Origin of the sequence: Candidatus Poriferisodalis sp., assembly GCF_965198245.1 — a bacterium.
Taxonomy (GTDB): domain Bacteria; phylum Actinomycetota; class Acidimicrobiia; order Acidimicrobiales; family Poriferisodalaceae; genus Poriferisodalis.
The window spans coordinates 3559045-3789730 of record NZ_OZ240249.1 but is presented as its reverse complement, the minus strand read 5'-3'; the positions used below and the strand labels follow the sequence as shown (position 1 = coordinate 3789730).

Genomic DNA, 230686 nt, shown 5'->3' with positions numbered 1-230686 from the left:
CAGCAGTATTCGCATCGGCTCACGTGCGTGGTCAGCGGCGACTTCAACTTGTCGCGAGTGCCAGATGAATCCGGCGGTCGGTTGCCCGCCGATCGATGCCTGAGCTCGTTGCTGCGCCCATCTGCGTGTGCACGCATAGTGCTCTGGGGGACTGGCAATGAGCTGCTCACGCCCGATCCCGTAGTGGTCGAGTTGGTCGTCGCGTAGGTCTATGACGCGAAGGTCTGTCAGGCATGTGACGCGGCGCAGGCATCGTCCACGCAGATCTGTGCGCTGAATGGTTGCAGTTGCACCCCAGACGTCGTGCAAGGCGCTCTCCAGCAGCGCACCTACGTGGTTCTGTGCCAGATAGACGTGGGGGATCGGCGGGCCGTCGGTGGCGGGAAGTGGGCTGAATCGGCTGTCGCCGACTCCTGTGCTGTTGAAGACCTCGGCGTGGCGCGACACGTTGTACCACGATGTCCCAGCTTTGATGACGTGAGAGCGGAGATGCTTGGGTACGTCAGGGCGCGCTACCGGACAGTTGCCCAGATCGGGGCAGTTCACGCGGCGATTTGGATGACCCGTCGCCGGGCCGCTGCGTAGACCCGCTCAGGACTCGACTCGATCAGCTCGGCGGCGATCTCGCCGGACAATCCTGCGTTGGGTTCCGCGATCCATCGCCAGATGCCCCAGCCGGTCATCCCAGCGTCTTGCAGGACAGAGATCACCCGCTGCCAATGTGCACGGAACTCAAGTGCCTCATCGAGTAGGACGGCCGGAATGTGAGTCTCGCCGTTCACTGTGACGGCCAGCACTTCGCCTCGCTTGCCGGCCCGCTGGATCTGTTTGTGCACGGTGTTCACAGGCCGCCCATGCGCTGCTGCGAGTTGCTTGACAGTGAATGCCCCGCTGTCGAGCAAGGTCTGTCGAGCGGCATGCACACGGTGGGCGTTGAGGATGCTGACTTCCATGTCGGGTCGCAGATAGTGATCCTCTACGACCCCAAGGACATCTTCGGCGCTCGGCTCGCCTTTTTCGGGACCAACGGCGATGCTCCGCGGCGGGTTCGCGAGCACGAGATCAGACGTCGTTAGGCCCCACTCGGTGAGCCATGCGCTGGCCGCGGCCATCCGCCCAGCCATCCGTCGACCTGCCTGCGTCGCCTCATCTTGACCGAGCGTCTGTGCCATGTCGCCTCTCTTGTCCAGATTATACACGACAGCACTATTGGTGACATATAGGACACACGAAGCGGTGCCCGTCCATGGGCTGGCTCGCCCGAAGGCCCATGCCCTCGAAGGCTCCTCCAAATCCTTGATTCAGACCCCTCCAAATCCCCAGTTCGATCAACCTGCGATGCGTGACGCAGTGTCCGCCGACCCAGCGACGGCGCGGTCACGGCATTCGAGGTGAAGGCCGCAGCCCGTGTCGATCACAGCGATACACGCGGCCTGCGTGCGCTACGCGACACCCTCGGCGACGCATTCAATGCGGGCTTCGTGCTGAACACCGGCGAGTTGACGTACCGGCTCGACGACCGCATCATCGTCGCTCCGGCCGATCGCCTGCGGAGCACGTGACCGCGTCAAGAGCCGATCCGGCCAGCCGCTGTGCGCAGGCATCACGTGGAGCACGGTGGTGCTCTGTCGGCCGTACCTCCGCCGGAGTATCGTGGGGCGCAATCTTCCCCGCCTTTCAGGACGCCTCGCGCTTGACCTGGAATGGCGGGGCTTTTCTTTGTTGCCTCGACGACCTCGCTGGATGCTGCTCGGAACGCCGACAGGTTCTGGGCCTACTGGCAAGATTCGGTTGCAGACGCCTGCAGTTCCAAGGTGCGGTCTGGCGGCCTCTGCGGCGTTTCGCTGCCCGTTGTCGGGGAGCGATCTCCGGCCTTCCTTGCCTAGGTGCTTGGAATTTGTTGCTGTGCACACTTCGCAGTGTTGATGCATCCGCGCGCTTGTCACACCGTGCGTACATGATCTTCACAACGCGATTGGCGGTTCAGTGCCGCCGGCAAGGACACACAGATGACTGAGTTGACCTACGAGATGCTGCGGGACGCGGTGGCGGGTGGAGCGGTTGCGCTGCGCTCTGTGTTGAGCCTGCAGCCGGCTGACGGTGACGGCGGGAAGGTATTCCCGCCCACCTATTCCGTCGACAACAGGGCTGCATATGCGGAGGAGGAGCGGCGTGTAGGGGATCGGGTTGCCAAGACGGTGCTACTTGACTCTGTGGCTTCGCAGGCGAACCGCGCGGAGATGTCGCTGCTCGAAGGTTGGGAGGGCGGTGAGCTCAGCTTTCCCGTTGCCTATGTCGATTTCGCCGGTGAGGAAGGCGTGAGAGATATCGGCCGAATTACAGTGCTGGAGGCTCCGCATCGCATCGCGGATGCAATATTTCGTGACAGTCTCCTGGACGGCACACTGTTTCGCCTGTCAGATATAGGTCGCGCGATCACTGAGGCACATCCTCGCAATGCGACTGAAATGTTCCGTTATGCACCGACAGCGCTCTTGTTCGGTCAATGGGACTCGACGGGGCCTAAGAGAGGCCTCGGCGCAAAGTTCCAGCGGGCGTTTGTGTCGGAGATCGTCGGCCTCGATGCGGAGATCGGTACGAAGGTTGGCAGCCGCATCGACCCACTGCAGATCGGGAGGCTCGCTGGAGACAAGATTGCGTATAACCACGCCAACCCCGAGCAAGTCTGGACCTTCGATCCAAACGAGGCTGTCCAACTCAAGGGCGGAAAACCGGAACCAGCGTCTCGGGGAAGCAAGTCCGGGGAGGCTGGTCAGCCGTCCAAGATCAACCATGGCAACATCCCGCCTTCGATCGATCCGTTGACAGGGGGCGTGACGATCTCTGCGGCGCGCCAGACCACGGTGCTGTCACTGGCAGCGCTGCGCCGACTCAAGTTCGAGGACGAAAGTCGGGGTGCCGCTGTGGCCGCCCGAACTGCTGTTGCTGCATTGGGAGTTGCAGCGATCGCGTATGGCTACGAGATGGACTTCGATCTGCGTTCGCGGTGCTTGTTGATTCCCGAACATTCGCCGTCCGTTGAACTCGTCGGGCGGGATGGGTCCACACCGGAGATTGTCGCCATCGGTCGCGATTCGAGTGCGCAACTTGTAGAGAAGGCGGCCAATGCGGCAGCGGATGCGGGCCTCGGCTGGGCGACTGAGGAGATCCGGCTTGTCCCCGCACCCAAGCTGGTCGAGTTGCTTCGGCGCAGTCGCGAGGTCTCGGCACGCGAGGGTGCCGCGGAGTCGGTGTGATTGCCGTCGAAGTCACGCTGCTGACCGGTCGGTATGTGGCCACGGCACATCACGACCGCCGAGAACACGAGTGGCCGCCGCACCCGGCGCGCTTGTTTTCGGCGCTCGTGGCGACATGGGCCGACGCTGACGTTCCAGATGCGGATGAGAGGCACGCACTCGAATGGCTCGAAGGCCAGGCTGCGCCGGCGATTACAGCCTCTCCGTCCGCGGATGTTGCCGTTCGCCGCTCCGTGAGCCACTTCGTACCTGTGAACGACGCATCGGTCGTCGCAGGCGCGCAGTATCGGCGTCGCGACGAGCAGTTGGATGACCACCTCGACGAGTTCTACCGAGAACTCGAATCAGCTGGCGGCGAGGTAACGCGAGCGGTCGAGCGTTTGCGCGACAAGATCGACAAGGAACGCGATGTGGCGTCGATGGTCGATCCAGTTGGCGCTACCAATCCAAAGGCTGCAGTCGCGCTCCTCCCAGACGGCCGTGGCAAGCAGGAACGTCAGTTTCCATCCGTCACTCCTGAACGCTCCCAAGTGACGTTTTGCTGGGAGGCAGCCCCTCCATCGGACGTCACCGCTGCGCTTGACGCGCTGCTTGGCAGAGTGACCCGAATTGGGCACTCGTCATCGTTGGTGTCGTGCCGGTTGCTCCCGACTGCACCGGAGCCAACGATGCGGCCGGGAACAGGAACGACAATTTTGCGCTGTACTCAGCGCGGCCAACTTGCTGCTCTTGAGCAGATGTATGCGGCCCACGAGGGCACCCGGCCGCGGGCGATGCCGTTCGTCGGCGTCCGATACACCAATGTGGATACCAAAGGGGGTGCGGCGTCTGCCGTCGTGCGCCCAGATGTTGCTGGTGAGCTCGTTGTCTTCGAATTGCCGGGTGACAAACGCCACTTGCCGTTGACGCGCACCGTCGAATGTGCGGAGGCACTGCGCGGCGCCATCTTTTATCACGCAGATGACCCATTGCCAGAAGGTCTCAGTGGCCATCTGCCGGACGGCAGGCCGAGCCGTGATCCCCACATCGCGTTCTTGGCGCTGCCCAACGTCGGTCACAACCACGCAGATGGCCGACTCATGGGCATGGCCGTGATGCTGCCCGACGGGCTCGATGAAGCCGCGGCGCGCGCCGCCTTGCGCGCTATCGGCCTGTGGGAACGAGCCGAGCCGAATGGCCAGTGCCGACTGACACTTCTAGGCGGTGCCGTGCTTGATCTCCAGCGCAAACAACCTCCGTTCGAATTCAAGAGCCTCGAACCTCAATCATGGTCACGGCAGTCGCATGATTGGGCGAGTGCAACTCCGATTGCCTTGCCCAAGAATCCGGGGCGGCTGACGCAGGGCTCGCCAGCCGCCCGAGCGAAGGCTTGGGCCGCCGCCGAGGATCAGGTGCGGCAGTCGTGCGCTCACGTCGGTCTGCCTGAGCCCGCAACGGTCGCAGTTTCGCTTGATCCGCTCATGATCGGGGCCCGGCCAGCTGCTGCCTTTCCGGTCTTCGTGCAGGGCTCTCGACGAGGTGACGTGGTCCGTCGGCGGCTTGTGCATGCAACCCTGCGATTCGACGCAGAGGTCGAGGGCCCGGTCGTGCTGGGTTCCGGCAGGTTCCTTGGACTTGGCCTCATGCGACCGCTTCCGGCACGACGGACGTCGCCTGAGACCAGAGACGGGCGAGGCCAAGATGAGCGTTGAACCGCTGTCTGCCGATGACTTTGCTTCCTTCTTTGAGGCTGTCCACGATCAGCCGCCGTATCCGTGGCAGGTGCGCCTCACCGAGCAAGTGCTCACAGAGGAACGTTGGCCCGAGGTGATCGACCTCCCGACGGGTACTGGCAAGACTGCGGTGCTCGACACGGCGGTGTTTGCGCTCGCGGTCAAGCCCAAGGTTTTCCCGCGACGCGTTGTCTTCGTCATCGATCGCCGCATCGTCGTCGATCAGGTCTACGAGCGAGCCCAGCGCATCAGCCATTTGATCCGCATTGCGGACGGCGGCGTGCTTGACCGAATGCGCTCCGCCCTCGATGAGGTCGCCGCTGATGTAGACCAGCCCATTGGCGTCTCAGCGTTGCGCGGTGGCATCCCGCTCGACAACGAATGGGCCACTCGGCCCGATCAGCCGTGGGTGATGGTCTCCACCGTCGACCAGTTCGGTTCGAAGCTCTTGTTCCGTGGCTACGGCATTAGTTCAGTAATGCGGCCTGTCCATGCAGGACTGGCCGGTAACGATTGCTTGGTGATCCTCGACGAGGTTCACCTGAGCCGGCCGTTCTTGGCCACATTGCGCGATATCAAGTTGGAAGCGTCCAGCAACTCCTTTGACGCAACACTGCTGCCCAAAAGAGGCGGCGTCGTTGAGATGTCGGCAACTCCCCCTGGCGACGAGCGTCGTCGCTTCGTGCTTGATCCCGCCACGGACCTCGATGGCCCGGATGCAACGAGAAAGCGGCTCCGTCTCATCGCTCGTGCACCGAAGAGGGCCCGTCTGGTTCCGTTGCCGGGCAGCGCTCCGCACGCAGCCTTGCCGAAGGAGATCCTGCGCATCGTCCGGAAGGAACTCAAAGATCACGAACGAAGTGTCGGTGTCGTCGTGAATCGGGTGCGCACAGCACGAGAGGTGCAGAGCTCCTTGAGCGAGGCAGGTTTCATTGCGCATCTCATCACGGGTCGCATGCGCCCGCTGGACCGGGAGCGTCGACTCCGCGAGATCGCTGAGTTAGTCGATCCTGATGGCCGGAATCCTGAGGCAGATCGGACGGTCGTGGTAGCCACGCAGTCGATTGAAGTTGGCGCTGACTTCAGCTTCGATGCGCTTATCACTGAGGCGTGCCCACTCGACAGCCTCCGCCAACGGGTAGGTCGCCTAGACCGGCGCGGAACACTGGCACACGTCACGGGCCAACCGGCGCGCTGTTGGGTTCTCGGCTTGAAGTCCGATGTTGAGGGCGTGCGCCCCGACCCGATTTACGGTCAATCCGTCCGAGTCACTTGGCGTGAGCTATGCGAGCGCGTCGTCGAATCAGAGATTGATGTCGGCCCGGCGAGCGACAGGCTGAAGGATTTCCCCGTCGAAGCGAGGGCGCCAGCCGCGCAAGCACCGTTGTTGCTGCCCACGCACATTGAAGCGTGGGCGCAAACGTTTCCTGAACCACTTGTGCAGCCCGACATCAGCGACTTCCTGCACGGGTTCGTCGAGAGTCCTCCTGAGCCTGAGGTCTCAATCGTCTGGCGCTGGGACCGAAGCAGTGACGCATTGCGGTTGGTGCCACCGCGCCCAGCGGAGCACTTGTCGGTGCCGATGTCGGCGGCACGAGCATGGCTACGCGGTGCCGACGAGACGCCGACGGCGGATGTCGGCACACCCGCCCCGCAAAGCAGACCGACTCGTGCGGGTGATGAGACTGCAAGTACAGCAAGCAATCTCGTTTGCCGATATTGCGGCGGGGACGAAATCTTCGAGGAAGTTGAAATCAACGAAGTGCGGGCCGGTGACGTTCTGCTCGTCGATCCAGCGCAAGGTGGCCTGACCGCTGGCACTTGGGATCCTCAGCCTGCGAAAGTCGCCAGGACCGAATCCGGTGCCGACATTCACCATGGCGCAACCGACGCGGCGGTCCATGACCTGGGCGATGAGGCTCAATGGGCGTACGGTCGGCGACGCACGTTACGACTCAGCGACGGTCTGCGTTTGCAGCTCCAACGCCGGCATGGTGACGACGTTGCGGAAATGCCGGGGCCTATCAGCGAGGCGGCGGCAGAAGAGGCCCAACACGCGGCACTATCGAAGAAGCAGCAGGTGCAGGCGTGGGCTCGCAACGTCCTGCAAGTCGCGGACTCGCAGCCAGCCGATAGCGGCTCATTGCCTGCGTGGTTGGCTGGCGGACACCCTCGGCCGCTCGACGACGCGGAGGTCGCGAACGGTCGCCGTAACGGCGTGCTGCAAGAACAACTCGGAATGCTGCGGTGGCTTGCAGAGGCAGACGAGCGTGAATTCAGCGTCGAGTTGGTGACGCCAAGATCTTCGAGAGTCGCCACTCCGTCGGGACAAGCTCGGCTCGAGGACTACTTCGTGGTCGTCGAGCGTTCCGTGGATGTCGCGACGCTCGGAACCGGTGGTAACGATGCGTCGCTGACAGGTACCGGCGTCCTTCTGGAGAACCACCTCTCGGGAGTCGGCGAGCGTGCGGCGGCATTCGGGCATCGCCTCGGACTTTCAGATTCGTTGATTGCAGATTTGCGGCGTGCCGGCGAGTTGCACGACCTCGGCAAGGTAGACAGCCGATTCCAGGCGCAGATGGTCGGCCATGATCGCGTCCGTCTAGCGATGCAGGACAAGCCGCTCGCGAAGTCACTGCCTTCCGCGCGACCTCGTCCTCACCTCTGGCCACCCGTGCGCCACGAAGTCGCGAGTGTGGCAATGGCTCAGTCAGCCCAGGAGTTCATGGCAAGTTGCCACGATCCCGACCTCGTGCTGCATCTCGTGGCAACTCATCACGGGCAGGGTCGTCCCCTGCCCCGAATCGTCTCGGACGATTGCCCGCAGGACTTGGCCTATGAGGTTGACGGCACGAGACTGTTCGCGCACACGAACTTCAGCGAGACGCCGTTGGCAACCGAGATGGCCGATCGTTTCTGGCGCCTGAGCGCAAAGTACGGGCACCACGGCCTCGCGTGGCTCGAAGCAATTCTCCGTCTCGCTGATCACCGGCAGAGTGCCCAAGAAGCTCAGGATGCGGTTGGAGCAGACCGGGGGTTCGTCGATGCCTGAGTTGCAACTATTGGGACTGGCTGGCAACAATCCTCTCGGCTTTCTGGCGGCGCTCGGAGCCCAAGCCGCCGCTGAGCATGTAGGGCAATCGGCGTCGCTTCGTTGGACCGATGATCCGGTTCCGCATGCGGTGTTGGTTGTTGACGTCAGTGTCGAGGCGATTGCCGCGACGGCACTTGCGTCAGCACAGCGTTGGCTGGAAGGCCCGGTGCTGGCTGCAACGGTCGACCAGAAGCTCAAGCTCAGCCCAGCAGCGATCACCCAATACCTTTGCGACGCACGTTCCAGTCCGGCGGTGGGCGTACTCGCGATGTGCCTGGTAGCGGAGAACAGTCTCGACAACAGCGGCAAGGCGAAACCGTCGGACTTCTATTTCACGGCAGGCCAAATGAAGTTCGTCTCGATGGCCCGCGAGATTCTCGGAGGCGTCACCAGCGAGGAACTTGTCGCGGACATGACGCTTCCTTGGTCGTATGCGAGCACTCGCCCCTCGCTGATGTGGGACGTGGTCGACGATCGTGTCTACGCGCTTAGTTCGGCGAATCCGTCGTCCGACAAGAAGCTCACCAATCCAGGAGCAGAGGCGCTCGCGTTGTTGGGCCTGAGCCGGTACCCCTGCTTTCGTTCTGCCAGCGGCACTGCTACACAGGGATGCTTCGGGAGCTGGAAGCGCGGCAGCTTCACGTGGCCGCTATGGGGTCGGCCCGCGACTATCGGCGTAGTGAGGTCGTTGCTGGCTCACGCATCGGCGCCCGAGCCGAGCAATAGCGAATCGGAACGACAGTTTCGACACCGCGCTGACCAGTACCGCGGCTGGGGCATCACAAGGGTCATGCAGTCCCAGATTCGCCGCAGTGATCAGGGCGGCTACGGCACTTTCGGCCCACCGAGGGTGATCTGGCAACGTGACTGAAGTACCCGATCTCGTTCCGGCCCGGATGGTCAATGAATTCGTGTACTGCCCGCGATTGTTCTACTTGGAGTGGGTCCAGAGTCGTTTTGAGGACAGCGCCGATACGGTTCATGGCCGATACGTGCATCGCAGCGTGGACCAGGGCGGCGGCCGCATGGGCGGATCCACGGAGGACGATCCGGTAAACAATGCGCGCTCGGTACTCGTCAGTTCTGAGCGGCTCGGGCTCATCGCCAAGACCGACATCGTCGAGGGCTTCGACGGAAGGGTCGTTCCTGTCGAGGTCAAACGCGGCCGGCCTCCCAAGCACGGACCCGCATGGGAGCCGGAGCTTCTGCAGCTGGCTGCTATCGGTCTGATCTTGCGCGACGAGGGCTACGACTGCGGCGAGGGCCAGTTCTACTTCGCATCGTCCCGTGAGCGCACGACCGTCGAGTTCGACGACCGGCTCATGCAGCGCACGCTCGATGTCGTGGAGCGACTGCGCGGCGTAGCGGCTTCAGATGATCCGCCACCGCCTTTGGTGAACAGCCCCAAGTGTCCGCGCTGCTCGCTGGTCGGAATCTGCCTGCCCGATGAAACCAACTTCCATACCGGCCGCGTCGAGGGCACTCCGCGGCGACTCACTCCACGCGATTCGGCGACCCGCCCGCTGTATGTGACCGAGCAGGGTGCCCGGCTCGGTATCAGCCAACGTCGGGTACAAGTCAAGGTCAACCGTGAAGTGGTTCGCAGCGACCGCCTCATCGACGTCTCGCAGATCAACCTCAGCGGGAACGTGCAAATATCCACGCAGTTGCTGCACGCGGCGTTCCGCGAGGACATTCCGGTGTGCTGGTTCAGCTACGGAGGATGGTTCCAAGGGATGGCGCATGGCATGCCGTCCAAGCACGTGGAACTGCGGCGGCGCCAGGTTGCGGTGGCAGCCCAGGCCGGCTTGCCGCTCGCCCGGCAGATGGTCGTCGGCAAGATCCGCAACTCCCGAACGCTGCTCATGCGCAATTCCCGCGAACCGGTGGAAGCGGCCGTCCAGCAGTTGAAGGAGCTTGCCGCGAAGGCTGACGTAACCGATTCGATCGAGTCGCTGCTCGGCATCGAGGGCGCAGCGGCTCGTTCGTATTTCGGCAGCTTCGCATCCATGCTGAAGGATGACCATCTCGGGACGTTCGACTTCGATGGGCGCAACCGACGGCCGCCGCGAGACCCGGTCAACTGTCTGTTGTCCTTCCTGTACGCCTTGTTGGTCAAGGACCTCACCGCGGTCGTCTTGTCCATCGGCTTCGACCCGTACTTGGGCGTCTACCACCGTCCCAGGTTCGGGCGGCCCGCACTCGCACTTGATCTGGCCGAGGAGTTCCGTCCCATCATCGCCGAGTCGGTTGTCATCAACGCCGTGAACAACGGCGAGGTGACCAAGAATGGCTTCGTCATACGAGCTGGGGGAGTCGCACTCGAGCAAGCGGCACGTCGAGCCGTGATCGCTTCGTATGAACGGAGGCTCGACCACCAGGTCACTCATCCCACTTATGGATACAAGATCACCTACCGACGTGTGCTCGAAGTTCAGGCCCGGATGCTCGGGGCCTGCATGCTCGGTGAGATTCCTGAGTACGTCCCGTTCACTACGAGGTAGGTTCATGAGCGGTCGTCGCCGATACTTGGTTTCCTACGACATCAGCGATCCGAAGCGTCTCAGACGGGTGCACAAGGCGATGAAGGCATATGGTTGGCCGATGCATTACAGCGTGTTCATCAGTGATCTCGACGACATCGAGTTGATCGATCTCAAAATGGAGCTTGGAGAAGCCATCCATCATGGCGAGGACACAATTGCATTCATCGACCTCGGGAAGCCAACAGAGCGAGGTCAAGAGTGCTTCGACTTCCTCGGTAACGCGCCACCACTACCCCAATCTGGACCAGTCATCGTCTGATGCGAGCGGTCCGGTCAGGCCTCGATGCCCGGGGAGCGCTCGCACCCCGTAAGTACGGGCCATTTCTGCACCTTGACAATCGAATACCACGCTTCTCGCGAGCGCCCCGAACCGGAGCGCTCGCAACTGCTCGCGAAACCGCTGGTCAGCCCCGGTAGATATCGAGAGCTGTCTGGCGGATCAATTGATCCGCCCTTCATTGAAGCGACCGGCTCGCCGTTCACTTCGAACGTGATGACTTGTCTGGCGGATCAATTGATCCGCCCTTCATTGAAGCCTGTCCCTGTCAGCCGTTTTCGAGCGCTGGACTCAGTCTGGCGGATCAATTGATCCGCCCTTCATTGAAGCGCTGATCGTTGTCTCGATCCGATCCATCCGCTCGGTGTCTGGCGGATCAATTGATCCGCCCTTCATTGAAGCCGCCTCAGCATCGCCGCGTAGGTGCGCCGGTCGTCGGTCTGGCGGATCAATTGATCCGCCCTTCATTGAAGCTAAGTAGCAACGCCTTTAGCAATGTGGCACCTAGCAGTCTGGCGGATCAATTGATCCGCCCTTCATTGAAGCTTGAAGTAGTAGCTGCGATAGGAATTGCGAAGCGCCGGTCTGGCGGATCAATTGATCCGCCCTTCATTGAAGCGCGCGTGCGCGTGCGGGCGCAGTTTTGCCCCTAGCGTCTGGCGGATCAATTGATCCGCCCTTCATTGAAGCGTGAGGACGCTGCCGTAGTCGCACCGTGCGCGGTAGTCTGGCGGATCAATTGATCCGCCCTTCATTGAAGCTCGCCATGACGGTCGTCGCCGTTCGCCATCTCACCGCAGTCTGGCGGATCAATTGATCCGCCCTTCATTGAAGCACCCATCTGATGATCGGGTCCAGCTCTGCGCTGGAGTCTGGCGGATCAATTGATCCGCCCTTCATTGAAGCCTCAACGAACACCGCGTGACGGCACGTCGGGTCCATGGTCTGGCGGATCAATTGATCCGCCCTTCATTGAAGCTGGTTCAGCAGGCCGTTCGGCTCCTCGCTCATCGAGTGTCTGGCGGATCAATTGATCCGCCCTTCATTGAAGCGTGTACGCCTGGCACGGCGGCGAGGCGTGCACGGCGTCTGGCGGATCAATTGATCCGCCCTTCATTGAAGTTGTTTTGGCGTAGTTGCGGACGTGGCCGTGGCGTTGTCTGGCGGATCAACTGATCCGCCCTTCATTGAAGTTACAGCGCCGCGGACGACGGTCTCGCTCAGCCGTGGGTCTGGCGGATCAATTGATCCGCCCTTCATTGAAGTAGCGTGAACGTCGCTGCGATGATCTGGCCGGGCTTGTCTGGCGGATCAATTGATCCGCCCTTCATTGAAGTGGGCTGCCCGCCGGCGAGTCGCTGTTCCGCGCTCCGTCTGGCGGATCAATTGATCCGCCCTGCATTGAAGGGAGGACCTGGGCGTCGAGTTCCTCTTCGTGGACGAGTTTGGCGGATCAGTTAAGCCGCCCTTCCTTGAAGCTCGTAGTAGGTGCCGGCGTCCTTGTCGGTGTCGTCGTTTGGCGGGACAGTTGGCCTGCCCTTCATTGAAGCACCTGCGTGAACACCGGTTGGCTGGCTCCTCGAGAGCGTTTGGCGGGTCGATTGGCCCGTCCTTCATTGAGCACTGGTGAGCTGCGCGCCGCTTCCTGCTCTTGGATGTTGCTCGAGGCGGGGGATCCCTCTTGGGTCGAGAGCAGGCGTGACGACGGGTTGGCCTCCGTCGCGAGCTATGGACCATCGGCTACGCGTTCGCCGGTGAGGTTCGCCTCACTCACACAACCCAAACCGAGTGTCACTGTTGGGTTTGCCGGCGCCTTCTGCCAGGGGGTTACGGTCCGGTTCCATGCTCGACGGTGACTCCACCAGACTTGTGGCCTTGTGCCTGTTGTCAGACGTGTCGCGTCGAGTGTGGGGCCGGCAGGAGCGCTCCTGTCTTGAAGGGAGCCTGACTGTCTCGACTCGGTTGTGACGAAGCGCCCCTGCCGTTCCCGGACCCACCGGAGTTTCACTTCCAGCAGGAGCACAGCATGACACCGCCAGTCGGGGGAATCGACCCCCACCAGGACACCTTCACCGCAGGGATCGTCGACCATCGCGGCGTCGAGATCACCCACGAGACGTTCGACAACACCGCCGCCGGGTACGGCGAAGCGATCGATCTGCTCGACGCTCACGCCGTCTGCCGGGTCGGCGTGGAGGGATCAGCCAAGTGGGGAGCGCACGTCGCGATCGCGCTCACAGCAGCCGGGTTCGACGCCCGCGAGGTGCCGGCGTCGCGCTCAGCGGCCCAGCGCCGCTCGCGTCAGCTGGGCAAGACCGACGCTGTCGACGCGGTCGCCTCGGCCCGGGCGCTGTTGGCCGAGCCGACGCTGGGACCCGTCCAGACGCTGGAGGTCTATGACCCTGCCGTGGCCGAGATCGAGGCTGTGCTCGAGCACCGTCGGGCCCTGGTGGCCGCACGCACGCTGGGTTTGCACCATGTCGCGGACCAGATCTCCAAGCTGCCGACCGAGATACGCGACCAGCTCACCACGAACGGCAAGATCGAAGCCCGGCTGCGCCGCCTCGAACACATCGACCCCGACACCTGCTCGACCCCCGCCGGCAAATATCGGCTCGAATGGCTCCAGGCGTTCATCGGCCAGGACCGCACAGCTCGCCGCGAGATCCGCCGCCTCGAGCGCCTCATCGACGAGCTGCTCGACCGCCACGGCACCACCCTGCGCGACGAACCAGGCATCGGCCCGATCTCAGCTGCCACGCTGCTGTGCGAGGTCGGCGACCCGACCCGGTTCGACCGCGAGTCCAAGTTCGCCCGCTGGTGCGGCACCGGCGCCGTCGCCCTGTCATCAGGCGAAGGCGCCGCCAGCCCCGTCAAGCACCGGCTCGACTTCAGAGGCAACCGGCGCATCAACAGCGTGCTGCACGTCGCGTCGGTCACCCAGCAGCGCAGCCAGCCCCAAGCGATTGCCTACCTCGCCAAAAAAGCCACCGAAGGCAAGACCCGACGCGAAGCCAGACGAGCCCACAAACGCCAACTCGCCAACCGCGTCATCCGACGAATGTGGCGCGACGAACAGACCCAAAAACAGTCGCACGCACTCGCCGCTTGACAAGGGAGCGTCTGACAGACCCGGCAGCGCTCTCGAACGTGAAACCGTTCGGGGGCGCTGCTGTTTCCTAAGCGCTGGTCGGGCGCTGATTCCGGCTTGCCGAGGTCTGCAGCCTCGACCGTGCCTTATCCGGGCGGTTCAAGAAGCAAGCGCACGCGCAACGGCGTTGACGATGCGTTCGGCTACATCGGCTGCTGCGCGGACATGAGTCGCGTTGAGCTTCCTGGAAGCAAAGTCCCCGTACTCTGCAAGCGCCCGATCCTGGCGGATCTCGTTCGCATCGACGAGGTCGCTCACGGAAATGGACCCTGCCAATTCGCGCCTGGCGTAGTCAATTGTCAATCGGTGGGCGCCTTCGCCACCGCGTACTCGGAGCCCGTTTGCCGACATGTGCCCAACCACGGCCTTGCGGATGGCGTCGTGACATGCGGAAATGGCGAGGGTTGTGTCGCTCTCAGCGAGTTTGCGCGCCGATACGACGTGTCGTCTGGCGTCGTTGATGTGTTCGCCAGCCGCTCCCATGTTGGCCTTGACTCGTTCAATCCGACGGGTCGCGATCGCTTCAGCGAGCCAGTCAGACGCCACGCTCGACTTCTAGCATGATCGGCGCTAGGGGCTGCTCTCGAATATGAGCGACGAACGGTTCCGGCGAAGGGGAGTCCCAGCTCTCACGGTCGATCACGATGGGGTTGACCTCTACCCGCAGATCTTCTTCGACGTCACGGCATGCCGCGCGAACTGCCCGCAGCGGCGCCTTGCCAATCACAGCGACATCGATGTCGTTCGGAAAGGTGCCCGGCTCGCCGACATAGCGGCTTGCCCACGAGCCGTAGACAAACGCATCGTCCACACCCTTCACACAACCCAGAGCGCCGCCGAGGCGCCCCAACACGCCGACAGTCTGGAGCAGTATGGAGCGGAGTTCCGGGGCCCACGGCAGTTCCCAATTGGGGCGGACGAGCCTGTTGCGGCCCAACAGTCGGGTGACCAGGAGCCCGTGCTCTTCGAGTCGTGCCACTTCCCTGCTCACCGTGGCTTGCGCGACGCGTGCCCGTTCGGCGATTGCCCCGATAGTGAGTTCGTTTCCAGTGCCGGCGAAGAGAACCCCGAGTATCCAGAGCTGCTGATCTGACCTGAAGAGCGGTGCCAGAGCCGGCGCTGATCTACTCATAATCTCGATTATATCATTGAGAGTGTGGATATAAGAGGATCGGCTGAATTCGACACACCCGGCGGGGCCAGGCGAGGCGGTGCGGCCACCGGCGACGGCCGGCTATTCCAGCGGGAACGGCAGTTGGAGCCACCAAGGGCGGTCGACGGGGTCGATGCTGCTCACCCACTTGACCCACCAGAAGCCCCGCCTTCCAGGCACCACCAGCCGCACTGGGGAGCCGTGTCCGCGGCGCAGCGGCTCACCGCCGTAGCCGACGGCCAGGTACAGGTTGGCAGCGTCGCGAGCGGGGAAAAGGCGGCTGTAGCCGGTCAGCGACGTGACCTCCAACGTGGGCGCGTCCACCGACGGCAACAGCTCTGACAGCGGCACCGCGTCCCACGACTGGCGGCTCCACCACCCACCGGTGCAGTCGAGGTCGGCCGTCACCGGCGCAGCCCGGGCCCCCAAGGTGTCGAGCGCCACCGGCTCGCCTGCGACGGTCAGTTCCCAGTCCGATGCGACTACTCGGGGCGACTGGTCGTTGAGCCACATGGTCGTTGGCATCTGCGACGGGTTGAACGAAGCGATCTCGTGTGAGCCGGTGAATCGCCGGTTGTCGCCCACCGCCAGCTGCTGAATCCAATACACCGCTCCAGCGGCTGCCAGTGCGATGCCCCCGCCGATCAGTGCCCTGCGGTCGAGGTCGACCACTTTCGGGCGACCCGGTCGGCTGACGATATGCCACACCAGCAGGGGGGCCAGCAGAGCGGCCAGCAGAACATGGGTCCACAGCGCCGACCAGTAGCCCACCCCGTGCCACAGCCCGGTGGCGTGGAGGACGCCGAGCACGACCGTGGCAGTGACCAATGCTCCCAGCAGCATCGACAGCCACCGGGTAGCGCGGCGCCGCTTCAGCCCGGAGCGCACCGAGCCTCGGAGCTTGGCCGGGGCCAGCGCCAGCAGGCTCAGGCCGGCGAGGGCGTGCATGACCGTCAACCAGCGAGCCCAGCCGGTGCCCACCGCCCAGGACGCCAGCCCGGACCCGGCCGCCACTGTCGCCGCGACAGCCAGCAGCAGGTCCACCCGCCGCGCAGTGAGCCAATTGCCAAGTCTCATGTCATGCCGATCGAGGTCCGCCACTGTTTGGGCGCTGGCGCCGCCGAACGGTTGCCAGCGCCACGCAGCTCGCACTCAGTCTCGGCGCCTGAGATAGCCGACAGGGGCGACGGCGGTTGAACCGCCGCCACCCCGTTTCGGTCTGGTGAGTGCGCGAGTGGTTACTCGCCGCCGGGAAGCAGTTCGACGGTGACTCGCTGCCAGCCGTCACCCACGACGTCGATGCCGGCCTCCCGCAGATTCGCCACTGCCTCTTCGGCAATGTCGGTGCGGTAGGCGCCGTCGGTGGGAGTCGAGGCCAGGATGCCTTCGCTGGTCGCCACCTCGACGGTCTGCGCCCACAGGTCAGGATCCATGATGCCTGCGCCCAGTGGCGATGGCCAGATCAATGCGCTGATCTCGTTCATCTGCCATGTCTGGTGCGATTCGCCCAGCGTCGGGACATTGTCGAGCACGATCTGCACGCACTCGGCGGGGTTGTCCCGGCAGTGGATCCAGCCTCTCAGCGACGCCTCAACGAACCGGACAGCCGCATCGCGGTAGGCCGGATCATCGTCGAGGCGGTCGGCGTCTGCCCACAGAGCGTCCTGCAGCATCGCTGTTCCCACGTCATTCCAGTTGATGACGTTGAGGTCCTCGGGCTGGAAGAGCTCGCCGGTGGCGGGGTTCTCTGTCTCGAGCACTTGGGCGTACTCGTTGTAGATCATGGCCTGCGCCGCGTCGATCTGTCCATCGATCAGAGCCAGCATGTCGAAGTTCTGCTGCACCAGCTGAACGTCGGAGTCCGGGTCGAGCCCGTTCTTGCGAAGTCCCGCCAGCAGCTCGAACTCGTTGCCGAATCCCCAGTTGCCGACCGTGCGGCCCTCGAGGTCGCCGACCTCGCTGATGCCGGAGTCGGCGAAGGACACCTGCAAGGTGGCGCTTCGCTGGAACACCTGGGCAATGTTGGTGATGTTGGCACCCTCTTCCCGGGGCACCAAACCTCTCGGCACCCATGAGACCGCGAATTCGGCGGCGCCTGAGTCCAGAACCGAGGCCGGCACGATGTCAACACCGCCCTCGAGGATCTCCACGTCGAGCCCGACATCTTCATAGAAGCCGAGCGCTTGGGCCGCGTAGTAGCCGGCGAACTGTGCCTGCGTGAACCACTGCAGCTGCAGCGACACTTCGGAAATGGGCTCGAATTCGGGCTCATCGGTTGCGTCATCGCTGCCGGTGCAGGCCGCGGTTAGTAGGCCGAGTGCCAGCAGCGGTGCCAGCGCCCGTATCAACGTTTTCTTAACCTTCATAATTCCCCCCTGTTAGGTTCCCCAATGGGATCTCACGCTGAACGATCACCTCATGCCGCCTTCCGCGCTGCGAAGTACCACGGCATGATCAGCCGTTCGAGCACCGCAGCAATCGCGTACAGGCCGATGCCCACCAGCGATCCGGCCAGCACCGCCGCCCAGGCGTCGTCGTAGCGGGTCAGTCCGGCCGAGTTGGTGATGACGTTGCCAAGCGCGTCCTGGCGGCCGCCGAAATACTCGGCCACGATGGCCGCGATCACCGCCAGCGACGTGGCGAGCTTGAGCGCAGTGAAGAAGTACGGCATCGCGTTCGGGATGCGCACTTCGCGCATGATCCTCCACTTGCCGGCGCCGTAGGACTCCATGAGCTCGACCTGGCTGGGCTCGGGCTGCCCGAGCCCCCGGGTCGTGTTGATGAACACCGGGAAGAAGACCAGTACGACCACGACGGCCTGATTGGAGCGGGGCGACAGAATCCCGAACCAGGCGTTGAAGATGGGTGCCAGCGCGATGATCGGCACCGCGTTGACGGCAACAGCCAGCGGTGTGATCGTCTCGTGGGCCGAACGAAAGGCTGTGACGAGCACGGCGGCCGTCGCTCCCGCCAGGACCCCAGCGAGGAGTCCGGTGACGATGATGAAACCGATGATGCCGGTCGCTGTCGCAATCGTGCCGAAGTTCTCGGCCACCGCACTGCCGATGCGCGAGGGCGGCGGGAGCACGAAGCCGTCAGGGCTGATCACTGCCAGGAGTGCCTCCCAGCCGCCGAACATGATCAGCGCGGCCACCATCGGAGGCAGCCATGAGCGAAGCAGCGCCTTTGCCGCGGTCACGAGGTGTGACCTGCGCGCAGTGCGTTTCGCACTGCCGTCACGTTGGCGAAATAAGCCGGGTTGTCGCGGGTTGCCTCGCTGCGCTCCCCAAGGTCGGTGTCGATGACAGCGGAGATCTTCCCCGGACGGGGCGACATGACCACCACCCTCGTGGACAGGAAAACCGCCTCGCTGATGGAGTGGGTCACGAAGATCACAGTGGTCTGTGTCTCGGTCCAGATCCGCAGCAGCTCGTTCTGCATGTGCTCGCGGGTCATCTCGTCGAGGGCGCCGAACGGTTCGTCCATCAACAGCAGCTTCGGATCGAACGACATCGCCCGAGCGATGGCGACGCGCTGCTGCATGCCGCCAGACAGCTCCGCCGGGTGGTACCTCGCGAACTCGCCCAGCTTCACCAATTCGAGCATTTCGGCTGAGCGCTGCCGACGGTCGGCCGCTTTCCAGCCCATCAGCTCGAGCGGCAGCTCAATGTTGCGCGACACGTTGCGCCAGTCGAACAGACCTGCCCTCTGGAACACCATCGAGTAGTCGCGGTCGAGACGGGCACGGTCGGCTGGCTTGCCGTTGACCTTGACCGACCCGTCGCTCACGTCGATCAGTGCAGCGATCAGCCTCAGCAGGGTGCTCTTGCCGCAGCCGGACGGGCCGATCAGCGTGACGAAGTCGCCGGAGCCGATCCGGAGATCGATGTCGGTGAGTGCGACGACCTCGTTGGGGCGCCCCGGGTTGAACACCTTGGAGACGCCCTCCACCTCGACGGCTGCCGCACCGTCGAGGTTGTCCATGTCGCCCGCACCGCTCATGTGCCCACAACTCATGTGACAGACTCCCGGCCCTTGCGTCCCACGAGCGCGTACTCGACGGACGAGATCACCGAGAAAACGACGACCCCGAGAACCGCCGCCCCCAGCACGGCCACATAGAGGCGCTCGGGCCCTGTCGTGTAGCGCTGGGCCTCCAGCAGCACCCGGCGGCCCAGACCGCCCTTCACCCCGGCAGAGATCTCGCCCACGATGGCGCCCACGACGCTGGCTGTCGCCGCAATCTTGAACGCAGCGAACAGGTAGGGCAGCGACGCCGGCAAGCGCAGCCGCCACAGCGTCTGGCCCCATCGCGCCGCGTAGGAGTCCATCAGCTCGAGGTTCTCGGGCCGGGGGGACAGCAGGCCTCGCAGGCCGTTGATCGTCACCGGGAAGAAGGTCAGGTAGGTGGCGATGACCGAAACCGACATCCAGTCCTGCCACTCGAAGGGCAGGAAGTCCAAGCTCTTGCGGCCCCAGATCACGATGATGGGCGCGATGGCGATCAGCGGGATGGTCTGGCTGGCGATGACGTGGGGCACCAGCGCGCGCTCCAAGCGCCCCGACGTGGTGAGCACGATGGCGATGCCCAAGCCGACCAATACCCCGATGGCGAACCCCACCGCTGCCTCTCGCAGAGTAAAGGCGGCTTCGGTGGCGATGATCGTCCAGAAGGCTTGGCCCGTGCCCCTGGGCTCAGCGAAGATCCCCGAGACGATGTCGGTCACCGGCGGCATCTTGAGGTCGTTGGTCTCGGGCAGGAACGACCCGATCACAGGCCAGCTGGACTGACCGTCGTCAATGGCTGTTCCCACCTTCTTGTAGGCGGTATAGGCAAGGCCCAGCAGGCACACGAAGAGGGCCAGCACAACCACCTGCCGCAAGGTTTGGCGGACGCGGGCGCGGCGGCGCTCGCGGGCCGCCTGCTGTCGAAGAAACTGGTCTCGGACGATCGGGTCGATCGTCGCCGGGGCAGTGGTGTCCGCTTGCACGACGCGCCGGTCAGGTTCCCAGCGCCGGAATGATCTGCTGGCCGTAGGCGCTCAGTGTCTCATCTTTGGCGTCGTGCATCAGGTAGATGGCGAACTGGTCAACGCCCAGTTCGCGCAGCTCGGCGAGCCGGGCGATGTGGCTGCTGGCGTCGCCGAGAATGCAGAAACGGTCGATCACGTCGTCGGGGACGAAGTCAGTGTGGACGTTGCCGGCCTTGCCGTGCTCGGCGTAGTCGTAGCCCTCGCGCCCGGAGATGTAGTCGGTGAGTGCTTGAGGCACCCCGCCACCGGTGTCGCCGTAACGCTCCACGAGGTCGGCCACATGATTGCCGACCATGCCCCCGAACCACCGGCACTGATCGCGCTGATGGGCGAGGTCGTCGCCGACGTAGGCAGGCGCGGCGACGCAAATGTAGAGGTCGTCGGGATTGCGACCAGCCTGCGCCGCGGCCCGCCGGACGGCGGCAACGGTCCACTCGGTGATCTGAGGGTCAGCCAGCTGCAGGATGAAGCCATCGGCCTGCTCGCCGCAGAGCTGCAGCGCCCGCGGCCCGTATGCGGCCATCCAGATGTCGAGCCGACTGCCCGCCGACCACGGGAATTGCTGCCGCGTGCCGTTGTATTCGACCTCGCGGCCCTCGGCCAAGCCCTTGATGACCTTCATCGACTCGGCCAGCGTGGCGAGGCTGGTGGGGGCGTGCCCGAGCACTCGCATGGCCGAGTCGCCCCGGCCGATGCCGCATACCGTGCGGTTGCCGAACATGTCGTTGAGCGTGGCGAACATCGAAGCGGACACCGTCGGGTTCCGGGTGCCCGGGTTGGTGACCATCGGGCCGACGACCATGCGATTCGTGGCCGACAGCATCTGGCTGTAGATCACGTACGGCTCCTGCCACAGCACGTGGCTGTCGAACGTCCACCCGTAGGAAAAGCCCAAGGTCTCAGCCCGCCGGGCCAGGTCGATCACTCGCCACGCGGGAGGATCCGTTTGCAGAACAACGCCAAAATCCATGTTCTCAGTCCTCCGATCTGATCAGCGGGAATTGCGTGTGGTCGAGCTGGGTCCTGGCGTCGCCTCCTATTGCAGGTATTGGCAGAGGCCCCGGGGCAGGTAGTGCCCATCGCCGGCGCGGCCCAGGTACTGGCCGTCGTCGATGATCCTGCGGCCCCGCGAGAACACGGTGTCGACGTGGCCGGTCACCTCGACACCCTCATACGCCGAGTGGTCGATGTTCATGTGATGGTTGTCGACGCTGACGGTCCACCGCTTGTCGGGGTCGTAGATCACGACGTCGGCGTCGGAACCCGCCGCGATGATCCCCTTGCGGGGGTACAAGCCCATCATGCGGGCCGGAGTGGTGGCGCACAGCTCGACCCAGCGAGCCAGGCCGATCTCGCCGGTGACCACGCCCTGGTAGATCATGTCCATGCGGTGCTCGACGCCGCCGATGCCGTTGGGAATCGCCCGGAAGTCGCCGAGCCCCAGCTCCTTCTGCTCCTTCATGCAGAACGGGCAGTGGTCGGTGGACACGACGGCCAGGTCGTTGGTTCGCAAGCCCTTCCACAGTGCGTCCTGGTGGCCTTCGGCCCGTGAGCGAATGGGTGTCGAGCACACGTAGGCAGCGCCCTCGAAGCCCGGTCGGTTGAGGTGCTCCTCCAGGCTGAAGTGCAGGTACTGCGGGCAGGTCTCGGCGAAGACATTCATGCCGGCGTCGCGTGCGAGCGCCACCTGCTCCAACGCCTCGGCCGCCGACAGGTGCACGATATACAGCGGCGATGCCCCCACCTTGGCCAGCTGGATTGCCCGGTGGGTCGCCTCGGACTCCAGCTCGGGGCGCCGCACGTAGCCGTGGGTGACCGGAGCGGTCTCGCCCCGCTCGAAGGCCTGCGCGGCCAGCACGTCGATGGCCAAGCCGTTCTCGGCGTGCATCATGATCAGCCCGCCATTGCCGGCTGCCTGCTGCATGGCCCGCAGGATCTGTCCGTCGTCAGCGAGGAACACTCCCGGGTAGGCCATGAACAGCTTGAAGCTGGTGATGCCCTCGTTGACCAGCAGGTCCATTTCCTTGAGCGAGTCATTGTCGACGCCGCCGATGATCATGTGGAAGCCGAAGTCCACAGCGCAGTTGCCTTCGGCCTTGGCCATCCAGGCGTCGAGGCACTCACGCACGTTCTCGCCGGTCTTCTGCACCGCGAAGTCGACGATGGTGGTGGTGCCACCCCAGGCCGCGGCCCGCGATCCGGTCTCGAATGTGTCGGAGGCATAGGTGCCGCCGAACGGCAGCTCCATGTGGGTGTGCACGTCCACCCCGCCGGGCACCACCAGCCGTCCGGTGGCGTCGATGACTTCGGCGCCGTGGGTGGCCGCAACTGCGATGTCGCTGCCTGGTTGCAGAACGGCCACGATCTTCTCGCCGTCTATGAGCACCTCGGCCGGATCTGCACCGGTCGAGCTGACAACGGTGCCTCCCTTGATCAGCGTCGCCATCGTCGTGTCCCCCTGTGCGGCTAGCTCAGCGTTGTGGCGGTGTAGTCGGTGATCCGCGTCAGGATCGCCCGGTTCAGGGCGCCGTCAGCGACCCGTAGGAGTCGGGGCGGCGGTCCCGGTAGAAGGCCCACTGGTTGCGGACCTCGTCGATCATCTCGAGGTCGAGCTCGCGCACCAAGAGCTCTTCGTCCCGGTCCGATGCGGCCGTCTCCACGATCTGGCCCCGCGGGTTGGCGAAGTACGACGTCCCGTAGAAATCGTTGTCGCCCAGCGGCTCGACGCCGACCCGGTTGATGGCCCCGACGTAGTACATGTTGGCCGCCGCGGCGGAGGTCTGTTCGAGCTGCCACAGGTAGGCGGACAGTCCCCGGCTGGTGGCGGAGGGGTTGAAGACGATCTCCGCTCCGGCGAGCCCGAGTGCCCGCCAGCCTTCGGGGAAGTGGCGGTCATAGCAGATGTAAACCCCGACCGTGCCGACTGCTGTCTCGAATACCGGGTAGCCGAGGTTGCCAGGCCGGAAATAGAACTTCTCCCAGAACCCCTTGACCTGCGGGATGTGGTTCTTGCGGTACTTGCCGAGATAGGTCCCGTCGGCGTCGATCACGGCTGCGGTGTTGTACAGGAACCCGGCCTTCTCACGCTCGTACATGGGCACGACCAGCACCATCTCGTGCTGCGCGGCGAGCTCACAGAAGCGCTTGGTGGTCGGGCCATCGGGGATGGCTTCCGCGTAGGAGTAGTACTCGGTGTCCTGCACCTGGCAGAAGTAGGGACCGTAGAACAGCTCCTGGAAGCACATCACCCTGGCACCGGCGGCGGCGGCCTCGGCGACGTGCTTGGTGTGCAGCTCGATCATGGAGTCCTTGTCGCCGGTCCAGGCCACCTGGACGATCGCGGCGGTCACCTTTCGGGCCATGTGGTGCCTCCCTCGCTCGATCGCTGGACGAGTTTCCGTGGTGAATAGAAAGAAAGGGGTCTAGATCAGGGTGCAGAGGGGCTTTTGCCCCCGACGCGCACCGGACCGGATCGGGCAGGATGTACCGATGTCGGGACGCACCACCACCTTCCGCGGATGGAAGGTGGTGCGTGCAGGGGCAGTGATCCAAGGGCTGCAGAGTGCGTTCGTCATGCACTCGCTGGGTGCCTACTTGGTGGAGATCGAGAGGGAATACGGCTGGAGCAAGACGGCCCTGTCGGGCGCGTTTGCCGTGAACCGAGCCGAGACGGCACTGCTCGGGCCAGCGCAGGGCTGGCTGATCGATCGCTTCGGACCCCGTGTCATCACCCGGGCGGGTGCGGTGGGCATGGCGGTCGGTTTCGTGTGGTTCAGCCAGCTGCACTCGCTGTGGCAGTTCTACGGCGCGTTCTTGGTCATGGCGGTCGGCAGCGCGTTCTGCGGGTTCCTGACGGTCACCGTCTCGATCGTGCGCTGGTTCGAGCGGCTGCGGGCCCGGGCGCTCGCGTTCGGGGGCATGGGCCTTGCGGCGGGCGGCATGTGCGTTCCCCTCGTGGTCCTGTCGTTCTCGTGGTTCGGCTGGCGCACGACCGCCGCCGTGACCGGCGTCGCGGGAGCTGCCGTTGCATGGTGGCTTGCCAAGTATCTCGACGGCCGCCCCGCTGATTTCGGCGAGGAGGTCGACGGCGGGAAAGAGGTCGTCGCGAACGGCAGGACGGTGCGCGCGGAAGGCGTGAGCGACGTCCATTTCACGGCCAAGGAGGCGATGCGCACGAAAGCGTTCTGGACGATCTCGTTCGGGCACCTGAGCGCACTGTTCGTCGTCGGCGCAGTGATGGCGCACCTACAGCTCTACCTGACTTCTGAGCGGGGCTACACCTTGCAGCAGGCCAGCTTCGTGGCCGCCGCGCTGCCCCTGATGCAGCTCGGCGGCATGGCCGTGGGCGGCTGGCTGGGAGATCGCGTCAACAAGCGGCTGATTGCATCGATCGCCATGTTCGGGCACGCCGGCGGCGTGCTGCTGCTGGCCTGGGCCGTCAATGTGTTCATCGTGGTGTTGTTTGTGATCCTGCATGGCCTCGCGTGGGGAGTGCGCGGTCCGCTCATGCAGGCGCTGCGCGCTGACTACTTCGGGTCGTCGGCCTTCGCGGCGATCATGGGGGTCAGCTCGCTCATCGTGATGATCGGACCGATTGTGGGTCCGCTCGCCGCGGGCTGGCTGGCTGACACAACCGGCAGCTACGCGACTGGTTTCGTTGCGCTCGCCGTGCTGACGGCTCTGGGAATGCTCTTCTTCGTCATCACCAAGCCACCGGCACCGCCACTGCGAAGCACTGTCGACAACACGGCCGCGACCACCCCGCAGATGCAGCCCAAGATGGCACGCTGAGCGCTATGCCCGGCTCCGGTACTGAGTTCCGATCCGACCTCGACCCGACGCCGCTGTTCGATCCGCGCACCTACCTCGACGGTGTGCCTCACGACCTGATTGCCGAGCTGCGGGCACGCGCCCCGGTCCATTGGGTGCCCGAGCCCGAGCTCATGGGGTGGGAGGCCGGACCCGGCTTCTGGGCGGTGCTCACCCACGAGCTGATGAACCGGGTGCTCCGTGATCCGGGAACATTCTCGTCGCACCTGGGCGCTACGCAGATCCGCGACCCGCAGACCGCTGAAATGCTCGAGTTCGTCCAGCGGATGATGCTCAACCAGGACCCGCCGCAGCACACACGGCTGCGCCGCCTGCTGATGCGCTCATTCACGCCGAGCGCAGTGTTGGAGTTGGAGGCCACCATCTCGGCTCGTGCTGAACGGCTCGTCAGCGCCGTGGAGGACCGGGGACGCGCCGATTTCGCCAAGGACGTCTCGGCCGAGCTGCCACTGCTGACGCTCGCCGACATCATGGGCGTGCCGACGCAGGACCGGATGCTGCTGTTCGACTGGTCGAACCGGGTCATCGGCTATCAGGACGCAGAGTACGCGGCCTCGGACGTTTTCGATCCGGCGACCGGCACCGAGATGGCACGGCGTTCCCGGGAGGTGCGCGCCGATATCCGCCCGGGACCCGACGGTCGCATGCCCGACCCTCGCTCCCGCGAAGGCCTCGCAGACATGTACGCCTACGCGCAGGACCTCGCCACCTACAAGCGGGCGAACCCGGGCTCCGACGTGGTGTCGATCCTGCTGGCTGCGCCCGACGACGAGGGCGGCATCACCAACGAAGAGTTCGAGACCATGTTCTTCCTGTTCGCGGTGGCGGGCAACGAGACGCTGCGCAACGGCATGCCGGGCGGCATGTGGGCGCTGCTGCGCCATCCCGACCAACTTGGGAAGCTGCTCGCGGACCCCGCTCTGCTGCCGGGCGCCATCGAGGAGATGCTGCGTTTCATTCCGCCGGTGGTGCACTTCCGGCGCACCGCTACCCGCGACGTCGAACTCGGCGGCTGCCGGGTCGGGGCCGGCGACAAGGTGGTGGTCTTTCACGTGGCGGCGAACCGGGATCCAGCCGTGTTCGCCGAGCCCGACCGTTTCGACATCGAGCGCAGTCCGAACGACCACCTGACCTTCGGCGCTGGACCGCACTTCTGCCTGGGTGCGCACCTAGCGCGCCGCCAGATGACCGCCATGTTCACTGAGTCGTTATCGCGGCTACCGAATCTGCGGCTCGATCCCGCCCGCCCGCCGCAGCGCCTGCTGTCGAACTTCCAGCACGGCTTCAAGCACCTGCCGGTGATCTGGGATGTGACGCGCGCCGAGCGGGTCGCAGCATGAGAGCGGCTGAGCGCGCCGCCGTGCCGCCCATCCGGGTCGGTGTCACGCCCGATGTCAAGCTCTGGTCGCGACCGTGGGCTGAGCGCCGCCGCATGGTGGAGCTCGTCGCCGATGCCGGCATCGACTGCATGTTCTTCGCCGACCACGTCAGCTTCCGGATCGGGCACGGCAATGACGGCATGGTGACCGCAGCAGCGCTGGCCAATCTCCACCCCGAACTCGGTGTGTACCTCGGCGTGTACCTCCTGCCGCTGCGTCACCCGGTTCCCGTCGCCCGCCAGCTGGCGAACCTGGCCGAGATGGCCCCCGGGCGAATCAGTTTCGGCGTCGGCATCGGCGGCGACGACCGGCACGAGGTCGAAGTGTGCGGCGTCGATCCCCGCACGCGCGGGCGACGGTCCGACGAGTCGCTCGACATCGTGTTGCGGCTGCTGGGCGGCGAGACCGTCAATCACCAGGGTGAGTTCTTCTCGCTGTCACAAGCCCGCATCATCCCGGTGCCCGACCCGCCTATCCCGACTTACGTCGGCGGTCGATCCGACGCGGCGATCCGCCGCGCCGGTCGCTTCGCCGATGGGTGGCTGGGCATCTGGTGCACCATCGAGCATTACGAGACGGCGCTGCGCCTCTACGCCGAGACTGCTGAGACCGAGCGGGCGGTTCCGGGTGCGGCCCCGGACGTTCCCGACCATGGCATCCAATTGTGGGTCGGCATTGGCGACAGCCGGGAACAGGCGGCGGGCTGTGTCGGCCCCGAGCTCGAACGCTTCTACCGCGTGCCCTTCAAGGCCTTCGAGAAGTACACGCCCTATGGCACCGTCGATGACATCGTGGATTTCTTCTTGCCGTACCTCGAGGCGGGCTGCCGGCACGTGAACATGACCCCGTGCGGTCCCGACCCCAACGAGGCGATACTTGCGGCGGGGGAAGTGGCACGGCGCCTGCGTCAGGCAGATCCGCTGGCGAAGGCCACGGCGGAGACCGTGCCCCGCGGGGCGCAGCACGGGAGCGAGGACCAATGAGCACGACAGCGGCACCGGGGTCGACGGCCGTTTCAGAACAGCCCATATCAAGACAGCCCAAATCAGAACAGCCCGGCGCAGGACTGCTCGACGTCCGGCCGCTCGCGGGCGCGCTCGGCGCCGAGCTGTGGGCGGCTGGGGGCGGCGCACTCAATGTGAACGCACTCGATGACGAACACATTGCATCGATCCGCGAAGCGCTGTGTGCCTGCCACGTGGTGGTCATCCGCGACCAGCACATGGAAGCCAGTGACGTGGCCCGCTTCGGACGTCGCTTCGGCGAGTTGGAGCGTCACCCATACCTCGGCGGCACATCGGACGAGCCCGAGGTGGTCCCCGTCATCAAAGAGCCCCATGAGACGGTCAACTTCGGCGGTGGCTGGCATTCGGAGATGTCGTTCTTGGAGTGCCCCCCGATGGCGACAGCCTTGTATGCGGTCGAGGTGCCGAGCTTCGGCGGGGACACGCTGTTCGCCAATCAGCAGGCGGCCTACATCGGCATGTCCGACACGATGAAGGGCTTCGCCGAGAGTCTCAGCGCGGTGCACTCAGCGGCCCGCCAGTACGGGCGGGGCGGCGAGGGGGACCGGTACTCCGGGCGGCGCAGTGCGATGACGGTCAACGTGTCCGACGACGCCCATGAGCAGCTGACCCATCCGGTCGTGCGGACCCATCCCGAGACCGGTGCGAAGGCGCTGTACGTGAATCGGGCGTTCACCGAGGCCATCTCGGGCATGCGCCGGCACGAATCGAAAGCGCTGCTCGAGATGCTGTGGAGCCATGCAGTGGACGAGCAGTTCACGTGCCGGGTCCGCTGGGAGCCGGGAACGCTGACCATGTGGGACAACCGCAGCGTCCAGCACTATGCGCTGAACGACTACCACGGGCAGCGTCGGCACATGCTCCGGGTGACGATCGCCGGTGATCGTCCTCGTTGAGGGCCATCGAGTTGAGGACCGGCCCGACACTGCAGGCCGACGGGGGATACGAACGCTGATGAAACCGCTGGCTGGCGTCCGAGTGGTCGACATGAGCCGCGTGCTGGCGGGTCCGTTCGCCGGACGGATCCTCAGCGACCTCGGCGCGGACGTCGTCAAGGTCGAGCCGCCCGAAGGCGACATCTCCCGACTGTGGGGAGTGACCCGCGCTGGGCTCGCGGGCTTCTACACGCAGCAGAACGTGGGCAAGCGCAACGTCTGCATCGACCTGCGCGCCGAGGGCGGGTCCGAGATGGTGAAGCGCCTTGCCTCGAAGGCGCATGTGCTCATCGAGAACTTCCGCCCCGGCGTCATGGCACGTCATGGCCTGTCGTTCGCCGAGTTGTCCGAGGCGAACCCGGCACTGGTGATGCTCTCGATCAGCGGTTTCGGCCAGGAGGGTCCCGAATCGCATCGGGCGGCTTACGCGCCGGTGCTGCACGGTGAATCGGGCTGGTTGACTCGGGCGGCCGAGATACACCAGCAGCCGGTACAGGAGCCGTACCTGGCGGTGGCTGACACCTACGCATCGCTGCATGGGTCGGTCGGCGTCCTGGCGGCGCTGCGTGTCGCGGAGCTGACTGGTCACGGCCAGCACATCGACATCGCGATGCTCGAGTCGTTTCTGGCCACCGACGAGGGCAGCCAGGCAGGACTCGACGGTGTGTCCTACCAGTCTCAAGGCGGGTTGGTGTGGGACGGCGTCGACGGACCGATCTTGACCGCAGGCGACTTCCGGTGGATCTGGAAGCAGCTGAGCGAGACCCATCAGATAGCCGATCCCTCGCCTGCTGATGCCGACATCGGGACCAAGCGGTCGCACCGCTCCGACGCGATCAACGCTTTCCTGAGCTCGTTCGAGACTCGAGCAGAGATGCTGGCAGCCCTCGATGAGGCGAACCTGGCGTGGGGCGATATTCGCACGACCGCGGAGGCGCATGAGTCGCCCACGGCGATTCATCGTGGCTCGTCGGTGGAGATCGACGCTCGGGACGGGGGTACCCGGCGGGTGACCCAGACGCCCTACCGATTCACCGGCACCTCCGCGGAAACCTCGGTGACCTCCGGCATCACATCGGGAGCGCTGGCGTCTCACTTGGGCGAGCACAACGACGAAGTGCTGGCCGAATGGCTTGGCTCCGGTCGCGCAGAGATCGAGGCGCTGCGACAATCGGGTGTGCTCACCGAGGACATATTCGCGGCGGAGGCGCGCTCCGACGAGCATTCATGAACGACACGGAACCGAATCGGTCTGGCGGGAGTCTGAGGGGGCAGGCAGTCTTCGTGGGGACGTGGAATGACTGGCGCGCTCGTTGCATTCGTAGATCTGCATTCGCCGATCGGTCACGGTCTGGTGGGCGCAGGCACGATCCGTACTGGATTGACAGTGAGCGCTGCTGAGGGTGCGGCCTCAACCGGATCCGCCCGGGTGCATGCCGTGGCGCTCCGATTCGAGGACTTCTATGCGGCCCACCGCGACGAGATGGCGCGAGCGCTCGGGTTGGCGATGCGCGATGCCGCGCTGGGCGCCGAGGCTGCCGACGAGGCATTCGCCCGCGCCTGCCAGCGCTGGGGACAGGTCAGCGCCTATGCGAATCCGCAGGGCTGGGTGTACCGGGTCGGGCTGAATTGGGCTCGATCGTGGCTGCGACGGGTCCGGCGGGAGCGCGAACGCCAGCCCTTGCTGGCACAACCGCACTCCACCGAGGACCGGGCGCGCGATCTGGACCTTGAACGTGCGCTCGCGACGCTCAACGAGGCACACCGCGCCGTGATCGTGGCGCGCTTCTACCTGGACTGGTCGGTCGCCGAGACAGCGGAGGCCCTGGGCATCGCGACCGGCACGGTCAAGAGCCGGCTCAGCCGGGGTCTCGAACAGCTGCGGGAAGTGCTGGAGTCGGGTCCCGACGAAGGAGCGGCGTCATGACGGCTGAGGATCGCCTCCGCAGCCAGCTGCGTGACGTTGGGGCGTCAATGCCGGTCGGCTCGGGCTCGCTCGCGGGCGTCCAAGCACGAGCGGCTCAGTTGCAGCGCCGGCGCAACGCGGTGCGCGGCGGGGTGGGCGCGTTCGCGCTCGTAGCCGTGGTGGCCGTCGGTCTCGTGTCGCTGCGAGACGGCGGCATCGAGGATTTTGCAGCATCCGTCGAGACAGGGACGCTGAGCGAACTCGAAGGCATACCCGCAGCTACACAAGCGAGCAGCGCCGAGAGCGTGGACCTCGACGAGATGACGGAAGACGAAGTCTTCGAAACTGCCCCTTCGGAATCGATGAGCGCCGACGAGTCTTTCGAGGAACAGATTGAGGTCGCGGCAGCCTCGGAAGACAGCGCCGAGGATCCCCCAGCAGTGTCCGACGGCGCCGAGACGTCCGACGGCGTGCCCAGCAGTGCTTCCGAAGGCGCCGTGTTCGCCACAGCGGTGTCGGCGGTGTCGCCTCCGGCCCAAGCCGAAGGCGTCGCGATGCGCTATTCGTTCAGCGGCGCGCACGCGATCGCTCAAGCTGCCGACGACTGGTACGCCTACGACGGCTCGCAGTGGCAGTCAGTGGGCTTGCCCGAGAACATCGAGGTAGTGGCGGTCGACCTGTCGGGGTCCGAGCGGATCGCGATTCTGGGAGTCGTGCGGCCGCTCGAATGCGCCATCGAGTACGTCATCGGCGTACAAACGGCAGATGGCTGGAGCTTCGCACGCATTGATGACGACACCCCCCCGATGGTGAACTCCGAGATGCTCGGGGCGCGCATACGTGTTACCGACTCTGCCGTCGAAGTGGAGAGGACCGAGCTGCTGACGCTGTTCGATGAGTGTGCCGATCCCGAGGAGTACGCCGACCCGTTCGGCGACGCTGCGAAGCTGGTGGCCGACTTGGAGCAGCTCGGCGAGATTCAGCGGCAAAGTTGGCTGGTCGCGGAGCTCGAACCGGACTTCGCTCAGCACTGGCCGCGGGTGGCAAGCGATGACGCGCCGGCGGCGGCGCTGCAGGGTTCTGAGTTGCGGTGGACGGCGACGGAAGCACCCCTGTACACCGTCAAGGCGCGAGAACTCACTGCTGCGCGCACCATCACGGACGATGCGATCGCAGTTGCACTGCACGAGACCACGATGCTGGAGGTCGCGACGAGCGTCGAGGTGTCCGACGGCATGGCAGTGCTGCGACACGGCGACCAGTCCTGGGACGTCTGCCCGATCCCGGACCCCGACGAGGCGCACGGGGAGATCGGCTGGGCTGGCGAGCATCTCGCCGTCGTGGTCGGCAAGCCCGAGCAGACGCTGTTCGTCGTCCAGCGCACCGAGTAGCGCTTCGGGCGACAACGCCAGTCCACGGCGCCACTTCAGAGCGTCAAGCAGGAGTCTCAGGCGACGACATCCGTGGTGTCGCTGCGGCGCAGGACATGATGGGCCTCAAGCCCGTCACCACAGCCGAGATGGGTGCCGGTTCTCGCTGAGATCGGTGCTGAGGCGTTGACCGCCGCTTGCGGGAGGCTGTTCGCGACGATGGCCGGCCACCACGCGACCTACGTCCACGACATGGATGCAGCCGAACTGCTGGAATGAGCTCATGGCAGATGATCTGGCACTGTGGAGCGCGACCGATCAGGCAGCGGCGATTGCATCGGGGCAGCTGTCGAGCCGTGAGCTGACGACTCATGTCGTTGATCGCATCGAGCGGCTCGACGGCGACATCAACGCTGTGGTGACCCGCGACTTCGAGGCTGCGCTGGGGCGTGCCGAGACTGCGGATGCCGCACAGGCCCGCGGCGACACGCTCGGGCCGTTGCACGGTGTCCCGTTCACCGCCAAAGACGCTCTGATGACTGCGGGAATCCGCTCCACTGGCGGGGCGCGGGAGCTGACCGACAACGTTCCCCAGATGGACGCCGCCGTCGTCGCCGCCGCCCGTGCCGCTGGTGCGATCGTGATCGGCAAGACCAACCTGCCGCGCTGGTCGGCCGACAACCAGTCCTACAACGACCTGTTCGGCACCACCAGCAATCCGTGGGATCTGTCGAAGGTCCCCGGCGGCTCCTCGGGCGGAGCCGCTGCTGCGACCGCAATGGGTTTCACCGGATTCGAGATCGGCACCGACATCGGCGGCTCGATCCGCTTCCCGGCCTCGTACAACGGCATCTGGGGACACAAGCCGAGCTTCGGGCTGATCCCGACCACCGGCTACTTGGATCACATCCGCGGCGGAACCACCGAGCCGGACATCAACGTCTTCGGCCCGCTGACCCGCAGCTGCGACGACCTGGAACTGCTGTTCGACGTGCTGTTGCGCCGCGAGACGCCGTGGGTGCCGCAGCTGCCGCCCGCACCCGACGACGCGGGGTCGCTCCGGGTGGCTGCGTGGCTCGACGACGAGTACTGCCCGGTCGACGGCGATGTCCTGGGCGTGATGCATGCGGCAGTCGAGGCGCTCGAGAGCAGTGGCGTGAGCGTCGACCACGAAGCGCGGCCCGACATCGATCCGCTGCCGGCGTGGGAGAACGGCCTGTGGCTGGTGCGAGCGGCGATGACGTTGGCCGGCCGGGGCGAGGGGCCGAAGCATCGTGAGTGGCTGGAGCGCCACATCACCCGCGAGGAATGCCGCCGCAAGTGGGCGGAGTTCTTCACCCGCTACGACGCGATCCTCATGCCGGTGAGCTTCCACCCGCCCTTCGACCACATGCCCGACGGCACCTTCGCCGAGCGCCGCATTCCAGCCAACGGCGTCGAGCGGCCGTACATCGAGATGACCCGCTGGACCATCCTGACCGGAATGTCCTACCTGCCCGGCACCGTGCCGCCGCTGGGCCTCACGGCCCACGGCCTGCCCATCGGCTTCCAGGTCGTTGGCCCATACGGCGGCGATCGCATCACGATGGCGCTGGCTCGCCGCATCGGCGAGCTGACTGGCGGCTACCAGCCCCCTCCCCGAGCGCTCTGAGCAATCGGTATCGCCTGGCTCCGCTCCCAGAACCGTGCTGTACAGAGCCCACCGCTGGCGGCTGCCGACGCCCTCCCCAAGCACTGTCGGGACCTTCAGGCTGTTGATGCCGACAGTTCGGCTGCGACGCCGGCCACGGCATCGACAGCGGCACGAAGGGCATCGCCGACGAGCGAGTCAGCGGTGGCAGGCGAACCGTCTCTCCGCAGGTACAGGAGCACCACCCGGCTGACCGGTTTGCCTGTGGCCTGGGCGAGGCACCAGGCATAGGCGGCGCACTGCTGGCGGTACTGCTGGGCACGTTCGCTGTCTGCGTCGGGCATCGCTCCGAGCGCATCTGTCTTGTAGTCGACGACGACGAGCCCGCCTGTTGTCGGGTCCTTGTACATCAGGTCGACGAAGCCCTCGACGACGGTCGGGGACGATCCCGGCGCGTCGGTTTCTTTGATCGGCGCGGCGACGTACACCTCTTTCCAGTGGCGGACGCGCGCGGCGTCTCGCACCTCGTCGCTCGCGAGTGCCGACCGCACAAAGGCCGCGATGACGTCTTGGCGACCGGCGATGCCCTCGGCAACTGCCTGCGCCGCTGCGAGCGACTGAAGTCCGGTGCCGCTGAGAAGGTCGATCGACTGCAACACACCGTGTACGGCCTTACCGGTCGCGGTTGCGCCGCGACCGCGCCGGACCGGGGCGCGGCCACCGCCGAGGTGGTCGTCGGGTGCGTCCTTGCCGGGCACTTCAGGCTCTGAGGCGAACGATCCGTCTGCGGCACCCCCGGCCGCTGCGTGCGCCATGCCGGTTGCGCTCAGGGCGGACCGCTGTTTCGACGACTCCGCGGCCCTGTCGCGTCGATGCAGCCATTCGGTTCGATCGGGACGTTCGATGTTGCGGAGCGGGGCGCTCGCCGTTCGCAGCTTGACGGTCTCGGCATCGGGGTCGCGGCTGTGCCGAAAGTCCCATTGGTCCACCACAGCCGCGTCGTCGCCGGTGCCGTCACGTCCTGCCATGGCGTCGGCGATGACTTGTGCGTGACTTCGATTGGACGGCTTTCCCGTCTTCGACGGCGTCTCGCGGTGCAACGAGACCACCAGGTGGTCACGGGCCCGTGTGCAGGCCACATACAGCAGCCGGATTCGCTCGTGGTGCTCCGCGAGCCGCTCGGCATCGGACCGGGCCGCATACGTCGACGTCTCTGCGCCCTTGCGCAGGCGCACTGCTGCTGCTCCGCCGTACCGGTTTGTGGAGGCGTCGCCTGAGCGATCATCGACGAACATCGCCCGCGTGGTGGCGGGGCTTGCACCATTGCCTTGCAGGCCAGCGACGATCACGATGGGGAACTGCAAGCCCTTCGACGCGTGCACCGTCATCACCCGCACCGAGTCGTCGTCGGACTCGGGCAGGATCGCCTCGGTGACCTTGGCGCGCTCGGCGCCCTGCATCTCGACCCAGCGCAGAAACTTGCGGAGACCGCCGTGCTGGCTCTCCGACCAAGCGCGCGCCTGGTCGATCACATAGCGCACATGGCGCCAGACGTCACGCGTCCGGGGCCCCGCAGCGGCCTGCTCGAAGACGCGGCGCTCGCGCACGAGGCGCTCGAGCAGCACCGAGGGCGCGACCAGGGTGTGATCGTCATACAGCGCTCGGAGGTGCTCCAGAGCCGACGCGACCCGATGGTGCTCGCCATGCTGGCACGACTCGACTTCGGGGGCGAAGTAGCTCCACGACCCGACGGCTCGGTAGTAGGCGTACAGGTCGTCGTCGCCGCAGCCGTACATCGGAGTCCGCAGCGCGCTGACCACCGCCAGGGCGTCGTCGGGATCTGCAGCGGCCCGAAGGCACATCATCAGGTCCCGCACAGTGCGGCTGCGCCACACGAACTCGGATGCTTCGAGCCGGTAGGGCACCGATGCTGCCGACAGGCCCGCTTCGAGTTGTGGGAGGCACGTGCGGGTCGGCACCAAGATTGCGATGTCACTGAGGCGAGCCGGCCTGGTGTCGTCGAGATGGCGGTCATGCACCTCCCAGCCGTCGTGAATGACCTCGGTGATGACATGGGCGACATCTGCGGCCTCGACGGCTCGGATTCCCTCGGCATTGAGGCCAGATTGCTTCTTGTCGTGCGCGTCAAGCCCGAGCGCGGTGACCGCCGACCCCTTGCCGATGTCGGCTCGATCTGCCGTCAAGGCCGAGTAGGGGGCCTGCAAGCGGCCCGTAGCGTCGTCGTCGCTGTCGGATTCGTCGGTCATGAGGGAACCGAACACCGCGTTGACCCACGCCATGATCGACGCCGTCGACCGGAAGTTGACTCGCAGACTGGCCAGTTCGCCCATCTCGTGTCCGAATCGCTGTTGCGCGTCGCCGTACAGCTCGATGTCGGCTCGCCGAAAGCGATAAATGGACTGCTTCGGATCGCCGACGAAGAACAATTGACCGGGCGCGGTGTCGAGCTGGTCCCAGTCCGGCACGGGCACCCGTTCCGCGGGGGTGCCAGAGCCGTCGACGCTCGCATCGCCGCCCACCGCGCCTGCTGCAAGGTCCTGCCCGCCGGCGGCAATGAGCACGGCGATCTCGATCTGGATCGGGTCGGTGTCCTGGAATTCGTCGAGCAGCAAGTGGCGATACCTGCGGTGAAGCGATGAACGGGCCTCAGGTGAGGCGCGCAGCAGGTCACGCGCCCGGACGAGCAGGTCGTGGAACTCGAGGCGGCCCGCAGCCCGTCGCTGCTCGGCTGCGTCGAGGGTGAAGCGCGCGATCCGGTCGCACAACGCCGCGATCGCGTTGTCGATGGCCTCGGTCGCTGCGGCAGCGCACTGCTCTCGCAGCTCGGCGAGCCCCTCGCGCATCGGCGCCCAGTCGTCGCCGCGGAAGACCCCGCCGCCTTTGGGCACGCCGCTGCCGTCGAGATTGCACTCGTTGAGCACAGCGAATCGCTCGACGTCGGTCGTCGCTGCACGAAGCCGTGCCAGGTAGTCGTCGAGGCGGACCAGCAGATCCGTGGCCGCAGCAGTGAAGCTCCTGGACGGATGACGCCACTCCAGCAGCGACATTCCCTGTCGGATGATGCGGTTCGCATCAACGGGTGTCGCTCGCGCCGCTGCGTCGGCCACGAGCACTCGGTCCCAGTTCGCATTGAATGCCGTACCGACGTCACGAAGCGTGCTGGGTTCGACTCCTGCGGCATCGACGAGCTCGACCGCCCAGAGCATGTCGGGGTCTGACAGCAGTTCGTCGATGAATAGATGCCATCGTTCGTCGAATTCGACATCGCTCGCGATCTGGTCGAGTGCTTCGAACCGCGGCGGCAGCCCGGCTTCGATGGGGTGCTCGGAGAGAATCCGTCGAGCGAATCCGTGCAGGGTGGAGATGGCGGCGCTGTCGAGTCCGTCGAGCGCGCCTTTGAGTGTCGCTTCGGCCTGCTTGCCCGACGGTGACGCGAGCAGTTCGTTGAACTTGGCTCGGATGCGGTTGCGCAGTTCGGCGGCTGCCTTGTCGGTGAACGTGATGGCGGCAATGGAGCCGATTGGCGCGGCACTCAGCCCGGCCACGAGTTCGAGCACCCGGTTGACGAGCGCAGTGGTCTTGCCGGTGCCGGCGCCGGCTTCGACAAACATGGTGGTGCCGGTCTGCTGATAGACCCGGTCCCGGTCCCGGTCCCGATCCGCCTGGTCGCCCCGCAGCGACGCCGCGACTGCCTGCGGCGCGCTCACGGCCGCACCTCGGCAGGCTCGACGAGTTCCGCGAACGCCGCCAGCGCTGGATCGTCTCGCTTGAGACCCCACGAGTGCTGGACGTCCGAGGTGCCGAGCCCGTCAGGATCGCAATAGGGGCACACGAGGTAATGGCGCCGGTCGTCGGGTGGTCTGGCGAAGCCAACGAACACGCCGCTACGGATCCCGGCCACGATGGTGCCGACCACATCGGCGAAGCGAGCCATGACTGCGTCGTCGACGGACAGCGTCAGCCATTTCCAGCCCCCCCGTTCCGACGAGATGAACCAGTACGCGCTCAGCACCGCTTCGGCACTCGTTGCGTCTCGTCCGAAGTGTGTTGCAGAGGCCAGTGCGTACACCGGCAATTGCAACTTGGTGCCCCCGACGGTCGGATCGGCCCCCTCACCCTTGACGATGCCCTTGTAGCTGTCGGTCGCGCCGGTCTTGTAGTCGATGACGACAAGGCCGTCGTCGCCGGTGCGCTCGACCCGATCGATGATGCCCCGGAATCGGATCACGCTGCCGTCGTCGAGGCGATATGCGACAGCCGGCGCGGAGTCGTCGAAGCCGAAGCGGAACTCGGAACTCTCAATGTCGCCGCGCGAGTGCGCCTCGCGCTGGTCGTCGCGGTCGAGCAGTTCTCCGAGATCGGCTAGCAGGGTCTCGCGATCTCGCTGCCACAGCAGCGGCAGGCCCGTCAGCCCGCGCTGTTCGGCATCGTCGGCAAGCTCGCGGCCCAGTCGGATGAGCTCGCTGCGATCCTCGTCGGTCGGGGAGCGGCTCGGGCCCGGCGGTGCCCGCCCCGGTCCGCGGCCTGGCATCGGCTCGCCCGGCGCCCACGCTTCGCGGTTGGCAATGAGCGGTCGGTAGAAACGATCGATCGCCTTGTGCACCAGGTGGCCCCGGTCGCGAGCGCTCAGCCGGAGGATCTGTTCGGGCTCGGCGACGACGCTCACCTCGAGGAGTTGCTCGAACAGGTACTTGCGTGGACACGTCGCCCACGTTTCGAGGCGCGTTGCCGACACGATGTCGGCCACGGCGCTGTCGCTGTCGATGACCTCTGAGAGATTCCCGTCGAAGCGCGTGAACGCCGCGCTGCGCCGGGCCGCTGAGAGTTCGACGCCGTCGCGGAATGCAGGATCGGCGAACATCGGATGCTGTCGCCGACCCAACGCTGCGGGGCTCGATGCGAGCAGGCTCGCCGCGTCGTACTCCCACGGCGCGGCGGGGAAGCTGCGTGAGCGAATTGCACTCAGGAACGATGGCTGTTCGACAATGCCGGACACCCCGTCGTCGAGCGCGGCGTCTCTCAGGTTCTCCGCGTCGAGGTAGCCGTCGGCGAAGTAGCGACCGGTGGTGTCGAGCCGGCGCGCTGTGTCGAGCAACCAGCGGGAGGGCACGTAGTCCGCGTTCTGACGCAGGTTGCCGCGCGGCACCAGCAGCGTGCAGCGCTCCTGAGTACCGGCGATCGCGGCGAGCAGGGTCAGGTGGCTCTCGGCTGCGACGTCGGCATGCAGCCTCAGAGCGCCGCCCAATGACCGCCGCTCGTCGTCGTTGACGAGGCTGTCGGGCTGGGGTCGTGCGGGAACGATGCCTTCGGCCAGCCCGACGATGTAGCTCCGATCGGGCGTGACATCGAGCGCGCCGGCGAGCGGGCCGACATAGACGCCCATGCCCTCGGTACCGCTGCGGCCGTGCGGCTGTGCGAGTTCGGCTTCCAGCGCTTGGTACACGGTGTCGAAACTGACGCGCGGCTCTATCGCGCCGAGGTCGGAAAGCCGCTCGAGCACGCCCTCGACGCGTTCTGCGGCGGTGATCTCCCACTCGGGCCAGTCCTGAATCCAGCGCGCCCGGCCCACCGCACCTAGGTATCGATGCACCGAGGACTGCATCCAGTCGCAGAGACCCCGCCAGGTGTGCCGCCTGCGTCCGTCGATGAGACGCTCGCGCATCTTTGTCATGAACGCCGACGCTGCATCGCACTCGTCCGCCTCGTGTTCGAGCCATCGGCACCGGGCGAGGCTGGGATCGTCGTCGGACCGTTCGTGAGCGGCGTGCTCGCGCTTCTCCGCGGCATAGCGCCCCAGCCGTGACGACCAGTCGCCGCCGCCGACCACGTGCGCAGCCCGAGCGAGGCGCTCCCATGCTGAGTCAGGCACAAAGAAATGCTCGTCGCCCATCCGATCGGTGTTGGGTTCGCCGTGACGGTGGCGGGGCACCTGCGCACCGGCGAGCAAATCGAACACGTCCCGGCGCTCAAGGCGAGGCTCTTCGAGATGGGCGTCGGCCAGTGCGGCGAGGCCCAGCGCGAATCGCCCGTAGATCGACTCGGCGAGCGTTCGGGCGGTGTTGCCGTACGTGGCAACGCCGGCGGCAGCGAATTGATCCTCGAGTGTTCGGCCGTACGGCTCGGCCGCACCGAAGTACACAGCGATCCTGCCCGGCGAAACGCCTTCGTCGAGGTCAGCGAGCACGTCGCGCACCACGGTGCGGGCTTCGGTGTCGGCATCGGTGACGCTCACGATCCGGTCGGCGCAGGACACGACGCGCAGCTCGTCGGTGCGCCGATCGTCGAGAGCCGGTGATTCGACGCCGAGACGCTTGGAGACGCCCTTCGCCACCGCATTTGCGCTGTCGCTGCCCGTCAGACCGACGAGCACCTCGACAGGCGCGGTAGCCGGGGCACTGCCGAGCGCATGCAGCAGGCGAGTCTCGTGCTGACTGAGTCTGCGAGGCAGGTACACGCAGATGCTGCCCAGCTCGGGCGGGAGCGCATCGAGCAAGCCGAGTTGGTCCGCAGCAGCGGACATGAGGTCGAATTCGTCGTACCAGTCGGGCCGCAGTGACGCCCGAACTCGCCGGCAGATGTTCACCACGCCGGCGGCTCTCGGCGACTTGCTGGCAACGTCCGCGAGCTGGGACGCCGACAGATCGCGCAGCTCCAAGTAGGTACGGCCCAGCGCGCGGGCGGTCTGGTGATGGCCGGCGACAGAACCGAACGGACCGGGATCTTCACCGAGCGCTATGCGCACGGCCGCTGCGATTGCCATGTCACTCAAGGGACGTCGCCCCGAATGTTGCAGCGACGAGCCGCCGAGGCGGTCGGCCAGCGCGGCCATCGTGAGCGTCTCGAGCACGGCGACACCGCCGCCGCGGCCGCCGAGTTCGCGCCGCAGCGACAGTCCCGTGTAGTTGGACGGCACCACCACCGTGACCGCCGCAAGCGGATCGTCGGCCTTGGCCCGGGCCACGAAATCGGCAAGCGCCTCGCGAGCTTCCGCCCCAAATCCGACTGTCGCCAGTCGGAAGCCATGGCCCTGCCGCACGCTGTCACCGGAGGGCTGCGCGTTCGCCGTCTCGGAGGTGACCACGAGATGCAAGCTAGGTCAGGGGTGTCACAGCAAAACGGTCTGCTCTTTTGTAACTCTCAAGGGCAATATATTTCAATAAGTCTCAATAATTTTCAATGCTCATGACAACGGACACGTTAGGGTGCCGTGCTAAATTCGGAGACGTGGGGAGCTTCAGCGGCATGGACATCGTGCAACTCGTCACATTGGCTGTGGGCATCCTGGGATTGGTTTGGTACCAGCAGCGTTCCATCGCATCGCTGCGGGCTGAGCTGAAGCAGGAATTCGCGGAGCTGCGAACCAAGCAGGAGAATGACACTCAATCGCTGCGAGCCAAGCAGGAGAATGACATTCAATCGCTGCGGGCTGAGCTGAAGCAGGAATTCGCGGAGCTGCGAGCTGAGATTGCTGCCTTGCGCGCCGTTGTGGCCGACAACAGCCAGCGGCTATCGCGCATCGAGGGCTTCTTGGGCATCGGCATGCCGCCGGAGGCCGCAGCGAACGCACCGGGTGCCGGATTGGCTGCTGCCTCAGCCGGCGTTGCGTCCGGCCCGCCGGCAGCGGCATCGTCGAGCTGAACCCAAGTCCCGGCGGGTCCCTGCGCCAGCCGAATATCGCCTACCGCTCAGGTGCCCGCCAGCCGAGCTACCACGGGTGCCATGGCATCGACCTCCGGATCGTGGATGACGATGTAGCTGGCGCCGTAGGCCTCACGGTGATGGTGCAGCTGCTCGCAGATGTCATCCACCGTGCCCGCCAGCACCAGGGGTACTTCACGCGCCTCGGCCAGCGTCAGACCAAAGCCGGGCGCGAACTGCTCGAGAATGCTGTCGGCGTCTTCGGTCACGAGCGCCATGAACGTGTTGAGCTGGATCTCGATATCGGCGAATCGCTCGCCCGCGGCGTCGGCAATCCATTGACGCCGCTCAGCGAACTTGTTGGCCACCGAACTGCGTGCTGCATCGGCTCCCACGGTGCCTTCCCGCAGGTTCGGGTTCAAGCTGATGATGTCGGCCAGCCGGGCTGCCTCTGTCAGCACTCGCTTGCCACCGCCGCCGATGATGATCGGCGGCCCGCCCGGCGTGTGCGGCAGCGGCCGACCGACCATTCCCGAGATCTGGTAGTGCTCGCCGTCGTACTCGAACGGCTCACCGAGCCACAGTCCCTTGATGACCTCGAGGGCCTCAACCATCCGGTCGATACGCACGCCGGGCCGGTCCAGCCGGATGCCCGACTGCTCGTAGTCCTCGCTCAGCCAGCCGGCACCGATCCCGAACTCAGTTCGGCCCTCGGCAAGCAGGTCAAGCGTGGCGAAGTCCTTCGCCAGTACTGCGGGGTGGCGGTAGTCCGCAGCGAACACCAGGGTCCCGACCCGCAGCGTCGTAGTGATCTCCGCCGCGATCGCAGGATGCACGATCGGCGACCAGCTGTCCCAGAAGTGGTCGTGGCAGAACAGGGTCGAATAACCCAAGTCCTCGACCTTGCGCGCCATCTCCCGAAACGCCGCCGGACTCTCCGGTTTGCCGTACTGGACTGCGAATCTGAACGGATGCACAGCGGCACCCTACGCGCCGCCGAGCGGTGCTCGATCATGGCCGCCGCAAGCCGGCCAATGGGGTGCAAACGCGCCCACACAGCGGCACGCATGGACATCGTCGCCGTAGCGGTGTCTGTCACGGTGCCCCCTCCCCAACCAGGCGAGCCAGCATCGCAGACCAGCGATTTGTCATCCTGCCACCTAGCTTGTCGCCGTGGCGAGCATGCCCTCAGAACGCCCTGGGGCGACCGCGGATTCCCGGGCCGCAGCACCGCAGGGGGTCATGCCGCCTGGGCTGTACGTGCAGGAGCCGGGCGGGGTGCGCGCCACGGAGTTGACGCGCGGTCCTTGGGCACTTCAGGTGATGCACGGCGGTGCCATCTGCGGGCTGCTGGGCTGGGCAGTCGAGCGCGAGCAACGGAACCTGGGCATTGCTCAGGTGTGCAGCCGGTTGACCGTCGAGATCCTCTCGGGCATGCCGATGACTTCCTACGAGGTCACGGCAACCACCGTCAAAGCCGGTCAACGGACCGCGCTGATCGATGCCGAAGTGCGGGCCGTGCCGCCTGAGGCCAGTGCGCCCGGAGACGGTCGCCTTGTGGCGCGCGCCACCTCGCAGTGGCTGACGCCCGCATTTCCGAGCGGTGAGCTTGTGAGCGACGGGCAGGCGCTGCCGCCGATCCCGGCGGAGCGTGCCGACCCAGGCGCCAATCCCGACATCGACTACCCACGGCCCGGCTTCAATGCCGACGCTGTCGACCTCCGATTCGTCGGCGGATCAACCGAGGAGCCGGGCCCTGGCCGCACGTGGGCACGGCTGGATCATCCGCTCGTGGCCGGCGAGGAGACATCGCCGCTGGCCCGGATTGCGACGCTGGCCGACCTCGGGGCAGCTGTCGGCTGGGACTATTCGCCGACGGGCGGCGCCTACATCAACACCGACGTGACGCTGCAGCTGCTGCGGCCGCCAGCAGGGGAGTGGATCTTCTTCGACGCAGAGACTCTCGGCACGTCACAGGGTCTGGCCGGTACGCACTCCGTGATCTTTGACCAGCACGGGCTGCTCGGCTGGGTGCTGCAGAGCCAGGTCACCGCACCCGCCGAGATCGGCTTCCCCGGCGGCATGGCTGCCGCCCGTAGGGCCGCAGCCGGCTGATTAGCCGGCCTGTGCTTGCTTGTCGCCGGTTACCCGGCGACCTCGGCGAGGAGGTCGTCGATGACGTGGGCCATCTGGCTGTAGTCAGGCCGCTTCATCACGAAGGCGTCGGCGCCGAGGTCGTAAGCCCGGGCACGGTCGTCGGCGGCTTCCTCGGTGGTGAGCGCAACCATCATCACCTTGTCGAACTCGTCAGCGGCGCGCACCTCGGCCAGCAGGTCGAACCCGCTCACGACCGGCAGCTTCAGGTCGAACAGCACCAGATCGATCTCGGACGGGCCCACGGCGCGCATGAACGACAACGCGTTGGCGCCGTCGTGGGCGACACGCAGCTGGTTGCGGGTTCCCGCCTCGGCGAGCGCCAGGGTGATGACGTCGACGTCGTGCTGGTTCTCTTCTGCCAGCAGCACGTGGACGGTGTCGTCGGGAGTGTGCAGCACGGGCGGCTCGAAAGTGCCCGCACGGTCGACGGTCTGGGTTTCGGCCGAGATGTGCTCCACCGGCACACCGAAGCGTCGCTGGAGGCGATGCGGCAGGTCCAGGTGCAGCCACCGGCTGGCACCGGCGGGCAGCGTGCTCAGGATGATGAGGTCGGGGTTCAGCCGGTCGATCGCCAAGTTGACCGCTACGACAGGGTGTGCGGGACCCACTTCGCCGGTGACGCGGGCGCCGATGTCGTCGAGGGATTCGAAGGCCTGGCTGAGCCGACGGCGAGCGCCCGCCAGCGCCCGCGCGGGGTCGGGGCCGTTGGCGCCCGTCGCGGGCACGACGATGTGGAACCGGGTTTCGGGGTCGATGGCCAAGACATGCTCGACCCGCTCATGCAGGTGGCTGCCGACGAGGGTCTGGTTGGCCACGATCAAGACATGTCGCATCCCCGTGCCTCCTTGCGGAGAGAACTGTGCGGGCGAACTTAGCCTGAGGTGTTGGTCTGTACCGGGTCTAGTGGAGGCGGGTTGTTGGATTCTGTTGCCTTGGTCATCGAGGAGGGCTAGTGGCACGGAGGGGTTATCCGCCGGTTCCACGGACCCCTTCAGCGGCGCAGGACCTTGGGGACGGTCGTGCCGAAGTCCGACGGCAGCTTCACTATCGTCACGCCGCACTCCCGCATGAGCTGCACCTTCTCGGCGGCCGACTCCCCGACGGTGGACACGATGGCGCCGGCGTGGCCCATCGTTCGGCCCTTGGGCGCGGTGAGTCCGGCGATGTAGCCCACCACGGGCTTGTACATGTGGTCGCGGGCGTAGTGGGCGGCCTGGGCCTCCTGAAGCCCGCCGATCTCGCCGATCATCACGATCGCCTCCGTCTCGCCGTCGGCCTCGAACCGTTTGAGGTGGTCGAGGAACGAGCTCCCGTTGATGGGGTCGCCGCCGATCCCGACGCTGGTGCTGACCCCGATCCCCACCGCCTTGAGCTGCGACGCCGCCTCGTATCCCAGCGTCCCCGACCGGCTGATGACTCCCACCGGGCCGCGCTCGTAGATGTGCGGGGGCATGATGCCCATCATGGCCCGGCCCGGGCTGATCACCCCCGCGCAGTTGGGGCCGATCAGGCACATTCGCTTGGCGTGCTGGTAGCGGCGCAGGTAGCGCTTCACCCGCATCATGTCCTGCACCGGGATGCCGTCGGTGACGCACACGCAGTGCTCGATGCCGGCGTCGGCCGCCTCCATGATGGCGTCCGCCGCGAACGGCGGCGGCACGAACACGATGCTGGCGGTGGCGCCGGTGGCGGCCACGGCCTGCTTCATGGTGTCGAACACGTCGACGCCGCAGTGGGTCATCCCGCCCCGGCCCGGCGTGACGCCTCCGACGACGTTGGTGCCGTACTCGCGCATTTCGGAGGTGTGGAAGGTGGCGATGCGCCCGGTGATGCCCTGCACGACCACGGGTGTGGACTCGTCGAGGATGATGCTCATCAGGCCGCCCTCCCCGCGATGGATTCCACCGCTCTCACGCCCGCCTCAGCCAGCGAGTCGGCCGTGATCACGGCCACGTCGGCCTCGGCGAGGATGCGCCGCCCCTCCTCCACGTTGGTGCCCGACAGGCGCACCACCACCGGCACCGGCACCTCGAGCTGCTGCAGGGCCTGCACCACGCCTTCGGCCACCCAGTCGCAGCGGTTGATGCCGGCGAAGATGTTCACCAGCACGGCCTTGACCTTCTCGTCGGAGAGCACCAGCCGGAACGCCTTCAGCACCCGCTCAGGGGATGCTCCCCCTCCGATGTCGAGGAAGTTGGCGGGCTCGCCCCCGGCCTGCTTGATCATGTCCATCGTGGCCATGGCCAGGCCCGCCCCGTTGATGATGCAGCCGATGTCGCCCTCGAGCCCTACGTAGCTGAGGCCCCGGTCGTTGGCCGTCCGCTCCCGGGGATCCTCCTGCGACTTGTCCCGCAGCTCCGACACGTCTTGGTGGCGGAACAGGGCGTTGTCGTCGAAGGTCATCTTTGCGTCCAGCGCCAGCAGGCGGCCGTCAGCGGTGACGGCCAGCGGGTTGATCTCCAGCATGGTGGCGTCGAGGTCGAGGAATGCCCGGTAGCAGGCCGTCATCAGATGCACGGCCTGGGGGACGAGGCTGGCGTCGAGACCGACGGCGAAGGCGATCTCCCGGGCCTCGAAGGACTGGATCCCCACTGCCGGCTCCACATTGACCCGCACGATCGAGTCAGGGTCGTTGGCCGCGATCTCCTCGATGTCGGTTCCCCCGGCGGCCGACGCCACCACCATCACCCGCTCAGCGGAACGGTCGAGCACGAACCCGAGATAGACCTCGCGCTCGCTCGCGACGGCCGCCTCCACATAGAGCCGGTACACGCCCTTGCCCCGCCCGTCCGTCTGGTGGGTGACGAGCCGCTTGCCCAGCAGCTCGTCGGCGGCCTCCCAGATCTCACGCTCATGGCTGCAGATCCGTATGCCACCCGCCTGCCCGCGGGACCCGGCGTGGACCTGGGCCTTCACCACCCACCGCTCGCCCCCGATCTCGGAGGCCCGGTAGGTGGCCTGCTCCGGGCTGTAGGCCAGCCCGCCCTCCGGGATGGCCACCCCGTAATCGGCCAGTATCGCCTTGGCCTGGTACTCGTGTATTTCCATGAACGCCCCTCCGTTCATCGTTGGATGCGGGGTCCGCGGCTGCGGCCCGCTCTGCGACGTCTCCCGACGCCCCCTCGGCTGCCCCTGTGTCCGACCCTTCGACGCCCTGGTGCGTGCCGTCAGCCGGTGACGGCGGCGATGGCGTCGGTCGTCTCCACCACGTTGCGGGCCATCCGGGCCGACGCCGCGTCGATCATCCGCCCGTCGAGCTGGGCCGCGCCCCGGCCCGCGGCAGCCGCCTCATCCAGCGCCCCGAGCACCCGCCGGGCCTGCTCCACCTCGGCTGCCGGTGGCGTGAAGACCTCGTTGGCCAGATCGACTTGGGACGGGTGGATGGCCCACTTGCCGTCGTATCCGAGGGCGGCGGCCCGTCGGGCTCCGGCCATGAACCCCTCAGGATCGGAGAAGTCGCCGAACGGTCCGTCGATGGCGCGCAGACCGTTGGCACGGCAGGCCACGAGCAGGCGGGACAGGGCCGAGTGCCACTGGTCGCCGGGGTAGTCGGGATTGAGCCCGCCGATGGTCATGGTCCGAGCCCGGCACGAGGCCGCGTAGTCGGCCACTCCGAAGTGCAGCGCCTCCAAGCGGGGGCTGGCCGCAGCAACCGCCTCCACGTTGGCCATGCCCAGCGCCGTCTCGATCAGAGCCTCCACGCCTATGCGGTGGCGGAGGCCAAGGGCCTGCTCCATCTGGGAGAGGAGCGCGTCCACCGTGTACACGTCTCCGGGAACCCCGACCTTGGGGATCATGACGGTGTCGAGGTGCGCCCCTGCCTGCTCCACTACATCGATCAGGTCACGGTACATGTAGTGGGTGTCGAGCCCGTTAATCCGCACTGAGATCGTCTTGGCGGCCGCTCGCCAGTCGATGCCAGCCAGAGCCTCGATCACGTTGTGTCGAGCCGATTCCTTGTCGTCGGGCGCCACCGCATCCTCAAGGTCCAAGAAGACGTAGTCGGCGGAGCTCGCGGCCGCCTTCTCGAACAGCGAGGGAAGCGATCCGGGCACGGCCAGCTCGCTGCGATGCAGCCTGCGCCTCCGCTCGGTGATTTGGTGATGGCTCATGGGGTGCATCCGATCTGCCAGCCGGCCCAGGGGGGGTCAGCCTCGAAAATGTGATGGATTCCGTTCCACACCGCGGCTTCTCCGTCGGCGGATCGCGCGACCTTACCACTAATGTGGTGGGTGATATCACTAATCTGATGGAGGATGTCTCAATGACGCAGCACAGCGAACGGATTCTCATGGGCCCCGGCCCCTCCAATCCGTACCCGGCGGCGATCGCGGCCTTCACCCGCCCGGTGCTCGAGGCCCGGGGCTTCGAACTGGTGGCGTTCGCGGGCAAATGCTGGCGCATCGGCTGCATGGGCCACACAGCCCGGCCCCGCAACGTGACCCTCGTGCTGGCCGCTCTCGACGAACTGCTGGAATAGCGGCTGCCTTTGTCCCGTGCGTCCTATAGGTCCTTGCTGTCGCTACATGCGCACCTCATCACAGGGGCGATCCAGCCATGGCACAGGTAGCCATCATCGGCGCCGGGCCATGCGGGCACAGCGCTGGCGCCCGATCCTGTGGAAGCACGACAGCCGCTGCGGGCGCTGCGCATCACGCTGCGCGCAGTGCACCGCTCACCAGCACCCCGCGGTGACATCGGCATGGGTTCGCTCATGGACGGTCTGCTCGCGGGCGTGCTCTACAGTATTTTTGCATCTCATATTTATGTGACGGTGCCTCACAACTGGCCACGCGCTGAGCACAAGCGCTGCACAACGAAAAATCCGAAGGCGGTAGCAGCCGTGTCGCAGACCCCCCCCCCCCCGTAGATCGCGCCGTTCGGGCAACTCCGGCGAACCCGGGCCGATGAGCCCGCCCGGCGCGGTGAGACGCGCCGTTGTGGTGGGCGCTGCGGTGGCGCTGGCGGCCACCGTGGTCGTGGCTGTCCCCGCCTGGGCCCAGAACCACGAGGTGGCCCCGACTCCCGCAGCGGTCGGCGACAGCCCCCCGGCGAGGCCCCACAGCCTCGGGGCCTCCGCCGCCCACGATGAGGTCACCCTCACCTGGACGGCGTCAACGGACCCCGCCGTCACCCACTACGCCATCCTTCGCCGCGACCGCGACGCGGACGCAGTGGGCGTCTTCCGCGTGATCGAGGCCGACGCCGGCCCCGACACCAGCTACACCGACACCTCGGTATCGGCGTCGGGCAGCTATGTCTACCGGGCCAAGGCGGTCAGCCCGACCGGGGTCAGCCAGTGGTCCGGCTACGTCAGAGCCGACACCCCGCCGGCCCCGCCGCAGCCCGAACCGCCGCCGCCGGTACCCGACACGACGACACCCGATGAGGAATCGTCTCCCGACCTGGCTCCCAATGGACCAGACGACCAAGAGCAGGCAGCGGTGCAGCACCAAAAGGACGGAAACTTGGAGTCCGTGGAGGTGGCGCCCAGGGTCGCTGTGTTCACCGACGCCGACTCCGAAGTCCCCCGCAACTGGGCCCTCGCGCCCGCCGGACTGGCCGGCGGCGACCGGTTCCGGCTGCTGTTCGTCACCTACGCAGGCCACGCCCCGACCTCGTCCGACATCGACGACTACAACACCTACGTCCAGTCCCAGGCCAACGCCTCCAACGCCCACTCCGCCATCAAGCCCTACAGCTCGGGGTTCCGGGTCGTGGGCAGCACCGCCGACGACGACGCCCGCGACAACGCCTCGACCGCCTGGACCAATGCCGACAAGGGCGTCCCGATCTACTGGCTCAACGGCTCCAAGGTCGCCGACGACTACGAGGACTTCCACGACGGGGGCTGGGACGACGAGGCCAACCCCCGGGGCCGCAACGGCAACAGAGCCGGCTCCAGCAACGCCTGGATCTGGACCGGAAGCAACAGCAACGGCACCGAAGCGATAGCTAACAACAACTCGCAGGCCTTAGGCGAAGGCACCGTCGCTCTCGGATGCCTCACCGCTGCGGGCGGTCCCATCGATTGCGTAGCCAACACTGCAGGCACTTACACGTTTTTCACACCGCGTTCGAGTCTTCGCTATTACGCCCTGTCTGAGGTGTTCACGGTGGGCGGCAGCACGCCGGTGTTCTCCGATTCGGACCCCGCGGCGCGCAGTGTGCCGGAGAACTCCAGTGCGTTCACCAACGTGGGCGACCTGGTGGCGGCCACCGACGCGGACCTCGGCGACTCGCTGATGTATTCGCTGGGGGGCGCGGATGCGGCGTCGTTCGACATCGGTTCGACCAGCGGGCGGATCCTGACCAAGGCGGGGGTGACCTATGACCACGAGACCAGGTCCCGCTATTCGGTGGTGGTGACCGTCACCGACGGCACCTACAGCGCCTCTATCACGGTGATCATCACGGTGACCGACGTGGAAGAGCCGCCTACCGCCGCGCCGGGCGCGCCTGCGGTGAGCGCGGTGACTTCGCTGGACCGCCTGTACGTCACCTGGACGGCGCCGTCCAACACGAGCCACCCGATCAGCGACTACGACGTGCGGTACCGCACCGACGGCACCGGAGCCTGGAGCAACTGGCCCCACAACGGCACTCGCCTCGCCGCCACGATCATCGGCCTGACCTCCGGCACGGCCTACGAGGTGCAGGTGCGCGCCGGGAACACCGAGGGCGTCACGGCGTGGTCGGCCTCGGGTCGGGGCACGACCGCCACGGCGACCATCGTGGCGCTGAACTGGGAGCTCAAACCCAGCGGCCTGGTCGCCGGCGACATGTTCCGGATCCTGTTCCTCACCTCCGGAGGCTTACCCCCGAGGTCCAGCAACATCGATGACTACAACCGTCGCGCCCAAGCTGACGTCAGGGTCGGCCACGCTCATCGGGCCATCAGGCCCTACGCCTCTGGCTTCCGCGTCGTCGCCAGCACCGATGACGACGACGCCAACGAGAACAGCGGGACCGCCTACACAGCCACCGCTAAGGGCCTCCCCATCTACTGGTTGAACGGTTCCAAGGTCGCCGACGACTACGAGGACTTCTACGACGGGGACTGGGACGACGAGGCAAACCCCAGGAACGCCGCCGGCGACGTCGACGTTCCCCTGAACGGTGAGGTCTGGACCGGCAGCGACAGCGACGGGACGGCGGCATCGTCGGCGCTCGGCGACACCAACGTCAATGTCGGAAGGCTCGACGGCACCGGTGATCCTGTCGATGGGAATACGACTTATGCCAGCGCTAACCTGCGGAACCTTCCCTACTACGCCCTCTCGGAGGTGCTCGGGGTCGGCACCGCCAGCAACAACGTGCCGGTGTTCTCCGACACCGCGCCCGTGACCCTCAGCATCGCCGAGAACCCGGGCGCCGGCGTCGACGTGGGCGCCCCCGTGGCGGCCAGCGACGCCGACACCGCCACCACCGGCGAGTTGGTGACCTACAGTCTGGGCGGCACCGACGCGGCGTCATTCACCATCGACTCGACCACCGGGCAGATCCGCACCAGATCCGGGGTCTCCTACAACTTCGAGGCTAAGTCCAACTACTCGGTGACGGTAAGCGCTACTGACGGTACCCACACCGACAACAACACCGCCTCCATCGCGGTGACCATCACCCTGACCGACGTGGCCGAGCCGCCGGGGGCGCCCGTAGCGCCCAGGGTGCGCACGGTCGGGACGATGACCGACAGGCTGACCGTGAGCTGGAATGCCCCGGCCAATACCGGCCCGCCGATCACCAGCTATGACGTGCGATATCGAGAGGGCGACAGCGATTCGCGGAACATCTTGCCGGGCGCTTCCTCCCCCCGCGTTATCACCGGCCTGACCGCCGCCACCCTCTTCCACGTGCAGGTACAGGTGCGGGCCACGAACGCCGAGGGCACCGGCGCCTGGTCACCCTCAGGCCGCGCACCGAACGACATCTGCGGCCGCACGGCTGCCGTGGTCGAGGCGATCCTGGCGGCCACATCCGCCGCCGACACCTGCAGCAGCGCGTTGGGGGCGGACATCGCAGCCATCACCGACCTGCGCATCCGGGTGACCGGCACCCAGCCGCTGAGACCGGCCGACCTCGACGGGCTGGTCGGTCTCGAACGCCTCGACCTCAGCGGCAGCTACCTGGGCACCCTGCCCGCCGGTATGTTCGACGACCTGGGGAGCCTGACCGAGCTGGACCTCAGCGACACCGGCCTGGACACGTTGCCCCCGGGCGTCTTCGACTCCCTGGACAGCCTGATCGAGCTCGACCTCAGCCACAACCGCCACCTGAGCACGCCGAGGATCCCCGCAGACATCTTCGGCGGCTTGGACAGCCTCGAGACCCTGCGCCTCAACGCCATGTCCTACAGAGGACGAGGCATCAAATTCGTCAACAACAACTACTTCAACAACCTCTTCGACGGCCTCGCCAACCTGACCGAGCTCGACGTGCGGCCCAGCACCCCGCACCTGGGCGCCCCCCTCGCGTTCGTGCCCCTGACCAGCCTGCTGACCTACAACGGCGCCCCCTATGTCCGACCCGCCGACGCACCGCAGAGCCTGACCGCCGCCATGACCGACATCGCCGGATCCGTCACGGTCCGCGACAGAGACAACAGAGGCCGCCTCACCGGCCAAACAGCCAGATTCTGCAAGACGGTCACCCTGACCTGGCAGGCACCCGCCGGGACGAGCGGCATCACCGGCTACAAAATCATGCGCACCCACTACGGCCACCCCGTCATCAGCCAGCGCAAACCCAACACCGACCACCGCCGCTACGGCTACGACATCGCCACCACCGACGCCGACACCACCACCTATGTCCACGAACCCCTGCGGCCCGGCGCCGCAGGCCACAAGTTCACCTACTACGTCGCCGCCGTCACCAACAACGGCACCGGCTTCCCCGCCGTCGTCAAAGTCCAAGCCCCCGTCCTGATCGAATGGCACTCAACAGGCACCACGCTGACAGGACCCGACGCACTCCCCTGCCCCATGCTCCAATAACACACCCACCCCCAACCGACCCGCCCCCGACAACCCCGCGTCGAGGGCGGGGCGGGCCATGGGGACCGTTCCGTCGGGCCCTTCACGCATTGCGTCGTAGATGCCCGAGCGACCGAAGAACGCGGTCACGTCGTAGCCCGGCCGCGCTCCCGGCCAGCGGGACCCGCTGGCGAGAGCGCGGCTTCGACTCGCGAGCGGAGTGCTACGAGCATCACCGTCAAATGGGCGGCGATGACATGACGGCTAGCAGTCTGCGGTGGTGGTGCGGCGAATAACTGTGGATCTCGGCTGCGGCCAAGCGACATGTCAAATCTATGCGACACTGGTTCCGGCGGTGTTATCGTGCCGCCGTGCTCACAGGATGAGGGAGGTGGGTCATGTCAGAAGCGCGAACGAATTACAAGGCCTATCAAGAGAAATACCAAGATGATCTGGAACAGACAGACTTGGGTCGCATCGCGCTCATGTACAACGGAGAAGTCGTCGGACTGTTCAACGACGATGAGGATGCGTATTCGGTCGGGCTAGACCGCTACGGCTCCGGCAAGTTCTCGATGCAACGGATCGGCGCACAGCCGATCTCAATGGGACTCCTGACAGCACTGACTTGATGCCGACATTTAGCAGGGTGCTGAAAAAGTCCCGATTCGAGGGCAGCGGGATCCCAAACCCCCAGGTCAGACGCTTGTAGATCTTGCGAAACCTGCGTTCTTCAGCATCCTGTTAGACAAGACATTCAGGACGGCAGAATCCTGATGGTGGTGCTCGTCGCCGCATCTGAGACAGCCGATGATCGACACGCATTCAAGGCGCTAGTCGACACCGGCGCTACCGGCACCGCTGTTTCGCAAGCGGTAATCGACGCTCTCAGGGTTGCTAGCTGTGGCGTTCGCCAGACCAGTACAGCCGACGGGTCCGTGGTCGATGCTGACGAGTACATGCTGTGTGTTCACATCCCTGTGCGAACCACCAGCATGAGCGCCGACGGCAATGCAGTTGTTGAGGACTATCGCAGCACCGCCACCGTCAAAGCCATCCAGTTGGGCTTCGACACGAGTGCTTGCGATGTGATAGTCGGGATGGACATGTTGTCTAGGTACCACATCACCATGTTCAACAATCAGTTTGTGATGAGCATCTAACACGGAGTGAGGGTTGCCCAGTCGAGCCGTTTGCCGTCACAGCCAGCCGCCAACGCTTTCAGCCGGGCCACCGGCGCCACATGACGAGCGTTGTGTCGAGTCGTGAACTCGACCAGATTGCGGCCCAGATGCTTGCGGGACCAGTAGTGGTAGGTGCCCACGTAGCCGCGCTTGAGCAGCGACCAGAACGACTCGATGCTGTTCGTCGACGCCCCGTCGCTGGCGACGTACACACCGCGGGAATGGGTCACCGTCGAGTGCCGATACCCCAGCCCGCCTAGACCCGCATGCGACTTGTGCTCATCAGTGCGCACCATCGCCCCCGGCGTGGTGCGTTCCTTGACGAACCCCACCAGGGTCGCCGCGTTCGTCCGCTCGATAGGCACCGCCACCGACTTTCCTGAGTCGTGGTCGACCGTGCCGATCACCGGGGTATGCACGTCAAGGGTCGGGTCCTTCTGCCGCGTCGCGTGACGGGACGTCGCTCGATCCCCGATCCACGTCTCGTCCACCTCGACCGGACCCTCGAACCGGTCCGTCGTGTACGTGTCGGCCCACGCCGCCCGGATGCGATGCGCCAAGAACCACGCCGACTTCTGCGTCACCCCCAGATCACGCGCCAGTTGATGCGACGACGTTCCCTTGCACCGATCCGACAGCAACCACATCGCCAGCACCCACACCCGCACCCCCACCCCCCAGCTTCGACGCGTGCATCACGCTCCCCGTCTTGACGCTGAAATCCTTGCGGCAAGCGCGGCAGCGGAACGGCTGCGGCTTGCGCGTCGCCCGTACCTGCACATTCGACGACAGACACTCGATGCAACGCACCCCGTCAGGCCAGCGCTGCGCCACGAACCACGCCTCCGCGGTCGCCTCGTCGGGGAACATCTCGAACACCTGGAACACGCTCAACCCGTTTGCCATACCCCCAACGTAGATAGGGGGTGCAACATCATTGGGTAACTACGTAAGTCAATCCCAGCATTCGAGTTGAGTTTGTGAGGCTTTCATGTCCTCTCGCTTCTCCCCATTCTTGCTTGTGGCGCTGGGGTTTCGTGGCGCGTCCGGCTGTGGCGGGCTGTGCTGAGGAGGGCGGGTGTTCGGGGTGCTCGGCGGCCGGGCAGGGTCCGGGTCGGCGCTGTTGTCACGAGCGTTGTTGGCGCTGGTCGGCCAAGGCGGCGTCGGGCAGCCTGGTGGAGGGCGACAGCGCCTTCGGCGACCCGCAGTCGGAGATCGCGCTCATCATGTACGTCGATCCCGGCCACAGCTTCAGTCTCAGCCTCAGGACGTCGGCATGGGCGCGGACCGGTCCATCAGCGTGGGGACCCTCTCGCCGGCATTCACCCCCGGCAACCGCTACTACACCGCCACCGTGGCCAACGCCTAAACCTCTCTGATCGTCACGCCCACCATCAGCAACGCCAGCGCCGGATATGTCGTCAAGCTGCGCCGGGCCACCCTGGCCACCGACGCGGCGGCCACGGCCAACCTCAGGGTCGGACTCAACACCTTCCAGGTGTGGGTAACCGCCGCCGACGGCTTCGGCACCAGAGTGCTGCCTGACTGCAGCCGGGACTTCCAGCCGCTGGGCAACCTGTGGACCGACACCCGGCCCGTCTGGCCCTTCGTGGGCTATCACCAGTATTTCCTGTGGGCGGACGGGGAGACGACCCTGACCGCCGTGCCCGAGACGGTGTCCGGCAGCAGCGGCGCGGCCACCGTGGAGTGGCGCGCCCACAGCAGCCTGGGCCGGCCGGGGCCGGCGCCGGGCCACCCTGACCCTGTTCGGCGGTTTCCTCACGGACAACCGCATCACCTTGGCGCCCACACCCTCACGGTGACCATCGTGGACTAGCCGAGCGGCGACCGGGCTCACTCCGCTGAGGATTCGTGCACCGCGCCTTCGGCGATCAGCCTGTCGATTGCTTCGTCTGACATGCCAGCGGCGGTGAGCAGCTCGCGTGTGTGATCGCCCAGCTTCGGAGACGGTCCACGCGGTCCGACATCGGCCGTCGCGAACCGCATCGGGATGCCCACGCTGCGGTACTCGCCGATGTCGGGGCTGTCGAGCGTGGGGAACAGGCCCAGCGCTTCGGCCTGGGGGTCGTCGGCCACTTCGTGCAGCCCCAGCACCGGGCCCCAGATGATTCCCTCGGCGTCGAAGATCTCGCCCCACTCGTCACGGGTCCGGTGCGCAAGGGCTTCGTCGATGCCGGCCACGATCTCTCCCATGTGGGCGAACCGGCCACGGATGTCGGCGAAGCGCTCGTCTTGCAGCCAGTCGAGCCGCTCGATGACCCGGCACAGCAGCGGCCATGCGCTGTCCTGGGGCATGTTGAACACCACCCACTTGCCGTCCCCGCACGGATAGCGATTGGCGGTGGGGATGATCATGTTCTCGCGGGCGCGCTGGCGCAGCGGCGCCTTGTCCATGGCGGTGATGGCGTAGTCGGAGGCCTGAGTCCACACGGCTGTCTCGTACAGCGATGTTTCCACCGCTTGGGCCTCACCGGTTCGCTCGGCCATCCGCAGCGCGGCGAGCACCGCCCCCACGAGCGCGAGGCCGGTCGTGTGATCGCCCTGGGCGGGGCGCGCCATGGGGACCGTCCCGTTGGGCCCTTCACGCATTGCGTCGTAGATGCCCGAGCGACCGAAGAACGCCGTCACGTCGTAGCCCGGACGCCACGCCTCCGGACCGGTGGTGCCGTAGCCGGTCAGCGTCGCATGCACGATGCGCGGGTTGACCGCTGTCACCGTGGCCGGATCGAGCCCGAAGCGTTCCTGGCGGTGGACGAGCAGGTTGCACATGAACACGTCCGCGCCTGCGATGAGCCGGTGGACCACCTCGCGGCCGGGTGCCGAGTCCAGGTCGACTGCGATGGAGCGCTTGCCGCGGTTGTCCACGTCGAACTGGAAGTCGTAGTCCTTGATCTCGGGCGGAAGCTTGGCTGGCCGGCTGAAGCCCCGGGCCGGATCGCCCTCGAGCGGCTCCACCTTGATGACGTCCGCACCGAGGTCGGCCAGGATCGCTCCCGCCGACGGCGTGGCCATCCAGCTGTCCACCTCGATCACTCTCACATCGTCCAACGGTGCTGCCACTGTCCCTCCAACGCTGCACTGACCTTCAGTGCCGACCGCACCAGCCTGACACTGCGCTACTCGCCGTGCTCCCGGCCAGCGGGACCCGACGGAGGGTATGGCAGCACGAAGCCAACGGGGCGGGCGCCATTACGCTGCCGGGCCATGGAGCTTGCAGGCAAAGTCGCTGTCGTCACCGGTGGGGCGAGTGGAATCGGGGAGGCGCTCGTGGAGCGCTTCGGGGCAGAAGGGGCGCGGGCGCTGGTCGTGGTTGACCGCGATGAGGCTGGCGCGCAGGTCGTGGCGGATCGGGTTGGCGGCACGGCCGTCGGGCTCGATGTCACCGATGAGGAGGCCATCAAGACGGTTGTGGCCGACACGGTCGCAGCCCACGGCGCACTAGATGTGTTCGTGTCCAACGCCGGCTACGTGACCCAGGGCGGCCTCGAGGTCTCCAACGACGAGATCCAGCGCATGTGGGAAGTCCACGTGATGTCTCACGTGTATGCGGCCCGGGCAGCCGTTCCCGTCATGGTGCACAACGGCGGCGGCTACCTGCTCAACACTGCCTCGGCGGCTGGCCTTTTGACCCAGCTCGGCTCGCTGCAGTACGCGGTCACCAAGGCTGCGGCCGTGTCACTGGGCGAGTTCTTGTCGATCACCTACGGCGACAAGGGCATCGTGGTGTCGATGCTGTGCCCGCAGGCCGTGGACACCAATATCTTGGCCAACAGCCCCGATCGCACCGGCAATGGCGACCAGGGGCGAGGCACGCCGGGGGCCGCAGCTGGTGACGGTGTCCTGCAGCCGTCGGAGCTGGCACAGACCGTCATCGAGGCCATGACCGAAGAGCGCTTCTTGGTGCTGCCCCATCCTGAGGTGCAGACCTACCGCGAGCGCAAGGCATCGGACATCGACCGTTGGCTGTCGGGTATGCGGCGCTTCCAGTCACGCCTGTTCGCCGACTCCGACATCACGCCTGCGGACTGGCTGCTCAGCTGACGCTCGTGCGTGGCGCTGCGGGCGTGTGCCGCTTGCAGACAGCCGCCCTCGAAAGTTTCAACTAGCCGAAGCAGAAACTTTCAATCAGCCGTACCTCGAAGTTATAATCAGCCGCACGGCGGGAGGGCCACGACGGAGGCTGGACGATGATCGATGCGTCGCTGATGCCTCGATTTGCGGCACGGCGCCTCGCTGAGGCGCTCACGGACTCGCCGGCCGTCCTGATTCATGGTCCGCGTCAGTGCGGCAAGACGACGCTGGCGCAGGCGCTGTGCGCGCCGAGCCATCTGCCGGGTGCCCGGAGTGCGGGCATCGATGATGCCAACGGGCAACGCTACGCCTATCTAACACTCGATGATCGTGCAGCTCTGGCCGCTGCCGGCGCCGATCCGGTCGGGTTCGTCGCCGATCTACCGCCGAGGGTGGTCCTGGATGAGGTGCAGCGCGCCCCTGAACTGATGTCGGCCATCAAGATCTCGATCGACCGCGATCGCCGACCGGGCCGCTTCGTGTTGACCGGCTCTACAAATGTGCTCTCGCTTCCGCGACTGGCTGATTCCCTGGCAGGCCGCATGGAGATCGTTCGGCTGCATCCGTTGTCTCAAGCTGAAGTGAGCGCCAGCCGTGACGCCGAGCATCAAGCCTCGACGGCTGAGAGCTGGACAGCGCAGCGCCGAGGCTTCCTGGACGAGCTGTTCGGCGACCGTTTCGACACCATGGGGCATCAGCGACTCGGCCACGAACTGGCTGAACGCATCTGCGCTGGAGGCTTCCCGGCGGCGCTGGCACGCCCCCACGGTCGTCGTCGGTCACGGTGGTACAGCAACTACATCGAGACGGTCACCCAGCGCGATGTGCTGGACCTTGCGCGGATCAAGCAGCTTGACGTGATGCCGCGCTTGCTGGCCGCGGCAGCGGCTCAGACCTCTGGGCTGTTCAACGTCAGCCGGCTGGCGGCCCCGTTTCAGCTGAGCACGCCTTCGATTCGGGAGTATCTGGCGCTGCTCGAGCGTCTCTTCATCATCGAATTGCTGACGCCGTGGCATAGCAATCGCACAAAGCGTCTCGTCAAGATGCCGAAGCTGCATCTGGGAGACACCGGCGTCGCGTGCGCGTTGATGGGCGTCTCGCCCGACGCGCTGCGCGCAGACCGCGAGCTTCTCGGCACGATGCTCGAGACGTTCGTGTTCGGCGAGCTGCGACGACAGGCCAGCTGGCACGATGCCGACCTGCGGTTCTTTCACTTTCGCGACCGCGACGGTGTCGAAGTGGACATCGTGGTCGAACATGGTGCTGCTCAGCTTGCAGGCATCGAAGTCAAGGCCGCAGCCACGGTCACCGAATCGGACTTCCGCGGTCTGCGCAAGCTTCGCAAGGCCGTCGGAGATCGCTTCGTGTGCGGAGTGGTGCTCTACGACGGCGAGATCAGCGCCAGTTTCGGCGACCGCTTGCGGGCCATCCCCATCAGGCGCCTGTGGGACTGACCAGCCGACTCGGGACATCACCCGGCGGATTGGCTGCTCTGACGGGGACCCGTTAGTTGGTCCCGTCGTGGGTCTGTCAGACGCTCCCTTGTCAAGCGGCGAGCGCGAGTGGCCGGTTTCGTGCTTGTTCGTCGCGCCACATTCGGCGGATGACGCGGTTGGCGAGGTGGCGTTTGTGGGCTCGTCTGGCTTCGCTTCGGGTCTTGCCTTCCGCGGTCTTGCGCGCGAGATAGGCGACGGCTTGGGGCTGGGTGCGCTGCTGGGTGACCGACGCGACGTACAGCACTGAGTTGATGCGCCGGTTGCCTTTGAAGTCGAGCCGGTGCCGGCCCGCTGGGGTCGAACATGTGTCGGGGTCGATCCCTTCGCGGCGGCGCAGCCGACTCTCGATCTTGCCGTTGGTGGCGAACTGGTCGCGCACTTCGGTGGGCAGCTTGGAGATCTGGTCCGCGACGCGGTGGAGCATCAAAGTGCGAGCAGCCACAAGGGTTCTGCGGTGCTCGAGCACAGCCTCGATCTCGGCGACGGCAGGGTCATAGACCTCCAGCGTCTGGACGGGTCCCAGCGTCGGCTCGGCCAACAACGCCCGTGCCGAGGCGACCGCGTCGACGGCGTCGGTCTCCCCGTCAACTTGATGCGAGGGATCGGATCCCCAGTCTTTGGCTGGGGATCCGTCCGGCGCGTCCTTGTGGGCGGGTGCGGGCTGGGGTTCGTCAGCGAGGCCGGTTCACGCTGTAGTTGTAATCCACTGATGCGGGCTGGAACAGCAGCGGGCTGACCGCTTTGCCGCCCAGCGACACCCCCACAGCAGCCACAGCGTTCAATGCTGTCTCGATCGCTCCCTCGGACCAGCCGCCCATGTAGGACACGTCGTCGCCCGCGAGATACACGAAGGGGTCGCTGTAGCCGGTTGCCCGCAGATACGCCGAGTAGGCGGCTTGCAGGAGCCGGTCCTGTTTGGGATGGTTCAGCTTGAACGCTCCGTGATAGTTCGATTCGGTCATCCAGTCCACAAATATCGTGTACTTCTCGTAATCGCCTGACACGGGAACGAGATATTCAGCGAACTCCGAGTCGATCCGTGCGACGTCAGCGACAAGCCGTTTGATGCGACTCTCGTTGTCCGACGGCAACGCGATCTGTTTCGCCGAGTCGTCCTGCCATGTGTAGCTGACCAGCACGACTCCGGGACCGTCGGGATCGTCGGGCGCGTAGTCGAGACAGTAGAGACCGCGAATGACCGTGTCGGACTGGATGTTGGCTGGCAGATCATGCTTCAGCCAGAACTTGTCATCGGTGAGAATGAACGCCTTGGACGAGCTGATCGTGTGCATCTCCTTCACAGCCGACGCGACGGTCGGTTCGCCTGGGACCGGCAACGGTTCGCGTCCTGGTTCCAGGAACTCGACAAGCGTCGTGTTGGTCTGGCTCGCCCATTTCGGTGCTGCCCAGATCACACGGTCGTAGATGCGCACAGCACCGACGTTGCTGACCAGTTTGATGTTGTCGCCGTCGTACTCGATCTCGGTGATGTTCTCGTTCTTGTGATGGTCGAGAACGCTGAGTCCCCCGACCTCGGCATGGCCGATCGCGTCGAACACCGACGCGATGCCCGACGGGATGAACTGCTGGTCTGTTTCGAGTTCGTTGACGAACAGTCGGAAGATCTCCAGGAACTGGACCGAGTACAGCGGCCCGAAGCCGCCGCTGCCGACACCGATCGTGCCGAAGATCGCCATGTCCTCGTCGGTCCACGGCGTCCCTCCGGGCGGTGTCGGGTTGAGCTGAAAGATGACCGACAGTCCCGCGCCGAACGACAGATGCTCGAAGTGGTCGATCCACGGCTGCCATGCTGCGAGCGCCCCACGGAAGTTGCCGTCGAGCATCAGACCGGTCATCTTCGTCGGCGACGCCAGCACAGTCCCGTCCGCGAGGGTCGTGTCGTCGCTGATGAGCGCTTCGAGTCCTGCGGTGACGGTATGGAACAGCCACGGCGCTGAGCTGCCAGCTTTCCACTCGAACGACTGCCCGTTGAGGTGCAGCAGCGTATCCACTTTGCCGGGATCAGGAAAGTCGGAGTTGTACTCGATGCCGAACTTGTCGAGATACCAGAACAGGCCGACCTCGGACGGCGGGAAACGCATGGCACCCATCTCGGCGATGTACTGGTCGTGATCGGGGAACGGCTGACTCCAGCAGCGCCCGTACCGGTACGACTCATGGTCAGTGGAGAAGATGTCCACGTTGACGCCGAGACGCAGCAGCTCGTACGCGGCGACCATGCCTGCTGGTCCGGTGCCCACCACACCGACCTTGTAGCGACCGGGATCGTCGATGCCGGTGACAAGCCCGCCTGCGGCTTCCGCTGCTTCGAGGACGTCGTGATAGTTGACGAGCACGTCGATGTTCGACTGCGGGTAGTCAGCTCCGGGCGGTTTGGTTCTCAGGTTGGGAATGAATGTCATGGTCGCCTTTCGGTTCGAGCAGAGGTGGATATGTCAGCATATGATGACATATCCCCGTACACCCCTGTACGGGTTCTACGACTGAAGGAACATAATGAGACTTCAGGATTTGGACGGCGCTCCTTGCGGGGCTGATCGCCTTGGGGGCATTGCCGTCTGCGGCCATGGCCGACGGCGGGAAGCAATCAAGCGCGGAGGCGGCGTACAAGGCCGTTGTCGCACAGACTGACGGCCTTGGAGCGCTGCTCAACGGCACCGCTGCTGACTCGACAGCGCTCTCTATCGACACGACGGGCGACGAGGACAAGGTGCTCTCGATGGGTGCCGAAGGCTCAGACATGCTCAGCGTCCCGGCCGACGCGGCCGATCCCATCGTCATGTCACGCCAAGACGGGTCCTCTGTGGGAGTGCTGCTGCCGGGAACACCGGACAACGGCAAGGCTGTTGGCCAAAACATGGTCTTGTTCGAGGATGTCGACAAGGACACCGACGCGCTCGTGCAGCCCCAGGCAGACGCTGGCGTGCGGGTGCTCACCGTCATCAAGAGCTCGCAGGCGCCCACCGCATTCGACTATGAGCTAAAGCTGGACGACGGCTACAAGCTGCGACCGATGCACGACGGCCGCGTGGCCATTGCGGACGCAGACGGCTTCGTCGCTGCGGTTATCGAAGCTCCTTGGGCATACGACGCGTCAGGCAGCGCAATCGCTGCCAGCTACACAGCGTCCGACAATGTGCTGACGTTGAATGTCGCGCACGACGACTCGACGGTGTACCCGGTGCTCGCCGATCCGGTGTTCACCTGGGGGTACCTCTCGGGAACCGTCTACTTCAACCGCACCGAGACTCTGGACGTCGCGGAGCTGAGCCTCATCCCGATAGCGGTGTTCCTCCTCTTGCCCGACCCCGTCACCGCTCTCATCGCCCTGCAAGCTGCCACGATTGTCGGCTGGGCGGCGACAGCCATTGAACGCCACCGCACGTGCTTGAAGCTGCGATACGGCCTAGCGTGGGGATGGACTGGATTGAATCCGTTTCTCGCACCCGGCCACTACCGCGATGAGGCTGGCGTCAGATGCAGCTGAGTCATCGCTGAGACCATGGCCTTGAGCGGTACCATCGACGTCGTCGTTGGCATCCTCCTCGTGGTTGGCATCCTCCTCGTGGTTGGCATCCTCTTCGCTGGCTCGTTGGTTGCAGCTGCCGTTGTCGTGCTTGTCGTGAACCTCTATGGGCTCATGCGCGATTCGTGGCGTAACGCCACGTTGATCGGTCGTGGTCTCGGAGCGGGTGTAGGCATTGCAGGAGCGTGTGCCCTCGCGATGCGGGCTGCGGGCAGTCATGGACTTTGGGAGCCGATCTTGGCAGTTCCCGCGACGATCGTTTGGAGTGGCCTAGCGATGCGGCTCGCATCTTGGCTGCAACGGCGCCGGGGCAGAGTGCGGAGTCGTTAGGCAAAACGGCTGCTGGCGGGCGGAGCGCTGACACGGAACATCTCGTTCTGGAGTCGGCGTTCCGCCCGCTCGCCGGTTGCGGACCAGTAGGGATGCACCGTGTACTTCGACCGTCAAGAAACTCGCAGAATGGCGATCAGCGGTTCTGTGCCGGTCGCGGTATTGCTGTTGGAGGGCGTCACGTTGGAAATGGTCGCGTGAGCACTGGCGGCATACCCACTAGAGGACACGTGTTTGAAGGTGAAGTACGGCTGGGCATGGAACTGGGGACGTCTCAGCAAAATCGTCGAGCTTGGCCACTACAGCTACGAAGCAGGCGTCAGATGCAGCTAAACCGGTACTGAAGCAATGCCCGCGATACTCGCCTATCTGTTCGTCGCAACGTTGATGGTCGGTCTAGGCGTCTTCGCGACGCGGTTCTTGCTGCGATGCTGGAGGAACGCAACGCCCGTCAGCCGGGCTGTCGGGGTGGCCGCCGGCGCCTTCGGAGTGTGCACCGTGGTGTATGGCGCTGTCGTCAGCCGCGATCCGTGGGAAGCGGTCTTGGCACCTCCAGGGATACTGGCGTCGAGCGGGATAGTGATATGGATCGCATCCTGGATCGAGCGCTGGATCGAGCGCCGACGACACCCTGACGAGGTTCGCTAGTCCCATCCTCCATAGCGGGCGGAACGCTGGCTCTGAGCATCATGTTCGGTTGCTGGCTTTCCGCCCGCTACGCGTCGACGAGACGGTGACGGGGACCCGTTAGTCGGTCCAAGCCCCCCGGACCCGAGTCAGGGATCCCTGTCAGCTCAGCTCAGATCAGGGCCAGCGCGCAGCCGCGCTCAGCTCGGGCGGCGGGCTACGAGCCGCGCTTCGTGTCGTTGGCCGAACCAGCCCTCTTCGAAGCTGACCGTCTCGAGCCCGTGGCACAGGCCCGGCAGCTCGCCTCGCTTGACTAGGAAGGGGCGACCGGGGCGCGCGTTGTACAGCAGGTTGTCGACCGTCGCGATCTGCACGAATGCAATGCCACCCGGCGCGAGCAGTCCGCACAGAGCGCCGAGCAGCGGGCGGTGCAGGAAGTTGGCACAGACGACGGCATGCCAACCGCGCTCGCTGCCCAGTCCCGCAGCGGTCGGCAGCGGCTCGGCCTCCAGATCGGCAATGCTCGGCAGCGGCTCGGCCTCCAGATCGGCGCAGACAGTCCGCAACTGCACGCCACGCTCGGCAGCGGCGCTCCGAGCAATCTCCAACGCCCGCCCGGAGACGTCGACAAGCGTCGTGTCGATACCGAGGCTCGCGAGCCACAACGCAGTACCGCCGGTTCCTCCGGCGAGATCCACAGCAGTCGAGCACTCGGCGAGCAGATCGGCATGACCGATCACGAACTCCGAAGGCGACCCGGGCTCTTGCCAGTCGGCGTATTTCGCATCCCAGCGGTCAGCGGCGCTCACGCGTCGTAGGTCCGGACTGCACGCGCCCGGCGGCTGCGGGCGTATGCAGCCACCAGCAGCAGCACCGCATAGAGGAAGAACTCCGACTTCACCAAGCCGATCCAGCCGCCCTGGGTGACCCATCCGGGCCGGTCGACGAGCCAGACCGGCAGCAGCACCAGCACGGTGGCGGCGGGCACGGTCGTGATGAGGCGACTGCCGCCGATCGCAGTACTCCCGAAGGCGATCGTGAGCGCGAACAGCTTGATCGACAACTCCTCGGGATACAGCGACTGATCATTGAAGTTCACCGGCACGAGCAGGAGACCGCCCGCCAGGCCCGCAAGCCCGCTGCTGAGGCTCACCCCCACCAGCCGCAGCCGGTACACCGGCACGCCGAACGTGGCTGCCGCCGTCGCCTCGTCCCGGGTGGCGACGAGCGCTCGCCCGATGGGCCCCGACAGCAGCCCGTGCAGCAGCCAGAAGGCGACCACTACCCACGCGACGACGATCCAGAACTCCCAGATGTGCTCGTCGTTAGGGGCGATGCCTGTCCAACTGGGCGCGACGAACTCGCCGTCGAGGGTGACCGGCAGCGGACCGTCGAGTTGTCGCAGCACGATCGGGAACGCCACAGCGGCCGAGAGTGTCAACAACGCCAGGTAGGCCTTGGGCAAGCGCAGCGCTGGAATGCCCAGCAGCGCGCCCACCGCGCAGCCCGCCACGAAGCCGACCAGCGGCATCGCCATCAGCGGCAGCCCGAAATCGTTCGCGGCGTGCAGCGCCGCGTATGAGCCGCAGCCGGTGAGCGCCCCGTGGCCGATGGAGAGCAATCCCATCCGGTGCGTGAGCAGCCAGAGCCCGGCGAAAACGAGGCAGAACGCTGCTAGCTGGGTGACGTCGGTGACGAAGATCGACGAAGCACGCAGCGGCACGATGATTGCGAGCGCCGCTATCACGACGAGCGCAGCGCCAGTCAGTGTGATGGGCAGTTGCTCTCGCCGGGTCCGCTCCCGCCTCGGTGCACGGCCCTGAGCCAGCGGTTCGTCGCCGTTCGTCACGCCTGCAAGCTCCCGCGGGCTGCCTTGCGAGACAGCAGTCCCGATGGGCGCACTGAGAGCACCACGATGAGCACACCCAAGGCCCACACCAGCGTGACCTGGCTGTCAATGAATCCGACGTAGCCAGACATCATCGTCTCGGCGAGGGCGAACAGGTAGCCGCCGGCGAGCGCCAACGCCGGGCTGCGCAGTCCGCCGAGCGTGGCTGCTGCGAGGCCGAAGATCAAGAGGCGTTCCATCATGCTGGGACGGACGTTGAATTCCCCGGCGATGAGTCCGCCTGCGAGACCGCCCAGCGCTGCCGCCACGGCCCAGCCGCTCATCACAACTCGCTCGACCCTGATGCCCACCAACGCGGCGCTGTCCCGATTGGAGGTGATGGCTCGGAACGCGAGTCCGATCTTGGTCGTGCGCTGCACCAGTGCCAGCAGGCCGATCGCAGCCAGCATCGTGAGCGTGAGGCCGATGCTGTCGAACCACAGCCGCGCACCCCCGATGACGAAACGGTCGGTGTGCTCTTGCGGGAACGGCGAGCCGAGGAATCTCTGGCGACCGCCGAAATGCTTGACCACGAAGACGCCGATGAGCAGGTAGAGCCCGAGTGTCGCCCCGATCGTCGGCACGGGATCACCGTGCATCGGCCGGATCACCGTGTATTCGAGAAGCGCACCCAGGGCTGCCGACACGACGACCGCAGCAGCGACCGCAGCCCAGATCGGCCATGGCGTCGCGAACGGCGTCAACCAGCCTGCGAATGCGACCCGGTCGCCGGGGAGTGCAGCGAACACCACGGCGATGTATGCGGACATCATCGCCATCTGGCCCTGCGCCAGATTCAGCACTCCGGTGGATCGGAACACCATCGAGATAGCCACTGCCAGAGCCGCATACGCGGAGCCGTTGGCGAACGAGTCGAAGACCCGCTGCAGGAACAGGGTCATGAAGCCGCGATTGTGGCATGAGCAGACGCGTTGACGGGCAGGTGCGCACCGGTGCGAAGATGAGGACGTGCCGAATGATTCAGATGGCCGGACAGATGGCGCTCGATTCCTCGCCGATGTTGTGCTGACGTGTGACGAGGGTTTCTCGACGATCGAGCGCGGTGCAGTGGACGTGGGAGCCGACGGGCGCATTGCGTGGGTGGGTCCGGCGGCGGACGCGCCCGCGACGGACACGCCCGTGATCAACGTGGGCGGCCTGCTGATGCCAGGACTTGTCAACACCCACGCGCACACGCCGATGACGCTGGTGCGAGGCGCCGGCGACGGCCTGCCGCTCATGGCATGGCTGACCGACGTGATGTGGCCCCGCGAGGGCAGGCTGCGGCCCGACGACGTGTGGTGGGGGATGACGCTGGGCGTAGTCGAGATGCTGCGCTCGGGCGTCACCACGACGTGCGAGATGTACGCCTACGAGCAGGCCGTCACCGATGCGGCTCGCGAGGCCGGCATCCGGCTGGTCATGTGCCCGGGCGTGATGTCGGTGGTGCACGCCGACCAATCGGGCAGCGTGGCCGGCCGCATCGACGACATCGCTCGATTTCACGCTGCCGAACACGATCCCGACGGTCGCGTCACGGTCGGGTTCGCCCCGCACTCGGCCTACGACCTAGGTGTGGAGGCCTGCGCCGAGATCGCAGCCGCCGCCCGCGAACGGGACACGCTGTTGCACATCCACCTGGCCGAGACGCGCACCGAGGGAGATGCTCTGTCCGCTGCTCACGGCGGTGCCAGCGTGCCGCAGCTCCTGGCTGACGCCGGAGTGCTGGAGGGCAGGGTGCTGGCAGCGCACAGCGTCTGGCTCGACGATGCAGACCTCGACATCTACGAATCGACCGGCGTGGCCGTGGCGCACTGCCCCGTCAGCAACATGAAGCTGGGCTCGGGCGCGGCGCGGGTACCCGAGATGCTCGAACGAGGCATCACGGTCTCGCTCGCCACCGACGGGCCGGGCTCCAACGACGACCTCGACCTGTGGGAAGAGATCAAGATCGCCTCGCTGTTGGCCCGGGTGACCGCACTCGACCCCACCTTGATGAGTGCACAGCAGGTGATCTCGATGGCGACCCGCAGCGGCGCCGAGGCGCTGGGTCTGCACACCGGGGTGCTGGAGGCGGGCCGCTGGGCTGACATGATCCGGCTCGACATCGACGACGTGGCGTTCGTGCCGGTCACCTCGCCGCAGGAGTTGATTGCCCATGTGGCGTGGTCCGGCGGCAGCCGCCACGTCACCGATGTCTGGGTGGGCGGCGAGCGTGTGGTTGCCGGGCAGGTCTGCTTGACCGTTGACGAAGCACGGGCCCGCTTCGAGGTGCAGCATCGAGCGCAGCGGCTCGCTGAGGAGTCGGGGACGTGAGTGCCATGAGCGCGCCGGGTGAAGCCAGCGACCCAGCCCAGGAGCGTCCCCCGGTCGGCATCATTGCCGGGACGGGTTTCTACGAGCTGCCGGGCCTGTCTGAAGCCGAGCACCACGTGGTCCAGACCGGCTGGGGCGAGGCCTCCGCAATGACCGGCCGCTGGCACGGGCGGCGCATCGTGTTCGTGCCCCGCCACGGCGGCGATCACTCCATCGCGCCGTCGGCCATCAACTACCGGGCCAACATCGCCGCAATGCGCGACCTGGGCGCGGTGGCCATCCTGGCCGTGAGCGTCGTGGGCTCGATGGTGCCCGAGCGCGGAACCGGTTCGTTCCTGCTGCTCGACGACTACTTGGAGTTCACCACCGGCCGGGCCGCAACGTTCTTCGACGGGCCGGGCCAGGTCGTGCACACCGACATGTCCACCCCCTACGACCCGGCACTGCGCGCTGCGATGGCGGCGGCGGCGCAGGCCGAGGGCATCGACGTAGCACCGAGTGCCACCTACGTCTGCACCAACGGGCCACGCTTCGAGACGCCGGCAGAGATCCGCATGTACGCCCAGATGGGCGGCAGCGTCGTCGGGATGACCGGTTATCCGGAGGTGGCGCTGGCCCGAGAGGCCGGCATTCCGTACGCCGGAGTGGCGGTCGTAGCGAACATGGCCGCCGGCATGTTCGACGGCGAGATCTCCCACGAAGAGGTGGCGGCAGCGCTCGCAGCCACCAAGGATCCGCTGTACGTCCTGCTGGGACGCACCGTCTCGATGATGTAGCTGAATTTCTCGTACCCGCAGACGCACCCGGCGGCCACCGTCAACAAGCCCTGCGGGCGCAACGCCTGACCACCCCAGCAGCGGGCACGACCGTCGGCCTATCTCGGCAGAGGGGCACGCCAAAGAGCGCTGAGGGGCAGCGACCACACGTGTTCATTGAGCTGGAAGGGCACAGAGCTGCTGCTCAAGACGGCTCCGCCAACGAAGCTGTCGCCGACCCGGTCTCTCAGCCACATCAGGCCTCGTGCGTCGTCATGGCTGATGACGCTGGACGACTTGATTTCGATACCGACGATCCTGCCCTCGCTCTCGAGCACAATGTCGACCTCCTTCCCGTCGCGATCTCGAAGGTGGAACATCCGGGTTTCTGATTGAGCGGTCTCGATGTGGGCCGACAGTTCGTTTGTTGCGAACGTCTCAAACATCTGGCCGACAAGCATCGGGTCTCTTCCCACCGAAGTGGCATCGACGTTGAGGAGATGCGCGGCCATGCCCGTATCGGCCAGGTGGATCTTCGGGGAACGGGTGAGCCGTTGCAGTCGTTTCGTGTGCCATGCCGGCACTCGGCTCGTGACACAGAGATCTTCGAGCAAGCTGAGGTATCGGTCCGCGGTCTTGAAGTCGATGCCGACGTCGTCCGCTGTGGCTCGCTTGTTGAGTTCGAGGCCAGTCCGGGCAGCGCATGACTCGAGGACCGAGCGAAGCTTCTGTATGTGCGGAGCACGGCCGGACACCGGCAAGGCGTCTCTGTCGATGAGTTGGTCGACATAGGCACTGAACCAACGGCGGCGATTGCGTCCGCTCAACTCGACGGCCACAGGAAACTGTCCAGCGGTAATGGCTTCGAGATAGTCGTGACGCGACCACTCTGAGGGGCCGAATTGCACATGGCCGAGGCGGAACAGGGCATCGACCGGGTTGTAGTGCTCGTCGCGCTGGAGTTCGGCTTGGGTCAAGCCATGCATTCTCACCCGGATGAGGCGTCCTGTCCCTGGCCAGGTGGCTGCTTGCTGGGCTGCCCGGACTGAACCGGTGACGATGAATCTCCCCGGACGGCGTGAGCGGTCGGCGTCCACGGCCCGCTTGATTGCTCCCAGGATCTCGGGCGCCTCCTGCCATTTGTCCACGAGCACCGTGCCGTCCGAAATGGCCAATACGCCATCTGGATCTTCCCTGGCAGCCAAGCGGTCACCGGGCTTGGACAGGTCCAGGGTGGTGTCGGCAAATCGCATCATGGACGTCGACTTGCCGCAGCCGCGAGGACCGACGACGAGGACAGCGGGAAAGACGGGCAACAACTCGTCTGCCATCAGCCGTTCGACAGCCCGGGGGTACATTTCCGCATGCATTGCTCCGCCTGCTTCTTGGATCCTCGCATCACCCACAAGACTCGGCCCGACGTTCATGCTGAGAGATGATCCTATACCTGCCGGACCTAAAATCCCACAATTGACGAGTTCGGAATCCTACAATTGCCGCAACGATGATCCCGCTGTTCGCCCTGCTCGGTCGCGCATCGTCAGAGATCTGACGGCCAGATCCATCGGGGCCGTCGCACACGGGCCGTATGGCACTATGTGTGAACAGATATTGACAAACCGATACGGGCGCGCACATGACAGATCCCACCAGCGACGCCACGTTCTCTGCCTTGGCGGACCAGACGCGCCGGGCCATTCTCGGCCTGATCGGTGAACATGGCGAACTCACCGTGGGGGAGATCGCCGCACGCTTCGACGGCGTAGGCCGGACTGCCGTCTCCTCGCATCTACGGATCCTGCGCCTTGCAGGCCTGATCACTGAACGCCGGGACGGCCGCTTCCGGCACTACTCGCTGACATCGACCCCCGCCGACACGGTCGTGGCCTTCCTGGCCTCGGTGTACCAGAACTCGCTGGAACAACTTGAAGCAGCCATCACAGAGGCGGTGGCAGCCGCCGGCAACACGGTTCAGCGAGATGACGAGCTGAGCGCTTAGGTGCGCAGCCATGGCTGAACTGGTTCTGAGCAGCGAGGCGCGGCTGGAGGCGCGCCCCAGCGATTTGTTCGCCCTGTTCGGTTCGGGCGACCCGTCGCTGGGTTGGCTGTTCGGGTCGGAGGCCAATGCGCTGCGACCCGGCGCACTCGTGCGTCTCAGCCTCCCCATCGGAGATCTGGCACGTGCACCCGGAACGGCGCGGATCCTGCGCTGCAAGCCCGGGCGCCGGATCGATCTGGTGCATGAATCACCTTGGGCTGGGCGTGTGGTGTGCCTTCTCGATCCGCTCAGCGGCGGCGGCACCCGCCTGCGCATCCGCGTCACGATCGACGATCGCGAATTCCTGCGCCTCGGCGCCGACTTCGGACTCCTTTGCGACGCCGACGCCGACGTCGACGCCTGGGAGATTCCTCTCGGATTGCTCACGTCGTTGTCTGGGAGCGCCGGGATCCTCGGGCGCTCAACCGTGAACTGTGCACAGCTCGCAGTCGACGAGGTCAATATCGATGGCGGAGTGATGGGCCGTGACGTTCGCCTGGTTGTTGCGGATGACGCCACCGATCCCGGCGTCGGCGCAGTAGCGATGCGTCGCCTCTGCCGGGTGTCCGGCATGGCCGCCGTCATCGGCATGCACTCTTCGGCGACCTATGCGGTCACCTCGCCGATGGCCATCGCAAATGGCATTCCCTACCTCTACACCCCGACCAGCGAGGCGACGGCCAGGCACCCGCTCCTGATCCGTTTCGGTGAGCGACCCCAAGACCAGCTGCACCGTGCCCTGCCGCTGATGGCAAAGACGACGGGAGGAACTCGCTGGTTCCTCACCGGAAACGATTACTCGTGGCCACGGGCGATCGGCACTGCGGCACGGGACGTCATCGAGCGCATGGGCGGCACCGTCACCGGCGAGGGCTACGTGCCACTGGGCACCCAGGACTTCGCACCGGTGATTTCTGCCATCGATGAATGCGGAACCGACCACGTCGTCTCGAGCTTCGTCGGGCAGGACCACGTTCGCTTCGAGTGCGATTTCTCTGAATCCGGGTTGCGTGGGGCGACTCGTACGTTTGCCCCGCTGATGGATGATGCCGTCGTCGAGCACCTGGGTCCCTCAGGGGTGGGCATCTGGAATGCCCTTGGCTACTTCGTTGCCATGGACACCACAGAGAATCATGAGTTCCTGCAGCGATACGAGGACCGCTTCGGTCAGTGTGCCCCACCGGTCTCCGCTGCCGCAGAAGGGGTGTACGAAGCCATCCACACATGGGCCAGCGCGTGCCGGTCCGGTGGCGGCACCGAACCAAGCGCCCTGCTTGGAGGACTTCGCACGGCCGGTTTTCGTGGCCCCAGGCGCTGCGGCCGTGGCGGATCACTGGAGTCGCTGTTGCTGGGGGAGGCGACGCCATCGGGCGTCAAGGTGCTGGACGAACTTCCCGTCGCTAGTCCCTCTGGTTAGCCAAGAGGTGAGCCCGCTGCGCAGCTGTGGCTCCTGTGCCATTCCCGCCGGGCTTGACCGGGCTATGTTGACAAGACAATATGTCAACATCTGCTTACATATAGGGGGAGGGCCAAGTCATGGGAACCACAGGGAGCCCATGCAAGCGGTCACTCGGACGAACAGCGGCCATCTTGGTTGCTCTGTTCTCGATGATTGCCGCAGCATGTGGAACGAGCGACGACGAACCGACGGCGACGGAACCGACGGCGACCGATGCCGCCGCCGCGCCGGCTGCCGATGACGACACGGCAGACGAACCGGCGTCGGAGACCACCGAAGAGCCAGCGCCAGCGGCACCCGATGAGCCCGAGGCGCCATCAGGCGAGCCGGTGCGCATCGGGATCCTGTTCTCCAACAGCGGCCCTGCAGGCATCTTCGGTCAACCGACCGCCAACATCGCGGAGCTCATCGAAGAGGACATCAACGCCGCTGGCGGCATCAATGGGCGCCCGGTCGAGACATTCCTGGCGGACGACGCCACCGACCCCGCAATCGGTCGACAGGCGATGGAGCAGCTCATCGAATCGGACGGGGTCGACGTCGTGCTCGGGACGCACTCCAGTGCGACACGCGAGGCAGCCAAGCCGCTCGCGGAGGATGCCGGCGTGCTGTACATCTACGCGGCGCTGTACGAGGGCGGCGAGTGCTCTGCGGTGATGTTCAACACTGGCGAGGTCCCGAGCCAGCAGCTCGCGCCGGTCATCCCCTGGATGATGTCCGAGACCGGCGGCCGGACATGGTTCCTGCTCGGCAACGACTACGTGTGGCCTCGGCGGAGCTTCGAGTTGGCACGCGAGTACATCGAAGCTGCTGGCGGTGAAGTGGTCGGCGAGGAATACGTTCCGCTGGGAACGCAGGATTTCTCGTCTGTCGCACAGCAAATCGCGGGCTCCGGTGCCGACCTGATCTTCCCGGCGCTCGTGGGCGGCGATGCCATCGCATTCGAGACTCAGGCAGTGGACTTCGGCATCGGTCAGGACGCCATCGGTCGGTTGGCGAACATCTATGAGGAAAACGTCCTCGGTGCCATGGGGCCCTCGGTCACCGCTGGCATGCGGGTCACGTTGGGCTACTTCAAGGAAGTCGACAACGCAGCGAACACCGAGTTTGTGCATCGCTACTTCGAGCGATTCGGGGCAGAGGCGCCACCGCACATGACGTTCAGCTCGCACATCTACGACGCCGCGTTGCTCTATGCGGCAGCGGCGAATGCGGCGGGCACGACCGACACGGCGGCTGTTGCCGCTGCACTGGAAGGGCTGTCGCTCGCGACACCCACGGGAGACATCACCGTCACCGACAGCCGTCACCTGGCGCAGCCGATCTACGTGGCCGAGATCCAGCCCGACGGATCACAGCTGATCGTCCAGTCGTTCCCGTCCGTTGAGCCGGACGAGAACTGCGATCCCTCCTAGCCGAGCGCCGGGGCCTCCCTGGTGAAGATCCTGGGCGGTCGGTGCTGCCAGCGAACCCCTGCGGCCGCACCGACTGCCCGGATCCCAACAAGCCAGAGACACCGGAGCACTGTCCGTTGGACGCGCTGACACTCGAACTGCTCAACGGTCTCAGCCTGTTCGCGACCCTCGGCATCGTCGCGCTCGGGCTCGGCATCGTCTTCGGGCTGATGGGCATCATCAACCTCGCGCACGGCGAGTTCGTGATGATCGGTGCCTATGTCGCCTATGTCTCACATGCCAACGGGCTCAACCATTGGGTGTCGGTACCGCTGGCCGCGGCTGTCCTGTTCGTGCTGGGAGCGATCATCGAACTCGCATTGATCCGTCGCATCCACCGTCAGCCAGAGATCACGATCTTGGCCACCTTCGGCCTGTCGGTGTGCCTCCGGCAGGCTGCCGAGCTGGTCTTCACCAAGGATTTCCGAGGCGTCCCCAATCCCGTGCCGGGCGCCACGCGGGCCTTCGGCGTGCTGTTTCCCACCTATCGCTACCTGCTGATCGGCATCGCCGTCGTGGTCGTGGTGGCGACGCTGCTTGCGTTCACCAAGTCACGCTTCGGTTTGACCGTCCGAGCCATCGTCGCCGATCGAGATCTTGCCGAAGCATCCGGTATTCGGACCGGCATCGCCAACTTCTGCGCGTTCGGCATCGGCGCAGCGACCGCTGGGATCGCGGGCGCTCTGGTTGCCCCTCTCGGTGCGATCGAACCTCAGGCGGGGCTGCCCTATCTGCCCGGGGCCTTTCTCGTCGTGATCGTCGGCGGGTTCAACAAACTTTGGGGCGTCGTTGCCGGAGCATTGACGGTCGCCGCTGTGCAGATCGGCGTCATTCACTTCTACGACGCCGTGTGGGCTCAGATCGCTTCGCTGGGCCTCGCCGTCCTCGTTCTCCAGTTCCGGCGGCTCTCCGTGGAGAGCGCTTCCACATGAGCCGCGCACTTACCGTCGGCGCAGTCTCGGCCGTTGCGGCAATAGCCATGAGCGCGGCTCTTAGCGGTTTTCGAGCTGGGCAGCTCTCGCTGTTCTTGATCTTTGCCGTGCTCGCCGTGAGCCTCGACTTTGTGTGGGGATACACGGGCATTCTCTCGCTGGGCCAGCTACTGCCCTTCGGCATCGCCGCCTATACGGCCGCGAAGATCGCCACCGCCGCGCCGTCGCTGAGCGTGCCTGCGCTCATCGTCGCAGCCATCGTCGGTGCCGCGATTGCCGCAGGAGTCGGCGTGGCCATGCTCCGGAGACGCCCGACGGCGGTCGTCGTGGGGCTCCTGACGTTGGTGCTGTCGCTGACACTTGAGCAGATCGCCGAACAGTGGCGGGATGTCACTGGCGGATTCAACGGCCTGACGGGCGTCCCCCGCATCGGCGCGTTCGGGACCCAGCTGCCGGATGCCGCGCAGGACATCGGGATCTCAGTGCTCGCACTGGGGGCTATCACCGTTGTCGGTGTCCTGGTCAGCCGCCCGATCGGTGCGGTGCTCGTCGGTATTCGCTCCAACGAACGCCGCATGGAGGCACTCGGCTACGACACGGTCCGGATCAAGATCTGGGCGTTCACCGTCGGCGGCGCCGTCGCCGGATTTGCGGGTGCGTTGTATGTGTATCGCACGAGCTTCGTGTCGCCTCAGATCTTCGGGTTCGCTCTCGCAACCAATGTGGTGCTGTGGACCCTCGTCGGGGGACGAGGCACGATCGTGGGACCGGTCATCGGTGCATTGGCGATCAACTTCGCCTCAGCGACGCTGGCCGACGTCTGGCTGCAGTACTGGACGCTCGCCACCGGCGTGATCTTCGTGCTTGTCGTCGTGGTGATGCCCCATGGACTGGTCCCGAGCTTGCAGCGGCTGTTCCGCTTGCCGACAGCTCGCCGCCGCCAACCCAGACTGGTCCGATCCGACAGTCATGCAGTCACGACGAGTCCGTCTGTGCGACGAACAGCAATCTTCGAGGCGGTCGATGTCGAGAAGAACTTCGGGTTCTTCCGATTGCTCGACGGTGTCACGCTCACCATGGACGAGCCCGAGCTTCGATGCCTGATCGGCCCCAACGGCGCCGGCAAGTCCACGCTCCTGGACATCCTGGGCGGCCAGCAGGGCTGCCAAGCCGGCACCGTTGAGGTGCTCGGACATGAGTGCACCGGCCGTCGTCCATGGGAGTTCGCGAGACATGGCGTGAGCCGCAAATTCCAGTCGCCGCAGCTCATTGGCGACCTGTCCGTGGCCGCCAACGTCGCTATTGCTGCGTGGGGGACTCGTTCGTCGCCTTGGAGCCTCGTCCGCAGTAGCTGGAACGCTCACATCCCGCAGCCTGCGCTGGAGATTCTGGAACGAACCGGGCTCGACGAACTGCTCGAGACGCCCGCTGGGGAGCTTTCCCATGGAGACAAGCAGTGGCTCGAGATCGCGATGGCGGCGGCGGGAGAGTGCCGGCTCTTGCTCTTGGACGAACCCACAGCGGGCATGACCGTTGCCGAGAGCCTCGACGCAGCCGCGCTGCTGCGGGAACTGCACGCCGAGCATCGACTGCCGATCGTGATCGTCGAACACGACATGGCGTTTATCCGTGCTGTCGCAGACCGTGTCACCGTGCTTGCGCGCGGTTCGGTGCTGGCGGACGGCACTGTCGCCGAAATCGAGAGCAATCCCGACGTGCACGCCATCTATTCCGGGGTCGACGGCTGATGCGCCTTGAAGCAGAAGGGCTGCGTTCAGGGCACGGAAGTGTGCCCGTCCTGCACGGCGTCAGCTTCGGAGTCTCCGGAGGCGAGATCGTGGCGCTCGTCGGGCGGAACGGGGCTGGCAAGACCACCCTGGTCAAGACGATTGTGGGTCTGCTGCGGGCAACCGGCGGACGGCTGACGCTTGACGGCGCGGAGATCACTCGGTTGCCGCCGTCGGGTCGCGTCCGGGCGGGCTTGAGAGCGGCGTTTCAGGAACGACCGCTGTTCAGCCAGCTCTCGGTGGGCGACAACTTGCGACTGAACGGATACCCGCCCACCAGTCACGACGAGGTACTTGCCATGTTCGGGGCGTCACTGGCTGGGCGTGCAGCTCAGCGAGCCGGGACCCTGTCCGGCGGCGAACAGAAGATGCTCGCATCGGCCTCAGTGCTCGCATCGACCGCGTCCCTTCTCGTGATGGACGAGCCAACTGAAGGCCTGCAGCCCTCCAACGTGACGTTGCTCGGCGATCGTCTCGACGCGGCTCGGAACTCGGGCCGAGGAATACTGCTCGTCGAGCAGCACCTGGCGCTTGCAACCCGCATAGCTGACCGCTTCATCGTGCTTGAGAAGGGCGAGATCGTCGACAGCGGCTCAGCCCGGGATCCCACATTGGCCGGCCGACTGGCCCAGCATCTCGCAATCTGACAGCAAAGGACGACAGCCATGACAGAACTGACTCAGATGAGCCTCGCCGAGGCGGCGGGAGCCGTGAAGGCTCGCGACGTGACCGCCGTCGAGTTGCTCGACGCATGCCTCGCGAGAATCGAACAGACCGAGCCCGCCGTTAGTGCGTTCGCTTCGATCCAGGTCGAAGCCGCACGCACCACGGCTGAGCAACTCGACCGAGGCGAGATTCGGGGACCGCTGTACGGCGTGCCCATCGCACTCAAGGACCTCTTCTTCACCGATGGGGTACCGACCGAGGCGAACTGCAAGGCCCTGCGAGGATTTGTGCCCGATCACGACGCAACTGTCGTCGGTCGCCTGCGAGACGCCGGCGCGGTGATCGTCGGCAAGACGAACACCCATGAGCTTGCGTTCGGCGTCTCTTGCCCGGCCTCGCATAACCCGTGGGATACGCAACGTTCGACGGGCGGTTCCTCCGGCGGCAACGCAGCGAGCTTGGCGGCACGCCAGGTGTTCGGCACGCTCGGTACCGACACGGGCGGATCGGTCCGCATCCCGTCGAACTGCTGCGGAACGACTGGCCTCAAGACGACGCGCGCAGCCGTGCCCCGCGACGGCGTCCACCTGATCTCGTGGACCTACGACACCGTCGGCCCGATGGCGCGGACCGCCGAAGACTGCCGGATCTTGCTCGAGGTCATCGCTGGCCATTCACCTGCGGACCCGTTCACCTCCAGGACGCTGCTGAGAGATGCACGAGAACCGGGCGAGCTCACGCTCGGCGTTCCCAGCGACAGCTTCTTCAACGGGTTCGACACTGACCCGAACGTGCGCGCAGTGATGGATGAAGCGATCGAGGTGCTCCGCTCGCTGGTGGCGCGGGTGCAATCGGCGCATGTGCCGAACAATGCAGAGCACGCCGAGGCGGGCATAGCGATCGTCTTTGCCGAATCGGCAGCATTGCTCACGAGCGTGCGCACCGAACACAACGACCTGATCGGCGAAGAGGTTCGGGGAATCCTCGACGCCGGCACGGCGATCGAGGGCACGGCCGTCGCGAGCGCCCTCGCCCATCGGGTGGCGTTCGAGCGGGCCTACCTCGACGTGTTCGACGACCAGGGAGTCGACTTGATCGTTGCCCCGGTCAATCCCAACCAGGTGCTCGAGCACGGCGCAGTCGAGCTCAACGGGGTGCCGCTCATTCCCGCGACCACGCAATTCACGTTCCCGGTCAACGGGGCCGCCCTCCCCGCGATCGCTTTGCCGGGGGGCTTCGCCCCCGATGGGATGCCCATCGGCTTTCAGCTAGTCGGCCGGCCGTTCACCGAGAGGACCCTTTGCACAGTGGGCGAGGCCTTCCAGCGCGTGACCGATCATCATTCGCGCGCTCCCGAGTTGTGATATCACGCGATCAGCATCACGCGATCGGCATCACGCGGCTCAGGCGTAGCATTCGAGTAATCCGAGTTAGCTGGGGGGCACAGATGCGCAGCTGGAACTCGATGGAGGAGTTCGAAGCGTTCCTGGACGACGGCGGTTTAGTTGAGCCTGACGACGACATGCCCGACGCGTACCGCCAGGCCGTGTTTCGCTTCATCGAGCTGCACGCGAACAGCGAGTACATGGGCGGGCTGACCGAGCGGGATTGGATCGCCAAGGCGCCGGGGCTGTCCAACAAGCTCACGGCGCTGGCCAAGACCCAGGACGAGATCGGCCATGCGCACCTGCTGTACATGGTGGCGGCGGACATGGGTGTGAAGACCCGTGACGAGATGACCACCGACCTGCTGGCAGGGCGCACCACGTTTCATAACGTGTTCCACTACCGGGCCTTCACCTGGGGGGACCAGATTGCGATCGCATACCTGGTGGACGCGGCGGCGCTCGCCAGCCAGCAGGCCGTCTTCAAGAACTGCAGCTACGGCCCCTACAAGCGCATCCTGCGGCGAATCATCGTCGAGGAGGGCTTCCACATGCGCAACGGCGAGGAGCTGTTGCTGAAGATGGCCAAAGGCACGCCCCAGCAGCACCAGTTGATGCAGGAGGGGATCGACCGGTGGTGGTGGCCGTCGGTGCAGCTGTTCGGGCCTGACACCCGGCCGAACGATGTGTTGCTGCGCTGGCACATCAAGTCCGAGCGCAACGAGGTGATGCGCGACCGGTTCGTGCAGAAGATGGTGCCTCAGCTGCAAGCTGCCGGCTTGACCATTCCCGACCCGGACCTGCGCCAAGACCCGCAGACCGGGCGCTGGATCGGCGGCGAGATCGATTGGGATGCGCTCACCGATGCGATCGCAGGCCGGGGCCCCGACAGCGAGCGACGTTTGCGCGACGCGCGCAATGCCTGGGACGGCGCGGCGTGGGTGCGCTCCGCGCTCGATGAGGCCGCGGCGGTGGCTGCGTGAGCAACACCCGCGGCTTGGACGCAGGCGTCGTAGATGCCGTGCGCGAGGCTGTGTCGTTCGTGTGCGATCCCGAGTACCCGGAGGTAACGATCGCAGAGTTGGGCATTCTCGAGAGTGTCTCGTTGAGCGAAGACGGCTCAGCCGCGCGAGTCGAGCTGGTGCCGACCATGCTCGGCTGTCCGGCTCTCGACGTGATTCGCCGCGATGTGCTCGCAGCAGCTCAATCAGCATCTGCCGGCACCGACGTTTCGATCGATGTGGTGTTCGTCGCCGATCCGGTCTGGACGCCGGATCGCATCGCGCCTTCGGCGGTGAGCTTCATGGCCCACGAGTACTCCGTGGCAGTCCGAAATGCACGGGCCGAAGCGACGTGCCCGATCTGCGGGAACCAAGCGCTGGAGCACCGGTCGGACTTCGGGCCGACGCCGTGCCGCAGCGTCGAATGGTGTCCGCAATGCCGTAACCCGGTGGAAGTGGTCGGCCGCGTCGACATTTCACTGCCCACGGCCGCCATGGGGGCGGCGCCAACACCCAAGGTGCCAGCGTGAAGACCTACGAGGTGTTCCTGAAGCGTCCTGGCAAGGATCCCTTCACCCACGTCGGCGCACTCGAAGCACCCGACGACGATCTGGCACTGAGCTTCGCCCGCGATTGCTACGCACGCCGCTCCGAGGGGGAGCAGATGTGGGTTGTGGCCCGCGAGGACTTGCTGGTTGCCGACCCCACTGAGCTGGCGATGGCCGATCGTGAACACCGTCACAACGACGGCGCGCTCTTGCGGGATCTGAGACGGGCCCCAGACTCGCCAAGCTCATGAGCGACGTGGACCCTGCGAGCATTGGCGGCGCGCACGAATTGGTGCTCGCGCTTGCCGACGACGAGTTGTGCATCGGCCAGAACCTGGCGTGGTGGATCGCTGTCGGGCCATTTCTTGAAGAGGACTTGGCGCTGACCTCGATCAGCCAAGACGAGCTGGGCCACGCTCGGGCGCTGTACGGGTTGCTCGGCAACGACATCGATGCCCTGGCCTACGGGCGCCAGCCGCACGAGTACCGCTGCGCGCATCTCACCGAGTTGCCCTGCCGCGACTGGGGAGAGACCCTGGTACGGCACTTCCTCTACGACACCGCCGAGACCGTCCGCTGGGAAGCGCTGGCCGAATCATCGTGGGCCGACCTCGGCGCAGTGGCCCGCCGTGCCTCGGCCGAGGAACGATCGCACCTGCGTCACGCCTCTGGCTTGCTGGCGCGACTGCTGCGCACCGAATCGGGTCGTTCCCACCTCCTCGGTCACTTCGACCAGTTAGCGCCGCTGGCTTGCGAGTTGTTCGACGCACCCGTAGGCACCCAAGACAGCGATGACGAGCTAGTGGCCGCGGGTGTCATCGCCTGCAGCCGTGCTGACCAGCGCGCTGCGTGGCAGGAGACTGTGGACGAGGCACTCGCAGGTACCGGATACCAGTTGGCATGGCCTTCGACCGACAGCTCCGCGCCGGCAACGAGTGGCCGAGCTGGGCAACGCACCGAGCACTTCGCATCGCTGCACACCGAGATGGTCGCCGTGCTGTCCCTCGACCCGTCGGCGGTCTGGTAGCGCGACCAGATGCAAGTTGCAGTCTCAGCGGCAGGACTTTGCAGGAATCCGGCAAGCGTCCAGAAACCAAGACGGCAACGTAGCTACCATATCGTCCTACTGAAGCCACCGACAGCGAGGCATACAGCGAATGGGTAGCAACGCAAAACAAGCCTACTATGATTTTGCCCAGCGGTTGCAACTGTTTATCAGCAAACAACCAACAATAATGTCTCTCGTGCTGAGCAACATATTCACCATGAGGTTGGTCGGCAACAAGACTCATGGCGATCTCGCCGAAGTCGCAATCTCCGAATTTGTGAATCAGTACATGTATGACTTCAGATCCAGACACGTTGGCAAAGAGCTATTTCGAGCGAAATCATCGGAGGAAGATATCAGTGTCACGAATGAAATAACTGGCGAAGAGTTCCCCATCAGTTTGAAGGCATACGGTGACGGGCCGCTGCAACTCTCGACCGACAAGTCGAATTCGATGTTCGCTCGACTCGAGAACGAGGAAGAGAACATTATCGGGCACACGAGAGTGGCACAAGTGCTAGAGGATTCCGCATTTGCCAAGTTTAGCGACATCAATGTACTGCCATTGATTTATGACGAGTCCGCTAAGCAATGCAACATATTGATTTTCGACTACGAGAAAGCCAAGAACGCGACCGCCCGTATCGTGCGGGAAGATCCCGGAGGTCGCCGCAAACATCCTGTCTACAAGTTTCAGGACGGACAAGGAGGCTACATATGCGAAGTGCGCTACGGAGGCGCAGGGGCGAATGCGCTGCAGCGCGGACTGTGGACGAATACGAAGAGGGGAGTTAAGTACTTTGACAGCATCACCAATGGTTGGATTGCATACACGCACAATCTGACGTTGTTGCAGCTGTTGTCACACGCATTAGTATGCTCAGTTGCGGGCCATGAGAACGCGCTGGGTCCGCTCAAGGACGATATTTCAACTTTGAGAACGCGTGCAGGCATTGTCTCATGACTTCTCTGAACCTCTTCGGAGAAGTGCAACTAGATAGTCCGAAGACTGAAGGCGTCAAATTCATAGGCGCGAAGACTAAGCTGATACCTCATATTCTTAAGCTTGCGCACAAGACGGGGGCGCACTCTGTTCTTGATGGCTTTTCCGGTACAACCCGCGTATCGCAAGCATTTGCTCAATGCGGGTATCAGGTCATGAGCAATGATATTTCGGCATGGTCGGAAGTGTTTGGGACCTGCTATCTGTTGAGCGCTAAACCCCGAGATTACTATCGCGCACTTATCGGTGAACTCAACAACGCAACACCGGTAGACGGATGGTTCACTCAGAATTATGGCGGATACCCAAATGGAGGTAGCTCCGTTCAACCGGACGGCTTAAAGAAACCTTGGCAGATTCACAACACCAGGAAGCTCGATGGTGTTCGCCAAAAAATCGAACAACTCTCGCTCGCCCCGGTCGAAAAGGCGGTTGCTGTGACGAGTCTCATCCTGGGTTTGGACAAGGTCGATAACACCCTCGGTCACTATTGTTCTTACTTGAAGAACTGGTCTCCTCGCTCATATAGTGAGCTTGAACTTGCCGTTCCGTCGCTTGTGGCATACAGCGATAGGCATAGCGTTACTCGGAATGATGTGTTTGATTTGATCGATGCAGACGTCGATCTAGTTTACCTGGATCCGCCATATGGTTCGAACAACGACAAGATGCCTCCATCGCGCGTTAGATACTCAGCGTATTATCATCTATGGACCACGATTTGTAGGAACGATTTCCCCAACCTGTTCGGGAAGGCGAAAAGGAGAGTGGACACGTCTGATAAGTGTGGGAACTCTGTGTTTGAGGAATTCAGACGTAACGGCAGTTCCGGAAAGTTTATTTGTGTGGAAGCGATCGATGACCTTCTTGAGCGAGTCAGAGCTCGATGGGTGATTCTCTCGTACAGTTCAGGTGGACGCGCTACTGCGCGTGAACTAGATGACATGCTAGCTAAGTCCGGTTCTGTTGTTGACGTTGTAAGAGTAGATCACAAGCGCAACGTCATGGCGAGCATGAAATGGACGAATCGATGGACCGATGAGTCGCGGGTGGGCAACCAGGAATTCCTATTCTTGATTGACAGAGACTAGCGGCGACGGATCAACGTGGGCCAGCCGGCCTCCGCTCGGGATTTTCGGAGCAATGATCTCATCTAATGTGGCGGCGACGGTCGAGATGCGCCGAGACTGGCTAGGCGGCTCGCTTGGCTCCTCGATCCAGGCGTACCCGGTTTTGAGGACAATTCCGGAGACAGTGGAGGCGTCTGGGCAGATGAGGCGTAACTGGATCCACTCAGTTGCCGGATCTGCTGCTTCCCTCCATCGTATGTGAGCGGGGCGCGGACCTGTCACAATCGCCGGGGTTTGGTCCCACGGACACGTAACGCGGACATCTAACGGAGTCGATTCATGGCATTACGAGGAACATCTGTCGTTCGGCGCGAGGACGAGCCCCTGCTGCGCGGCCGGGGACAGTTCGTCGCGAACCTCACCGCCGACGCGGACTGGGCAGGCATCGCACATGCCTGCTACGTGACATCGACCGTGTCGCATGCCGTGATCGCCGATCTCGATGTCGGTGGGGCCCGCAGCGCGCCCGATGTCATCGATGTCGTCACGGCAGCACATGTCGATCTCGAGCCGTATCCGTCGCCGAGCCCTGCATTCGACGCCGCCATCGTGCGCCCGATGCTGGCCACCGACCGGGTGCGGTTCGTGGGCGAGCCCATCGCCGTCGTACTGGCTGACACCCCGGCTGCGGCGGTCGATGCGGCTGAGCTGGTCGTGGTCGACTACGAACCGCTGCCGGCGCTCGTCGATCCCGAGGCAGCGCTCGACGGACCGGCGCTGTTCGACGGGATGGGCGAGCCGAACGTGGTGATCCGCATGTCGCTCGAGGGCGAGCAGGCCGATTTCGACTCCTGCGAAGCGGTGGCCGAGGTCCGCACGGTCAATAACCGCATCGCTCCGTGCCCGCTGGAGCCTCGTGTGGCCGCGAGCCGATGGGCGGATGACGGGCGCCTGCACCACGTCAATGCCGGCCAGGGACCCCACCCGGTTCGCGCTGGTCTCGCCAAGATCATGGGCCTGGATCGTGAGCAGATGCGTGTGCTCTCGCGCGATGTGGGAGGCAGCTTCGGCGCCAAGGCTCGGCCGCATCCCGAGGAGGCTTTGTTGGGCTGGCTGGCAGCGCGCATAGGCCGGCCGGTCATGTGGGTGCCCTCGCGTAGCGACGACATGGTGGGTCTGGTCCACGGTCGCGGGCAGATCCAGTACTGCCGCATCGGCGGCACCCGTGACGGCCGCATCACCGCATTCGAGGTGCACGTGGTGCAGCAGGCCGGCGCCTACGGGAACATGGGAGCGGCGCTGCCGAACAATGGCCGGGCGATGCTGGCGGGCTGCTACGACATCGCCACGCTCGGTTTCACATCCGTCTCGGTGCTGACCAACACCACGCCGACCGGTCCCTACCGGGGCGCCGGGCGCCCGGAGGCCGCAGCGGCCATCGAGCGCGCGGTCGACGCATTCGCAGCCGAGGTCGGCATGGACCCTGCCGAGGTTCGGCGCAAGAACTTCCTGCAACCCGACGTGTTCCCGTTCGAGACTCGCACTGGCATGCCGTACGACTCAGGCGCTTATGAAGCCAGCCTCGACGCTGCGCTCGAAGCGGCCGACTACGCAGCGCTGCGTGCCGAGCAGGCCCGCCGCCGCGCCGACGGGGACGTCAAGCTGCTCGGCATCGGTCTTGCGACCTACGTCGAGCGCACTGCGGGCATCGGACGATCGGAGTACGGCGCAGTGGAGCTGGTGCAGGGAGGTCGCGTGGTGGCCCGTACCGGCTCATCTCCGTACGGGCAAGGCCACCACACCTCGTGGGCGATGCTGATCTCGGACCGCACGGGTGTGCCGATGGACCAGATCGACGTCGTGCACGGCGATACCGACGAAGTGCCCCGTGGCGAGGTGACCGGCGGATCGCGATCGGTGCAGTTGGCCGGCTCGGCCATCTGGGAGGCGTCGGGCACGCTGGTGGATCAGGCCCGCGCTGTGGCGGCCACGCTGCTTGAAGCTGATCCGGCCGACATCACGCTCGACACCGCCTCCGGGGCGTTCCACGTCGTGGGCACCCCGGCGGTCTCGGTGGACTGGAGCGCGGTAGCTGAACACCTCGCTTCGACAAACGGCGAGGCGGGGCCGCGGCTGCTCCACGCCGAGGACGTGTTCGACTCCGAAGCGCCCACGTTCCCCTTCGGCACCCATGTGGCCGTCGTGGAGGTGGACCGCCACACCGGCGACGTGGAGCTTCGACAGCTCGTCGCCTGTGACGATGCCGGCACCATCTTGAACCCGCTGCTGGCAGCGGGTCAGGTTCACGGCGGCCTGGCGCAAGGAGCGGCGCAGGCGCTGTTCGAGGAGTTCGTCTACGACGACGACGGCAATCCCCTCACCGGGAACTTCGCCGACTACCCGATCATCTCCGCCGCGGAGCTGCCGTTCTTCGACCGGGTCGTGCTCGAAACCCCGACGCACATCAACCCGCTGGGTGCCAAGGGCATCGGCGAGTCCGGCACGGTTGGCGCAACCCCGGCAGTCCAGAACGCGGTGATCGACGCCGTTGCCCACCTGGGCATCCGTCACATCGACATGCCGCTCACCCCGCAACGCGTCTGGCAAGCCATCACTGAGGCCACCGCGGACACACCCTGAGCCGCAGTTCCGGTTACTCCTCGGCGGGGCCCAGTTCAGGGGCGTTGACCGTGCGCACGTCCAGCTCGACCAGGTTGGGCTCGTTGAGCTCGTCGTTACTGCTGACAGAGCCCAATTCACGGAAGCGTCGAGCCTGCGGCAGCACCATGCGCTCGAACGAGCCCACACTGCCGTTGTAGGCATCGACCGCGCTGCGCAAGCCACGACCCATCTTGTCGACGTGCTCGACGTACTTTGAAAGCCGGGAGTACAGCTCGTTTCCGAGGTCGGCGACTTTCTCTGCGTTGCGGGCGATGTCTTGTCGCTGCCAGGCCAATGCCACCGTCCTCAAGAAGGCGATCAACAGGCCGGGGGTTGCGATCAGCACTCGGTGTCGGTGCCAAGCGTTCTGCCAAACATCGCCGTCAGCGTCCATGGCCACGTCGAGCATCGGGTCGGTCGGCACATACATCAGCACGAAATCGGGCGATCCTGATACCCACCGGCCGTAGTCGCGGTCGCCAAGCTCCTTGGCGCGCTCACTGAGGGCAGTGGCATGCTCAGCCAGCGCCTGCTGCTGCTCAGCTTGATCCGAGGTTCGCACAGCCCGGTCGTATGCGGCAAACGGCGTCTTGGCATCGATCACGACGCTCGCGCCCCCCGGCACCTTCACCACCACATCAGGTCGCAGCCGTCCTTCGGCGCCAAGTTCGCCGACGGTGGCTTGCTCGATGTAGTCGATGTGTGGGCTCATGCCTGCGGCCTCGATGACGTTGCGGAGGTGCTGCTCACCCCATGCGCCGCGCATCTTGGAGTCGCGCAGGATCTGGCGCAGACCACTCGTCTCGGAGACCAGTTGATCGACGCTCTGTGAGACCTTGGCCGTGTCCTCCACTCGGGCCTTGTCGGCCTTGTTGACGTGGTCCCGCAGTTCCCGCAGACGTTCTCGCATGGGCTCGACGAGTTCCTTGACGGTCTTGCCTGCGTTGACCGTCTGCTCGGTGGTGAGATCGCGAAACTCCTTCATGAAGTTGGCGCGCGTGGTCTCGCTGACCTGGGCGGCAATCTCTTTGAAGCGATCCTCGATCTCAACCTGTTTCTTGGCCATCTCCTCGACTCGGGTATCGCGTTCGGCTTCAGCCGATGCCAACTTGGTTCGCAAGTCTGATGCGGTGTCGCGCTGCTCGACGGCCTCGGCGCGAGCCACATCGCGTTCGGCGGCCAGTTCCGCACTGCGCTGCGCACGTTCGTCGCGTTCGGCGGTGATGCGCGCAAGACCGCGGGACATGGCCGCCCACACGACTCCTGCGCCGACAGCGAGACCCGCCAGCACTCCGACTGCGATGCCGGTGGACATATGGCTCACTCCTTGCTGGTGGCAGACGAGCGCAATTCTTCGATCGCAGCGTAGAGGGACTCTTTCACGGACCCATACGCCGCAGCCCGCCAGACCAACAAAATGGGCCCTTCGCGTCTTTGTGGGGTGAGGGCGGGTTGGGGGTCCGTTTGCAGGGGTCGAGGCCTTGAGGGGGGGGATGCCGGTCCTTGGGGGGCCTCGTCACCGCGCGTGTGGCCCGGCGGCCGGCGCTCGGGCGGTGACGGTCAACGCCGCGGCCCGACGTCACGGGCTGAGCTGGAGGCTGGTCAACGCGCTGGTCGTCGCCTGGGCGGGACCGGCCGCCGCCGCCGCCGGTGCCGGGTGCTGCTGGTGGAGGGGACCTCGGTCCCCGAGCGGCGCCGCTGCGTCACGGTGATCGCCGACGGCGGCACCGGCGAGGCGCTCGCCATGGCGCCCCGCCGCAGCGCCCAGGCCCTGTCGGGCTTTCTGGCCGCGCAAGGGCATCGACGGTGCAAGAGCGTGAAGGCCGTCGTGCCCGACGGCTCGGCGCCATGCAAGACAGCGACACAGGCGCGGCTCGGCCGCGCCCGCCGCGTGCTGGACCGGTTCGCCGACCCGTACCGCACAGGGCCGATCCCCCACTTCAGCGACACCGCCGACACCTTCTCGGCCCGGCACCACCAGATCCTCGACCGGCGCCAAGCGGGACGGCCCAGCAACGGACGCATCGACCGCGCCAACACCCACAAGAAGATCCATGTCGCCGCAGCGATCGACGCCGCAGGGCGGCTGCTGGGCACCGCTGAGTTCGCAGCCCACGCCCACGGCTGCGCAAGTCTGTTGGGATGGATCAGCTCGCACGGCCGTGTCGCGCGCGTCGGCGTTGAGGGCACCGGTTCGCACGGCTCGGGCCTCGCACGCCGTCTCGCGACCGCCGACGTCGACGTGGTCGAGGTGAACCGCCCGAACCGCCAGACGCGCCGCCGTCGCGGCAAGACCGACGCTGTCAACGCCGAGGCAGCAGCCCGCGCGGCGCTCAGCGGCCACGCCGCTGCTGTGCCGAAGTCAGCGGACGGCCCCGTGGAGGCGATCAGGACGCTCTCAGCGGCGCGGCGCCCCGCGGTCAAGGCCAGAACCCGGGCTGCCGACCAGACCGCCGGCCTCAGGCGCCACCGTGCGCCACCGCCTCAACCGCGGCGGCAACCGCCAGGCCAACAACGCCCTATGGCGCATCGCCGTCACCAGGCTGCGCGTCGACCAGCGCACCATCGACTACGCCCAACGCCGACGCGCTCCACGCTGCCCAGGCCGCGCAGCCATCCCCACAGCTGCTCATAGCCGGCTCGCGTCGCCGGGAACGTCGCTGTGCCCAACAGCCGTCCCGTCGAATCCACCGCTGCTGCGGTGTGCGTGTCGCGGTGGGTGTCCACCCCGCCGACAACGGCTCGATACTCAGCTGGCATAATCGGTCTGCCCTCCCGGGAACACTTCCAATGGATCGGGCACCACCGGCCGGAACGACCGACAGCGCACTCAAGGCGCTTGAACCGACGCTCCTATCAGGTCACATTCCTTCCGACCCGCTGGTGCGCGCCCCCGACAGGACCCAAGCCGACAGATCGTTTGCAAGGCACCAAGCCAGCGAAGAGCCGAGTCAGGCCCGCACCCGTCGGGAACGCCACTTCCATTATGAGTGCGAAGAGCCGGTATGGGGACTGTCCGGCAGGCGACGATGTGGGCTTGCTCATCTCGCTCGGTGAACTGCTGGGCGCGGGTTTGGGCGAAGTGCAACAGTTCGGCGCCGTCATGGAGCATGTGAGCGGTCGCGAGCAGCGGCCTGTCGCCTTCGTCGGAGCTATGACCGATGTGGGTAGCCGATGTCGGCAACGGTGTGGAACTACGGGCTGCGGGAGGCGGCGGGCGCTCGGGCGGGCGGTCCGGTGCTGTGGGGTTCGGGTGGTCGCAGGCGGGGTCGTCCGTCGGGTGGGGTCTCGATCTGGCGGCCGTGTTGGTGGAGATCGCTGTGGCAGTCAAAGCACAGCGATGCCAGGTTCGGTATCTCGGTGGGGCCGCCGTTCTCGAAGTAGTCGATGTGGTGGGCTTCGGTGTGCTCGGGGGTGAGATCGCAGCCGATGCAGCCGCCGTCGCGCATTGCGAGGATGAGCCGTTGGGCGTCGCTGGCGTTGCGGGTGGGTCCCAGCGCGAGCTCTGACCAGTCGGCCTTGAAGATTGCGGGCAGCACGTTGGCGTCGGCGGCGTGGTCGGCGAGCATCCTCGCTGAGATCGGCGTGCCGTCGTCGAGGCGGGGGTTCGTGAGCCGGTCGTTGACCACGTCGTAGTCGGCCACGATCACCAGGCTGGTCCTGGCCCGGCGAATGTTGGTGGTGCCCGCGATGAGGTCGCTGATCGCGTCCGCGGTGAGCTGCGCACGCGTCGGCACAACCCCAGCACCACCGCCGTCGGTGTCGGCGTTCGAGTCATCATGACCCGCCGTGGCGCCGTTGGCGTTGCTGTCGTTGGCGGTGCCGTAGGTGTTCTCCGCGCGGCGGCGCAGCGACCGCATCATGGCCTGCAGGGCGGTGTTGACCTGGCGTCCGGCGAGGAAGTCGAACGTGCCGGTCAGATGCCACATGCCGTCGTCGCCGAGCTTCATCGACCCCCACCGCTGCGCACGCTGCAAAGCCAGCTCCGCGTCGACCGGGCCGAGACCCGCAGCGGCGGCCTCGGCATCGAGATCGGCGAACACCTCCTGGCTCTGATACGCCAGCGGATAACTGGCCACCTTGTCGGAGGGATAGATGCGGCACAGCTCGATGAAGTCCGCCTCGCTGCGACGATGCTTCTTGGGCGCCTCGCGGGCGATCACCCTCGCATGGGACATCCCGATCTCGCCGACGCGCATCGCGTCCAGCGTCGCTGTCATGCCCTGGGAAACGAGGTCTTCGCCCAGACGGGCCTCGCTGCGGGCCTGCGACGCGTTCAGACGCGTCTGGTCACGCAGCACAAACGCAGCCGACTGCGCCCCGTTACGCGACGCCATCTCACCCACCGCCGCCAGATAACGGCCCTCCACACGCGCCCGCTCAGCGGCCAGCTCGACCACGAGATCCTTCAGATCGCCATAGCCCAACGACGCCAAGCCCTCGCTCCCGTCAACGCCGCACCCAGCCGCGGCAGTACCGTCGCTGCCGGCTGAGGGCCCGGGCTCGGCCACCGCACCCCAGCCGCCGTCCCGCAGCGAACCGTCCCGCAGCGAACCGTCCCGCAGCGAACCGTCCCGCAGCGAACCGTTCTGCGCAGCCCCAGGACCCGCCATGGCGCCCGCATCGTCCGGTGACCCGGCCGCATCGGCGCAGCCGTGGTGCGAGTCGGGGTGCGAGTCGGGGTGCGAGTCGTCGAAGCGCCAAACCGCCGCCGGATCAGGCCACGCCGACCCCGCACCGGCACCCTCGAAGCCGGTCTCGGCGGGCTCCGAGCCGTCGGCGTCGAGCCGGTACAGCAGGTCGGCGAACATGACAACAGCATACAGATGTACCGCGTCAATCGCACGCAAAAACAGCCACGAGTCTCGACGAATACTCACCGAAAACAGCACCAGAATCAGGCCCCTCACCATGCCCGTCGCCTGCCGCCTCGACACCCTCACTCCACGCCAAAATGCGAAGAGCCCCGTTACTGCGGGGTCTGGGACAGTTCGTCACCAACCTCAACTGGGACGGCATGGCGCACGCCTGCTACGTGACATCGACCGTGTCGCATGCCGTCGGTTTCACCTCCGTCTCGGTGCTGACCAACACCACGCCGACCGGTCCTTACCGCGGTGCCGGGCGTCCGGAGGCCGCAGCCGCCGTCGGGCACGCTGGTGGATCAGGCCCGCGCTGTGGCGGCCACGCTGCTTGAAGCTGATTCGGCCGACATCACGCTCGACACCGCCTCCGGGGCGTTCCACGTCGTGGGCACCCCGGCGGTCTCGGCGGGCTGGAGCGCGGTAGCTGAACACCTCGCTTCGACAAACGGCGAGGCGGGGCCGCGGCTGCTCCACGCCGAGGACGTGTTCGACTCCGAAGCGCCCACGTTCCCCTTCGGCACCCATGTGGCCGTCGTGGAGGTGGACCGCCACACCGGCGCCGCGGAGCTGCCGTTCTTCGACCGGGTCGTGCTCGAAACCCCGACGCACATCAACCCGCTGGGTGCCAAGGGCATCGGCGAGTCCGGCACGGTTGGCGCAACCCCGGCAGTCCAGAACGCCGTGATCGACGCCGTTGCCCACCTGGGCATCCGTCACATCGACATGCCGCTCACCCCGCAACGCGTCTGGCAAGCCATCACCGAGGCCACCGCGGACACTGTCGACGGCGGCTATGCAAGCGCCGCGGAGTCCTATATGAACCGAGAGGGGATTCCCGTTGGCCGGGAGGCGACCTCACCGGACGAGTCAGGTCGGCGATACCCGGGGCGGAGCGAACTCCACGATCGCTGAGTGGGCCATCGCTGTCTACCTGTGCCTGCCGAGCCTCGCCCCAGTCAAGGCACACCGCGCACGCTGCAAGCACCCCCGCTACCAGGACCGGTGAATGTCGGGGCCTGAGTCGTCAAGGTGTGTCATAGGTGGTTTACGCTGGAGTCGTGAGCGATTCACAGGCAGAACGCAACTACGAGGCGTACAAGGAGTCTTTCCAGACTGACTTGGAACGCGATCACCTCGGTGAAGTGGTCCTTTTGCGTGACTGTGCTGTCGTTGCGCTGTTCGACAGCGAAGCTGACGCATACAACGCCGGGATCCAGAAGTTCGGGATCGGCGAGTTCTCGCTGCAGAGAATCGGAGCGGAACCGATCAGCCTCGGCATCTTCTCAGCGTTCATGTAATGCCGCAGTTCAATGTCCCTGTGGCGGACAACAGACCACTGACTTCTACTCCGCAGGCAAACTCGTCCTGGCGACCGGGCTGCCAGATGAAGGCGAAGCGTGGCACGTGCTGCTCGGTATTGACTGTGCAGCCGCTCTATAGATGAATCCAAGGCCGCGCATAGTTTGCGTCTCGGCAAGATTCGCTTCATAAGAACTCTTCCTCCGACTAGGTGAAAGTGCCGGCCGTTGACCGACACCGCCTTTCCAACAATTGAGTATGTCGAGACCAGATGATCAGGGCCACGAATTCCCCGGGAAGTGCGTCGTGTACGCGTTCGGTTCGTACCTCTCGCCGTTGACACGTACATGGGGCGTACATGGGGATGGATGAACCCGAGCTCATTCGGCGGAACGCCGAATCAGATCGCTTCCCGGCACCGGCCTGCACCCAAATATGGCGACGATTTATATGTCCTGATGCGGGCGATGGTTCCATCTGTTCGAGTAGGCGAGCGACTGACAGCCAATTGTTTGAGTTTCCTTGACAAGCCATGTCGCTCTATTGCCATTCGACCGCGTCCCACGCATTTGGTTGGATATTGTTACCCTGGCACCGGGTCGACTTGTCAAATGGCGGCACCCATTCAGCAAGAAAGTCGAAAGATATCAGTGTTGAAATTGGTGCTCTTAGGTGGCAATATCAAGGCCGTGGGTAAGTGCAGTTATCGTCTCGACAATACTCATATAAATATGAGTATTGTCAAAATACCTGAGTATGAAGCTGAATCGATCCTGCGCGATCCGTGACTCTTATGTCATATCGCGCCCATTTGGAAAGAACTGAGCTGCGAGAGCACACGCATACGAGATGTTTGTCTTCTCTCCTATCGAGCACGTACTGCGATGAACCTGGATTGGAAGATCATGGAGATCAATACGGCTGCGGATGCGGTGCACGTGTCCGATGAGTCAGCAGAAGCGAGCCACACTGGCGGAACGCGGGGATGCCGGCAGTGTCGCGTCCCGATGGGTGAGTCCAGCGAGAATGGGCACCTGTCCGCCGAGGTCGTCAACGATGCCGGACGAACGCTCAGGCGAGTTGCGATTGGCGGTGGCCAATTGACGCCGAGCGGCCGAGGCATCCTCAGCAGGCTCGCCGAGCATGAGGTCGCCGCTAGCACTCTGCGGAGCTATCACAGCCAATGGACGAGCTTTCTGGCGTGGACAGCGAAGCGCGACCTCTGCGCGCTGCCTGCAGAGCCGGCACTGGTCGCCGCGTATCTCGCAGATCGCATGGAGAGGCTCGGGCACAAGCCCGCGACGCTCCGCGTCGCCGCCGCCGCGATCGCCTACATCCACGACACGTTCGGCTTCGAGAACCCATGTGCCCATCCGGACGTGAAGAGAACGCTCAAGGGAGCGACACGAATAGCCGGCGGCGCACAGAAGCAGGCGAAGGGGCTTACAGCGGAGGCGCTCGATGAGATCATGGCCACCGCCCGCCGGCCGCGTGTCGGACGGGGCGGCAGGCGAGAAAGCGCACATGCCGCCGACAGGAGGGGAAGGCTGGACATCGCGTTGGTGAGCCTCATGCGTGACGCGATGCTCAGGGTCTCCGAAGCCGCAGCGCTGACCTGGGGCGATATCGAAACTGAGCTCGACGGGAGCGGACGGCTCCTGATCCGGCGCTCCAAGGCCGACCCGACGGGCGAGGGTGCTGTGGCCTTCGTGTCGGCTCAGACCATGACGGCCTTGGAGTCGATACGCGATGATGCTCACGAAGGCCTCGGCGTGTTCGGTCTTCGCCCGAACCAGATCTCGCTTCGGATCAAGAAGGCGGCGATTGCGGCGGGACTCGGCGAGGGCTACAGCGGACACTCGGCCCGCGTGGGAATGGCGCAGGATCTAGTGCGAGCCGGCATCGAGCTGCCCGGCTTGATGACCGCAGGGCGATGGCGCTCTCCGACAATGCCCGCGCACTACACCCGCAACGAGACTGCCGGCCGGGGCGCGGTCGCACAGTTCTACGGTTACCGTCGCAACTCCTCGAGAGCGGTCCCAGACTGAAGCTCGCGCAATGCGTATTGTTTCCCGCCGCGAGAACTCGGTGCTAGTCTATGGCGACGGCGAAATCGGCCCGCCCGAAGGACTCAATGCCATGGATAACTGCACTTTTGCACCGTCTAGCTTGAGGAACCGGTACGGGTCGCAGACCGCGCCCGCCAGTGCCGTCAGGCCTGCCGACGGCATCTCTGCGCTGACGCCCGACATTCTCGATGGCGCGGTCGCCAGGCTGGCCTTACGCCATCCCGCGGGCGCGACGAGGCCGAGCCCTGCGATGGCGCGTGCCCTGACAGCGCGCTCCCGTGTCCGGTTGTGCGTCCGGTCCCCTCATACGTCGGCCTCTTCCGCCGGACCGCGTCCCCCCCATCGGGGTGTGCGTATCCGGTCATTCCATGTCCCGTCGCCGACCGCGACCTGAAAACGAAGGACCAGCTGATCCCAATGGCAATGCGAAATACGTTCCCGAGGCTCGCGGTCCGCTGGGCGGTCGCGTTGGCGGTGATGGCCGCGTTGGTAGCCCCCCCCCCCCCGCTGTTCGTCGGCTCGCCGGTATCGGCGCAGACACCGGCCGGCGATGAGATCTGGTCCGCGACCATGACGGTGGGAACCCAAGTTATCGCAGGCGAGAACGTCTACGCGGGGTACTGGGGGGACAACGATGTCCTAACCCGCGGCGCGCTCACCGACCGCGACTTCAGCACGGGCACAAATGACTACGAGATATCCGTGCTGTCCCAGAGCAAATGGAGCGTACAGAACGTCGTGGGGCGCAGCCTCTGGTTCTCTCTTGGCAGGGACGCAAGCTCGGCCGTTGATGCGTTTACTGCCAATGAACTGACATCCATGACGCTTCACGTCGGCGGGCGCTCGTTCGCCTTCGCGGATGCCACCACATTCAATAACTTTGACGTTGGCGATATCTACTCGTGGCCTCTTTCCTCGAGCTTCGGCTGGGCGAACAACGACGAGGTTGAGGTGTCGATCACCGCGCTGCCGATCGTCACCATCGAGGCGGTCACGTCCACGGTGGAGTACGGCGGCAACAACAATGTCGCCGAGTCGACTGCGGAGTTCAGGTTCACACGCGTCGGCAGCACCGACGACGCGCTGAGCTTCGAGGTGTCTCACACCGTGCCAGACAGCGGCCAGTCCCCGGAGGTCGCTACGAGGAAGTTCGCTGCGGGCCAATCGAGTTTCAGCAACCTCCACTGGGCCGTTGAAACGGACAGCAGCAACAATCCAGCGTGCTCGTTTGTCTGGACCGTGCAGAGCGGGACCGGTTACGTAGTGGGCACCCCAGGTAGTGCGCAGGTGGACGTCGAAGGGCCGGGCACGACGTGCATGTCGGGCATTTAGCTGCTGCGCCGCGGCCTCGCTCGGCCGCAGGAAGATCAGAGAGATCCACAGAGATTCAGAGATGAGAGGAGAGTTCAGCAGCGATGTCGAAGTCAACAGTCCGAAATACGTTCCCGAGGCTCGCGGTCCGCTGGGCGGTCGCGTTGGCGGTGATGGCCGCGTTGGTAGCCCCCCCCCCCCCGCTGTTCGTCGGCTCGCCGGTGTCGGCGCAGAGCTCCGATGACGGCGATGAGATCTGGTCCGCGACCATGACAGTGGGCAATTTTGCTGCGGGCAACACAGGGTACGACGGTCCACCAAGCGGAAGGGGGTCCCTCTCCGACAACGATTTCACCCTGGGGCGGCGTCGGTTCGAGATAAATGTGATTCTTGATAGCGGCGTCGGTGGTGACCGACTCCATGTGGGATTTGGCAGGGCGCTCAATGCCGGCGAGCAAAGGGCCATGACCCTTCACATCGGCGGGCGCTCGTTCGCGTTCGAGGACGCCGCCTATGCGACGCACGTCACTTATGACGATCTGTACAGTTGGCCGCTTTCTCCGCGCTTCGGCTGGGCAGAAAACGACGAGGTTGAGGTGTCGATCACCGCGGTGCCGATCGTCACCATCGAGGCGGTCACGTCCACGGTGGAGTACGGCGGCAACAACAATGCCGCCGAGTCGACCGCGGAGTTCAGGTTCACACGCGTCGGCAGCACCGACGACGCGCTGAGCTTCGAGGTGTCTCACACCGTGCCGAACAGCGGCCAGTCCTCGGAGGTCGCCACGAAGACGTTCGCTGCGGGCCAATCGAGTTTCAGCAACTTCCACTGGGCCGTAGACGTGGACCGAAACAACAATACGGCGTGCTCGTTTATATGGACCGTGCGGAGCGGGACCGGTTACGTAGTGGGCACCCCATCTCAGGCGCAGGTGAACGTCTCCGGGCCGGGCACGACGTGCATGTCGGGCATGTAGCCGCGGCGCCCCCCGGCCCCGGCGGCACGGTCCCCTTGCGCCGGACCCAACAGCTATATGCACCGACAGCCGTATGCACTGATTTCATGGAAAGGATGCAATGATGAACCGTATGACACCCTGGGCAGTGCTGGCCGCACTCGTGCTGCTCTTCGTGGCGGCCTGCGGGGCCGACGACGCCGAGCAGGTTCTCACCCCCGACGAGATTGCCGAGATAGTGCGCGACGAGCTCGCCGCCGCCCCGGCCCCGTCACAGCCCGAAGGAGGCGTCACGGCCGCTGATGCCGAGCGCATCGCCCGCACGGTGGCGGCCTCCATCCCGCCGAGGTCCGCCCCCACCGAGTACGCCGCGTTCGTCGTGGACGCCGCCATCGCCCGCTACCAGACGCAGGGCCGGGAGGCGACCCTCGCCCACTACAGCCGCCAGGGGAGCATCGACGGCCAGTGGTACGTGTTCATCATCGACGAGGACGACCGCATTGCCGCCCATCCCGACGGCGAGCGCGTCGGGCTGGACGCGACGGGCTGGGTGGGCACCGACATCAACGGCTACAACTTCGCCCGGGAGATGCTCTCTGCCACCGGAGAGGGCAAGTGGGTGAGCTATGTGTTCGCCAATCCGGCGAGCGGGAACCTCGGGTCGGGCTACACCGGCGAATTCGAGCTGAAGAACACCTGGGTGGTGCGGCACGACGGGCTGCTGTTCGCCTCGGGCTGGTACATCAACGTCGAGGAGTTCGCGCCGCAGCTCATCTTGGAGTCGGCCGAGCATTTCCGCAGTGGCGGGCTGGAAGCGATCTTGGACTTCTACAATGATCCCCGGGGCATCTCTGTGGGCCTCATACCGACCGTGGAGTACTACAACAGCACCGACACCCTCGACGGGTACTTCTCAGGACTCATCGCGGCCCCCGACGGCGAGATCCTGGCCCACATCGATCCCGCGCTGATCGGAACCGACATCGAGGACCTGCTGGGGCCAGCAGTGCGCAACGCCAGCCCAGACGGCGCCTGGATCACCGCTGACGACAACCCTGCCGAAGCCGGAGGCCCCCAGACGATGCGCATCTGGGCCATCGACGTGGACGGCACCTTCATCGGCGCCGGCTGGTACCGCTCGTGACCCCATCCCACCCATCCGATTGGCCGGCCGCGCACCGCCGCGACCGAGGCTGCCAGCGGCGTCGCCGGGCCGGTCCGAAGCAGACAGGCCGATGCCCCGCTGTTGAATAGACCAGGTTCAAGGGGGCACGGCGGCCGCTCTCGGGCGATGTGGCTGCGGCTGCCGCTGATCGCAGTCTGTGTCGTCGGCATCCTCATAGGGCGGCCGGGTGGCGTCCTGGCCCAGACGCAGGTTGGGCCGCCCACCATCGACGCGGTCACTCCGGGCGACGGCCGTCTGTCCATCGCATGGACTGCGCCTTCGGGCGTGACGGGGATAACCGGCTACGACCTGCGCCACATCCGCAGCGACGCGACAGACAAGGACGACTCGAACTGGACCCCGCTCGACGATGTCTGGACGTCGGGATCGGGCGCCCTCGCCTACACCGTCTCGGACCTCGACAACGGCGTCGGCTACGACGTGCAGATGCGCACCGTCACCACGACCGACGGCGCATGGTCGGCCACCGCCACGGGGACGCCGGCCGACCACGGGGGCACGCTGGAGACGGCGACCACGCTGGCGCCGGGCACGCGCCTCGGAGGGATGATCGCCTCCGAGACCGACGTGGACTTCTTCACGATCGAGCTGACCGCGGCGACGGGCATCATCGTCTACACCCGCGGCGACCTCGACACGGTGGGGCAGCTGCTGGACGGCGACGGGGAACTGCTCAGCGAGAACGACGTAGGCGACGAGTTGCACGGGCGCCACAACTTCCTCCTCTGGGACTCCCTCGGGGCGGGGACCTACTACGTCAAAGTCACGGCCGGCGATGGCGCCACGGGTGCCTACGTCCTGGAAGCAACGACCGTCGCCGACTCCACGGGGCGGTCCGACGCCCAGGATGTCGCGGTCGGCGGCATCGCCAGGGGAATCATCGATTCGGAGCCGGACCGTGACTGGTTCCGCATCACGCTGACCGAGCACACCATTGTGCTGGTGCACACGACCGGCCCCGCGCGGACGTCGGGCGACCTCTGGCTGAGCGGGGGCGGGCGGCCCCCGAACGTGGACAGATTCCCCCTGGGGGGCAACCGCTTCTTCGTACGTGCGAACCTGAGCCCGGGGACCTACTACGTGGAGGTTGACGACTACCGTGGCGCAACCGGCGCCTACACGCTCCACGTGAACCGGGCCGCCGAGCCGGGCAGCAGCATCGCGGCGGCGGCGCCGCTCGTCCCGCTGTTCCCGAAAGCGGGGACCATCAGCCCGACCGACGACGTCGACTACTTCCGCATCGAGCTCGCCCGAGCGACCCATGTCATCCTCGCCGCCACGGGATCCGCCGTCGCCATCGCCGGGGAGCTGCTGGACGCGGGCGGCAACCCCGTTGACGCGATCATCTACGAGAGCAGGTACACCGCGAGCGCGCCCGCCGGGTTCACGCTCCGCGACCGCCTCGTCGCGGGGACGCACTACCTCAAGGTCACCCGCCTGCCCGGCAGCTCATGGCCGAGGGAGGGTCGGTACGCGCTGCACATGGTGGAGGACTACGTCTACGGCGAATTCTTCGACGGGTGCACGGCGCTCACCGCGTCCCTGAGCGACCCCCTGAGCGACCCCCTCTCCGGATGCCAGTGGCACCTGGACAATACCGGACAGCTCGGCGGGACGCCAGGCGAGGACATCAACGTCCGCGAGGTGTGGGAGGCCGGCCACCTCGGGGCCGGCGCCACCGTGGCCTTGGTCGACAACGGCTTTGACGCCGGGCACCCGGACCTGGCGCCCAACGTCGTGGCCGAACGCAACTACGCCTACGGCGACGGCAGCGTGTTCAATCCCGGCAATACCCACGGCACCGGTGCCGCAGGCCTCATCGCCGCGCGGGACAACGGCATCGGCGTTCGGGGGATCGCGCCCCGCGCACAGATCTACGTCTACAACCTCATCGACGACTACAACCCTGCCAATGCGGCAGACGCGATGACGCGGGGGATGGAGACCACGGCCATCAGCAACAACAGCTGGTCGGTAACCGAGGGTCCCGGGTATGCCGCGGCGCCCTCGGGCTGGGAAAGAGCGGTGGTGCGCGGGGTCACCGAAGGCTACGGCGGCAAGGGGGTGTTGTATGTGCGGTCCGGCGGCAACGACGCGGTGCTCGGCGCCAACTCCAACCTGAGCGGATTCCGGAACCACTACACCGCTACGGCCGCCTGCGCGGTCACGGACCGGGGTGTCCGGTCGCACTACTCCGAGCAGGGCGCCAACCTCTGGGTATGCGCGCCGTCCGGGGCCAGCTATTTGCCCGCGGCCATCACCACCACCGATAACTTCGGCCGCTACCGGAACACCTACGGCGGGACCTCTGCCACGGCCGCCATGGTGTCCGGGGTGGCCGCGCTCGTGCGGGGCGCCTACGCCGACCTGACCTGGCGCGACGTCAAGCTCGTCCTGGCGGGCTCGGCCCGGAAGAACGACCCATCGAACACCGGTTGGGAGGAGGGCGCCGTCCAGTACGGCTCCGCGACCCAGCGCTACACGTTCAACCACGAGTACGGCTTCGGCGTGGTCGACGCCAAGGCGGCGATGGACCTGGCAGCCGGCTGGACGAGCCTTCCCCAGCTGACCGAGGAAACACAGGCGTCGGGCGACGTCGGGTTGGCGGTCCCGGACCTGCCCTCGGCGGGCACGCCCACCACGGTCACCGCCAGCATCACCATGGGTTCCGGTGTGCAGTTCACCGAATTCGTCTCGATCCGTCCCTCCCTCACGGCCACGGCGTTCAGGGACCTGGAGATCGAACTCGTGTCGCCATCGGGCACGGTCTCCGTGCTGTCCCCGCACTACCTCGTTGGCCCGGGGGAGTGCCTGTCGTTGTTCGGCATCCTCCCGGGCCGGTGCAACCTGGACGGCTTCGTGCGCTTCGGTTCCGCCAAACACCTTGGCGAGAACCCCGCTGGCGTCTGGACGCTGCGCATCACGGACCACGTGGACGGCGGGGCGGCCGCCCGGCTCAACGCGTGGAGCCTGACGATCTACGGGCACCGGTCAAGCCCCGCCGCCCCCGCCATCGACGCAGTAGCGGCCGGCAGCGAAGCTCTCACCGTCGCCTGGACAGCCCCGACCAACACGGGGGCGTCCGACGTCACCGCGTACGACGTGCGTTCCATCCGCAGCGACGCGACCGACAAGTCCGACAGCGAGTGGACGGCCGTGGACGACGCCTGGACCTCCACCAGCGGCGCGCTCGAATACACCATCAGCGGTCTCACCGGGGACGTGCGCTACGACGTGGCTGTGCGGGCAGTCAACGCCGACGGCGACGGCCTGTGGTCGGCCACCGAGACCGGCACCCCGACGACGGACGAGGCCCCGACCATCGACTCGGTGACGCACGGGGACCGTGCGATCACCGTTGAGTGGACCGCCCCGACCGATGCAACTCTGGGGACCGTCACGTCGTATGACCTGCGCCATATCCGCAGCGACGCCTCGGACAAGGCAGACGCCCGCTGGACGGTGATCAGGTCGATCTGGACCTCCGGCTCGCTCGAATACGTGCTCAATCCGACGCCTGCGCTTGTGAACGGGGTGTCCTACGACGTGGCTGTGCGGGCGGTCGTGGGAACCGACCAGCAACCTTGGTCGGGAGTCCGATCGGCCACACCGCGTAGTATCCCCGGCGCTGCGGAGATCGACACGATCACCGGGGCAGAGCGCTCGCTGGCCGTCGAGTGGAACGAGCCCGCCAGTGACGGCGGGGACGAGATCACGTCGTACGACCTGCGCTACATCAAGACCAGCGCCGACGAGACGGTGGAGCTCAACTGGGACGTCGAGGAGGGAGTCTGGACATCGGACGCCTTGGGGTCCGGCGACTTGGAATACGATCTGACGGGACTCGATGACGGCACGCGCTACGACGTGGCGGTGCGGGCGGTCAACGCCGAGGGAGCGGGTGCGTGGTCCGCTGCCGACCTCGGCACGACACGGCCCGGCGCCCCGGCGATCGACTCGGTGACAGGGGTGAAGCGAGGGCTCACCGTCGCATGGAGCGCGCCTGCCCTCGACGGCGATGCGGCGGTCTCGTCCTACGACCTGCGCTACATCGAGACCAGCGCCGACTCCACGGTGGAGATGAACTGGGCCGTCGAGACGGGGGCGTGGACTTCCGGCGACCTGACAGCCACAGTCACCGGACTCGAGGTCGGCACGGGCTACGACGTGCAGTTGCGTGCCGTCAACACCTCCGGCGAGGGACAGTGGTCGGCCTCCCAGATGGGGACGACGGCGCTCTCTGACGACGCCACGCTGAGCGATGTGCGGTTGAGCGGCGTGCGGCTGAGCGGTGTGCGGCTGAGCCCTGCGTTCGGCAGCGACATCACTTCGTACGCAGCGTCGGTCGGGTACACGGTGTCGCGTGTCACGGTTGTCGCGACTGCGAGCGACGGCGGCGCTGTTGTCGAGATCGTTGACGGCAACGCCAACACCCGCACCGACGCGGACAGCGCTGCTGGGTTCCAGGTCGATTTGTCGGTCGGCGAGAACGTGATCGGGTTCGAGGTGACTGCGCATGACGGCGTTTCGATGGAGTCCTATGGCGTGACGGTGACGCGGACCGCGCAGGACCTGTCGCTCACCCCGCCGGCGAACGACCCCGTCGCGCCGTTCGCATCGACCGCCGTCTATGCCGTGAGGTTCCAGGGCCGCTGGACGACGGCTGTCACGCCGGAGGGCCGTCCGGGCGGGGCGCACTTCTCGCCGCTTGTCGGCGGCGTGCACTCCGCCGGTGCGACCTTCCTCGCGAGCGGCGGGGAGGCCAGCGCCGGGGTGGAGCAGATGGCCGAGACCGGGAGAACGGGAGGGCTCCGCGGCGAGGTCCGGGCTGACGTCGATGCTGTGGTGCCGACCGCGCTCGGTGTGCTGTGGCGCTCGGGCAATATCGATGCTACGGACGCGGGCACGCTGAGCGGGGTCGTGGCGACTACCGGGTTTCCGCGGGTCACGCTGACGTCGATGATCGCGCCGAGCCCGGACTGGTTCGTCGGCGTGTCGGGGCTGGGGCTGCTCGACTCCGCCGGCCGCTGGTTCCGTGCCCACGAGGTGGACCTGTTTGCCTGGGACGCGGGGACCGAGGACGGTGCCGGGTTCTCGCTGTCGAACTCGGCTACCTCCCCGCGGGGGGTCATCACGAGCATCCGCGGCACGGGGAAGTTCACGACCGAGCCAATAGCGAGCCTGACGTTCACGCTCCAGTCGATCACGACGCAGCGCGGCCTGGTCGAGAACGCACCGGGGGGCGTGGACATCGGGTTCCCGGTAGCGGCCGCGGCGAGCCGCGGCAGCGTCGGCTACACCCTCGGCGGGACCGACGCCGGGTCGTTCGACCTTGTCGGCTCTACGGGGCAGCTGCGGACCAAGCCGGGCGTGGCCTATGACCACGACACGAAGGACAGCTACACGGTGACGGTCACCGCGACCGATTCCGAGGGCGCCGTCGTCACCACCGTGGACATCGCCGTCGCCGACATCGACGAACCGCCTGTGATTGCTGGACCGGCCAGCATCGGGTTCGTCGAGAACGGCACCGCAGCGGTCGCTGTCTATCGTGCGAGCGACCCCGAGGGCGAGGCGGTGGCCTGGCAGCCGCTCGCGGGACCCGACCGTGGCGCCTTCGAGCTCAGCGCGAGCGGCGTGCTCACGTTCAAGGCGCCTCCCGACTACGAGGACCAGAACGAATACGAGGTCACCCTGGGTGCTTTTGCCGATGGCGAGCTGGGACCCCAGACGGCCACGCGGGACGTGATCGTCACCGTGACTGACGTCGACGAGCCGGCGGACATCTCGTTCGCTGCGGCCCGCGGCGTCGCCGTGCACGGCGACGCCCTCGGCGTGGACGAGAACCACCTGGGCGCGCTGGGCGCGTTCGGCGCGAGCGATCCCGAGGGCAAGGCCGGTCTCACCCACGAGTGGTCGCTGGGCGGGACGGACCGGGCCGACTTCGCCATCACCTCCGCAGGCGTCCTGTCGTTCGTGCGCATTCCCGACCATGAGCGCCCCGCGGACTCCGGTCGGGACAACGTCTATGACATCACGGTGAACGCCCTCGACAGCGACGCCAAGACGGGCAGCGTCGCCGTCGCCGTCACCGTCGACCCCGTCAATGAGCTGCCCACGATCACCGGCGACGCGGCGCCCAGCATCGAGGAGGGGACCACGCTGTTCGTCGGGACGTACCGGGCCGCCGACCCCGAAGATGCCACCATTGCCTGGCGGCCCCTGGCCGGCAACGACAGCGCCGAGTTCGAGTTCGACACGTCGAACGGCCGGCTGAGCTTCAAGGCGGCGCCGGACTACGAGGCCGCCGCCGACTCCGGCGGCGACAGCGTCTATGACGTGACGCTGGGCGTCTCGGCCGGCGGCCACAGCGCGACTCTCGATGTAGCAGTGACCGTCACCAACACCGACGAGCCCGGAGCGGTGAGGTTCTCCTCGCCGCGGCCCCAGGCCGACGCGGACTACACCGCCACGCTCAGCGACCCCGATGGCGTGGTGTCGGCGGTGTGGGCCTGGGAGCGCTCGACGGGCCCCAGCGGCCCTTGGACGGCAATATCGGGCGCCACCGACGGCGCCACGGCAAGCACGTACAGGCCCGCCGCGGGCGATGTCGGCTACTACCTGAGGGTGACCGCCGACTACACCGACGCGCACGGGCCGAACAAGCGCCGCGCCGCGGTGTCAGCCCGCTCGGTGAACGCGGCCCCTGACGCCAACGTCGCCCCGTCGTTCGACGAGCGGACGCCGACGCGCCATATCGCGGAGAACGCGCGGGCGCGTGCGCCCGCAGGGGCGCCGGTGAGTGCCGCCGACGCCGACAGCGGCGACGTGGTGGCCTACGAGCTGTCAGGGACGGACCTGTTCACGGTCGACAGCCACAGCGGCCAGATCCGCGTCGCCGCCGGCGAGTCGCTCGACTTCGAGACGGCGCCCTCGCACAGCGCGACCCTCAAGGCCAGCGACACCTCAAATGCGAGCGACACCGTGACCGTGACCATCAAGGTCACCGACGTCAACGAGCGTCCCGACGCCGTCGCCGACACAGCCACGGTCGACGAGGACGCCGCTGTCACGATCGACGTGCTCGCCAACGACGACGACCCCGAAGACGACACCAGCGCCTTGACGATCACAGTGACTCGCAGCCCGCGCAGGGGCCACGCCACCGTCAACCAGCCCGCGAACGCCGGCCAGAACCCCACCATCACCTACACACCCGACGCCGACTACCACGGAGCCGACACCTTCACCTACGAGGCCCGCGACACAGCCAGCCCCTCCCTGTCGAACACCGCGGCTGTCTCAGTCGAGATCAACCCAGTGAACGACCCGCCGACCTTCACTGGGTTGATCTCGACTCGCAGCGTTCCCCACAGCGCCGGCCCCGGCGACAACGTCGGCAAGCCCGTCACCGCGGACGATCCCGACGACAACGACACCCTCGCCTACAGCCTCTCCGGCGCCGACGCGGGCCTGTTCGACATCGAGCCTCGCAGCGGCCAGATCACCATCGGCGACGGGGTCCTCCTCGACACCGCGACCAACAACACCTACACCGTCACCGTCACCGCCGACGACGCCAACGGCGCCACAGCGACCGTCGAGGTCACCATCACCGTCACAACCGCCCCCACCGCCACGACCAGCCCCACGGGACCCGGCAGCAGCGGCAGCGGCGGCGGTGGTGGTGGTGGCGGCGGCGGCGGCGGCGGTGGTGACTTTGATGTGGGTGTTGCGACCTTTGTCGTGGCCAATGGGTGGAGTGCTGCCGATGTGGGGGTGGCGTCGGTGTTGTCGGCGCGTTCCGACGGCGCGGTGGTGGTGTACACCGCAGGCGGCGAGCTGTCCGCGGAGACAGCAATGCTGATGCGGGAGGCCTCGCCCACGGAGGTGATTGTCGTGGGCGGCACCGCGGCGGTATCGCGTGATGTCCGCAGCCAGATTCGTATGGCGTCGCCTGAGTCGGGCATCTCACGGGTGTCGGGCGCGGATCGCGCCGACACGGCTGCGGGTACGGCCCGACGCATCCTGGGAGGGCCTTCACAGGCCGGCCGGGTCACACTGATCGTGGCCAATGGCTGGTCGCCGCCCGACATCGGCGCAGCAGCTGCGGTGGCTGCGCGCAGCGTGCGCTCGGCGGTGATCTACACCCAGGCGGACAGGCTGCCCGAAGCGTCGGCTGGGGTGCTGCGCGATTATCAGGTGGCGCGGGTGATCCTGATCGGGGGCGCTGCCGCGATCAGCCAAGGCGTGCAGGAAGCGATCATTGCGGCGAGCCAGGCGAGTGTCTCGCGGCTCACAGGTGCTGATCGCATCGACACAGCCGCCCAAGCAGCACGACGGGTGCTCGGCAGCCCCGCCGCCGCGCCGGACGGCATCACCTTGGTCGTGGCGAACGGCTGGTCCGCGCCTGATGTCGGCGTCGCGGCAGCATTGGCAGCAGCCACCGAGAACTCCGCAGTCGCATACACCGCACAGGGAGCACTGCCCGCCGCGACAGCAGCGCTCATACGCGACTACCGGCCCAGCCAAGTCATCATCGTGGGCGGCCGCGCAGCAGTCGCCAACGACGTGCGGGCAGCCATCACCGAGGCCGCGCCCGCCAGCGCGACCGTGCGGCGCATCACCGGCAACACCCGCACCGACACCGCCGCCCGTGCCGCCCGACGCATTCTCGCAAACCCCTGACCCCAGATCCACCGGTGGGGTGGGTGGTGTCGGGTTTGCGGCGACGGGTTCGGCGGGACGGTTTGGGGTGTCGGGTCGGGCGTGGGGGAGGCTGGTTTGTGTGCTGCGCCTTGGGGTGTGGTGCGCGGCACGGCGTGACGCGTGTTGGCAGTTCAGCAGCGTTGGGGCAGGTTGGGGATGCGGTGCAGTGCTGCGGTGAATGTGTCGGCCCAAGGCCATCGGGCGGGTAGCCGCAGGGTGGGCCGTCCGCTGCGGTTGACGAGCCGGCCGGGGATGGCGAACAGGCGTCGTGCGATGGTGGCTGCGACGGTGAGCTTGGGGGGGATGCCGCCGATGCGCGCGGTCCAGCGTGCGATGTTGTGGGCCAACACGGCGAACGCGAGCCACGCGGCGTTGGCCGCGAAGCGTCCCGACCGACTACGAAACAGCCAACACCGACTGACCAACCCTTCACGATTTGGGGGAAGCCCAAGATCAGGTCGGGTCTGGTTCGGCTGTGTCGGGCGGGGCCATGCGGCGTCGTTGGTGTGGCACGTATCTCACGATGCCGTCGTCCGGTACTGGCGGGTGTCGGGCGGGGCCATGCGGCGTGGTTGTTGTGGCACCCCTGCCGTACGGTTGTTCTTATGGACGGCGGCGGCGATTCGGCTTGTGGTGGCGGTGCGGCAGGCGCGTTGGCATCGGGTGGGGTGCGTGTGGATGCGGTGGATGTCGCTGGGCTGTGCGGTGAGGACTTGCGGGCTCGGCTGGGTGTGCTGGCTCGGGCCGAGTCGCGGCTCGCGGCGATGAAGGCCGACGCGTTGGGCGAGATCGCCCGCCGCAACGGCGACGGCGCCGCTGCGCATGCCGCGACGGGCGCCATGGCGATCTCGGGCCGCAGGGCGCGCGGCGAGGTCAGGGACGCAGTGAGGCTCGGCGGGCTGGACGCGACCCGTGAGGGGCTCTTTGCGGGTTCGGTTCCGGTGGGCCACGCGCAGCTGATTGCCCGTGCCGCCGGCGACGCCCCGATCGACGACGAGTTCCTCGCAGCGCGGGCACGACACGAGGGCTATGACGAGTTCCGTCGCACTGTCGCCCGCCATGTGGCCGACGTCAGCCGAGACGACGGCGCGTCACTGCTGGAGCGGCAGCGCCGGGCGCGCAGCGCCAAGATCGTGACCCGCTCCAGCGACGGCATGACCGTGCTCAACCTCGTTGTCGACCCGATCACCGGTGCCCGGCTGGGCACGCTGATCGCCGCCGCCGAGCGGCGTCTGTTCAAGGACGAGGATCCCGCTGCGCGGCGCACACCCCAGCAGCGGATGGCCGACGCGATCAGCCAGCTCATCTGCGATCCCGGCGCCAAGCGCCCCACGGGCGCGTCGCTGATCGTGGTCGCCGATTACGACATGGCGAACCACCAGCTCACCAACGGACGCCTCGCCGATGGCACACCGATCCCGATCGGCGAGATCGCCAAGATCGCCGTCGACGCTGAGGTGCTGCCGGCGATCTTCGACGCCGCGACAGGCGACCTGCGCATGGGCCGCACCCGCCGCACCGCCACCGACCTCCAACGCGCCGCGCTGGCATTGCGCGACAAGGGCTGCGTCGGGTGCGGCATCTCCCCCGAGCGCTGCCAGCACCACCACATCGACCACTGGCAGCACGGCGGCCACACCGACTACACCAACCTCGTCACCGTCTGCCCCGACTGCCACAACGACAAGATCCACCAACAAGGCTTCACCGCCGAATGGGACACCCCAGGCAGCCGCTACCGGCTCCAACCACCCACCCAGCCGCCAAACAGCAGCAACGACCCGTCACGAGCACCCCCAGTCCGGCCGCCAAACAGCAGCAACGACCCGTCCCGAGCAGCCCCACGCTGAACCCCCGGGGGCAAAGCCCCAACCGCCCAGACGCAAGACACCCGCGGATCGAGCCGACCCGAGCTCGGAAACGCTCAAGCCCGAGCTCGGGAACGAGTGACCCAACTCGTCGACGGCCAGATCCTCGGTGGCATCCTGCGCAGCGACCCGCCACCCGATCCGAGACCCCACGGCCCGGCGCCAGGCCCCTGCGCCCCCTGCGACCCGCCATCCGATCCGAGACCCCACGGCCCGGCGCCAGGCCCCTGCGCCCCCTGCGACCCGCCATCCGATCCGAGACCCCACGGCTCCGCGCCAGGCTCCTGTGGCCCCTGCGCCAGATCATCGAATCGATCAACCAGACCCCCAAAGGCCAACTCAGCCCCGAACGCCACAACCGACGCACCCGCTCCGACATCGCCGCGCGCATCGGCGCCCGCCTCCTCGCCCTCACCGCCGCCATCTGGCACAACCAGACCCACCCACACACCCAGCCAGCACGCTCACTCACCGCCTACGACCACTAACCCCGTGGAACTCATCATCTGGCAGGATGCTGAAGAACGCAGGTTTCGCAAGATCTACAAGCGTCTGACCTGGGGGTTTGGGATCGCGCTGCCCTCGAATCGGGACTTTTTCAGCACCCTGCCAACCGTCGGCTCGCAACAGTGGCTCTGCGCAACCAAGCTGGGACGTCGGGTTCTGACCTGATGGTCGTGGAGACTCGGCGCAGGTCCAACGACGAGCAGGGGACGCCGGACCGCAGCCGGGCCCCACGGTCGCGCCACTAGCGTCAGCATCGGTGTACAGCGTGACCGCCGGCGAGCGCGCACGGGCCTCGAGCTGCAAGGACCCGGGCTTCTGAGACCTCGGCGCGCCCCCGCGACGGCCCTCGTAACGGTCCTGCTGCTGGCGGCGGCCTGCAGTCCGGGCGCCGAGGAGGCGGTCGAGTCGACCGTCGCTCCACCGGCGACCCAACTCCCCGACGACACCTCCGCCGCTGCGCCCGCACCCACCACCGAGGTGCGGCCGGCCGTTGCGCCAACCACACAGGCGCCCCCGGACACAGCGCCGCGCCGCGGCGGCACGCTGCGCGTGCTGATGGCCGCCGACCCGACACCCATCACCGGCTGGACGCCGTGGGACCACGTGTGCGCATGGTCGTGTCGCAACGTGCTGGACCACGTTCTTGAAACGCTCACCGTGATCCTCCCGGACGGTTCTGTTGCGCCGTGGCTGGCGGAGTCGGTCTCGGCCGATGCGTCGCTGCAGCGCTGGACCGTCACGCTGCGGCCCGACATCACCTTCACCGACGGCGAGCCGATGGACGCGCTCACCATCAAGACCGGCGTCGACGACTACCTGCGTTCGGGCCGGGCCAGCGGCGGCCATTTGCGGGATGCCCGCATCGCATCGGTCATCGTTGCCGATGAGCTCACGTTGATCTTCGAGCTGAGCGAGCCCAACGCCGGGCTGCCGGCGGCGCTCGCGGGGCCCGTCGGACGCGTGTTTTCCATCGCAGCCGCCGAAGCGGACCCGGACATCTTTGCCAGAGGACCGGTCGGCACTGGACCGTTCTTCTTTCGGCGCTGGTCGGCGGGTGAGCCAGCGGTCCTGGAGGCCAATCCCGACTACTGGCGTACCGCAGCCGACGGCTCGCCTCTGCCGTGGGCTGCTGAGATCCAATTCACCGAGATTCCCGACGAGCGTGAACGGCTCGCCGTACTGCTGGGCGCTGGCGGCGACATTCTGATGTCGAGATCGGCGGAGCTCTCCACAGCCGCAGCCGTCGCAACCGATGGCGGAGGTCACCCGCTCAACGTGATCGGACGCTTTGACGACAATGCTGGCGTCGTGCTGTTCAATCTGCTGCGAGCGCCTCTCGATGACATCCGGGTGCGGCGGGCGCTGATCGCGGCGGCCGACCAGACCGAACTGCTCGAGGCGCTAGGACCCGATGTCGAGCGGCTCGCGGCAACGCAGTGGTGGGCGCCCGGCAGCATCTGGCATTCCGCTGAGGTTGCGGAAGCCTGGCCGGGTCATGACCTGCAGCGGGCTCAGTCCCTGCTGCGCGAGTACACGGAGGATCCCGAGCGTTCCGACGATCGAGATCCTGGCGCGCCAGTGCGGATCCGAGTCCTGTGCACCGACGATCTCGCGCTCGCGCAGATGACGGCAACGCTGGAACGCCAGTGGGAGGACACCGGCCTTGTCGATGTCGACGTCGAGACAGTCGCCCGCACGGGGCTCATCAGCCGTGTCATGGGCTCGGTGGTCCAGAACCCGTCCTTCGCCGGCGACTTCGGTGCCACGTGCTGGCGGGTCGGCGGCGAGTCCGATCCAGCGGTGCTGGCGTCCGCAGCTGTCGGACCGGTCCGCACCACGCCGCTGAACGTGTCCAACTTCACCGGCGAGCATCTCGCGGCGTTGGCGAGCCTGATCAAGGCGACCGACGCGGGGGACGACCGACGACAAGCCGTAGCGCAGTTCATGCTGGAGCTCACCAACGAGGCTCCCTACGTGTACCTGGGCTATGCCTCGAGCGTCGTGGCGGCGACGGCGGATGTTGCCGGGCTTGGCACCACGACGCTGCCCGACGGCAGTGTGGTCGAAGGCCAGCGACTGGGCGTCGGCCGCTACGACGGGGTGTGGCTGCGTCGTGAGTGAAGGCGCTGACCCCTCAGCGCCGCCGATACCGGGTGTCGCGCAGCTTGGTTGGCTCCGCCGGCCAGGACCGGCCCCACAGATCCCGCCGGGCCACAGCGTGAGTCGTGTCGCGGTCGAGCACCGAGGTGCCTACGAACTCGTCGACGACTCGGGTGAGGCCACCGGGGCCCTCGACGCAGGCGTTCGCCACGCAGCCCAGACGCCGTTCGACTATCCGACCGTCGGCGACTGGGTGGTTCGCTCACTGGAAGCCCGGCACAACCGCCGCGTCGTGATCACCGATGTGCTGGAACGCACCTCCCTGCTGTGCCGTCGCGCCGCTGGACCACGGGCACGGCCGCAGCTCGTGGCAGCGAACGCCGATGTCCTCGCGGTCGTCACCACGCCTGCGCCAACCAGTGATGCGCCCGCGTCGGAAACGGCTGGCATCGGCCACCGGATCGAGTGGTATCTGACAGCGGCGTTCGGCGGGGGCGCCCAACCGGTGATCGTGCTGAACAAGGTCGACACGGTGTCAAGTGACGAATGTGACAAGACCGTCGACGTCTTGCGTCAGCGCCTCGGTGCCGCTGCGGCTGACGTGCCGATCCTGGCGACAAGCGCTCTCGATGGCCGCGGCCTCGACCGGTTGGGAGCCTTGGCCAGCGACGGCGCGACGGTGGCGTTGAGCGGTCCGTCGGGAGTGGGCAAGTCGTCGTTGGCAAACCGGCTCGCGGGGGCCGAGGTGGTGCCGGTTGCCCCGCTGAGTCCTGACGGCCGCGGCCGGCACACCACCGTGCGGCGCCAGCTCGTTCCCGTTGGGGGGCCGCGCGGCGGGACGCTTGTGGACACCCCGGGCTTGCAAGATCTGATCCCTTGGGGCGGTGATCTGCAGCTGCCGCCCGCGGCACGCACAGTCGACGGGCTCGTAGCGGCATTCGGCGAGATCGCCACACTTGCCCAGAGCTGTCGCTTTGCCGATTGCGCGCACACCGCGGAGCCGGACTGCGCTGTGACGGCTGCAGTGGCAGCCGGCGAGCTCCCAACCGAGCGCCTCAGCACCTACCTCGAGCTCGTGGCCGACATGGAGATACCCGAGACGTTTGGATCCGAACGCGCGCCACGCTGACGAGCTGCCGCAGCGCTGAGCTCAACGGCCCTTGAACTCGGGCGGGCGCTTGTTCATAAACGCGTCAACGCCCTCTTGGTAGTCCTCGCTGTCGAAGCACGCCCGGATCATTGCCTCCACCTCGGTGAAGTCGCGCTGAGACTCTGGCTTCTGCCACTGCGTCAACGCTGCCTTCGCAGCCGCAATCGTGAGCGGTGCGTTCTGGCCGATGAGCTCGGTCCATTCGTCGACGGAAGCCTCTAGGTGCGCCTTGGGCACGACCAAGTTCACGAGGCCCATCTGCAGGGCTTCCTGCGCTCCGAAGCGATCAGCCAGGAAGAAGATGCGCTTGGCCGCTGAGGGTCCGACGAGGCGCATCAGCGTGCCGATACCTGCGGCGCCATAACCGAGTCCCAGGCGAGCGGCGGGGATCGTGAACTGGGCGTCCTCGGCCGCGACGCGCAGGTCGGCCGTCAGCGCCACCGCCAACCCGCCGCCGATGCAGTAGCCACCGATGGCGGCGATGAGCGGCTTGGACAAGCCCAGCAGCGCTGCGTGCGCCCGTGACGTCGTGTCGTCGTAGCTGCGGTTGCCGTTCGCGTCGGAACGCTGCGCGCCGAATTGGCTGATGTCGGCACCTGCTGCGAAGGCGCGCTCGCCGGCCCCTCGGATCACGACCACCCGGATCTCGTGGTCGTTCTCGAGCTCGGTGGCGGCAGCGGTGATGCCGTCCCACATCTGCGCGCTGATGGCGTTGTGCCGCTCCGGATGATCCAAGATGATGCGGCCCACGTGGCCGTCACGTTCGAGATGCACCTGTCCGCTCACGGCGGCCGACGCTACCGGTCGTGCCGTGGCCATGACGGGAGCGATAGGCATGGCTGCCCTACCGGCGCCCGAGTCTCTGCCGCGTTGCAGGCAATTGAAGAGAACGAACTCACTCCTCGGGTGGGACCCAGCTGGCGTCGCGGCGTTCCCGGAAGGCGGCGATGCCCTCGGCGGCCTCGTCGCTTTGAAAGAGCCGCTGGCTGAGTTCCGCCGTCCACTCCCAGGCCTGCGCGCGGGGCATCTGCGGCACCCTCGCAACCAGCTGCTTCGTGTGTGCCAGCGCGTTGGGACCGCCCCGCACCAACCGCCGCAGCGTCGATGCGACTTCGTCGTCGAGCAGCTCTCGGGATACGGCACGGTTGATCAGCCCGGCCGCTGCGGCACGCGGTGCGGGCACCCGTTCGCCCTCGAGGAACAATTCGCTGGCATCAGCACGGCGCAGCTTCGGCAAGCACACCACCGAGATGACCGCAGGCGCCACACCGATGCGGACTTCGGTGAACCCGATGATTGCGTCGTCGGCCGCGATGGAGATGTCCATCGCCGCTGCTAGTCCCACGCCGCCGGCGGTGACGTGACCGGCCAGCCGGCCCACCACGGGCTTGTCGCAGGTCATGATCTTCTCGAGGATCTCCACGAAGTTGTAGCGAAGCGTCGGCTGAGGCACCCCGGGCTGGGCGGCCCGCAAGTCGGCGCCAGCGCAGAACGTGTTGCCGACATGGGTGAACAGCACGGCGCGCACCTCGGGATCGGCAAGCGCAGCCTCGAAGTGGTCGCCGATCGCGTTCACGATCTCGACGCTGAGCGCATTGCGGTAGTCGGGCCGGTTCAGGGTGATCGTTGCCACCCCGCCTGCCACCGAATAGAGCGCAGCAGCGTCAGGGTCGTCGGTGGGTGTGCGGGCGTGAGCGTCTTTGCCAGCGTTGTCCTGAGTCATCGCAGCGATGCTAGGCACCGAGCCCTTGACCGTTCACCGCGCTGCGCGGGTGTTTCGCCGTGATCTGGGCGAGGGTCATCGTCGCGGACTGTTGGGTTGCAGCGGGTGCTGCCACCGAAGCCCTCGAAATCGGGCGAAGTCGGAGTCGGTGGAGACCATGGTGCAGCCGTGCTCGATCGCGACCGCAGCGTGCGCGGCGTCGGCCACGAGCTTGCCCGTTGCACCGGCCTCCCGGCAGAGTCGTTCCACAATTGCCAGATGATCGGGTCCGGGGCCCACGATCCGCGCATTGGGGCGTTCCACCAGCGACGCGACGAATGCGAATGAGAGGTCGAGGGTTGATGGAGGGCTGAACACCCGCGGATTCGTCGCGATGCGCACGAAGTCTGTCAGCACTAGGACCGACAAGGCGAAGGGCTCGGGTCCTGTCGCCAAGCGGGTGAGCCAGCGCGCATAGTCCGCGTGATCTGGCACGGAGTCGGGGAAGTGCGCATAGATGAGGACGTTCACATCGGGCAGCAGCATCGCGGGTCAGCGCTGCTCACGCGCGTAGAACGCCGCGTCCTCGTCGGTCTCGATCGCTCGAGGCCGGTCGAGATTGACCGACGGAAGCGGGCGCACGCCGCTAGCGGTCAACAATTGGAAGGGACGTTGTTCCGCCGGTTCGCGTCGCTTCAACGCGTCACTCAGAGTTGCTGCGATGAAGGCGCTGACGCTCATGCCTCGCGCCGCCGCTTCGCGACGCACCTGCGATGCAAGCTGATCCTCGAGTGAGATAGTCGTCCTCATGATGCAAAGCATAACTTATGAGAATAATTGCATCACAGAGTTGCGGCTTTCTGGCTTTGGGACGACTCCTAGGCTGCCCGGGATGACCTCACTCCTCGCTCAGGCCCCCTCCGCCACCGACGCGGTGGATGCACTGCTTGAGATCAGCCGCAGCAGCGAAGTCTGCGGCCCCGAGCCCAGCTGGATTTGTGAACGAGTCTTGGACTGGACGGGCAGCGAAGGCTTCGCGACGGCGTCGGTGTGGATCGTCGACAAGCCGCTCACCGTGCTGATCATCCTGGTGCTGGCCGTGATCGCCCGCCGTGTCATTCGGCGGGCCATTGACCACATGGTGGAGCGCATCGCTTCTGACAAGAAGCACGCCGAGGAAAACGAGGCCGCTCGCACCGCCGAGGAAGGGCGTGCGTGGGACCCAGAGCGCCTGTCCGCCAAGATGAAGCACCTGCGCGAGCGCACTCAGCGCGCCAGCCAGCGGGCCGCGACGCTCGGAACGCTCTTCAAGAGCATCGCCACCACGATCATCTGGGCAGTCGCGCTCATGATGCTGCTCGGCGAGTTCGACGTGAACCTCGGCCCGCTCATTGCCGGCGCCGGCATCATCGGTGTAGCGGTCGGTTTTGGCGCGCAGTCGCTCGTGCGTGACCTGCTCACGGGCGTGTTCATGCTGGTCGAAGACCAGTACGGCGTCGGCGACGTGGTCGATCTTGGTGATGCGGTCGGCACAGTGGAGTCAGTCGGGCTTCGCACCACCCGGTTGCGTGATATCTCCGGCACCGTCTGGCATGTGCCCAATGGCGCAATCGCCCGGGTCGGCAACATGTCGCAACTGTGGGCGCGTGTGCCGCTCGACCTCGACGTGGCCTACGACACCGACCTCGATCAGGCCATGGCCATCATCAAAGGGGTCGCTGATGCGGTGTGGAACGAGCAGGGCGAGAACACCACGGTGCTCGAGGAGCCGAACGTCGTGGGCGTGCAGGCCTTCGGCGCAGACGCCGTCACCTTGCGGGTCATGGTGAAGACGGAACCCTCCGAGCAGTGGGCCACGGCGCGGCTGCTGCGCAAGCGGATCAAGGACGCCTTCGACGAGGCCGGCATCGAGATTCCCTTCCCGCAGCGCACGGTGTGGGTGCGCAGCGGCGAGCCCGACCAGACCGCGCCCGCAGCAGCGGCCGCATTCGATCGTCCGGTGGCGCCAGCCTCAAGCGAGGCCGGGCACGCCGAATCCGACAGCGAGGGCGGCGACTCAGACCTGTAGACCCCAAAGAGCGGCGCTCGTCCGAGCAGCGCTCACCGCAGCGGTGCTGGGGCCGAGCTGCTCGGGACCGTCTTGCGTCAGTCTGCGTCGCCGAGCACGACGGCGACCTCGGGACGGGTCGCCGATCCGTTGGCGCGAAGCGAGAGCTCGCCGATGCGACCGGCGTCGGTGAGATCGCTGCGAGTGAGATCCAGCAGCGCGATGTCGGCGGCCGAAGCGGTGACCGTGACGTGGTCCGCAGGCACTCGAAGACTCCGCTTCGCCTCGGTCTTGGCGCGGCGCACCTCGCTCAGCACTGCAGCAGTGACGGACAAAGCGCCAGAGTGATTGCCTGAAGCGAGTGCTGTGAGGTCTTGGGCGTTCGGCCAACTTGCAGAGTGGACCGAGCCGTCGCGCCACCACGACCAGATCTCTTCGGTGACGAAGGGCAGGAACGGCGCGAACAGGCGCACCAGGGTGTCCAGCGTAACGGTGAGCGTGCGATGCGCGTCTGCTGCCGCCTCGGCACCTTGACCGCCGTACGCACGTCCCTTGACCAGTTCGACGTAGTCGTCGGTGAACTGCCAGAAGAACTGCTCGGTCCGTTCCAGAGCCCGCGCGTAGTCGAATACCTCGAATGCGTCGGTAGCGGCGCGCACCAGATCTGCGAGCGCAGCGAGCAACGCAGCGTCGAGCGCATTGCCGACTGGTTCGTCGGGGCGGCTGCCGTCGCCGTGGGCGGCATCGCCCGCCAGCGTCAGCGCGAACTTCGCGGCGTTCAACAGCTTGATCGCCAGGCGGCGCCCGATCTTCATCTGGCCTTCGTCGAAGGCGGTGTCGGTGCCGGGCCGTCCGTTGGCTGCCCAGTAGCGGACAGCGTCGGCGCCGTAGGTGTCGAGCAGGTCTACCGGCGTCACCACATTGCCCTTGGACTTGGACATCTTCTTGCGGTCCGGGTCGAGGATCCAGCCCGACAGGGCGCAGTGCTTCCACGGGGCACAGTCGTGGCCGAGGTGACTGCGCACTGCAGTAGAGAACAGCCAGGTGCGGATGATGTCGTGACCCTGGGGGCGCATGTCCATGGGGTAGGTGCGCGCCCACAGGTCAGGATCCTCACTCCACCCGCATGCGATCTGGGGCGTCAGTGACGATGTCGCCCAGGTGTCCATCACATCGAGATCCCCGACGAAGCCGCCGGGCTGGCCGCGCTGCGATTCGTCGTAGCCGGCCGGCACGTCGCTGTTCGGATAGGCCGGCAGAGCACGGTCGTCGGGGACGAGCGGACGCTCCCAGACCGGCTCGCCGGCGTCGTCAAGCGGGTACCACAGCGGGATCGGCACGCCGAAATATCGCTGACGGCTAATCAGCCAATCGCCGCTCAGACCCTCGATCCAATTCGTATACCGGCCCTGCATGTACGGCGGGTGCCAGGTCATCTCCGAGCCACGGGCGATCAGCGCGTCACGCAACTCGGCATCCCGCCCGCCGTTGCGGATGTACCACTGGCGACTCGACACGATCTCGAGCGGCCGGTCGCCCTTCTCGTAGAACTTCACCGCGTGTGTGATGGGTCGCGGCTCGCCGATGAGCTCGCCCGAGTCGCGCAGCAGCTCGACGGTCGCAATCCGAGCGCCTCCAACGGTGCAGCCTGCCAGGCGCTCATACGCCTCGCGCCCCGCAGGCGAGTCGATGCCCGGAGGCGGATCCGCAGAAATGCGACCCCGGCGGTCCACGATCGCCCGCACGGGCAGGTCCAACTCGCGCCACCACGTCACGTCAGTGGTGTCGCCGAAGGTGCAGATCATGGCGATGCCGGTGCCCTTCTCGGGCTCGGCCAGTTTGTGGGCAACCACTGGGACTTCCACTCCGAACAGCGGCGTCACCACGGTTGAGCCGAACAGCGGCTGGTAGCGCTCGTCATCGGGGTGGGCCACGAGCGCCACGCACGCTGCCAGCAGTTCCGGCCGGGTCGTCTCGATCTCGACTGTGCCACTTGACGCTGGGCTATTCGATGCTGGGCCGTTGCGGCCGCCTTGTGGGTCCATGCGATGGAAAGCGATGCGGTGGTAGGCGCCGGGTCGCTCGCGGTCTTCCAGTTCGGCCTGGGCCACCGCGGTGCCGAAGGTGACGTCCCACAGCGACGGCGCTTCGATCTGGTACGCCTCGCCACGCGTGAGGTTCTCCAGGAATGCACGCTGCGCGACTCGCTGGCAGCGTTCGTCGATCGTGGCGTAGGTCATCGACCAGTCCACGCTCAGTCCGAGTTGGCGCCACAGCTCCTCAAAGGCCCGTTCGTCGGTGGCGGTGAGCACATGACACAGTTCGATGAAGTTACGCCTCGAGATCGCCAGTTCGCCGCGTGCCTCGACCGCCGCCGGATCGCCGCCGTCGGACGGAGGCGCGAAGCCCTCGTTATAGGGGAGCGAGGGATCGCAGCGCACGCCGAAGTAGTTCTGCACGCGCCGTTCGGTCGGCAGGCCGTTGTCGTCCCAGCCCATCGGGTAGAAGACCTCGTCGCCGGCCATGCGTCGGTAGCGGGCGATGTTGTCGGTGTGGGTGTAGCTGAAGACGTGGCCCATGTGCAGCGAGCCGCTGACGGTCGGCGGTGGCGTGTCGATGCTGAACACCTGCTCGCGGGTGGCGGTGCGATCGAAGCGGTACACGCCGTCGGCTTCCCAGCGCTGCGACCACTTCGCCTCGAGCCCGTCGACCGTGGGCTTGTCGGGCACCTGCGTCATGCGCGGCAAAGCTACCGGCGCGCTCGGGCGGTGGCCGAGACTGAGCGACCGCCCCGCACGCGAGGTGAATCCCAAGAAAACAGAACTGTTACAGAATTGTCACAGAAGCGCAACGACATTGACTAGAGTGTGCGGTGGTTGCCGACTGCGGGGGCGGAAGGCAGCTGCAGTCAAGTACTGCCGACCAAAGGGGGGTCGATAAGCATGATGGCGACAATTCTGACGCTGATCATCCTGGGCATGGTGTTCCAGGGAGCGATGGTCGTCGTGGACAGTGTCCTAGACACGGTCAAAGTGAACGACACACTGAAGTCGATACCGATTATCGGCAGCAACCTGAATCTGATCTGGGCCTACTTGCTAGTACTGGTTTCGCAAGCCAATGACGGCGGAGCCTTGTTTGGGTACGGGGCCAGTTTCGAAGTGCTGTCACTCGGACGCTTCGGTATGGATGTGGCCACGGCCATCGCCATTGTTGCGTTCGTCCCGGTTCGAGACGCTGCAATCAGCGCCTTGAAGCAGGGCATTGGAGGACGCGGCGACTAGCCAGCGTCATGAGCGGCGCCAGTGAGGGCGCCGCGCTATCGGCAACGAGCCGACGTAGGGGCACCCCTTCAGGGGGGTGCCTTTTGCGTTGCCCTCTATGAGTTCGGAACGGCTGGGGGCTCGACGTGATCGCTAGCCCGGCACGACGATGACGCCCTCGTCTCGCAAGCCGTCGATCTCGGCGGCGTCGTAGCCGAGATCGCTGAGAATCTCGACCGCGTGCTCGCCCAGCAGCGGTGCATGACGGCGCAGGCGCGTCGGCGTCTCGGAGTAGACAACCGGGTCAGCCACGTAGCGGTACGTCCCTTCAGTGGGATGCTCTGAGATGCTCACCAGGCCGACAGCAGTCAGCTGAGGATCGCCGTCGAGATCAGCGAGGTCCATGACCCTCGCGGCCGGGATCGAGCGCTCGTCGCAATAGGTGATCCACTCGTCCGTCGTGCGGCGCACTGAGAGCTCGCCGAACAGCGCATACAGCTCGTCGACATGCGCAATTCGGGAGTTGTGACTGGCGAAGCGCGGATCGTCGGCCAGCTCGGGCCGGTCGACGAATGTGAAGAAGGCCCGGTATTGCGCATCGTTGTAGGGCAGCAGGCACACCCAACCGTCGGCAGTGGGGTAGGGGCGCCGGTGCGGAGTCAGCAACCGGTCGTAGCCGAAGGGTCCCTCTGGTGGCTCGAACACTGCGCCGCGGTAGTGCTCCACCAGATTGAACGCCACCATGGTCTCGAACATGGGCACCTCGATGGTCTGGGCTATACCGGTGCGCTCACGGTGAAACAGGGCGGCGAGCACGGCTTCGACGACATGCAATCCGGTGACCTTGTCGGCAATCACGGCAGGCACGAAGCCGGGTTCGCCGGTGATACGGCCGATCAGATCCGACAGGCCCGAAGCGGCCTGGATAGCGTCGTCGTAAGCGGGTTTGTCGCGATATGGACCGCCACTGCAGTAGCCGCTCCCTCGGCAGCAGATGAGCTGCGGGTGTTGAGCCCGCAGGGTGTCGGCATCGAGACCGAGGCGTTCGAGGGCCGCCGCTCGCATGTTGGTGATGAGCACGTCAGCGCTGGCCAGCAGCCTTTCCATTGCCTCGCGCCCGGCCGGGGTCTTGAGATCCAGCGCCAGCGAGCGCTTGTTGCGCTGAATGTTGAGGCTGAACCCAGACATGCCAGCGGACCGGGCCGGCAGGCCGTTGCGCGTGGAGTCACCGTCGAGCGTTTCCACTCGGATCACGTCGGCGCCGTGATCTCCCAGCATCCGGCATGCCAGCGGTCCCATGAGCACCGTCGTCAAGTCGACAACGCGTATGCCTTCGAGCGCGCCCGAGTGCTGGTTGTCGCCCGCAGTCTCAGTGCCTGCTGTGGTTGGCATGCGATCCTCGTTCACTGTGTCGATCTGGTCGCCGCGGCTCGACGCTCTTCGCGCTCGGCGGCTTTGATGCCGTGACTCATGACGATGGTGGGCGCAAGCAGCATCGATCCAACCACGAGCGCCACGGCGATCAGCGTGGCGAGCAGCGGGGTGTATCCCCAGCGGATGCCGATGGCGCCGCAGACAAGCGATGCCACATACAGGCCGTACCCAATCCGTTGTCCGAGGCTGGAGATCCGCTTCAGCCGTGCTCGCCGGACGAGAACATCGTCGAAGGGATCGCCTGCCGCATGCGCTGGGCCGCGATCGATGTCGGGCATCTCGCGATTGGACTTCGGGGCGGTGGCCACGACCCCCATTATCTCGTCACGGATCACGGCACAGGCATCGTTGGGCCGTCGTAGGCGCAGTATTACGTCGGCGCCGCAGCCGGAGACTGCGGATGGGCGGCGATGCCTGCCTGCCCCGACCGCCCTGACTTTGTGCAGAAATGCCGCCACAGGCGGCAAATTTGCACAAAGAAAGCGTGAAAGGCGTTCAGGCCCCGAAGAGTTGCGGATCGTGAGCTTCGGTGGGCTCCCCGCTCGAGGCGCGGTCGGCGGTTTCGATCTCATTGGGCCACGGGGCAGGGGCCGGCCACGGCGCTGGTTCGACTCGCGATGCCCACGCCGGCTCGTTGTGTGCTGGCACTGGGCTCGGCGGTTCCGCCGGGGCTGCGGGTGCCGTTGGTGCTGGAGTTGCTGCAGTCGCTGCCGCCGCGCCGACCAGTGGCGGATGCTCCAGGGTTGTGGGCGGCGCCACCGGCCTGAGCACGACTGACCCATCGTCGTAGTCCTCAGACTTGCTTCCCGACACCGCTTCGAGCCGTCGTAGATCCCACGCCGCCGGCCACATGAGCCGGAATCCGACGTTGGCCAAACCGGCGGCGGTCACCAGATCGCCCAGCGTGATGACATCTCTCAGCGGTGCAAGCGGGATTGCACCGCCGAGCCACGCGGCAATCGTCGCGTCGTCCGACCACCGGCGGGCAGCGCCGAGCAGTACCCGGTCAAGTCCGTCGAAGTCGATGATGCCTGCAGCCACCACAGCGCCCTCGTTCACTGGCAGGTAGCCGTTCACGAGGAGCACTGCGAGGTTTGCGGCAATGCCGATCGCAGCGATACGCGCACCGGTGATATGGCGGTTGAGCAGGCAACCCGCGAGCAGCAGCGCAAGCGAGACGCCCAGCGCGAAGCGGCCCGCGAGCATGTTGGTGTCCAACCCGACAGCGAGCGACAAGACAACTCCGAGCGCGAGCACTGGCCAATGGTTGATCTGAAGTGCTCGGAGCCTGCCGAAGATCTCGCGCGGCGTGCCGCCATTGACAAGGGCGACAGCGAAGCCGATGCCAATTCCGATGGTCGCCACGAGCACGATGAAGAACACCGCATGTCGACAGTACCGACCGGTTCGCGCGCACTTGTGGATGGTGAAGCGCCAAGAATGACGCCGCAGACAGAGGTGCCAGCCACAAGATCTGGGCGTTCGGTCGCCGCCTCGATTAGCTTGGCGTAGGCTTTTTGCCCGGGTCCGTGGAGGAGAAACGACTTGTTGGACGTTCGAGCTGAGTTGACTGCGACCGTGTGGAAGGTGGTCGCCGACGTGGGAACCGCCGTCGCTGCCGGCGACGAATTGCTCATTCTCGAGTCCATGAAGATGGAGATCCCTGTCACTGCTCCCGAGGACGGCACGCTGACGGAGATGCATGTGGCCGAGGGCGACGCTGTCGCCGAGGGCGATGTGCTTGCGGTGGTCGCTACGCCCTGAGCGACCGAACCCACCCGTAGCCTTGACGCTCCGTGGCAGCTGCCGTTGCCTTCGAGGGCGTTGTGGCCCTGCTGGACCGCTTTCCTGCATTGGCGGGTGTGGACCTCACGGTGCAAGCCGGCGAGATGGTCTGCCTGAGAGGACCCAACGGCGCAGGCAAGAGCACGTTGCTGCGGGCATGTGCGGGTCTCGTGCCCTTACGAGGCGCGCGAGCCGAGGTGCTGGGCTTCGACCTCATCGCAGACCGTCGCTCAGTGCGGCGTCACGTCGGATTACTGGGACATCGGGCCCCGCTCTACGGCGATCTGAGGGTTGAGGACCAGCTGCGCCACTGCGCGGCCCTGCATAGCGCGGCCTCCGCAGAGGTCTCAGCCGCCGTCGAACGCTTTGCACTCGGTGGTCGCCTGACCGCAGTTGCCATCCGACGGCTCTCTGAGGGTCAGCAGCGGCGAGTGGCGCTGGCCTGCCTGACCATCGCCCGCCCGCGGCTGTGGCTGCTGGACGAGCCGCACGCCGGACTTGACGAGTCGAGCAGGGACGCGCTCGACGAGTTGCTGGCCTACGCCGTCGAGGCGGGAGCCACGGTGATGTTCGCGACGCACGAGACCGGCCGTGCACGGGTTGCGGCCGCTCGCCAGGTAGTGCTTGCCGGCGGCCGGGTCGAGGCGATCGCTCCCGCGCCACGCACGGACGGTCCAACCGATGTGGCGTGAGATCTGGCTCGTCTGCCGTAAGGACCTGACCGTCGAGCGACGGGCCCGTATAACGCTCATCCAGATCGTCCCGACGGTGCTGCTCATCCTCGTGGTCTTCGCATTCGCATTCGACGCAAATCCGTCCTTGCTTGGCGCCGGGGCGGGCGGTCTGTTCTGGGTGGCCGTCTTGTTCGGAGGCGTGCTCGGGGCGAAGCGCAGCTTCGACATCGAGGACGAAGGCGGGAACCTGGACGCGCTGCGCCTCGGCGGGCTGGTGCCGGCGGCCATCCTCTGGGGCAAGGCGGCAGCGCTGGCCATCCAGCTCATCGTGGTAGCCGTGTTCACCGCCGCGGGGCTGCTGGTGCTCTACTCGGTCACCGTCGACGACTGGCTCCTGGTCATTGTTGCAGGACTCTGTGGCACAGCTGCGTTTGCCATCTGCGGGACGCTGTACGGGGCGATGACGGTAGGTCTGCGGTCGGCGGATACCCTGCTCCCGCTGCTGCTGATCCCGGTGGCAGCACCGGTGCTCTTGGCCGGAACCCGGGCGTTCGACGTGGCGCTCGGGACCAGCGCCGACCAAGGCTGGAGCTGGACAGCACTGCTGGCTGTGGTGCTGGTCACCTACATCGCAGTGGGCTGGGCGGCGGCTGGTCCGCTGCTGGAGGACGCCTGAGTAATGAACGCGGGCTCACGATGATCGGGGCCGCTGAGCCCGACCTGCACCAGCAGGCACAACGCGCCGCGTCGCTGTCGATGACCGGCAGCGTCGCGACCCGGGTGCTGGGTGTGGTGGCGATCGCGGCAGTCGCTGTGATGGCACTGCTGGCACTGTGGATCTCGCCCGCCGACAAGGTGCAAGGCGACGCTGTCCGGCTGATGTACGTGCACGTGCCCTCGATCTGGGTGGCCTATGGCGGCTTTGTGCTGACCGCATTCGCCAGCGCCAAAGTGCTGTGGCGGACCCGCAGCGGCGCCGGAGGGTTGGAGGGTGTCATCGCCGATCGACAGGCGCGGCAGTGGGATCGCGTGGCTGGAGCTGCCGCCGAGCTCGGCGTGCTGTTCACCGCACTCACGCTGGTGACCGGGTCGCTGTGGGGGAAGGTGACCTGGGGCACCTATTGGCAATGGGACGCCCGGCTGACCACCACCGTCCTGCTGTTCGTGACCTATCTCGGCTACCTGGCGCTGCGGCGCCTGCCTGCCGAGCCTCGCTCCAGGGCACGGCGGTCGGCGGTGATGGCCCTCATCGCGGTCGTCAACCTGCCGATCGTCCACTACTCGGTGGATTGGTGGCGCACGCTGCATCAAGAGGCCAGCTTGGACCTCGGGCTCGGGGGCGACCGCAATTTCGCCGGCGAGATCTATTGGACCCTCCTGTATTCATGGGCCGTCTTCACTGTGGTGGCGCTGTGGATCGGCATCCACCGCTACCGAGTGCTGCGCCTCGAAGAACTCGCCTCCGAAGCAACCCTGGAAGAGCTCCTCGAAGAGCGCCGCAGCGAACAGGCGGCGGGACGATGACCTACGCAGCAAACGTGCTCACGGGTTACGTGTTGGTGGCGGCCGCGGTTGTGACCTACGCCCTCTGGCTAGTCCGCCGCGGCCGCGCACTCGGTCGGGACCTGGGCATTGGCAAGACAGAGTCTGCGGGGGATCCGAGCAACGAGACCGCACAAACATGACGGACCTCAGCCCCCGGCACCCGCTCGAGGAAGCTCCCGATCGTGCAGCGGCACGCAGGGAGATGGGGCGCCGACGCAAGGCCATGGTCGGCGGGTTCGTGCTGCTGCTGCTCATCGTGGGTGGCGCGGCAGCGATCGCCGGCCTACGCAACGCCACCCTGTTCTTCCGCAACGCCGATGAGGCCATCGCCGAGCGCGTCGAACTCGGCGACCGCCGGTTCCGTCTGCAGGGACGGGTGGTACCTGCGTCGGTGGCACTCGACGGCGGCGTGACCACTTTCGAGGTGATCCACAACTGCGCATCGGTATCGGTGCGCCACTCCGTCGACCCTCCAGATCTGTTCGAATCGCCGTGGATCCCGGTGGTGCTCGAAGGCCGCTGGGTGTCCGGTGACGTCGTGACGGTTGCCGGTCGCGACACGCATTTCTTCTCGAGCGACAACATGCTCATCAAGCACACCAACTCCTACGAGGCGGCGAACGCGGAGCGCATCCCAGATCCCGACGAACCGCCCGAAGGCTTCCTGGACAACTGCCCATTCGAGGTGCCCCGGCTGTGATCGCCGTGCTGGGCACGCTCGGCGTGGCCGTCGGCCTCGTCAGCGCGCTCGGCGGCGCCGGAACGCTGGTCGCTGCGAGAGCACTGGGGCAGCCCGAGCGGTGCCGCCAGGCGCTGGCGTGGATCGCGGCAATGGCTGCGGGCTGCGTGCTGGCCGTTGGCGCGATGGAGTTCGCATTGCTCAGCGACAATTTCTCGGTCGCCTACGTGGCGCACAACTCCACCATCGCCACCCCATTCATCTACAAGATGGCGACACTCTGGGGCGCGCTCGAAGGGTCCATCCTGCTGTGGGCACTGGTGCTGTGCGGCTACGTCGGCACGGCCGCGTGGCGATTCCGCGGCCGGACTGCCGAACCGACGGTGGCATGGGCGCTAGCGGTGATGCTGGGCGTCTGCATTTTCTTCTTTGCACTGCTCGCCGGTCCGGCGAACCCGTTCGCCACGCTGGCCAACCCTCCCGCAGACGGCGGCGGCTTGAATCCGCTGCTGCGCAACCACCCGTTGATGGCGATTCATCCGGTGATGCTGTACCTCGGCTACGTCGGCTTCACCGTGCCGTTCGGATTCGCTGTGGCTGCGCTCGTCACGGGGCGCTTCGACAGCCGCTGGATGGCCGATACACGCCGCTGGACGCTCGTGGCATGGGGCAGCTTGGGCACGGGAATCATGCTGGGCGCCTGGTGGTCGTACGAGGTCCTGGGCTGGGGCGGGTACTGGGCGTGGGATCCCGTCGAGAACGCCTCGCTGCTGCCGTGGCTGACCGCCACAGCGTTCGTGCACTCGCTGATCACCCAGCAGCGGCGCCAGATGCTGCGTGTGTGGAATCTGTCGTTGCTCATTGTGACGTTCGCGTTGACGATCTTCGGCACGTTCCTGACCCGCTCGGGCGTGCTCGAATCGGTGCACGAGTTCAGCGAGTCCTCGCTGGGGCCGTTGCTGTTGGCGTTCTTTGCCTTGATCGTGGCGACCGGTGTGGTGCTGGTGGCGTGGCGCGGCGAAGCGCTGCGAAAGCCCGCGAGCTTGGGTTCGATCTGGTCGCGGGAGGGATCATTCCTGGGGAACAACCTGCTCTTTGCGGTGGCGGCGTTCGTGGTGCTGCTTGGCACGGTGTTCCCGCTGTTGGCCGAGGCGATCTCCTCCGAACGGCTGGCTGTCGGGCGGCCGTACTTCGATCGGATGCTGGCACCGGTGGGCATTGCACTGCTCGGGTTGATGGCCCTGTCCCCGGCGCTGAATTGGCGCGACACGCCTGCTGAGCTGCGTTCGAGGCGGATGCTGTGGCCGGCTGCGATCGGCTCGCTGACGATGGTGCTGTCGGTGTGGGCCGGTGCGCGCGGCCTGTGGCAGGTGCTGGCGCTGGGCTTGGGAGGATTCGTGATCGGCAGCGCCGCGCGTCTGTTGTGGCTGGGCGTGCGGCGCAACGGCTGGCGTGGCCTGCTCGGCCGCACCGGCGGCGGCATGATCGCCCATATCGGCGTGGGCGTGATCGCATTCGGTTTCATCGCGTCGAGCGCGTACGGGTCCGAAGGCGAGTTCACGCTGTCGCCGGGCGAGTCCGGCGTGGTTGCGGGCCACGAAGTCACCTACCTGGGCCTGACCGACACGATCGAGAACGGCAACCGGGTGGTCCGGGTGCGTGTGGACGTAGAAGACAGGGGCACCTTCGAGCCTGCGGTGACGCGCTTCGCCGAATTCGGCCAGCCGATCTCGACGCCGTCGGTGGCGACGAGCCTGGTCGACGACGTGTACCTGTCGCTTGCGACCATTCCCGAAGAAGGCAGCAGCGAGGTGGCGCTGCGTGTGCTCATCAAGCCGCTGGTGGCGTGGATGTGGCTGGGCGGCGCCGTGCTTGCGCTGGGCATTGCTGCGGCATTGGTGCCGAACCGCATCGGAGCGCGGGACCGGGTCCCGCGCGGGGGCGGTGCTCGCCCAACCGTCGACTCTGCACAGGAGCGAGCCGGTGCGGCTACAGGGGAGCGCCGCTCGTGACGCCGGAGCCTGAAGGGATGTCGAGCGCGGAGCCGCAAGCGCCCCTCGACAGCGACAGCGGCAGCCGCCAGGTGGTGCCGCGTCGCCGAGCCTGGGTTCGGATCACGGCGGTGTTCGTCGGACTGGCGGCGGCGGGCCTGATCGCGCTCCTGGCGACGCGAGACTCCGACGGCGGCAGCATCCGGGCTGCCAGCCCGCTCATCGGCGAATTGGTGCCACCGCTTCGAGGCGAGCTGATCTGGCCGCAGGAGCAGTTCGTGCAGGCCGGCGGTGCGCAGGCGATGCCGGGTGTGCATATCGGTCCCGACGGTGTGGCGCGCTTCGACATCGATGCAGCGTCGCCCCGGTGGGTGCTCGTCAACTTCTTTGCGTCGTGGTGCGTGCCGTGCGAGCGTGAACACCCTGCGCTGGCCGAATGGGTCTTCCGCCATCGGTACGACGGCGCCTTGATTGCCGTCCCGTTCGGCGATCGGACCGACGATGCCGTCGCGTTCTATGAGCGTCTCGGAGGCAATTGGCCGGTCATCGACGATCCCGATTCCCGATGGGCCGTCGAGTTCGGAGTGTTGCGGCCACCCGAGTCGTTCCTGATTACGCCCGAGGGCATCGTGGCGGCCCGCTGGCAGGGTCAGATCAGCGCTGACGATCCCGACGCTGTCATAGCGCTGCTGCTGGGTTCCGCTAGCGAGGGCGCAGCGACGTCGCAGCCCGGTTCATGAGCGCAGCATGAGCTCGCCCGAGAGCACCCCGCCCGCCGCGCCGGCCCGGCCGCAGCACCGTGGTCCCAGGATGCGACGTATCGGCTGGCTCGTCGTCGTTGCCGTGGCGATCCTTGCTGCCGTCGTTGCCGCTACGGCGTCACGCCCGCCCGCGACGGAGGCCGAGCGCGCCTACGAGCTGAAGCAAGCGACGCTCTGCCCGGTCTGCGACGGCCAGAGCGTGCTCGAGTCGAACGCGCCAGCCGCGGCTGCCATGCGGCGCCAGATCGATCTCTGGGTGGACGCCGGTCGCAGCGACACCGAGATCCGGGCCGACCTCGCTGCCGCCTACGGCGACGATGTGAACGCGCTGCCGCCAGGGGAGGGAGTGGGCACGCTGGTGTGGGCGCTCCCGGTGGCCGCGTTCGCCGCGGCTGTGGCAGGCCTGTGGGCCGCAACTCGTCGCTGGCGGGCTCGGGCGCGTGCTGACGAACCACACCGAGACGGCGCCGGGGAAGCTTCTGCGCCTCAGCATCCGCCTGAAGAGCCACGGCCGCGGCGATTTCGCTTTGTCTCGGTCGTGTCCGTTGGCGCCCTCGTGCTCGTCGGCGCGCTGGCTGGCGTGGGGGTGGCGCGTTCGGTCGGGCTGCGCCTGTCGGGCGAGACCATCTCGGGAGATATCGACCGCTCGGCCCGTTCGCTGCTGGTCGATGCTCAGCGCCAGTTCGCTGCGAACCAGCTCGACGAGTCCCGCGCCACGCTGGAGGAGATCTTCCGCCTCGACCGCGACCTGCGCGGCGCACTGGTGTTGTCTGCTCGCTTGCACCTGCGTCACTGCGAATCGCTGTCTGCTCAGGACTCGTCCAGTTCCGGCGAAACCGCCGATGCACTCGTCGCCGGCTGCGACCTGCAGTCGGCGCTGGTCGATCTCGACCGGGTGCTGGCCGAAGATCCCAGCGACACCGAGGCCTTGGCCCTTCGTGGCTGGCTGCTGGTGCGCATCCCAGATCCCGAGCTGATCACCGCGGGCATCGCATCGCTCGATGCGGCCGTGGCGCTCAATCCTGGTGAGTTCGATCCGTGGGTGTTCCGCGGCTACACGGCCCGCTTCATCGAGCGCGACCCGCGGGGCGCGATCGGCTACTACCAAGCGGCGCTCGAGCGCAACCCGCCGCCAGCCATGGCAGCGGCGCTCGAAGACGCGATCGCCGAGATGGAATCCGAACTCCAATAGCCGACGGCGGAGCGTCCGCTAGAGCTCTCAGCTAGCTGCAGACTTCTGGTTTCCACTGGCTTGGGCCGTCTCGGCTCGAGCCTGGAACTCCTCCGCCTTCGGATCACTTCCTTGCGGGACACTTTGACCGGCGGATATCTTCAGAAGAAGCGGCCGTAGCGTTCAACAGTGCGCTCGTACCACTGGCCCCAAAATCGGTGACGCTCTGCTAGCCGCAGGCATTTGGCCTCAGACTTTTGGTCTCCACTGGCCTTCGCCATTTCGGCGCGAGTCATGAACTCCTCGGCCTTCCGGTTGTAGCGTTGGACGACGTAGTCGTCGAGGCGGCTGATCGGGTCTGTGAGCCTCGCCTTGACCTGTGCTTGGCCTGCGCTGCCGAGGGCTTCGACCTGCAGCACGGCGCGTCGCAAGCGGTTCCTTGCGACGATTTCGAACCCGACGCCGTTCGCAATGCTCAGCGGTATCAGCACCCACCACGCCGCCCATCTCGAAGAGGCGATCCACAGGACGGTCACGGTGAACCCCGATGCCAAGGACCACAGGTGGAGGCCAAGCGCGACACGGTCCTGCCGATAACTGACCGGACGGCCGTCAGACCAGCGGACCCTGCGGAACACTTCCGCCACCCGTGTCGTCAACTCAACCAGCTTCCGAATTCGAGGTTCCGCGGCGTACGACTATGGAACACGAAGTCCCTTCGCAGCATCGTCTAGCACCCGGTCCGGTTTCTTGCGTTGCAAGTCGGAGTATTCCCTGGGCGACCGCCACCAGATGATCCGCCACGGGGCCTGACGTGATTGTAGACAGCCCTGCCAGTAGTCGTGGCGACCGCCACGCACTGCGCTGGGCCGCAAGCCGACACTACGGCCGAAGCCGTGGGAGCAACTCGTATCGCGAGGGCGACGACGGCAACAAGCCACACCGGATCGGCAACGACGGGGTAGGCAGCACCTTCGTGATCGATGGCTTGAATGAGGGTTGTGCCGTCGAGGGTGTAACGGGTGGGCACTTCCTCGCCGTTGGCGTCGATGGCCCAAGGCGAAGCGATACCGCCTGATTCGTTGCCGTCGGCGTCGAAGAATCTCACCGAACCATCCGGCTGCAATTCGGCGGTGTGGCCTTCAGGCACCGCATTCTCGAATCGGTACTCGGTGGGCGCCTCGTGGTTGTCGATCACGAGCAGTGCAGCGAACAGCGATCGATCTTCTGGCTCGAGCGTGAACAATTCGACGTTGGCGTCGTCGAAGAGAATCTCAACGGCTGTGGGGATCATTTCGCCGGGTGCCCACAGAGCCCCGTAGGTGGGCACGCCGGTGGAGCCAACTGGCCCGATCGGGCCCTCTGATTGCAAACCCTCGATCCCATCGTTGTAACTGGGCTGTTCGTCGTCGCCGGCGCCGCCACCTTCGCCGGTGCTCGGTGGCTCCTCGCCGTCGGCACCTGGGTTGATTCCTTCGCCGGTTGTGGGTTGTTTGTGCCAAGTGTCGCTCAGTAGGTCGTTGCCGGGGCCCACGCCCCCGGAGTCCTCGGCTGCGGCAGGCACCGTCACCAAGAAGCTGCCCGTCAGAAGCAGGGCGGCTGCCACTGCGCAAGATCGTATTTGTCGTTTCACCTTGACCCCTTCGGTTGTGCATTCTTGTTCACGTAGACGTTAGATATCGATATTTCTTCATGTCAAATTGATGTTTCTTCATGTCGCATTGCGATGACTTCGTACTGAGCGATTCGGCAAGAGTTGCTTTCGGACGCGGGCAGTCGATGGGCGGGAAATCGCTGCCGCGACCACAACGGAATGACCCTCAATGGGCTGGGAGTGTGCTGACTGGACCGACTATCGGGTCCCTGTGACGCGGGTGCAATTTGCCGGTGGCATGCTCACTTGTGGCGAACAGTCAATTGCCGTGAGCGTTGGCCAGGGCTCAACTGCAAGGTCGCGCCAGTAGCGTGCGAGGCGGGCCGCTGGCGCGGCTGCAACGCCGGTGCAGCCTCCACGCGGCAATCCATCGCAACCGGTCAGGGGCACCCAGTGAGGGCCAAGCGCCGACATTCAGCCACCGACAGCCGAGCAGCGACCGTCACCGATCAGCAGCTGGCCGCCGCCGTGGCCGACGTGATCGACCCGGAGCTGCGTCGACCGATCGGCCAGATGGGCATGCTGCGTGCTGCGGCCGTCGCAGGGCGTGCCGCACAGGTGCTGGTCGCCGTGCCGTCACGCGATTGGCCCGCTGCCGGACACGTCTCGCACGCTGTCAGCGAGGCCGGGTGTGCGCTCGACGGCATCGACGACGTGGTCGTGGAATTCACCGTGATGGACGAGGCCGAGCAATCGGCGCTGCGGGCTCAGCTCATCGGCGATCCTGCTGCCACCGCGGGCACCCACGAAGGCCACGGCCACGCCGAGGGGCGGTCCGTGCCGTTCGCCCAAGCTGGCAACAAGACCCGCGTGCTGCTGGTGGCCAGCGGCAAGGGCGGCGTCGGCAAGTCCAGCGTGACGGTCAATCTCGCGATCGCGCTGGCCCAACGCGGCACGCGCACCGCAGTCATCGACGCCGACGTGTGGGGCTTCTCCATTCCCCGGATGCTCGGCGTGAACCGTCCCCCCACCGTGATCGACCAGATGGTGGTGCCCACCGAGGCGCACGGTGTGCGGTGCATGTCCATGGGCTTCTTCGCCCGCGAGGACCAACCGGTCATCTGGCGCGGCCCGATGCTGCACAAAGCGCTTGAACAGTTCCTTACCGATGTCTTCTGGGACGATCCCGACCACCTACTTATCGACCTGCCGCCAGGCACCGGCGACATCTCGCTGTCGCTGGCGCAGTTCCTGCCCCGCTCGGAGCTGTTGGTGGTGACCACACCGCAGCCCGCGGCCCAGAAGGTCGCCCAGCGTGCCGCCCACATGGCCTCGCGTGTCAACCTGCAGGTGCGGGCGGTAATCGAGAACATGAGCTGGTTCACGGGTGACGACGGCAAGCGCTACGAGCTGTTCGGTTCGGGTGGCGGCCAGGCCCTGGCCGATGAGATGGATGTGCCGCTGCTGGGTCAGGTGCCGCTGGTGCCGCAATTGCGTGCGGGCGGAGACGAGGGCATGCCGATCACGGCTGTCGACCCTGACAGCGAAACCGCTGGCATATTCCGGGACATGGCGCGCCTGCTCTGCGAGGAACACCTGCCGACCCGTCGCTACAACGAAGGTCTGAAGCTGCTGTGAGCACTGTCGGTGCAGCGCCGCCGATTTCCTCGTTGGACGAGGTCCGCTTCGACAACCGGTTCACGTCCGCGCTTCCGGCCGATCCCGACACCGTCAACCACCGCCGGCAGGTGATTGGCGCCTGCTACTCGCGGGTCGCGCCAACACCGGCGCCCACGCCGCAACTGCTTGCGCACAGCGCCGAGATGGTTGACCAGCTGGGGTTCGACCCCGACCTGGTGAGCGACCCCCGGTTCGCCGCCGTGTTCGCCGGCAGCACGCTGCTCGACGGCATGGACCCTCACGCACATTGCTATGGCGGGCACCAATTCGGCTCGTGGGCCGGTCAGCTCGGTGACGGCAGGGCGATTGCGCTCGGCGAGATGGTCGACCGCGACGGTCAGCACCAAACCCTGCAGCTGAAGGGCGCCGGGCCCACGCCGTACTCCCGCACGGCTGACGGGCTGGCGGTCCTGCGAAGTTCGGTACGCGAGTTCCTGTGCAGCGAGGCCATGGCGCACCTCGGCGTGCCCACCACGCGGGCGCTCAGCCTCGTGGGGACCGGTGACTTCGTCATCCGCGACATGCTCTATGACGGCAACCCGGCGCCTGAGCCGGGAGCAGTGGTCTGCCGGGTGGCGCCCTCGTTCGTGCGCTTCGGCAACTTCGAGATCTTCGCCTCTCGGGGCGATGTCGAGACGCTGCGCACGCTGGCGGACTTTGTCATCGAAGCCGATTTCTGCCATCTGGCGGGCGAGCCCGCACCCGGTCGATACGTGCAGTTCTTCGATGAGGTCGTGCGGAGCACCGCGGAGATGGTCTGCGAGTGGCTGCGTGTCGGCTTCGTCCATGGCGTGATGAACACCGACAACATGTCGATCCTGGGCCTCACCATCGACTACGGCCCCTACGGCTGGATTGACAACTACGACCCCGACTGGACCCCCAACACCACCGACGCAGCCCACCGCCGTTACCGGTTCGGCACCCAACCGGCGGTCGCACAGTGGAACCTCATGCAGCTTGCCAACGCGCTGTACCCGCTGATCGGCGAGGCGGAAGGATTGCAGGCGGCGCTTGACGGCTACGTACCGTGTTTCGAGCAGAAGTGGTCGGCGATGATGGCCAGAAAGCTCGGCCTGCCGGGGCTCGACACCGATGTCGACCGTGAGCTGGCCACGGGGGTGCTCGAGGTGCTGCGGCTGGTCGAGACCGACATGACGGTGTTCTGGCGGCGCCTCGCCACGGTGGCTACGACCGGGGGCGTCGACCCGGCTGAGCGCGTCGCCCCGTTGGCAGACGCCTACTACCGGCCCGTCGAGGTGACCGACGGACACCGCTCAGCCACGAGCGAGTTCATCGAGGGCTACGCGGCCCGGCTGCGGGCGCTGGGCATCGCCGATGAAGCACGCGCCGAGGCGATGAACCGGGTCAATCCGAAGTACGTGCTGCGGAACTACCTGGCCCAATTGGCGATCGACAGCGCCACCGAGGGCGGTCCCAAGGCGATCGGCGAGCTGCTCGACGTCATGCGCCGCCCCTACGACGTCCAGCCCGAGCGGGAGTCCTACGCGGCGCTGCGCCCCGACTGGGCCCGTACCCGCGTCGGCTGCAGCCAGCTCTCCTGCAGTTCTTAGCACCCCGATCTCAAGGTCCACGGACGACCTAAAACTGCTGGTCAGAGGCAGTTTTTTGCCGTACACGAAACGTTCATATCGAGGCGGGACGGCAACGATCATGCGGGCGCTGTGGTTGAAGATCGGCTGCGGTACTGCCGGCCGGCCTCGCCGGTGCGCTATTGCGGCGGGAGCTGCACGGTGCGCTGCGATACCCAGGCCCTTGCAGTGGGGTACCCGAACGCGACGGTGTTCCTCGCGGTGGTCACGATCATGCCGGCGCGCTCCAGCCGGCGCCGGTAGACGTGGGCGTAGTTGGTGGAGACGCCCATTCGTTGTGCAATGGCGTCGAGCGTGGAATCGCCGGTGTCCTCGGTCATGGCCGCAAGGAAACGCCGATCCGTGTTGGAGAGTTCGTTCCACGTCGGCGCAATGACCAGGCGGCCGATCCTGCTCTCGGCGCGGTTGATGCCGACTGTGACGTCGGCGTCATTGATCCCTGCCGCTGGATCGTGGACGGCTTTCCACGTGTAGAAGCCGATGAGTTGCACCATGAACGGGTATCCGTTGGCGGCCTCGACGGCGCGCCCGAGGGCATGGTCATCGATCGTCGCCGCCGACCGGCTCATCGGAATCTCAAGGGCGTTCCGCGTAGCGGCGGCATCGAGCGGGCCGATGTCGTAGCGGGAGCACCGCTGCAGGAATGTGGCCAGCTGGCCCTGTAAGAGCTCGTCCTCGATGTACGGCAGTGCTGCACCGGCGAAAGCGATGGGTCGGCCCTCGCGGCGAGTGACATGCTGGAGGATGCCGCCGAGCTCGCGCACTTCGCCGACATCGGCCGCATGCAACTCGTCAACGGTGATGAGCAAACCGCTGCCAGTCTGCGCGAGCCGGTCGCCGAGGCTGCCGAGAATGCTGCGAAGGTCCTGCGGTCCTTGCGACGAGGAGCGGTGCTCGAAGGCGATGCCCACACCGGCCGCCTGCAGCCCGCTGACACGGCGCGAAGGCTCGCTGTCGAACTCGGCGAGCAAACGTGCGGCGCCATCTCGCAGGCGTTCAATGAGGCCGCTGGGGTTGCCTTGTTCAGCGACCACGAGCCAGCCTCGCTTGCGGACCATGTCCTCGGCTGCATTGAGCATCACCGTCTTGCCGGTGCCGCCAATGCCGATGAACAACACGGTGTAGTCCGGGTGTGACGGTCCAGTCTCGAACGCCTCGTCGAGGTCTTCCAAGATTGCGTCTCGCCCTGCCAGTGCAGGAGGCGAGGTGCCGAAAGTCGGCGAGAACGGGTTGTTCTTGGCCACGGATTCAGCGTACTCGGGATCCACTCGCAGCAGTTTTGTGAGATTTGTCAGCTTTGCAGCATTTGTTGTGTTTGCAATCTTTGCAAATCTCGAATCGCCGGAATTCTGCGCGGCAGCCACCTCAAGCGGATCTTTCGTTCGGCAGGGGTCGCGGGCACCACCGGTAGCCTGCGGCCATGGACATCCGGATCGGCATCACGCACGGTGGTCGGGAGCTCAATGTCGAGATCGACGATGATGCCGCGGCAGATGCGGCTGCAGCGCTCGAAGCCGCATTGAGCGGCGACGAATCGGTGCTTTGGCTGAATGATCGCAGCGGACGCCGCGTCGGAGTGCCCATCGACAAGCTCGCATTTCTCGAGTTGGGTCCGACTGGCGACCGGCGCATCGGCTTCGCCGCGGACTGAGGCTCCTATGCGGGCGCCCGCCGACCGGCCGCGCCCCGCAGCGAACGTGCGCGACAGCCCGCGTGAGCACCTGCGACGCCTCATGGCGTGGTGGTCGCTGCTGGCCGACCTGTCGTTCTCGGACTTGCTGCTGTTTGCGCCCGGGCAGGTGACGTCGCTCGACGAGCTGCCCGACGATGTATCGGGTCCTGAACCGCACGACGACACCAGCACGCCCCGTCCCTGGCGGCGTCTCGGCCCCGATGCTCCTTTGACCGTGATCGGTCAGATCCGGCCCACCACCGGCCGCACGCTGTACCGCGACGACCACATCGGGCTCTGCGTTGCCGCCGGCGAACGGCCGCTGGTGTCGGAGGCCTTTGCCCGTGGGGTGATCGTGACTGGCGAGGGCCTGCGGGTGCCGGGGGACCGGCGGGCACGCATCACTGCGGTGCCGGTGACCTTCGATGGCGTGACGATTGCTGTGATGAGCAGCGAAGTGACGCCGCGCTTCACCGACATCCGCGATCCCGGAGAGCTGGAGCGGACCTACATCGCCACGTTCGGCCGGCTGGCCCGCATGGTTGCCGCAGGCCTGTTCCCCTACCGCGACGCCGATGTGGCCGACGAAGAAGCGCCGAGAGTCGGCGATGGCCTGTTCCTCACCGACGACACGACTCGCATCGGATTCGCGTCGCCCAATGCCGTGAGTGCTTTGCACCGCATCGGCGTCGGCGGCAACGTGCAAGGACGGCGTGTGCGAGATCTTGATCTCGGCCCGGACGTGGTGGGACGCGCCATGAGCGGCGGCATTCCTGTCGTGGGCGAGGTCGAGCACCGATCCGTGACCGTGCAATTGCAGGCGCTGCCGCTGACCGATACCCCCGTGCGCAATGCCCTCGTGCTGCTGCGCGACGTCACCGAGCTGCGCCGCCGCGACCGGCTGCTCATCTCCAAGGACGCCACCATTCGCGAGATTCACCACCGGGTGACGAACAACCTGCAGACGGTCTCGTCGCTGCTGCGCATCCAGGCCCGCCGCCTGGAGTCCCGCGAGGCAAACCGGGCGCTCGACGAGGCGGTGCGGCGCATCCGTGCCATCGCCCTTGTCCACCAGACGCTGTCGAGCGAGACGACCGACGATGTCGATTTCTGCGATGTCGCCGAGACGCTGACCGAGACGATGCGCCAGAGCATCACCTTCCCCGAACGGCCAATCGACTTCAGCGTCACCTGCGAGGCGGGGATGTTGCGGTCGCAGACTGCGACATCGCTGGCGGTGGTGCTCAACGAGTTGTTGCAGAACGCCGTCGACCATGCGTTCCCCCGGTTGTGGGAAATCGAGGATCACACGCTAGAAGCCGCGCCGGGACTCGACGAGAGCCCCATCGGGAGCGTGGAGGTCGAGATCACCCGGCCGTCGGCGGACCTGCTGTCGATGGTCGTGCGCGACGACGGCATCGGCATCCCGGACGAGTACGACACTCAGCGTTCCGGCGGCTTGGGCACCTCGATCGTGCGCGCACTGTGCGGGACCGATCTCGGCGGCACCTTCGAGGTCAGGCGTCGGACGCCCCCGCCGGGTTCCGAGGCGGTCGTGCAGATCCCGTTGCGAACGATCGCCTGAGGACGCCGCGCCTGATCAGGCGGTGCCAGAAGGCATGACAAGCCTGAGCACGTCGGGCACCCACTCGATGGCCAGCTCGTCGACCGCGCCGAGATGGTCGCCGTCGAGCTGGTGACCGAACGGGCGGATCCCCGTCACGGTGAGCTCGCGGACATCGTCGATGCGCTGCACCACGCTCGGATCCATATCGCCGAGGCTGCCATTTGCGCGGAATACCGCTGAGAGCACGTCGAACGAGTCGGCCAGGCGCAGCGATCGCAAACCCACCACCGACAACCCGTTGTGCAGGGTTGCCGCCGGGGCGATATGCACTGGTCGGCTGCCGAGAAACGTGTAGGGGTCGGTGTTCGCCACCACGATGACGAAACAGCTGTCCACCTGCGTCGACTCTGGCCCCGCAGTGCGGGCGGTCAACGTCCCGGTGCGCCGATCGTAGTGACGCAGCAGCGTGTCGACACCCGCGAGCAGGAACAGCGGATGGCCCAGGTAGCGCTTGAGGGTGGGGTGGCGCTCGACCCGCTCCACGATCGCGGCATCGAGTCCCATGCCGCAGTGGAACAAGAAGAAGCGGCCCGATGTGCGACCGAGCCCGGCCGAGGTGATGCTGCCTGCTTCGAGTGCGTCGAGGACTGCCTCGGTCGCAACGAGCGGATCGTCGGGCGTCCCAATGGTTCGTGCGAACACGTTGGTCGAGCCGCCCGGCAGCGCGGCAAGCACGCAGTCGGTGCCGGCCACGCCGTTGGCCGCCTCGTTCAGCGTGCCGTCGCCGCCGAGTACCACCACTGCATCGGTGCCGGTCGTCGCGGCACCGCGTGCGAGGCGAGCGGCGTGCCCGCGGCGGTTGGTGAACGCCACCTCAGTGTCGTGGCGCTCCGAGAGCACAGTGTGAATCAACACTCGTGTACGAGCGGTCGTTGACGACGCCGAGTCGTTGACCAGCAGCAGGACGCGCACGGCGCAAGTCTCACCGATGCGGAGTGGAAGACCTGCCACAAGTCGGCAGACTGCCGAGCCATGAAGGTCGTTGTGTGCGTCAAGCAGATTCCAGACCCGGCTATCCCGGGACAGCTCCAGTCCGATACCCGGACGCTGAACCGGGACGACAAGCTGATTCTGGACGAATCCGACTCCTACGGCGTCGAGATGGCGCTGCAACTCGTAGAGGCTGCCGGTGGCGGCCAGGTGTCGCTGGTGTCAATGGCGCCCCGCTCTGAGACCAGCGGGTTGCGGACTGCGCTGGCAATGGGCGCCGACGACGCGGTGCTGATCAGCGACGACGCGCTAGCCGGCAGCGACGCACTCGCCACCGCCAAAGTGCTGGGTGCAGCTATCAGCGAGCTCGATGCCGACCTCGTACTGGCCGGCACCGAGTCCAGCGACGGCTACACGGGCACCGTTCCCGAAATGGTGGCCGGCGTCATGGGAATGCCGTCGGTCACGTTCGCGAAGCACATCGAGATCACCGATGGCATCGCGAGCGTCCAGCGCCAGACCGAAGCCGGCTACGACCAGGTGGAGTGCGCGCTTCCAGCGGTCGTCTCGGTGACCGCAGGCGTAGTGGAGCCGCGCTACCCGTCGTTCAAGGGGATCATGGCGGCCAAGAAGAAGCCGGTCGATGCGAAGGATCTCGCCGCGCTGGGCATCGATGCGAGCGCAGTCGGTGTGGCAGGCGCCCGCCAGGAAACGGTCGAGGTGACCGATGCGGCCGAGCGTGAGGCTGGCGAGATCATCACCGATGAAGGCGATGCGCACACCAACATCGTCGAATTCCTCACCGAGCTGAAGGTCATCTGACCTGAGGGTCGTTCTCGACCGGCTCGCCAGCTACCCGATCTACTGACCTACGAACCCCACAGGAACCACTCCCAATGACGCTTGCACAGATTCTGCTCTTCGCTGAAGGCGACGCCGACGGTCCCTCGGGCCTCACGCTCGAGTTGGCCACCAAGGCCCGAACGCTGGCCGATTCCGTGACCGCGTTCGCCCCGGTGCACGGCGAGGCCATGGCCGCCGAGCTGGGCGCGCACGGCGTGTCCACCGTGTACGCACTCGAAGGACTCGGCGACGGGCTGGTCGGCGTGCACGCCGCTGCCGCGCTGGCCAGCCACATCGAAGCAACCTCGCCTGATGCCGTGTTCTTCGGCCAGACCGCCGACGGGCGCGACACCGCCGCCCGGCTCGCGGTGCTGGCAGATCGTCCGGTGTCCACCAACAACGTCGGCGTCGAGGTTGTCGATGGTGCGATTGTCACCGAGGAGCCGATCTTCGGCGGGACGCAGAACATCTTCACCGCCTACCGTGCGCCGGCGCCCGCATTGGCGATGTTCCGCCCGAAGAGCTTCGAGGCCGAGCCGAATGACGGCGCCGCCGCGGCTGGCGTCGAGACCGTAGGGGCAGTCGACCCGGGCGAAGCAGGCCGGGCCGTCGTGACAGGCCGCCACGCTGAGGAGCGCTCGGGCCCACAGCTCGACGACGCTGCCGTGGTGGTGTCGGGCGGGCGCGGGCTGGGTCAGCCCGAGGCGTACTCGATGGTCGACGAGTTGGCAGGGCTGCTGGGAGCAGCGTCCGGCGCCTCACGCGCCATCGTGGACGCCGGCTGGGTTCCCTACGCCAAGCAGGTTGGGCAGACCGGCAAGGTCGTGAAGCCGAACGTCTACATCGCCTGCGGCATCTCGGGGGCCACGCAGCACCTAGTTGGCATGAAGGGCTCCAAGAACATCGTTGCGATCAACAAGGACCCTGAGGCACCGATCTTCGGCGTGGCCGACTTGGGCATCGTCGGCGACGTGCACAAGGTGATGCCGGCGTTGATCGAGGCGCTCAAGTCCCGCTAACTAGACCAGCGTCTGTCGCCTTCTCGCTGGTTAGACCAGCGGCCAGGGCCAGCGACGGCCGCCGTCGTCGTCGGGGAACTTGCCGAAGTTGGCGAGCCACTCGGCTCGCTCCGCCAGCGCGCTGAACTCATCGGGCCGCAGCCATTGCGACAGCGCGGGCGTCGGCTGCGCTGCCGATCCGATGGCCTCGGCGAGATCGTCGTCGAACGGTTCGCCGCCGAAGTCCCAGATGACCGTGCGCAGCTTGAAATCGCTTGCGAAGCACAGACCCTGATCGATGCCGTAGATCGGTCCCCAGCGCGACGCCAGGCAGTGCCCCGACTTGCGGTCGGTGTTGTTGGCGATGAGGTCGAAGGCGCAGATCCGCCGAAGGTCGCCATGGTGCCGATCTTCGTTGACCAGGGTGAAGTAATGCTCTTCGAAGTTGGCGTCGATGAACAGCTGGATCGAGCCCACGCCAAAGGGCCCGTCCCGCTCGACGGTGGGCGGAATGACGTGCCAGCCAAGCGCCTCCGACAGCTCGAACGCGGCAATCTCCCGCCGGTACAACCCGGAGGGGAAATCCCAGAGCGGACGCTCTCCCCGCTCGGGCTTGTAGATCGCAGCGGTCGGCATTGTGGGGTGGTCGATTCGCACCAGGAACGTGGCGTTGCTGCTGTAGGGCATCCGCCCCAGCACCGAGATGTCGCCCGTGCGCAGCACACCCAGGGCATCCGCCACGGACGCGTCCCAGATGACCGGCAATTCGAGTTGTGTGCCGTCTTCGTTCTTCGGCAGCAGGTGATGCGGGGCCAGTTCGCTCACGCCGGCCAATCAATCTCGGGGCGGGCGGTGCCCATTGCGCTGGCCGAAGTCGCGGCCTTCGGAGACCAGCAGCAGCGCCTGCTGCGCGAATCCGAGCGCCATCGCGTAGTCGAGGTGGAAGCGGGCGCGACCGCCAGTGCGCTCGTCGTCATCAGCCAGCTCCTCGCCGCCCGAATCTGCGTCGTCGTCGGGATCGTCGCTGTCGCTTTCGCTGTCATCGAGCTCGTCGGCAATGAGCACGATGACCTTGCCCTCGGTGTCCATGCCCGTCGCGAGACGGCCGACCGTCCATGCGGCGGTCACCGGCTCGACCAACTTGGCAAAGGTTGACGCAGGACCCTCGTAGCTCTCGCCTTCGAGAAGTTCGCTGAGCAGGTTTGCCAGTGCCCAGACCTGCCCCTTTTCCAGCTTCAGCGAGACGACGTGACCGGCTTCTGTGGCCTGCAGGAAAAAGATCCGCTGGCCAGCCGGCCCGACCGTTCCCGCCACGAAGGCGTCCGGATTGCGCAGGTCGAAATCGTCAGTCATGCCGGAGAGAGTGCTGCGAGGTCTGAAGTGCTGTTGGTGGCCAGCACCACGGGGCCGTCATTGCTGTACAGGATCGCAGTCACCGAGCACGGCGACACCACGATCCGCTGGAAGAGGTCGAGATGGGTTCCCATGGCGTCAGCTACCAGCGCCCGAATGGGGTCGGCGTGGCTGACGGCGACAACCGTCGCGCCGCGATGGCGGGCTGCCAGCTCACCTGCAGTCGCAGCGATGCGCGCCTGCATCTGGCGGAACGTCTCGCCGTCAGGGAAGCGGAAGCCGCTGGGGTAGCGCTGCACCTGTGACCACGCGGCCAACTTGCGCAACTGGCTGAGCTTGCGACCTGTCCAGCGCCCCATGTCTGCTTCGTTGAGGCCGTCGTGTATGCGCACGCTGCGTCCGAGGGCCGCACCAATCGGGGCGGCGGTCTCCTGAGCCCGTTCCAGCGGGCTGGCATACACCGCCGCGACGCGGCGTCCCCCCGCAGCAATGCGCTCGGCGGCACGCTGCGCCTGCTGGGTGCCGGCGTCGGAAAGGTGCACTCCCGGACGACGGCCGTACAGCTCGACGCCGGTCGTCGGGGTGAGACCGTGGCGGACGAACAGCAGCAGCGTGGGTCGAGGTCGGGCTGGCACCGTGCCGAAGCTACTTGTCTGGGTCGCCGCGCAGCGGCGCCAGACGGCACGCGCGCAGCGCCGGCGACTGGCACACTCGCAGCGATGAGCGCCGCATCCCCGTCGTCCGGTAACGCCTCTGGCGGCGCAGCGCTGCGCTTGCTGAACAACGAGGTCGCGGCGTGCAGGCGCTGCGATCGGCTCGTGGCGTGGCGCGAGCAGACAGCGGCCCAGAAGCGAGCCGCATTCGCCGACGAGGACTACTGGGGGCGAGGCGTGCCCGGCTTCGGAGATCCGGCCGCAGCGGTTGTGCTCGTCGGGCTGGCGCCGGCTGCACACGGCGCGAACCGCACCGGTCGGATGTTCACCGGCGACCGTTCTGGCGACTTCCTGTACGCGGCCCTGCACCGCTGCGGCTTCGCAAATCAGCCGACCTCTGAGCGCGCAGGCGACGGACTGGAGCTGCGTGATGCGTACATCACCGCTGCGGTTCGCTGCGCGCCGCCAGCGAACAAGCCCACCCCTGCTGAACGGGATGCCTGCCGGCCGTTCCTCGAGCGCGAGCTGGCGCTGCTCGTCAATGCCCGCGTTGCGGTCGCCCTCGGCGCCTTCGCCTACGGCGTGCTGTGCACGCTTGGTGGTGTGCGGCCTCGGCCCCGATTCGGCCACGGCGTGACCACCGAGGTGCCCGCTGTCGCAGGATCGAGCGGCTCGGAAGCGTTGGGCGGGATCGCCCGCATCGTGTGCTCGTTCCACCCCAGTCAGCAGAACACGTTCACCGGCCGCCTCACCGCCGACATGGCCGATACGGTGCTTCGCGATGCGCGCCGGCTGGCGAATCTTCCATCCGCCTGAGGCATGGCGGCCTCTGCTGCTGCGGGGCGCGTGTTGGGTTGCAGCGGTGTTGGCGTTGGCGGGCGTTGTCGCATGCTCAACGACCGTGATTGAGGTGGCGCCGGCGACCACCCGAAATGGCGCAACGGATTCCGACGCGCCCCTCGGCAACCCCGGCACGCTTGCCCCGCCGACCGTTCCCGGCGACGGCGCTCCCGGGGTGCTCGCAATCGAGCCGCTGATCGCCTTCATGGATGCGTGCGTCGCCGACGCTGGGCTCGTGGGACCGTGCCACTGCGCCGCCGACCGCATGGAGGGCAACCTCACTGCCATCGATCTCGAGGTCTTTGAGGATCGCATGTCGGGCGCCCTGGAATTCTCTCCCGATCTTGCCGCAGCGCTCGTCGACTGCCGTGAGGCTGGACCGCCGGCGCAATGGTCCGATGCCCAGCAGCAGGCCTACCTCAACGAGTGTTCTGCTGGATCGGACCGCTTGCGGAGCTTGTGTGCATGCTCGCTGGCCCGAGCACAGGATGTGGTGCCGGCCCACCGGCTGAGCCACTTCATGGCCAGTACCGAGGTCCGACCCGACATCGTCGACTTCATCAACCTCTGCCTGTGAGCTGACGCCGGCTGCGGCGTGGGCTACCTCTTCGTGGGTTCAGGCAGCAGCGCTGGCTTCTCCCAGGCGAACTTCGGCCAGCGGACCCGCGACTTCTCGCTGAGCTTGTGCATGAGAGCGATAGCGCCCGGGTCTTCGTCGCCGGGACGCCCGATGAGTGAGCCGTCGGCGAGCATCTTCATGATGATCTCGCGGCCGATGTCGGTCCGGACGATGGTGAGGGTCCAGTCGCTGTACTTGCCGATGCCGCCGGTCGAGATGTCGGCGTGCTCGGCGGCGAAATCGGGGCAGTGGTTGCATCCCTCGCGGGTCCAAGCGTGGCATTCCTTGAGGTTGATCTCGTAGTAGCCGCCGTCGTGGGTCCATATCTGGAAGACGCCCTTGATGTTCGTCTTGCGGATGAGATGGCGGTCGAGCCCGTACTTCTGCTCGAACAGCTCTTCGAAGATGGCCTCATCGAACGATTTCGAGCACAGCAATCCGATGTTCAGCACGAACCGGTTGCCGACCTTGCCCACCTTGCGGGACTTGGCGACGGGCACGATCGAGCTCTGGCAGCTCATGCCGACAAGAGCGAGCTTCTGGGCGCCGGCCTCGATCGCCTCGTTGTAGGCGAGCGTGTTGGCCGAATAGGTGTAGCGGCTGCCAGCGCCGCGCAGCACGTCGTCGCGGTTGAAGGCAACGCCGGGCGACGCCGTCCATTGGTTGCCCTCGCCCTCGCCGACGTAGGACGTCAGGGCGGCGTCGATGTAGCCGTGGTCGAGCGCCCAGATGAGGATCGCCGAAACCAGCCCGCCGTCCTGGCCGATCTCGTGGACGAAGTCGTCAGAGGCCCTTGTCAGGATGATGTCCTTGAACACGCCCGAAGGCTCTTCGCCCGTGCGGTGCCGACCGAACATGAAGTCGTCGGCTTCGTCTTCCCACGTGCGGAAGCGGGGGCAGGCGCGGGTGCAGCTTGTGCAGCCTTTCTGGCCGTGGCCGCAGTCTTCGAGCCCCAGCTCGGATTCGAGGTGGAACGGCATGAAGCCGCCCTGGACGTGCTCGTAGCCGATGACGTCGTGCGGGCAGGAGATCACGCAGCCGGCACAGCCCGTGCACAGCCCTGTGGTGATGACCTCGTCGTACAGCTCCTTCCACTGGAAGGTCCAGCGCGGCGGCGCGCCGCCCGATGCTTGGGGACCCCCAGTCGTTGCCCCGGTCATTGCCCCAGTCATTGCCACGATCCAAGACTATGGCAGGTGCCTCGCGAACGGTCCGGGACGACCTGGCTCGGAGACCGTGGGAACATTGGCGCTCAAGTGCTGGATCGACGCCGCGGTGCTCTAGGGTGGCCCGCCGTGACCGAGGCCGAACTGCTGGCGCTGCTGTGTGAGGGTCGGGTGGCGACACTAGCGACGATCCGTGCCGACGGGCGCGTCGATCTCGTGCCGTGCACGTACGCATTCGAGGATGATGTCGTGGTGACAGCCGTCGACCACAAGCCCAAGACGACCATGGACCTCAAGCGGCTCGACAATGTTCGACGCTTTCCCGAGGTCACGATGCTGATCGAGCACTACGACGACATGAACTGGGAGCGCCTGTGGTGGGTGCGCCTGCGCGGCCGCGCTGTGGTGCACACCGAGGGTGCACAGCACCGACATGCGATCAAGCTGCTGTGCGAGCGCTATCCCCAGTACGCCACGCAGCCACCGGTCGGCGCTGCCATCGTCATCCAGCGCACCGAATTGACCGGGTGGTCAGCATCGAGCTGAGCGCCCTCGGCCGGCATGGAGCCGGCGAAGCGCCCTCGGCAGGATTCGAACCTGCGCACATGGCTCCGGAGGCCAATGCTCTATCCCCTGAGCTACGAGGGCTGAACGTCCGGGCTGAGCTCGAATGTCCGGACTCAATGTCCGGCAAAGCTACCGACCGCCGTCGCGCCCCGCTCTTGCGAAGACGTCCAGCCGCCAACGCCGCACAAGACCGGCGCGCCGGCTGGGCGGGTTCGCTGGCGAGCCGTCGGGCACGGCTTGGGTGTACAGCGGCCGTGCCACGCGACCATCGGGCGTCATCACCCTGCGGGCGGTCCCGAGCACCACGACAGCGACCGTGAACGCGACGCCCCCCAAGATCAGGAACATCACGATCATCTGTGCTGCGACAGCGTCGAGCGCGTCGGCTCCCGCCAGGATCATGCCGGTCATCGCGCCGGGCAATGCCACCAGGCCCACCACGCTGGTGCGTTCCACCTGAGGGACGAGCGCTGATCGGATCGCCTTGCGAACCTGCGGGCGGATTGCCGAGCTGCCGTCAAAGCCCAGGGCGAGCATGGCGTCGATTTGACCGCGTTCGTCGGACAGCAGTTCCTCAATACGTGCGGCTGCAGCAATCGTTGTCGGCAACGAATTGCCGAGCAGGATGCCGGCGACGGGCACCAGCGCTGTCGGCGTCAGGGCAAAGACGCCGAGCCCGAACGTCACCGCGAGGCAGACGCCCAGCGGCACGATCACCGCGGCCACGATCAAGCCGATCGACGGTTGGAACGGTTTGAGGCGCCGTGTGCGGCGCCGCACCACACCGGTCGCCAGCACCACCATGGCGGCCACCCACAGCCAGGACCACACGAGGGCCGCTTCTGGCCGCAGCACCACGATGAGCACGCCGCCCACGGCCGAGAGCTGGACCGCTGCCCGTGCTGCCGCCACGACGACACCTCGCGTGATGCCGAGGCGCAGCCATGCCGATAGCACTACGACAGCGGCCACCAGAGTCAGGCTGGCGGCAACGTTCACCCACGTCAGGTCGAGATCCATAGCGCGAGGTTGTCACGCCGTCGAATCGCGCGGCATTCACGCCGCCGAATGTTCGGGGACACCCCGTGCGGCGAATTGCGCCGCGCCGAGAGCCGGGTGCGATGGAGGCTCGTACATCGTCGGTGCCGACGAGGAGGCAACGGCAAACTGCGGCTGTTCGGCCGCAATTGAACCCGGGATCAGCGTCCAGCAGGGGTAGCTTCGCAACGGTGATAGAGCAGGCGCTCACCGGCGCGATCGCAGGTGCCCTTGCGGGTCTTGGCATCGACGCCGACGGGTCGCGTCTCCGTTTGGAACGTCCATCGCGCGCCGATCACGGCGATTGGTCGTCGAACGCTGCCATGGTGTACGCAAAGGCGGCAAAGATGGCTCCGCGCGAGCTGGCGGAACGCGTCGTGGCCCAGCTCGAGCTCGCAGGCCTGCCGCACCTCGAACGCGCCGAGGTCGCCGGCCCAGGATTCGTCAACTTCCACCTGGCGCCCACGTGGCTGCACGAGGTGCTTCGCTCAGTGCTGCGCGAAGAAACCGAGCAGTACGCACGCCTCCACATCGGTCAGGGCCAGACGGTGAACTTGGAGTTCGTATCCGCCAACCCAACCGGACCGCTGCATGCCGGCGGAGGGCGGTGGGGTGCGTACGGCGACAGCCTTGCCCGCCTGTTTCAACGCTGCGGCTACGAGACCGTCACCGAGTTCTACGTAAACGACCTCGGCGCCCAAGTGCAGCTGTTTGGGCAGTCGCTGGTGGCGCGCATGACCGGTGAGCCGGTGCCCGACGACGGCTATCACGGCGATTACGTCGTGGAGTGGGCCAACGAACTCGCGGCCAAGTTGCGTGCGGGTGCGGGGGCCGAAGCCGATGTATCGAATTTGTTGAGAAACGCGGCGCTCGAAGAGGGGCATGCGCCGATTCCTGTCGGAACCCCCATCGAAGTTCAATTCGCTGCGAAATGGGGCATGAGGCGCGCCCTGCGCGACGTCGGCGAGTCGCTGTCGGCCATGAACGTCAGCTTCGACTGCTGGCAGAGCGAGGCCGCGCTCGTGGACTCCGGAGCCATGGACGAGGCCATGGGGCGGCTTCGCGATGCCGGGTGGGTGTATGAGGAAGAGGGGGCTGTCTGGCTGGCGACCAGCGAGCACGGTGACGACAAGGACCGGGTGCTGTACCGCAGCGACGGCGAGCCCACCTACTTCGTGCCTGACATCGCCTACCACGACGCCAAGTTCGGCCGCGGCAGTCACGTCATCGACGTCCTGGGTGCCGATCACCACGGCTACGTACCCCGCATCGCAGCAGCCATGGCGATGCTGGGGCACCCGCCCGATTCCTACGAGGCGATCGTCGGCCAGAACGTGACGCTCATGCGTGACGGCGAGGTCATCGAGCTGTCCAAGCGCACCGGCACGATGGTGGAAGTGCGTGAGCTCATCGACGCGGTGGGGCCCGACGTGGCGCGCTTCGCCTTTCTGCTGCAGTCGATCGACTCGCGTCAGACCATCGATATCGATTTGCTGTCGGCGCAGGCCTCGGAGAACCCGGTCTTCTACGTGCAGTACGCCCACGCTCGGATCGCGTCGGTGGCTCGACGGGCTGAGTCCGATGGGGTCGCGCCCGTACCGCCTGCCGGCACTGATCTGTCGACGCTCGATGGCGAGCGCGAGCTGGCGCTGCTGCGAGCGCTCGAGGTGCTGCCCTCAGTGGTGGAGATCGCGCAGCGAGAGCGGGCGCCCCACAAGGTGACGACATGGGTGCGCGACCTGGCTGGCGCCTTCCACGGCTTCTATCACGACTGCCCGATCCTGCTCCGCGACGTGCCGCCGGAGGTGCGCGACGCTCGGCTTTGCCTGACTGAGGGCACGCGCATCGGCTTGGCGATCGGGTTGGACCTCCTCGGCGTGGACGCGCCGTCGGCGATGTGAGCGGGAAGTGACGGTCCGGCCATGAGCCCTGATTCACCGGGCACCGCAGCCGGTGGCACCGATGCGCCCACCGACGATCCCAGCGACCCGATCCCGTTCCGGCTGCTGCCGCAGACCTCCGAGGTCTCCGAGGAGGGGCGCCTGCGTGTTGGTGGCTGCGGCCTGGTCGACCTGGCAGCTCAGTTCGGCACGCCGCTGTTCGTCTATGACGAAGCGCACCTGCGTGCGCGCTGCCGCGAGGCCGTTGCGGCTTTCGATGGGGGAGCGGCGTATGCCGCCAAAGCGTTCTTGTGCGCGGCCATGGCGCGGTTGGCGATCTCCGAAGGCATGGACATCGACGTGTCGAGCGGCGGTGAGCTGGCGACCGTGCTGCGGGCGTTCGATGGCGACACCGCCGAGAGCCTGGCGCAGCGGATCGTGCTGCACGGCAACAACAAGTCAGTCGCGGAGCTGGGGATGGCTCGCGCGGCAGGTGTGGGCCGCATCGTCGTCGATTCGGCGGACGAGCTGGACCGTCTCGACGAGCTGCACCGTGCCGACGGGATGGTGCCGCGGGTGTTGCTGCGGGTCACGCCCGGCGTGCGGGCTGAGACACACGAGTACATCTCGACCGGGCAGGCCGACTCAAAGTTCGGCTTCGGCTTCGGCCAGGGCATCGCGGCGGCTGCCGTCGAGCGGGCCGCTTCTGCGGCCTCGGTCGAGCTCGTGGGCATCCACTGCCACATCGGCAGTCAGGTGTTCCGAGTGGAGAGCCTCGCCAAGGCGCTGGAGGTGGTTGCGGAGTTCGCGGCCCCGCTGTTCGGCGGCTCGGGGCTGGCTGCCGGCCGTCTGGAAGAGCTGTCGATCGGCGGTGGGCTCGGCGTCGCCTACGTGGAATCGGAGCGGGCGCCGACGATCACCGAGTGGGGTGCCGTCCTGTCGCAGAGGTGGGATGCACTGAGCAACCAACACGGCCTCCGGGCGCGACTCGTGGCTGAGCCGGGGCGTGCCATCGCCGCAGCTGCCGCGGTGACGCTCTACACGGTGGGAGCCATCAAGGAAGTGCCGGGCGTACGTACCTATGCGGCCGTCGACGGCGGCTACGGCGACAACCCGCGCCCGATGCTCTACGGCAGCGACTACACGGCGTTCATGCCGGCCCGTGCAGCCGAGCCCCGTCCCGACCGGGTGCGGCTGGTGGGCAAGCACTGCGAATCGGGCGACGTGATCGTGCGTTCAGCCCCCATGCCCGTTGGACTCCAAGCGGGCGACCTCGTGGCCACGCCGGTGACAGGGGCATACGGGTACTCGATGGGCGCCCCCTACAACCGCATCGGCCGGCCGGCCGTGGTGTTCGTGGCCGACGGCGATGCCCGGCTGGTGATCCGCCGCGAAACCGTCGACGACATGCTGGCGCTGGACATCCACTAGCAGGATGCTGAAGAACGCAGGTTTCGCAAGATCTACAAGCGTCTGACCTGGGGGTTTGGGATCGCGCTGCCCTCGAATCGGGACTTTTTCAGCACCCTGCTAGATGGTTGGTTCCAAGGGGTTGGTGGTCGTATGCGACGAATGAGCGCGAACGCGGCCGGAAGTTCTGCGGGGGTGGCGAGCACGTGCAGTCGCAGCCCTGGGCTCGGGGGTCTGTGTTGCAGTGTGTCTCATTGTCTGATGTGCTGTGCTCATGGGTGTGTCGGGGTCGGGGGCGCCGCGGCGGGGCGAGGGGTGGCGGCTGTGGGTGCGTCTTGTGCTGGCCGGGGGTGTGCTGGTGGGGGCGTGGTGGCTGGCGGAGGGCGTGTTGGGGGGATCGTCGGCGCAGGCCCATGACTGCGTGGATCGCTACGGGTCGGGTGCGTTCAGCTACGGCGAGGCGGAGGGCGCGAACAGCGGCCACGGCCATTTCTGCGGGGTGCGGTCCACGACGCCGACGACGCCGACGACGGCGCCGCCGTCGAATGGGGGAGTGTCGGATCCTGAGAGCCTGACCCCGATCGACCGCAGCGGGCAGCATTCTGCGCCGCACGGCTACTGGCACGCGAATCACGCCGATCGCAGCCATTGCGGCGACGGCGACCACTATTACCACGACCGCTACACCCGCGCGCGAAGCTGCGGCGGCGCCAGCAGCGGCAGCGATGCGTGCGTGTCGGACCGTCACCGCCACACCTACAGCGGCTCGTGGTGCCATCCCGATCACACCGCCGCGAACGGCGACTGCCGCACCCACCGCGCTAACGGCACCCACGAGGCCAACCCGTGCCCCGACGACAGCGCAGACGACGACGATGACGACGACGCGTGCGTGTCGGGACGCCACGAGCACACCTACAGCGGCTCGTGGTGCCATCTGGACCACACCGAGGCGAACGGCGACTGCCGCACCCACCGTGCTGACGGCACCCACGAGGCCAACCCGTGCCCCGACGACGCAGACGCAGACGGCGGCGGCGGGGGGTGCTCGGTGGCGCTGGGGGCGCTGGGGGCGGGCACGGTGACCCGCAGCGGGACATGGGCCGCGGGGTGCACCTCGGACAACCGGGGCTCCGCGCAGGTGCCCTACCGGGCGGTGCGGTACACGTTCTCTGTCGCCGGCGCGGCGACCGCGACGGCGGGGGTGTCCTCGTCCACCGACGCCTATGTGTACCTCACCAACGCGGACCGCAGCTTGTCGCGCCACGACGACAACTCAGGCGCCCACAGCGGCGACGCGCTGCTGTCAGCGGTCAGCCTCGCCGCAGCCGGCTACACCGTCGAGGCGACCACCGCGGCGCCCCGCCAGGACGGCGCGTTCACCATGACCCTCACCATCGCAGACGCCCCCGACCCGCCCCCAGATGTGGTCATCAGCGGCCTCGCCGACGCGTCGGCGACCCCCGCCGCGGGCGCCGCCACCGCCGAGGCGTCCGACACGTTCAGTGTCGCCCCCGCCGACGCGACGTGCACCGCGACGCCCCACGGCGCCGCGATCGCACCCGCCGCAGGCACATCGCGCACCGTGACCCACACCGTGGCCGCGGGCACCACCGTCGCGGTCACGGTGACCTGCACGACAAGCACCAGCACCGCCACCGCCGACGCCCGGTTCACCGCCGACGCCGCGCCCGTCCCCGACGTCGAGATCGACGGCCTCGACCACGCTTCTGCGACCCCCGCCACAGACTCGACCAGCGCCGAAGTGTCCGACACGTTCGGTGTCACCCCCGCCGCAGCGCGATGCAGCGCCCAAGCCACCCCAGGCACCCCCCAGGTCGCACCCGCCACAGGCGCGTCGCGCACCGTCACCCTCGACGTGGCCGCCGGCACCGCCGTATGGGTCATCGTCATCTGTGACCACCGCACCAACCGCGACCTCGCCGCCACACGATTCACCGCCCACCCCACACCCACAAACACCGACACAACGACCCCCCCGCCCGCCGCCACACCGACCCCGCCGACGACCACCACACCGACCGCGAACAGCGACGACTGCAACGACACCCTCGGCACCCTCACCGCCACCGCCACCGCCACCACCAGCGGCACCCTCGCCGCCACAGACGGCTGCACCTCGACCCGCCACCCCCGAAAAACCGCCACCAGCACCTATCAGGCCCGCCGGCACACCTTCACCCTCAACAGCCCGGGCTGGGTCACCATCACCCTCGAGTCAGCAGCGACGAACACCCAGCGCATCGACACCTACCTGGTACTCCTGCGAGGCCACGCACCCGACGGCACCGGCACCTACATCACCCACAACGACGACGCCCAAAACGCCGCCACCCACAGCCTGCACTGGCGCGACAGCCGTCTCGCCGACGTGTTCCTCCGACCCGGCCACTACACCATCGAGGCCACCACCTACCACGCCCACAGCACCAACAACCCCACCCGCACCACCGGCGACTACACCCTCACCGCCACCGTCGACCACACACCACGCGCCGCGGGCCAGCCTGCCGAGGTGCGCGTCGAGAACGGCACCGAGGTGACCAGCACTTGGAATTTCCAGCCCGGTGCTGCCACAGTCCAGATCGCGTCGGCGTTCCCCGAGGGGATCTCCGCTGCTGTCACCCGTTATGCCGGCACAGCCACCCTGACGGCCACCCCCGCCAGAGTCGGCCAATTTGCGGTGCTGGTGACCTACGCCAACAGACCGGGCACCCTCACCAAATCCACCACCATCAACTCGTACTGCCCAGACGGCCAGATCGAACTCCCCTCAGGCTGCGGCACAGAACTGGAACCCTTGGACAAGGGTGCGGACAAGATCGTAAGGAATCCGCCGAACGGCTACGCGCCCAATTCTGCGTGTCACGAAACCGCCTTGACCGAATCCAGGTCGCATCTGTGGTGCAGGCGGGTCCAGGACATGCGGACGTACATCTTGAGGTCGGACCCGCGGATCGTGGAGACAGGGGATCGGATCGTCACGAGCAATGGAGACTTCGGCCGCATTCTGATGATCAAGCCGGACGGCTTCTCCGAGGGAGATCCGTTGGAGGCGCTCGAGGGCTGCCAGCCGATCACCGCCGAGCACTGGCAGTGCGACTACTACTCGGACCAGCTGTTCCAGACTGAGTTGGAATACGGTTCGCTCTTGGACCCGGATTATGTCGTGCCCGCGCTGCGCCGGGGCGTGCTGGATCCCGCCGGGAGGCTCAGCCTGTGCGGGGCTTTCTATTTGCGAGCGCGACTCACCCCGAGTCCACAGGCAACAGCCGCGGCGGTCGGCGTGTGCACCGCGGCTGTGGTTCCGCCGAGTTCATGAAGGGAGGTGAGCAGATGACGTATGGACAAGAGAAACAGGCAAACAGCGAGCCGAGGGCCATTGCGGGCGCTGGCTTGAATCACAGGAGTGCATTGAGGAACGTGGCGGCGGTGTTGATGGCCGCAGCCGGGCTATTGGTGGGCTGCTCCGATGCTGGCGACGGTGTGTATGAGAAAGCGTTGTCGTTGGTTGCTGAGGAATCGGGAGCTAGTCCGGCACTCGACGGCTCAGTAGGTGCTGGTGCCGAGTCCGATCTTCATGACCTTTGGTATCAGGAGCTCCGGGACGGCCCCGCCGTCCAGCATCTGGGGGTAGCCCGGTTGCTGAGCGAATTCGGAGCGATTGAGCTGCTCGACAGCTATATCGTCAACATTCCCACCGGTGCCTTCTTCCTGCCCAATTTCGAGCTGCAGGCTGCGATGTCTGCGTCACGGATCATGCATGACAGTGCAGGTGATGAGGCGAGAGTCGTGTACGACTTCGAACGCGAGCTGTTGTCCACTGTGCGCAACGCCGAGCTGTTCTGGTCGCCAGCGCCTTCTGAACCTGACCCGTTGCACGAGGCGTTCTTCAAGGTCTTCGAGGAATGCGGCCGGGACTCGCCGTGGCCAGAGGTGAAGCTGGCCGATCGAGAAGGCAACTCCGCGGGCGATGTGCTGCACATCGACCGTGAATCGGGCATCTCGCACTACGAGTACAGAGAATTGCTGCACGTGTGCGGCAGGTACGCAGCGACCTACCCGACACTTGACCCAGAAGTCCGCGACGAGTTGTTGTCATCCCAGCGAACATACTTCGCTCAAGGGATCCTCGACCGGCTGGACGACGTGCGATGGCCAGTGGAGGTGCCCGAGAGGTATCAGGCCGAGATCGACGGGTTGCGGAAGAGCGGTTGGTAGCTGCCCTTGGCGGTTTGGCGTTCCTTTGGGCATGCTGTTGGCGGGTCTATGAACGGCTGGGGACCCCTGCGAACGAGATCGACGACTCAGTGCTCCAGATCGTGTGAGTGGCTGAGCGCGAACAGCATGAGCCTCGCTGATCGGCTGGGCTTCGATGCGTCCTGAACACTCCAGGAAGAGGCGCTATGGCGGACTGACGGTTGTGGCGGGGGCGGCGTTGCTCGCTGGGGCGTGCACGGGCACGCCTCGGACCCAGCCCGAGATCGGCGAACCGGTTACGGCCCCAACGACTCCGACCAGCACCGTCCCATCACGCCAACACCGACAGGCGTCGCCTGCCGAGACAACGCTCTCGGCAGGCGACGCACATACACCACCGGCGCCGTTGCGTACCGCCGACCAAGCCGGGCATCCCGGCGAATATCAGCCCGCTGGCCGCGCCGTTCATCTCTTTCACCGACGACGACGGAGCCGGGCAAAAGAGGTTTGTCGTGTTCCCTGAGTCGTTCTTGGGGACGACGACAACGCTGTACCGAGCGGTGTCGGTGAATGTCGATGTGGACACGACCGGCGCGGGCTCGTGGCATGAGGACGACTACGGGCCGCACGATCGGGTGCTGCTGGTGAGGGTTTGCCGTGCGCTCGGACCGGAAGCGGGCGGAGCGTGCCGATGGCACAGCGCTCATTCGAGCAATCTCGCGGCGAAATTGCGCGATGCGGGACTCTAGGGCCTTGCGCCGAGTGCCGTGGGCCGGCTGGTTCGCGGCTGTGCTGGTCGCTTGGGGGTGCACCGGCGGCGCCGCGAACACGACGGCGACAACTCCCCCAGTGCCCGAGAACTCGGCCCAGTCGACCGCTGATGCTGTGCAGAGTCCGCGTCACGATTCCGTTGAGGCAGTCCCCGGCGGGGCTGAGCCGGGTGCGATGGAGGCTCGTACATCGTCGGTGCCGACGAGGAGGCAACGGCAAACTGCGGCTGTTCGGCCGCAATTGAACCCGGGATCAGCGTCCAGCAGGGGTAGCTTCGCAACGGTGATAGAGCAGGCGCTCACCGGCGCGATCGCAGGTGCCCTTGCGGGTCTTGGCATCGACGCCGACGGGTCGCGTCTCCGTTTGGAACGTCCATCGCGAGCCGATCACGGCGATTGGTCGTCGAACGCTGCCATGGTGTACGCAAAGGCGGCAAAGATGGCTCCGCGCGAGCTGGCGGAACGCGTCGTGGCCCAGCTCGAGCTCGCAGGCCTGCCGCACCTCGAACGCGCCGAGGTCGCCGGCCCAGGATTCGTCAACTTCCACCTGGCGCCCATGTGGCTGCACGAGGTGCTCGGCGCGGTTCTCCGTGAGGGAATCGAGCAGTACGCACGCCTCGATAGCGGCGACGGGCAAACCGTGAATCTGGAATTCGTGTCCGCCAATCCCACCGGTCCGCTGCACGCCGGCGGGGGCCGCTGGGGCGCTTTCGGCGACAGCTTGGCCCGTTTGTTTCGACGTTGCGGCTACGAAACGGTCACCGAGTACTACGTCAACGACTTGGGCAAACAGGTCCTGCTATTCGGACAGTCACTGGTCGCGCGCATGACCGGGCAGCCCGTGCCCGACGACGGCTACCACGGTGACTATGTCGTTGAGTGGGCCGGTGAGCTTTCTGGCGAGCTGTGGCCCGAAACGGACTCGGAGGCCGATCTGCCGCGACTGTTGCGGGCAGTTGCGCTCGAAGCGGGCCACGCGCCGATTCCCCTCGGAAGCTCTGCCGAAACCCGCTTCGCCGCTAGGTGGGGCATCGGTCGGGCGCTGCGCGATGTTCGCGACTCGCTCGGGTCCATGAACGTCTCATTCGATCATTGGCAGCACGAGTCGGAATTGGCTGCGTCTGGTGCGATGGACTCAGCGCTCGACCGACTTCGTGAGCGCCCTTGGACGCGTGCCGAAGGTGGTGCTGAGTGGCTGCTTACCAGTGAAGTCGGCGACGACAAGGATCGGGTGCTTGTTCGTAGCGACGGCGAGCCCACTTACTTCTTGCCGGACATCGCGTACCACGACGCCAAGTTCGACCTTGGCCGGTTCCGACGGCTGCAACGTCGGGGCGTGACAGCAGACAATGACCTGCATAACTCCGACGATCGGAAGGTCGATCGCGTCATCGATGTGCTGGGTGCGGACCACCACGGCTACGTACCCCGCATCGCAGCAGCCATGGCGATGCTGGGGCACCCGCCCGATTCCTACGAGGCGATCGTCGGCCAGAACGTGACGCTCATGCGTGACGGCGAGGTCATCGAGCTGTCCAAGCGCACCGGCACGATGGTGGAAGTGCGTGAGCTCATCGACGCGGTGGGGCCCGACGTGGCGCGCTTCGCCTTTCTGCTGCAGTCGATCGACTCGCGTCAGACCATCGATATCGATTTGCTGTCGGCGCAGGCCTCGGAGAACCCGGTCTTCTACGTGCAGTACGCCCACGCTCGGATCGCGTCGGTGGCTCGACGGGCTGAGTCGGATGGGGTCGCGCCCGTACCGCCTGCCGGCACTGATCTGTCGACGCTCGATGGCGAGCGCGAGCTGGCGCTGCTGCGAGCGCTCGAGGTGCTGCCCTCAGTGGTGGAGATCGCGCAGCGAGAGCGGGCGCCCCACAAGGTGACGACATGGGTGCGCGACCTGGCTGGCGCCTTCCACGGCTTCTATCACGACTGCCCGATCCTGCTCCGCGACGTGCCGCCGGAGGTGCGCGACGCTCGGCTTTGCCTGACTGAGGGCACGCGCATCGGCTTGGCGATCGGGTTGGACCTCCTCGGCGTGGACGCGCCGTCGGCGATGTGAGCGGGAAGTGACGGTCCGGCCATGAGCCCTGATTCACCGGGCACCGCAGCCGGTGGCACCGATGCGCCCACCGACGATCCCAGCGACCCGATCCCGTTCCGGCTGCTGCCGCAGACCTCCGAGGTCTCCGAGGAGGGGCGCCTGCGTGTTGGTGGCTGCGGCCTGGTCGACCTGGCAGCTCAGTTCGGCACGCCGCTGTTCGTCTATGACGAAGCGCACCTGCGTGCGCGCTGCCGCGAGGCCGTTGCGGCTTTCGATGGGGGAGCGGCGTATGCCGCCAAAGCGTTCTTGTGCGCGGCCATGGCGCGGTTGGCGATCTCCGAAGGCATGGACATCGACGTGTCGAGCGGCGGTGAGCTGGCGACCGTGCTGCGGGCGTTCGATGGCGACACCGCCGAGAGCCTGGCGCAGCGGATCGTGCTGCACGGCAACAACAAGTCAGTCGCGGAGCTGGGGATGGCTCGCGCGGCAGGTGTGGGCCGCATCGTCGTCGATTCGGCGGACGAGCTGGACCGTCTCGACGAGCTGCACCGTGCCGACGGGATGGTGCCGCGGGTGTTGCTGCGGGTCACGCCCGGCGTGCGGGCTGAGACACACGAGTACATCTCGACCGGGCAGGCCGACTCAAAGTTCGGCTTCGGCTTCGGCCAGGGCATCGCGGCGGCTGCCGTCGAGCGGGCCGCTTCTGCGGCCTCGGTCGAGCTCGTGGGCATCCACTGCCACATCGGCAGTCAGGTGTTCCGAGTGGAGAGCCTCGCCAAGGCGCTGGAGGTGGTTGCGGAGTTCGCGGCCCCGCTGTTCGGCGGCTCGGGGCTGGCTGCCGGCCGTCTGGAAGAGCTGTCGATCGGCGGTGGGCTCGGCGTCGCCTACGTGGAATCGGAGCGGGCGCCGACGATCACCGAGTGGGGTGCGGTCCTGTCGCAGAGGTGGGATGCGCTGAGCAACCAACACGGCCTCCGGGCGCGACTCGTGGCTGAGCCGGGCCGTGCGATTGCCGCGGCGGCTGCCTTGACGCTCTACACGGTGGGTGCCATCAAGGAGGTGCCGGGAGTACGGACCTATGCGGCCGTCGACGGCGGCTATGGCGACAACCCGCGCCCGATGCTCTACGGCAGCGACTACACGGCGTTCATGCCGGCCCGGGCAGCAGAGCCACGCCCAGCTCGGGTGCGGCTGGTGGGCAAGCACTGCGAATCGGGCGACGTGATCGTGCGTTCAGCCCCGATGCCCGCTGGACTCCAAGCGGGCGACCTCGTGGCCACGCCGGTGACAGGGGCATACGGGTACTCGATGGGCGCCCCCTACAACCGCATCGGCCGGCCGGCCGTGGTGTTCGTGGCCGACGGCGATGCCCGGCTGGTGATCCGCCGAGAGACCGTCGACGACATGGTGGCGCTGGACATCCACTAGATGGTTGGTTCCAAGGGGTTGGTGGTCGTATGCGACGAATGAGCGCGAACGCGGCCGGAAGTTCTGCGGGGGTGGCGAGCACGTGCAGTCGCAGCCCTGGGCTCGGGGGTCTGTGTTGCAGTGTGTCTCATTGTCTGATGTGCTGTGCTCATGGGTGTGTCGGGGTCGGGGGCGCCGCGGCGGGGCGAGGGGTGGCGGCTGTGGGTGCGTCTTGTGCTGGCCGGGGGTGTGCTGGTGGGGGCGTGGTGGCTGGCGGAGGGCGTGTTGGGGGGATCGTCGGCGCAGGCCCATGACTGCGTGGATCGCTACGGGTCGGGTGCGTTCAGCTACGGCGAGGCGGAGGGCGCGAACAGCGGCCACGGCCATTTCTGCGGGGTGCGGTCCACGACGCCGACGACGCCGACGACGGCGCCGCCGTCGAATGGGGGGTCGGCGCCCGATCCTGAGAGCCTGACCCCGATCGACCGCAGCGGGCAGCATTCTGCGCCGCACGGCTACTGGCACGCGAATCACGCCGATCGCAGCCATTGCGGCGACGGCGACCACTACTACCACGACCGCTACACCCGCGCGCGAAGCTGCGGCGGCGCCAGCAGCGGCAGCGACGCGTGCGTGTCGGACCGTCACCGCCACACCTACAGCGGCTCGTGGTGCCATCCCGATCACACCGCCGCGAACGGCGACTGCCGCACCCACCGCGACGACGGCACCCACGAGGCCAACCCGTGCCCCGACGACAGCGCAGACGACGACGATGACGACGACGCGTGCGTGTCGGGACGCCACGAGCACACCTACAGCGGCTCGTGGTGCCATCCCGACCACACCGCCGCGAACGGCGACTGCCGCACCCACCGCGACGACGGCACCCACGAGGCCAACCCGTGCCCCGACGACGCAGACGCAGACGGCGGCGGCGGGGGGTGCTCGGTGGCGCTGGGGGCGCTGGGGGCGGGCACGGTGACCCGCAGCGGGACATGGGCCGCGGGGTGCACCTCGGACAACCGGGGCTCCGCGCAGGTGCCCTACCGGGCGGTGCGGTACACGTTCTCTGTCGCCGGCGCGGCGACCGCGACGGCGGGGGTGACCTCGTCCACCGACGCCTATGTGTACCTCACCAACGCGGACCGCAGCTTGTCGCGCCACGACGACAACTCAGGCGCCCACAGCGGCGACGCGCTGCTGTCAGCGGTCAGCCTCGCCGCAGCCGGCTACACCGTCGAGGCGACCACCGCGGCGCCCCGCCAGGACGGCGCGTTCACCATGACCCTCACCATCGCAGACGCCCCCGACCCGCCCCCAGATGTGGTCATCAGCGGCCTCGCCGACGCGTCGGCGACCCCCGCCGCGGGCGCCGCCACCGCCGAGGCGTCCGACACGTTCAGTGTCGCCCCCGCCGACGCGACGTGCACCGCGACGCCCCACGGCGCCGCGATCGCACCCGCCGCAGGCACATCGCGCACCGTGACCCACACCGTGGCCGCGGGCACCACCGTGACGGTCACGGTCACCTGCACGACAAGCACCAGCACCGCCACCGCCGACGCCCGGTTCACCGCCGACGCCGCGCCCGTCCCCGACGTCGAGATCGACGGCCTCGACCACGCTTCTGCGACCCCCGACACAGACGCGACCAGCGCCGAAGTCGCCGACACGTTCGGTGTCACCCCCGCCGCAGCGCGATGCAGCGCCCAAGCCACCCCAGGCACCCCCCAGGTCGCACCCGCCACAGGCGCGTCGCGCACCGTCACCCTCGACGTGGCCGCCGGCACCGCCGTATGGGTCATCGTCATCTGTGACCACCGCACCAACCGCGACCTCGCCGCCACACGATTCACCGCCCACCCCGCACCCACAAACACCGACACCACAGACACAGGCACCACGCCGCCCGCCGCCACGCCGCCCGCCACCACGCCGCCCGCCGCCGCGCCGGCGTGTCCCAGCGGCGGCGCCTCCGGCGGCGCGACGACGCGCAGCGCCACGTCGGGGCCGCCGGGCTCTGGGGGCGGGTCGTGCCCCGCGCCCGAGCCTGCCGACCGGTGCAGCACCGCGTTGAGCCCCGGCGAGCCCGGCGCCGATTCCCACACCGGCTCGATCACCAACGACACCGAGTGCACGTCGAGCTTGCGCCCGTCGAGCTCGAGCACCTACTACGCCCGCCGGCACACCTTCACCCTCGACGCGCCCGGATGGGTCACCGTCGACCTGCGATCGGACCCTGCGGAGAAACCCAGGCTGGACACCTACCTGGTGCTCTCAGGAGACAGCCTGGACCGGCCGATCCGCAACGACGACGCCCGCGACCCCAACGGGTACCGCTACGACAGCCGCGTCGGGCCGCGGCTGCTGCCCGCAGGCGACTATGTCGCGGAGGCGACCACGTACGGGATCGGCGATACCGGCAGCTACACCCTCACCGCCGAAGTCACCGCCGCCGGCCTCGCCGAATCCCACACCGCCACCGTGGGCGCCGCCGAGACCGTCACCTTCCGCTACTGGCCCCCAGACGCCCACATCGCCGTGCGCGCCGCTGCCAACGAGGAACTCCGACCCGCAATCAACGCGAACGCCGGCACCGCCACCGTCACCTTCACACCGCGCCTCGCCCACAACCACCGAGACATCACCATCCGCATACAAAGCGACAACAGCAACCGCACCCGGCTGCTCGACATCACCCTCGACGCGGACTGCGGGACGGGAGAATCCCCGAGCGTGAACAACACGGTGCTGTGCATCAGCAGCACGGCGAACCAAGGCTCGCCGCTGAGCCGAGCGCAGTATCGGGTGACCCCCGGCACCCTCAACGGGGTCCTGGCATCCGCCGAAGCCGTCTTGGCAGCGCGCAGCGACCGCGACACATGCGGGCTGAGCGTGAACAAGCTGGCTGCGTTCATGCTGTCGATCGGGTATCACGAGATCGGCTCGGGCACCGCTGGCTCGGCGGCGCCGTCGCCGATGACGCTCGGCCGCGCGGATACTCACGGGCTGCGTACCGACAACCTCTACAACTACGTGAACGACAGCGTCACCGCGGAGCCGCGACGGGCATATTTCCATCCCGGGGTGGGCTGGTGGCAGCTCGACGACGCCGGCGGGGCGTGGAGAACCCTCAACCACGGCCAACGCGCCGACACCAGCATCGGGCCGAGAAATGCCGAAGGGAGAGATCTGGACCCCGATGACACCGGCGCGGAGGTGATCGCGGACGATTTCGCCGACGCGTACTGCGGCGGCTGGGGCGGCGTAACCGGAACCACGGCGGTCGGGAAACGCATCGCGCACAGCTCGGGCTGGGGCGCGTGCGCTGCGGGGCAGTGCCTGAGGACATACAACAGGCTGTATCTCACTTATGCAGACGGTTTCGACGATCTGCATGTCACACCAGCGCGCAACAGAGGGGAGTACAGCACCGATGGGGGTGTGAGCGCGCATCGGTGCCGTTGGCACGACGCGTGGACCACTGTGTTCGACTGCTTCGTCTATGACACCGAGCGCCCTGAGGGCAACATGGCCGACACGGACCGATGGGGCTATGACACCGGCCAGAGCCCGCTCGCGGCGCCGTTCGTGGCGTTCACTTATGACGAGAAGCGCATGACGGTGTTCCCCGGACCGGTCACGACCGCGCTCAAGCCCGCCGGCCACACGACAACCGGTTCATTCGCGACGTGGATCAAGGCGGTCCCCGAAGGAGCGGACGTGCGCGACGAGGAGAAAGCAGGGCCGGGGCTGTGGTCCAGCGGGGACTACGACCGGCTGAGCACTTCCACGGTTGAGACCGACGACTCGGTGCTGCAAGTCGAGATCTGCGACAACGCGGGCTGGATGCTCGCAAACGGCGACAGCAGAACCTGTGAGTGGCTGAGCGCGAACGGCACGCGCCTCGCGGATCGGCTGGGCTTCGATGGATCCTGAACGCCCCGGAGTGCGCTGCGTCGCCGGGTTAGCAGTCGTGCTGGGTACGGCGTTGCTCGCAGCGGCATGCACCGGTGCGCCGAGCACCCAGCCTGAGGATTCCGGCTCGGCCTCGCCCCCGACGGTGACTGCTTCGGCTGGTGCCGCGCTTGGTGACAACGGGCAAACCCCACCGCAGGACACAGCGGGCCCAGCAGCCGATCCGCACCCGCCGTCACCGCCGATGCCGTCGCGCACCGCTGACGCCACCGGACCGTTCGGCCGTCCGGATCTGTGGATCGGCGCTGGACCCCCCACCACCGGCCTGCAACGCTCCTTGGGGGCCGGTGACATCCCTGGGACGCTGCTGAGCTTTGGAGGCACCGCGCCGGGTGCTGAGTATGCGGTGCGCGATACGTGCGATCTCCCGGACTTGTTGGCGAAAGCCGAGGCAGCGGGAACTGCGTTTTGGCTGAATCCATGGTTGGCGGATCGCTTGGAGCGCTGTATGTCGTTGCATCGCTTCGAGGTGACCTATGGGACGTCGAGCCGCAACTGGAGGTACTTCGCGACGCGCGCACGGGCAGAGCAGTGGATCGCGCGGCAGCAGGACGACACGGCCCGCAGGACGACGCTGCCGACCGACACGTCCCCGTTCGGCGTCAAGAGCAGCCATTCGCCATTCGGGATCATGTACGCGCCCTTCGACGTGCCGGTTGATGAGGTCCAGGTGCTGCCCGACACGGTTGCGGTGTCGGGCAGTGTGCTGCGCGGTCTGGTGCGCAACTGGTCACGGCGCCTGTGGGCGTATGAGGTGACCGTGTCCGCCGGGGAGCAGGCATTCGAGTGGCCGTTGTCGGTTCAGCCCGGCGAGGTCGCACCCTTCGAGATCACAGGCTGGGACGGACCCACCGATCCCGAACAGATCCAGTTCACCGTCGACGCCGAGATGTCATGGCACACGGACCCGTCGCGGGCGTTCAGGGACAGATTTGAGATTCCACTGGCGCTCGAGGTCGGCGAGCTGAGGCGTCGGTTGTTGCCTGATGGGGCGCGGGATCGCTATGCGCACGTTACCGGCGATGTTCCACGGGGTTCGGTGTCGGCCGGGTCCGTGGAGTTGCCTTCGATTTCCCTAGGGCGTTCCAATTCGCATCTGAGCCTGCACGACGTCTACGGGGTCTTCGCCATTGGCGATCTGCGCGGTTATGGGGCAGTGTTCGACAGCCGGGGGCGCATTGTCGATGTGGGCCCCGCGCCGGCCGTGGGCGCGGCTGATACCGACGGCAGAGGCGCAGTAGTGCGGTTCGAGGAAATCACGCACCTGCCGCACCCGCTGGCGGCACCCCGTCCTGGGTCCCAACTCGCCGCCATCGTGGTGGTGCTGTTCGACATCCACAGCGCCGTGCGGATCGGAGACGAATGCGGCGCGCCCGGCATCGAATACCGCGCAACGGCATATTTCATCGATGAAATCGACGAGCGGAACGGACCGCGCGTGGAGCTGGTCTGTGGCGGGTTCATCACCTGGATCGGTGCCGCGCATCCCGAACGCGCCAAACAGTGAGCACCGCGGCCGACCTCGCACCGGCAGGCCTTGGCCCGCTCACCCGCTGGCGTGTCCCTCAGAGGACAGCGCTTCGGGCCGTGTCTCGACGCGCAGCGCCACGTCGGGGCCGCCGGGCTCTGGGGGCGGGTCGTGCCCCGCGCCCGAGCCTGCCGACCGGTGCAGCACCGCGTTGAGCCCCGGCGAGCCCGGCGCCGATTCCCACACCGGCTCGATCACCAACGACACCGAGTGCACGTCGAGCTTGCGCTCGCGGAGCTCGAGCACCTACTACGCCCGCCGGCACACCTTCACCCTCGACGCGCCCGGATGGGTCACCGTCGACCTGCGATCGGACCCTGCGGAGAAACCCAGGCTGGACACCTACCTGGTGCTCTCAGGAGACAGCCTGGACCGGCCGATCCGCAACGACGACGCCCGCGACCCCAACGGGTACCGCTACGACAGCCGCGTCGGGCCGCGGCTGCTGCCCGCAGGCGACTATGTCGCGGAGGCGACCACGTACGGGATCGGCGATACCGGCAGCTACACCCTCACCGCCGAAGTCACCGCCGCCGGCCTCGCCGAATCCCACACCGCCACCGTGGGCGCCGCCGAGACCGTCACCTTCCGCTACTGGCCCCCAGACGCCCACATCGCCGTGCGCGCCGCTGCCAACGAGGAACTCCGACCCGCAATCAACGCGAACGCCGGCACCGCCACCGTCACCTTCACACCGCGCCTCGCCCACAACCACCGAGACATCACCATCCGCATACAAAGCGACAACAGCAACCGCACCCGGCTGCTCGACATCACCCTCGACGCGGACTGCGGGGCTGCGGATCCGCTCAGCGAGCACAACAAGGTCACCAGCACACGCAATGGGGTGCTGTGCGTTACCCAGGGACTAAGCGACCCCGCCCCCGCTGTGGACCGCTATGAGGTCACCCCTGGCACGCTCAACGGGATACGCGCGTCGGCCGCAGCAGTCATCGCCGCGCGCAGCGACCGGCTGCAGTGCGGGCTCACCACGAACAAGCTCGCGGCGTTCATGCTGTCGATCGGCTATCGCGAGATTCCGCACAGAGCGAACGGGCGTATTGCTGTGTCGCCTGCTCGGTCCCCGATGACGCTGGGACGCGCGGACAGCTACACAAACAGGTTCCTGAGCCAAGAGCGTCGTGATGAGAACCGGCGTCTGTACTCCAACAACGATCCCGCTGATGGGCCTGCGCGTGCGTTCTTCCATGCCGGGGTCGGTTGGTGGCAGATCGACGACTTCAGCGAGTGGGGCACGCTGAACCACGGCCAGCGCGCCGACACCGGCACAGGGCCCTTGGATGATGACGGAGACGACGCCGATTTCGGCGATACGGCCGGCGAGGCGATGGCGAAGCTGTTCTCCGACGAATACTGCGAGGGCGCCGATGACGAGCAGGGTGTCCGCAGGGTCGGGGTCAAGATGAGAAACAAGTGGGGGGCGTGCGGGACGGGGCTGTGCATCAGCGAGCAGTATGAGGAGCTGTATTTGGACGGCACCGATGACCTGTACGTGACCATCGGCCAAGACGAGGGTCGGTACAGCACGTCTGGAGGCGTGAGCGCCCATCGCTGCCGATGGGACGACGGCGACGCTGACGGCTCGTTGCCGCTGAGCTTTGACTGTTTTTTGTATGACACGTCGCGTCCTGAGGGGCGCATGCATGATCTGAACCCCACCGGTGATGTGCCCCCGAATCGCAGCGGTACAGAACAGAGTCCTCTTGCTGCGCCGTTCATGTCGTTCACCAGTTCGCTCACCGGTGCAGCGCAGCGGTTCGCGGTGTTTCCGGGGCCGGTGCTCTGGCTCGTAAGCGATGGTGCTGATCCGGTCGATTCGACCCGGATGAAGGCGGTGCCTGTCGGGGGGCGAGCACGCAAGGTAGATGACGACTGGCCCACGATGACGTTTCACCGGACGATCGGCGGCGACACGGTCGAGTTCACTCTGCAGGTCTGGCTCTGCGACGATGCGGGCTGGGTTCGTGCTGAAGCGTCGCCGTCGTCATGCAAATGGGTGAGTGTCAACGCGGAGGACTTTGCTGTGCTGGTGGGCATCAAGGCGCCATGAGCGGGCAACGGGACCGCGGCCGGCGGCGAAGTGCAGCGTGGCTGTGCGCAGCGCTGGCCGCTGCGGGGTGCGCCGCCTCACCGGGCACCCCCCCGGCAGAGACCGCGCCGCCGCAGACGGTGCCTGTCGGAGCTGCGGCGACGACGGCGGTTGCGGCCGGCGGCGTGCTGGGCATGGGCGACGGGAGCGATGCTGTGCCTGCGAGCGGCGATGCGGCAGCCAGCGGCACCTCCGAGACTGACGATCCGGTGGCGGCGGCACCGTCCCGGAGCGGGGACGCAGTAGGCCCGTTCGGGACAGCGGACATGCTGCTGGGAGCAGGAGCGCCCCCGACGGGGTTGCAAGCAGCGTTGGGCCCCGGGGACTGGCCGGGGCCGCTGTGGCAGGTCTTGCGTGCGCCCTCCGGCAGATTCGGCGATATGCAGGTGTGGTCTCGAATCTTCGACGGCTGTTGGGAGCTCGACGAGCACGGCAATGTCACCGGCGGCGACTACCACTCGCGCATTTACGTATTCGGCCCTGACGACCGCGGTTTGAAGTATCACCCGAGCTGCAGCAACGACAGCAACGCCGAGAAGCGTTTCAGCGCCTACTTCGGGGGGCCGTGGGGCCACGACAGCGAGGTGTTCGCGACGCGTCGGATGGCTGAGATGTGGCTCGATGCGCGCCGGTCGGAGGCTGAGCGCGTTGTGAGCGAGAGCGAGGGGCTGCTGTCGAACGCCCGCGGTTTCGGGCTGGCGAACAGTTTGGGGGGAGTGGATCAATTCTCCGGCATTCGGTTCGCGCCGTGGGATGCGCCGGTCGATGAGGTGCGTGTGGTGCGCGAGTCGGCGACGGTGCGCGACGGGGTCTTGCGGGGGTTCGTGCAGAATATGTCGCGGCGCCTGTGGGCTTATGATGTGGCGGTCAGCGCCGATGGTAGGGACTTCGTCTGGCCGTTGTCGCTGCAGCCGGGCGAGGTCGCCCCATTCGAGATGCCCCGATGGGACGGGCCGACGGACACTTCGCTGATCCAGTTCGCGATGGACGCGGACATGTCGTGGCACGCCGATGCGTCGCGTGCTTTCGGCGACGGCAGCCGTCCGGACATGTTGTACGTCGCGCCCTCGACGCAGCGTGTCTTGGCTGACCGCCTGCGCGGCCGTTATCCCGAGGTCACGGCTGATGCCGAGCCGTACTCAGTTTCGGTCGGCGTCTTCAGCTGGGACGGCGTCAGACCGGTTGCACCGGATTCCCACCCGAGCCTGGCCGATGACATAGCGCGCCTGACGGTTGAAGACCTGCGGGCTTACGGTGCTGTGGTCGACAGCCACGGCCGCGTCATCGACGTCGGCCCGGCAAGTGTGCTCGCCGTCGGCACTTGGCTTCCGTCGGAGTTGTGGCCTGTCACCGACGCGGAATCGTACGTTGAAGTGCAGTATCTGCCGCACGAAGACTATGACGTAGCGAGGAGTTCGGTAAGCGTCGCTTTCGACGTGCATGGCCCGTCGATGGATACGGACGGCAACGTGTACGCCGATTCTGACGACGGCACCGGCCCATACTCAACTTGCGTACGACACATCGACCGCGAGATGCTGTGCACAGGCATCTTCCACGGTGGAGTCGTGCTGTGGATTGGAGCGGCGTATCCTGAACGACCGCCGCATTGATGAATGCCGGAACCGCCACGATCACCTTCACACCGCGCCTCGTCCACGACCACCGAGGCATCACCATCCGCATACAAAGCGACAACGGCAACCGCGACCGGCTGCAGTGCGGGCTCAGCGCGAACAAGCTCGCGGCGTTCATGCTGTCGATCGGGTTCCGCGAGGTGCAGGCCGAGTACGCGGTGCGGCCTGATCCGTCGCGGTCCCCGATGGCGCTGTCGCGCCGCGACGTCGGCCGAAGGGGCCGCCACACCGACGCCGAGGGCAGCTTCACCGAGACCGTCGCGCAGTTCCATGCTCGCTGGGCGGGATACGACACGAACCGGCAGATGCACCTCTACTCCGACGACCGCCGGCTCGAAGGGCCAGCGCGGGCGTTCTTCCACCCTGGCGTCGGGCTGTGGCAGCTTGACGACGCCGGCAACCCCGATGACGGGTGGGTGGCGCTCAACCACGGCCAGCGCGCCGACACCGGGCTTGGGAGCGACGGGGTACACGACAGCGACAGCATGGACTCCGGCGGCGAAGCCGTCGCATATCTGCTCGCGAAGAGCTACTGCGAGAACTCTGGCGGGGTCGGCGGGGTCGGAATGAAGATGCGTCAGTGGCATGCGTGCAAGCCCCTCAAGTGCATCGAGGTGTACAACAGGATCTATCTCGACGACAGCGACGACTTGTACGTGACGGTCAGCCAGGACGAGGGTTCCTACAGCACGGCCGGCGGCGTGAGTACGCACAGTTGTCATTGGGCGGTCGGAGGCATCGATGGTCTCGTGCCGGCGCCGTTCGGGTGCTTCTTCTATGACACCAAGCATCCGCAGGGCTGGATCGACGCTGGCATTACGTCCACCACTGCGCGGCCGCCTGATGACGGCGGGCTGGGGTCGAGCCCGCTGGCGTTGCCGTTCGTGGCGTTCAGTGATGATCAGAAACGGTTCGCGGTGTTCCCCGACAAGGTCCTGTATCCGTCCGATGACTCGGTCGACTCGACCCGCTACAAGGCAGCGCCCAAGACCGAGAACGCTCGCGGTGAGGCCAACACGTGGTCCACCGGCGCATACGGCGGTGCAGTGCTGCAGATGCTGGTCTGTGACGAGCCTGCTTGGGTGATCGCCGGCGGTGACAGGTGCGGCTGGGTGAGCGCCGACGATGCCCGCTTCGCTTCGCTGACGGGAGCCCAAGATGGAAGCTGAGGTCAGCATTGGAACGGTTCGGCGGGCTTTGGCGGCACTGTGTCTGGTCGTGCTCATTGTGGGGTGCAGCACCGCGGAGCGGACCCCGGCGACAGTTCAAGCCCCGTCGCCGACGCATCGGTCTGCGGAGGCCAGCACGACGAGCACCACTGCGGGCGTCGCGCCGCGGCCAACAGACATCGACATTCGCCAAGCCGAGGCCGGCGACGCCGGGCCGGGTGTTCCGCCTTTGCCGAGCCGCACCGCGGACTCGTCTGGGCCGTTCGGGCAGCCTGATGTGTGGCAGGGCGCACAAGCTGGTCCGTCGGGCCTGCAGCGTCCGCTGGAGCCGGGCGACCGACCCGGACCGCTGCTGAAGCGGCCGCCCGAATCGGCGCGCAGCCAGGCCGTTCCCCTCGGCGCGACGCTGGGTTTCAAGAGCAGCGATGCCGCGCAACCTGAGCTTCTGGGGGGGATCTGGTTCGCGCCGTGGGAGAGCCCGCTCGACGAAGTCGGGGTGCTGGCCGAGACGGTAAAGGTGCGCGACGGGGTGCTGCGCGGCTTGGTGCGGAACTGGTCACGGCAACTGTGGGCCTACGAGGTGACCGTGTCCGCCGGCGATCACGTGTTCGAGTGGCCGCTGTCGGTTCAGCCCGGCGAGATCGCCCCGTTCGAGCTCCCGGGCTGGGAAGGCCCAGCCGATTCCGACCTGATCCGCATCAGCGTCGACGCGGACATGTCATGGCACACGGACCCGTCTCGGGCATTCGACAGATCGTCCGATCTACACCTGTGGGCGGGCGACTACGCGCATCGCACGCTGGCCGAGGCGGTGCGCGACCGGTACCCGCAGGTCACGAGCGATGTTGCAGCCGACGCGGTGTCGGTCGGCGTGCTCGAGTGGGACGGCGCGCGTCCGCACGCTCCCGACTCGCACCCGAGCCTCCGCGACGACATCGAGAACCTGACAGTCGCGGATCTGCGCGGCTACGGGGCGCTGTTCGACCGCGACGGCCGCATCGTCGACGTCGCGGCGGCGCCCGCGGTGCGGCTCTGGCTCGCGGACGACGACGGCGAAAACAATTACTGGCAGCGGCGGCGCTGGGAGGACGTTCCGAGCCTGCCCCACGGCGACTTCGGCCCGTTCCGTGTGAGCCTCCGCCTCGACGTGCACGCACCGTGGCCCGACCTCGAATGGGACAACTGGCGGCTGCCCCCCAGCAACTACGCCGTGCGGTTGCAGTTCGAGCCGGAGGACGGCGATTGGTGGCGCGAGTACATCGAAGGCGGCTACCTCTTCTGGATCGGCGCTGCGTATCCCCGGCTCCACAGCAGCGTGCGGTGACTGGCTGGTCGAGGACGACGATTCGGGCGCGGATGCGTTGATCGACAGCTATGCGCTGGCTGCGGGCGATTACACGATCGAGGCGGCGACCTACGGTTCGCGGCGCACCGGTTCATATGGCGTCGGGGTGACGGTGCACCTCGACGGGCTCGACGACGCCATCGAGCCTGTGGGGGACCCCGCCACGCTGGTGCCGCTCAGCGACTCGTTCACCGTGGTTCCGCCGGACGCGAGCTGCGCATCAACCCTGGGCACGGTCACTGAGGGCGCTGGGGGTGCTCGCACGCTGGGCGTCACGATGGGCTCGGGCGCTGTCGAGCGGGTGACGGTGACCTGCACGGCCGAGGGGCACCCTTCGGGTGCCGCGACGGTGCTGTGCATCAGCAGCACGGCGAACCAAGGCTCGCCGCTGAGCCGAGCGCAGTATCGGGTGACCCCCGGCACCCTCAACGGGGTCCTGGCATCCGCCGAAGCCGTCTTGGCAGCGCGCAGCGACCGCGACACATGCGGGCTGAGCGTGAACAAGCTGGCTGCGTTCATGCTGTCGATCGGGTATCACGAGATCGGCTCGGGCACCGCTGGCTCGGCGGCGCCGTCGCCGATGACCGTCGGGCGCTGGGACACCTACGCGCTGCAATTGAGAGCCGGGTTTCACAATCGGTACAACTACCTCAACGACGCGGCCGGTTATGAGGACAGCGGCGTGTGGGACGAGCCGCGCCGCGCGTATTTCCATCCCGGGGTGGGCTGGTGGCAGCTCGACGACGCCGGCGGGGCGTGGAGAACCCTCAACCACGGCCAACGAGCCGACACAAGCACCGGGCCCAGAGACGAAGACGGCGATATCGATGACGACGACACAGGCGCGGAAGTGATCGCGGCGAAGCTGGCGGCCGAGTTCTGCGACGAAGGGCTCAACTCGCTGAAGACCTACATGAGCAACACCTGGTTCGCCTGCCGTCCGAGTCTGTGCTTCACCATGCACGAGAGGATCCTGCTCACCCATACGGGCGGCAGCGACGATCTGCATGTCACGATCGCGCACAACGCCGGCGAGTACAGCACCGACGGCGGCGTGAGCGCGCATCGCTGCCGTTGGCACGACGCGTGGACCCCTGTGTTCGACTGCTTCGTCTATGACACCGAGCGTCCTGAGGGCAACGCGGCGGACTCGCACAAGTGGGGCTATGACACCGACCGGAGCCCGCTCGCGGCGCCGTTCGTGGCGTTCACTTATGACGAGAAGCGCATGGCGGTGTTCCCCGGTCCGGTCATGACTGCGCTCAAGCCCGCCGGCCACACGACAACCGGTTCGTTCGCGACGTGGATCAAGGCGGTCCCCGAAGGAGCGGACGTGCGCGACGAGGAGAAAGCAGGGCCGGGGCTGTGGTCCAGCGGCGACTATGACCGGCTGGGGACCCCCGCGAACGAGATCGACGACTCGGTGCTCCAGATCGAGATCTGCGACGACTCCGGCTGGGTGCTCGCCGACGGCGACAGCCGATCGTGTGAGTGGCTGAGCGCGAACGGCACGAGCCTCGCTGAGAGGCTGGGCTTCGATGGGTCCTGAACGCCATCGGGCGCGGCGCCGATCAGCGTCGGCGGTCGTGATGTGCATGGCGCTGCTCGCAGCCGCGTGCACCGGTGACCCTCCGACCCGGTCTCGGCCCGAGCCGCCCCAGCCGACACGGGCCCCGGCCGCGACAGCTCCTGTCGGCGCGGCCCCAGCGGACAGCGACCCGAATGCGTCGCCGCCCGACACAACAGAACCCGCAGGCGGCTCGCCAGCGCCATCGCCTGCGATGCCGAGCCGCGCCGCTGACGCGTCGGGACCGTTCGGCGACGCGGACTTGTGGATCGGCGCTGGGCGGCCCGCTTCCGGACTGCAGCGCTCTATAGGAGCCGGCGACCTGCCGGGGCCGCTTTGGGCCCGTCGGGGTACGTCTGGGAACAGGTCTTGGTATCGGCAGTCGTGGGCGCGGATCTTCGACCGCTGCTGGGAACTCGATGAGCACGGCAACGTCGCCGGCGGCGACTACCACTCTCTTGAGTACGTGTTCGGCGAGCGCGCCGACCGCAAGTATCGCCCTGCCTGCCCTGACACAAGCCGCTCCGACAGCAGGTTCAGTGTCCATTTCAGAGGGCCGTGGAGCGACAATGAGAGCGATGCGTTCCCCACACGCGAGCAGGCCCAGGTGTGGGTCGACGAGCGCTGGGCTGAAGCCGAGCGCGCCGAGCGCGAGAGCACGGGTTTGCCGCGAAATGTGGATGGGTTCGGGTTTGTGAACAGTTTGGGGCTTGGCCAGGGCGAGCCGTTCGGGATCGGGTTCGCGCCGGTCGATGCGCCGGTCGATGAGGTGCGGGTGCTGTCTGGGACGGTTGCGGTGTCGGGCGGTGTGCTGCGCGGGCTGGTGCGGAACTGGTCGCGGCGCTTGTGGGCCTACGGGGTGACCGTGGCTGCCGGGGAGCATGTGTTCGAGTGGCCGTTGTCGGTTCAGCCAGGCGAGGTCGCTCCGTTCGAGATCGGCGGCTGGGACGGCCCGACTGATGCCGGGCTGATCGACATCGACGTCACGGCAGAGTTGTCCTGGCATGCGGACCCGTCGCGGGCATGGGAGCTCGCTTCCGGGTACCCGCGTGTGCTGCGGGTCGGCGAGCTCACGCGCCGGGGGCTGCCTGACTCGGTGCGGGACCGCTATGTGCATGTCACCGGCGATGTCGCGGCGGGATCGGTGTCGCTCGGGTCGGTGGAGGTGCTGTCGGTTCCGTTACGAGGTGCGACTTCGCACTTGAGCCTGCGCGATGTCTACGATGACTTCGCGGTCGCGGATCTGCGAGGTTATGGCGCCCTATTTGACAGCCACGGCCGCGTCGTCGATGTTGGGCCGGCACCGACGGTGGGCGTGACCTCCTACGACGGCAGGGGCGTGGCCGAGCGGTTCGAGGAGGTGACCCGCTTGCCGCATCCGCTGGCGGAGCCTCGTCATGGATCCCCTATTGCTGCGTTTGTGGCTGTGCTGTTCGACATCCACGCGGACTTGGCCAGGGACGGCTACGAGTTCGGCGAGCCCGGCGGGACCTACTGGGACACCGTTCGCTTTGACGACGAGTTCGTCGTGATCGGCGACCGGCGCTTTCCCCGCGAAGGCACCCTGCACGGCGGGTTCATACTGTGGACGGGTGCTGCGCACCCTCAGCTTGATGACGGCGTGCAGTGATTCTGTGGTCGAGGACGACGATACGGGCACGGACGCGGACGCGTTGTCGGACGCATTGCCGCTCGCGGCGGGCGACTATGCGATCGAGGCGTCCACGGCGGCGCCGCGCCAGACCGGCAGCTTCACCCTCACGGCCACCGTCGCGGGCGCCCCGCCGCCGTCGGGTGTGAACATCAGCGGCTTCGCGGACGCCGACGCGACGCCCGCCCCGGGCGGCTCACAGCCACGGTCACCGACGACATCGAGCTGTCCCCGACTGATGCGATCTGCTCGGCGGGGCCTTCGAGAGCGACGGTGTCGCCTGAACGCGACGCCGCGACCCGCACCGTGTCCATGGATGTGCCTGCGGGCACGTCAGTGACCGTGACCGCGGAGTGCTCACAGGACGCCGACACCGCAACCTCACGCGCGCTGTTCACCGCGGACGCGGCACCACCGCCGCCGGTTGATGCGGAGATCAGCGGTCTCGACGACGACACCGCCACACCCCAGCCCAATGCGTCCTCAGTGGACATCGCAGACATGTTCAGCGTCGCCCCCGCACCCACAGACATAACGACCCCGCCGACGACCACCACACCGACCCCGCCGACCACCACCACACCGACCGCGAACAGCGACGACTGCGACACACCCCTGGGCGCACTCACCGCAGCCACCCCGCCGACAACGGGCACCCTCGCCGCCACGGACGGCTGCACCTCGACCCGCCACCCCCGAAAGACCGCCACCAGCACCTATCAGGCCCGCCGGCACACCTTCACCCTCAACAGCCCGGGCTGGGTCACCATCACCCTCGAGTCAGCAGCGACGAACACCCAGCGCATCGACACCTACCTGGTACTCCTGCGAGGCCACACACCCGACGGCACCGGCACCTACATCACCCACAACGACGACGCCCAAAACGCCGCCAGCCACGGCCTGCACTGGCGCGACAGCCGCCTGGTCGACGTGTTCCTCCGACCCGGCCACTACACCATCGAGGCCACCACCTACCACGCCCACAGCACCACCAACCCCGCCCGCACCACCGGCGACTACGACCTGACCGTCGAAGCGACCCTCACCGGCCTGCAAGCCAGCTACGACGCAGTCGTCGATGAGACGCTTGCTATCGGGTTCGAGACCGGTGACTACGTGGCGAGGGTGCAGTCGATTTCGCCGCCGACCCTGGACTGGTCGACGGGGCGTACCGGTAGCCGCAGCAGCCTCGCGGTGACCGCGGACATGGCTGACACGCATCGGGTCGTGCTGACCCTCGCCAAGCCATCGCCGACAGCCGCGAGCCAGGCGCGCAGCGCATCGTCGACGAGTTCAACGATGTCGACGGTGGAGTTCGATGTCGCCGCGGCGTGCGGCACCGGTCTGGCAGCCAGCGACCGCAACGGCCATCTGTGCGTACGCGCCGCAGCACAGGCTTCCACGACGAACTACCCCGAGGACCGCGTTACCGAGACAGGCCGGGGTCGCAAGTATCCCGTCACGCTGGGCACCCTGTGGGGAGTGAAGAAAGTCGCCAAAGACGCACGCGACGCCTACATGAACCCCTCCCCGGGGACCACCCGCGCCTGCACACCCACGGCCAACCGAATCGCCGCCATCATGCTGTCGATACCGCTGTGGGAAGTGCCTCGCTCGTGGTGGATAGACGACAACAACGACGGCCAGCAACAGGACGATGAGTTCTATGTGCAGCGCGACCCCGGCCGCTCCCCGATGGCAGTATCACGCAAGGATCTGAGTACTGCGCTGCACTCGAACAACAGCACAAGCCCTCCTGACCGTGCGTTCTGGCACCCCGGCGTCGGGCTCTGGCAGCTTGACGACACTTGGGCGAATCCAGTCACAGACGAATGGCGAACCCGACATTTGAGTCACGGCGACCGTGCCGAAATCGGAGTTGGCGGCCAGGTGGTTGCCGAGTACTTGGCCGAAGCGCTTTGCACCGTTAGTGAGGGTGGCATGGAGTCGGCCATCAACTCAGCGCTCCAACCGTGGCTGGCGTGCCAATCGAACTCTTCGCGGACCTGTTACCGGCTGTCGTATCTGAAGTTGTGGGTGAAGCGCACCGACGACCTGCACGTCACCTCCTACAGCACCGAGTTCCGCGCCTATAACGGCACACACTCCGGCGGTGCACCCGTTGTGCGCGACCACCGCAACGAATTCAGCACCAGCGGAGGCCTCTCGAGGCTCAAGTGCCGCTGGGGCAGCGGCGGCGTGGACTTCGACTGCTGGTTCTATGACACTGACAATGAGGAGGGCTGGATGCAAGACGACAACGTGTCCGGCATCACAGGCGACCTCAGCCCCTTGGCCGCACCATTCATGTCTTTCACCCACGACAACGGGAACGGGGACAAGAGATTCGCCGTGTTTCCCGAGTCATTCCTCGGGACCCAGACCACGCTGATCAAGGCAGTTCCTGTCGAGACCAACGTTCGAGATACCTCCGCTTCTTCGTGGACACCGGGCCGATTCGGCCGACTCGTGTTGCAGGTGGAGATTTGCCGAGTGGTCGCTGTGGAGGCTGGCAGCGTGTGCGAATGGGTCAGCACCACGCTCAACAGCGGACCCCGTACCTTCGCCCAGAAGATCCGCGATGCCGGCCACTGAACGGCAGAACACTCGATTGGTGGTGACCCCTTGTGACGGGCATCGACGGCGCGTGTCGTCTTGCATCGTGCTGGTGGCGGGTGCAATGTTCGCTGGTGGCTGCGCAGGCAGTAGTTCACTCCCGCAGACTGCTTCGTCGTTATCGGTGCCAGTGGTACAGGAACGCGTTGAGCAGTCCGGTCTTGGAGCCAACGGCCGCCGGGAGCTTCTGACCGAGGCGAGAGTCGGGAACGAGCCTGTGCTGAGTCGGATGAGTGTTGGGCGCACGGCTGAGTCTGTGCCGTTCGGCATAGCAGACGTGATAAACGGCCCGGCGGGTGTCCGGTTGCGGGTTCCGCTGAGTGCCTACGACCCGTCCGGGCCGTTGCACGGTGCCCGGCAGGAGACTGTTGTCGGCACATCAGAGGTCTACGACTTGTGCGTTGACGCCGAAGCGTTCGAGGCGATCACTGGACAGGCGTATCGGGCAGGGGACCTGTTTCCTCAGAACACCTATGCCGAGCTGCGGTTCGACCGTCTTCGGATGGGCTGCGACGGCGAACCGGTCGAACCTGGGCGCAGCGAGCCTCGCTGGGCGCTGCGTACGAACGACCGAGGGGGCAGCGTCCGATTTCATTCCCGTGAGGAAGCCCTCGAATATCGGGAAGAGCGGTTCGCGTCGCATCAAGTGAAGTTCGGAAACACAATCGACGCCCATGCATACGGCGTCGACCCCAACGGCACCGGCTTTCAACCGCTAATAGAGTTTGCGGACCGCGACGCTCCAATGGACGATGTACGTGTGCTGCCTGACACGGTTGCAGTGAACCATGGTGTGCTGCGAGGGTTGATGCGAAACTGGTCGCGCGCGCAGTGGGCGTACGGCGTGACCGTACACGCTGAGGGCCGCAGCTGGTCATGGCCGCTGTCCATTCAGCCCGGCGAACTGGCACCATTTGAGATCGAAGACTGGAGCGGCTCGGACTATCCCGCATTTACCGTGACAGCGGAGATGGCTCCCGAGGCGGATCTCTCCCGCAACTGGGGTATCAGCGGTGTCAACGGCACTCTCTATGGCAACGCGAACTCACCTGAGCTGAGCCACTACCCCGAACGCGTCCTCGACATATTGCCGAAAGACGGTCGGCACGAACTGTGGCTCTCCTTTGCGGAACTGGGCGGGGCATTGTCCCATCCCAGCATTCCCGGCCGCGACAGCGGCTACCAGCCCGGCATTGACGATCTTCGGGCCTATGTCGCCTTTGTCGAATACCGCCTCAATCAGCAGGGTGAACCAGTGCTGGCCGACGGTCGTCGCCCCGTGACCGTGTCCGAAGTGGAACGATTGACCCTCTTCGGAGCGCTCGCGCACGGCGGCACCGCTGAGGTGGACAGGTATCCATTGGCGCGCATGCGAAATGATTGGCTCGACGACAGTGTCTGGGTCCTTTTCGTGGATTCCGACCGCCAGCGAGGCGGCTGGCTCATGTGGATGGGCGGGGCCCACCCGCAGTGAGGACGCGTTACGCGGTCAGTGTCAAGCCGAGCCGCGGGTCCCATACGTTCGCGTGGAAGCTCCCTGATGCGGAGTGACAGCGGCATTGAGCGTGTGAATTGCGGCGTCCGTCTGCTGAGATTTCGCAGGGTGCTCGGTCGTGCGGCGGCGGTTTGTGCGCTCAGCGTTGGATGCACGGGCCAAGACGGGGCGGATTCCCGTCTGGCCGCGGCCGTTGGGGTTCCTCACGAGTCTGCTGTGACGGTGCCACCGTCGGAGTCGATCCCAGGTGCAGCGGCTGAGTCGGTCGGCGACCACCTCGGTCTTGCGATGTCGGAATCTGGGCAGGCGCCGATGCGCACTGCGGTGGATGCTGTCCCGTTCGGTGCTGCCGATCTCTTCGCGTCTGTCGCTGTTCGCCGGGGCCGGTTGCCGCTGGAATCACGCGATGTTGAGGGCCCGTTCAGGGGGAGCGGCCTTGAGCATGTGCTGCACGAGTCCGGCGTGTTCGATCTCTGCGACGATGCCGAGGCGTTCGAGGCGATCACGGGGCAGATCTATCGGGCAGGGGACCTGTTTCCCCAGAACACCTATCCGCAGTTGATCTTCGATCGTCGCCGGATGGGCTGCGATGGCGACCCGGTCGACCCACAGCGTCTAAAGCCGCGGTGGGCGTTGAGGACCAATGACCGGGGCGACACCATCAGGTTCGCAGCCCGCGACGATGCGATTTCCTACCAGCGGGAGCGTATTGCGAAGCACCGCGAGCGTTACGAGAACACCGTTGAAACACCCCCGTTCGGACTGCACGGCGGCGTGCCGACTGAGGTGCTGATCCGTTTCGCTGATATCGATGAGGTGCGGCTGCTTGAGGGCTCGGTGACTGTGGTGGATGGGGTGCTGCGCGGCATGGTGCGCAACTGGTCCCGCGAGCTGTGGGCGTACGACGTGACGGTGACAGCAGATGGGCGCACCTTCGAGTGGCCGTTGTCGGTCCAGCCCGGCGAGATGGCACCGTTCGAGATCGAGGACTGGGAAGGCGATGCGGATGCGAGCAGCGGGGTCGATGTCGCCGCTCGGATGGCTCTCGAGGCGGATCTGTCCCGCTCGTTCGTGTTCTTCTTCGGGCGGTCCTGGTGGGGCAACGCCCACGATGTGCCCTATGACTACCCGCAGCAGATCCGTGAGGCGCTTCCGCAGGACGGCATCCATGAGTTGTACCTGTCCTTTGCGCAATTCGCCGAGCCGGCTTCGCACCCGTGGACCGCTGATCCCCATGCGCTCGCGGGGTGGCAGACCGGCGACTTCTACGAGAGTCTGATCAGCCAAGTCCGCTTCGACGACCTGCGCGCATATCTGGCATTGTTCACCTACTCTTTCCCTGCTGCAGGCGTGGACCTTTCCGTGCCAGTCGTCTACGAACTGAGGCCGCTCGACATCCTCGCGCCGCTGAACACAGCCCACCTGGGGTCCCAGAGCGCGGCGGTCGACAGGTGGCCTGTCTCGCGCATCGATCTTGACTGGCAGAGCCCCGCAGACCCAAGGCTGCACATGGTGTCCCACGTGCCGAATCCCGATGATGACCCCGAGATCGTCGCGCAGCTCGGCATCGGCGAGAGCGAATTGGGTGAGGGCCGCGTCAGGTTTGCCGTCTGGATCGGCGCAGCACCCTACGTTGGCAACGGCGAATAGTGCGGTCCTCAGCACGTAGATCTCTGGTGATGTGGTGCTGAGTTCGATGCCCATTCCGGGCCGGTGTCGGGGCTGACCGCGTCGGCGACGAAGTCCGGCACCATGGCGTCGTTGTCGGTGACGCCGTCGCGCACGGGGAGCTTGAGGGTCACACTGTCGTTCAGTCGTACCTCGGGCGCGTCGGGCAGCAGCACGCGGTCGACACGATCCGCCACGGCGCGATGAGCATGTCGCGCAAGGACACCCACGCGAATCTCTACCCGCCGGGGCGCACGCCGACGCGTGCGTCCCGGCATCCCGGGGTCGGCTACTGGCAGCTCGACAATTGGCCCGCTGCGCTCTCGCTGAACCACTATCAGCGTGCCGATGTGTACGAAGGCGGCCGCGAGGTCGCCGATGTGCTGCGCGACGCCTACTGCAAGCCGACCAGATTCAACGCCGGCACGACCGGAGGATTTGCACGCGCTGAGCGGATCGCCTCGTTGAAGTTCCAGCTTGACGGTCGGGCGGTGCGCCAGAGCGGAGACCCGCGGCCTGGCGGTTGGCGGGCGTGCAAGGGAGCGACGACGGGGCGTGATCTGTGCTGGGAGACAGCCGAGCTGATCTACATCGGCGACGCCGACATCGAGGGCACGATCGGCACGAACGCGAAGAGTCCGCTGGCCGTGCCGTTCATGTCGCTCACCCACTCCAGCAAGAGGTTCGCGGTGTTCCCTCAGTCGTTCACCGGCGGCGTTAGTTCTCCCACCGGTTCCAATCTGATTCCGCGAGCGATGGCAACCCGTTGCGAATGCGTTCGCCGAGCATCGACCGCGACATCCCCTGAGCGCTCACAGGTTGACCACAAACGCACGCAGGGGAGCACTTCGGTCCTCATATTCCTCGGGTGTGGCGATGATGACCGTCCGTTTCCATCCGTAACGGAACTGCGGCAACGACCGCTTCAGGTGCCAGAGGCGTTGGTTCGGGTGCAGCTTCAGTTGGAGCGCGAAACCGCCGGCTGGGAAGTGCTCGACTGGTCCTTTAGGCAGGCCGGCTCGCCTCGGGCCTCAGGAGAACCTTGGGAGGAATGAGGCGCTGGAACAACCGCCAGATGATGCGAACCTTGCGGGGCTCGTCGTCTAGCACCCGGCCGATGTGTTGCCGCTTGACCATCAGCGATGCCAGCGGCACCAGCAGTGCCAAGGCAAGTCCGAGTGTCGATTCGGGAAGGAAAGACATTGCGCCTCCGCAATTCAGGCGGTTGCCAGCAGCCGCCTGCGAATTGAGCCTCTAGAGCCGGTACGTTGTCGATGGTGATCGGAGTCCTTCGCTCGCGTCGGCGGTGCGGTGAGGCGGGGTTGACGACACAGGAGTGGCTGCTGGTGACCGCGGGCGTTGCGGCGTTTGTGGCGCTGGCTGTTGTGGCGGTGCAGACGGTCGTGCGCGATGTGGGCATCGAGGCGAACCGGCACCGTGCGCGCTTTCGTGCCGCGGAGATTGCGGCAGATACCTTGACTCGTGAGTGGCGGTCGCATCGCCCCGCCGACCAGTTCGAGACCGACCAGCTCAATCGCCGCTATGGAGCGCGCTGCGACCGCATCGGGATCACCTATGCAGATTCCGAAGCCTTGCCGCGCTGGTCGCCGGGCATCCTCGAAGCGGGTGGCGGTTGGCACGCGGTGCACAAGTTTCCCGTCTGCTACGTGCGTGATGTCCGTGGCGAGCGGGAGCGTTTCGGGGAATTCACGCCCGACTACTGACACCGTCACGCCGAGGCCGATGGGCGCGGCTTCTTGATTGTCACGGGCTGGTGTTACGCGTGCAGATCACTTGGGGCTTCGTTGCGGTGGCAACACCCGGGTCGGCGCTGTTGAGTTCCGTGGGGTCCGGCTGAGCGTCAACCGCCTTGCCCGTCGGGCGCTTGAATGTCGCTGTGACGTCGAGGTTGGTGTCGCTGTAGAGGATTTCGAGCCGTTCGCAGCGGGCCGCGAAGTACAGCTCCCATTTCTGCCACGTGTTGAAACGCGCGTCGCTGGGCTGCGCCGTCTGCGCTTCGCGGATGACCGTGTCGGCCGCAACGTTCGCGGCAGTCTCGCGGGCGCTGCTGCCGCCGAGCTGTTCGGCTGTGTCGTCGACGACGTTCTGGACGAGCACCACGGCGAGCGCGGCGAGGCCGGCGACAGCGGCCACGATCAGAAGCCATTCGAGCGTGGTGAGACCTCGTTCATCCTGCGTGGCAGACCCAGGGACCATCTCGTCGGGAACGTGATGGACATCGGTTACGGCATCGGTGGTTGTCGACATGGCGGCTGGCCTCATCCGTGCGATAGGTGCATGACTCTCATGCAGTACATCTAAGTATCTCATGATCGCGCGTTCAGCCTTCAGCCGGTGGGACCCGCGGTCCACAGGTGCCATCCGACAACAGCGGCCGTGCCGATGCTGAGAGCCGGTGCCCAGCGGATGTGTGCGTCGCGCCCGCGGCGCAGGGCCGAGACGGCGGCTGCGGGCCACGCAGCGAGCGCCCCGCCGAGCAGGGCCCACCATGGCCAAGCCGGTCCCCACCAGCCGGCGAGCATGCTGTTGACGATGATGAGACGCACATCGCCGTAGCCGAGCTTGCCGGGCCAGCGGCGATAGGCGGCCTCGAGCAGCGCAGCGACGCCGGCCGTGCCGGCCAGTGTCCACAGATATCGCGCAAGGTCGCCCATCGATACGGCCGCGACGACCAGCAGCAGCGCGATGGTGCTGCCTGCGATCCAGCATGCGCGCCGGGGGATGATCGCTTTGCGCAGATCAGTCCAGGCCGAGTACACGGCGAGCGCTGTCCAGGTTGCCACCGCGGCCCAGACGAGTGCAGCGCCCTTCATGGGGTCTGTTGAGGTTCGCAGTCGCCGGTTTCGCAGGTGTCATCTCCCACAGATGTGTCGGCGGTCTTGTCTCGCGCTGCGACGCTGCCCACGACCACGTGAGCGGCGCGTCCGTGCACAGTCACGGTCGGAAACAGGCCTCTCATGGGCGCGACTGCCCCGTCGGTCTCGCAGGTCAGGTGCACGTCGACGACTCTTGCTGGGCGAATCAGATCGGTCGATCCCGCAACCGGCAGGTCGGTGCTCACCTCGGTCACGAAGCCGCTGCTGCTGGCGGGTTGGGGCCCTCGGAGGCACAGGTGGTCGAGGCCGGGCCGCGATGAGAGCACGGCTTCGGCCATGAGTTCGCGGCGCACCGCAGCAGGCATCAGGTGCGGCGAGCCGGGGTCGTCTTCGCAGCACAGTGCGGCCGCTACCGCTGCCTCCTCCGCCGCAAGATCGGCGATCAGCCCAGCTCGTGCGGCGCGACCGGACCACAGCACGAGCAGCACCAGCAGAGCCAGCAGGGGAGTGAGTGCCATGAGCTCCAGCGACGCTGTGGCACCTGACTCATTGCGACCGTTGCGTCGGCGGGTCGGATCGGCCCGGCCGCGGCCTGGTTCCCGGCGCCGCTGCCGCTGCTGGCGTGCGCGTCGTGCGGCCGGCATCACTCAGCCACCGAAAGCTGCCCGAGTCGGCACCGACTCGGCGAATTCTCTGGCGTCGGGCCGTCCGGCCTGCCATGCCGGCCGACCGTCAGGCGCCATCAGCTCCAGTCGGGTGCCGCACTCGTGCATGCCTGCGTCGCCGGCAGGGGTGTGGGGAATCTCGTAGGTGAGCCGTCCGATGGCTTCAGATGCCATGGGCAGCCCGCTGGGCCACACCTGCGCGGCGGCCCAGCTGGCCTGGTTCCAGTCGGCGACAAGCCCGACTCGTACCGCGTCGGCTACCGCGGTGCGCCCGCCGTCATGGCAGGGCAGCGTCCATCCGTCGGAGTCCGGGCCCGCATCGGCGTAGGGAGTGCTGTAGAAGCCGCGCAGCGAGGCACCGTCGAATCCCAGCCGCCCCAAGTCTTCCAGCAGTGCGGTGCTCAGGGTCTCGCAGGGCTGCAGCAGATGGGCCACCGGTTCGGGACTGTCCGAGTCACTCTCGGGACTGTCCATGTCGCTCCCGGCGTCGCCCATGTCGCTCTCGGCGTCGCCCATGTCGCTCTCGGCGTCGCCCATGTCGCTCCCGGCGTCGCCCATGTCGCTCCTCGGCGGGTCTGCAACAGGCACGAGGCAGTCGGGGAAGAACGGGTTGAGAGGGCCTTGGTTCGGGCCCGAAGCACTGTGCACGGCGGCTGCGAGCGCAGCCAGGTCCTCGGCCGAACTGTCCAACGACGATTCGGCGGCAAGCCGCTGGGGCACCGCCATGGCCACGACGGCAGCGAATGTGCATACCGGCACCATGAGGACGACGAGCAGGCTGACGGCCCCGCCGAACTCGTCGCTCCTGGCCTGAACTGCTGTCATCATGTGAGGCCTGTGCATGCAGTCGGTGAACAGGGTCGGCCCATGGCTCGGCTGGTCAGGCACACGTCGGGCTTGCGCGGGTCGGCGCCTCGTGACCAGCGCGGCGAAGTCCTGCCGTTCTTGATCCTGTGGCCGCCGCTGGTTGTGCTGGTGCTCATCTTGGTGGTGCACGCGTTCATCGTCACCGGTGCCCGGGCCGAGGCCGAAGCCGCTGCATCGGCGGGGCTGCGTGCCGCGTGGAGGTCTGTCGGGGCCGCAGGATTGGCGTACGGCCAGGACGGCAGCGAGCACACCGGAAGCGACCCGAACCCTCGTGTTGCCGAGATGACCGATGCCGTCGCCGACGCTGTTGCTCGTACTGCTGCGCCGGGCCAGGGCTGGCGCTGGTGGACGCCCGGCGCCGCGACAGTTCGCAGCGACTGGTGCCACAGCGGTGCCGCGTCGGGTCTCCGACCGGCGGCGACCGAGTCGGGGTGGATTCGTGTCGAGGTCTCGGGGGAGGTGTTCGGACCGTTCAGCGCGCTGTGGCCGGGGCGGCTGGATCGGGTGCACGCTGCGGCTGCCGGCCCGGCTGCGCTGACACCGCCGACGGGCGGGAACCCAGGCGCGGAACTGCCCACAGTGCCGACGCGGATGCCGATCTGCTGATCGAAGAACGTCACGGCCTTGGACTGCCGCTCGGCCGAGCTGCGCCCGTTCATCTCGGCTTGTGCCCGATCTCGCATGTCCACAGCGGGGCAGCGACAGCGGTCGTTTCGGTCGCGATGTCACCGGTCGGAGGCTCCGCAGCGCCGGACGTGACGGGAACGGTCGGGGGTGTGGTGAGCGCAGTTGGGTCAGGCGCGTGCGCAGTGCCCGGCACAGTTGCCCACACCGATCGGCGCACGACGTCGCCGAACGTCGTCTGCAGTTCCTCGCAGCGCCGTTCGAGACGCTTCATCATCTCGGGATCGGGTGTGAGCCCGGCCTCGTCGACAAGCGCGGCAGCCTGCGACGCGAGCTCTGCGGCGGCGACATCGGCTTCGATGAGCCGTGTGGCGGGGTCCACGAGCGTCTCGCTGGCGTCGTCAAGCACTCGTTGGACCGCAACCGTCATCACCGCTGCGAAACCGCCGACGGCGGCAATGATCAGCAGCCATTCCAGCGAAGCGAGTCCGCTGCTGGACGATGACCGTGATCGCGTCGCGCGGTGCAAGCGATGCGAGGACCGCGTTGGGCGCATGGCACCGCTGCTGGGCATCGCTCAGGGAGCGCCGGCAATGATGCCGCCGGTCAGCGACACGAACGGCGGGTAGACGAGAATCGCCGCGAGCGCGAGCGCCACTCCGGTCGCGGGCAGCACGATGACTTGATTGCGCCGCTCGGCACGTTCGCGTTCTCGCTGCATCGTGTCGCGCCACAGCGTGTCGGCCGCGACCAGGACCGCGTCGGAGACCTGCGTCCCGCGTTGCGCGGCCAGCCCGAATGCTGCGACGGCGGGCGCCAGGTTGTGCAGTCCGTAGCGTTCGACTAGGTCTACGAGGCCTTCCCACGCGGGGCGGCGTGCGTGCTGGGCTGCCAGCAGGTGCCGGTGCAGCAGGCGCCACGTGGGACGGCTGCCTGCGCGGGCGGCGGCGAGCATCGCCGCGGCGGGCTCGACCCCTGCGGTGACCTGCTGCGCGACCAGCACGATCCATTGGCGGATGACCTGGTCGAGCTCGGCGCGTGTCTTGCGTGCGGTGTCGCGCACGCCTTGGCGCGGCAGGAGCCAGCCCACAAACCCGAGCAGCGCAGCGAGACCCACGGCGCCGAACGCGGTGTCGGCCCACAGCCGCGACATCGCTGCGCCGACGGCGAGGCCTCCCACCAGGCCGGCGGCGCGCTGCACGGCGTAGGGCCGGGGCCGGACCCCGGCAAGACGCAGCTGCTGTGCTGCGGCCTCGCCGGGCTCGGGCAGCAGCCGCGCGGCCGCATTGGCCGCAACCCGAGGCCCCGGCACGCGCCGGCCGGCGATCGCTGCGGCCACCAGCACGATGCCGACACTGAACACGGCCGCGGCGGCAACCGCCACGCCGCTCACAGCGGCTCCTTGGCCCCACGGCGCCGCCGCAGCGGGGCGAGCACCGAGGGATCCACGCGGACGACGGAGTGGTACACCAAGAACCCCGTGGCGCCCAGCAGCACGAACGCGATCATGGTCAGCACGAGCTGGCCGGTGGGGGTGCGGTACGGCGCGAAGTACGAGGCGTTGTTGCGGTACATCAGCGTCACCACGCCGCCGGCAAGTCCGAGCAGCGCGATCGTCTGGGTCCACAGCTGCACCACGGCCTCGGTTCGTGCCCGGTGGAGGCTGACGACGTCGCCCATGCGATTGCACAGTCCCAGCAGGGGTTCGGTCAACGCTCCTCCCGAAGCTGCGGCCATCCGCAACCCCACGGCGACTTCGGGCTCCCACACGTCTCCGGCGGCGGCCAGCTCGTCGAGCGCCGCGTCGATCCCGTGCAGCTCAGCGGTCGAGGCCACCCGGCCGACGATGTGGGCGATCTCGCTGGGCGCGTGCTCGGTGCTGCCTCTCAGCGAATCGGTGAGCCCGGCGCCCGAACGGGTCAGCTCGGCGAGCTGTCGAGTCCACAGCTGCCACGCCAAGGCCTCACGGGTCTGTCTGCGCCGTCGACGGGGTGCCATCACGAACGGAGGCAGCAACGCCCCCAAGCCCCCCAGCAGCGCTGCCATTCCCCACAGGCCGGTCGCTGCGTAGCCCACCGCAGTGCCGCCGACGACCGCGATCGCCTGCACTGCTGCCTGGCCTGACAGGCCGCGTTGCCGCCGCGGGAGTGCGGAGGCGGCGCCTACAGCAAGAACGGCGGCAGCCTCGGTGCGGCGGCGAGGCACCAGGCCGGCGATCGCTGCGACAACTGCAGCGAATCCCACCGAGAAGGTGAGTGCGAACCCCAGCGGCCAGTGCATCGTCGCTCAGTCCCCAGCCGGCCAGCCCGAGGTGTCCAGCCCGCCTTCGGAAAGCCGTTCGATGACCTCAGGGTTGCGAGGCCGCCCTCGCAGTTCCAGCGGGCCGCTTCGCTGGCGGCGGCCGAAGATGTCATGGACCTCGAAACGGTCCTCGGGCGATCCTGTGACCTCCGAGATCGTCCGCACGCCCCGAAAGCCGGTGCGGGGGTCGCTGTGCATGTGGACGACGAGGTGGATGACCTCAGCGGCTTCTTGGATCAGCGCGGACTGCGCGCCGGCGAGCCCCGCCGCCAAGCAGTAGCGCACGAGCCGGCTCAGTGCCTGTCGCGACGACGACGCGTGGATGGTCGCCATGGAGCCGTCCGAGCCGGTGCCGCACGCGGACAGGAATGTGGCCGCTTCAGGCCCCCGCAATTCGCCGACGATGACCCGGTCCGCCCCCGAACGCAGCGAACGCTTCGCGAGTTCCTCCATGGTGATCTCGCCCTCGCCGTCGCTGTTCGCCTCCCGCGTCTCCACGGCGAAGGTGAACGGGTGCGATTCGTCCAAGAACAGCTCGAAGGTCTGCTCAAGGGTGCAGACGATCTCGTTCGGTCCGACCTCGCCGAGCAGGGCGCGCAGCAGCGTCGTCTTGCCCGACCCGAGCGCCCCGCACACCAGCACGTTCGCCGGCGCCGGCGGTCGGACCGCGGCGCGCAGGAACTCGCTGGCTTGCTCGGACACCGATTCGTTGCGGACCAGGTCGTCGAGCCGGATCAGGCGGTGGCGGTGGCAGCGGACCGTCAGATACGGGGTGCCGCACACCGCCATTGCGGCGAAAATTCGCTCCCCGGTGCGCAGCCGCAGGTCCAGCAGCGGGGCGGCGTGGTCGAAGCGGCGGCCGGTCTGCCCGTGGGTGGTCGCAAGGTGCGAGATGAAGCGGATCATCTCGTCCTCGCTGTCGAACAGCGGTTCGGCAATGCGTTCGAGCCGGCCTCCGCTGAGGCCCAGCACAGCCCGACGCGGCCCGAACGCGTAGAGGTTCTCCACCTCGGGCCGTCGCAGGAATTCCTCGATGGGGCCGGTCCCGAGCTGTGCTTCGAGCAGCGCGTCGAGCCACGCCAGGTCGTCGTCGGTGAGTCCTTCGCCGTGCTCGTCAAGCGAGCGGGCCTCGCGGGCACGGATGGTGTCGCGGGCGAGCCGGCGGCACGCATCTGCGACTTCGTCGAGTTCGCCCTCAGAGCCCAGGCGAAGCTCTTGCACGTCTGGGAGCAGTGCGTCCCAGATTTCCTCACGCAGCGTCATGGCCTCTCTTCTTTCGGCGAAGCGAACGCGAGGGCGGCGCCGGCGGGCGGCCCAGCCGCGGCGAGGACAGAACCGTCTCGGCCGGCGGCTCGGTGAGGCCCGCGGCGATCTTGTCGATGGCGGCGAGCACTCGGCGGTCCCCCAGACGCGCACGCCCGCCCAGCAGCGCCGAGTCGCGGACCTGCCCGAGCCGACCCACGACCGCGATGCCCGTCTCGGCGTCGATGATGGCGTCGCTGATCCCGGCTTGTCCTTCGATGATCAGTCGTGCATTCGAGCGCTGCCAGCCTCCCGCCGCATACTTGTCGGCCGCCTGCCTGAGCGCCATCAGCTGCGATGCGTCGCTCACTTGGGATGCGATGGCCGTGACTGATGCGCGCTCGAGGAGCTCGACATGAATCTCGTCGGGCAGCCCCGGCAGCGATACGACCACCCAGCGGTGTGCCCGAAGCGCTGCCAACTCGCCTGCGTGATCGGCCAGCCAGCGCGCCGAGCGACGTGCGCCCGAGGGATGCGTGGGAGCGAACAGCGCCCACAGCGACCCGCCCCCCACTTCAAGGGTCCAGCAGTGCTCGCGCAATGAGTCGGCCTCGATGCCCCGCCGAGCTGCGATGAGTGACGGCATGCCGCGCTCAGAGGGCGAGAACGCTTTGTGGGTCGCCTTGCTCAGGCGCTTCGCGAGACCCGAGCCGGATGCGTCGGCGTCCACCAGCAGCACCTCTCGGCCCCCAGCGGCCCACGAACGGGCGGACGCGACCGCCAGCGACCCGATGTCGTACCCGGTGCCGCCGCCGGCGCACACCGCGAGCACCTCGCGTTCGGGCGCCGCTCCGGGCTCGTCGCCGTCCGCGCGCACTTCAGCGGCGGGGCCCGCGCGCTTGGGCGCACGCCTGCGAGGCCGTCTGCTCAGGAGCCTTGCTGCCACTGCTCGCGCCACTCCTCGTTCAGGCGTTCCGCCAGGTCAGCGAGGTCGGAGCCGTCAGCGACCCGCAGCACCATCGGCGCGGCACCCAGGCGAACGGGAAGCGACTTCCACCACACCCAGTCCTCGGGCGGCACCCACAATCCGAGCACCCCGTCCTCGAAGTGCTCCAGCGTCAGAGCACGCAGCACCGATCGCGGACGGCCAGCGCTGCCACCCCCGGCCACGGCGCCCGGGTCCACCAGCAGCACCAGGTCGCCCTTGCGGACACCCGAGGGAGCCAAGCTCAGATCGAGATGCACGAGCACCTCCAGCTCGCCCGGCGCCGCCTCAGCCAGCCAGTCGCGGCCGAACGGGTGCAGGGTCGCAGCAGCGGCTTGGTGCTCTGCGAGCCACAGCCGGTCGAGCTCGGCCGCCAACTCACCGGCATCGCCGCCCAACGGCACGGGCAGCATCATGGGCGTCGCCCCCAGCGTCTGCGCGAGCGCCCGCCACCACACCCACTCAACCGGCGGCACATACAGACGCACACTCGAGCCGTCGAAACGGTGCAGCACCAGATTGCGCAGGACTTTCCGGGGCCGTCCCGGCTGGCCTGCAGACGGATTTCGCCCCGGGTCGATGAGCAGCACCCGATCGCCCTCGAACAGGCCCGACGGCGCCAGGCTGGTGTCGATCGGGACGACTACCTCGAGTTCGTCGCCGATCGGCTCCGATGCCGCGGTGACCAGCAGATGCGGCCCTACGAGTGCGCCCGCAGGCACATGGTCGGCAACTACGAACCCTGCCAGCGACGCCGGCGCGTCGGCGGTCCAGGCGATGTGGGGGATGTCGCCCAGCAGCGCTTCGTCCGCCGCGAAATCGGAAGGCTCCAGCACCTCACCCGCGGCCAGGTCCCGTGCCGCGACCACCACCGGCACGCGCTCGTCGAACGCGTCTGCGGTGTACACGAAGCCCGCAGCGCTGCCCGCCGCCAAGGCGAGGCCGCCCAGCGCGAGGAGCACCCTGCGCACCGCCGCGGGAAGAGCGCGCCGGGTCCGCGGCGGCCGGAGCGCGCCATGGTCGTTGTCGGCCTCGGGCGAGTCGCGTTCGTCCAAGGTGGGCTGCCTCCAGTGGCGTGGGTCGCGTCGGTCGCCGGGCGGCGAGTGAGGTGTGGGTGCTGTTGGGGGCGCCGGTGGTGGTTGGGGGGTGAGCGGCGCTTCGTGTCGGATCCTATGTGATTCATGTTTATATGCGTAGTATGCGCGTCTGTTGAGGTGCCCGCGGTCGGGTGTCTCGGAGGTGTGCTGTGGGGCGTTGGCGGCGTGTCGGGGTTGCTGTGGCGGCGGCGGGCGCCCTCGTCGGGGTGCTGGCGCTGTGGGCGCCGCTTGCGTCGGCGAATGTGACGGGCATTTCGGTGTCGGTGTCCTCTGGTGGGTCGTGTTGGGATGTGTCGACGCCGTCGGGGTTTGATGATGCGTTCTCGTGCTCTTTGGTGGAGGGCGGTTCGTTGGTGGTGGTGGGCTCGGCGACCAGCAATCGGAACTCGTTGCGGTTGTGGTGGTCGAGCACTGGTGGTGTGTCTGATCGGGAGTCCCAGGGTGCGTTGCAGGTGGATGTGCTGCCGGATTTCTCGACTCGGTATTGGCGTGAGAACACCGCCACGCTGACGTGCACGTCTGACGGGACGGCGACGCTGACGGCTCGGGACAGTTCCGATACCGACAGGGTCAAGCTGACGGTCGACTGCGTGCCGCCGCCTGAGGTGTCGATTTCGGGCTGGGGCGGCGAGCGGCGTCAGTTGTTGCGTCCTGGGACGGTGACGCTGTCGGACGGTTTCGATGTGTCGCCGTCGGACGCGGTGTGCACGTCGGATCAGGTGAACAGCGGCACCCCGGCGACGGTGGGTCCCCCGGTCGGGTCGGGGTCGCGGCGCACGGTGTCGGTGACGGTGATCGACAGCGATCCGGCGGTGGTGGAGGTGGAGTGCTCGCGGACGGGTTATGTCACGGCGTCTGAGCGGGCGACGTTCGTGGCGCTTGCCCCGTCGGTGTCGATCACTGCGGTGTCGGGCGACACCCGCGACGGGCCGGGGGCGATGACGGGGTCGTTCACGGTGTCGCCGTCGTGGGCGCGCTGCTCTGCTGAGCACTGGTCGGGCATCACTGCTGAGGTGGACCCCTCCACCGGCACCACCGCGTCGCGCACTGTGTCGGTGAACACGATCGTGGACGGCACGCCGCGCACGGGCGCGCTGAGGGCGCGGGTGTCGTGCGACGCGACGGGCTATGAGACGGCGACGGCGACGGCGTTGTTCTCGGCGCGGCGCATCGCGGTCGAGGTCGTCGGTTTCGTCGACGCGTCGGGCGACGCGGACAACGACGCGGTCGAGTCGTTCCTGGCGCGGCCCGACACGGCGTCGTGCACCGCTGCGCGGGTGTCGGGCGACCCTGACGCCGATGTGGCGATCGCGGACACCTCGAATCCGGACGAGGATCTGGAGGGGCATTGGACGGTGACGGTGGGCTCCGATGTGGTGGGCGCCGTGGGTGTGGAGGTGCGCTGCACCGCGCCCGCGTACTACGCGGGCACCGACACGGAGAGCTTCGTGTTCGCGGCGCTGCGGGAGGTGTCGATTTCGGGCTGGGGCGGCGAGCGGCGTCAGTTGTTGCGTCCTGGGACGGTGACGCTGTCGGACGGTTTCGATGTGTCGCCGTCGGACGCGGTGTGCACGTCGGATCAGGTGAACAGCGGCACCCCGGCGACGGTGGGTCCCCCGGTCGGGTCGGGGTCGCGGCGCACGGTGTCGGTGACGGTGATCGACAGCGATCCGGCGGTGGTGGAGGTGGAGTGCTCGCGGACGGGTTATGTCACGGCGTCTGAGCGGGCGACGTTCGTGGCGCTTGCCCCGTCGGTGTCGATCACTGCGGTGTCGGGCGACACCCGCGACGGGCCGGGGGCGATGACGGGGTCGTTCACGGTGTCGCCGTCGTGGGCGCGCTGCTCTGCTGAGCACTGGTCGGGCATCACTGCTGAGGTGGACCCCTCCACCGGCACCACCGCGTCGCGCACTGTGTCGGTGAACACGATCGTGGACGGCACGCCGCGCACGGGCGCGCTGAGGGCGCGGGTGTCGTGCGACGCGACGGGCTATGAGACGGCGACGGCGACGGCGTTGTTCTCGGCGCGGCGCATCGCGGTCGAGGTCGTCGGTTTCGTCGACGCGTCGGGCGACGCGGACAACGACGCGGTCGAGTCGTTCCTGGCGCGGCCCGACACGGCGTCGTGCACCGCTGCGCGGGTGTCGGGCGACCCTGACGCCGATGTGGCGATCGCGGACACCTCGAATCCGGACGAGGATCTGGAGGGGCATTGGACGGTGACGGTGGGCTCCGATGTGGTGGGCGCCGTGGGTGTGGAGGTGCGCTGCACCGCGCCCGCGTACTACGCGGGCACCGACACGGAGAGCTTCGTGTTCGCGGCGCTGCGGGAGGTGTCGATTTCGGGCTGGGGCGGCGAGCGGCGTCAGTTGTTGCGTCCTGGGACGGTGACGCTGTCGGACGGTTTCGATGTGTGGCCGTCGGACGCGGTGTGCACGTCGGATCAGGTGAACAGCGGCACCCCGGCGACGGTGGGTCCCCCGGTCGGGTCGGGGTCGCGGCGCACGGTGTCGGTGACGGTGATCGACAGCGATGCGGCGGTGGTGGAGGTGGAGTGCTCGCGGACGGGTTATGTCACGGCGTCTGAGCGGGCGACGTTCGTGGCGCTTGCCCCGTCGGTGTCGATCACTGCGGTGTCGGGCGACACCCGCGACGGGCCGGGGGCGATGACGGGGTCGTTCACGGTGTCGCCGTCGTGGGCGCGCTGCTCTGCTGAGCACTGGTCGGGCATCACTGCTGAGGTGGACCCCTCCACCGGCACCAGCGCGTCGCGCACTGTGTCGGTGGACACGGTCGTGGACGGCACGCCGCGCACGGGCGCGCTGAGGGCGCGGGTGTCGTGCGACGCGACGGGCTATGAGACGGCGACGGCGACGGCGTTGTTCTCGGCGCGGCGCATCGCGGTCGAGGTCGTCGGTTTCGTCGACGCGTCGGGCGACGCGGACAACGACGCGGTCGAGTCGTTCCTGGCGCGGCCCGACACGGCGTCGTGCACCGCTGCGCGGGTGTCGGGCGACCCTGACGCCGATGTGGCGATCGCGGACACCTCGAATCGGGACGAGGGTCTGGTGGGGCATTGGACGGTGAGGGTGGGCTCCGATGTGGTGGGCGCCGTGGGTGTGGAGGTGCGCTGCACCGTGCCCGCGTACTACGCGGGCACCGACACGGAGAGCTTCGTGTTCGCGGCGCTGCCGGCCGTGTCGATCAGCGATCCGGTCGGCGGCTCGCGCGACGGGCCGGGGACGATGACGGGGTCGTTCACGGTGGCGCCCGAGACCGCTGTGTGCACGTCTGGGCACGCGTCGGGGATCGCGGCGGCGGTGGGCGCCCCGGCGGGGGCGGACACCGCGACGCGCACTGTGGGGGTGGACACGGTCGTGGGCGGCACGCCGCGCACCGGCGAGGTGTCGGTGAGGGTGAGCTGCTCGCTGGCAGAAGACCCCTCGGTGACCGACACGCGCGTTTTGTCGTTCGAGGCGCGGCGCGTCGCGGTGTCGATCGTCGGGCTGCGCGGCGAGGTGACCGCCGACGCGGCTCCTCCTGCGGGCGAGGGGTTCACGGTGGCGCCCGCTGCGGAGGGGTTCTTGGTGATGCCGGTCGGTGCGCACTGCACGCCGACGGTGGTCTCGGGCGACGAGAACGCCGTCGCGGTCATCACCGAGGATTCCGATGAGGCAGCGCTGAGGCTGCTGAGCGTGACCTCGGGTGTGGCGGGCACCGTGGGTGTGCAGGTGCGCTGCACGGCGGCTGCCTACCACGACGGCACCGACACGGTCGACGTCGTGTTCGCGGCGCTGGCGGTGGTGGTGATCTCGGGTTTCGAGGGCGCTGTGGGGTCCGCGGCGGATCTGTCGGGCGGTTTCGGGGTGTCGCCCGCGTCGGCGAGCTGCCGGAGGGTCTTCGAGGGCATCGACGCGACGGTCACGTTCACCGACGACGACGGTGCCGATCGCGTGGTGAGGGTTGCGGTGACGGGCTCGGCGACGGGGAAGGTGACTGTCACGGTCACCTGCACCGCGACGCGGCACGTCTCGGCGTCGGCGACTGCGGAGTTCGTGCGCACGGGGGACTGCTCGACCGATCTGGGACTGCTGGAGGCGGGCACCGTGACGCGCAGCGGGACGCTGTCGGCGACCGATGGGTGCCGGTCGTGGGTGCGCGGCAGCGAGTCGTCGCCGAACCACGCGCGCCGCTACACGCTGCGGGTCCCCGCGGCGTCGAGGATCACGGTGGACGCGTCGTCGTCGGCGGTGGACCTGTACCTGTACGCGTTGCGCGGCAGCGGCGCCGCGGCGCAGGTGCTGGGCTCGGACAACAACAGCGGCAGCGCGAACACCGGCGACGCGCGCCTCGCCGAGGTCCCGGTCGCTGCTGGTGTGGTCTATGTGATCGAGGTGACCACCAGCACCGCACGCGACACCGGTGCGTTCACATTGACGGTGCTCACCGCCGCGGACCTGCCGCTGGTGCACATCACCGGGCTCGGCAGCAGGATCGAGCCGGGGTTCGGCACCGTGACCGTCGACGAGGGCTTCACGGTGGATCCCCCCACGGCCGTGTGCTCTTCTTCGCCGCTGGGCGTCGTCACCGAAGGCGCCGAGGCCGCCGACCGGACGCTCAGCGCCGATCTGAGGGTCGGCACGACCACAGCGGAGACGGTGACGTGCTCGGCGGACGGCCACGCCGACGGCACACAGAACGTGCAGCTGAGCGCGCGCTCCGCCGCGGCGGTGTCCAACGTGAGCGTGACCGCGACCGCTCGGGGCAGCTGCACCCCGACGACCGCCGCGGGGTTCGACAAGGCATATGCCTGCACGATGACCCGCGGGGACTCCCTGGAGGTGTCGGCCGCGGCGGACGCGAACACCGGCGGGGCGCGGATCGGGTGGGCTGCGGCGGGCGGGGTCAGCGTCGTCGGGGGCGTGTCGCGGCCGGCGGCCCTGGTGAGCTCGCCCGACGGGGCGGTCTCGTATTGGCAGTCGGCGCGGACCGCGACGGTGGGCTGCACCGCGACCGGCACCGCGACGGTCACGGTCACCCTGGCCGACGCGGCCGACTACACCGCGCAGGTGACCGTCGCGTGCGAGGCGCCGACAGCGGTGCTCATTTCCGGCCTGGACGACACCGACCACAGCGGCGACGCGTCGGCGCCGGTGTCGGACTCCTTCGAGGTGACCCCCGGCACCGCAGAGTGCACGGCGTCGTCGACAGCGGGCACCGCCACGGTGACAGGCACGGGGAACCGTCGCACGGTGTCCGCCGCGGTCGCGTCGGGGGCGACGGCGACGGTCACGGTGTCGTGCTCCCAGGCGCCGCTGGCAGCCGACTCGGAGTCTGCGCTGTTCAGCGGCGAGCCCGTTGATGTGTGCAACGACCCGTTGGGCACGTTGGGCGAGGGCATCACGTCGGCGTCGGGGGTGATCGCGGCCGACGCGGCGTGCATCTCGACGCGTCGGCACCGCATCGCGCTCGGCTGGGCCTACTACACGCGACGGCACACGTTCTCGCTGGCGGGGCCGGCGACGGTCACGATCGACCTCGGCGACGACCGCTCCGACACCGCCACGCTGGACACGTTCTTGGTGCTGATCGGCGGCGACGACGCCGCGGCGGGCACCCGCATCGGCGCTGACGACGACGGCGGCGCACGCGGCACCGACAGCCGCCTGTCCGACGTGGACCTCGCCCGGGGCGTCTACACGATCGAGGCGACCACCTACGCGATCCGCGCGACCGGCGCCTACACCCTCGCAGTCGACGTCGCCTATGACAGCGAAGTCGTCATCGACGGCCCGGAGTCCTCGACGCTCGTCGGCGACGTTGACGTGAGCGGCGCCTTCACCGTCACACCCGCCGCAGCGGCATGCACCGCGGCGTCCACGGTGGGAACCGCGACGATCACGCCCGACACAGGGGCGACGCGCACCGTCACGCTGCCGATGGTCGCTCCCGCCTCTGCGGTGGTGACGGTCACCTGTGTTGCCGACGACCACGCCGACGGGATCGCCCGGGCGACCTTCGCGGTCACCGAGCCCGCCGAGGTGGCATCGGTCACGCTCACCAGCGGCGGGGCGTGCACTGCTGCTGGCGATCCGGCTGAGGGCGTCGATCAGGCTTTCGGGTGCGCGGTGGCCCTTGGCGGCACCGCCGCGTTGAACATCACCGCGGCCGCCAGCCACGCCGCGATCAGCCTCGCGTGGGCCACCACCGGCGACGACGTGACCGCAGCGCTGGGCACGGTGCCCGACGCCACGCTGGGACTCGACGGGCTCTGGCACACGACTGGGACCGCAACGCTGGGATGCACCGCGGCAGGCACCCACACCGCCACCTTGACGGTCACCGCCGGCACAGGCACCGATGTGGACACTCACCTCACCCGCCTCACGGTCACCTGCGGGTCTGCGGTGCGGATCGACGGCTTGGAGGACACGACGGGGTCGGGCAGCGCAACGGTGACGGTGAGCGACGAGTTCACCGTCGCTCCTGGGGCCGCGGCATGCACCGCGGCGCCGGTGGGCACCGTCACGGCGGGCCCTGAGGGGGTTGTGGGCGCTCGGGTGCTGAGCGCCGAGTTCGCCGTGCCCGCCGCGACGGCCATCACGGTCACCTGCACCGGCGTCGGCTACGCGGACGGTGTCGCCGATGTGGTGTTCGCTCACGCGGGCGCGGTGACGTCGGTGTCGGTGACGGCGACGTCGGGAGGGACGTGCGCTGCGGCGGCGGCGCCGTCGGGCGTGGACGCGGCGTTGGACTGCGACATGGCCGCCGACGCGCCGCTGGTGTTGTCGGTCGCTGCGGATGCGTCCGCGTTCGGGCCGTCGCTGGGGTGGGCCACCAGCGGGGGTGTGAGTCGGGTGCGCAGCACCCAGTCCCAGCGTGCGAGTCCGCTGGTGGTGCTGGGGGCGTCGCTGGGCAGCTGGCGGCGCACCGGCACGGTGACGCTGTCGTGCACCCAGAACGGCACTGCGACGCTGACGGTGAGCTTGCCCGCAGCCGCCAGCCATCTCACACAAGTGAGCGCCGATTGCCAGGACAGAGTCCAGATCACGGGCCTGTCCGACACGACACACACGGGCGCGGGCACCGTGACGGTGACAGACGGGTTCAGCGTGGAGCCTGCCGGGGCGTCGTGCACCGCGACCGCGACCGCCGGCACGCCCACGGTCACGGCAGGCACCGGCGGGGCTCGCACCGCGAGCGTGGGGGTGGCGGCGGGGTCCTCAGCAGATGTGACGGTGACGTGCACTCATGCCGGCCGGGCGGAGGGCACTGCCACGGTGGCGTTCGCGGCTCGGACCGCTGACAGCTGCGCGGAGCACATGGGCACGCTGGGGGTGGGCACCACGACACGCAGCGGGACGGTCGCGGCTGTCTCGGGATGCACCTCGCCCCAGCGTCGCCGCGACGGCGGCACCTCTGGGAGCTATTACGCGCGTCGTCATGGCTTCACGGTGTCGTCCCCGCTGCGGGTGCAGATCGATCTGGCGTCCGCAGCGACCAACACCAGCCGGCTCGACACCTATCTGTTGCTGCTGGAGGGCCACAGCCCCGACGGGACGGGCGCCGTTTTGGGCCGCAACGACGATGTCGGCTCCGGGCACGGCACTCACCGCTACAACTCGCGGCTCGCCGGGGTCGAGCTCGCGCCGGGCGACTACACCATCGAGGCCACCACCTACGGCAGCCGCCGCACCGGCGACTACACCCTCACCGTGGTCGCTGCTGGAGGCGCCGGCGCGGCATGCACCGACCATCTGGGCACCCTCCCAGCAGGCCGATACACCGCCGCCGGGACCGTCGCGGCCGTGCAGGGATGCACCTCGACCCATCGCGGCAGCCAGACCAGCAGACCCAATGCGCGCTGGCACACCTTCACCCTCGACGCCCCCGCATGGATCGACATCGACCTCGCCGCGTCGCCAGCCAGCACCTTGGACCCATATGTGCTGCTCCTGTCAGGACACGCCAACACCGGTGCGGTCCTGCACCAGGACGACAACAGCGGCATCGCCACCGCAGCCCAGATCCACGACAAGTATCTCGAAGCCGGCGCCTACACCATCGAGACCACCGCTGCGACGCATACCGGGGTCGCCGGCACCGGCGACTACACCTTGACCGTCACCGTGCCCGTCAGCGGCCTCGCCCAGTCCGTCGACGCCACCGTCGATGAGCAGACCACCGTCAACTTCAACTACTGGCCGGTGACCCGCTCGGTTTCGTTCGGCTCGCAACGCTTGAGCACAGACATTCTGTACGACTATTTCGGTTTCGGCCACAGCGCAGCACGCGGATATGGCAGCGTCACGCTCTGGCCGGACCGAAGCGCGCCGCACGAGCTAGCGCTGTCGCTCGGCGCGGTGAGCAGCGGAAGCAGTTCAGGTGCGACTCAAGGTCGATCAAGCACGCGCAGTCCCACGGCTCGCCAGACCCGAACGGTTGACAGTCCTCGCGAATTCCTGTTCCGGGTGTTCTCGAGATGCGGCCCAGGCGAGAAGCTGAGCCCGAACAACCGGATCCTGTGCGTGGATGCTTCGGCGAATGTCGAGGTGCGAACTCCGGGCAAGGAAACCCCGGTCACGGTCGGAACGCTGTTGGCGATCGATCATGTCTCCAAGGAGGCCGTTCGGCTGCACGCCCGACCCTGCAGCAACGGGCTCACGGTGAAGCCTCGTCAGATCGCAGCGCTGCTCATTGCGATCGGCATCTACGAATTGGACATGTCGAGGGTCACCCCTCTGGGTGAGTTCGTCTATCGGTATCCGGCGCGCTCGGCTATGGGTCTTTCGCGGCAGGACTTTGGCTATGCCTTCTATTACTCGCGGGACGCGGCGGGCGTGTTCGGGCCGATGCGGGCGTACTGGCATGTGGGGGCGGGGATGTTCCAGCTCGACGACCGCTTCCGCGACAGCCAGGTCAATGCGATGACTCACGCAGAGCGCGCCGACATCCATATCGGCGGCAAGCTCGCCGCTGAGGACATCGTCGAGCACATCTGCGACGCCGACAGCCACGGCAGCTTTGAGGACCGGGCGAAGGTCGCGATGAGGCCGTGGCTGGGCTGCAGGAGGAACCTTGTCGAGAAGTGCGTGGATCAGACGTATCCGAAGCTGTACATCGCACGTGGCGACGACCTGTACGTGACCACCTATCTCGCGGCGGTTGACCCCGATCTGCCTGCGAATCCCAGAGTGCCTGCGTTTCCACTGGACTACACCGGCGACTACAGCCCACAGGGCGGCATCAAGAAGATGATGTGCCGCTGGGACACGAACCCCAGCAACGAGTTCGACTGCTACTTCTATGACACCGACAATCCGGAAGGCTGGTTCGACCGGGGCACGCCGGACGGCGCGAGCGTGAGACGGGCGTCTCCGAACCCGCTGGCTGCGCCTTTCTTCTCAGTCACAGGCCGCGTCAGGCGAGCGGTCGTGTTCCCTGCGAGCTTTCTGGGCAGCTCCGACTCATGGATCCGTTCTGTGCCGTTCGGCCGGAAGATCCACGAGACCGCGGAAGCGAACGCTGAGGTTCCCAGCCCCGATCCGAGGCTTCGGATCGATTGGACGCGGAACTCTCACGATTTCGGCGATGGCGTTCAGCGGATCCTTGAGGTGTGGACCCGCGAACGAAGCCCCTCTGATGGCGGTCCGCTCTGCGGCTGGGTGTCGGTCAACGACAACAGTTCCGCAGCGAACGGCCAGAACCTCGCCCGTTGTGTCCGCTACATGTACCCGAATCAGGGCTAGTGCGGTGAAACAGGGCAGCGGTGCTTCGAGTCTGCTTGGCGGTGGCTGTTTGGTGGTGCTGCTGGTTGCCGGGTGCACAGGTGGTGCTGTGGATTCCGCTGCGGTGGATGTTGCGATCTTCGACGGTTCTGTGTCGACGGTTGAGGTCGTTGCGCCAGTGCTTGAGACGGATTCGATCTCAGACGCCTCGGCCGGTCCCGAGACTGTCGGGGAGCCTGCTGGTCGCAACCAGGCTGCGGCTTCGCGCAGCGCGACGATGACAGCTCCGTTCGGGCGCGCTGATTTCTACGGCGGCGTCGGCGTGGTCCGTGACGGGGTGTGGGCGAGCTTGGGCCCCAATGACGTGCCGGGCCCGTTGTGGGACGCACCTGTGAATCCGAGGGCCAAGACGGCGGGGCGGGTGTATGACGTGTGCGTGCTGGAGGAGGCATGGATCATCTCCTATGGGTACGAGCCGGGCTCCGGGGTTCTTGCAAACTTCGCCGGTCCGTGGCGGCGCGATCACCGCGAATGCTCCACGGTCGACGATCCCGATCACGAGCCGTTCCCTCGATGGGCCTATGTGGGCGAAGTGCGGTCCAGCCCCTATTTCAGGACCAAGGCGGAGGCGTTCGCGTGGGGCCAGGAATTCGAGGATCAGATACGGCAGCTGATCAGCGGGCCGCTGCCGTTGTACGCGCAGCCGCTGGGCATGGTCGCAGAGTCTTGGTACGAGCCGATCGAGTTCGGCAGCGTCCTGGACTCGGCCGAGCCGGTCAGGGTCGTTCCCGAGTCCTTGGTATACCAAGCTGGGACGCTGCGGGGCCTGGTGCGCAACTGGTCCCCGACCCGATTCGCCTACAACCTGCGAGCCAGCCTAAGCGGCTCCAGTTGGCGCTGGCCCTTGTCGGTACAGCCCGGCGAGCTCGCACCATTCGAGCTCACCGGATTGGCCTTCGATGAGACCCCTGCGGCGGAAGACATCATCGTCGAGGCAGAGCTGCGCGACGACGCGGACCTCTCACGAGCCTTCGACTATTGGTGCTCGCCCCATTGGTTCGAAGGCAACGCTCATGACCTCTCCGGCCGGGTGCCGGACATCGTGTATATGACCCTGCCCCAGGACGGGCGCCACGCGATGGCTTACTACTGCGCGGAACTCGACCGACACGCCGCTTCCCACCCGGACTGGAAGTACGACAAGGAGCCCGTTGTCATCGACGACCTGCGCAGCTATGTCGCGTTCCTCGACTACAGCGGCCAGGTCATCGAAATACGCCAACTCGTCACCTTCACCGAGTATTACGTCGACGACGAGGACGGCAACTCGAGAATCCGGACCGAACTCATCAACAGCGTTCCCTATGAGAACGCCCACGGATGGACACAGTCAGGACCACCACATGCGTGGGTTGCCTTCGCGGCACCCGACGTCGGCGACAGCGACGACGGGTTCATCCACTCCGCACAATGGGTGCTCTGGCTCGGCGGCGCGCATCCCGACGTCCAGCCATAGCCTCGCGATGACTAAGGCGAGCTATCGGACGCCCGTTTGCGGCGTCAGCCGCAGCGAGGGCTGCATGCCCGCAGGCACCTCCAGCGGTGAAATTGTTCCGAACGACGACGACAACAGCGACAGCGCGAAGCGGCATGCACCACTGCGCCGGTGGGCGCCGTGACTGCGGGCATCGGCACCGAGTCATCGCAGCGCACCCTCACCGTCAGCCTGCCCGCGGGCACATCGTCGACGGTGACGGTCACCTGCACCAACACAGGCAACACCGACGGAATCGAGAAAGCGCTGTTCACAGCGGACGCAGTCACCGAGGTGGCTTCGGTCACGGTCACCGGCGGCGAGGCATGCACCGCCGCGCCGGGGGACCTCCCCGACGGCGTCGACCAGGCCTTCGAGTGCGCTGTGGCCCTCGACGGCACCGCCGCCCTGAGTGTCACCGCAGCTGCCAGCCACGCCACGATCAGCCTCGCATGGACCACCGCCAGCGACGACGTGACCGTCACCCTGGGCACCGTGCCCGACGACGACGCCCCCGGCCTCGACGGCCACTGGCACACCACCACGACCGCGACGCTGGGATGCACCGCAGCAGGCACCCACACCGCCACCCTCACCGTCACCGCCGGCACAGGCACCGACACCGACACTCACACCACCCGCTTCACCGTCACCTGCGGGACCGTCGTGCAGATCGATGGTCTGGAGGACACGACGGGGTCGGGTGCGGGAGCGGTGACGGTGAGCGACGAGTTCGCTGTCACTCCTGCGACCGCGCAGTGCACTGCGTTGCCGGTGGGCACAGTCACCGAGGGTCCTGAGGGGGTTGTGGGGGGTCGGGTGGTGAGCGTGGACTTCCCGGTGCCGGGCACGGCGTCGGTCACGGTGAGGTGTTCGTATGGGATCGGCACCGAGACCGCTGAGGAGGTCGAGTTCGTTCACGCCGGCGAGATCGGCTCGTTGGGGGTGCGCACGGTCGGCGGGGGGCGCTGTGATCCGGCGGCGGTGACGCCGTCGGGTGTGGAGGCGGCGTTGGTGTGCGTGATGGCGCCGGGCCGCCCCTTTGTGGTGGCTGCGGACGCGTCGGCGAATACGGCGCTGCTGGGGGTGGCGTGGGCTGTGGGGGCCGACGTCACGCTCGACGGCCACGATGCCGGGGTGGTGTCGCCCAGTTTCGGGTTCGGGGCGACGACGAGCTGGCATCGCACTGCGACGGCGACGCTGGGCTGCACCGCGGCGGGCACCGCGACAGCGACCGCGACGCTGCCCGGCGCGGGCTCCAAGACCGTCCAGCTGTCGGTGTCGTGCCTGGACGCGGTCGAGATCACGGGCCTCGAGGACGCCTCTGGCAGCGGCAGCGGCTCGTTGGGCGTAGCGGACGAGTTCACCGTGGTGCCCGCCACGGCGGTGTGCACGCCCAGCGTGGGGACGGTCACGACCGACACTGAGGGGCCCGCGGGGAACCGGACCCTCACGGTGCCGCTGGTCGCCCCCGACCGCGAGCGGGTCACCGTGTCGTGTACCGCTGGGGGCCGCGCGGGCACCGACCAGACGGTGACCTTCGACGCAGTCGAGCCGTGCAGCGACGATCTGGGCCGGCTCGCGCCTGGGGCGGTGACCCGCAGCGGCACCGTCACCGCGGACGCGTCGTGCACGTCGTCCAAGCGGCGCCCCGCCAGCAGCTGGGTGTATTACACGCGTCGGCACACGTTCTCGCTGGCGCAGCGGTCCTGGGTCACCGTCGAGCTGGAGTCGGCGTCGTCGAACGCGCGTCGGCTCGACACCTATGTGGTGCTGCTCGAAGGGCACAGCCCCAACGGGTCGGGGGCCAGGCTGGACCACAACGACGACGTCGGGTCGGGCCACGGCACCTACCGTCTCAACTCGCGTCTGTCAGGGGTCGAGCTCGACGCGGGCAGCTACACCATCGAGGCCACCACCTGGGGCATCAAAAAGACCGGCGACTACGACCTCGCCGTGTCCGCGGTCACCGTCAACGGCCTCACCAACGCGATGCACGTCGTGCAGAACAAGACCGCCAGCTTCGTGTTCGACTACGCACCCCCCGACGCAGTGCTCAGCATCCCCCCAGACGAGCTCTCCGCAGGCGTCACCGCCGCACTCACCCACGGCGGCGGATCAGCCACCCTCACCGTCACCGCCGCCAACACCGGCACCTACACCGCCAACATCAACCTCGCCATACCCCAAACCACCGCCGCCGCCACACGCGGCACACGCTCCATCACGACCCGCACCACCGCCACCCACGCCCCAGTCGACATCGAGAACGGCGGAACCGTCTGCACAACCGCACAGACCGTGGTCATCGCGGGCAGCTCGGTATGTGTGTCCTCAGCGGGGCCGTCGGTCACCATCCGCAAGCCCGCCGACGGCGACGACCCCGCAATCACGATCCCCGACAGCTGCGTGCAGAGCGTGCCACTCGGCCGCTGGTACCTGACCAGCCGCACGTGGCCCATCAATTCTGAGTGCGTCGTGCCGGTCGACGGCACCGACCATGTGGCCCAGTACTTCGCGTTCGAGATACGCGATCTGTCCGCCAAAGTGACCATTCGGCTGTCATCGGACGATCAGGACACCTACCTCGCGCTGTACTCAAACGACCCGATAGTGGACGGCATCGGCACCATCAACCTCGACGACGCACACGCCCACAACGACAACGTCTTCGACGACGCCGATGAAGACGACGAGTTCGTCTATCGGGATGAGCACATCACTGATTCCCGCTTGGAAGTGACGCTCAGCCGAGGCGTCTACGCCGTAGCCGCCACAACCGCCACCAGTGCTGCGCCGTCGTTGACTGACGAGTTCACGTTCAACATCAAGATCCCCACCAGCACCTGCCCAGCCCCGCCGCGCGACGGCTCGGGCTCCTAGACCCATGGGAGGTCACATGTTGCGATCGGAGCGCCGGTGAGCACGGCGCCGATGAGCCGGCGACAGTTCTTGGCCATAGTCGGCGGCACCGCCGCGGGCGCGGGCTTGGTCGGTTGGCGGGTGATGGACCACCTGGGCACCGGCGGTGTATCAGCGACCGGCATCGGCGACGCTGCAAGTGGTGGGCCGCTGGCCGTGCAGGTGGATTCGGGGTTCGTGGGCGCGACCAGCTGGCGTGGGGACCTGTTGACACTGCGCCCCGCCGCCGACGGAGGAATGGTGCTGCGGGCAGAGCTCGCGGGCACCGAGCACGTGGTCGATGTACCGGAAGGCTTCGCGGGGCGCTGCGTAGGCACCGCCGGCGACGTGGTCGCCGTGTGCGGCCACCGAGTCATCGAAACCGGCAGGATGACCTTCGAAGCCGGCACCGACTACCGGACGCTGATCGCCGACGCGGGCCCCATGTCGGAGCTGCTGCTCGGCGAGCCCGAGTACCCGACAATGTCGGGCCACACTTACGTGCTAGTTGAACGGTTTCCTTCTTTGCTGTCATCAAACGACTTGGTGACATGGGGGCACTTCGATTTGCCGCTTGTGGATGGCCGCGGCGGTTCGTTCGGTGCGGTTCTCGACCGTGGCGGCGTGCTCGCCGCAGACAGCTACGCGATCGCAGAAATACCCGACTCGGTGTACGAGACGACGCTGATCAATCTCGCTGATGCTGCAGTCGGGGAGGCGTCGGTCGTACGCGAACCGATACCGATTGACCATGGGTCGCTGTGGGGCGGTGCCGATGACGGTGCCAGTGACCTCGTGATAGTGAGCGATCGCAGCGGCACCAAGGGTTACGACGACCGAGGAAATGTCGCATTCAGCATCACCGACGGCAGCCAACTACTCGGCGTGAGCCCTACCGAACAAAGCCTGGATATAGCCGTTCAGATGTCTAGCGGCCGGCGGGAGATCCGGCACTTCAGTGACGGCAGCCACACCAGTAGCACAATGCTCGCCGACGATAGCTTGGTTCAGCATCGGGTCGCGCCTGACGTGATTGTCGCCGCACCCGACGGCCAGCACGCACTGATACCCAACGAGCAAGTAGCGCGACCGCGTACAGCCTAGTGGTCGAATGATCCGGCAGCCGTTGCCCGCAGATGGCAGTGAAACAACGATGACGACGATGGAGATGACAATGCGCACTAGACGGGATTTTGGGCGATGACAATGGCGATGCAGTGTGAGTATGACCATACTACCAAGCAGGAGGGACTAGCTCTTCGCGACACGGTGACGCTAGGCCCAACTGAACCCCAATCGAGCGTTTCGTACTATCGGCTTGATGCTGGCCTGCCCTATATAGCGCCTCTTGGCCGAACATGGAGTGAGCAAGATGCAACAAACACATCCGACAATACATCGATTCACCGATCCATGGTCCAGCCAATGCGCAGTTTCGTTGCGAGTATGAACCATTTCTCCGAAGCTATTGGTGATAGCGACTACGGCCGAGTAGATTGGATGGGACATCTCGGAACGGCTGCTGGCAGTGACAGGGACACTTTTCATTGGGCGCGGGCCGCTTTCGACGTTTCCTATGTGCACTGGAGCGGTGGTAATATATCAAGACCGCGCTCCGCGAATCGCGAAGTGCATAATTTGGGTGGTAACTGGAGGCCTACGACCCATCGTCGCTTGGTCGCCGTGGAAGCCTGTCTCAGGAAATGGTTCGGCTATGTGTTGAATCGCAACATTGATGGCCACGATAATCATTTCCATGTCGACCTAGGAACGGTTCCAGGACATTTGACTACGGAACAGGAAGAGAATGTGTGTAGCTCCGCTCTGAGATTGTTCCGAAGCGATCTGGCTTCCGGCGCATCCAACCCAACGAGCTCGCAAGTCAATAAGTGGAAATACACGTCGTGTGCATATTTCGTAGCGGACTGCGTGAACGCGTTCACTGATATCGAGGTGCCCTATAATGGGTCATATGATGAAGAGAATGACGGCGATGTTAGCGCTTTCGAGTATCTGCTCGCGGAACTCGGGATGGAATGTTTGGACCCCATTCGGTATCTGAGTCACTATCAATTATTCTTGAACTTCGTAATCATGCACGGCCTAGCCGATAAGTTAGCTGGCCATTTCCGCTTCGAGCCCACGGCTCCATATTGAGAAATCTGTTGCCTGTGTTCACGTCGGCTGCCGCGAACTGCGACAAACCGCGCTCGCGTTCGCTGCGCGTCGCGGCCGCGATTGCGGCCGTCGGGGCACTTGTGGCCGTTTCGGGGGCTAGTCGTTCGGCGGCAGCACAGAACGGCGATGACTCAACGGATGCGTACGCCGCTGGCAGCGAGGCGTCGGTCGCTTCGGTTTGGGGTGCTGCGCCGAGTTGGCCGTTCCAAGGAGTGGTGGCCCATGTCGGTTATGACGGTGGCTACAAGCCGGAGGTGGTTTTTCGGCCAGCTCTTGAAGCGGGAACAGTCGGTTTGGGTTTCCGCAATTCGGTGACGGGGGAAGTGTCATATGTGCAAGCTGCCGGTGATCCGTGGTTCTGTCACGGCGGAGTGATGCATGTGGACCGAGACGGAGTCGTGTGGGATTACGGCGAGTACGACAGCGACCGCCGTTGGACGGTTTGGGTGCCATGGGGCGATCTTGGCTATCCGTTGTTCGTGCGTCCACGTGGCGCGAGCTGGGATTTAGAGGATTTGAGTCGCCATGTCTGGCCGTCGAGGAGAGGTGATCGGGTGCAGTTCGGCTCGGGTGTTGCGGATCTATCGCTGACGGTCGCGGGTGATGAGGTGCTCGGGGTGGGCACGCCAGGCGGTTCGAGCTTCTACCTAGTGAGTTCTCGGCCGATTGAAGACAGGTTTGTTTCTGGGGATTGGACGGGCGGGCTGCCTGGATTCGTGATCGACGAGTATTTCGCGGCCCGCGAAGCGGCGGGTTCTGCTGGGTTGGCGCCCGAGGAGTATTTCATGTTCGATGAAGGAGCGGGTCCGGAGTCTTGGCCGTGGTGGCCTGAGTCGGTGCCGGAGGGGTTTTTTGCCGCTGACGACCCGAACAACCTGGGGTGGTTCGGCGTGGTGTTCGCGGGCACTGACGGGCAGCACTACGGATTGACGATCAGGTTCGACGAGCCGGCGTGCGGCGGGAACCTCACCTATGTGGTCGATGCGGTGAGCGGGGAGATCGCGACTTGCGGTTGGTCGTGGGTCGGCCCGTTGCTGGTGGCACCCGTCGACGCGGTTGATCCTTCGTTCGTGCCTGTGCTGCCTGAGCTGTCGATGGGTGATGACCACCGGGGACGGTGCTCAAGGGTGCTGGACCTGCGGGATTGGGGTTCATATCTGGAGCAGTCCGGTGACTAGCCGTTTGTCGGGTTGTTTGCCGGCGCGGGGTTCATGGCAGCAGTCTTGGCCGCTGGCTGGTTCGAATTGTTGCTGTGGGCGCAGCGCTGGGCGGTTTGGCGTTGCTGCCGTGTTGTCGGTTGTGGCGTTGCTGGGGTCGGCGTGCGCAGGGCGAAGCGGGCCAGAAGCGCCTGGGTCGGTCCCCGCTGTTGAGGACACGGCGTCGGCGGTTGGCGGGGCTTCAGGATCGGGTTCTGCTGAGGGGGTTGTTCGGGGAGAGTCCTCAGAGAATGTTGTCGGGGATGCTGTGAGTGGGGGGTCGGCGGGTTCGGTACCGGACGGCCTGGTGCAGGTCTCGTCGGTGCCGTCTTCTGAGCCGGGGCTTGAGCGGGAGTTGTTGTGGCCGCGATTTGTGGAGGGTTCGGCACCGCAGTGGCCATTCTCGGGTGTTGTGCAGTTGTGGGCGAACTCGAGCGGGACCGTGTCTGGAGGGGCGGGTGCGGTGTGGTGGCTGCGGTATTGGTCCGAGGGTCTCGACGCGGAGGCGTTGCCGCAGGTGCCCCTTCCGGGACTAGCGATTGATTGTTTGGGTGGGGTGGGGCTCGTGTCTCACGGCGAGTCGGGAATAGAGGTCGGCGGAATGGTGGGCGCGGCGTCGGGATCGTACCTGGTGCGGTGGGGCGAGCCTGCGCGGCGGCTGGAGGGCCCGTCTGAGGAACTCGTGTCTGAGATCCACGAACGGCCCTCGACGATCGAAATCGACTCGGCGGGTGATGTGGTGACATTGGCGGCGAGCGGGCGGCGGGTGTTCTATGAGATGCGCACACCGGCTCGTCAGGCGGGTGACTGGTGGCGTGTTCAGGTCCGCCTCGACAGTGAGTTGCTCATCGTGTCGGTGCATCCGGCCAATCACGAGTGCTTCTCAGGCGTGACGTGGCTGGTCGACGGTTCCTCGGGTGACGTGGTGGGTTGCGGCGCGAACACGTGGGCGACCCGGTTCGTGGCCCCCGACGACTACCCAGTAGGCGAGTTGGTGCTGCCCGATCCTGACGATGTCGGCACGTACCTGGAGTGCGGGGCGCGTCTCGACCTCACCCACATCCCGATGCGGGCCGATGGTTGAGCGACGTGAGCCGTGTGCCGCCTGCACCGCGGACGGCACCGCCGCGGGCGCGGCCTGGTCGGCTGGCGCGCACTGGGTGCCGCGGGTTCGGGCAGCGCTTTAAGTGGCGGGGCGCTGGCTGTGGAGGTGGAGTCGGGGTTCGTGGGTGCGACCAGTTGGCGTGGGGACATGTTGACGCTGCGCCCCGCCGCAGGCGGGGGAATGGTGCTGCGGGCAGAGCTCGACGGCACCGAGCACGTGGTCGATGTATCGGAAGGATTCGCGGGGCGCTGCGTGGGCACCGTCGGTGACGTGGTCGCCGTGTGCGGTCATCGGGTGATCGAGACCGGCAGGACGACGTTCGAGACCGGCATCGACTACAAGACCCTGATCGCCGACGCGGGCCCGTTGTCGGAACTCCTGCTGGGTCAGCCGGTGTTCCCCGAGGTCGCCGGTTACACCCATGTGCTCGTCGAGCGGTTTCCGTCTTTGTTGGCTTCGCGGGACCTCGCTGAGTGGGATTATTTCGACTTGCCGCTGGTCGACGGCCGGGGTGGCTCGTTCGGTGCGGTGCTGGGCCGCGGCGGGGTACTCGCCGCGGACCGCTACGCGATCGCCGAGGTTCCCGACTCGGTATTCGAGACGACGCTGGTCAGCCTCGCCGACGCCACGGAAGGGGAGGTGTCGGTGGCTCGCGATCCGATACCGGTCGATCACGGGTCGCTGTGGGGCGGCGGCGACGACGGCACCAGCGACCTGGTCATCATCAGCGACCGCGACGGCACCACCGGCTATGACAGCCGGGGCGGTGCCGTATTCAGCATCACCGACGGCAGCGAGCTGTTGGGTGCGAATCCTGAAGCGGACAGTCTCGGCGTCACCGTCCAGACCGCGAGCGGGCGCAGGGAGGTCCGCCGTTACCGCGACGGTGTCCACACTGATACCACTGTGCTGGCTGACGACAGCCTGATCCGTCACCGCATCGCACCCGACATCACCATCGCAGCACCCGACGGCCAACACAGTCTCGTGCCTAACTCACAGATCGCCCGGCCGAAGCACACACGGAGGTAGGCAACCATGGCAGTCAACGTTTGTGACTACTCCCCTTCAGCGGCCACCGATCCTACGGAGGCTATTGATGCGAATTACCCTTACGACAATCCGATGGGAGCGCTCGGAAGTGTCGGTGCGCATTTCCGACCAGCACTCCGGGACAACTGGACCGATTGGTCAGCCGGCGAACTCAGTCTTGACGAGTCGATGCGCAGGCCGATCTACGACTTTGTCGACAATCTGAGCTGGTTTTCTCGTGAAGTCGGCGACTCCGGATACGGAAATATCGCGTGGATCGGCCACGTAGGCGGAGGACCCGGGGATCGGAGGGCGACATACCACAATACCGGCCACGCACTCGACATCGTCCGCATTCAATGGGTTGGAGGCAATGCATCGCACCCACGAGACGGCACTTCAGAAGTACACGATGACCAAGGCAGGTGGCTGCAAACCACACATCGCAGAATGGTCGCCGTCGAGGCCGCCCTCCGTAAGCATTTTGGCTACGTTCTCAACCGCTATATCGGCGATCCTGCAATAGAGGAAGGAGAATGGGGTGAGGAGGGTCCCAACAGCAAACACCAAAATCACTTCCACGTTGACAATGGATGTGAGCGTGCATTGCGCGTTGATCGCACGAGTTTGGATAACTCGGCGCAAGGACATCGATCGGTCCGGTCATGTCACTACTTCGTTCAGGATTGCATCAACGCCTTTACCGATCTAGAGGTCGAATACGACGGCCGATGGAGCCGCGCCACTGAGCACGGGTATCTGACCCTGATAAGTGATCTCGGGATGGAGTGTCTCGACCCGACTACCTACCTGACGCATTACATGCTCTTCTTGGACTACATCGTAATCCACGGTTTGAGCGGCAACGGCGCGGGTGCCTATCGCTGGGGCGACTATATAGTATGAAGCGACGGGAGGGGATTCTCGCGAGAGCAATGACGGTTGCTGTCGGATGCGCCGTCATGGCAACATTGGTCTTGCCTGGACAGGCGACAGCCGAGGCCAACTCGAACCGAGGTTACGTTGCCCATGAGGCACCCGATTGGCCGTTTCGAGGAGCCGTGCACTACTACGGTTCGGGCTTGGCGTGGATATCAGCTCCGGATGCCGAAACTGGCGCGCGGTATGGCATCCGCTATCGTTCATCAACGGATGGGGCCGTTACAGAATTGGACCTCGGCACTGGCGACAACCTTGAATTCTGCGGCCCCGGTGAAATGTTCGCCGGGCCGTTAGGCATTTGGTTCGACTACCCTGACGGTACCCGCACGGGCCATTGGACGCATATATATGTTCCTTGGGGTGACGCCGCATACCCGATGTACACCAGATCTCTACTCGCCCGGACGTTCACAGACGCGTGGCAGTCGGACACCGAGATCGGCGGTAGAGCCATCGGTGTCCGAAATGCCGATTATGGCGGCTGGCTCACCTTGGCTTTCGATACGGAGGAGCGGCACTACCGTCTCGTAGATCTCGGACTTTATCGGGGAGATGTGCATCCATCTGAGTTCCGGCCGCCGCCGGAGCCCCCGCCCGATTGGGAGATAGGCAGAACAGTGGACATGTCTCACTCAGACGGTGTGCATTTTGGCATCAATGTATCACTACATGAGGATATCTGCGGCGGACGACAAACTTACGTATTCTCAGTGGAATCGGGAGAATTTGTTGGGTGCGGGTGGGGCTATCTGGGTCCAATATTCATAGCACCGCAAGATGTACTTGATTCTTCACCGTCTCCTTCGTTCCCCGTCGATGCATATTGGCACGATCCGTTGCGCGGATGCGAAAGTGCATTTCCGATGGATGCACTGCTCGACATGACCGACCAAATAGCCAAATCTGTGGGGTGACGATTGTGCAGTGCACAAGGCAATATCGGAACCCCTGAGAGGGAGTTAGGAATTGGGACCGAGAATGCGCGAGACGAGCAAGAGGCGGTGGCGACGGATCCACCGTGTGTGCTGTATCAGTGCGTCGTGGTCAATGTTGCTGCTAGTGCCGGGGTGTTCTGGCTCAGAGCCTGTCGCTGAGGAGGCGACGATCTCGTCGACTGCGCGAGCGCCGTCAGGTACTGCCGTCGATGCGGGGAGGTCGGGTGCGGATGTATCGCTTGCGCTTGAGGCAGGCGAGCAGGGGGAGACAGCGGCCAACGGTATCGAGGATGCTGCTGGCCCGGTGCCGGTGAGTTCGACGCCAGCTACTTCGTCTCCACTGGAGACGTCTGGATCAGCGCTGAAGCGGCCGCAGTTTGTGGAGGGTGTGGCTCCTAACTGGCCGTTTGCGGGTGTCGTGCAGTTGTGGGCCAACGCGGGCGAAAGGGCGTCTGGCGAGGCGGGCGCGGTGTGGTGGCTGCGTTATTGGTCGTGGGCTGAGCCTGCCGAGACGTATCCGCCAGTGCCGCTGCCGGGTATGGAGGTCGATTGCTTGGGCAGTGTGGGGCTGGTGTCCCACGGCGCGAAGGGCCTCGAGGTAGGAGAGGCGGCTGGTTCGGTGCCGGGCTCGTTCTTGGTGCGGTGGGGCGAATCGGCGCAGCGGCTGGCTGTGCCGTCGCAGGAATTGCTCGCGGAGTTCGAGACCCGGCCTTCGACGGTGGCGGCCAGTTCTGTGGGCGATGCGGTTCGGCTTGCTTCGGGTGCCCAGCAGGTGACCTATTCGATGCGCGACCCCGCGCGGCCTGACGGTGATTTGTGGAGCGTGCAGGCACGCCGTGACGGGCCGTTGTTCGTGCTGACTGTGCACCCGGCCAATCATGAGTGTTTTTCGGGTGTGACTTGGCTGAGCGTCGCAGAGACGGGCGAGGTGGCGGCATGTGGCGCGAATACGTGGGCTACCAAGTTTGTTGGGCCTGCGGACCGGCTGACGGGGGAGTTGGTATTGCCTGGGCCAGATGATGTGGGCACTTACTTGGGCTGCGCTTCGCGGCTGGAGCTGACTGACTTGCCGTTCACCGAGGACCGTCGGCTCGCGCCTTGAGCATCGTGCCCGTCGACCACGCTCGCCTGTCGCAGGTGCTCCTCGCCGCGGGCCGCTACACGATCGAGGCCGTGTTGCGTCTGACTTAACGCGACGGGATTCTGGTTCTTTCAGGTTGCATCTGAGATGGTGGCTGGCCTTGATCATGGAGGCCGTCAACGATGACGTCGATGCAGCGAGAGCCGAAGCGGATGCTGACAGCGGAGCAGAAGTACGACTTGTGGGTGCGGATGCTGTCGGGGCAGATTTCCCAAGCGGACGCCGCGGCCGAGGCGGGGGTGGATCGCTCGGTGGTCGCTCGGCTGCGCGCTGTGGCTCGCGACGGGGCGATCGCCGCTTTGCAGGCCTCCAGGCCGGGCCGGCCGCGCCAGTCCCGCGCCGAGGCGTCGGAGGCGGCCGCGTTGCGCGCCGAAGTCGAACGGCTCCAGTCCACGGTGATCGAGCAGGCGGTCGAGTTGGCGGTGCTGCGGGGAAAATCGCACTGGGGATGAGCGGCCCGATCCCCGCCCGCGTCGACGGGGCCGCCAAAGCAGCGCTGCTCGGCTTGATCGACGACGCTGTGCGCGCCGGCTGGAGTCTCACCCGGGCCTGCGCGGCCCTCGAGGTCGACCGGGCCAGGGTGTGGCGCTGGCGACAACGCCGAGCCGCCGGCCGCCTCGAGGATCTCGCTGCGGGCGGGAACCCGATCCATGGGCTCCTCGAGTGCGAAGAGGCCGAGATCTTGGCGCTGTTCGATGACTGGGGCGACATCGACCGCTCGCACCGCAAGCTCGCCCACCGCGGCTCCTACGAACAGCGAGTGTGGGTATCGCCATCGACAGTGGATCGGGTCCTGGCCCGTCACGGCCTTGCCCTGCAAGGAGATCCGCGGCCCGCGCGCAGCGTGAAGACGCCGTGGCCGGCCTGGCATGAATGGCGCCCGAACCAGCTGTGGTGCTGGGACGGCTCCCAGTTCGAACGCTGCGCTGCCGCCAAGCACGCGTACGCGATCGTCGACCTCGTCAGCCGCAAATGGATCTCCACCCACCTCACAGCCAACCCCGACTCGGTCGCCGCCCGGGTCCTGTTCAGCCGCGGTCTCGACAACGAAGGGCTGCTCACCAACGAGCTGCGGGCACGCCTCGACGACCCCGACGCCGAACCGCCCGACGACACCACGATCCCGTTGCTGCTGGCGATCTCGGACAACGGCACCGAGATGCGCGCCAACGAGACCCGCCGGTTCATGGCCCTGTGCTCGATCGCTCAACACTTCGGCCGCCCCTCCACACCGACCGACCAGGCCTGGATCGAGTCGCTGTGGGGCCACGCCAAACGCGAGCACCCCCACCTGACCACGATCACCGACCCGACCGTGCTCACCGCCGAACTCGAACGGATCCGAGCCCACCACAACAGCGTCCGGCTGCACGAAGCCATCGGCTACCTCACCCCCAACGACGAACACGACGGCCGCGGCGACACCATCCGCGCCGCCCGCCAGCACGGGATGCACACCGCCGACCAACAACGCCGAGCCTGGCACCGGAGCCAACGATGACCCAGACCACTACTCTCACCAACCACAACCCGCCAGCAACCCACCGACGCAGTCTGAACCCAACCCCAACCCGTCGCGAAGAGTCAGAAACACCTCAAGGCCACCACCGCCACAGCCGAAGACACCGCGACCGTGGGCCGGACCACGAACGTGAACTTCACCTACCAGCCGCTCGACGCGACTGCTGAGGGCAGCGGTCTTTTCGCCACCCTGGGGGTCACCCCCGACAAAGCCCGCACCACCACCGCCACGCTCGCGTTCACCGTGTCAGGACACACCAGCACCCACACCGTCACCTCGCACTGGGCGACAGGGTTCCACACAGGCGGGCACGCTCGACCAGGTAGCACAAGCAGCCCAGCGGACATCCTCAGCGGCTCACGAAGCCGAGGAAGCCGCGTGATGTTTGCGGCGTGCCGGACTGGGGTCAGTTCAGAGCTTGGTTTCTGCGGTGTGGGCACGATGAGGACAAAAGCGACGATCGGAGTGCGTCATGGGATCGTGCGCGGCTCGGCAGAAATGAGATGAGCGGCATGAGCGAGAGGGCATTGCGGGCTTGCCGCCGCAGCCGCAGGGTGCGCATCGCCGCCGCAATGGTGATCGGCGCGCTCGTCGTGTCAGCGTGCAGCAACGGCAGTGCTGGGCGGCAGGATGCGACGACGCCGACTTCCGAGACCTCTGCCGCAGCGGAAGTCACGGCCGAGCCTGCGGCGACATCTGGTGCGGCTTCGCTAGACCGGCTGGGGCCGGACCGGGTGTCAGGTTCTGTTGGGGTTGTCGGCGGCGGCGTGGCGGCAGTCCCGGACGACAACCGCGCGGTACGGCCCGACGCCGAGGTGAGCGCTGCGCCGGACGCGGCCGATGTGGTCGCGGAGGACGAGCACGACGCCCGGCCGGTGAAACTCACGCCGGAGGAATTGGCGGTGCTGCGGATGGCTCTTGATCCTTCGATGTCGGGCGGCGGCGTTCTCGCTGGGCACGCCAACTACTGGTGTGCATTGACGTCTGAGGGTCACATCGTGTGTTGGGGGACGCATCCGAATCGCCTGGCGTGGCCGCCTCGTGGGGTATTCACCGCGATCTCTGTTGGAAACGATCTGGCGTGTGCCATCCGCGCTGACAAGTCGCTCGTGTGCTGGGGCTCAGAGCGCCTTGGCGGCCTCGAAGTCCCGACCCCGGACGGAGAATTCACAAGTGTCACTGTCGGCGGGCGTCATGCGTGCGCTATTGGTACCGATGCGACCGTCGCTTGCTGGGGCAGCTTCCACTACCGCGAGGATGCGCCGGAGAACGCACGCGTTCCTGACGGCAAGTTTGTTTCGATCGCGGCGAGGGACGAGCACACCTGCGGGGTGCGCGTTGGCGGCGATCTCGTCTGCTGGGGACTGATCGACGAGGACCGGGTTCATCCGGCGAGCGGAGAGTTCATCAGTGTCGGCGGATCGTGCGCGATTCGTCTTGATCGTTCTCTTGCTTGCTGGGACCGCGACCTATTCCGCCAATGGTTCGGCACTTTCCCGTACGGGGAGTTTCTCTCAGTCTCCGCGGCGGGAAATCAAGGCTGTGCCGTGACGCTCGACGGCGTTCTCGTGTGCTGGGGATACGAGGGCTTGACGCGTCAAGTCTCAGCGGTCCCGTCCGTTCGATACGTCGCTGTCGCGGCCACCACTCACGGCCGCTGCGCTCTCACCGTCAATGGCAACGTCGGCTGCTATGGCGGGAGAGTCGGATCGACGCCTCGCGGCCAGTTCGGACCCGGCCGCGAATCGGTCCAGCTTCCGGGTCATGATGCGGTGGATGTCGACGGCGAGACTGGCGCGATAGGCGCCCGAGCACGCCGTATCGGCATCGGCGACAGCTTCATGTGCATGTTGCAGGCCGATTCGACGATCCGCTGTTTCGGGTCGTTCTTGCAGTGGTACCACGAGTACGACGAGTTCATCGACGCAGTGGCGCCACCGGGCAGATTTGTCTCAGTGGTTGCCGGCCCGAATCATGCCTGTGCCTTGACGCTGCAGCGCACGGCCGTGTGCTGGGGGCCGAACTCCGAAGAACGCGACCCTCGATGGGGCGACCCTGTGGGTCCGGCCGCCATCCCGGGCGGCACCTTTGCGTTGCTCACGGCCGGACAGTCGCACACATGCGGGTTGCGCGACGACAAGAGCGTCGACTGCTGGCTGAACCGGACGGGCACCCTGCTCGACACGCCAGACGGAGACTATGTGGATGTCTCCGCAGGATCCGAGCACACCTGCGCCCTTCGCGACGACGGTGTGATCGTCTGCTGGAGTGCCTTTGAGGAGTATCAGCCCTGGCAGCCTGCTGTGCGAGGCAGCCGGTATGTCGGACTGGCATCTTGGGCGTACAAGTCGTGCGGGATACGGCAAGGCGGCTTCGTCACATGCTGGGCCGACAAGCCGGACGCCGGACCCGAGCCGGTGTACGCCGCGTTCGCCGACGTCGCTCTCGGGGATGGCCGCGCTTGCGGTCTCAGACCGGACGGCACCATCGCATGCTGGCATCACTATGGCATTGAGCAAGTGGACCCGCCAGAGGGCGAGTTCATCGAGATCTATGCCGGGTCTTCGACTTCGTGCGCCATAGACGCCCAGGGCGAGGTCACATGCTGGGGCCGCAATTTCGGGGGCCGAGCTTCGACGACCGGGCACCAGTACACGTCGGTCTCGTCCTCCGACTGGTACTCATGCGGAATCCGCGAAGACAAGGCGCTCTCATGCTGGGGAGCCGAAGCGACCGGCCTGCCGACGCTGCCCGCAGGCGAGTTCGCGCAAGTCGACCTTGGCACCTATGTGCATTCCTGCGCGCTGCTGACCGACGGTTCGGGCCGATGCTGGGGCGACCTTTACCACCTGGGCTTGGACTTGCTGCCCGAGAGCTACACATCGGTCTCCACCGGAGGAGCCCATGTCTGCGGAATCCGCCCAGACGAGACGCTCAAGTGCTGGGGAACGTTCGACCACGGACTCCGAGAGCCTCCCGAGGGTCGCTTCACCGCAGTCGCCAGCGGCCAGAGGCACTCCTGTGCGCTCGACGAAAAGCAGGAAATCGTCTGCTGGGGACTGGACTCCGATGGCCAGTCAAGCCCGCCCCAAGGCCGCTTCGAACAGATCGCAGCAGGCCCGTTCCATACTTGCGGAATCCGCGTCGGCGGCGAGGTCGTCTGCTGGGGCTTCGACGCTGAGGGGGAGGCATCGCCGCCCAGCGGCACATTCGTCAAGATCGCAGCCGGCACCGACCTCACCTGCGGAATCCGCTCGGACACGACCATCACCTGCTGGGGCAGACCCGGCTTCCGCTCCGATGCCCCGACCGGTGAGTTCGTGGACCTCTCCGTCGGCCAATTGCACGCGTGCGCCCTCAGCAAGACCGGAGACATCACATGCTGGGGCCGCCTCGGAGGTGTGCTGTGGGAGCCGCTCGGGAATGGAGAGCTACGACTGATGAGAACAAGCAGACCATGACAGCAACCAGCCGACGCGCCGGCCGGATGCATGCGGCGTCGGCGCGGGTGGTCTGCCCATGAGACGCGTTCGGGCGACTGCGGTCGGGGTGGTATTCGCCCTCATGGCGCTGTTGACGGTCGGGCAGGCGTCGGTGTCTGCGCAGTCCGAGGACGATGCGTCAGGCGCGAGCGAGCCGCGGGCCGCTTCCGATGAGGGGACTGCGCCACCGTGGCCTTTTGTCGGAATTGTCGGTTTGCAGTACGACCCGGAACGTGAGAGCAACGTCTTTGTGTATTGGGATTCCGAGACGGGTGCTCTTAGCGAGGTCGGTTTGGACCAGCGATATTGGTCCACCTATTGCCCTTCGGAATTCTCGGCAGATCGGCACAGAGTCTTCTATTCGCTGGATTCCTTGGAGGGTCAGCGCTTGGAGTTCGTCGTCCCGTGGGGCGACGATGCCTACCCGGTCCTCCATAGCGCGGGCTTTGTCGACTTCTACACGTCCGCCGAGGACCAGTTCGACCACGGCAGCGACAGTGGGAATCTGGAAGCGAGGATGCAATACAGCGTCCTGCGAGTGGACAACTCGCAGGAGGTCGCGTACTTCTCGTTTTTGTACGATTTCGATACCGAGCGGCACGGGCTGGCGCTTGTTGACCCGCAAAGAGGCGAGCAGGCGTTCGAGGCCGAACCCGACGACGATGAACGCATCTGGGGGACGAGAGGCGGCGGACTGGGCGCGGCGGGGTTCTACTACGGCTTCGAGGTGCGGTATTCCGAACCCGCCTGCCAAGCAGAGGACGCTTATGTCGTCGACGGCCGCACCGGCGAACTGGTGGCGTGCTTCCATACCTTAGGGGGTCCTTCGCCGGTCTTCGTCGGGCCGTCGTCGCTTGCCACCCTTGAGCTTCCCGAGCCATTTTCCGACAAGGTGTGCGACGGATTCGACCTGGGCAAGCTCGACAGGAGCGGTGCGCCTGAAGGAGCGCCCGACTGATGTCGCGACTGCGCGCCTTGTCGGTGCTGGTCGCGCTGGCGGTCCTCAGCGGCTGCACCGGTGCGGAGCCGACGGCCACCTCGCCGGCGGCGTCGCAAGCCGACACCTCCCGAACGTCGCTTCTGACCGCGACCACAGCAGCCCCCGCCACATCGGCTGCTCCGACACAGACGACTGCGCTGTCAGCAGAGCCGGCATCCACCGCTCCGGCTCCGACGGAAAGAGCGCCTGCAAGCGCAGACGACGCCGACACGGTTCCTGCAACCACAGCGGCTGACGTCGACACCGACGACGCCCAAGACAGCGACCCAGAGGGCGAGGACGCTTCCGATGAACAAGACCTCAGCCGACCGCCTGGTGCGCCGAGTTTCAGCACAGGCCGCACGCCCGAGTGGCCCTTCACAGGACTGATCCAGCTCTGGTACAGCGCCGACGATCGGGAACCGCATTGGTTCGTTCGCTACTGGCACTGGCCCTCGACCGGCAACGCAGATTCCGAGGTGTGGCTTCCCGGCTTCGAGACGGACTGCCTCGGCCAGACAGCAGTCGTGGTGCACGGCCCAGACGGCATCGAGGTCGGCACCACCGACGGCACCAACCCATCCACATACTGGCTCGCGTGGAGCGGCGGAGCGCACCCAACAGAACAGCCCACCGAACAACTCACGACCGAAGCCTCAACACGAGCCTCCAACATCGAAGCTCGCACCGAAGGAGACCTGCTTCACCTCGCGGTGGGCGAGCAGTCTCAGACCTACAGCCTGCGCGAACCGGTCCGCCCCGACGGGCAGCGATGGATTGCCCAAGCCCGCCACGACGGCGAACTGCTCATCATCACCGTGCATCCGGCGCACCTGCCGTGCTTCTCGGGCGTGACATGGCTCAGCCACGCACCAACCGGCGAACTGCTCGGCTGCGGCACCAGCACCCATGTCGTGCGCTTCGTCTCCCCGACGCCGACAAACCACGACAGCCTCGTCCTGCCTGATCAGGACGCACTGGGCACCTATCTCTCGTGCACCCCGCCGCTCGACTTCGCACGCGTCACCCTGCCAAGCCCATGACCCACAGCCCACCGAGATGCCAAGTGGTGTTCCCTGTGTCGGGGCCGGAGTTGCCGCCGGGCCGTTCGCGAAGATCGGTTCCCAAGGAATTCAGGGCTGTTGCCGTGGCGTTAGTGCTTGATGAGGGCCGCAGCAGTGCGTCGGTGGCTCGGAGCTTGGGGATCGGGGCGCCGAATCTGGGCAGTTGTGTGCGTCAGACGCGAGTCGACCGAGGCGAGCGCGAGTGGCTCACCACGACCGAGCGGACGGGGCTGGCCCAGCTTCGGCGGGAGAACGCGCAGCTGCGGATGGAGCGTGATCTGCTCAAAGGGGCGACGGCCTTCTTGGTGCGTGCCCGGCGACGGCACCGGGGCGGGGGCGATTTCGGGCAGCTTCGACGTCACCCCGACCACCGCGGACTTCACAGCGTCCGATGCGTGGGGCATCTCGGGTGTGCCCTCTGCGGGCGGCAGCGGTCTGAGCCGCACCGTGAGCATCACTACGACCGGCACCGGCCGGGTCGGTGTCAAGGTCGAGTGCCGAAACACCGGTTATGGGATCGCGACAGCGACCGCGGCGTTCGTGGCGCGTCCCGCGTCGGCGTGCGTGTCGCCGCTGGGAACGCTCGCGCACGCCACCCGTACCGTGACGGGCACGCTGAGCGCCACGAGCTGTGCCACCGACAGCCGCGACCCCGACTCGACGGACACGTTCTATGTCCGCCGGCACGCGTTCGCCTTGGCCAGTTCTGGGTGGGTCAGCATCGGTCTCGAGGCCGCCGCGGTGGGCACCAGCACTTTGGGTGCCTATGTGGTGCTGCTCGACGGACACGTCTCAGGCGGGCAGGCACTGCGCGGCGACGACAACAGCGGCACTGGCGACAAGGCCCGCTTGTCGGAGGTGCTGCTCGCTGCGGGCCGTTACACGATCGAGGCCACCGCCGCAGCCGGGGACACCGGCGGCTACCGGCTCGTCGTGGCGGTTGATTTCGCTCTCCATTCCGACGAGTTGCCCGCCGCGGTCACCGCCAGTCAAGATCAATCGCCGCATGTCGCCGCGTACAGCGCCCCACTCGCGCAGCGTTGAACTGGCGGGATGCGCTCTGAGGCAGCGGGAGGTCTGTATCGCTCAGTTGTCGCCGCCTGCGGCGGACTCGGTGTGGGGATGTGCAGCCAAGAGCCGAGCCGCGCAGATGGTGTCGATCACGTCCTTGCGCCAGCAGATCCCGAGGCCGGCATCGAGTTCGCGCGATTGGACTCGTCCGCTGTAGCAGCCGATGAACTCGCTTCTTGTTTCGCCTCTCACCAGGTTGCCCAGATTGCCCTGCAGGCCCTCGTCGGGCGTTGGCGTGCCGTACGGGTCGTTCCGGTTCCATGTGCCCGTGTATTGGGCGACGATCGGGGAACCGGACATTCCCGGCCGTGTTTGGCTGTCGACGAAGAACGCCGGCAGTCCGTCCAACAGCCCTTGCTGTTGCGCTGCTTCGCTGTCCTGTTCGATCGTTATGGGGAATCTCGGCTCCGATGCCACGTAGCCGGATTTCCAGATGGGCATCCCCAGCTTGACGCTGATGCCTTTGGGGTAGCCGAGTATGAACACTGGCACTCCGGGCATCACGGGAACTCGGTCGTCGCTGATGCGGTTGATCGCAGGATGCCAAGGAACCTTCTGCTCCTTGTAAAATCTCGCTTCCAGCGCTACTACGTCGCAACGGTGGCCTAGGGAGGGATGCACGTACCATCTTGGCTGGCCGTCTGCATAGAGATCGTAAGAGAGCCTCGTCGGCTGGTACCCGTCGTGTTCGCCGAGTTCGACGTGAACCGGCAGATGGAGGCGCAGCCGACGGGGGTACCCGTCAGGTGATCCGTCCCCTAAGCGCTGACGGGTGAACGCGTGCCGGCCGGTGACGACGTGGCCATTGGTGATGATGAACCACTCATCGTCGTTCTCGACGAAGAACGCCGTGGCATTGCCGAGTAGCCGGTCGCCGTCGAGCACTTCGATCTTGAAAGGGCACCGCGAGTAGATGTTGCGGATTCCGCCCTCGGGAAGAGTGTCGAAATTCGCCCCGATGGTCATGATCCCCGCGTGATGTCGGACCTGCCGAGCAGCGCAGCCGACACGCCGGACTTGCGCCAGGTGCCATACGCGATGTCCTTGCGTGCGCCGTAGCTGGCGGCGTGCTCGATGAGTCCTGCTTCCACAGCGGGCAAGCCCGGTTCGTCGGCGAGCGCCTCAAGGCCGACTCGGCGTCCCCGCTTCGGACGGGGCGACTCCGGCGCCTCCAAGTAGTTACGCACTGCTGCCGCCTCGATCCGGCCGGCAGCGATCACGGCTTTGTGCCCTTCGGACATCGTTCGGTCGGCCATTGGTCTTTTCTTTCAACGGTGGCTCAGGACGTTCTCGATTGCTGCCAGCCTGGCTGCTCGCCACGTGCTTGGGCGATCTGGGCGACCGGGCGGGCGAACCAGCGGTCGATGACCTTCAAGCCTTGTTGGGCGGCGCAGTCCGACACACCGCCGGTCGCGGGACTGTCAGGACTGACAGTCCCATCCGCCGCGAGACAGTCGACGACATGGTGGCGCTCGACGTCGTTTGACTCGACGCAGGGCGCGCTGAAGGCCGGCTCTTGCCTTCATGAATGCATGAGTAGTCTCAACCCTCGTCAGGATCTTGAGGCGTTTGGGATGGGCGCACACGTCTCGCGTTCGGCAGCACGACTCGAACACGTAGGTGACATGCGGTACGCGCACAACTTCACGCGAAGCGACAGTTAGGGCTCACCGCATGCTTCCTGTTGTACTTGCGCTTGTCGGTGGGTTCATCGGCGGTGCTGTTGGTCCCGCGGGCATTCCCGTTGGGGCCGCCATTGGCTACTTGATCGGGCGAGATGTCGGTTCTCGTGAGATGCGCTCTCGCGTGAAGTCCCTCGAGCGGGAAGTAGATGCCCTGCGTCGATCAGCTGCATCTCCGGATGCATCTGGGAGGCCAGCTGCGGCCGCGGGACCCGCACGATCGTCTGGTGGGACCCAACAGTCCCCGTCTTCCTCGCATCGCAGTTCGTACGTTCGGCCGACGACAGAGACTGGAGCCGAGCCGGAATCACCACCCGAAACGTCTGAGACCGCTCCGTTGCGTGCACCGCGCCCGGCACCTGCACCACACCCGGCACCCGCGCCACGCCCGGCACCGACAACTGCTCCTAGGCCCGCCCCCACGCCTCGGCCGGCAGTACCTGCGACCCGACGGCAGCAGGCGCCTCGTCGACCGGCGAAACCGCCCGAGCCCACCTTGGCGGCGGTTGCAGTTGCTCGTGCGCGCACGTGGCTGCTGACGGGCAACTCGCCCGTGAAGATCGGGATCATTCTCTCGCTGATCGGGCTGGGTTTCCTGTTGCGGGAAGCAGCTGTGCGCGGCTGGGTGGATTTCACGATCGAGATTCGCCTCGCAGCAGCGACGGTGTTCGGGCTCGGCTTGCTGGCGTTTGGTTGGCATCAGCGAACGAGACGGCCGATCTACGGCCGCAGTCTCCAGGGCGGCGGGATCGCTGTTCTGTACTTGGTGACGCTCGCCTCCTACGCCTTGTACGACCTTCTGCCCCCGCTGCTGGCTCTGGCTGCGGTCGTGCTGATCACCGTCGCAGCCGGTGCGCTCGCCATGATTCAAGGCTCGCTGACGCTGGCGATGCTGGGTCTCATCGGCGGCTTCTCCGCGCCGCTGCTGGCGTTCGCGTGGCCCCAAGACCACTTCGAGGTATTCGGCTTCTACGCGGTGCTGGGCGTTGCCGTGGTCGCCGTGGGCAGGCGGAAGGCGTGGCCGACGCTGGTGCTGTCGGGTTACGGCTTCACGTTCGTGGTGGCCGGGCTGTGGCTGTTTGCCCGCGAGGGCCACAGCGACTGGGCGCAGCTGCAGCCGTTCGTGGCGTTCTTCGTGCTGCTGTACGCGCTCGTGCCGCTGGCATGGCCGCTAGTGCCGTCGTCTCGCGACGAGCCTGTCGGCTTCAAGGAGGCATGGAGCACGCCGCTGGTGTTCTGCACGCCGTTCGCGGGGCTGGCGATGCAGGCGCTGCTGGTCGGCCATTTGCGCTACGGCGTCGCGGTCAGCAGCGGAGTGCTCGCTGTGCTGTACGCCGCCTTCCACCAGTTGTCCCGCCGACTCGCGAGCACGGGCAAGCAGATCGAAGTTGCCTATGCGGCGCTCGCCGTGGTGTTCTGCGCAACAGCGGTTCCGCTGTTTATGGGCGCATCGGCCACCTCGGCCATCTGGGCTGTACAGGGCGCAGTGCTCGTGTGGGCCAGTTCGCGATGGGGCTCACGGCTGGCGCTGCTGGGCGGCGCTGTCCTGCAAGCCATCGCCGCTGTCGCATACGGCGTGCGGATAGCCACCGACTCCGTGGACTGGGACTCTGCTGCGGTCTTCGGTTTCTGGGCTGAGGCCACGCCGGTCCTCAACGTGTACTCGCTGGGGGCCGTCATGCTGGCTGCCTGCGGGCTTGCCGGCGCGGAGTCTCTGCGTCGCTCGTCGCACTTCGACCCCTGGCGCTCATCGGCGAAGAGCGCGGCGTTGGTGTGGGGTGCCGGTTGGTTCCTGTTCGCCGAGACCGCCGCCGTGTGGCTGCGACTCGGCCTGCTGCCAGCCGTCGGGCTGTGGGCAGTGCAGGGTGCTGCGCTGATGTGGGTTGCATCGAAGCACCGCTCGATGCCGGTTGCCGTTGTTGGCATCGCCATGCAGGTCGTCGCTGCCGTCGCCGCGGCGCTCAAGCTGAAGGCGGACTCTGACGAACTGCGGTCCGGTCCGTTCGAGTTCTGGGCGGAATCGCTGCCGGTCGTCAATCAGTACTTCGCCGTAACCGTGTTTCTGGCGGTATGCGGATTTGCCAGCGCCGCCGCTGTGTCGCGGTTTGTCGACTCTCGTGATGACGCTTGGCGTTCAGTCATGTACTCGGCGTTGGCGCTCGGCGGAGGCTGGTTCCTGTTCGCCGAGTCAGCAGAGATGTGGGTTCGGGCGGGGCCGCTCGCCGTGTCGACGATGTGGACTCTCGAAGGCGCCGTGCTGGTGTGGCTCGCCGCCCGTCGCCGATTGGTGGCCGGCGCAGTGCTCGGCATGCTGCTGCAGGTTGCTGCTGGCGGGGTCTATGCCGCTCGGTTGGTGGACGACAGTGCGGGGCACTCGTCAACTCTCAGCTTCTGGGCAGATTCGACGTCGATTCTGAACCAGTACTTCGGCGTTGGCGTGCTGCTGGCCGCCTGCGGCGTCGCAAGTGCTGTGGTCGTCTACCGGTCAGCGTCGGCGCTGCGCGAACTGCGTGTCCCGTCGATGTGGCTGTCGCTGCTGTGGGGCGTCGGCTGGTGGCTGTTCGCGGCTGCGGCACAGATCTGGGTCGCGACCGATGACTACCGGCTGTGGGGGTTGTCGCTTCTGGTGATCGGCACGCTCTCAGCACTGTTGGCAGCCGGTCGGGTGCTGAAGTGGAACGAGCTCGAATGGGCCGGCGTGCTGATGCTGCCGACGCTCGTCGCGGCCTTGGCGGTCGCCCTCATCAGCAAGGACTACCCGTCCGCTGATTGGGGCTGGACAGCGTGGCCGCTCATGATCGTCGCGTACGCAGCGTTCCTGCGCACCGGCGGGGACCGGCTCAAAGTCCTGGGTCAGTACGGCGGCCTGTACTGCGTTTTGAGCGTGTTCTTGGCCGCTGAGGTGCACGGCCAATTGGCGCAGACCGCCGCTGGGCAATGGCCGCTGTACGGAGCCGGTGCTGCGGTGCTGCTGTGGCTGGGGGTTTCTCTGCTCGCCCGTCCGATCGCGCCATGGTTCGTGGGAGACGGCTGGCGCTGCTGCTTGCTGTATGGCATTACGCCGGTCGCGTGGACTGCTGCTGCAGCTGCTGGCATTGCGGTGCTCGGTCACCACGGAAACGTCGACCCGCTGCCGTTCCTGCCGGTCCTGAATCCCATCGACATCTGCGCGGCAGCTTCAGTCATCTTGCTGCTGAGATGGAAGAGCGAGATGGTCGCCGAACTGTCCGCCGATTCGGACAGCCTGACGCCTGCTGTTGCAAGTCTGCGGCGCTTGGCCGCGACCCCTTGGTCCCCGGCTCTCAGCGCCGCGGGTGTCGTCGTGCTCACGATGACCGCGGCTCGATCTGTCCATCACTGGACGGGCGTGCCGTTCGAGCTGAGACCGCTCGTATTCTCCACAGAGCTGCAGGTTGCTGTGTCGATCCTGTGGGCTGCGACCGCGTTGGCTGCGATGGTCGTCGGTGTGAGAGCGGCCGACCGGCGCATCTGGATCGTCGGCGCGTCATGGATGGGGGTCGTGGTGGTCAAGCTGTTCTTGATCGACCTGGCAAGCCTGGCCGCACTGCCGAAAGCTTCTTCATTCATCGGGGTCGGTATTCTGCTGCTGATCGTCGGCTATCTGGCCCCGGTGCCGCCATCGCAGTCCGAGGCCGACAGTTCGAAGTGAACGTCTGGGCCAATAGGCGACTGGACATGTCGGCATCTGCATGGCTGCGTGCCGTGATTTCTTGCGCCCGACCCTCTGCGCCGGACGGAGCATCGTCGCTCGAACAGCGCTGGGACCCTGATGGTGCCGGTGTCGTCGGGTTGTCCGTGCGCTCGCTGTTCGATCTGTGGCTGCGAGCTCAACGCTGGCAGCCAGGTGACCGCATCGTGTTCTCGGCGTTCACCGTTGCCGACATGCCGTTCATCGCCCGCGCCAACGGGCTCCATGTCGTCGCGCTCGATATCGATCCGGCCACCGGGGAACCTGACGCCGACGCGCTTGAGAACTTGATTGACGAGCGAACCCGAGCCGTGATCCTGTCACACCTGTTCGGTGCCCGTGCACAGACCGACGAATTGCGGCGTGTGACCCATGGGAATGGATCGCTGTTCGTCGAAGACTGCGCCGAGGCGTACGCAGGTCCGCATTGGCGTGGACACCCTGAGAGCGACATCGCGCTCTTCAGCTTCGGTCCGGTCAAGACAGCCACGGCCGCGGGTGGGGGCCTCGCTCGGGTGTGTGATGGGGACGTGCGGGGCGAGATGCGGCGGTTGGCGGCCGAAATGCCCGCGCAAGGTCGAGCTCTTCAGCTCAAACGCTTGGCGAAGTTCGGACTGCTCAACGCGTTTGCGTCGCCGCGGATGTTCGGAATGGTCGTGCGGATCCTCGACAAGCTGGGTCCCGGCCATGACGCGGTATTGCAGCAGCTCACCCGTGGGTTCCCGGGTCCCGACCTGCTGGACCGGATCCGCCGTCGACCATCGGCACCGCTCGTGCGAACGCTCGGCGACCGCCTCGATGAGGGCGATGAACCTGTCCGCCGGCGCATCGTGCCCGCCAGCCGGCTGATTCGGGGGCTCGGCGACGCGCTCATTCCCACTTCGCAGGCTGAGGAGCACTCGTACTGGCTGGTACCTGTGCTGGCCCCCAACCCGCAGGCGCTCGTCGACCAGCTCGCTGCCGCTGGCTTTCATGCGACGCGAGGCCGCGCGTTCGCAGTTGTCGAACACGACGATCCCAACGACGGTCCACCATCGTTGGGAGCGCGTCGGCTGCTCGAGCACGTCGTGTATCTCCCATTCGACCCCGCCATGCCCGAGCCCGTGCTCGACTGCCTCGCCGCGACGGTCTCCCGCGAGCTGCAGTATCAGCAGGTCGCCGAAGGGGAACACCAGCCGCTCGGTCGTGGTTCGGCCGGGTTCGCGCCCGATGAGCCTCCGGGATGACGGCGACACTTACCCCCACGTCACGAACAGCGCTGCTGGATGAACTCGAGACCACCAGCTTCGACGTGATCGTGATCGGCGGCGGGATCGCGGGTGCCGGGATCGCCCGGGACGCAGCGGCGCGGGGTCTGCGAGTCGCCCTGTGCGAATCCGGAGATTTTGGCGTCGGCACGTCGTCGCGTTCATCCAAGCTCATCCATGGCGGTCTTCGCTATCTCGCGCAGGGGCGCGTCGACTTCGTCCGCCGCACGGCCCGGGAGCGGGCAGCTGTTCACGTCATGGCGCCGCATCTGGCACGGCCCGTCTGGATGGTGGTGCCAGCCCGCCATCGGATGCAGTCCGAATGGTTCCGCTGCGCGCTCGCTGTGTACGAGCGGCTGGGCAGCGTGAGCCGTGACGATGCTCATGTGGGCTGGGACCGCGACGAGCTTGAGAGGCGGGAGCCAGCGCTCCGCCTTGACACCCATGGTCGGGCCATCGCATTCCGGGAGTACCTCACCGATGACGCTCGACTCGTCCTCGCTGTCCTGAGAGCCGCAGCAGCATCAGGCGCCGTGCTGGCCTCCCAGGCCCCTGTGCGTGCGCTCCTGCGTCAGGGAACCCGAATCACCGGAGTGATCGCGCACTGCCCGGTGACCGGCCGGGAGGTCAAGATCCGCGGGAGTGCCGTCGTCAACGCTGCCGGTCCGTGGGTCGATCACGTCGCGCGGCTTGAAGCCGAGTCGCCCGCTGCCAATGTCCTGGTCTCCAAAGGCGTGCACGTCGTCCTCGACCGCGGGGCCCTCCCGGTACAGCATCCGATTCTGTGCACAGCATCCGATGGCCGCTGGGTGTACGTGATCCCACGCGGCGAAGTCGTGTACGTCGGCACGACAGACACCCCATACGAACACGAGCGAGTGACATGGCCGGCCATCGACCGGGCCGACGTCGACTACCTGCTCGAACCACTCGCCCGATACTTCGCGACCCAGCCACCGACGGCCGGTGACGTGCTGGCGGCATGGGCCGGATTGCGCGCTCTTCCGGTTCGGCGCTCGCGCAAGTCGGTCTCCATGTCACGCGAGGCCGAACTGCGAGTAGGCCCCGGAAGATTGCTGTCGGTTGCGGGCGGCAAGCTCACCGGGTTCGCCGGTCTGGCAGCCAGCGCGGTCGAGATGGTCGGCAGGCTGCTGGAGCGCGACCTGCCTCCCGGTCCGGGCACAGCGCCGCTCCCCGCCGCCGCCGCCGAGCCGATCGTCGGAGACGAGCGCCTCCACCATCTCTACGGCGCTGACGCACCACAGGTCATGGGCCAAGGCGCCGGACGGCTGGTCGACGGCGCACCGGTGCTCACCGGAGAGGTCGACTGGGCGGTAGGCGTCGAAGCCGCCACGACAGTCGAAGACGTCATCTACCGCAGGACACTGGCCGCCTGGTTCCAGCCGCATCACCGAGCTGAACTGGCTGCAGCCATCGCCGATCGCATGACGGAATTGCTGGCGTGGAGCCCCCAGCAGCGCGAAGAACAGGTTCATTCCGTCCAGCAACGATTCGCCGGAGAGTTGGAATTCTCTCGGGCCGCTGACAACGACGCCTGAGAACGACCGATGAGCCGTCAGCCGTTAACCCGCCGATCTAAGGCATTGCAGCGTAGGTAGTCGCCCGTCAATCGCGGTAGGGACAAAGCCACCGTGCGATCAAGCCTTGCTATACGAGCCTTAATCGTGAAATAGGCCTCACACGTGACTGAGGGCGATGCTTGCGAGCCGGATGTGCAAGCCAGGGAGCGCCACGCCGGGAGCTCCAGAGCCGAAAATGCTGCGGGAGCGCACGCACACTGCCGGTACCGTTTCCGCTGCCGAGAGAACTATCGAAAGCAGATTGAAATGGTGAAGAAGTCACGGTTGGCCATTGCCGGGGCCTGGTAGTCCTCGTAGCTATCACGATGTGGGACGGTCTGGCCTACTGCTGGTTGATCCTCCTGCCGGTTATGTGCAATCGCTCGAAGCGGGCGTTGGCGTCACGTTTGATGAGTATTTTGACATCAGGCACGAATGTGCAAAATACGCAGCGACGTACCCGACGATCGACGAAACTGAACGTGATCAGCTATTGACCGTACGCTACGAGCACCATTGGCAAGCGATCAGGAGGTTCATGCTCGATCATTCGGACATCATAGTGGAGCGTCTTCAGTAGGACATTGTGTGCAAATCAATGCCAGTTTGCGATCATGTAAAGCGACAGAAAAGCCTTAAAGTTCTGCTGTCGGACTGCGGTAGCCCGAGTTCGGACTATCGAGGCATCCCGGGTCCATACTCATTCGAGCAACTTGGACTCGAGTCTGCCGTCGAAGATGCGATTCAGGAGCAGTTGCCGCTAGCTGTCGGTGCGCGTGATGCGGGCGGGGCCACGGCACTGACAGTCGGATTGGATCACAAGAAGTCATGGGTCTCCAGGCAAGAAGTAATCGCGAAGGCCATTGCGTTCATCTTGCTGTGAATTGTCGCGATGACGCTCATCGTGATTCTCTATTTCGTAACCGATGAGTCAGTGCTTAATGTTCTTGTAGCAGTGTCTGCGGGGTTTCTGGTCTTGTGCCTCTTAGGAATTGTCCGGATCGTCTTGTCCATCTATTGCTATGCAATCGATACTGCCGAATATGCTTGAAGTGCATTCAGGGCGGTATTGGGCATCGTGTAAGCGCGAGTGATGGTCCTGTCACTTGGCGTCCACTGACCGGCGGGCTGGGTTGTCGTCGCAGTTCCAGACCAGAGTGAATTCACCTCTGCACCATATGTGTCACGGGTGGTTGAGCAGCGTCCTGACGATCTCGCTGACGTGCCACCTGGTGTCAACGTCAATCGCGCCAAGGGGACGAACCAGGCGATTGGCGTTGACCGATCGCAGCAGTTCGCATTGCACGTAGCTCGTCTCGTCCAGGCCTGTGCGTGTATTCGCGGGGACTTCGACATGGAGGTCCAGTCCCCGGTGGGTTGTCGTGAGCGGTGCCACGATTGCGATCGGAAAATCGGAGCCGAATATGTCCGGCGGCCCGAGCACGAGGGCAGGCCGGCGAGAGGCAGGTTCGTTCGGATACGGCTCTCCGAAGTCGGTGAGCCAGATCTCGTCAATCGACGCCATCGCTCACGTGGGTCGATTCGAGCTCTGTCAGGTAGCTGGCCCATGCCTCCGGATCCCTGCGCAAATCGGCGTATTGCTGTTGCACTTGCAGCCCGAATCTCAGCCGGCGCAGGGCGTCAGCGGCCTGACGGACCGTCTCGGTGAGGCTGTCGCCGCTTGAACGGCTCATCTCGACCAGGCCCGCATGAGTGCCTCGGTCGACACGGATCGTGGTGGTTTCCATGGCGTGACGCTACCGCGTCTGGCTACAAGATATCTACAAAACATCTACACGGACCCCTCAGGCGCTGTTCCGCCTCACATCGAGATCGGCCGGTGAAGGGATACCGGGGTCAAAGACCACATGCCTCAGACTCGAATGATCTTCGGGGGCAGTCAGCAAAATCCCTGCTGGGGCGGGGGTGCGATGCCGGTACCGTTTCGGCCGTGCCCGAAGCCGCTGCCGAGCCCATGCACCCTCCCGCCGTTGATGCGGGCGCGCCCCGCTCGGTGCGCGTCGGCATTCTGGGTTGCGGCAATGTCGGGGCGGCGCTGGTGTCACTGCTGCAGCGCGATGCCGACCACCTCGCAGGCCGCACGTCGCTGGACTTCGCGGTCACCCGGGTCGCGGTCCGCAATCTCAGCGCCGAGCGATCGGTGGAACTGCGCGCTGGAGTGCTGACCCGCGACAGCGAATCGCTGGTGGTGGCCGATGACGTGGATGTGGTTGTCGAGGCAATGGGCGGCATCGAGCCCGCCCGGCACTTGGTTGCCACCGCCCTCAATGCGGGCAAGCCTGTCGTGTCCGCCAACAAGGAGCTCATCGCCAATGTCGGTGAGGAGCTGTTCGCCGCGGCCGCGGCCAGCGGCGTGGACTTGGCGTTCGAAGCGGCCGTAGCGGGCGGGATCCCGCTCATAGGCGTGCTGCGCAACTCGCTCGTGGGCGAGCGCATCACCCGGGTGATGGGAATCGTGAACGGTACGACCAACTACATCCTCACCCGGATGACCGAGGACGGGGCCGACTACGCCGAGGTCCTGGGTGAGGCACAGCGTCTGGGCTATGCCGAGGCCGATCCCACGGCCGACGTCGAAGGATTCGATGCCGGAGCCAAGGCGGCGATCCTGGCGATGACGGCATTTGGCGCCAAGGTCGTGGCCGGCGACGTCTACGCCGAGGGCATCAGCGGGATCGGCAAGGACGACATCGCCGCGGCGGCCCGGATGGGCCATGTCATCAAGCTGCTTGCAGTCGCTGAGCGTCAGAACGGCGAGATCGCTGTGCGAGTGCATCCGGCGATGGTGCCCATTGATCACCCGCTGGCCTCGGTGCGTGACGCCTTCAACGCCGTCTTCCTCGAGGGCGAAGCCGTCGAAGATCTCATGC

The 230686-nt window shown here is 66.6% G+C and carries 183 protein-coding genes, 1 tRNA gene, 4 pseudogenes and 1 CRISPR repeat array (2 of these 189 running past the window's edge); of the genes and pseudogenes, 121 read left to right on the top strand and 67 right to left on the bottom strand.

Going from position 1 to position 230686, the window contains the following annotated elements; translation table 11 throughout:
• Positions 1 to 447, bottom strand: the 5' portion of a protein-coding gene (locus ACOCMM_RS16820) for an RES domain-containing protein (RefSeq protein ID WP_419554279.1). 165 nt of this gene lie to the left of the window's left edge; only the first 447 of its 612 coding nucleotides appear in the window; its start codon is at positions 445 to 447; its stop codon lies beyond the left edge, outside the window.
• 95 nt (positions 448 to 542) lie between these two features.
• Positions 543 to 1172, bottom strand: coding sequence for a hypothetical protein (locus tag ACOCMM_RS16815; RefSeq protein ID WP_419554278.1), 630 nt, complete (start codon positions 1170 to 1172; stop codon positions 543 to 545).
• A 219-nt stretch (positions 1173 to 1391) separates the two neighbouring features.
• Between ACOCMM_RS16815 and ACOCMM_RS16810 the strand changes: the two genes are divergently transcribed.
• From ACOCMM_RS16810 to ACOCMM_RS16775, 8 genes are all read left to right on the top strand, one after another.
• Positions 1392 to 1562, top strand: coding sequence for a hypothetical protein (locus ACOCMM_RS16810; protein WP_419554277.1), 171 nt, complete (start codon positions 1392 to 1394; stop codon positions 1560 to 1562).
• A gap of 447 nt (positions 1563 to 2009) precedes the next feature.
• Positions 2010 to 3257 carry a type I-U CRISPR-associated RAMP protein Csb1/Cas7u gene (gene cas7u, locus ACOCMM_RS16805; RefSeq protein WP_419554276.1) on the top strand — a complete coding sequence of 416 codons (1248 nt, stop codon included), beginning with the start codon at positions 2010 to 2012 and terminating at the stop codon, positions 3255 to 3257.
• Positions 3254 to 4948, top strand: a complete 1695-nt coding sequence (gene csb2 / locus ACOCMM_RS16800; RefSeq protein ID WP_419554275.1) for a type I-U CRISPR-associated protein Csb2 — start codon at positions 3254 to 3256, stop codon at positions 4946 to 4948. The genes cas7u and csb2 overlap by 4 nt, the downstream gene beginning before the upstream one ends.
• The gene (cas3u, locus tag ACOCMM_RS16795) at positions 4938 to 8021 is read left to right on the top strand and encodes a type I-U CRISPR-associated helicase/endonuclease Cas3 (protein ID WP_419554274.1); all 3084 of its coding nucleotides are present in this window, start codon (positions 4938 to 4940) and stop codon (positions 8019 to 8021) included. The genes csb2 and cas3u overlap by 11 nt, the downstream gene beginning before the upstream one ends.
• Positions 8014 to 8934, top strand: a complete 921-nt coding sequence (locus ACOCMM_RS16790; RefSeq protein ID WP_419554273.1) for a hypothetical protein — start codon at positions 8014 to 8016, stop codon at positions 8932 to 8934. Before cas3u ends, ACOCMM_RS16790 begins: the two co-directional genes overlap by 8 nt.
• Positions 8927 to 10567 carry a CRISPR-associated endonuclease Cas1 gene (cas1, locus tag ACOCMM_RS16785; protein ID WP_419554272.1) on the top strand — a complete coding sequence of 547 codons (1641 nt, stop codon included), beginning with the start codon at positions 8927 to 8929 and terminating at the stop codon, positions 10565 to 10567. Before ACOCMM_RS16790 ends, cas1 begins: the two co-directional genes overlap by 8 nt.
• A gap of 4 nt (positions 10568 to 10571) precedes the next feature.
• Positions 10572 to 10868 (top strand): CRISPR-associated endonuclease Cas2, encoded by a 297-nt coding sequence (gene cas2, locus ACOCMM_RS16780; protein WP_419554271.1) that lies wholly within the window; start codon positions 10572 to 10574, stop codon positions 10866 to 10868.
• A gap of 170 nt (positions 10869 to 11038) precedes the next feature.
• A CRISPR array of direct repeats spans positions 11039 to 12436; the repeat unit is 36 nt; unit sequence GTCTGGCGGATCAATTGATCCGCCCTTCATTGAAGC.
• 476 nt (positions 12437 to 12912) lie between these two features.
• A complete protein-coding gene (locus tag ACOCMM_RS16775) occupies positions 12913 to 13998 on the top strand; it encodes an IS110 family transposase (RefSeq protein WP_419554270.1) in 1086 nt (361 codons plus the stop codon).
• 138 nt (positions 13999 to 14136) lie between these two features.
• On the opposite strand, the gene ACOCMM_RS16770 is transcribed toward ACOCMM_RS16775, so the two are convergent.
• The 10 genes from ACOCMM_RS16770 to ACOCMM_RS16725 form a co-directional block, all read right to left on the bottom strand.
• Positions 14137 to 14583 carry a HEPN domain-containing protein gene (locus ACOCMM_RS16770; RefSeq protein WP_419554269.1) on the bottom strand — a complete coding sequence of 149 codons (447 nt, stop codon included), beginning with the start codon at positions 14581 to 14583 and terminating at the stop codon, positions 14137 to 14139.
• Complete coding sequence (locus ACOCMM_RS16765) at positions 14573 to 15169, bottom strand: winged helix-turn-helix domain-containing protein (protein ID WP_419554268.1); 597 nt, start codon at positions 15167 to 15169, stop codon at positions 14573 to 14575. Before ACOCMM_RS16765 ends, ACOCMM_RS16770 begins: the two co-directional genes overlap by 11 nt.
• Before the next feature lie 102 nt (positions 15170 to 15271).
• Complete coding sequence (locus ACOCMM_RS16760) at positions 15272 to 16267, bottom strand: molybdopterin-dependent oxidoreductase (RefSeq protein WP_419554267.1); 996 nt, start codon at positions 16265 to 16267, stop codon at positions 15272 to 15274.
• A gap of 161 nt (positions 16268 to 16428) precedes the next feature.
• Positions 16429 to 17556: an ABC transporter substrate-binding protein gene (locus ACOCMM_RS16755; RefSeq protein WP_419554266.1), complete on the bottom strand. Its 1128-nt coding sequence runs from the start codon at positions 17554 to 17556 to the stop codon at positions 16429 to 16431.
• A 50-nt stretch (positions 17557 to 17606) separates the two neighbouring features.
• Complete coding sequence (locus tag ACOCMM_RS16750; protein ID WP_419554265.1) at positions 17607 to 18389, bottom strand: ABC transporter permease; 783 nt, start codon at positions 18387 to 18389, stop codon at positions 17607 to 17609.
• Positions 18386 to 19192 carry an ABC transporter ATP-binding protein gene (locus tag ACOCMM_RS16745; protein WP_419554264.1) on the bottom strand — a complete coding sequence of 269 codons (807 nt, stop codon included), beginning with the start codon at positions 19190 to 19192 and terminating at the stop codon, positions 18386 to 18388. Before ACOCMM_RS16745 ends, ACOCMM_RS16750 begins: the two co-directional genes overlap by 4 nt.
• 11 nt (positions 19193 to 19203) lie before the next feature.
• Positions 19204 to 20181 (bottom strand): ABC transporter permease, encoded by a 978-nt coding sequence (locus ACOCMM_RS16740; RefSeq protein WP_419554263.1) that lies wholly within the window; start codon positions 20179 to 20181, stop codon positions 19204 to 19206.
• Between the two features lie 10 nt (positions 20182 to 20191).
• Positions 20192 to 21193: a TIGR03842 family LLM class F420-dependent oxidoreductase gene (locus tag ACOCMM_RS16735; protein ID WP_419554262.1), complete on the bottom strand. Its 1002-nt coding sequence runs from the start codon at positions 21191 to 21193 to the stop codon at positions 20192 to 20194.
• 66 nt (positions 21194 to 21259) lie between these two features.
• Complete coding sequence (gene hydA / locus ACOCMM_RS16730; RefSeq protein ID WP_419554261.1) at positions 21260 to 22669, bottom strand: dihydropyrimidinase; 1410 nt, start codon at positions 22667 to 22669, stop codon at positions 21260 to 21262.
• Positions 22670 to 22742: 73 nt separating this feature from the next.
• Positions 22743 to 23585, bottom strand: a complete 843-nt coding sequence (locus ACOCMM_RS16725; RefSeq protein WP_419554260.1) for a nitrilase-related carbon-nitrogen hydrolase — start codon at positions 23583 to 23585, stop codon at positions 22743 to 22745.
• Between the two features lie 127 nt (positions 23586 to 23712).
• Between ACOCMM_RS16725 and ACOCMM_RS16720 the strand changes: the two genes are divergently transcribed.
• The 9 genes from ACOCMM_RS16720 (at position 23713) to ACOCMM_RS16680 (ending at position 33319) form a co-directional block, all read left to right on the top strand.
• A complete protein-coding gene (locus ACOCMM_RS16720; RefSeq protein ID WP_419554259.1) occupies positions 23713 to 25014 on the top strand; it encodes an MFS transporter in 1302 nt (433 codons plus the stop codon).
• 5 nt (positions 25015 to 25019) lie between these two features.
• A complete protein-coding gene (locus ACOCMM_RS16715) occupies positions 25020 to 26393 on the top strand; it encodes a cytochrome P450 (RefSeq protein ID WP_419554258.1) in 1374 nt (457 codons plus the stop codon).
• Entirely contained in the window at positions 26390 to 27415 is a 1026-nt protein-coding gene (locus ACOCMM_RS16710) for an LLM class flavin-dependent oxidoreductase (protein WP_419554257.1), read from the top strand. The genes ACOCMM_RS16715 and ACOCMM_RS16710 overlap by 4 nt, the downstream gene beginning before the upstream one ends.
• Positions 27412 to 28353, top strand: a complete 942-nt coding sequence (locus ACOCMM_RS16705; RefSeq protein WP_419554256.1) for a TauD/TfdA dioxygenase family protein — start codon at positions 27412 to 27414, stop codon at positions 28351 to 28353. The genes ACOCMM_RS16710 and ACOCMM_RS16705 overlap by 4 nt, the downstream gene beginning before the upstream one ends.
• On the top strand, positions 28337 to 29623 hold the full coding sequence (locus ACOCMM_RS16700; RefSeq protein ID WP_419554255.1) for a CaiB/BaiF CoA transferase family protein: 1287 nt from the start codon (positions 28337 to 28339) through the stop codon (positions 29621 to 29623). The genes ACOCMM_RS16705 and ACOCMM_RS16700 overlap by 17 nt, the downstream gene beginning before the upstream one ends.
• 66 nt (positions 29624 to 29689) lie before the next feature.
• Complete coding sequence (locus ACOCMM_RS16695) at positions 29690 to 30319, top strand: RNA polymerase sigma factor (protein ID WP_419554254.1); 630 nt, start codon at positions 29690 to 29692, stop codon at positions 30317 to 30319.
• Complete coding sequence (locus ACOCMM_RS16690) at positions 30316 to 31689, top strand: hypothetical protein (RefSeq protein ID WP_419554253.1); 1374 nt, start codon at positions 30316 to 30318, stop codon at positions 31687 to 31689. The genes ACOCMM_RS16695 and ACOCMM_RS16690 overlap by 4 nt, the downstream gene beginning before the upstream one ends.
• Before the next feature lie 132 nt (positions 31690 to 31821).
• On the top strand, positions 31822 to 31947 hold the full coding sequence (locus tag ACOCMM_RS16685; RefSeq protein ID WP_419554252.1) for a hypothetical protein: 126 nt from the start codon (positions 31822 to 31824) through the stop codon (positions 31945 to 31947).
• Positions 31948 to 31951: 4 nt separating this feature from the next.
• Entirely contained in the window at positions 31952 to 33319 is a 1368-nt protein-coding gene (locus ACOCMM_RS16680) for an amidase family protein (RefSeq protein ID WP_419554251.1), read from the top strand.
• 95 nt (positions 33320 to 33414) lie between these two features.
• On the opposite strand, the gene ACOCMM_RS16675 is transcribed toward ACOCMM_RS16680, so the two are convergent.
• Complete coding sequence (locus ACOCMM_RS16675) at positions 33415 to 37026, bottom strand: UvrD-helicase domain-containing protein (protein WP_419554250.1); 3612 nt, start codon at positions 37024 to 37026, stop codon at positions 33415 to 33417.
• Entirely contained in the window at positions 37023 to 40400 is a 3378-nt protein-coding gene (locus ACOCMM_RS16670; protein WP_419554249.1) for a PD-(D/E)XK nuclease family protein, read from the bottom strand. Before ACOCMM_RS16670 ends, ACOCMM_RS16675 begins: the two co-directional genes overlap by 4 nt.
• Before the next feature lie 143 nt (positions 40401 to 40543).
• On the opposite strand from ACOCMM_RS16670, the gene ACOCMM_RS16665 reads away from it, so the two are divergent.
• Positions 40544 to 40957, top strand: a complete 414-nt coding sequence (locus ACOCMM_RS16665; protein ID WP_419554248.1) for a hypothetical protein — start codon at positions 40544 to 40546, stop codon at positions 40955 to 40957.
• Between the two features lie 47 nt (positions 40958 to 41004).
• Here ACOCMM_RS16665 and ACOCMM_RS16660 read toward each other — a convergent pair whose 3' ends face one another.
• Positions 41005 to 41934 (bottom strand): TIGR03621 family F420-dependent LLM class oxidoreductase, encoded by a 930-nt coding sequence (locus ACOCMM_RS16660; RefSeq protein ID WP_419554247.1) that lies wholly within the window; start codon positions 41932 to 41934, stop codon positions 41005 to 41007.
• A 205-nt stretch (positions 41935 to 42139) separates the two neighbouring features.
• On the opposite strand from ACOCMM_RS16660, the gene ACOCMM_RS16655 reads away from it, so the two are divergent.
• The gene (locus ACOCMM_RS16655; RefSeq protein ID WP_419554905.1) at positions 42140 to 43072 is read left to right on the top strand and encodes a thioesterase family protein; all 933 of its coding nucleotides are present in this window, start codon (positions 42140 to 42142) and stop codon (positions 43070 to 43072) included.
• Positions 43073 to 43101: 29 nt separating this feature from the next.
• Here ACOCMM_RS16655 and ACOCMM_RS16650 read toward each other — a convergent pair whose 3' ends face one another.
• The 4 genes from ACOCMM_RS16650 to ACOCMM_RS16635 all read right to left on the bottom strand — a co-directional run bounded on the left by ACOCMM_RS16650 (position 43102) and on the right by ACOCMM_RS16635 (position 47226).
• A complete protein-coding gene (locus ACOCMM_RS16650) occupies positions 43102 to 43947 on the bottom strand; it encodes a response regulator (protein WP_419554246.1) in 846 nt (281 codons plus the stop codon).
• 158 nt (positions 43948 to 44105) lie between these two features.
• Positions 44106 to 44990 (bottom strand): succinate--CoA ligase subunit alpha, encoded by an 885-nt coding sequence (gene sucD / locus ACOCMM_RS16645; RefSeq protein WP_419554245.1) that lies wholly within the window; start codon positions 44988 to 44990, stop codon positions 44106 to 44108.
• A complete protein-coding gene (locus ACOCMM_RS16640; protein WP_419554244.1) occupies positions 44990 to 46162 on the bottom strand; it encodes a malate--CoA ligase subunit beta in 1173 nt (390 codons plus the stop codon). Before ACOCMM_RS16640 ends, sucD begins: the two co-directional genes overlap by 1 nt.
• Positions 46163 to 46281: 119 nt before the next feature.
• Positions 46282 to 47226 (bottom strand): HpcH/HpaI aldolase/citrate lyase family protein, encoded by a 945-nt coding sequence (locus ACOCMM_RS16635; protein WP_419554243.1) that lies wholly within the window; start codon positions 47224 to 47226, stop codon positions 46282 to 46284.
• A gap of 152 nt (positions 47227 to 47378) precedes the next feature.
• Here ACOCMM_RS16635 and ACOCMM_RS16630 point away from each other — a divergent pair, with 152 nt between their 5' ends.
• The 4 genes from ACOCMM_RS16630 to ACOCMM_RS16615 all read left to right on the top strand — a co-directional run bounded on the left by ACOCMM_RS16630 (position 47379) and on the right by ACOCMM_RS16615 (position 53255).
• On the top strand, positions 47379 to 47594 hold the full coding sequence (locus tag ACOCMM_RS16630; RefSeq protein ID WP_419554930.1) for a hypothetical protein: 216 nt from the start codon (positions 47379 to 47381) through the stop codon (positions 47592 to 47594).
• Positions 47595 to 48021: 427 nt separating this feature from the next.
• Positions 48022 to 52113, top strand: a complete 4092-nt coding sequence (locus tag ACOCMM_RS16625; RefSeq protein WP_419554242.1) for a fibronectin type III domain-containing protein — start codon at positions 48022 to 48024, stop codon at positions 52111 to 52113.
• A 377-nt stretch (positions 52114 to 52490) separates the two neighbouring features.
• Entirely contained in the window at positions 52491 to 52724 is a 234-nt protein-coding gene (locus ACOCMM_RS16620; RefSeq protein ID WP_419554241.1) for a hypothetical protein, read from the top strand.
• Between the two features lie 144 nt (positions 52725 to 52868).
• Positions 52869 to 53255: a retroviral-like aspartic protease family protein gene (locus ACOCMM_RS16615; RefSeq protein ID WP_419554240.1), complete on the top strand. Its 387-nt coding sequence runs from the start codon at positions 52869 to 52871 to the stop codon at positions 53253 to 53255.
• Here ACOCMM_RS16615 and ACOCMM_RS16610 read toward each other — a convergent pair.
• Together ACOCMM_RS16610 and ACOCMM_RS16605 are read right to left on the bottom strand one after the other, a co-directional pair.
• Complete coding sequence (locus tag ACOCMM_RS16610) at positions 53252 to 53923, bottom strand: IS1595 family transposase (protein WP_419554239.1); 672 nt, start codon at positions 53921 to 53923, stop codon at positions 53252 to 53254. The two genes, ACOCMM_RS16615 and ACOCMM_RS16610, sit on opposite strands and share 4 nt — an antisense overlap.
• Positions 53868 to 54182, bottom strand: a complete 315-nt coding sequence (locus ACOCMM_RS16605) for a transposase (protein WP_419554238.1) — start codon at positions 54180 to 54182, stop codon at positions 53868 to 53870. Before ACOCMM_RS16605 ends, ACOCMM_RS16610 begins: the two co-directional genes overlap by 56 nt.
• 592 nt (positions 54183 to 54774) lie before the next feature.
• On the opposite strand from ACOCMM_RS16605, the gene ACOCMM_RS16600 reads away from it, so the two are divergent.
• Positions 54775 to 55113, top strand: coding sequence for a hypothetical protein (locus ACOCMM_RS16600; RefSeq protein ID WP_419554237.1), 339 nt, complete (start codon positions 54775 to 54777; stop codon positions 55111 to 55113).
• Positions 55114 to 55130: 17 nt separating this feature from the next.
• Here the strand turns inward: ACOCMM_RS16600 and ACOCMM_RS16595 are convergent, their stop codons facing one another.
• Complete coding sequence (locus ACOCMM_RS16595; RefSeq protein WP_419554236.1) at positions 55131 to 56357, bottom strand: CaiB/BaiF CoA transferase family protein; 1227 nt, start codon at positions 56355 to 56357, stop codon at positions 55131 to 55133.
• A gap of 144 nt (positions 56358 to 56501) precedes the next feature.
• Between ACOCMM_RS16595 and ACOCMM_RS16590 the strand changes: the two genes are divergently transcribed.
• Both ACOCMM_RS16590 and ACOCMM_RS16585 read left to right on the top strand, forming a co-directional pair.
• Positions 56502 to 57338: an SDR family oxidoreductase gene (locus ACOCMM_RS16590; protein WP_419554235.1), complete on the top strand. Its 837-nt coding sequence runs from the start codon at positions 56502 to 56504 to the stop codon at positions 57336 to 57338.
• Between the two features lie 146 nt (positions 57339 to 57484).
• Complete coding sequence (locus ACOCMM_RS16585) at positions 57485 to 58822, top strand: ATP-binding protein (protein ID WP_419554234.1); 1338 nt, start codon at positions 57485 to 57487, stop codon at positions 58820 to 58822.
• A gap of 91 nt (positions 58823 to 58913) precedes the next feature.
• Here ACOCMM_RS16585 and ACOCMM_RS16580 read toward each other — a convergent pair whose 3' ends face one another.
• Together ACOCMM_RS16580 and ACOCMM_RS16575 are read right to left on the bottom strand one after the other, a co-directional pair.
• Positions 58914 to 59402 carry a hypothetical protein gene (locus ACOCMM_RS16580; RefSeq protein ID WP_419554233.1) on the bottom strand — a complete coding sequence of 163 codons (489 nt, stop codon included), beginning with the start codon at positions 59400 to 59402 and terminating at the stop codon, positions 58914 to 58916.
• Between the two features lie 133 nt (positions 59403 to 59535).
• Positions 59536 to 61287 (bottom strand): flavin monoamine oxidase family protein, encoded by a 1752-nt coding sequence (locus ACOCMM_RS16575; RefSeq protein ID WP_419554232.1) that lies wholly within the window; start codon positions 61285 to 61287, stop codon positions 59536 to 59538.
• A 164-nt stretch (positions 61288 to 61451) separates the two neighbouring features.
• Between ACOCMM_RS16575 and ACOCMM_RS16570 the strand changes: the two genes are divergently transcribed.
• From ACOCMM_RS16570 to ACOCMM_RS16560, 3 genes are all read left to right on the top strand, one after another.
• Complete coding sequence (locus tag ACOCMM_RS16570) at positions 61452 to 62372, top strand: hypothetical protein (protein ID WP_419554231.1); 921 nt, start codon at positions 61452 to 61454, stop codon at positions 62370 to 62372.
• 15 nt (positions 62373 to 62387) lie between these two features.
• Positions 62388 to 62741, top strand: a complete 354-nt coding sequence (locus ACOCMM_RS16565) for a hypothetical protein (protein WP_419554230.1) — start codon at positions 62388 to 62390, stop codon at positions 62739 to 62741.
• Positions 62742 to 63089: 348 nt separating this feature from the next.
• Positions 63090 to 63389: a hypothetical protein gene (locus tag ACOCMM_RS16560; protein ID WP_419554229.1), complete on the top strand. Its 300-nt coding sequence runs from the start codon at positions 63090 to 63092 to the stop codon at positions 63387 to 63389.
• Positions 63390 to 63568: 179 nt separating this feature from the next.
• Here the strand turns inward: ACOCMM_RS16560 and ACOCMM_RS16555 are convergent, their stop codons facing one another.
• Genes ACOCMM_RS16555 through ACOCMM_RS16545 form a run of 3 tightly spaced genes read right to left on the bottom strand, consistent with a single transcriptional unit; the run spans position 63569 to position 66158 of the window.
• Positions 63569 to 64177, bottom strand: a complete 609-nt coding sequence (locus ACOCMM_RS16555) for a class I SAM-dependent methyltransferase (RefSeq protein WP_419554228.1) — start codon at positions 64175 to 64177, stop codon at positions 63569 to 63571.
• Positions 64174 to 65217, bottom strand: a complete 1044-nt coding sequence (locus tag ACOCMM_RS16550) for an ABC transporter permease subunit (protein WP_419554227.1) — start codon at positions 65215 to 65217, stop codon at positions 64174 to 64176. Before ACOCMM_RS16550 ends, ACOCMM_RS16555 begins: the two co-directional genes overlap by 4 nt.
• Complete coding sequence (locus tag ACOCMM_RS16545; RefSeq protein ID WP_419554226.1) at positions 65214 to 66158, bottom strand: branched-chain amino acid ABC transporter permease; 945 nt, start codon at positions 66156 to 66158, stop codon at positions 65214 to 65216. Before ACOCMM_RS16545 ends, ACOCMM_RS16550 begins: the two co-directional genes overlap by 4 nt.
• A 67-nt stretch (positions 66159 to 66225) precedes the next feature.
• Between ACOCMM_RS16545 and ACOCMM_RS16540 the strand changes: the two genes are divergently transcribed.
• Both ACOCMM_RS16540 and ACOCMM_RS16535 read left to right on the top strand, forming a co-directional pair.
• Positions 66226 to 67572: an amidohydrolase family protein gene (locus tag ACOCMM_RS16540; protein WP_419554225.1), complete on the top strand. Its 1347-nt coding sequence runs from the start codon at positions 66226 to 66228 to the stop codon at positions 67570 to 67572.
• 5 nt (positions 67573 to 67577) lie between these two features.
• A complete protein-coding gene (locus ACOCMM_RS16535) occupies positions 67578 to 68348 on the top strand; it encodes an S-methyl-5'-thioinosine phosphorylase (protein ID WP_419554904.1) in 771 nt (256 codons plus the stop codon).
• A 98-nt stretch (positions 68349 to 68446) separates the two neighbouring features.
• Here ACOCMM_RS16535 and ACOCMM_RS16530 read toward each other — a convergent pair whose 3' ends face one another.
• Complete coding sequence (locus ACOCMM_RS16530) at positions 68447 to 69754, bottom strand: ATP-binding protein (RefSeq protein ID WP_419554224.1); 1308 nt, start codon at positions 69752 to 69754, stop codon at positions 68447 to 68449.
• Between the two features lie 209 nt (positions 69755 to 69963).
• Between ACOCMM_RS16530 and ACOCMM_RS16525 the strand changes: the two genes are divergently transcribed.
• From ACOCMM_RS16525 to ACOCMM_RS16460, 14 genes are all read left to right on the top strand, one after another.
• Complete coding sequence (locus ACOCMM_RS16525) at positions 69964 to 70326, top strand: ArsR/SmtB family transcription factor (RefSeq protein ID WP_419554223.1); 363 nt, start codon at positions 69964 to 69966, stop codon at positions 70324 to 70326.
• Between the two features lie 10 nt (positions 70327 to 70336).
• Positions 70337 to 71782 carry a substrate-binding protein gene (locus ACOCMM_RS16520; RefSeq protein ID WP_419554222.1) on the top strand — a complete coding sequence of 482 codons (1446 nt, stop codon included), beginning with the start codon at positions 70337 to 70339 and terminating at the stop codon, positions 71780 to 71782.
• A 119-nt stretch (positions 71783 to 71901) separates the two neighbouring features.
• On the top strand, positions 71902 to 73239 hold the full coding sequence (locus tag ACOCMM_RS16515) for a substrate-binding protein (RefSeq protein WP_419554221.1): 1338 nt from the start codon (positions 71902 to 71904) through the stop codon (positions 73237 to 73239).
• A 116-nt stretch (positions 73240 to 73355) separates the two neighbouring features.
• Positions 73356 to 74210, top strand: a complete 855-nt coding sequence (locus ACOCMM_RS16510) for a branched-chain amino acid ABC transporter permease (protein ID WP_419554220.1) — start codon at positions 73356 to 73358, stop codon at positions 74208 to 74210.
• Positions 74207 to 75958 carry an ABC transporter permease subunit gene (locus tag ACOCMM_RS16505; protein ID WP_419554219.1) on the top strand — a complete coding sequence of 584 codons (1752 nt, stop codon included), beginning with the start codon at positions 74207 to 74209 and terminating at the stop codon, positions 75956 to 75958. The genes ACOCMM_RS16510 and ACOCMM_RS16505 overlap by 4 nt, the downstream gene beginning before the upstream one ends.
• A complete protein-coding gene (locus tag ACOCMM_RS16500; protein WP_419554218.1) occupies positions 75958 to 76644 on the top strand; it encodes an ATP-binding cassette domain-containing protein in 687 nt (228 codons plus the stop codon). Before ACOCMM_RS16505 ends, ACOCMM_RS16500 begins: the two co-directional genes overlap by 1 nt.
• 18 nt (positions 76645 to 76662) lie before the next feature.
• Entirely contained in the window at positions 76663 to 78027 is a 1365-nt protein-coding gene (locus ACOCMM_RS16495) for an amidase (protein ID WP_419554217.1), read from the top strand.
• 83 nt (positions 78028 to 78110) lie between these two features.
• A complete protein-coding gene (gene paaA, locus ACOCMM_RS16490; RefSeq protein WP_419554216.1) occupies positions 78111 to 79031 on the top strand; it encodes a 1,2-phenylacetyl-CoA epoxidase subunit PaaA in 921 nt (306 codons plus the stop codon).
• The gene (locus tag ACOCMM_RS16485) at positions 79028 to 79579 is read left to right on the top strand and encodes a metal-sulfur cluster assembly factor (RefSeq protein WP_419554215.1); all 552 of its coding nucleotides are present in this window, start codon (positions 79028 to 79030) and stop codon (positions 79577 to 79579) included. The genes paaA and ACOCMM_RS16485 overlap by 4 nt, the downstream gene beginning before the upstream one ends.
• Positions 79576 to 79848, top strand: a complete 273-nt coding sequence (locus ACOCMM_RS16480) for a 1,2-phenylacetyl-CoA epoxidase subunit B (protein ID WP_419554214.1) — start codon at positions 79576 to 79578, stop codon at positions 79846 to 79848. The genes ACOCMM_RS16485 and ACOCMM_RS16480 overlap by 4 nt, the downstream gene beginning before the upstream one ends.
• The gene (paaC, locus tag ACOCMM_RS16475) at positions 79845 to 80624 is read left to right on the top strand and encodes a 1,2-phenylacetyl-CoA epoxidase subunit PaaC (RefSeq protein ID WP_419554213.1); all 780 of its coding nucleotides are present in this window, start codon (positions 79845 to 79847) and stop codon (positions 80622 to 80624) included. The genes ACOCMM_RS16480 and paaC overlap by 4 nt, the downstream gene beginning before the upstream one ends.
• A 130-nt stretch (positions 80625 to 80754) precedes the next feature.
• Positions 80755 to 81609: a hypothetical protein gene (locus ACOCMM_RS16470; protein ID WP_419554212.1), complete on the top strand. Its 855-nt coding sequence runs from the start codon at positions 80755 to 80757 to the stop codon at positions 81607 to 81609.
• A complete protein-coding gene (locus ACOCMM_RS16465; protein ID WP_419554211.1) occupies positions 81606 to 82739 on the top strand; it encodes a DNA adenine methylase in 1134 nt (377 codons plus the stop codon). The genes ACOCMM_RS16470 and ACOCMM_RS16465 overlap by 4 nt, the downstream gene beginning before the upstream one ends.
• A 318-nt stretch (positions 82740 to 83057) precedes the next feature.
• Complete coding sequence (locus tag ACOCMM_RS16460) at positions 83058 to 85358, top strand: xanthine dehydrogenase family protein molybdopterin-binding subunit (protein ID WP_419554210.1); 2301 nt, start codon at positions 83058 to 83060, stop codon at positions 85356 to 85358.
• Between the two features lie 13 nt (positions 85359 to 85371).
• Here ACOCMM_RS16460 and rmuC read toward each other — a convergent pair whose 3' ends face one another.
• Positions 85372 to 86694, bottom strand: coding sequence for a DNA recombination protein RmuC (gene rmuC, locus ACOCMM_RS16455; protein ID WP_419554209.1), 1323 nt, complete (start codon positions 86692 to 86694; stop codon positions 85372 to 85374).
• A 102-nt stretch (positions 86695 to 86796) separates the two neighbouring features.
• Here rmuC and ACOCMM_RS16450 point away from each other — a divergent pair.
• Together ACOCMM_RS16450 and ACOCMM_RS16445 are read left to right on the top strand one after the other, a co-directional pair.
• Positions 86797 to 87816: pseudogene (locus tag ACOCMM_RS16450) on the top strand (IS110 family transposase); the annotation flags it as partial.
• Positions 87817 to 87850: 34 nt separating this feature from the next.
• Positions 87851 to 87895: pseudogene (locus ACOCMM_RS16445) on the top strand (hypothetical protein); the annotation flags it as partial.
• A gap of 19 nt (positions 87896 to 87914) precedes the next feature.
• Here the strand turns inward: ACOCMM_RS16445 and ACOCMM_RS16440 are convergent.
• Positions 87915 to 88139, bottom strand: coding sequence for an IS110 family transposase (locus ACOCMM_RS16440; RefSeq protein WP_419554208.1), 225 nt, complete (start codon positions 88137 to 88139; stop codon positions 87915 to 87917).
• A gap of 434 nt (positions 88140 to 88573) precedes the next feature.
• A complete protein-coding gene (locus ACOCMM_RS16435; protein WP_419554207.1) occupies positions 88574 to 90190 on the bottom strand; it encodes an HNH endonuclease signature motif containing protein in 1617 nt (538 codons plus the stop codon).
• Positions 90191 to 90496: 306 nt separating this feature from the next.
• On the opposite strand from ACOCMM_RS16435, the gene ACOCMM_RS16430 reads away from it, so the two are divergent.
• The 7 genes from ACOCMM_RS16430 (at position 90497) to ACOCMM_RS16400 (ending at position 105753) form a co-directional block, all read left to right on the top strand.
• Complete coding sequence (locus ACOCMM_RS16430) at positions 90497 to 91156, top strand: molybdopterin cofactor-binding domain-containing protein (RefSeq protein WP_419554206.1); 660 nt, start codon at positions 90497 to 90499, stop codon at positions 91154 to 91156.
• A 146-nt stretch (positions 91157 to 91302) separates the two neighbouring features.
• Complete coding sequence (locus tag ACOCMM_RS16425) at positions 91303 to 91542, top strand: hypothetical protein (RefSeq protein WP_419554205.1); 240 nt, start codon at positions 91303 to 91305, stop codon at positions 91540 to 91542.
• Positions 91543 to 92427: 885 nt separating this feature from the next.
• Positions 92428 to 93591: a tyrosine-type recombinase/integrase gene (locus tag ACOCMM_RS16420; protein ID WP_419554204.1), complete on the top strand. Its 1164-nt coding sequence runs from the start codon at positions 92428 to 92430 to the stop codon at positions 93589 to 93591.
• Positions 93592 to 94029: 438 nt separating this feature from the next.
• A complete protein-coding gene (locus ACOCMM_RS16415; RefSeq protein WP_419554203.1) occupies positions 94030 to 94944 on the top strand; it encodes a hypothetical protein in 915 nt (304 codons plus the stop codon).
• Between the two features lie 83 nt (positions 94945 to 95027).
• Complete coding sequence (locus tag ACOCMM_RS16410; protein ID WP_419554202.1) at positions 95028 to 95900, top strand: hypothetical protein; 873 nt, start codon at positions 95028 to 95030, stop codon at positions 95898 to 95900.
• A 112-nt stretch (positions 95901 to 96012) separates the two neighbouring features.
• Entirely contained in the window at positions 96013 to 97023 is a 1011-nt protein-coding gene (locus tag ACOCMM_RS16405) for a hypothetical protein (protein ID WP_419554201.1), read from the top strand.
• A 147-nt stretch (positions 97024 to 97170) separates the two neighbouring features.
• Positions 97171 to 105753, top strand: coding sequence for a fibronectin type III domain-containing protein (locus ACOCMM_RS16400; RefSeq protein ID WP_419554200.1), 8583 nt, complete (start codon positions 97171 to 97173; stop codon positions 105751 to 105753).
• 152 nt (positions 105754 to 105905) lie between these two features.
• Here the strand turns inward: ACOCMM_RS16400 and ACOCMM_RS16395 are convergent, their stop codons facing one another.
• Positions 105906 to 106121: a hypothetical protein gene (locus tag ACOCMM_RS16395; RefSeq protein ID WP_419554199.1), complete on the bottom strand. Its 216-nt coding sequence runs from the start codon at positions 106119 to 106121 to the stop codon at positions 105906 to 105908.
• Between the two features lie 258 nt (positions 106122 to 106379).
• Here ACOCMM_RS16395 and ACOCMM_RS16390 point away from each other — a divergent pair, with 258 nt between their 5' ends.
• The 5 genes and pseudogenes from ACOCMM_RS16390 to rsgA all read left to right on the top strand — a co-directional run bounded on the left by ACOCMM_RS16390 (position 106380) and on the right by rsgA (position 111378).
• The gene (locus tag ACOCMM_RS16390; protein WP_419554198.1) at positions 106380 to 107624 is read left to right on the top strand and encodes an HNH endonuclease; all 1245 of its coding nucleotides are present in this window, start codon (positions 106380 to 106382) and stop codon (positions 107622 to 107624) included.
• Between the two features lie 245 nt (positions 107625 to 107869).
• Positions 107870 to 108130: pseudogene (locus tag ACOCMM_RS16385) on the top strand (IS982 family transposase); the annotation flags it as partial.
• Positions 108131 to 108134: 4 nt separating this feature from the next.
• Entirely contained in the window at positions 108135 to 108314 is a 180-nt protein-coding gene (locus ACOCMM_RS16380; protein ID WP_419554197.1) for a hypothetical protein, read from the top strand.
• A gap of 390 nt (positions 108315 to 108704) precedes the next feature.
• Positions 108705 to 110270: an ABC transporter substrate-binding protein gene (locus tag ACOCMM_RS16375; protein WP_419554196.1), complete on the top strand. Its 1566-nt coding sequence runs from the start codon at positions 108705 to 108707 to the stop codon at positions 110268 to 110270.
• Positions 110263 to 111378, top strand: a complete 1116-nt coding sequence (gene rsgA, locus ACOCMM_RS16370; RefSeq protein ID WP_419554195.1) for a ribosome small subunit-dependent GTPase A — start codon at positions 110263 to 110265, stop codon at positions 111376 to 111378. The genes ACOCMM_RS16375 and rsgA overlap by 8 nt, the downstream gene beginning before the upstream one ends.
• A gap of 21 nt (positions 111379 to 111399) precedes the next feature.
• Here the strand turns inward: rsgA and ACOCMM_RS16365 are convergent, their stop codons facing one another.
• From ACOCMM_RS16365 to ACOCMM_RS16350, 4 genes are all read right to left on the bottom strand, one after another.
• Positions 111400 to 112185 (bottom strand): enoyl-CoA hydratase, encoded by a 786-nt coding sequence (locus ACOCMM_RS16365; RefSeq protein WP_419554194.1) that lies wholly within the window; start codon positions 112183 to 112185, stop codon positions 111400 to 111402.
• 109 nt (positions 112186 to 112294) lie between these two features.
• Positions 112295 to 113122, bottom strand: coding sequence for an enoyl-CoA hydratase/isomerase family protein (locus ACOCMM_RS16360; RefSeq protein WP_419554193.1), 828 nt, complete (start codon positions 113120 to 113122; stop codon positions 112295 to 112297).
• 75 nt (positions 113123 to 113197) lie between these two features.
• The gene (locus ACOCMM_RS16355; protein ID WP_419554192.1) at positions 113198 to 113647 is read right to left on the bottom strand and encodes a type II toxin-antitoxin system VapC family toxin; all 450 of its coding nucleotides are present in this window, start codon (positions 113645 to 113647) and stop codon (positions 113198 to 113200) included.
• Between the two features lie 6 nt (positions 113648 to 113653).
• On the bottom strand, positions 113654 to 113911 hold the full coding sequence (locus ACOCMM_RS16350; RefSeq protein ID WP_419554191.1) for a ribbon-helix-helix protein, CopG family: 258 nt from the start codon (positions 113909 to 113911) through the stop codon (positions 113654 to 113656).
• 82 nt (positions 113912 to 113993) lie between these two features.
• Here ACOCMM_RS16350 and ACOCMM_RS16345 point away from each other — a divergent pair, with 82 nt between their 5' ends.
• Positions 113994 to 115169 (top strand): mechanosensitive ion channel family protein, encoded by a 1176-nt coding sequence (locus ACOCMM_RS16345; protein WP_419554190.1) that lies wholly within the window; start codon positions 113994 to 113996, stop codon positions 115167 to 115169.
• 77 nt (positions 115170 to 115246) lie between these two features.
• On the opposite strand, the gene valS is transcribed toward ACOCMM_RS16345, so the two are convergent.
• A complete protein-coding gene (gene valS, locus ACOCMM_RS16340) occupies positions 115247 to 117886 on the bottom strand; it encodes a valine--tRNA ligase (protein WP_419554189.1) in 2640 nt (879 codons plus the stop codon).
• 204 nt (positions 117887 to 118090) lie between these two features.
• Between valS and ACOCMM_RS16335 the strand changes: the two genes are divergently transcribed.
• Positions 118091 to 118432: a hypothetical protein gene (locus tag ACOCMM_RS16335; protein ID WP_419554188.1), complete on the top strand. Its 342-nt coding sequence runs from the start codon at positions 118091 to 118093 to the stop codon at positions 118430 to 118432.
• A 132-nt stretch (positions 118433 to 118564) separates the two neighbouring features.
• Here the strand turns inward: ACOCMM_RS16335 and ACOCMM_RS16330 are convergent, their stop codons facing one another.
• The 3 genes from ACOCMM_RS16330 to ACOCMM_RS16320 all read right to left on the bottom strand — a co-directional run bounded on the left by ACOCMM_RS16330 (position 118565) and on the right by ACOCMM_RS16320 (position 121228).
• Complete coding sequence (locus ACOCMM_RS16330; protein ID WP_419554187.1) at positions 118565 to 119803, bottom strand: CaiB/BaiF CoA transferase family protein; 1239 nt, start codon at positions 119801 to 119803, stop codon at positions 118565 to 118567.
• Between the two features lie 11 nt (positions 119804 to 119814).
• Positions 119815 to 120153: a hypothetical protein gene (locus ACOCMM_RS16325; RefSeq protein WP_419554186.1), complete on the bottom strand. Its 339-nt coding sequence runs from the start codon at positions 120151 to 120153 to the stop codon at positions 119815 to 119817.
• A gap of 187 nt (positions 120154 to 120340) precedes the next feature.
• Positions 120341 to 121228, bottom strand: a complete 888-nt coding sequence (locus ACOCMM_RS16320) for a DUF5317 family protein (RefSeq protein ID WP_419554185.1) — start codon at positions 121226 to 121228, stop codon at positions 120341 to 120343.
• 162 nt (positions 121229 to 121390) lie between these two features.
• On the opposite strand from ACOCMM_RS16320, the gene ACOCMM_RS16315 reads away from it, so the two are divergent.
• The 9 genes from ACOCMM_RS16315 to ACOCMM_RS16275 are packed head-to-tail and all read left to right on the top strand — an operon-like array spanning position 121391 to position 128472.
• Positions 121391 to 121609, top strand: a complete 219-nt coding sequence (locus ACOCMM_RS16315) for a biotin/lipoyl-binding carrier protein (RefSeq protein WP_419554184.1) — start codon at positions 121391 to 121393, stop codon at positions 121607 to 121609.
• A gap of 32 nt (positions 121610 to 121641) precedes the next feature.
• On the top strand, positions 121642 to 122322 hold the full coding sequence (ccmA, locus tag ACOCMM_RS16310; RefSeq protein ID WP_419554183.1) for a heme ABC exporter ATP-binding protein CcmA: 681 nt from the start codon (positions 121642 to 121644) through the stop codon (positions 122320 to 122322).
• Positions 122312 to 122980 (top strand): heme exporter protein CcmB, encoded by a 669-nt coding sequence (locus ACOCMM_RS16305; protein ID WP_419554182.1) that lies wholly within the window; start codon positions 122312 to 122314, stop codon positions 122978 to 122980. Before ccmA ends, ACOCMM_RS16305 begins: the two co-directional genes overlap by 11 nt.
• A 20-nt stretch (positions 122981 to 123000) precedes the next feature.
• Positions 123001 to 123828 carry a cytochrome c biogenesis protein CcsA gene (ccsA, locus tag ACOCMM_RS16300; protein WP_419554181.1) on the top strand — a complete coding sequence of 276 codons (828 nt, stop codon included), beginning with the start codon at positions 123001 to 123003 and terminating at the stop codon, positions 123826 to 123828.
• Positions 123825 to 123989 (top strand): hypothetical protein, encoded by a 165-nt coding sequence (locus ACOCMM_RS16295; protein WP_419554180.1) that lies wholly within the window; start codon positions 123825 to 123827, stop codon positions 123987 to 123989. The genes ccsA and ACOCMM_RS16295 overlap by 4 nt, the downstream gene beginning before the upstream one ends.
• Positions 123986 to 124549, top strand: coding sequence for a cytochrome c maturation protein CcmE (locus ACOCMM_RS16290; RefSeq protein WP_419554179.1), 564 nt, complete (start codon positions 123986 to 123988; stop codon positions 124547 to 124549). The genes ACOCMM_RS16295 and ACOCMM_RS16290 overlap by 4 nt, the downstream gene beginning before the upstream one ends.
• Entirely contained in the window at positions 124546 to 126540 is a 1995-nt protein-coding gene (locus ACOCMM_RS16285) for a heme lyase CcmF/NrfE family subunit (protein ID WP_419554178.1), read from the top strand. The genes ACOCMM_RS16290 and ACOCMM_RS16285 overlap by 4 nt, the downstream gene beginning before the upstream one ends.
• A 17-nt stretch (positions 126541 to 126557) precedes the next feature.
• Entirely contained in the window at positions 126558 to 127259 is a 702-nt protein-coding gene (locus ACOCMM_RS16280; RefSeq protein WP_419554177.1) for a TlpA family protein disulfide reductase, read from the top strand.
• Between the two features lie 7 nt (positions 127260 to 127266).
• On the top strand, positions 127267 to 128472 hold the full coding sequence (locus ACOCMM_RS16275) for a cytochrome c-type biogenesis protein CcmH (RefSeq protein WP_419554176.1): 1206 nt from the start codon (positions 127267 to 127269) through the stop codon (positions 128470 to 128472).
• A gap of 140 nt (positions 128473 to 128612) precedes the next feature.
• On the opposite strand, the gene ACOCMM_RS16270 is transcribed toward ACOCMM_RS16275, so the two are convergent.
• Together ACOCMM_RS16270 and ACOCMM_RS16265 are read right to left on the bottom strand one after the other, a co-directional pair.
• Entirely contained in the window at positions 128613 to 129110 is a 498-nt protein-coding gene (locus tag ACOCMM_RS16270; protein ID WP_419554175.1) for a hypothetical protein, read from the bottom strand.
• Positions 129111 to 129181: 71 nt separating this feature from the next.
• Positions 129182 to 130057 (bottom strand): hypothetical protein, encoded by an 876-nt coding sequence (locus ACOCMM_RS16265; protein WP_419554174.1) that lies wholly within the window; start codon positions 130055 to 130057, stop codon positions 129182 to 129184.
• Between the two features lie 441 nt (positions 130058 to 130498).
• On the opposite strand from ACOCMM_RS16265, the gene ACOCMM_RS16260 reads away from it, so the two are divergent.
• Complete coding sequence (locus tag ACOCMM_RS16260; RefSeq protein WP_419554173.1) at positions 130499 to 131683, top strand: Mrp/NBP35 family ATP-binding protein; 1185 nt, start codon at positions 130499 to 130501, stop codon at positions 131681 to 131683.
• Positions 131680 to 133299, top strand: a complete 1620-nt coding sequence (locus tag ACOCMM_RS16255; RefSeq protein ID WP_419554172.1) for a protein adenylyltransferase SelO — start codon at positions 131680 to 131682, stop codon at positions 133297 to 133299. Before ACOCMM_RS16260 ends, ACOCMM_RS16255 begins: the two co-directional genes overlap by 4 nt.
• Before the next feature lie 158 nt (positions 133300 to 133457).
• Here ACOCMM_RS16255 and ACOCMM_RS16250 read toward each other — a convergent pair whose 3' ends face one another.
• Positions 133458 to 134582, bottom strand: a complete 1125-nt coding sequence (locus ACOCMM_RS16250) for an AAA family ATPase (protein ID WP_419554171.1) — start codon at positions 134580 to 134582, stop codon at positions 133458 to 133460.
• Positions 134583 to 134758: 176 nt separating this feature from the next.
• Here ACOCMM_RS16250 and ACOCMM_RS16245 point away from each other — a divergent pair, with 176 nt between their 5' ends.
• Both ACOCMM_RS16245 and ACOCMM_RS16240 read left to right on the top strand, forming a co-directional pair.
• Positions 134759 to 134989, top strand: a complete 231-nt coding sequence (locus ACOCMM_RS16245; protein WP_419554170.1) for a DUF3107 domain-containing protein — start codon at positions 134759 to 134761, stop codon at positions 134987 to 134989.
• Positions 134990 to 134996: 7 nt separating this feature from the next.
• Positions 134997 to 136595 (top strand): sensor histidine kinase, encoded by a 1599-nt coding sequence (locus tag ACOCMM_RS16240; RefSeq protein ID WP_419554169.1) that lies wholly within the window; start codon positions 134997 to 134999, stop codon positions 136593 to 136595.
• A gap of 15 nt (positions 136596 to 136610) precedes the next feature.
• Here the strand turns inward: ACOCMM_RS16240 and ACOCMM_RS16235 are convergent, their stop codons facing one another.
• Positions 136611 to 137549, bottom strand: a complete 939-nt coding sequence (locus tag ACOCMM_RS16235) for a diacylglycerol/lipid kinase family protein (RefSeq protein ID WP_419554168.1) — start codon at positions 137547 to 137549, stop codon at positions 136611 to 136613.
• Between the two features lie 60 nt (positions 137550 to 137609).
• On the opposite strand from ACOCMM_RS16235, the gene ACOCMM_RS16230 reads away from it, so the two are divergent.
• Together ACOCMM_RS16230 and ACOCMM_RS16225 are read left to right on the top strand one after the other, a co-directional pair.
• On the top strand, positions 137610 to 138389 hold the full coding sequence (locus ACOCMM_RS16230; protein WP_419554167.1) for an electron transfer flavoprotein subunit beta/FixA family protein: 780 nt from the start codon (positions 137610 to 137612) through the stop codon (positions 138387 to 138389).
• Positions 138390 to 138463: 74 nt separating this feature from the next.
• Positions 138464 to 139429 carry an electron transfer flavoprotein subunit alpha/FixB family protein gene (locus ACOCMM_RS16225; RefSeq protein WP_419554166.1) on the top strand — a complete coding sequence of 322 codons (966 nt, stop codon included), beginning with the start codon at positions 138464 to 138466 and terminating at the stop codon, positions 139427 to 139429.
• Between the two features lie 30 nt (positions 139430 to 139459).
• Here ACOCMM_RS16225 and ACOCMM_RS16220 read toward each other — a convergent pair whose 3' ends face one another.
• The 3 genes from ACOCMM_RS16220 to ACOCMM_RS16210 are packed head-to-tail and all read right to left on the bottom strand — an operon-like array spanning position 139460 to position 141396.
• Positions 139460 to 140233 carry an SCO1664 family protein gene (locus ACOCMM_RS16220; RefSeq protein WP_419554165.1) on the bottom strand — a complete coding sequence of 258 codons (774 nt, stop codon included), beginning with the start codon at positions 140231 to 140233 and terminating at the stop codon, positions 139460 to 139462.
• 9 nt (positions 140234 to 140242) lie between these two features.
• Positions 140243 to 140761, bottom strand: a complete 519-nt coding sequence (locus ACOCMM_RS16215) for a DUF3090 family protein (RefSeq protein ID WP_419554164.1) — start codon at positions 140759 to 140761, stop codon at positions 140243 to 140245.
• The gene (locus ACOCMM_RS16210; protein WP_419554163.1) at positions 140758 to 141396 is read right to left on the bottom strand and encodes an MSMEG_4193 family putative phosphomutase; all 639 of its coding nucleotides are present in this window, start codon (positions 141394 to 141396) and stop codon (positions 140758 to 140760) included. Before ACOCMM_RS16210 ends, ACOCMM_RS16215 begins: the two co-directional genes overlap by 4 nt.
• An 84-nt stretch (positions 141397 to 141480) precedes the next feature.
• On the opposite strand from ACOCMM_RS16210, the gene ACOCMM_RS16205 reads away from it, so the two are divergent.
• A complete protein-coding gene (locus ACOCMM_RS16205; protein WP_419554162.1) occupies positions 141481 to 142230 on the top strand; it encodes a uracil-DNA glycosylase in 750 nt (249 codons plus the stop codon).
• On the top strand, positions 142196 to 142831 hold the full coding sequence (locus tag ACOCMM_RS16200) for a hypothetical protein (RefSeq protein WP_419554161.1): 636 nt from the start codon (positions 142196 to 142198) through the stop codon (positions 142829 to 142831). Before ACOCMM_RS16205 ends, ACOCMM_RS16200 begins: the two co-directional genes overlap by 35 nt.
• A gap of 23 nt (positions 142832 to 142854) precedes the next feature.
• Here ACOCMM_RS16200 and ACOCMM_RS16195 read toward each other — a convergent pair whose 3' ends face one another.
• Positions 142855 to 144045 (bottom strand): Coenzyme F420 hydrogenase/dehydrogenase, beta subunit C-terminal domain, encoded by a 1191-nt coding sequence (locus tag ACOCMM_RS16195; RefSeq protein WP_419554903.1) that lies wholly within the window; start codon positions 144043 to 144045, stop codon positions 142855 to 142857.
• Between the two features lie 123 nt (positions 144046 to 144168).
• On the opposite strand from ACOCMM_RS16195, the gene ACOCMM_RS16190 reads away from it, so the two are divergent.
• A complete protein-coding gene (locus ACOCMM_RS16190) occupies positions 144169 to 144585 on the top strand; it encodes a TIGR03668 family PPOX class F420-dependent oxidoreductase (RefSeq protein WP_419554160.1) in 417 nt (138 codons plus the stop codon).
• Positions 144586 to 144615: 30 nt separating this feature from the next.
• Here ACOCMM_RS16190 and ACOCMM_RS16185 read toward each other — a convergent pair.
• Together ACOCMM_RS16185 and ACOCMM_RS16180 are read right to left on the bottom strand one after the other, a co-directional pair.
• Positions 144616 to 144687, bottom strand: a tRNA-Arg gene (locus ACOCMM_RS16185).
• A 48-nt stretch (positions 144688 to 144735) separates the two neighbouring features.
• Complete coding sequence (locus tag ACOCMM_RS16180; protein WP_419554159.1) at positions 144736 to 145626, bottom strand: ABC transporter permease; 891 nt, start codon at positions 145624 to 145626, stop codon at positions 144736 to 144738.
• 209 nt (positions 145627 to 145835) lie between these two features.
• Here ACOCMM_RS16180 and argS point away from each other — a divergent pair, with 209 nt between their 5' ends.
• From argS to ACOCMM_RS16135, 9 genes are all read left to right on the top strand, one after another.
• Positions 145836 to 147545, top strand: coding sequence for an arginine--tRNA ligase (gene argS / locus ACOCMM_RS16175; RefSeq protein ID WP_419554158.1), 1710 nt, complete (start codon positions 145836 to 145838; stop codon positions 147543 to 147545).
• A gap of 21 nt (positions 147546 to 147566) precedes the next feature.
• On the top strand, positions 147567 to 148955 hold the full coding sequence (lysA, locus tag ACOCMM_RS16170; protein ID WP_419554157.1) for a diaminopimelate decarboxylase: 1389 nt from the start codon (positions 147567 to 147569) through the stop codon (positions 148953 to 148955).
• 253 nt (positions 148956 to 149208) lie between these two features.
• Complete coding sequence (locus ACOCMM_RS16165) at positions 149209 to 152277, top strand: hypothetical protein (protein WP_419554156.1); 3069 nt, start codon at positions 149209 to 149211, stop codon at positions 152275 to 152277.
• A gap of 14 nt (positions 152278 to 152291) precedes the next feature.
• Positions 152292 to 153176, top strand: coding sequence for a hypothetical protein (locus ACOCMM_RS16160; protein ID WP_419554155.1), 885 nt, complete (start codon positions 152292 to 152294; stop codon positions 153174 to 153176).
• 491 nt (positions 153177 to 153667) lie between these two features.
• Positions 153668 to 153904 carry a hypothetical protein gene (locus tag ACOCMM_RS16155; protein WP_419554154.1) on the top strand — a complete coding sequence of 79 codons (237 nt, stop codon included), beginning with the start codon at positions 153668 to 153670 and terminating at the stop codon, positions 153902 to 153904.
• Between the two features lie 304 nt (positions 153905 to 154208).
• Positions 154209 to 155990 (top strand): arginine--tRNA ligase, encoded by a 1782-nt coding sequence (locus ACOCMM_RS16150; protein ID WP_419554153.1) that lies wholly within the window; start codon positions 154209 to 154211, stop codon positions 155988 to 155990.
• A gap of 21 nt (positions 155991 to 156011) precedes the next feature.
• Entirely contained in the window at positions 156012 to 157400 is a 1389-nt protein-coding gene (lysA, locus tag ACOCMM_RS16145; protein WP_419554152.1) for a diaminopimelate decarboxylase, read from the top strand.
• Positions 157401 to 157550: 150 nt separating this feature from the next.
• Positions 157551 to 161321, top strand: a complete 3771-nt coding sequence (locus ACOCMM_RS16140) for a hypothetical protein (RefSeq protein WP_419554151.1) — start codon at positions 157551 to 157553, stop codon at positions 161319 to 161321.
• A complete protein-coding gene (locus ACOCMM_RS16135; protein ID WP_419554150.1) occupies positions 161311 to 162867 on the top strand; it encodes a hypothetical protein in 1557 nt (518 codons plus the stop codon). Before ACOCMM_RS16140 ends, ACOCMM_RS16135 begins: the two co-directional genes overlap by 11 nt.
• Before the next feature lie 39 nt (positions 162868 to 162906).
• Here ACOCMM_RS16135 and ACOCMM_RS16130 read toward each other — a convergent pair whose 3' ends face one another.
• On the bottom strand, positions 162907 to 163134 hold the full coding sequence (locus ACOCMM_RS16130; RefSeq protein ID WP_419554149.1) for a hypothetical protein: 228 nt from the start codon (positions 163132 to 163134) through the stop codon (positions 162907 to 162909).
• Here ACOCMM_RS16130 and ACOCMM_RS16125 point away from each other — a divergent pair.
• From ACOCMM_RS16125 to ACOCMM_RS16085, 9 genes are all read left to right on the top strand, one after another.
• The gene (locus ACOCMM_RS16125) at positions 163112 to 164959 is read left to right on the top strand and encodes a hypothetical protein (protein ID WP_419554148.1); all 1848 of its coding nucleotides are present in this window, start codon (positions 163112 to 163114) and stop codon (positions 164957 to 164959) included. The genes ACOCMM_RS16130 and ACOCMM_RS16125 overlap by 23 nt on opposite strands.
• Entirely contained in the window at positions 164956 to 166611 is a 1656-nt protein-coding gene (locus ACOCMM_RS16120; RefSeq protein WP_419554147.1) for a hypothetical protein, read from the top strand. Before ACOCMM_RS16125 ends, ACOCMM_RS16120 begins: the two co-directional genes overlap by 4 nt.
• A complete protein-coding gene (locus tag ACOCMM_RS16115) occupies positions 166611 to 167804 on the top strand; it encodes a hypothetical protein (RefSeq protein WP_419554146.1) in 1194 nt (397 codons plus the stop codon). Before ACOCMM_RS16120 ends, ACOCMM_RS16115 begins: the two co-directional genes overlap by 1 nt.
• Entirely contained in the window at positions 167794 to 169128 is a 1335-nt protein-coding gene (locus ACOCMM_RS16110; RefSeq protein ID WP_419554145.1) for a hypothetical protein, read from the top strand. Before ACOCMM_RS16115 ends, ACOCMM_RS16110 begins: the two co-directional genes overlap by 11 nt.
• 37 nt (positions 169129 to 169165) lie before the next feature.
• Positions 169166 to 170698 carry a hypothetical protein gene (locus ACOCMM_RS16105; protein WP_419554144.1) on the top strand — a complete coding sequence of 511 codons (1533 nt, stop codon included), beginning with the start codon at positions 169166 to 169168 and terminating at the stop codon, positions 170696 to 170698.
• On the top strand, positions 170688 to 172346 hold the full coding sequence (locus ACOCMM_RS16100) for a hypothetical protein (protein ID WP_419554143.1): 1659 nt from the start codon (positions 170688 to 170690) through the stop codon (positions 172344 to 172346). Before ACOCMM_RS16105 ends, ACOCMM_RS16100 begins: the two co-directional genes overlap by 11 nt.
• A gap of 294 nt (positions 172347 to 172640) precedes the next feature.
• Complete coding sequence (locus tag ACOCMM_RS16095; protein WP_419554142.1) at positions 172641 to 174965, top strand: DVUA0089 family protein; 2325 nt, start codon at positions 172641 to 172643, stop codon at positions 174963 to 174965.
• A 250-nt stretch (positions 174966 to 175215) separates the two neighbouring features.
• Complete coding sequence (locus ACOCMM_RS16090; RefSeq protein ID WP_419554141.1) at positions 175216 to 176460, top strand: hypothetical protein; 1245 nt, start codon at positions 175216 to 175218, stop codon at positions 176458 to 176460.
• A gap of 237 nt (positions 176461 to 176697) precedes the next feature.
• Positions 176698 to 178131 (top strand): hypothetical protein, encoded by a 1434-nt coding sequence (locus ACOCMM_RS16085; protein WP_419554140.1) that lies wholly within the window; start codon positions 176698 to 176700, stop codon positions 178129 to 178131.
• An 8-nt stretch (positions 178132 to 178139) separates the two neighbouring features.
• Here ACOCMM_RS16085 and ACOCMM_RS16080 read toward each other — a convergent pair whose 3' ends face one another.
• Entirely contained in the window at positions 178140 to 178346 is a 207-nt protein-coding gene (locus ACOCMM_RS16080; RefSeq protein WP_419554139.1) for a hypothetical protein, read from the bottom strand.
• Positions 178347 to 178358: 12 nt separating this feature from the next.
• Here ACOCMM_RS16080 and ACOCMM_RS16075 point away from each other — a divergent pair, with 12 nt between their 5' ends.
• Together ACOCMM_RS16075 and ACOCMM_RS16070 are read left to right on the top strand one after the other, a co-directional pair.
• Complete coding sequence (locus ACOCMM_RS16075) at positions 178359 to 179204, top strand: hypothetical protein (protein ID WP_419554138.1); 846 nt, start codon at positions 178359 to 178361, stop codon at positions 179202 to 179204.
• 267 nt (positions 179205 to 179471) lie between these two features.
• A complete protein-coding gene (locus ACOCMM_RS16070; RefSeq protein WP_419554137.1) occupies positions 179472 to 179873 on the top strand; it encodes a hypothetical protein in 402 nt (133 codons plus the stop codon).
• Between the two features lie 40 nt (positions 179874 to 179913).
• Here the strand turns inward: ACOCMM_RS16070 and ACOCMM_RS16065 are convergent, their stop codons facing one another.
• From ACOCMM_RS16065 to ACOCMM_RS16050, 4 genes are all read right to left on the bottom strand, one after another.
• Positions 179914 to 180417, bottom strand: a complete 504-nt coding sequence (locus ACOCMM_RS16065; protein WP_419554136.1) for a hypothetical protein — start codon at positions 180415 to 180417, stop codon at positions 179914 to 179916.
• Between the two features lie 80 nt (positions 180418 to 180497).
• Positions 180498 to 180983: a prepilin peptidase gene (locus tag ACOCMM_RS16060; RefSeq protein ID WP_419554135.1), complete on the bottom strand. Its 486-nt coding sequence runs from the start codon at positions 180981 to 180983 to the stop codon at positions 180498 to 180500.
• Positions 180980 to 181630, bottom strand: a complete 651-nt coding sequence (locus ACOCMM_RS16055; protein WP_419554134.1) for a hypothetical protein — start codon at positions 181628 to 181630, stop codon at positions 180980 to 180982. Before ACOCMM_RS16055 ends, ACOCMM_RS16060 begins: the two co-directional genes overlap by 4 nt.
• 3 nt (positions 181631 to 181633) lie before the next feature.
• Complete coding sequence (locus ACOCMM_RS16050) at positions 181634 to 182479, bottom strand: hypothetical protein (protein WP_419554133.1); 846 nt, start codon at positions 182477 to 182479, stop codon at positions 181634 to 181636.
• 39 nt (positions 182480 to 182518) lie between these two features.
• On the opposite strand from ACOCMM_RS16050, the gene ACOCMM_RS16045 reads away from it, so the two are divergent.
• Entirely contained in the window at positions 182519 to 183124 is a 606-nt protein-coding gene (locus ACOCMM_RS16045; RefSeq protein ID WP_419554132.1) for a hypothetical protein, read from the top strand.
• Between the two features lie 49 nt (positions 183125 to 183173).
• On the opposite strand, the gene ACOCMM_RS16040 is transcribed toward ACOCMM_RS16045, so the two are convergent.
• The 6 genes from ACOCMM_RS16040 to ACOCMM_RS16015 are packed head-to-tail and all read right to left on the bottom strand — an operon-like array spanning position 183174 to position 188725.
• Complete coding sequence (locus ACOCMM_RS16040) at positions 183174 to 183698, bottom strand: hypothetical protein (protein WP_419554131.1); 525 nt, start codon at positions 183696 to 183698, stop codon at positions 183174 to 183176.
• 21 nt (positions 183699 to 183719) lie between these two features.
• Positions 183720 to 184535, bottom strand: a complete 816-nt coding sequence (locus tag ACOCMM_RS16035; RefSeq protein ID WP_419554130.1) for a hypothetical protein — start codon at positions 184533 to 184535, stop codon at positions 183720 to 183722.
• Positions 184532 to 185422 (bottom strand): type II secretion system F family protein, encoded by an 891-nt coding sequence (locus ACOCMM_RS16030; RefSeq protein ID WP_419554129.1) that lies wholly within the window; start codon positions 185420 to 185422, stop codon positions 184532 to 184534. Before ACOCMM_RS16030 ends, ACOCMM_RS16035 begins: the two co-directional genes overlap by 4 nt.
• A gap of 6 nt (positions 185423 to 185428) precedes the next feature.
• On the bottom strand, positions 185429 to 186706 hold the full coding sequence (locus ACOCMM_RS16025; RefSeq protein WP_419554128.1) for a CpaF family protein: 1278 nt from the start codon (positions 186704 to 186706) through the stop codon (positions 185429 to 185431).
• On the bottom strand, positions 186693 to 187631 hold the full coding sequence (locus tag ACOCMM_RS16020) for a hypothetical protein (RefSeq protein WP_419554127.1): 939 nt from the start codon (positions 187629 to 187631) through the stop codon (positions 186693 to 186695). The genes ACOCMM_RS16025 and ACOCMM_RS16020 overlap by 14 nt, the downstream gene beginning before the upstream one ends.
• Positions 187613 to 188725 carry an SAF domain-containing protein gene (locus ACOCMM_RS16015; RefSeq protein ID WP_419554126.1) on the bottom strand — a complete coding sequence of 371 codons (1113 nt, stop codon included), beginning with the start codon at positions 188723 to 188725 and terminating at the stop codon, positions 187613 to 187615. The genes ACOCMM_RS16020 and ACOCMM_RS16015 overlap by 19 nt, the downstream gene beginning before the upstream one ends.
• A 191-nt stretch (positions 188726 to 188916) precedes the next feature.
• Here ACOCMM_RS16015 and ACOCMM_RS16010 point away from each other — a divergent pair, with 191 nt between their 5' ends.
• From ACOCMM_RS16010 to ACOCMM_RS15955, 12 genes are all read left to right on the top strand, one after another.
• A complete protein-coding gene (locus ACOCMM_RS16010) occupies positions 188917 to 198516 on the top strand; it encodes a hypothetical protein (protein WP_419554125.1) in 9600 nt (3199 codons plus the stop codon).
• 4 nt (positions 198517 to 198520) lie between these two features.
• A complete protein-coding gene (locus ACOCMM_RS16005) occupies positions 198521 to 200011 on the top strand; it encodes a hypothetical protein (RefSeq protein WP_419554124.1) in 1491 nt (496 codons plus the stop codon).
• Positions 200012 to 200170: 159 nt separating this feature from the next.
• The gene (locus ACOCMM_RS16000) at positions 200171 to 202912 is read left to right on the top strand and encodes a hypothetical protein (RefSeq protein WP_419554123.1); all 2742 of its coding nucleotides are present in this window, start codon (positions 200171 to 200173) and stop codon (positions 202910 to 202912) included.
• Positions 202913 to 202948: 36 nt separating this feature from the next.
• Positions 202949 to 204034 (top strand): hypothetical protein, encoded by a 1086-nt coding sequence (locus ACOCMM_RS15995; RefSeq protein WP_419554122.1) that lies wholly within the window; start codon positions 202949 to 202951, stop codon positions 204032 to 204034.
• Positions 204035 to 205101: 1067 nt separating this feature from the next.
• Complete coding sequence (locus ACOCMM_RS15990; protein WP_419554121.1) at positions 205102 to 206286, top strand: hypothetical protein; 1185 nt, start codon at positions 205102 to 205104, stop codon at positions 206284 to 206286.
• A 286-nt stretch (positions 206287 to 206572) separates the two neighbouring features.
• Positions 206573 to 207388 carry a hypothetical protein gene (locus ACOCMM_RS15985; protein ID WP_419554120.1) on the top strand — a complete coding sequence of 272 codons (816 nt, stop codon included), beginning with the start codon at positions 206573 to 206575 and terminating at the stop codon, positions 207386 to 207388.
• A gap of 168 nt (positions 207389 to 207556) precedes the next feature.
• Complete coding sequence (locus tag ACOCMM_RS15980; RefSeq protein ID WP_419554119.1) at positions 207557 to 208441, top strand: hypothetical protein; 885 nt, start codon at positions 207557 to 207559, stop codon at positions 208439 to 208441.
• Between the two features lie 6 nt (positions 208442 to 208447).
• Entirely contained in the window at positions 208448 to 209347 is a 900-nt protein-coding gene (locus ACOCMM_RS15975; protein ID WP_419554118.1) for a hypothetical protein, read from the top strand.
• A 155-nt stretch (positions 209348 to 209502) separates the two neighbouring features.
• On the top strand, positions 209503 to 210297 hold the full coding sequence (locus tag ACOCMM_RS15970; protein WP_419554117.1) for a hypothetical protein: 795 nt from the start codon (positions 209503 to 209505) through the stop codon (positions 210295 to 210297).
• A 409-nt stretch (positions 210298 to 210706) separates the two neighbouring features.
• Positions 210707 to 211420 carry a hypothetical protein gene (locus ACOCMM_RS15965; protein ID WP_419554116.1) on the top strand — a complete coding sequence of 238 codons (714 nt, stop codon included), beginning with the start codon at positions 210707 to 210709 and terminating at the stop codon, positions 211418 to 211420.
• A 170-nt stretch (positions 211421 to 211590) separates the two neighbouring features.
• Entirely contained in the window at positions 211591 to 211911 is a 321-nt protein-coding gene (locus ACOCMM_RS15960; RefSeq protein ID WP_419551537.1) for a helix-turn-helix domain-containing protein, read from the top strand.
• Positions 211908 to 212960, top strand: a complete 1053-nt coding sequence (locus ACOCMM_RS15955) for an integrase core domain-containing protein (RefSeq protein WP_419552455.1) — start codon at positions 211908 to 211910, stop codon at positions 212958 to 212960. Before ACOCMM_RS15960 ends, ACOCMM_RS15955 begins: the two co-directional genes overlap by 4 nt.
• A 161-nt stretch (positions 212961 to 213121) precedes the next feature.
• Here ACOCMM_RS15955 and ACOCMM_RS15950 read toward each other — a convergent pair whose 3' ends face one another.
• Positions 213122 to 213283: a hypothetical protein gene (locus ACOCMM_RS15950; RefSeq protein WP_419554115.1), complete on the bottom strand. Its 162-nt coding sequence runs from the start codon at positions 213281 to 213283 to the stop codon at positions 213122 to 213124.
• A gap of 210 nt (positions 213284 to 213493) precedes the next feature.
• On the opposite strand from ACOCMM_RS15950, the gene ACOCMM_RS15945 reads away from it, so the two are divergent.
• The 5 genes and pseudogenes from ACOCMM_RS15945 (at position 213494) to ACOCMM_RS15925 (ending at position 219550) form a co-directional block, all read left to right on the top strand.
• Entirely contained in the window at positions 213494 to 216442 is a 2949-nt protein-coding gene (locus ACOCMM_RS15945; RefSeq protein ID WP_419554114.1) for a hypothetical protein, read from the top strand.
• Positions 216443 to 216500: 58 nt separating this feature from the next.
• Positions 216501 to 217421 carry a hypothetical protein gene (locus tag ACOCMM_RS15940; protein ID WP_419554113.1) on the top strand — a complete coding sequence of 307 codons (921 nt, stop codon included), beginning with the start codon at positions 216501 to 216503 and terminating at the stop codon, positions 217419 to 217421.
• Positions 217421 to 218485: a hypothetical protein gene (locus ACOCMM_RS15935; protein WP_419554112.1), complete on the top strand. Its 1065-nt coding sequence runs from the start codon at positions 217421 to 217423 to the stop codon at positions 218483 to 218485. The genes ACOCMM_RS15940 and ACOCMM_RS15935 overlap by 1 nt, the downstream gene beginning before the upstream one ends.
• Positions 218482 to 218763, top strand: a pseudogene (locus tag ACOCMM_RS15930) (transposase); the annotation flags it as partial. The gene ACOCMM_RS15935 and the pseudogene ACOCMM_RS15930, both read left to right, overlap by 4 nt.
• Before the next feature lie 52 nt (positions 218764 to 218815).
• Positions 218816 to 219550 carry a hypothetical protein gene (locus tag ACOCMM_RS15925; protein ID WP_419554929.1) on the top strand — a complete coding sequence of 245 codons (735 nt, stop codon included), beginning with the start codon at positions 218816 to 218818 and terminating at the stop codon, positions 219548 to 219550.
• 42 nt (positions 219551 to 219592) lie between these two features.
• Here ACOCMM_RS15925 and ACOCMM_RS15920 read toward each other — a convergent pair whose 3' ends face one another.
• Both ACOCMM_RS15920 and ACOCMM_RS15915 read right to left on the bottom strand, forming a co-directional pair.
• The gene (locus ACOCMM_RS15920; protein WP_419554111.1) at positions 219593 to 220543 is read right to left on the bottom strand and encodes a S1 family peptidase; all 951 of its coding nucleotides are present in this window, start codon (positions 220541 to 220543) and stop codon (positions 219593 to 219595) included.
• Complete coding sequence (locus ACOCMM_RS15915; RefSeq protein WP_419554110.1) at positions 220540 to 220833, bottom strand: hypothetical protein; 294 nt, start codon at positions 220831 to 220833, stop codon at positions 220540 to 220542. Before ACOCMM_RS15915 ends, ACOCMM_RS15920 begins: the two co-directional genes overlap by 4 nt.
• Before the next feature lie 418 nt (positions 220834 to 221251).
• On the opposite strand from ACOCMM_RS15915, the gene ACOCMM_RS15910 reads away from it, so the two are divergent.
• Genes ACOCMM_RS15910 through ACOCMM_RS15900 form a run of 3 tightly spaced genes read left to right on the top strand, consistent with a single transcriptional unit; the run spans position 221252 to position 227774 of the window.
• Positions 221252 to 224929: a DUF2339 domain-containing protein gene (locus ACOCMM_RS15910; RefSeq protein WP_419554109.1), complete on the top strand. Its 3678-nt coding sequence runs from the start codon at positions 221252 to 221254 to the stop codon at positions 224927 to 224929.
• Positions 224930 to 224955: 26 nt separating this feature from the next.
• The gene (locus ACOCMM_RS15905) at positions 224956 to 226194 is read left to right on the top strand and encodes a DegT/DnrJ/EryC1/StrS family aminotransferase (RefSeq protein WP_419554108.1); all 1239 of its coding nucleotides are present in this window, start codon (positions 224956 to 224958) and stop codon (positions 226192 to 226194) included.
• Entirely contained in the window at positions 226191 to 227774 is a 1584-nt protein-coding gene (locus ACOCMM_RS15900; protein ID WP_419554107.1) for a glycerol-3-phosphate dehydrogenase/oxidase, read from the top strand. Before ACOCMM_RS15905 ends, ACOCMM_RS15900 begins: the two co-directional genes overlap by 4 nt.
• A 1204-nt stretch (positions 227775 to 228978) precedes the next feature.
• Here the strand turns inward: ACOCMM_RS15900 and ACOCMM_RS15895 are convergent.
• The gene (locus ACOCMM_RS15895; RefSeq protein ID WP_419554106.1) at positions 228979 to 229320 is read right to left on the bottom strand and encodes a type II toxin-antitoxin system PemK/MazF family toxin; all 342 of its coding nucleotides are present in this window, start codon (positions 229318 to 229320) and stop codon (positions 228979 to 228981) included.
• A complete protein-coding gene (locus tag ACOCMM_RS15890; protein WP_419554105.1) occupies positions 229307 to 229543 on the bottom strand; it encodes a hypothetical protein in 237 nt (78 codons plus the stop codon). Before ACOCMM_RS15890 ends, ACOCMM_RS15895 begins: the two co-directional genes overlap by 14 nt.
• Positions 229544 to 229746: 203 nt before the next feature.
• Here ACOCMM_RS15890 and ACOCMM_RS15885 point away from each other — a divergent pair, with 203 nt between their 5' ends.
• Positions 229747 to 230686, top strand: the 5' portion of a protein-coding gene (locus tag ACOCMM_RS15885; RefSeq protein WP_419554104.1) for a homoserine dehydrogenase. It continues 404 nt past the right edge of the window; the window shows 940 of its 1344 coding nt (coding positions 1-940); the start codon lies at positions 229747 to 229749; its stop codon lies beyond the right edge, outside the window.

Excerpts from the sequence above, each read along its gene's own strand:
- ACOCMM_RS16815 (WP_419554278.1), bottom strand. The coding sequence starts at position 1,172 with ATGGCACAGACGCTCGGTCAAGATGAGGCGACGCAGGCAGGTCGACGG.
- cas7u (WP_419554276.1), top strand. The coding sequence starts at position 2,010 with ATGACTGAGTTGACCTACGAGATGCTGCGGGACGCGGTGGCGGGTGGA.
- cas3u (WP_419554274.1), top strand. The coding sequence starts at position 4,938 with ATGAGCGTTGAACCGCTGTCTGCCGATGACTTTGCTTCCTTCTTTGAG.
- ACOCMM_RS16790 (WP_419554273.1), top strand. The coding sequence starts at position 8,014 with ATGCCTGAGTTGCAACTATTGGGACTGGCTGGCAACAATCCTCTCGGC.
- cas2 (WP_419554271.1), top strand. The coding sequence starts at position 10,572 with ATGAGCGGTCGTCGCCGATACTTGGTTTCCTACGACATCAGCGATCCG.
- ACOCMM_RS16775 (WP_419554270.1), top strand. The coding sequence starts at position 12,913 with ATGACACCGCCAGTCGGGGGAATCGACCCCCACCAGGACACCTTCACC.
- ACOCMM_RS16765 (WP_419554268.1), bottom strand. The coding sequence starts at position 15,169 with ATGAGTAGATCAGCGCCGGCTCTGGCACCGCTCTTCAGGTCAGATCAG.
- ACOCMM_RS16760 (WP_419554267.1), bottom strand. The coding sequence starts at position 16,267 with ATGAGACTTGGCAATTGGCTCACTGCGCGGCGGGTGGACCTGCTGCTG.
- ACOCMM_RS16755 (WP_419554266.1), bottom strand. The coding sequence starts at position 17,556 with ATGAAGGTTAAGAAAACGTTGATACGGGCGCTGGCACCGCTGCTGGCA.
- ACOCMM_RS16745 (WP_419554264.1), bottom strand. The coding sequence starts at position 19,192 with ATGAGCGGTGCGGGCGACATGGACAACCTCGACGGTGCGGCAGCCGTC.
- ACOCMM_RS16735 (WP_419554262.1), bottom strand. The coding sequence starts at position 21,193 with ATGGATTTTGGCGTTGTTCTGCAAACGGATCCTCCCGCGTGGCGAGTG.
- hydA (WP_419554261.1), bottom strand. The coding sequence starts at position 22,669 with ATGGCGACGCTGATCAAGGGAGGCACCGTTGTCAGCTCGACCGGTGCA.
- ACOCMM_RS16725 (WP_419554260.1), bottom strand. The coding sequence starts at position 23,585 with ATGGCCCGAAAGGTGACCGCCGCGATCGTCCAGGTGGCCTGGACCGGC.
- ACOCMM_RS16720 (WP_419554259.1), top strand. The coding sequence starts at position 23,713 with ATGTCGGGACGCACCACCACCTTCCGCGGATGGAAGGTGGTGCGTGCA.
- ACOCMM_RS16715 (WP_419554258.1), top strand. The coding sequence starts at position 25,020 with ATGCCCGGCTCCGGTACTGAGTTCCGATCCGACCTCGACCCGACGCCG.
- ACOCMM_RS16710 (WP_419554257.1), top strand. The coding sequence starts at position 26,390 with ATGAGAGCGGCTGAGCGCGCCGCCGTGCCGCCCATCCGGGTCGGTGTC.
- ACOCMM_RS16705 (WP_419554256.1), top strand. The coding sequence starts at position 27,412 with ATGAGCACGACAGCGGCACCGGGGTCGACGGCCGTTTCAGAACAGCCC.
- ACOCMM_RS16695 (WP_419554254.1), top strand. The coding sequence starts at position 29,690 with ATGACTGGCGCGCTCGTTGCATTCGTAGATCTGCATTCGCCGATCGGT.
- ACOCMM_RS16690 (WP_419554253.1), top strand. The coding sequence starts at position 30,316 with ATGACGGCTGAGGATCGCCTCCGCAGCCAGCTGCGTGACGTTGGGGCG.
- ACOCMM_RS16680 (WP_419554251.1), top strand. The coding sequence starts at position 31,952 with ATGGCAGATGATCTGGCACTGTGGAGCGCGACCGATCAGGCAGCGGCG.
- ACOCMM_RS16655 (WP_419554905.1), top strand. The coding sequence starts at position 42,140 with ATGCCCTCAGAACGCCCTGGGGCGACCGCGGATTCCCGGGCCGCAGCA.
- ACOCMM_RS16650 (WP_419554246.1), bottom strand. The coding sequence starts at position 43,947 with ATGCGACATGTCTTGATCGTGGCCAACCAGACCCTCGTCGGCAGCCAC.
- sucD (WP_419554245.1), bottom strand. The coding sequence starts at position 44,990 with ATGAGCATCATCCTCGACGAGTCCACACCCGTGGTCGTGCAGGGCATC.
- ACOCMM_RS16640 (WP_419554244.1), bottom strand. The coding sequence starts at position 46,162 with ATGGAAATACACGAGTACCAGGCCAAGGCGATACTGGCCGATTACGGG.
- ACOCMM_RS16635 (WP_419554243.1), bottom strand. The coding sequence starts at position 47,226 with ATGAGCCATCACCAAATCACCGAGCGGAGGCGCAGGCTGCATCGCAGC.
- ACOCMM_RS16630 (WP_419554930.1), top strand. The coding sequence starts at position 47,379 with ATGACGCAGCACAGCGAACGGATTCTCATGGGCCCCGGCCCCTCCAAT.
- ACOCMM_RS16625 (WP_419554242.1), top strand. The coding sequence starts at position 48,022 with ATGAGCCCGCCCGGCGCGGTGAGACGCGCCGTTGTGGTGGGCGCTGCG.
- ACOCMM_RS16620 (WP_419554241.1), top strand. The coding sequence starts at position 52,491 with ATGTCAGAAGCGCGAACGAATTACAAGGCCTATCAAGAGAAATACCAA.
- ACOCMM_RS16615 (WP_419554240.1), top strand. The coding sequence starts at position 52,869 with ATGGTGGTGCTCGTCGCCGCATCTGAGACAGCCGATGATCGACACGCA.
- ACOCMM_RS16610 (WP_419554239.1), bottom strand. The coding sequence starts at position 53,923 with ATGTGGTTGCTGTCGGATCGGTGCAAGGGAACGTCGTCGCATCAACTG.
- ACOCMM_RS16605 (WP_419554238.1), bottom strand. The coding sequence starts at position 54,182 with ATGGCAAACGGGTTGAGCGTGTTCCAGGTGTTCGAGATGTTCCCCGAC.
- ACOCMM_RS16590 (WP_419554235.1), top strand. The coding sequence starts at position 56,502 with ATGGAGCTTGCAGGCAAAGTCGCTGTCGTCACCGGTGGGGCGAGTGGA.
- ACOCMM_RS16585 (WP_419554234.1), top strand. The coding sequence starts at position 57,485 with ATGATCGATGCGTCGCTGATGCCTCGATTTGCGGCACGGCGCCTCGCT.
- ACOCMM_RS16575 (WP_419554232.1), bottom strand. The coding sequence starts at position 61,287 with ATGACATTCATTCCCAACCTGAGAACCAAACCGCCCGGAGCTGACTAC.
- ACOCMM_RS16570 (WP_419554231.1), top strand. The coding sequence starts at position 61,452 with ATGGCCGACGGCGGGAAGCAATCAAGCGCGGAGGCGGCGTACAAGGCC.
- ACOCMM_RS16565 (WP_419554230.1), top strand. The coding sequence starts at position 62,388 with ATGGCCTTGAGCGGTACCATCGACGTCGTCGTTGGCATCCTCCTCGTG.
- ACOCMM_RS16560 (WP_419554229.1), top strand. The coding sequence starts at position 63,090 with ATGCCCGCGATACTCGCCTATCTGTTCGTCGCAACGTTGATGGTCGGT.
- ACOCMM_RS16545 (WP_419554226.1), bottom strand. The coding sequence starts at position 66,158 with ATGACCCTGTTCCTGCAGCGGGTCTTCGACTCGTTCGCCAACGGCTCC.
- ACOCMM_RS16535 (WP_419554904.1), top strand. The coding sequence starts at position 67,578 with ATGAGCGCGCCGGGTGAAGCCAGCGACCCAGCCCAGGAGCGTCCCCCG.
- ACOCMM_RS16530 (WP_419554224.1), bottom strand. The coding sequence starts at position 69,754 with ATGAACGTCGGGCCGAGTCTTGTGGGTGATGCGAGGATCCAAGAAGCA.
- ACOCMM_RS16525 (WP_419554223.1), top strand. The coding sequence starts at position 69,964 with ATGACAGATCCCACCAGCGACGCCACGTTCTCTGCCTTGGCGGACCAG.
- ACOCMM_RS16520 (WP_419554222.1), top strand. The coding sequence starts at position 70,337 with ATGGCTGAACTGGTTCTGAGCAGCGAGGCGCGGCTGGAGGCGCGCCCC.
- ACOCMM_RS16515 (WP_419554221.1), top strand. The coding sequence starts at position 71,902 with ATGGGAACCACAGGGAGCCCATGCAAGCGGTCACTCGGACGAACAGCG.
- ACOCMM_RS16505 (WP_419554219.1), top strand. The coding sequence starts at position 74,207 with ATGAGCCGCGCACTTACCGTCGGCGCAGTCTCGGCCGTTGCGGCAATA.
- ACOCMM_RS16500 (WP_419554218.1), top strand. The coding sequence starts at position 75,958 with ATGCGCCTTGAAGCAGAAGGGCTGCGTTCAGGGCACGGAAGTGTGCCC.
- ACOCMM_RS16495 (WP_419554217.1), top strand. The coding sequence starts at position 76,663 with ATGACAGAACTGACTCAGATGAGCCTCGCCGAGGCGGCGGGAGCCGTG.
- paaA (WP_419554216.1), top strand. The coding sequence starts at position 78,111 with ATGCGCAGCTGGAACTCGATGGAGGAGTTCGAAGCGTTCCTGGACGAC.
- paaC (WP_419554213.1), top strand. The coding sequence starts at position 79,845 with ATGAGCGACGTGGACCCTGCGAGCATTGGCGGCGCGCACGAATTGGTG.
- ACOCMM_RS16470 (WP_419554212.1), top strand. The coding sequence starts at position 80,755 with ATGGGTAGCAACGCAAAACAAGCCTACTATGATTTTGCCCAGCGGTTG.
- ACOCMM_RS16465 (WP_419554211.1), top strand. The coding sequence starts at position 81,606 with ATGACTTCTCTGAACCTCTTCGGAGAAGTGCAACTAGATAGTCCGAAG.
- ACOCMM_RS16460 (WP_419554210.1), top strand. The coding sequence starts at position 83,058 with ATGGCATTACGAGGAACATCTGTCGTTCGGCGCGAGGACGAGCCCCTG.
- rmuC (WP_419554209.1), bottom strand. The coding sequence starts at position 86,694 with ATGTCCACCGGCATCGCAGTCGGAGTGCTGGCGGGTCTCGCTGTCGGC.
- ACOCMM_RS16440 (WP_419554208.1), bottom strand. The coding sequence starts at position 88,139 with ATGCCAGCTGAGTATCGAGCCGTTGTCGGCGGGGTGGACACCCACCGC.
- ACOCMM_RS16435 (WP_419554207.1), bottom strand. The coding sequence starts at position 90,190 with ATGTTCGCCGACCTGCTGTACCGGCTCGACGCCGACGGCTCGGAGCCC.
- ACOCMM_RS16420 (WP_419554204.1), top strand. The coding sequence starts at position 92,428 with ATGAACCTGGATTGGAAGATCATGGAGATCAATACGGCTGCGGATGCG.
- ACOCMM_RS16415 (WP_419554203.1), top strand. The coding sequence starts at position 94,030 with ATGGCAATGCGAAATACGTTCCCGAGGCTCGCGGTCCGCTGGGCGGTC.
- ACOCMM_RS16410 (WP_419554202.1), top strand. The coding sequence starts at position 95,028 with ATGTCGAAGTCAACAGTCCGAAATACGTTCCCGAGGCTCGCGGTCCGC.
- ACOCMM_RS16405 (WP_419554201.1), top strand. The coding sequence starts at position 96,013 with ATGACACCCTGGGCAGTGCTGGCCGCACTCGTGCTGCTCTTCGTGGCG.
- ACOCMM_RS16400 (WP_419554200.1), top strand. The coding sequence starts at position 97,171 with ATGTGGCTGCGGCTGCCGCTGATCGCAGTCTGTGTCGTCGGCATCCTC.
- ACOCMM_RS16390 (WP_419554198.1), top strand. The coding sequence starts at position 106,380 with ATGGACGGCGGCGGCGATTCGGCTTGTGGTGGCGGTGCGGCAGGCGCG.
- ACOCMM_RS16375 (WP_419554196.1), top strand. The coding sequence starts at position 108,705 with ATGGCCGCCGACCCGACACCCATCACCGGCTGGACGCCGTGGGACCAC.
- ACOCMM_RS16360 (WP_419554193.1), bottom strand. The coding sequence starts at position 113,122 with ATGACTCAGGACAACGCTGGCAAAGACGCTCACGCCCGCACACCCACC.
- ACOCMM_RS16355 (WP_419554192.1), bottom strand. The coding sequence starts at position 113,647 with ATGCTGCTGCCCGATGTGAACGTCCTCATCTATGCGCACTTCCCCGAC.
- ACOCMM_RS16350 (WP_419554191.1), bottom strand. The coding sequence starts at position 113,911 with ATGAGGACGACTATCTCACTCGAGGATCAGCTTGCATCGCAGGTGCGT.
- ACOCMM_RS16345 (WP_419554190.1), top strand. The coding sequence starts at position 113,994 with ATGACCTCACTCCTCGCTCAGGCCCCCTCCGCCACCGACGCGGTGGAT.
- valS (WP_419554189.1), bottom strand. The coding sequence starts at position 117,886 with ATGACGCAGGTGCCCGACAAGCCCACGGTCGACGGGCTCGAGGCGAAG.
- ACOCMM_RS16335 (WP_419554188.1), top strand. The coding sequence starts at position 118,091 with ATGATGGCGACAATTCTGACGCTGATCATCCTGGGCATGGTGTTCCAG.
- ACOCMM_RS16330 (WP_419554187.1), bottom strand. The coding sequence starts at position 119,803 with ATGCCAACCACAGCAGGCACTGAGACTGCGGGCGACAACCAGCACTCG.
- ACOCMM_RS16305 (WP_419554182.1), top strand. The coding sequence starts at position 122,312 with ATGTGGCGTGAGATCTGGCTCGTCTGCCGTAAGGACCTGACCGTCGAG.
- ccsA (WP_419554181.1), top strand. The coding sequence starts at position 123,001 with ATGATCGGGGCCGCTGAGCCCGACCTGCACCAGCAGGCACAACGCGCC.
- ACOCMM_RS16295 (WP_419554180.1), top strand. The coding sequence starts at position 123,825 with ATGACCTACGCAGCAAACGTGCTCACGGGTTACGTGTTGGTGGCGGCC.
- ACOCMM_RS16290 (WP_419554179.1), top strand. The coding sequence starts at position 123,986 with ATGACGGACCTCAGCCCCCGGCACCCGCTCGAGGAAGCTCCCGATCGT.
- ACOCMM_RS16280 (WP_419554177.1), top strand. The coding sequence starts at position 126,558 with ATGTCGAGCGCGGAGCCGCAAGCGCCCCTCGACAGCGACAGCGGCAGC.
- ACOCMM_RS16275 (WP_419554176.1), top strand. The coding sequence starts at position 127,267 with ATGAGCTCGCCCGAGAGCACCCCGCCCGCCGCGCCGGCCCGGCCGCAG.
- ACOCMM_RS16245 (WP_419554170.1), top strand. The coding sequence starts at position 134,759 with ATGGACATCCGGATCGGCATCACGCACGGTGGTCGGGAGCTCAATGTC.
- ACOCMM_RS16240 (WP_419554169.1), top strand. The coding sequence starts at position 134,997 with ATGCGGGCGCCCGCCGACCGGCCGCGCCCCGCAGCGAACGTGCGCGAC.
- ACOCMM_RS16230 (WP_419554167.1), top strand. The coding sequence starts at position 137,610 with ATGAAGGTCGTTGTGTGCGTCAAGCAGATTCCAGACCCGGCTATCCCG.
- ACOCMM_RS16225 (WP_419554166.1), top strand. The coding sequence starts at position 138,464 with ATGACGCTTGCACAGATTCTGCTCTTCGCTGAAGGCGACGCCGACGGT.
- ACOCMM_RS16215 (WP_419554164.1), bottom strand. The coding sequence starts at position 140,761 with ATGACTGACGATTTCGACCTGCGCAATCCGGACGCCTTCGTGGCGGGA.
- ACOCMM_RS16205 (WP_419554162.1), top strand. The coding sequence starts at position 141,481 with ATGAGCGCCGCATCCCCGTCGTCCGGTAACGCCTCTGGCGGCGCAGCG.
- ACOCMM_RS16200 (WP_419554161.1), top strand. The coding sequence starts at position 142,196 with ATGCGCGCCGGCTGGCGAATCTTCCATCCGCCTGAGGCATGGCGGCCT.
- ACOCMM_RS16195 (WP_419554903.1), bottom strand. The coding sequence starts at position 144,045 with ATGACTGGGGCAATGACCGGGGCAACGACTGGGGGTCCCCAAGCATCG.
- ACOCMM_RS16180 (WP_419554159.1), bottom strand. The coding sequence starts at position 145,626 with ATGGATCTCGACCTGACGTGGGTGAACGTTGCCGCCAGCCTGACTCTG.
- lysA (WP_419554157.1), top strand. The coding sequence starts at position 147,567 with ATGAGCCCTGATTCACCGGGCACCGCAGCCGGTGGCACCGATGCGCCC.
- ACOCMM_RS16165 (WP_419554156.1), top strand. The coding sequence starts at position 149,209 with ATGGGTGTGTCGGGGTCGGGGGCGCCGCGGCGGGGCGAGGGGTGGCGG.
- ACOCMM_RS16160 (WP_419554155.1), top strand. The coding sequence starts at position 152,292 with ATGACGTATGGACAAGAGAAACAGGCAAACAGCGAGCCGAGGGCCATT.
- lysA (WP_419554152.1), top strand. The coding sequence starts at position 156,012 with ATGAGCCCTGATTCACCGGGCACCGCAGCCGGTGGCACCGATGCGCCC.
- ACOCMM_RS16140 (WP_419554151.1), top strand. The coding sequence starts at position 157,551 with ATGGGTGTGTCGGGGTCGGGGGCGCCGCGGCGGGGCGAGGGGTGGCGG.
- ACOCMM_RS16135 (WP_419554150.1), top strand. The coding sequence starts at position 161,311 with ATGGATCCTGAACGCCCCGGAGTGCGCTGCGTCGCCGGGTTAGCAGTC.
- ACOCMM_RS16120 (WP_419554147.1), top strand. The coding sequence starts at position 164,956 with ATGAGCGGGCAACGGGACCGCGGCCGGCGGCGAAGTGCAGCGTGGCTG.
- ACOCMM_RS16115 (WP_419554146.1), top strand. The coding sequence starts at position 166,611 with ATGAATGCCGGAACCGCCACGATCACCTTCACACCGCGCCTCGTCCAC.
- ACOCMM_RS16110 (WP_419554145.1), top strand. The coding sequence starts at position 167,794 with ATGGAAGCTGAGGTCAGCATTGGAACGGTTCGGCGGGCTTTGGCGGCA.
- ACOCMM_RS16100 (WP_419554143.1), top strand. The coding sequence starts at position 170,688 with ATGGGTCCTGAACGCCATCGGGCGCGGCGCCGATCAGCGTCGGCGGTC.
- ACOCMM_RS16090 (WP_419554141.1), top strand. The coding sequence starts at position 175,216 with ATGAGTGTTGGGCGCACGGCTGAGTCTGTGCCGTTCGGCATAGCAGAC.
- ACOCMM_RS16075 (WP_419554138.1), top strand. The coding sequence starts at position 178,359 with ATGTCGCGCAAGGACACCCACGCGAATCTCTACCCGCCGGGGCGCACG.
- ACOCMM_RS16065 (WP_419554136.1), bottom strand. The coding sequence starts at position 180,417 with ATGTCGACAACCACCGATGCCGTAACCGATGTCCATCACGTTCCCGAC.
- ACOCMM_RS16060 (WP_419554135.1), bottom strand. The coding sequence starts at position 180,983 with ATGAAGGGCGCTGCACTCGTCTGGGCCGCGGTGGCAACCTGGACAGCG.
- ACOCMM_RS16055 (WP_419554134.1), bottom strand. The coding sequence starts at position 181,630 with ATGCCGGCCGCACGACGCGCACGCCAGCAGCGGCAGCGGCGCCGGGAA.
- ACOCMM_RS16050 (WP_419554133.1), bottom strand. The coding sequence starts at position 182,479 with ATGATGACAGCAGTTCAGGCCAGGAGCGACGAGTTCGGCGGGGCCGTC.
- ACOCMM_RS16045 (WP_419554132.1), top strand. The coding sequence starts at position 182,519 with ATGGCTCGGCTGGTCAGGCACACGTCGGGCTTGCGCGGGTCGGCGCCT.
- ACOCMM_RS16040 (WP_419554131.1), bottom strand. The coding sequence starts at position 183,698 with ATGCGCCCAACGCGGTCCTCGCATCGCTTGCACCGCGCGACGCGATCA.
- ACOCMM_RS16030 (WP_419554129.1), bottom strand. The coding sequence starts at position 185,422 with ATGCACTGGCCGCTGGGGTTCGCACTCACCTTCTCGGTGGGATTCGCT.
- ACOCMM_RS16025 (WP_419554128.1), bottom strand. The coding sequence starts at position 186,706 with ATGACGCTGCGTGAGGAAATCTGGGACGCACTGCTCCCAGACGTGCAA.
- ACOCMM_RS15980 (WP_419554119.1), top strand. The coding sequence starts at position 207,557 with ATGTTGACGCTGCGCCCCGCCGCAGGCGGGGGAATGGTGCTGCGGGCA.
- ACOCMM_RS15975 (WP_419554118.1), top strand. The coding sequence starts at position 208,448 with ATGGCAGTCAACGTTTGTGACTACTCCCCTTCAGCGGCCACCGATCCT.
- ACOCMM_RS15960 (WP_419551537.1), top strand. The coding sequence starts at position 211,591 with ATGCAGCGAGAGCCGAAGCGGATGCTGACAGCGGAGCAGAAGTACGAC.
- ACOCMM_RS15955 (WP_419552455.1), top strand. The coding sequence starts at position 211,908 with ATGAGCGGCCCGATCCCCGCCCGCGTCGACGGGGCCGCCAAAGCAGCG.
- ACOCMM_RS15945 (WP_419554114.1), top strand. The coding sequence starts at position 213,494 with ATGAGCGAGAGGGCATTGCGGGCTTGCCGCCGCAGCCGCAGGGTGCGC.
- ACOCMM_RS15940 (WP_419554113.1), top strand. The coding sequence starts at position 216,501 with ATGAGACGCGTTCGGGCGACTGCGGTCGGGGTGGTATTCGCCCTCATG.
- ACOCMM_RS15935 (WP_419554112.1), top strand. The coding sequence starts at position 217,421 with ATGTCGCGACTGCGCGCCTTGTCGGTGCTGGTCGCGCTGGCGGTCCTC.
- ACOCMM_RS15920 (WP_419554111.1), bottom strand. The coding sequence starts at position 220,543 with ATGACCATCGGGGCGAATTTCGACACTCTTCCCGAGGGCGGAATCCGC.
- ACOCMM_RS15915 (WP_419554110.1), bottom strand. The coding sequence starts at position 220,833 with ATGGCCGACCGAACGATGTCCGAAGGGCACAAAGCCGTGATCGCTGCC.
- ACOCMM_RS15910 (WP_419554109.1), top strand. The coding sequence starts at position 221,252 with ATGCTTCCTGTTGTACTTGCGCTTGTCGGTGGGTTCATCGGCGGTGCT.
- ACOCMM_RS15905 (WP_419554108.1), top strand. The coding sequence starts at position 224,956 with ATGTCGGCATCTGCATGGCTGCGTGCCGTGATTTCTTGCGCCCGACCC.
- ACOCMM_RS15900 (WP_419554107.1), top strand. The coding sequence starts at position 226,191 with ATGACGGCGACACTTACCCCCACGTCACGAACAGCGCTGCTGGATGAA.
- ACOCMM_RS15895 (WP_419554106.1), bottom strand. The coding sequence starts at position 229,320 with ATGGCGTCGATTGACGAGATCTGGCTCACCGACTTCGGAGAGCCGTAT.
- ACOCMM_RS15890 (WP_419554105.1), bottom strand. The coding sequence starts at position 229,543 with ATGGAAACCACCACGATCCGTGTCGACCGAGGCACTCATGCGGGCCTG.